Genomic DNA, 228,144 nt, shown 5'->3' with positions numbered 1-228,144 from the left:
CGAGCTCGTCTGCGAGCGACTTGCCGTCTTCGACGGTGATCACGCCTTCCTTGCCGACCCGGTCGATCGCTTCGGCGATGCGCTGGCCGATCGATTCTTCGCCGTTCGCGGAGATCGTCGCGACCTGAGCGATTTCCTTGCTGGTGGTCGTGGGCTTGCTGATCTTCCTGAGCTCCTCGACGGCCGCGACGACGGCCTTGTCGATACCGCGCTTCAGATCGAGCGGATTGAGGCCCGCCGCGACGTATTTCTGGCCCTCACGGACGATCGCCTGCGCGAGCACGGTCGCGGTTGTCGTGCCGTCGCCCGCCGCGTCGCTGGTCTTCGACGCCACTTCCTTGACGAGCTGCGCGCCGATGTTCTGCAGCTTGTCGGCCAGTTCGATCTCCTTCGCGACGGACACACCGTCCTTCGTCACGACAGGGCTGCCGAAACTGCGTTCGAGCACGACGTTGCGGCCCTTCGGCCCAAGCGTCACTTTCACCGCATTGGCGAGCAGGTTGACGCCTTCAACCAGTTTGGTACGTGCGTTGTCGCTGAAAGCGACTTCTTTGGCTGCCATGTTTGCTTTCTCCTCAGTTTTGAACGACCGCGACGATATCTTCCTCGCGCAGCACCAGCAGTTCGTTGCCGCCGACCTTCACGGCCTGGCCCGCGTACTTGCCGAACAGCACGCGATCGCCGACCGCCAGGTCCGGTTCGACGCGCTTGCCGTCGTTACCGCGGCGGCCGGGGCCGACGGCGAGGATCTCGCCCTGGTCGGGCTTTTCCGCGGCGCTGTCGGGGATCACGATGCCCGACGCGGTGCGGGTCTCCTGATCGAGGCGCTTGACGATCACGCGATCATGTAAAGGGCGTAGGCTCATCTGTTGTTTTCCTTCCTCACAGGTTGCTATTGGCATTGCGCTCCACGGCGCCAGACTCAGGACGTTAAGTCGGCGCCGGCACAAATCCAAACAATGTTTGCGCATATGAAAAGCACGCGAGGATGGAAATCGATTCGTCGTACGCAGTGCATCGGGCATCAAGCGCCTGCATACGGCGGGCTTCGAACGTCGCTGCTGTCGGGCTGCAACTAGAAATCGAGCTGTCGCCAGGCAGCCTCAGCGCAGCCGCATTACACTGGCGCGACCCAGTTCTCGATGGAGACCGGTTCATGTCACGTCAGCTTCGCCTCGGCGCCTTCATGCGCCCCACGACAATCCACACCGGCGCATGGCGCTACCCTGGCGCCTATCCCGATGCCAACTTCAATTTCGGGCATCTCAAACGTTTTGCACAGACGCTCGAGCGCGGCCGCTTCGACGCGTTCTTCATGGCCGACCACCTCGCGGTGCTCAACATGCCGCTAGACGCCCTCAGGCACAGCCACACGGTGACCTCGTTCGAGCCGCTCACGCTGTTGCCCGCGCTAGCGGCGCTCACCGAGCGGCTAGGTCTCGTCGCGACCGCGTCCACGACCTTCGACGCGCCGTATCACGTGGCGAGGCGGTTCGCGTCGCTCGACCATATCAGCGGCGGCCGCGCTGGCTGGAATCTCGTGACGACATCGAATCCGGACGCGGCGCTCAATTTCGGCCTCGACGAGCACGTCGAACACGACGAGCGCTACCGGCGCGCCCGCGAATTCTTCGATGTGGTCACGGGTCTGTGGGATAGCTGGGCCGATGACGCGTTTATCCGCGACACGGCGAGCGGAACATTCTTCGACCCGCAAAAGCTGCATGTGCTGAACTACAAAAGCGCGAACTTCTCGGTGCGAGGACCGTTGAATATCGCCCGGCCGGTTCAGGGATGGCCCGTGATCGTGCAGGCTGGTTCATCTGAAGCGGGACGGCAGATCGCCGCGGAAACGGCCGAAGTCGTGTTCACCGCGCAAACCACGCTGGCCGATGGAAAGCGTTTCTACGCCGACGTAAAGAGCCGCATGGAGAAACTCGGCCGCTCCCGCGAGCACATGAAGATTCTGCCGGCGGCCTTCGTCGTGGTGGGCGAGACGCTCGACGAGGCGCGCGAAACGCGCGAGCGGCTCGATACATTCGTGCATTACGAGAGCGGCATCGCTTCATTGTCGATCGCGTTGGGACACGATGTGTCCGGTCTCGATCCGGACGGCCCACTCCCGGACATTCCCGAGACCAACGCAAGCCGTACCGCGCGGCAACGCGTGGTGGAATGGGCTCAGCGCGATGGCTTGACGATCCGCCAGCTCGCGCAGCGCGTCGGCGGATACTCCGGGCTGGAGATGGTCGGCACTGCAGGGATGATTGCTGATCAGATGGAGCAGTGGCTGCTGGAAGAGGGCTCGGACGGATTCAATGTGATGTTCTCGCATCTTCCGGCGGGCCTCGACGATTTCGTCGACAAAGTCATTCCCGAGCTGCAGAGACGGGGGCTGTTCCGGCGCGAGTACGAAGGCAAGACGCTGCGCGAGAATCTTGGGCTGCCAAGGCCTGAAAACCGGTTCTTCTCCGCGTGAGGCGGATCGCGCGCAGCCGCATCGGCAGGCGGCCCGCGCGAATCTGTCGGCCGCTACCTGGCTACCAGCGCGGGCTTGCTGCCAAGCAGCGCCCACTGCCCATTCTCGACGACGAGGTTGACGCTCTTCACGCCGATCACGCGTCGCGTCGCCGGGTCGAACGTCGCCTTGCCGAACACGACGCTCGGCACGTCATGCAGCTTCGACAGCGCATCGCGCACGCCGCGTCGATCCAGTCCGCCCGTGCGCAACGCATAAGCGGCAATGATCGTGGCGTCGTAGGCGAACGCATTGAAGGCGTCGGGCTCGTGATGGTACTTCGCCTCGAAGTCGCGAACGAAGCGCTGGACTTCCGGGCTGCGGTCTCCCGGGAAAAAGCTCGTGTTGGTGGTCACGCCGTTCACGGCGTCACCGCCGAGTTCCATGAATTTCGGCGAGTACACCGAACTCGCGGCCACGATCGGCAGGGTGATGCCGCTCGTGCGCGCCTGACGCACGATCTGCGCGCCGTCCGAGTAGTACGAAATCAGCACGAGCGCGTCGGGCTTCGTATCGCGCACACGCAGCAGAGTCGCGCGAAAATCCTTGTCGGCGGGCTGGTAGCCTTCGGCCGCGATGACCTGCGCGCCGCGCGCGGCTGCCGCTTTCACGAAGACGTCCTTGCTGGCGCGGCCCCAGTCGGTGTTCTGGAACAGCACGGCGACGCGCCTGAAGCCCTGTTTGACGGCCAGATCCGCGAGCAGCGGCTGCGCGTCGGCCTGGCTGACCGACGGGCTCCAGATGAAGTCGCCGCCCTTCGTGAAGTCCGGATGCGAGTTGGTGAAGCCGAGCTGAACCAGGCCCGCGCGCTGATAGATCGGCGAGGCCGCCATCGAAGCGGGGCTCGAAAAATCGCCGAGTTCGATCAGGATGCGCTTGTCGTCGACGAACTTCTGCGCGATCGCGACCGCCTGGCGCGGATCGCTCTGACTGTCTTCGAACACGTACTGCAGCGGATGGCCGTCGATGCCGCCGTCGCGGTTGATTTCGTCGAGCGCGAGGTCGAAGCCGGCTTTCCATTGCGCGCCGTATTGCGCGTTCGGACCGGTCAACGGTCCACTGACGCCGAAGAAAACCGGCTCGCCGCTGGCAGGTGCCGCGGACGAAGCGGCGGAGAAAGAGAAAGCGATGACAGCGCCGGCAAGCGCGAAAAGTCGCCGGTGCAGCGCGGAAGAACGCGTGGTAGGCATGACGGATTTTCTCGGAATGAGTGGGACTGCAAGTCTCTAACGCATCACATCGTGCGGCAACGAAGCGATTGTCATATCCATTCGCTGGGCACCGCACTGTTGCGAAGTCGATGCGGTGGCGGCCCCGGTCAGTCCGGAAACACTGGTTCGCCCAACGTCAGCATCAAACGGTTGGCCCAGGCGAAGATCGCGATCGCATGGCTGAGATCGAGAATCTGCGCATCGTCGAGTCCCGCGCGGCGCAGCGCATCGAGCGATTCGGCTGTGACCGCCTGCGGATGCAGCGTGAGATCGATCGCGTATCGCACGATGGCGCGCTCGCGTTCCGTCGTTCCCGCGGTTTCGGGAGCGGCGAAGATCTGCTGGATCACGTCGTCGCGCTTCGCGAGCTGCTGGAAACGCTGCGCGTGCACCGACGCGCAGTACACGCATCCGTTGACACGCGAGGCGACCGTGCTCGCGAGTTCACGCTCCGCACGTGACAAGCCGCCCGGCGCGTACATGATGCTATTGAAGGCGCCCGATCGCTGCCGCAGGATTTCCGCTTCGTGCACCAGCAACAGGTAGTAGTCCGAGGTCTTCGCTTGAGGGTGGCTTGCTTCGAGGACCGCGTTCTGCTCGGGCGATGCCTGCGCAAGCGGGACCGTGTCCAGCCAGTCGGACCAGCCGAGCGTCTGTGTCGTAAAGCCTTGATTCGAACTCATGCCTTTGCCTCCAATGCGCGCAATGCGGCGACGACACGCACCTGGTATGTCACGAACGCGACGAGTTGCGAGAGCGCGACGATGGCGCGCGTCGTGAGGCCAGCCGCCTGTAACGTCGAGAGCGCCGGCTTGCCGGTCGCGGCGGGGCGTAGCGTCAGGGCTTCCGTGTGAAGCAGGATCGCGGCGAGCCGCTGGTCGGTCTTCGCGATCGACGCGAGCGCAACGGCGCGTTGCCCGGCGATCGCATCGAGTCGCGAGTTCGTCGTTTCGGTCTGTGCGTCAGCAGCGCTCGCCAGTGCCAGCAGCCGCTCGCGATACGCGAGCGCCGTCTGCTCAGCGTTCGATAGCAACGCGGCATACCAGGCCGCGTAGAGCCGCTCGCGAAGCGTCAGATCGGTGACCTCGGTCGAGAACAGCGCATCGTGACTGCCTTGCGTATAACGCGTCGCGTCGCCGCGGAACGCGCGCAGCGCCGCAGTCGCACCGTCGGGTGACAGTCCCGCGAGTTGCGCGACGAAGTCGTCGGTCGCGGCGGCCGATACAGAATCAGCGGATGAAGACATCAGGTGTGGGTCCATTAAAGGGCAGGGGTGTCGGCGGGCACGGTGCCGGCAGCGGCATCGGCGTCGTCCCATTCGTCTCCCGCGAGTTCCGCGGTGTCGAAAGCTTGCAGCGCCGCGTAGTGCGTATCGCGGTCGGCGTCGAACAGCATTGCGGCGATCCCGCGCGCGAGCCGCTGCGCGCCGTCGCTGATCGCGGGGATGTCGCCGGCGACCTTGCCGTGCGTCAGACTGGCTGCGTGATTGAAGCAGTGAATGCGCGCGAGCGCCGGGCAGGCCCCGGGAACGCGTTCCTGGAAGGCGAAGTTGCTGTCGAGGTCCGGCGAGCTAGCGAGTTCTTCGTTCGACAATTCCGCCGCCGGTGTAAAGCGGTCGCGCCAGCGGCGCACGTGCGGCGCGATGGGCGCAAATTCGTCGCGCGTGTCGATTTCCGAGTGAAAGCCGGTCGCGAAGATCAGGTAGTCGAGGGTGTATTGCCCTCGGGGCGTGTCGACGACGATCGTGTCGCCTTCGTGGCGCAAACCCGTCAGCGGACTCGCCAGGTGCAGATGAGCCCGCGCGTGAGCGGCGACCCGCAGCACGCTGTCGCGCGGCGGTGGGGCCTGCGTTTGCGTCGAATAGTGCAGGAAGCGCCATTTCCAGGCGTCGGGCAGATTCGCGAACCCGTGAACGAGGCCGGGGCTACCGATGCCGGTCAGTTTGTTGATATGGGGCAGCGCGGCGCGCCGCACGAATAGATCGACTCGCCCGGCCCCCGCTTCAAGAGCGCTCGCGGCGTTATCGAACGCGGATGCGCTTGCGCCGACCACTCCGACACGTTTGCCGCGCAACGCGGCAAAGTCGATGGGGTCCGACGAGTGCGCGCGCAGATGTGAGGGAACGTCGCGGGCAATGTCGGGAACATACGGGCCGCCCAGTCCTTCCCGGCCGGTTGCGAGCACGACATGGCGGGCGAGCACGGTTTCGCGCCGCGCTTGCCGGGTGTTGTTGGCCGGTCCGTGCAATAGCGCGAGCTCGATCAGACCATCGCTGCGCGTCTGCAGTTTCTCGACACGCGTGTCATTGGATACCGGCAGATCGAGCACGCGCCGATACCAGCGCAGATAGTCCATCCATTGCGCGCGTGGAATCTTGTAGAGCGCGCTCCATTGGTCGCGGCCGAACTGGGCTTCGTACCAGGCGCGGAACGTGAGTGCGGGCAAGCGCAGCGCGGGTCCCGTCAACTGTTTGGGAGAGCGCAGCGTCTGCATCCGCGCATAGGTGATCCAGGGACCTTCCTGACCGGCCGGCGCCTGATCGAAGAGGCGCTGATTGTCGATGCCGAGCAGCCGCAGTTCGGCGCTCGCCGTAAGCCCGGCCATGCCCGCGCCGATGATGGCGACATCGAGCACGCGCTGCCCGTCGGAGGTCCGTGCGGGAACCCAGGAAGGCGCGGGCAGCTCGAGCCAGCCGAGGTCCTCGCGAAGCCGCGCTTCAAGCGCGGCGAGTCCTGGAGCCGCGTGTGGAGGAGTCGTTGCGCTCATGCCGGGGCTCCGATGTCGCGGTAAGTGAAGGAACTGGAATGCAGGGTAGGGGCCGCGCTATCCGTGCGATCGTGAGCAACCAGTGCGCCATGCCGTGACGCCGCGTGACGCACGGACCCAGGCAGAAGCATCCGCGAGACCTCCGCGAGCGATTCGATCATCGCGTTCACTTCAACGCTGCGAGGCAGGCCGGACAGTGTGACGACGCCATAGAGGAACGGAATCGCCACATCGAGCGGTCGGACTTCGACGTCCGGGAGGCGCATGCCGAAGGCAGTCACCGGATCGACGATTGCGACTCCCAGTTGTTGTTGCGCGGCCATCATCGCGTTCAGCGATGCATTCGTTTCGAGCGCGACGTTAGGCGCGACGCCAGCCTCGTCGAATGCGCGATCGATCCGGCTGCGCAGACGATAGCGGTTTGCCAGCGTGGCGACAGGCTGGGCGGCGACGTGCGCGAGCCGTAGCACGGCATCTTGCGCGAGCGGGTCGTTCGGATGCAGCACCGCGACGCATGGCGCCTCGATGATGTAGTGCACGTCGAGCGCAGCATGGTCGAGCGGCAAAGTCGCGATGCCGATGTCGGCCGAACGTGACAGCAACGCCTCCGCGACCTGCTCGGCGGACGCGCTGCGCAGCTGCGTGTCGAAGCGCGCGCCTGCTTGCGCGAGCTTCGCCATTGCGCGTGGCGCCAGTGCCGCAGCGAGTGCGGGCGTTGCGACGACGCGCAATGGCATGACCTCGTCGCGGCCGATTGCCCGCGCGCTGGCCTCGATAGCGGCGAGGCCGATCAACGAGCGCTCGACTTCGCCGTACAGCCGGAACGCACGGCTCGTCGGTGTGACACGAGGTCCTTTGCGTTCGAACAGGGCGTAGCCGATCTCATGTTCGAGATCCTGGATGGTTCTCGTGACGCCGGGTTGCGAGCGGCCGAGCAGGCGCGCGGCGCCGGTCATGCTGCCCGTCGACATAACCGCCGAGAATGCTTCGAGTTGATGCAGCTCCATGCGATGCCTCATCCATGTGATGGGTGCATTTTAGGAGCGCCTGAATGCGCAATTCTTATAATAAATTCCGCTATGCAATTGACGAAAGTTAGCGTGAGCGGCTGCTTGCGCGCTTCGGGGCGATCTGCTCGCTACGAACGTGATTCGCGAAAAAGTGCTTTAAATGGGGGGTTTTCGCAGCAGTCGGCCATCTCGAACACGCTCTCGTAAAGAACATCAGCATTCACCTTCACAAGCTTTGCAAATGCAATGGAATAAGCTTCGTCGCGCATCTTCGTTGGCCCGCGTCCGCGCAACATGGTTACATGGCCTCACTCAATTCCAAGGCGTGAGACCTGTATGTCGATTCTGCGGAACAACAAGCGCGGTGCGGCCAGCACACTGCGTCACCTCGCCGGCGCGCTGGCGCTCGCAACCTGCGGCGTGATGCCCGTGGCGCACGCGGCCGATCCGTACTGGGTCGGCGTGACCGGACCGCTCAGCGGCCAGGATGCGCAATACGGCGAGCAATGGAAGCGTGGCTTCGATCTCGCGCTCGAACAGATCAACGGCAATGGCGGGATCGACGGCCATCCGCTCAGCTATGACTTCGAGGACAGCCGTAGCGATCCGCGTCAGGCCGTCGCGATCGCACAGAAGTTCGCCGACGACAAACGCATCCTGCTGGAATTGGGAGATCTGTCGAGCGGTGCCTCGATGGCCGCGTCGCCGGTGTACCAGCGCGCGGGTCTCGTGCAGTTCGGTTTCACGAACTCGCATCCTGAATTCACGAAGGGCGGCGACTATATGTGGAGCACGGCGATGAGCCAGGCCGAAGAACAGCCGCTGCTCGCGCACTATGTGACCAAAGGACTCGGCTTCAGGAAAATCGCCGTGCTCTATCTGAACACGGACTGGGGCCGCACCAGCAAGGACATCTTCGCGAAGGCCGCGACCGCGGACGGCGCGCAGGTCGTCGCGGCGGAAGCGTATCAACCGAACGAAAAGGATTTTCGCGCGACGCTCACGCGCGTGCGAAGCGAACAGCCGGATTCGATCGTGCTGATCTCGTACTATTCCGACGGTGCCCAGATCGTTCGCCAGGCGCGAGCGGCCGGTGTGAGCACGCCAATCGCGGCGGTCGGCTCGGTGTATTCACCGAAGTTTCTCGATCTTGGCGGCCCTGCGGTGAATGGCGTCTACACCGAATCGAACTTCTTCCCCGGCGATCCGCGTCCTGAAGTACAAAGCTTCGTGCAGCGCTACCGCGCCAGATACGGCGCTGATCCGGACACCTTCGCCGCACGCGCATACGACGCTATGATTCTGTCGGGCGAACTGATTCGCCGCTACGGCGCGGATCGCGCGGCCGTGCATGACGGCTTTACGAAAATCAACGACGTGCCGAGCGTGATCTTCGGCAAGTTCAAATTCGATCCGCAGACGCGCCGCGTGGCAGGCGCGAAGAATCTCGACCTCGTCGTGAAGGACGGCAAATTCGCTCTGTGGGATGGGGCGAGCGCCGTGCACACACCATGACCGCCTGGTTCGACTACACGATCAACGGACTGATCGTCGGAAATATCTATGCGCTGCTCGCTGTCGGCCTCGCGCTGATCTTCGGCGTGTCGCATCTGATCAATTTCGCTCACGGCTCCGTGTATATGGTGGGCGGCTTCATCGGCTGGCTTTGTCTGACGCGGCTCGGCTTGCCGCTGCCCGTGGCGCTCGTCGCGACCGTCACGGGCTGCGCGCTGCTCGGCATCCTGATCGAGCGAATCGGCCTGCGGCCGTTGCAGGGCGCGGCCCGTATCGCGCCGCTGCTCGCTACCATCGGTATCAGTTTCGTGCTCGACCAGCTCGCGCAGATCGTGTTCGGACCCGATCCACGTCCTGTGCCGAGTTCGCTGCCCGAGTGGACGCTGTCGATCGGCGGGGCCACCATCGGCTCGCTCGATCTGCTGATCGCGGCCATTGGGGTCGGCGCGGCGGGCGTGCTGTACGTGTTCCTGCGCTTCACGCGGCTCGGCTGGGCCGTGCGCGCGACTGCGCAGGATCGCGATGCCGCGCAGCAGATGGGCGTCAACGTGAACGCCGTGAATCAGGCCGTGTTTGCGATTGCCTGCGGACTCGGGGGCTTAAGCGGCTTGCTGGTCGGCATGTACTACAACAGCATCGATCCGGCGATGGGCTTTCAGGCGACGTTGAAAGGCGTCGTCGCCTTGCTGATCGGCGGGCTGGGGAACGTGCCGGGCGCGATTGCCGGCAGCCTGCTGCTCGGCCTCGTCGAGAGCTACGGGGTGGCGCTATTCGGCACCAGCTATCGCGACCTGTTCGCGTTCGTCCTGCTGCTGGTGTTTCTGGTGTGGCGGCCCAATGGTCTCTTCAGCGCGAGCCGCAGGTTGCCGCCCGAGCCGCTGACCGGCACGTTTCTGTCGAACCGCCGCGCGCTGCGCATTCCACCTCGCACGATCGTTGCGATGGTTGCGCTCGCATTCGCGCTGCCGTTCGTCGTGCCGTCGTCTTACGTGCTACAGACGCTGACCAACGGCTGGATCTATGGGCTGCTCGCGTTGAGCCTCACGCTCGTCGCGGGCACGGTCGGGCAGATTTCGCTGGGGCATGCGGCACTGCGCCTGATCGGCGCGTATGCGTCGGCGCTGCTGTCCGTCAACCTGGGTTGGTCGCCGGCGCTGACCATTCCGCTCGCCGGCCTCATTACCGCGGCGATCGGCACGGTGCTGATTTATCCGTCGTTCAGACTGCGCGGCCACTACGTGTCGATTGCAACACTCGGCATCGGTGAAATCATCGGTCTCGTCATCCTGAACTGGGACAGCCTGACGCGCGGTCCGGTCGGCATCACCGGCATTGCCCCGCTGTCGCTGTTCGGGTGGCAGTTGACGGGCGTGCGCGCCGTCTACTGGTTCACACTCGCGGTGCTCATGCTGCTCGCACTGCTGCAGGCGCGGCTCCTGAACTCGCACCTGGGCCGCACGTGGCGCGCGATCCGCGAGGACGACGTGGCGGCGCGCGCGTATGGCATCCGCCCCAATCGCTACAAGGCGATCGCGTTCGCCTGCGGTGGTCTCGCGGCCGGCATCGGCGGCGGCATCGCGGCGCATCTGTACAGCTATATCAACTATCAGACCTTCGACTCGCAAGTGTCGATTCTCGCGCTGACGATGGTGATTCTCGGCGGTCTCGGCAGCGTGATCGGCGCGATGGCCGGTGCGGTGGCGCTGATCAGCCTGCCCGAGCTGTTCCGTTTTGCCGCCGACTACCGGATGCTGATCTACGGCGTGATGTTGCTGCTGCTGGTGCGCTTCCGGCCACAAGGCCTGCTCGGATCGGTATGACGGAGACGACCATGACATCTTCTTTGCCACCCGGCACGGAAATCCTGTTCGACGTGCGGCGCGTCACACGCCGTTTCGGCGGTCTGGTGGCTGTCGACGAAGTGAACCTGTCGGTCGCGCGCGGCGAATGCGTGAGCGTGATCGGGCCGAACGGTGCCGGCAAGTCCACGCTGTTCAATCTGCTGACCGGCATCGACACGCCCGACGCCGGCGTGGTGAAGTTCGCCGGTGAAGAAGTGACTGGCATGGCGCCGGAGCAGCTGGCCGCGCGCGGCGTCGCTCGCACGTTCCAGCATGGACGGGTGTTCGGCAATCTGAGCGTGCTCGATAACGTGCTGATCGGCGCGCATGCCCGGCTCGCGATGACGCGTCGGGGCTGGCCCGTGGTCGGGGCGTTCGCGGAAGTGCTGCGCGCGCTGGCCGGGCCCGCATCGGTACGGCGCGAAGACGCCGCGCTGCGCGAGGAGGTGACGGCGCTGTTGGCGCGCTTCGGCACGCGCCTCTCGCCGCGTCTCGATCAGCCGGCGCACAGCCTGTCCTATGCGAACCGCCGGCGCGTCGAGATTGCGCGCGCGCTGGCACTGCGTCCGCGCATTCTGCTGCTCGACGAACCGACCGCCGGCATGAACGAATCCGAGACCGCCGAAATGCTCGAACTCATTCTCGAACTCAAACGGGACGGCCTCACCATCCTGCTGATCGAGCACAAGCTCGATCTCGTGATGCAGCTTTCCGACCGCGTGCTCGTGCTCGAAGACGGCCGCAAGATTGCATCGGGGCTGCCTGCCGAAGTGCGCGACGATCCCGCCGTGATCGAGGCGTACCTTGGACATCGTCAGGTCGGCGCGGCCGGCGTAGCGAATGGCCGCAACGAAACGGCGGCCGCATGACCAGGTCCAGTCTGCATCTGGTTGCGCCGAACCCATCACCCTCCGCACAAGCCGCCATGACCGAGCCGTTGCTGAAACTCGACCAGATCGACACGTTCTATGGACAGATCCAGGTGCACTTCGGCGTGAATCTGAGCATCAAGCGCGGCGAGATCGTGAGTCTGTTGGGCGGCAACGCCAGCGGCAAATCGACGGCGATGAAGGTGATTCTTGGCCTGCACAAACCGCGATCGGGCACGATCAGCTTCGACGGCAAACCGTTGAACGGCCTGCCGACCTCGCAGATCGTGCGGCGAGGCATCGCTTCGGTGCCGGAAGCTCGGCGGCTTTTCGGCGACATGACGGTGCGCGAAAACCTGCTGATGGGCGCGTTCACGCGCAAAGACCGCGCAGGCATCAGCGAGGACTACGAACGCATGCTCGAACTTTTCCCGCGCGTGAAAGAGCGGTTGAGTCAGCGGGCCGGCACGCTTTCAGGCGGTGAGCAGCAGATGCTGGCGATGGCGCGCGCGTTGATGAGCCGTCCCGCGCTAGTCTGCATGGACGAGCCGACGATGGGCCTGTCGCCGCTCTACGTCGACAAGGTGCTCGAGCTGATCCAGACCATCAACCAGCAGGGCATCACGTTTTTCATGGTCGAGCAGAACGCGAGCCTCGCGCTGCGGATCTCGCATCGCGGCTACGTGTTGCAGACGGGGCGCGTGGTGCTGTCCGGTACCGCGAGCGAACTGCTCGGCGACCAGCGAATCCGTGACGCTTATCTCGGCGGATCGCTGGCGGCGCAGACTGCGTCGTGAGAGATGCCGTCGCGCTTCGCGTTGCACCGACCGCGCGTGAAGTTATTGTGCGCGGCCGGTCGACGAGCCTGCTATCAGTTCGATGATGGAATCATGCGCGAGTGCGCGATCCAGGGAGCGCGCTGCGTTATCCACGTTCGTCTCCAGCGCGACCGCGAAAACGCCTTCGCCGCGCGCGGCGAGGCGGCGCCGAAGGTCGGCCGCAAGGCCAACGGCCGGCTCGCGAGTGTGGCAGGTGGGACTGGCGAGCGTGAGCGTCGTCGTACCGAGCGCCAGGATGGCCAACTCTATTTCGTAACCGGGGAGCGGCGCACGCTGCACGCCGGGTTCTCCGAGCAGAGCGCGATATCGTGCGAGGCTCGCATTCAGGTCGTTCACCGCCAGCGTGATGTTCCCAACGCCGCGCGCACCGTTCGCGTGATGGCGTACGTCACCTTCGGCCACGCGCAGACGGCGCGGCGTCAGATCGCCGCACAGGAACGGCAGATCCGCGCTCGACGGTTTGCCGATCTGCCATTCGAGGCGCTCGCCGTCGGGGCGCACGCGTCCACCGGCGAAAGGACCGTCGTAAGAGAGACCTCGTTCGCGAGCCGCGGCGATGGTACTTGCAACCGATTGCGGTAGAAGCGCGAAATCGACGAACCCATCACCGATGCCATGACTTGCATCCCACCAACGATGCTCCGGCGCCTCGCGCAGAAAAGCGATCAGCTCGACATAGCTGCCGTCCGCGAAGCCGATCAGCGCGTTGTGCGTGGCGCCATCGGCGTGCGTGCCCCCGCGTTGCACGGTAAAGCCTAGCGTAGTGAAATCGGCGATGGTCTGTTCGAGATCCTGTACGCGGATCACGATGTGGTCGAGCGAAAGCGACATGACGGACGAACTCCGCAGTGGGGTCGCCAGCGAGTATGCGAAGCCTGCCGCGAAAACGCTAGTAATGGATTGTCGATTGCATAGCGCGCCGGGTGGATAGGCCCGGCACCCGGTCACGACCCGAGGAAGACGAGCCGCACGCGGATGGTGAATTCCGTACGTCCGGGAAAGGGCGCGGGGCTTGGACAGAATTGCATATATGTATTGCTTGGTTGGTGAGCCCCGGGGCGGTCCATACAATAAAGCGGATTTTTGCTTACGAAATATGGTTGTACCGGCACCGCAGTTAGTGAAATAGCCCCGGCATCGAGAGGCGCAGCGTGCTCAGGCCACCTGTGGGGGCCACCCGCTGTTTCGAACCCTCTCCTGTATCCATTGATGAGGATAGCTGCCTGACGGCGCTCCATTCATTTTCTTTCGCGTATCTCATGTCGCTTCCGTCTCCCGCTCAATTCCCCGACAGCCCGCTTTCCCGAGCGCTAGCCCAGCCGTTGATGCTCGGCCTGTTCCTGCCGATCCAGAGCGGCGGCTGGTCGATGTCGACGCTGCCGCGCACCACCGACTGGAGTTTCGATTACAACGCGCGCCTCACGCGCAAGGCCGAGGACCTCGGCTTCGATCTCGTGTTCGGCCTAGCGCAATGGCTCGGCAAGGATGGCCACGGAGGCACGCTGCGCTACCGCCGCGAATCGCTCGATTCGTTCATGGCGATTGCGTCGCTCGCGTCGATCACGCATCGCATCCTGCTGGTCTCGACGCTGCACATCCTGTACGGCAACTGGCATCCGCTGCATCTCGCGAAATTCGGCGCGACGCTCGACCATATTTCGGGCGGCCGCTGGGGCTTGAACATGGTGACCGGCCATTCGATCGACGAGGCCGAGATGTTCGGTCGCGAAGGCCATTTCGAGCACGACCAGCGCTACGAGATGGCGAGCGAGTTCGTCGAGCTGATGGAGCGGCTCTGGTCGCTCGACGACAACCTGACGTTCGACGGCAAGTGGTACCGCACGCGCAACGCGTTCGTGTCGCCGAAGCCGCGTTATGGCCGCCCCGTGCTCGTCAACGCGACGAGTTCGCCGGCCGGCATCGACTATGCGGCGAGACACTCGGACCTGATCTTCATCACGAGTTCGGCCGGTGCGCAGATCGACGCGGCGCTCGACGTGCTGCCGGCGCACACGGCCCAGGTGCGGGCGGCGGCGCAGTCGCATGGCCGGCAGGTGCGTACGCTGATCAATCCGACCATCGTTTGTCGGCCGACCGAGAGCGAGGCGCGCGCGTATCACGACGCGATCCTCTCGCATGCCGACTTCGGCGCGGTCGATGGCTTCACCGGACGCCGCAGCGACGCCCAGGCCTGGAAGGGCCATCAGCGCGAGCAGCGGGTGCTCGGCGGAAACATTCAGATCATCGGTTCACCTGAGCATGTGGTCGACGATCTGCTGCGCCTGAAAGCGGCAGGCATCGATGGCGTGCAACTGACTTTCTACGATTTCGAGCCCGATCTCGCGTACTTCGGCGAAGCGGTGCTGCCGCTGCTGGAACAGGCCGGTCTGCGGGTGCGTGTGCAGTCCGAGGCGTAACGGCATCGCAGGTACAACCAATACAAACGGGTTCATCTGAATCTGATTCACACGGAGTCTTGCTGATGGGAACGATCGATTCGAATCTGGCCGCTGATCCCGGTCTCGCCGTCGCGCAGCCGCAATCCGACGCGCTGCGCGAGCTTGTCGCGGCGATCGCGGCCGGTGCTGCCGCACGCGAGCGCGGGGAAGGCGATGCGCGCGACGCGATCGCGCGGGTGCGCGCCGCACGTCTCGGCGTCTTCCGCTTGCCGAAGCACGAAGGCGGCGCGGGCGCCACGTTGCCGCAGCTCTTCGAGCTCGTGCTCGATCTGGCGGAAGCCGACTCGAATATCCCGCACATCCTGCGCAACCATTTCGCGTTCGTCGAAAAGGCGCTGCGTGCGCGTCAACTGCCGCAATACCAGCGCTGGATCCAACGCGTGCGCGCGGGCGAGCTATTCGGTCTCGGCGCGAGCGAACTCGGCACGCAGAACATCGGCGACGGCGACGGCAATACGCGCCTCGAGCCGGCGGGCGCCGGCTACCGGCTCACGGGCACCAAGTACTACAGCACCGGCAACCTGTACTTCGATCACATCATCGTCAATGCGAAGACTCCGGATGGACGTTCCGTCGGTGCGCGCGTGTCGGTGCGGCAGCCGGGCGTCGACGTGCGCGAGGACTGGGACGGCATCGGCCAGCGCCAGACCGCGAGCGGCACCACCGTCTTCAGCAACGTCGAGGTCGCGGCCGAAGACGTGCTCGTCTGTGCCGACGAAGTGAAGCTGCCGCACCAGGCCACCTTCGCGCAGCTCTACCTGACGACGATCATCGCGGGCATCCTGCGCCGCATCGCGAAGGATGCGGTGGAACTGGTGCGGCAGCGCGAGCGCAACTACTACCATGCGGTCGCGCGGCGCCCGGCCGACGATCCGCTGCTGCAGGAGACGGTCGGCGAGTTGCAGAGCGCGGCGTATGTCGCCGAGGCCGCGGTGCTGAACGCGGCGGCCGTGCTCGGCGAGGCGTTCGACAGCGCGATCGCCGGCCAGCCCGACGATGCGCTGTTCGTGGAAGCGGCACTGCGAAGCGCCAAAGCGAAGGTCGTGATCGATCAGCTCGCGCTGCATGGCGCGACGCGGATCTTCGACGTGGGCGGCGCGTCCGCCGCGAAGCAGGCGGCGCAACTCGATCGCCACTGGCGCAACATCCGCACGATTGCCTCGCATAACCCGGGGCTCTACAAGGCGCGAGTGCTCGGCAACCACGCGCTGAACGGCGTGCCGCTGCCGAGCGCCGCCTTCTTCTGAGCGATTGCAGCACCGCTTGCGGCCCGTGCGACCACAAACGAGTTCCGAGATCCGTTACTTCCCTGAGACCTGACGATGAGTCAATCCAACGTACCGCTTATTGCTCCTGCCGGGTTGCGCGCGGCGCTTGCCGCTCGCAACGAACTCGCGATCCTCGATGTGCGCGAAGAAGGCGTATCCGCACGCCGCCGGCTGTTCTATTCGTCCGTCGCGCCGGTCGGGCGGCTCGGCCTCGTGGTCGGGCAGCTCGTGCCGCGCCGCACGACGCCGATCGTGCTCGTCGACGAAGCCGGCGAATACACGTCGCGCGCCGCGGCGTTGCTGGCGCGCTTCGGCTATACGAACGTGTCGATTCTCGAAGGCGGTGTCGCGGGCTGGGAGGCGGCGGGCTTCGAGGTGTTCAGCGGGACCAACGTGCCCGGCAAGACGTTCGGCGAGGTGATCGAGCAGCGCCTCCACACCCCCAATATCGATGCGCCGACGCTCAAGCGTCTGCAGGACGCCGGCGAGGACCTTGTGGTGCTCGACAGCCGCCCGTTTCCCGAGTACCAGACGATGAACATCCCGGGTGGCGTCGAATGCGCCGGCGCCGAGCTCGTCTACCGGGCGCTGGCGGCCGCGCCTTCGCCCGATACGCTGATCGTCGTCAATTGCGCGGGGCGCACGCGCAGCATTCTCGGTGCGCAATCGCTCGTCAATGCCGGGATCCCGAATCCGGTCGCCGCGCTGACCGGCGGCTCGATGTCGTGGCTGTTGTCCGGGCTCGAACTGGAGCGCGGTCAGATCAACACGGCCCCGCGCCCCGACGACGCCACGCTGGCCAGAGCGCGCACGCTCGCACAGCGCGCCGCGGCCAAAGCGGGCGTCGTCGAAATCGACCGCACGACGCTCGCACGTTTCGAAGGCGAAGCGGCTGCGCACACGCTGTATCGCTTCGACGTGCGCAGTCCGCTCGAATACGATGCGGCCCACCGCGCCGGCTGGCGCTCCGCGCCCGGCGGCCAGCTCGTGCAGGCGACCGATGAGTACGTCGGCACGCTGCACGCGCGCGTCGTGCTCAGCGACGACGACGGCGTGCGGGCGCGCATGACCGCGTCGTGGCTCGTGCAGCTCGGTTATCTGCAGGTGTTCGTGCTGGCCGATGACGACGCTTCCGTCGTTTTCGAAACCGGCGCCGAGCCGCAAGAAGTGCTGCGCAGGCCGGGGCGCACGCGATGGGTCGAAGCGGACCAGCTGGCGCGCGCGCTCGAAGCCGGCAGCGCGCAGGTGGTGGACGTGGACAACAGCCTCGCGTTTCGCCGCGCGCACATTGCCGGCGCGCGCTTCATTGTCGCGAGCGCGTTGCAGGACCTGCTCCCGCGCATCGACGACGCGGCGCGCCAACTCGTGCTGACGTCGAGCGACGGCGTGCTGGCGGCCCTGCTCGCCGACGAATTACGCGAGCGGCACGCGAACGTCGCGGCGCTGCTCGGCGGCACCGCGCGCTGGCTCGCGCTCGGCCTGCCGCAGGCCGCAGGCGACGACGGCAACCTGACCGGCGACGACGATGCGTGGTACAGCCCGTATCAGTACCCGCCAGGCCAGGCCGCGCAGCAGATGGAGTCGTACCTCGCCTGGGAGCTGCAACTGGTGGCGCAGCTCGAGCGCGACGGCATCGCGTCGATCGACGTGATCGATTTCGACACCGCCAACCGCGCGCGCAGCGCCGAATGGCTGGCGACGTTGCAGAGCAGCACGGTATGAGCGCGCCCCGTGATTCATCGTTGCAGGGGATAGGAACATGAGTGCGGCTCGCAAACTGCATCTGAACACGAACGTTACCGGCACGGGCCGTCATCCCGCGGGCTGGCGCACGCTCGACAACCCGAAGTCGATCATCGACCTCGGCTTCTTCACCGCGATCGCGCAGATCGCCGAGCGCGGTAAGCTCGATGCCGTGTTTCTGTCCGACGCGCTGGCGTTGCGTGGCCACGCAAACGGTCCCGCGCAGTCGCTCGAACCGACGGTGCTGCTCACCGCGCTCGCGGGTGTCACGCAGCACGTCGGGCTGATCGGCACTGCGTCGACGACGTTCAACGATCCGTTCAACCTCGCGCGCCGCTTCGCGTCGGTGGACCATCTGAGCGCCGGCCGGGTCGCATGGAACGCGGTGACGACGTACGACCCGCAGGCGGCCGCCAATTTCAGCTTTGGCGAAGCGCCGGACAAGCCGGCGCGGTACGCGCGCGCGGCGGAATTCGTCGATGTCGTGCTGAAGCTGTGGGATAGCTGGGAAGACGATGCGCTCGTCGCCGATCGCGCGAGCGGGCTCTATGCGGACCCGGCCCGCGTGCATGCGATCGCGCACCACGGCCCGCACTTCCAGGTGCGCGGGCCGCTGAACCTGCCGCGCAGCCCGCAAGGCCGGCCGGTGCTGGTGCAGGCCGGCGGCTCGGACGCGGGCGTCGCGCTCGCCGCGCGCGATGCCGATGCGGTGTTCACCGCGCAGACCACTTTCGAGGGCGCACAGGCGTTCTACCGCGACATCAAGGCACGCGCCGCAGCGCACGGCCGCGATCCGGCTCATCTGCTGGTCCTGCCCGGCCTCTATCCGGTGATCGGCGGCACGCTCGCCGAAGCGCGCCAACGCAAGGCCGAGATGGACGCGCTGCTCGAGCGCAGTGCCGAGCTCGCGAAGTTCGCCGGCGCGCTCGGTGTCGAGCCCGCCGACCTGCGTCTCGATGAACCGCTGCCGTATGAGCTGATCGACAGCGGTGCGCGTTCCGACGTCTCCGGCGGCTTCATCCGCTCGACCGTGCTGCTCGCCCGCAGCGAGAACCTGACGGTGCGCGATCTGCTCGATCGCAATCCCGGCGCGCACCGGATGCTGGTGGGTACGCCGGAGACCATCGCGGACGACATCGAGCGCTGGTTCAACGGCCGCGCGGCGGATGGCTTCAACCTGAATGCGGATGTGTTTCCGTCGGGGCTCGCGGATTTCGTCGATCAGGTCGTGCCGCTGTTGCAGCGCAAGGGCATCTTCCGCCGCGAGTACGAAGGCACGACGCTGCGTGAACACTATGGTCTGCCACGGCCGCCGAGCCGCTACGCCGATGCGCAAGCGGGCATCGGCGCGGCCGTGGCCGATGCGGTCTCTTGAAGGAGTGAGTATGTCTACACGTGAATCCACTTTTGCGGTGGCCCCCGCGCCGGCTGCCGGCGCGACGCCGCTGCGACGCCTGACGCTGCGCGAACCGCTGCTGCGTTCTATCGTGCCGGTGCTGCTGATCGTGCTGTGGCAACTGGCCTCGTCGCTCGGTGTAGCAAGCGAATTCGTGCTGCCGTCGCCCGCGTCCGTGCTCGCCGCCTATCGCGAGCTCTGGCAATCGGGCGATCTGCAGGATGCGCTGAAGATTTCGCTCGCGCGTGCGGCGCTGGGCCTCCTGATCGGCGGGGGCGCGGGGCTGCTGCTGGGCGTGGCCTCCGGCTTGAGCAAGTCCGCCGAACGCGGCTTCGACAGCGTGCTGCAGATGCTGCGTACCATACCGTTCATCGCGCTCGTGCCGATCTTCGTCGTGTGGTTCGGCATCGGCGAAGTGTCGAAGGTCGCGCTGATCGTCGGAGCGGCCATTTCGCCGATGTATCTGAGCACCTGGCACGCGATACGCGGCATCGCCCCCAAGCTGCTGGAACTTGGCCGCACGTTTCGCCTGACGCGTGCGCATCAGATTCGCCTCATCATCCTGCCGATGTCATTGCCCGGCATACTCGTCGGCGTTCGCTACGCGGCGGCCATCTCGCTGCTGGCGCTGGTGGCGGCGGAGCAGATCAACGCCAGCGCCGGGATCGGCTACATCCTGAACAACGCCAACCAGTTCCAGCGCACCGACATCATCATCGCGGGCATCCTCGTCTATGCGGCGCTGGGTATCGGCGTCGACGCGCTGCTGCGCTATATCGAGCGAAAGGCGCTCGCCTGGCGAGGTGCACATGTCTGAGCTCGCATACGAAACGGAACAGGACACCGCGCCCGTCGTCGCGAGCCTGTCGCGCGTCGGCAAGCGCTACGGCGAGAACAGCGTGCTCGATCAGGTCGACTTCACGGTACGCAAGGGCGAGGTAGTCGCGCTCGTCGGACCGTCCGGCACCGGCAAGACCACGCTGCTGCGGCTACTCGCGGGACTCGAATCGGCGACGAGCGGCCGCACGGAAGTGTCGGCGAATACCTCGGTCGTGTTCCAGGAACCACGCCTGATCGGTGCGCTGCGGGTGTGGGCGAACGTGCTGCTCGACGACGCGCACAAGCCCGATGCGACGGCACGGGCGCGCGCCGCGCTGCAGGACGTTGGTCTCGAAGACAAGCTGTCGAGCTGGCCCGTCAGCCTCTCGGGCGGCCAGGCTCAGCGCGTGGCCGTGGCCCGCGCGCTGTATCGGCGGCCCGACCTGATGCTGCTCGACGAGCCGTTCAGTGCGCTCGACGCCTTCACGCGGCGAAGCATCCAGAGCCTCGTGCTGAAGCTGTGGGACCACTACCGGTTCGGCGTCGTGATCGTGACGCACGACCTCGACGAGGCGTTGATTCTCGCCGACCGGATCGTGATTCTCTCGAAAGGCAGGATCTGCCACGAGACGCGGGTCGATTTGCCGCGCGAGCGTGACGTGACCTCGCCCGAATTCAATGCGCTGAAGCGCGACCTGCTCCGACAGTTCTCGCTCAGTGTCGCCTGACTTTTTCCATTCATCACCCAGGATTGCCATGTCGTTTAAAAAATCGCTCTACGCAGGCGTTGCCGCATTGCTCGCCAGCTTCACGCTCGCCACCTCGGGCACGGCTCAAGCCCAAAATCAGCAGGTCGATGTGAAGAACACCAAGCTCGTGATTGCCTACCAGGACCCTGCGTTTCCCGCGTTGATCCGCAAGTCGGGCGTGGTCGACGGCACGCCTTACCAGATCGAATGGGTGCTGCTGACCGGGCCGGCCGCCAATCTGTCGGCGCTGTACGCGGGCCGGATCGACCTCGGTCATATGGGTGACACCTCGCTCACGATCGAGCAGGCCAACGCGCGCACCGATTGGACCAAGGACTCGACGCCGCTGCGCATCGTCGCAGGCTGGCGCAACGCGTATTCGAAGGACTATCCGCCGGAGATCACCGCGCTGCGCACGAGCGCGGGCATCACGAGCGTTCAGGCCATCAAGGGACACAAGTTCGGCTACAACTACGGTGGCTACAACCATGCGCAATATCTGGCGACGCTGGTCAAGGCCGGCTTGAACGAGAAAGACGTGCAGCCGATCAAGTTCGCGGACGGTGCGACGTCCGCGGCGGGCTTCAACGCGGGGCAGGTTGACGTTTATGCGGGCGCGCTTGGCCCGGTCCTGCCGACAATCAGGTCGGGCGCGGGCCACGTTCTGCTGAGCGACCGCGACACGCAGATTCCGGCGCTCAACGTCTGGACGACCACGTCGGCCGATCTGAAAGACCCCGTCAAGGTAGCGGCGCTGCAGGATTTCTTCTTCCGCATGTCGGGTTACTGGTCCTGGCACGATGCGCACAAGGATGAGGTGATCGGCATTCTCAAGGACACGCTGAAGATCTCCGACGAACGCGCCGCGTTCGAGTACCAGGTGCGCAGCGGCAGCTTCGTCAAGTTCGACAAGGGCCTGCTCGGTGAGGAACAGAACATCGCCGACATCCTCTACGACGGACACGCGATCCGCAAGAAGGTGAAGGTCGACGTCGAATACGATCCGCGCTTCAATGCGGCGCAGAAAGCGATCTGGCCGATCCCGTCGAAAGACTGACCCGCCGCTGCGATCCCGCGCGCCGAACCGCTGGCGCTAGACGTTGACGAACCGTCGTTCGAGCCAGCGCGTGACCAGCGAGATCGGATAGCAGTAGGCGAAGAAGATCGCCAGTGTCGCCAGGTAAGTGAGAACCGTGAAGCTGGACCTGGCGACCGTGCTGCTCGCGATCTGCGCGGTGTCGATCAGATCGTGAACGCCGACCAGCGACGACAACGCCGTCCCCATCGTGATGATCGCGTAGACGTTCATCCACGGCGGCAGCATGCGGCGCACGCACTGCGGCAGCACGATGTGCAGCAGAATCTGCGCGCGCGAAAACGCCAGTGAGCCCGCTGCCTCCCACTGCGTAGTAGGAATCGATGCCACCGCGCCGCGAAACACTTCGGCAATGTTCGCGCTGGCCGGAAGTGCCAACGCGAGCGTCACCTTCATCCAGTCGGGAAACGGCAATGTCGTGCCGAATACGCTGAATTCGAAGGGAAAGACGTAAGTGGTGAAATAGACGAGAACCAGCCACGGCGCGTTGCGAAAGACCTGAACCCAGATCCTCGCGAGGCGTCCCGGCCACGAAGCTGCAAGTGCGAGCGCGCCAATCAGCAGACCGAGGACGGAGCCCGCCACGATCGCACCAAGGCTGATGAGGACATTCAACGCGAAGCCGTAGGCGAGCGCGGGCGTCCACTCGACGAAGCGCGCGAGCGTTTCGCCACGCGAGCCTGAGTCGGGCGAAAACACCCACAACAGTGCACCGGCGATCAGCACGCCAAGCGCGGCGGCTATGCCGGGCGTGAGCGCTTTTGTGCGAGCGGGGTCGTCGCGAAGACGATCGAGGTTGGAGGCAGCCTTGGGGGCAGCCGGGTCGAGCGATCTATACGCCATAGCCGGGAATCCACAAACGTTTTTCGAGCCATCGACCTGCACGGCTGACTAGCCATGTCAGCACGCCAAAGAACAGCAGAATCAGTACCATCAGCGCAAGCACGTTGTCGCGCTGCGTCCAGATCATGATCGACTGGTAGGTGAGGTCGCCCACCGCGATTGCGGACGCAAGCGCGGTCGCCTTCACCAGTTCGACGAAGTTGTTGACGAGTGCCGGCAGGGCCGTGCGAAACGCGAGCGGCAATTCGATGCGCCAGAAGCGCGTCGCACGATCGAAGCCGAGCGACGCCGCGCCTTCGAGCGTTTGCACGGGCAATGCGTCGAAGCCCGCGCGTAACGCTTCCGCGTGGAATGCGCCCTTGTGCAGCGACAGGACCAGCACGACCCAGAAGAACGGCTTGAACGGATTGTCGAGGTGGGTCTCGCGCAGCCATTGCGTAATGAGCATGTTCAGCACGAGAAACGCGCAGTAAAGCTGCACGATTGTTGGGGTATTGCGTGTCAGCTCAATGAACGCGCGCGCCGCGCCGGCAATCCACGCATTGCGGTGACGCAGCGCGAGCAGCAGCAAGAGGCCGGCGAGCGCGCTGCCGAGCATCGTCGCGACGACCAGTTCGACGCTGACCGCGATGCCTTGTACGAAGGGCACGCGTTCGTAGGCATCGAGCAGAAAGCGATAGTCGAGCCCGGCGTGCGCGGCCGCGTCGATCAGCGCATGGAACGAGGCGGCCATGCTCATTGCAGCGCGGGCAATTGCCGGTGCCACTCGGCTAGCGCCGGAGACGGCGGCGTCAGGCCATTTTTCGCCTCGTCATCGATCAGCCAGCCGGTGCGATGCCAGTCGCGCACGATCGCATCGAGCTTCGCGGCCGTGTCCTTTTCGCCTTGCCGTACCCAGATCACCGACGGCGCCGGTTCGAGCTCCGGCTGCAGCGTGCGGTAGTCGCGCCATTCGGGATCATGCTGTTGGAGCGGATAAAGCAGCGGTGCGGCGTCGTGAACGGCCGCGACGCAACTGCCGCCGCGCAGCGCCAGGAGCGATTGCGACGCGCCCGGGAATGCGCGCGGCACGGCGCCGTACTTCTCCACGACGGGCCGGATATAGCTGCTGCCTTGCGAAATGCAGACGGGCTTGCCGCGCAGGTCTTCCCACTTCGTGATGCCGCTCGATTTCGGCGTAATGGCGGTCCCGCCGACGCGATAGTAAGGCGTCGGCACATGGTCGAGAATCTCGCCGCGCTGCGCGTTGTACTCCATGTTCGCGATCAGGATGTCGACCTTGCCCTGCTGCAGGAACTGCACGCGCGTGGACGGCTGGACCGACACCAGTTGAACCTTCACGCCGAGACGCTTGCCGATGTCGTTCGCGAGGTCGACGTTCATGCCGCGCGGCTGCTGGGTTTGCGGATCGAGCGACCCGAACGGACTGCCGCCGATCAGCACGCCGACCGCGATTTCATGGCGTGAATTGATCTTGTCGAGGGTCTGGTCTGCATACGCCGGTGAGAAGGCCGCGACGCCAACACCGGCGGCAATCGAGGTGAGCAGGGAGAAGGATGACAGTCGTTTGGTATATGCCGCTTTGCCTGATTTCATGAGCGATGGGATAGGAGGAGGGAGATGTGTGTCTCGCGTCGACGAAAATGCCACTGCGACGCATACCCTATGCCAAAGCCGATGCGCGGCAAACCAAATGAATCTGCTAAGCAAAGCACACGGATGTTAAAGCGTGTGCTCGCATGCCATTGCGAGGTTATCGGTTACATTGCAGATCGCCGAATATCTTTTCGCTTATTCGTTGGTTCGTAATTGGCGGGCTGATTCCTAGAATGCCTGGTTGTAAAGCGGGAAGAGTGCGAAGTGTGCTTTTGTGCCCGCAGCTCCGCTTTGACGACAGGACACCCAATGACTGAATTGATTTTCTCGGTTCGTGCGGCACGTATCGGTCTCGCATCCACTGAGGGTGCCACGGTGCGCGCGAGCAACGAGACAAGCGCAGCCACCGGTTCGCCTGGCGATGCACTGCTGTCATTGCGCGACGTGCGGCTTTCGTACGGCAGCACAGCCGTACTCAACGGCATCGATCTGTCGGTCAGGCGTGGCCAGGCCGTTTCGATCATCGGCCCTTCTGGCTCGGGCAAGTCGACGATTCTGCGTTGCATCAACGGCTTGCTCGCGCCGCAAAGCGGCGAGATCACCGTCGACGGCATCGACGTGCGCGCGCAAAAGACGGATGCGCAGCGTGTTGCGCTGCGCAAGCGGATCGGTTTCGTGTTTCAGCAATACAACCTGTTTCCGCATCTGAGCGTGCTCGAGAATCTGACCATCGCGCCGGTGCGGGTGCTGGGCCGCAGCCGTGCCCAGGCGGAAAGCGACGCTCACGCGTTGCTAGCCAAGGTGCGTCTCGCCGACAAGGCAAAGGCTTATCCGGGCGCGCTGTCCGGCGGGCAGCAGCAGCGGGTCGCGATTGCGCGCACGCTGGCGATGCGGCCCGACCTGATCCTGTTCGACGAAGTCACCTCGGCGCTCGACCCCGAGACGGTGGGCGAAGTGCTGAACGTGATCGGCGAACTGGTCGACGAAGGGCAGACCTGCGTGCTCGTCACGCACGAAATGCGCTTTGCCGAAGACATCAGCGACGAAGTGTTTTTCACGGAAGGCGGCGTGATCGTCGAACATGGCAGTGCGCAGCAGCTGTTCGGCAACCCCGTCCACGACAGAACTCGACTCTTTTTGCAACGCGCCCGCGGCGAAGACCGTGCGAGCCGCGCGGCGACGTTACCCCACGACAACCCATGACACGACCATGACGACAACCACGAACGAAGCGAGCAGCCCAATTGCCGCACAGCGCCGCGAAGCAGTGCAGGATCTGCTTGCCGACGTCCGCCGGATCATCGCTGAAAAGGGCGTCACGCGCGAAGCGCTGAATGCGATCAGCGGGCTGCTGCTCGAACTCGCGACGCGGCGCGCACTGTTCGACGCCACCGATTTTCCGCCGCCGCGGGCCGACAGTGGCGACACCTCGACCCGCTACCGGCTCAATCCCGGCGAAGATGGGCTCGCCTTGTACCTCAACTCGCTGCAGCCCGGCAAGACGACGATCCCGCACAACCACGACACATGGGCCGTGATTGCGGCTATCGACGGCGCGGAGCTGAACCGTATCTATCGACGTACCGACGACGGCCGTGATCCGGCGCGCGCCACGCTCGAACTGTCGCACGAAGTGGTGGTGCGGCCGGGTGTACCGATTGCCTTTCTCCCTGACGACATCCACAGCATTCATGTCGGCGGCGCGGAGCCGACGCTTCACTTCCATCTCTATGGCCGTCCGCTCGAAACGCTGACGGACCGCCTCGGCTTCGAAACCGATACTGGCCTCGTGGTGCGCTACAACGCGAAGCACATGCAGCGCGCCACCCAGGCGGTCGGCTGATGGCGTCGCCTGGCGATCGACTGCACACGCGCGTGGTGCACGCGGGCTCGCCGCCATTCGAGGACGGCGTCGCGCCCGTGAACGTTCCGGTCGTGCGTACCAGCACGGTGCGCTTCGCGAGTGAGGCGGTTCGCGCGAGCCTGCACCACCGGCGCGAAGCGGGCGAGCCCGTCAGCATGTATGGGCGTCATGGCATGGCGACGCATCGTGCGCTGGAGGCCGCCATCGGTGAACTGGAGGGGGCGAGCGACGTATTGCTGGCGCCTTCGGGTCTGTCGGCCATCTCGCTCGTTTTCATCGCGCTGCTGTCGCCGGGCGATCACGTGCTCGTGCAGGACGGCGTCTACGGCCCGGTGCGCGAGCGCGTGGAACCTCTGCTCACACGGCTTGGCGTGTCGTTCAGCTATTTCAGCGCGAGCGACGGTGTGCCCGCAGCGCTCCTGCGTGCTGAAACGCGCCTGATCTACGCGGAATCGCCATCGTCGTTCTTGTATGAAGTGATCGATCTGCCCGCGCTTGCGGCGTTTGCGCGCGAGCATTCGGTGCTGCTGGCGGCGGACAACACATGGGGCGCGGGATTGCTCTACCAGCCGCTCGCGCTCGGCGCCGATATTGCCGTCCAGGCGACCACCAAATATCTGGGCGGTCATTCGGATCTGATGCAAGGGGCGGTGTCGACTTCGAACCCGCAACTCGCTCGCACGTTGCGCGACACACACGACGCCCTCGGCCTGAGCGTGGGCGCCGACGACGCCTCCCTCGCGCTGCGCGGCATCCGCACGCTGGCCGTGCGTCTCGCCCAGCATGGGCGCAATGCGCTCGAAGTCGCGCGCTATCTACAGAGCGAGTGCAGTGCGGTTGCGCGGGTGTTCTATCCGGCGCTGCCCGAAGATCCGGGACACGCATTGTGGCGTCGCGACTTCAAGGGCGCGAATGGACTCGTATCGTTTGCTTTGCGGCAAGCGAGCCGCGAGCAGGCGAGCGCATTCGTCGACGCCCTGCGGCTGTTCGGCATCGGTGCTTCGTGGGGCGGCTATGAGAGCCTCGCGCTCGTCGCGCCGCAGTCGCGCTTGCGCGAGCACAGCTACTGGCGCGGCAGCGAGCCGGTCGTACGCCTGCATGTCGGACTTGAAGATCCGGTCGACCTGATAGGTGATTTGCGGCAAGCGTTTCGGCACGTCCTTCAATAAGCGCCGTCCCTTCTCAACTTCTTGCTCTTCGACTTCCAATGGCAGACATTTTTTCGCTGATCCCCGCGACCACCGTGCGCGAATGGTTGAACGACAACGACGAGATCGCGCTTTTCGACGTGCGAGAAGCCGGCGAGTTCGGCGAGGGCCATCCGTTCTTCGCGGTTCCGCTGCCGTATAGCCGGCTTGAACTCGATATCGGCCGACTCGCGCCACGGCGTGATGTACGCATCGTCCTGCTCGATGCCGGCACGGACGACCAAGCAATAGCACGGCGCGCGGCACGGCGGCTTCATGCATTGGGCTACACGCGGTTGTCCGTTCTGAAGGACGGTGCGCGCGGTTGGGCCGCGGCCGGTTACACGCTGTTCAAGGGCGTGAACGTGCCGTCGAAGACCTTTGGCGAACTCGTCGAGCATGCGTACGGGACGCCGCACATTTCGGCCGCCGAGCTCGCCCGATTGCAGGCGGAACGCGCGCCGCTGATTCTGCTCGACGGACGCACCGTCGAAGAGCACACGAAGATGACGATACCGGGCGCGGTGAGCTGCCCCAACGGCGAATTGGCCTATCGCTTCGGTGCGTTGGCGGCAGACGCTCGCACGCCGGTCGTGATCCATTGCGCGGGCCGTACGCGCAGCATCATCGGCGCGCAGGTGTTGCGCAGTCTGGGCGTGCCGAATCCGGTCGTCGCGCTCGAAAACGGCACGCAAGGCTGGGCGCTGGCAGGTCTGCAACTCGAACATGGCAGCACGCGGCGCTATCCGGATACGATCGAAGAAGCTGTATCGAGCGAAGCGCGTGAGCGTGCAACGGCACTCGCCGCACGTTTCGCCGTGACCACGCTCGACGTGCAGGCAGCGCAGGCATGGCTCGACGCGGTCGAGCGCACCACCTATCTGCTCGACATCCGCAGCGCCGCTGAATTCGCGCATGACGGCGTGCCGGCCGCCGTGCACGCGCCCGGCGGTCAACTGCTTCAGGCGACGGACCAGACCATCGGCGTACGCCGTGCACGCGTGCTGCTGGTCGACTACGACGGCACACGCGCGCCCGTCATTGCGGCCTGGCTGGTGCAACTGGGCCTTGAAACCGCGCTGGTCGCGGCCCGTGATGCGCACGCATTGCGGCGTCTCGCGCCGCAAGCCGCCGCGCATGGCGCCGTTGAAGAACAACTGATCGATGCGGACGGACTGCGCAAGTTGCGCGGCGCCGAAGGTGTGCATGTGCTCGACCTGCGCTCGAGCGCCGCCTATCGCAGTGGGCATCCCGAGCGGGCGCAGTGGTCGATCCGTCCGCGATTGCTTGCGGCGCTCGCGGAGGTGGCTCCGTCGCAGCGGATCGTGTTGCTGGCGGAGTCGCGGTCGCTAGCCGCGCTGGCGGCGCTCGACCTGCGTGAGGCGGGCATCGGTCAGGTATCGATTGCGAAAGACGGTATCGATACGTTCAGGCAAGCTGGCTATGCGATCGAGGCATCACCGCAAGCGCCGGCGGATAGCGAGCGCATCGACTATCTGTTCTTCGTGCATGACCGCCACGAAGGCAATCTCGATGCGGCGCGCGCCTATCTCGCGTGGGAAACCGGCCTGATCGCGCAGTGCGCGCCGGACGAGCTTCAACAGTTTCGCTTCGACCCGCAAGCGTCCGATGCGGGCACGCTTGCCGAGGCGGTTCATTCATGATCGCCGGGAGATCGAAACGCGCGCTGCTGGCCGCGGTGTTTTCGGCTGCCGCTGTGAGCGGGGTCGCCCGCGCCGACGCAACGCTCGACCATATCAAGGCGCGCGGCACGCTGGTCGTAGGCGTTGTGCTCGACGGCACCTATGGCACGCTCGATCCGGCGACACGCAAACCCGTCGGCTACAACGTCGAACTGGCCGAGAGCCTCGCGAATCATCTCGGCGTGAAGTTCGAGGCGGTCGAAGTGACGCCGCCCAACCGCGTGCAGTTCCTGCAGCAGGGCAAGGTCGACGCGTTGATCGCCAGCATGCAGTACACGAAAGAGCGCGACGAAATCCTCGGCTATGTGCCGACGCCCTTCGAAGAGATTGGCGGCAGCGCGATGGTGCACAAAGGGTCGGGCATCCACGATTGGAAAGATCTGCGCGACAGGCCGGTGTGCGTTTCGCAAGGCAGCAACTACACGAAGCCGCTGATAGAACAATTCGGTGCGCAGGTCAAAGCCTTCAAGGGCATGCCCGAAGCTCTGCTCGCGCTTCGAGGCGGGACCTGTGTCGCATCGGTTCATGTGACGCCGGGTATTCAGGCGCGCATTGCGAGTACCACGGGCGAGTGGAAGGACTATGAGTCGCCGATGCCGACACAACTGATTCCATCGCCTTCGGTGATCTGGGTTCGCAAAGGGCAGACGGACACCATTGCCGCCTTCGACAAGATCGTCAAGGACTGGCACAACACCGGCTTCCTGATCGATGAAGGCAACAAATGGCACATGCCGCCTTCAAAACAGTTGCTCGATTGGCATCAGCAATACGCCGCCAACAAGGAAAAATGATATGACACAGATTGCCGATGTGGACCGCGACGCACGCCGAACGCTCGAACTGCTCGGACCTGCGCCCGATAACTGGGTGCCCGAGCGGCCCGGCATCGATCACGACGTCTTTATCGTGGGCGGCGGGCAGACGGGGTGCGCGTTCGCATTTGCGCTGCGGCGCGCGGGCATTGGCCGCGTCAGCGTGATCGACGCGGCGGCGAATGCGGCGAAGGCTGGCGTGTGGCTGAACCGCGCGCGCATGAACAAGCTGCGCACACCGAAGATTCTCGTCGGACCGGAGGGCGGTTTGCCGGGGCTGGGCTTTCGCGCATGGTACGAAGCGCGCTTCGGCGAGGCGTCCTATCAGGAGATCGATCGGATTCCGCGTGAACGATGGGCGGAGTATCTCGCGTGGTATCGCGAGTTTCTGCAGATTCCCGTTCGCTACGGCACGCGGCTCGTGCGCATCGAGCCGCAGGATGCGCATTTCCGTCTGCATCTGGACGTGAACGGAAGCACCCATGTGGAAACGGCTCGCAAGCTACTGTTGTGCAACGGCGTCGCGGGTAACGGCGGCGCATTCGTGCCGCCTGTGCTCGCGCAACTGCCGGCGCGGTTCGTCGCGCATACATCCGATCCTATCGACTTCGTTGCGCTGCGCGGCAAGTCGGTCGCGGTAGTAGGCGGCGCCGCGTCCGCGTTCGATGCCGCCGCGACCGCGCTCGAAGCGGGGGCGGCCGAGGTCCATCTGTTCGCGCGTCGCGCGTCGCTCGCGGCCACGCCTGTGTCACGCGCGCGCGCCTATCCCGGTGCGTACGACAACTACTTCGATCTGCCCGACGCGCTACGTTGGGCGCAGGCGTTGCGCTTCAAGCGCTCTGGCTCGACGGCGCCGCCGGATTCGATCGAACGCGTGACGCGTTTCGACAATTTTCATCTGCATCTGGGCACGCAATGGGAATCCGCGCGTGAAACCGCAGGGCAGATCGAGGCCGTCGCAGCGGGCGAATCGCTTCGTTTCGATTTCGCGATTGCGGGAACCGGCTATTTCATCGATCCGGCCGCGCGTCCCGAGCTCGCCGGCTTTGCCTCGCAAATCCTGTTGTGGCGCGACCGGTTCACACCGCCGCAAGGCGATGCAGATGACGAACTCGGCGCACATCCGTATCTCGGCGAGGCACTCGAATACCAGCAGAAAGTAGCGGGACAGGCGCCCTTTCTGAAGGACATCCACGTCTACAATCCGGCCGGATTCGTCAGCGCGGGCGTGCCCGTCGGCGACGTGCCGAGCATGAAGCGCGATATCCCCGCGGTAGTGCGAAGGATCAGCCGCGATCTGTTTCTCGCCGATATCGATTCGCACCAGCGGCGGCTCTCTGCGGACGTGCCCGCCGAATTCGATGAGTCCGCGTATGCGGCGAGCATCTGGCGCCGGGAGACATCGAGCGCCTGAAGCCATGATGAACGGCCAGGGAAGGGTGGACGAATGACGCATTTGCGCGCATTGTTCGCCACCGCTTCGCCGATGAGCCCCCGACTCACGTCGCGGCACAGGCCGCAACCTAGGAGAGCAATGATGAGTGCAGCCCCCATCACCGAACAAGCCGAACTCCAGATCAGCCCACTGTCCGCTCATATCGGCGCGGAAATCAGCGGAGTCGATCTGACCCGACCCCTCGATCAGAAGCAGATACACGCGATCCGCGCCGCGTTGCTGAAATGGCGCGTCGTGTTCTTTCGCGAGCAGTTTCTAAGCCACGAGCAGCATGTCGCCTTCTCCGCGCAATTCGGCGAACTGACGGTCGGGCATCCTGTGTTCGGCCACGTCGAAGGTTACCCACAGATCTACTCGATTGCAAAGTTCCGCAAGGCGACGCGCTTCGAAGGTCAGCCGTTGTTGCGGCCGTGGACCGGCTGGCACACCGATGTGACGGCGGCCGTCAATCCGCCATTCGCGTCGATTCTGCGTGGCGTCACGATTCCGCCCTACGGCGGCGACACGCAATGGACCAACCTCGTCATCGCCTATGAAAAGCTGTCCGAGCCGTTGCGCAACTTCGTCGACGGTCTGCGCGGCGTGCATCGCTTCGTGCCGCCGCAAGGAGCGAAAGGCACCGAAGCGTTTGCGTCGGCGGTCGAACAGCATGCGCTCGTCAGCGAGCATCCGCTCGTGCGCGTGCATCCGGAGACCAGCGAGCGCGCGCTCTACGTGAGCCCCGGGTTTCTGAAGCAGATTGCCGGCGTCACGCCGCGCGAAAGCCAGGCACTGCTCGAACTGCTGTGGGAACACGTGACGCGACCGGAATTCACGGTGCGCTTCAGATGGGAAGCGGGCAGCGTGGCGTTCTGGGACAACCGCACGACCGCGCATCTCGCGCCGACCGATATCTTCGATCTCGACTTCGATCGCCAGTTGTATCGCACGACGCTGGTCGGCGATGTGCCGGTCGGACCGGACGGGCGGCCGTCGGTGTCGCTCGAAGGTTCGCCGGTGGGAGCGGCCGCCGCCATTGCGCTGAATTGAACGAAGACCGCCCGTTGGGCGTTCCGGTTCGATTGGCCGCGGGCCGCGCGGTCCGATGATGGCTACGCGGCCCGACAACGTAGCACTCAGAGCGCGAAACGGCCTTCCGCGACGAACGTCGGCAGCGGATTGCGCGGACTCGGCGTCTCGCGCTTTTGCAGGGCCTCGGGCAACGAAGCTTTGTCGCCGGCACGACCGATAGCGACCGCCGCTTCGATCGCATAGTCCTCGGGGATCACGAGTTCCGCGCGGATATGCTCCCGTTCGATGCCGGCAAGGCCGTGCGCTTTCCACCCCGACAGGCTTGCCTGCAGGGCGAAATAGGCCCACGCGGCGCCTGTATCGAACGAATGCGACGCGAGCGGCACTTCCGTCGCCGCACCCGGTGGCGTGAACGTGCGCTTCGACAGTACGATCAGGATCGCGGCCGCATGCTGTGCCCAGCTGCGGTTGAACTCGTTCAGGAAGCCCAGAAAACGCGCCCAGTGCTCCGTGTCGCGACGCGCATAGACGAAGCGCCACGGCTGCGAGTTATACGACGAGGGCGCCCAGCGCGCCGCTTCGAGAAAAGTCAGCAACGTCGATTCGGCAATCGTGTCCTGGGTGAACGCGCGCGGCGACCAGCGCTCGAGAAATTGCCTGTCGATCGGATGGTCGGCGGTACGGGAGTTCGATGTGGTCATGTCTATGCCATTGAAAAGAAAACGGGGCGCGTCGCTTTTCGGGGTAGGCGCGCCAGAGTGAGAACCTTAAGTCGCAGCAAACGCAAATCCTGCTAAAGCCGCTGAGCGTCGATCCGTGGACCCAAAACACCCGGCGCGCCGATTCTCGAACACCCGTACGGACTGCCGTCGGCGCATGAAGCGAATGTGATTCGCCGTGCCGCGCGCTCAGCGCGTGGATCTTGAATCGCAACGGCATCGTGCCGGACGATGCGCGCCTCGACGCCCGGTCGCTGGCCGCCATCAACATGCCCAACCGCGATGGCTTCGTGCCGGACCCACGGCCGGGCAGACTGTGACAGGCGTTTGGCCGGCGCGCTGATTGTGCCGAGCGCCGGTGGCGTTCCCTGTCCACTTCAAGAAGCGGCCGCCGCGAGTTCGCCGTGCGCCGGCGCTTTCCGTGTGTAGCGGTTGACTGGACGCGACAGCCCCAGATGCTCGCGCAGCGTGCGGCCCGTGTACTCGGTGCGAAAAAGTCCGCGTCGCTGCAATTCGGGCACGACGGTATCGACGAATTCGCTGAGCCCGCCCGGCAGCCACGGCGACATGATGTTGAAGCCGTCCGCGCCTTCCTCTTCGAACCATTGCTGCAACTGGTCGGCGATGCTTTGCGGCGTGCCGATCACCTGCTGATGTCCGCGCGCACCCGCGATACGCAGATACAGATCGCGGATCGTCAGGTTGTCGCGTCGCGCGAGGTCGAGCAGCAGCCGTTGCCGGCTCTTGCCGCCATTGGTTTCGGGAAGCTCCGGCACCGGTCCGTCGACCGGATACTGCGACAGATCGATGCCACCCGACATGTTCGACAGCAACGCGAGGCCGACCACCGGATCGATCAGCTCCTGCAACGAGTCGAACTTGTCGCGCGCTTCCTGCTGCGTCTTGCCGATCACCGGGAAGATGCCCGGCATGATCTTCAGGTGCTGGGGCGAGCGTCCGTAGCGCGCGAGCCGTCCTTTGACGTCGCGATAGAACTGCTGCGCTTCGTCGAGCGTCTGATGCGCGACGAAGATCACCTCGGCCGTTTGCGCGGCCAGCTCGCGCCCGGCTTCCGATGCGCCCGCCTGCACGACGACCGGCCAGCCCTGCGGAGAACGCGCGACGTTCAACGGTCCGCGCACACTGAAGTGCTTGCCGCGATGGCCGAGCACGTGCAGCTTGTCGGCATCGAAATAGATGCCGCTCGCCTTGTCGCGCACGAACGCATCGTCTTCCCAGCTGTCCCATAGGCCCGCGACCACGTCGTAGAACTCCTTCGCGCGCTCGTAGCGCACTGCGTGATCGAGGTGTTTGTCGCGGCTGAAGTTGTGCGCTTCTGTTTCCGTGCTCGACGTGACGAGGTTCCATCCGGAACGGCCGCCGCTCAGATGATCGAGCGACGCAAATTTGCGCGCGACGTTGTAGGGCTCGTTGAAGCTCGTCGACACGGTCGCGATCAGCCCGATGCGATCCGTCACGACCGACAGCGCGGACAGCAGCGTCAGCGGCTCGAAGTGATCGGCGCGCGCGGTGCGAGAAAGCGACGGCAGATGTGTGTCTCTCACGCTGACGCTGTCCGCGAAAAAGATGGCGTCGAACTTCGCCCGCTCGGCAATGCGTGCGAGCTGCGCGTAGTGCGCGAAGTCGAGGCCACCCGCCGCATGCGTGTCGGGATGACGCCACGCGGCGATGTGATGGCCCGTCTCCATCAGGAAGGCACCGAGGCTCATCTGTCGTTTGTGATGTGATGCTGCGCTCACTGCTCGCTCCTTGTGATGGACTTCGAGGAAAGATGGTCTCGATCGGTGCGGACGTCAGCCGGCGTTTTCGGTGCGCTCGGAGAAATCCGCGAGGATCTGCTCGCGCAATTGCACGAAACGCGGGTCACTGCGATCGCGCGGCCGCGGCACGCCGACATGCGTAACGCGCTTGATGCGGCCAGGGCGCGGCGCCATCGTCACTACGCGATCGCCGAGATGGATCGCTTCGTCGACGTCGTGCGTGACGAGGATCATCGTGATGCGTTCGCTTTCCCAGATCCGTTGCAGCTCGTTTTGGAGACGCGCGCGCGTGAGGGCGTCGAGCGCGCCGAACGGTTCGTCGAGCAATAGCACGCGCGGGCGATTCACGAGTCCGCGCGCGATCGCCACGCGCTGCGCCATGCCGCCCGAGAGCTCATGCGGATACGCGTTCTCGAAGCCTTGCAGGCCGACGAGCGCGACGTGCTCGGCCACCGCGTCGCGCTTGTGCTGCGGCGACAGCGGCGCGTTGCGCAGTGCGGCGAGAATGTTCTGCGATGCCGTGAGCCACGGAAACAGCCGGTGATCCTGAAACACGATGCCACGTTCGAGCGACGTATCACGCACGCGCTCGCCGTCGACGCTGATCTCGCCGCGATAGTCGGCGTCGAGTCCGGCGACGAGCCGTAGCAGGGTGGACTTGCCGCAGCCGCTGGCGCCGAGCACGCTGATGAATTCGCCGGCCGCGATGTCGAGTGAGATATCGTCGAGCACCAGCAGGTCGTCGTCCGCATCGCGTTGGCGCGCATAACGTTTGCTGACACTGCGAATGCGGATGCCTTCGGAAACCGTGGTGGTCATGAGTTCGCTTCCTGTTAATGAGCCGCTTGACTGATGAGCCGCCTCAAGCGACCGCGCGTTCCCTCGGCGCACCGCTGCGGCGCGCCATCACGCGCCGCTCGAGGCCGCGGGCGAGCGCATTGAGCGCCCAGCCCGTCAGTCCGACGACGCCGACGCCGAACAGCACGAGATCCATCCTGAACTGCTCGCTGCCGTCGATCAGCGTATTGCCGATGCCGCTGCCCGCGACGAGCAGATATTCGGCGCCGAGAGTCGCGAGCCACGAATAGATGAGCCCCAGATAGAGACCGGTGAAAATCGTCGGCAACGCGGCGGGCAGGATCACGTAGAGGATCAGCTGGATGCGCGAGTAGCGCAACGCGCGCGCAACCTCGACATAGCGACGCGGCACCGCGTGTATGCCGTCACAGGTATGGGCCGCGACGGGCAGCAGCGCCGCGAGCGACAGGAACACGACTTTCGCCATGTCGCCGAGGCCGAACCAGACGGAGATCAATGGGATCCACGCGAACAGCGAGATCTGCTTGAACGTATCGAACGTCGGTCCGATCAGTCGCGCTGCGACGCGCGAGAGCCCGAGCGCCGAACCGAGCACGAGGCCGCCTGCGGTGCCGATCACGAAGCCGCTAGCCTCGCGCGCCAAAGAAGCCGACAGCGCGCGCAGCAACGCGCCGCTCTCGATCTGCTGCCACGAGGTATGCGCGACCTCGGCGGGGCTCACCAGCAGGCCGCTCTTGACGAGGTGCAACGCCGAGGCGAGCCACCACAGCGCGAACACTGCGAGCGGCAGGACGAGCCCGCGCCAGTTGAAGGCGCTAAGACGGCTCCTGAGCGCTGCCACGCGAGTCGGCCGGGCAGGGGCTTCGCAACTGCATGGCGGCGGAGCGCTTCGCCGTGGCTCGAAGAAGCGGCGCAGCGCCTCGGAAGCAGCAGTGAGTGACATGACAGAGTCCCGAAACGAAGCGCCTACTCGCGAAACGCCGAAGGTTGGCCGCGCCGCAGCCGTGCTTCGAACGCATCGAGCAGACGGTTGATCGCAAAGCCGATCGCGCCGACGATCACGACGGACGCCATGACCAGGTCGAGTTGAAAGAGCTGGCGCCCATTGACGATCAGATAGCCGAGCCCTTCCGAGGACGCCACCAGTTCGACGACGACCAGCGCGAGCCACGCTTTCGTGAAGGCGAGCCGCACGCCGGTGGCGAGCGTCGGCACGGCGGCGGGTAGCACCACGTAGGCGATGCGCTGCCAGCGGCCATAGCCGAACACGCGCGCGACTTCGTCGAGTGCGGCGGGCGTCTGGCGAAAGCCCTGCATCGTGCTCAGCGTGACGGGCACGAGCGCGGCATGCGCGATCAGAATGTACTTGAGCGGCTCGCCGACACCGACGAGCAGCAGCAGGAACGGCAGCCAGCCGAGCACGGGAATCTGCACGAGCGCATTGAAGCCCGGCAAAACATACGATTCAATGGTCCGCGATAGACCGAGCGCCGCGCCGATGACGAAACCAGCCAGCGTGCCTGCGCCGAAACCCAGCAGCACGCGCTGCAGGCTCACGAACGTATGGTGCGCAAGGTCGCCGCTGCGCGCGAGGTCGCACAGCGTGTCGAACACCATCTGCGGCGGCGGCAGGATTTGCGGCGCGATCCACCCACGTTCGCAACCGAGGCTCCACAGCGCGAACAGCGCGGCGGGCAGCAGCCAAGGCGCGAGATGCCAACCGAAGGCCCGCGCACGCCGCTGCAGATTGGCCTTCGGCGTCGCCTTCGCCTTCGCTTCATTCGCCATGCGCGCCGGTGCGTGCGCCGCGGCCGGGGACCATTCGCCAAGCACCTTGCTCATCGTCGATCTCCGGTCAGCCGAGGGGTTTGCCTTGCGCGTCGTAGCGCGTCCAGTAGTGGTCGAGCGACTGGCTGTGCAACGCGTTGTCGAGATAGCGCGGCTCGAACCAGCCGTCGACGTCGACGGGCTGGCGGATCAGCTTGAGCTTCAGCGCATCGCCGGCCACGGCCTTGTAGCGCGCGACGATGAACGGATCGATGAGCGGCGAGTTGCGCGACTTCAGTGGCTGGTTCGCGAACTCGGCCTGCCACGAGGCGTAGCTGACGCCGCTCTTCGCCCAGAGCTTGAACAGCGCGTCGCGGTTCGCTTCATCGGACGACCATTGCGCGCCTTTGACGAACACGTTGACGACGCGTTGCACGATGTCGGTATGCGCGCGGTCGAAATCATCGAGCACGAGCAGGTGCGATTGCCGCGTGAACTGCGGACCGGCCGTCTGCGATTCGTAGACGATCTTCGCGAGACCCTGGTCGCGCAGCTTGTAGACGTGATAGTCGTTGACCGACGCATCGATACCTTTGGACGACAGCGCCGCGAGCGAGCTGGCCGAATCCAGATTGATCACGCGCAGATCGCGCTCGTCGAGCTGGTTGGCGGCGAGCACGTTGTCGGCGACGAGCTGCAAGTTGGTGCCGCGAAAAATCGACACACGGCGACCCTTCAGATCCTTGATGTTCTGCACGGGCGAGTCGGGCGGCACGGCGAACTTCACGCCGACACGCACACCCGATTCGAGCAGGATGCGCGTCTTTAATCCGTTCGCGCGGCCGAGCACGGACGGCAGATCGCCCTGAAACGCGAAGTCGAGCGACTTGTCGGCGATCGCTTCGTTGACCGCGGGGCCCGCGCCCTTGAAGAACAGCCATTCGACCTTGATGCCGTCGGCGGCGAATTCTTTTTCGAGCAGTTGAAGCTGCTGCACGGTGGCGGCGGGCGAGCCGCCGAAGGTCGGTGGGTCGCCTGCGCCCTGCTGCGCGACGCCGATGCGGATCACTGCAGGTTTGTCTGCGTGCGCCTGGGACACCGTGAATGCCAGTGCGGCGGCGAGCAATGCGGATTTCACCAGGGAGAGCGTACGCAGAAAGTTTCGTGGGATTCGATTAGCCATGGATCGGGACGATGCGCAGCGCGGCGTGGTCGTGGAGTGCTAATTCTTGTCGACGCATCTCCTAAGAACAAGGAAGCATTGCAGCTATGGATATGCGCGGCCGTGCTTTTCTGTTTCCACGAGGTGGCGCTGGACCGGACGGATGCGTGTCGCAGAGCGGCTTGAGGACGTTCCATAGCGAGGATGATCGCTGGGGCGGATGTTGTTTCGGCTTGCGTGCCGGAGTGCTGATCAAGTGGCTGAAACTCGGGCCAGCGCGCTGCTGACGAAAGTTGGCATCGCACACAAGGCCGATGCGTGGCCCGCCACGCTGTCGGGCGGACAGCAGCAGCGCGTGGCGATTGCCTGGGCGCTGGCGCCGTCGCCCGAGGCCGATGTTCAGATACGGCCCGAAAAACGGGGGGCCATAGAAGTATTTGATATATCCATAGATTGCACCTGGCGCAGGACTGCACGCGAATGCGGAAACGCTAGCGATCTGATCTGAGCAGTGCTCGCGCCAGAAGCCGGGCGATGCCGTCGAGCGCGAAGCCGAGCGCACCGATCACGAGAATGACCGCGGTTAGCTCGGAATAGGCGAGCCGGTCCCGCGTATCGAGGATCAGGTAGCCGAGTCCGGCGCTGACGCCAAGCATCTCGGCCGGCACGAGTACGATCCATAGAATGCCAATCGCGAGCCGGATGCCATTGAGAAGTGGACCGGCGATCGCGGGCAGGATGATGTGCAGCAGCAGTTCGCTGCGCGTCGCGGCCAGACTTTCGCCGAGCCGCAGCCACCGCCGGTCGATCTGCGCGACGCCAGCGGCCGTGCTCATCAGAACCGGCCACAAGGCGGCGAAACCCAGCAGGAAATAGATTGCGCGGTCTCCGATACCGACTGACATCACCGCGAGCGGCATCCATGACAGCGGCGACACCATGCGCAAAAACTGGAAAGTCGGCGACAGCGTATGCTCGAGCGATTGCACGCGGCCGATCAGAATCCCGAGCGGGACTCCTACCAACAGGGCCAGCCCGAGTCCAGTGCCGACGCGCCGCAGACTGACGAGCGCGTGCTCGGCCAGGTGGTCCTCCGAGAACAGCGACGGCAGGCTCGCAAACGCGCTATCCGGCGCAAACTGTCGGCCAAGCGAGCCGGGCCCGGTCATCGCGTGAGTCGCGACCCACCAGATGACGAGCGTCGCGGCGAGGCCTGCGGCACCGAGCCAGACTGCGCGAGAAGTCACGGCGCGACCCGTGTCGCGCCTGGGTGCCGTTCCGCGTGCGGGGGCGCTGCGATCGATGCCGGAAATCGCGTCAGACAATGATGGTCTCCTCGCGGTTGAATGCATCCTGGAGCCCGAATGCGGAGAGGCCACCGGCCAGCTCGATGCTTCTGCGCACGAACCGGTCGTCGACAAGATCGTTCGCCGCGAACGTGGGGTCGAGCGACGAAAGGAACCTGCTGTCACCGTCGACGACCGTGTTCTTCAGGCGACGAACGAGCGCCTCGGTGTAGCTTGGAAACGGATACGGCTGGAAGTCGATCCGTTTCTCATGCCAGTCGACATGGCGGATTGCGCCACTTGCCCGATAGGTGTCATCGAGCGTCGTCGACGGGACCAACACGCGGTCCAGTGCCGCAAGCGTATGCGGCGTGTAACGGTGCGTACCGTCCTTCGAGAGCAATTGCGCGGTTTCCTGCGGACGAGTGCGTGCCCACAATTGCGCCTTCACGATCGCGTTGACGACCTTCTGCGACCAGCCGGGGCGTTGCGTCAGGTCGGCTTCATGCATGAACACGACGCAGCACGCGTGGTTCTTCCAGACATCGCCCGTGAAGCGAAGTATCTTGCCAATTTTCAGCAGTTCCGCCGTCGCGTTGAACGGCTCGGCGACGACGTATCCGGCGAGCTGACGCGACGCGAGCGCGGGCGGCATGTCGGACGGCGCCATGACCACGAGATTGACCTCGTTCGCAGCGGGCGCGCCGCTGCGCTTGAGAACCGGCGTGAGACCCTGCTGACGCAGCATGTCCTGCAGCACGACGTTGTGAATGGAGTACCAGAAGGGGATCGCAACGGTCTTGCCACCGAGATCGTGCAGCGAATTGACCTCGGGCGCGACCGTCAACCCCGAACCGTTGACATGGTTCCACGCGACGACCTTCGCCGGCGCACGGCTGCCGTATCGCGCCCATACGGTCATCGGTGCGAGCAGATGCACGACGTTGACCTGGCCGGAGAGGAATGCCTCGACCAGTTGCGCCCAACTGCGCAAGAGCTTCGGCTGCTCGACCGCAAGTCCCTCGGACTCGAAGTAACCGTTATTGTGCGCGACCAGCAGTGGCGCAGCATCGGTGATCGGCAGATAGCCGATGCGAACGGGCGCGTCAGGCTCCGTCGCGGCTCGCGCGCTCAGACTGGGAGCAGGGGCGCTGCGCCCGTGGCGGTGAATAGCGCCGCAAGCTTCAGCCATTCGCGGCGGGACATGGGTATTTGGCACATGGGTCGGCAGTCAGGTCAGGGGATAGCTGTTGGATGCGCGGGGGCGCATCATGTCGGCGCGCAGAGATCTCAGGATGTCGATGCGCATCGCGCCGAGTTCACCGACAAATTCGTCGCGCGGATGCGGGACATTGACGTGCCATGTACCGACAAAGCGGCCGTGCGATCCGAGCAGCAGAATGCGATCGGCCACGAGCAGCGCCTCGTCGATATCGTGGGTCACAAGCGCGGTCGCGCATCGGAGCGTCGAGACGAGCCGCACCAGCAACTGTTGCATCGCCGCACGCGTCACCTCATCGAGCGCGGAGAAGGGCTCGTCGAGCAGCAGGACGCGAGGCTGACGCGCAAGCGCACGCGCGAGTGCGACGCGCTGCGCCATGCCACCGGAGAGTTGCGACGGTCGGAGCGCCGCGGCGTATTCCAGGCCGACCGCGTGCAGCGCGGAGCGGACGCGCTCCGCGCGTTCGAGTCGCGTCAGGCGATCCTGGTGCGCGAACGTGAGCCCGAAACCGACATTCTTCCCGGCCGAAAGCCACGGCAGCAGACAGGGGTCCTGAAACGCGAGCGCGACCTTGGGATGCGGGCCATTGAGCAACGCGCCCTCGACCGACACCGAGCCCGACGATGGGCGCACGAGGCCTGCGAGCGCCCTTAACAGCGTCGACTTGCCTGAGCCGCTCGGCCCGAGAAGCGCGACCACTTCCCCCGTCTCGATAGAGAGCGAAACGCCGGCCAGCACCTCCGTCCGACCCGGCTGGCCATAGCCGAGCGTTAGCGCCTGCGCGTGAAGCGTCGGGCGCGTCACGCTGCGATACTCCGTGCCTGCCTGGCAAGCTGAGCCTTCAACTGGACTACGCTCGGCGTGACGATCGGAATAAACGCCGCTTCGCGCCACTGGCGATCAAAGCCGAGTCCGGCATCGCGCAAATATCCGCGCCCGCCGCTCGCCTCCAGTTCGAGGTTCACCGCGTTTGCCACCAACGCGGCAATCTCGATGCGCAGCTCGAACAGCCGGTTCGGTCGCGCCCGAAGACTTCCATCAGCGATGCCAGACGAGAGAAGGCTACATGCGGTTGTCAGCCCCTCTACGCACCCTTGCACCTCTGGTCCGAGAATGCTGCGTGTCGTTTCCGCCGCGCGCCGCGCCTCGGCAAGCGAGCGCCGCGCGAGTCCGATCGAGAGACCGCACTGCAATCCAAGGAATGCGGCACGAACCGCTGGCAGGAATTCCTGTGCGTCCGGGTGGATCAGCCAGTCGGCACTGCTCGGCACATTCTCGAGGAGCAATGCGGCCGTGTTGCTGCCACGCAGCGCAATCAGGTCGAGATCCGCGCTGCGCGTGAAGCCGGGCGCGTCGTTCGGGATGGCGAAAATCGCGGAAGGGCGACCATCGCGATACGACACGGCTGCGGCCACGACGAACTGCTCGGCCCGCAGGTTTGTCACCCAGGCCATCTTGCCCGTTAGCCGCCAGTTCCTGGCGGTATGGGTGTCCTGCGCCGCTTCGATCTGAAGCGATTCAATCCCGGACAGGTACTTCATCGCGTTCGACAGGCCGCTCGCACCTGCAAGCGTGCCGTCGAGCAGCGGCGACAACAAACGCTTGCGCAGGTCGGCATTGGGGCTTTGCAGCAGATACTCGATGAAACTCCGCTGCCCCCAGAAAACGAACGCAGCGGTCAACGAGTGCTCTGCCACTGCGGCGATGCTTGCGATGGCGTCCATCGTCGTTCCACCCGAACCACCGAGCGTAGCCGGCACGCCGATCCGGAACAGCCCGGCGGACGCGAGGCGCGGCACGACATCAGCGTTCAGGTCAGTGCCCGTGTCGAGTCGCGTGGCATGCGAGTCGAGCCAGTCGACGAGCGATGCGTCGAGGGCTGGCGCTATTAAGCGGCCTGTGTCTGAGGTTCCCATCTGTAAGCCGCCAGTTCGGGGTTGAGTTCATTGCGTGCAAGATTGTTCGCGAAATTGCACAGCGTCGCGAGACTTACTCCGAGCACGACCTCAAGGGCATTCGCTTCGGTGAAGCCGGCTGCGAGGAATGCTGAAAGCGCGTCATCAGCAACTGCACCGCGCGTGGCGATCACTGCGCGCGTTAAACCGGCCACGGCGGCCAGCCGTGCATCCGTGATCGGCTTGCCGTCGCGCAGCGCGTCGACGTCGGCACGATCGACGTTGGCTTTTTTCAGCGCCGCGGCGGTGTGCCCGGCCACGCAGAAGCTGCAACCATGAATGGCGGCTGCGGTGATCTGGACTGCTTCGCGTTCGGCGAATGTTAGACCCGAACGGCTGTTGATTTCGGAGACGGTCAGATAGGTTTCGAGGGCGACCGGCGCATTCGCGAGCGAGCGAACCAGGTTTGGCAGGAAGCCATTCGCGCGCAGCGACTTTTCGAGGAATGGCTGACTTGCACCGGGGGCACTTTCAACGGTTTGCAGGGGAAGACGGCTCACAGGTTTCTCCAGGAGAAGCAGTGAGATCATTGTCGAGGCTGCCCCGGTCACGGACAATGCGCGAGCGTTCGCGATTCCTGTGCGTTTGTCCCGAGAAACGGGGCGTTCGAGTTCCGCTAGTGCAGGCGAGCGACCGACTGCGACAAGCCGTCGCGCTGCCGACGCCATGCGCCGGGCTGCGTGCCCATCGTGCGTTTGAAGGCGTGGGCAAACGCTGATTCGGACTGGTAGCCGACCATTTCGCCGGCGCGCGAGATCGGCAAGCCCTGCTGCAACAGATCTGCCGCGAGACGCATGCGAATCAGAGTGACGAACTGCATCGGCGGATGCCCCGACGCTTCGCTAAAGTGCTTGTAGAAGGCCGTGCGCGACATATTGGCGAACGCAGCCATTGAGTCTGTCGTCCAGGCGTCGCCGGGAGATTCGATAATCGTGGCAACGAGCGTGCTGAAGCCTGTCCGCTGCATGAGGGCCGCGAGTCCACTAGTGACGGTGTCGTGATGCGCGGCGTCCCGCACCGCGTAGAACAGCAGCAGTTCGACGAGCCGGTCGATCAGCGGCGAGGGCTCGTCGATGCCGCGCTGACCTTCGACGCGAATGAGATCGAACAGGCCGTGGATACCCCGATAGGCGTCGTCGCCGTGCTGCACGATCAGAATTTCCGGGAAAAGCGAGACTATGGCGCGCGAGACTACTGACTGGAATTCGACGAAGCCGCAGGCCAGCCCGACGCTACCGCTTATTGACTCGTCGAGCGGCTGCATTGTCCCGCGGCGCTCGATCGGCTGATCGCCTGCGACGGTCCCGACCTTCGGATTGATCGGGTCGGGCGAGAGCCAGTGCGGTACATCGCGCAGCAGAAAGACCGCTTCACCTTCGGATACCGGAATGCTCTCGCGACCATCAGCGAAGTGAAGCCACATCGAACCGTGCAGGACGATATGAAAGCTGGCCTTCGCACGACCGGCGGTCGACGCTTGCCAGTCGCCACAATACTGCCCGACATGAAAGAGTTCGCTTCTAGGTTCCAGGCTCGATAGCAGCCAGTGAACGACCTTGTCTGTTTGCGCGGACATTCCGATGCCATGATGGTAAGTTCGACCTAAGCATGCTAAGGGCATGCACCACGCCGCTCAAAAGAACAATTCGTTGAAAGCATATTCCCGTGCTGCCGCCGGGGGCGCATGCGAGCACTTCCGGAGTGTGCGCCGAGCCGTGGTTATTGGGTCACGTGCTGGGAGACCGTGATGGATCAGATCCACGATGGAGATGTACACGATTTGACTTTGTGCAGACTTCGCCTGTATGGCTGGAAACTAACTGAAATTGTCCCAAAGCGATCGTAACTGGAGCGTCACTGGCAACCCGATATACGTAGACTGTTCCTCTCCACCTGTCGGAGATGGGTGATCTTGACGGGCGCTGGGAACCGATAAGAGAAGCCATCCTTTTAGCGCGGAATTCAAGCAATGCAAACATTCGATCGGTATTGGCTCGTAGATGTGCCCCGTTATCCGGATCATGGCTATGCGCTGCTGGCCGAGCGCATCAAACGCTTGCTGAAGAGGGCTGCCGACGTCCTGTTCGTTCAGGCCGAGGCGGTGCTCGCGCTCGAAGCCGTTGCCGCAAGTATCGCGAGGCAGCGGATCGTAGCCGTCAATGTCGTGACGAGTCCCTACGGCAGATGGTTTGGCGGCTGGTTGCGGCGGGGCGGGGCGATCGTTCACGATGTGGCGGCGACAATGAGACAACCCGTCGAGTCATCCGCCGTCGCGAACTGCCTTGAGACGCTGGAGCATGTCGATATCTTAGCGGCTGTTCACGCGGAGTCGTCCAGCGGCGCATTGAATCCGCTCGCGCAATTGGCTGCGCTCGCAAAATCGCGTCATGCTCTTTTCGCCGTCGATGCCGTCGCGTCAATCGGTGGGCATGTCATCGACGTGGATGGACTCGGAATCGATATCGCGGTAATCGGCCCGCAAAAGGCGCTAGCAGGTCCAGCCGGTGTGTCGGCTGTCGTACTCGGTCAACGCGCCCTGGACCACATCGCAAAGATGCCCGACTTTGCGCCTTCGAGTCTATCCTTGGCGGCGCTCAAACGAGACTGGCTGGACCGTGGACGGCCCGGGTTGCCGGGGACACCGTCGGCGCTGGAATTCTGGGCCCTGGAAGCGGCGCTCGACCGTATCGAAGCCGAGGGCATTGAGCGCGTGATCGAACGTCATCAGCAGGCCTCGCGCGCGACTCGGTCGGCGCTGCGGGCGCTCGGCGTATCGCCGTGGATCGCGTGCGACGACGCCGCTTCAGCGCTTGTCACGTCGGCCCCGGTGCCGCGTGGCGTCGACGGTCAGGAACTGATCGCACAAGCTTTGCGTTACGGTGGAGAACTCGCGCCCGGGGTCGGCGACGTCGCTGGGCACATCGTGCGTCTCAATCACACCGGTCTGAACGCGAACGCGGATTCGGTCCGCTCGAACGTCGTGGCGTTTGGGCGTTGACCGAAGATCTGTGAAACTGTCAAGACTGCGGGCGGCGCGCACGCGGAACGAAACGAAACGCCCTGGGAAGGGCATGGGGTCATCGTCTATCCTTCCTGTGTGGTAGGGGTGTGTTATCAGGTGCGGAGTTGGGAGGGAAGCCATGCGCGTCTGTAACGGTTTTGTCGGGTGCGTCGGTGGCACGCCGCTCATCAGGCTCGCGCGGCTCAGCGAGGAGACCGGCTGCGAGATTCTCGGCAAGGCGGAGTTCATGAATCCCGGCGGTTCGGTCAAGGACCGCGCGGCGCTCTCCATCATCGAGGACGCCGAGCAGCGGGGCGAACTCGGGCCAGGAGGCACCGTTGTCGAGGGCACGGCTGGCAATACCGGCATCGGCCTTGCCCATATCTGCGCGGCGCGCGGCTATCGCTGCGTGATCGTCATTCCGGACACGCAGTCACCCGCGAAAATGGAGCTCTTGCGCGTGCTGGGCGCCGAGGTTCGCGCGGTGCCGGCTGCCCCGTACAAAGATCCGAACAATTACCAGAAGATCGCCGGGAGGCTCGCTGAAGAACTCGACGGCGCGATCTGGGCGAATCAGTTCGATAACCTCGCCAACCGCAAGGCGCACTACGAGACGACGGGGCCTGAAGTATGGCGGGATACCGCCGGCACGGTCGATGCGTTCGTCTGTGCCACAGGCACGGGCGGTACGCTCGCCGGAGTGGCACGCTTCCTCAAGGAAAAGAACCCTGCCGTGCGGATCGTTCTGGCGGACCCGCACGGCAGCGGCTTGTACAGCTTCGTGAAGACGGGCGAAATCCAGGTGGAAGGCAGTTCGATTACCGAGGGAATCGGCTCCAGCCGCGTCACTGCAAATCTCGAGGGCACGCCGATCGACGACGCCTGCCGGATCGATGACCAGTCCTGCGTCACGATGGTCTACCGGTTGCTGCGGGAAGAAGGCCTCTACGTGGGCGGCTCGACGGGTATCAACGTGGCGGCCGCCGTCATGCTTGCCCGCGAAATGGGCCCGGGCCATACGATCGTCACACTGCTGTGCGACCGCGGTGAGCTTTACCGTGCCCGTCTTTTCAATCCCGAGTGGCTCAAGGAACGGGGGCTGGTTGCGGCCTGACCGGGCGGTGGTCGAGTTTTCGGCGCAATCGCTGTCGGGTTATTCGCGTGGTCTTTCCCATCGCGAATTCCATGTCCTACTAAACATTGCAGAATTTCTTCTATAGCGTGAACGGCTCCGGGGTGAAATCGGCCGAGGCGGTCAGTACGACAAGGGTTTCGCCGTGAGGACCCTTGTAAAAGAGTTTGGCCTCGCAGTGCGGGATCTGCGCGCGGCGCGTGCATGGTCCCAGGAGCAGCTCGCAGAATTGGCGGGGTTGAGTCGCTCATACGTCAGCAAAGTCGAACGGGGCACCGTTGTCGCATCGCTTGATACGATAGACAGGCTGGCGCGTGCGTTTGGCTTGACGGCGGCGGAACTGCTCGCGCAGCAGGATGCGAGGTTACAAAAACCGCTGGCTCCGCTCGGCGAATCCGCGCTGCCCAACTGAGGCGCTTCGCTAGAACGTCCGTCCTTCGACAAGGTGCGTTTTGACGCCGTTCAGCACATAGTCGCCAATCACCTTCGCCTTGTGGCTGAGCGGATTGTGGCTGAAGATCGTGCGCAGATTGCGCCAGTGCCGGTCGAAATTGTATTTCCGCGAGGTGGCCGAAGCGCCGCCTGCATCGAAGAGTCGCTCTCCCGCCTGGAGTGCGAGTCGCCCGACCACGATCTGGGTACGCGCGGTTGCGAGCGCGCTTTCCAGAACGAGTTCGTCCGCAGCCGGATCGGCGTGCAGGATCGCATCGGATGACCGCCCGAGCGTGCGCGCGTTGTCGCGAACGAGCGCGTCGATGCTGTGGCTCAGTGCGGAAAGTTCGCCCACCACCTGCTGGATGAATACGTCCTCGCGAGCACTGGGCGCAGTCGTGTGCAAGACCGGGCGACCATGCGCCGTCACGTATGCACGGGCATCGGCGACAATATTGCGGACGATCCCCGCCGCCACCGCCACGAGATGCAGCTGACGATAAGCGCCGCCATGCCGGCCGATCAGCGACGGATAGCCCTTCTCGACGACTTCGGCGGGCTCGACCCGCACGTCTTCGAACACCACGCTGCCGCTCGCCGTCATGCGCTGACCCATGCCGTCCCAGTCGTCGAGCACGGCCAATCCCTCGGAGCGCACCGGGATGATCGCGGTGACGCCGTTGCCGCGCTCGTCCACCAGATTGGTCCGTACGAAGTCGGCGTAGGCAGTGCCGGTCGTGTAGTACTTTTTGCCCGACACGCGGAAGTGATCGCCCTTGCGGCGCAGGACGGTCTCGATCTGGCCCGCGCGCGCGGTGCCCTGTTCGCCCGACGCGCCACCATACAGCGCACCTTCGACGATCCGGCGGATCTGGCGGTCGTGGAACGGCGTGTGCGGTGCGAGCCGCATCGACTCGACCACGTCGAAATGCACGCGCAGCGCATGCGCGACGTTCGATTCTGCGGCGGCCAGTGTCGTGACCACGTGGATTGCGTCTTCGAGCGAGCCGCCGAGCCCGCCGCGCTCCGCGGGAATGCGCAGGGAACCGAGGCCGGAGCGACGGAATGCATCGAAGGCCGCGAACGGGAGCTCACGGCGGACTTCGCGTTGAGCCGCGTCGACGCCGATTTCCTCGGCCAGCGCGGGTAGCGCAGCGAGTGCGTCGCGCAGACGGCTGGTGGAGGCAGATGCGTGCAGGGTGGTGCTACTCATGGTCAGCGTTCCTGAAGGGAGTACGGCGCACGGCGGAAGGCGGCGCCTGGGTGTCGGTCGTTGAGCCGGCTGCTGTCGCCGCCGAGCTTTTCGCGCAGCGTGCCGGGCTCGTAGCGCGTCTTGTAGCGTCCGCGCTCCTGCAGCTCGGGTACGATGAGATCTGCGAAATCTTCGTACGCCTCGGGCGTGACGGTATAGCTCAGGTTGAAGCCGTCGATGCCGGTTTCGTCCACCCATTCTTCGAGCGCATCGGCCACTTCGCCAGGTGCGCCGATGAAGACAGGCCCGCGCCCGCCGATCGCGTTGTGCAACGCAAGCTCGCGCACGGTCCAGACGCGCTCCGGATCGAGGCGCGTGAAACCCTCGAGCGCCGAGGACGTGCCCGCATCGAGCTGCATGTAGCGGATCGGCTCGTCCGGGTCCCAGCTCGAGAAGTCGATGCCGGTCCATCCCGAAAACATCGCGAGCGCTGCTTCGGGTGTCACGAAGCGACGGTAGTCCTCGTACTTGTCGCGTGCCTCGCGCGAGGTACGGCCCGTGATGATGGTCGCCATCGTGTAGAACCTGAGGTCGTGTGCCGCGCGTCCTGCCTTCACGGCCTCGGCGCGCGTGGCGCTTACGACGGGTGTCAGTACTTTCTTGCTTGGCCCGCTGAGATAAATGCCCTCGGCGTGCCGCCCGGCAAAGCGCTGACCGCGCGCCGACGACCCCGCCTGGAACAGCACCGGTGTTCGCTGTGGCGAAGGCTCGGTCATATGGATGCCGTGAACCTTGAAATAGCGGCCCTCATGATCGACGCGATGCACCTTGGACGGATCGACAAAAACGCCTGTGGCCGTGTCGCGCACCGGCGCGTCATCTTCCCAGCTACTTTCCCAGAGCTTGTAGACGACGTCCATGTATTCGTCGGCGATGTCGTAGCGTTCGTCGCGCGAGGCGATCCCGTTCTTGCCGAGCACCTTCACGCTGCTTTGCGCGAAACCGGTGACGATGTTCCAGCCGATCCGTCCGCGCGTCAGATGATCGAGCGTCGACATGCGTCGCGCGAAAACATAAGGCGGCTCGTGATTGGCGTTGCTGGTGACGCACAGACCGAGATCGCGCGTGACGTAAGCAATCGCCGAAAGCGACATGACCGGATCCTGCTTGGGCACCTGCGCGCCGTGCCGCAGAGCGGTGTCGACGCTGCCGCCATATACGTCGTTCACGCCGATGCTGTCGGCCATGAAAAGCGAATCGACGAGGCCGCGTTCCAGTGTCTTCGCGAGGTCGACCCAGTAGTCGAGTGTGTTGTAGTGCAGTGAGCGGTCGCGCGGATGCCGCCACATGCCCGGCGAATGATGCACGGGGCTGTGCAGCGCGAACGCGTTGATGCGTATTTGCTTCTTGTGGTGATGGTCTGCGCAACTCATAGGTAGGGCTTGTCTCCGCTGATCGTCACGCGGTATCCGGAGCGCACCTCGGGGTAGTAGTCCCACACGGCCAGATGCTGGCACGCGCGGTTGTCCCAGAAGGCGATCGAATGCGGTTCCCAGCGCCAGCGCACCTGATATTCGGGCGCGGCGAAGCGCTCGAAGAGCAGGCGCAGGATGCCTTCGCTTTCGGCGGCCGGCACGTTGTCGATATGCGTCGTGAAGTTCGCGTTGACGAAGACCCCTTTGCGGCCGGTCTCGGGATGCGTGCGCACGACCGGATGCGAAGCTTTCGGGAAGCGCCGGCCGGTATCGTCGATGCCGCGCAGACGGTTGCGCTGCCGGTAGGTCGGCTCGCCGTCGTGCGTGGCGCTCAGCCCTTCCAGATAGCGCCGAAATCCCGGCGAGAGCGATTCGTACACCGCATAGGCGCTCGAAAAGAGCGTGTCGCCCCCGTGTGACGGAAGCGTGTGCAGATGGAGGATGCTGCCCATGGGCGGTTCCACATCGCACGACACGTCCGAATGCCAGCGGTCGCCAGCTATGCGGCGCGTATTCTCGTCCGCGTGAATCTGGAGAATCTCCGGATAGCCCTCGGGGCCGGGACTGTTCGGATGCACGTGCAGGGATCCGAAATGGCGGCCGAGCGCGAGATGCTGATCGAGACTGATCGGCTGATTGCGAAAAAAGATGACCTGGTGGGCAAGCAGCGCCCGGCGCAGTTCGGCCACTTGCGTCGCGCCAAGCGGACGGGTCAGGTCGATGCCGTCGATCAGCGCACCGATATGGCGCGTGAGCGGCTGCACGGCGATGGACGGTTGGTCGGTTTCAGACATGGGGTGCGGTCTCGATTTGCGGGCCCGCCTGGGCGTCGCGTGAATGGGCTGCGCGATGAAGCGCTGCGGGATGCGGAGGCGCGATGAGCGCGGCGCCGTCGCCGTAAAGTTTTTCGCGCAGGGTGCCGGGCCGGTACGCCTCCTTATAGACGCCACGCCGGCGCAGTTCCGGCACCACGAGATCGACGAAATCCTCATGCGTGCCGGGCAGCAACGCATGGCTCAGATTGAAGCCGTCCACGCCCGTTTGCGCTTTCCAGTTTTCGAGCGCGTCTGCCACCTCTGCCGGCGAGCCGATGAACACGGGCCCCTTGCCGCCAATCGCGTTGAAGATCGCCAACTCGCGAATGGTCCAGACGCGCTCCGGATCGGCCACCGTGAAAGCCTCGATGGCCGACTGCATGCCTTCGCTCTTGACGTAACGCAGTGGATCGTCCGGGCTGTATTTCGAAAGATCGATGCCGCTCCAGCGTGAGAACAGCGCAAGCGCGCCTTCCAGACTCACATGACGCTGGATGTCGTCCCACTTGGCATGGGCCTGCGCGGAGGTCGGCGCGACGATAACCGTGGCGAGCGAGAAGAACAGGACCGAGGCGGGATCGCGTCCGAGCGCGGCGGTGCGCTGGCGCACATCGGCGACGTCGCGCGCGACCACATGCGCGGTGGGCGAGGAGAGAAACACGCATTCGGCATGGCGAGCCGCGAAGTCCTTGCCGCGATTCGACGTGCCCGCCTGGTAGAGCAGCGGGGTGCGCTGCGGCGAGGGCTCGGCGTAATGCGTGCCCTGCATTGAGAAGTAACGGCCTTCGTGGCGGATCTCATGCACGCGTTGCGGATCCGCGAACGTCACAGTCTCGCGCTGGCGCAGCGCCGCGCCATGCTCCCAGCTTTCTTCCCACAGGCGATAGACGAGTTCCATGTACTCGTCAGCGAGGTCATAGCGCTCGTCATGCGGTCGCGCGCCTTGCTGGCCGACCGCGCGCGAGCCGCTCTTGCCGAAGCTCGTGACGATATTCCAGCCAATGCGTCCGCGCGTTAGATGATCGAGCGTCGACATGCGACGCGCGAACAGGAACGGCGCCTCATAGCTCACGCTGCTCGTGACCGCGAAGCCCAGATGCTCGGTCACCATCGCCATTGCCGAAATCAGCAGCAGCGGATCGAGGCGAGGAAACTGCAGGCCGAGCCGCACGCCGGTCGCGTTGGAGCCGCCATAGACGTCGTACTGGCTGATGCCGTCGGCGAAGAAGAGCGCGTCGTAGCCGCCGCGCTCGGCGGTGCGTGCAAGATCGGTCCAGACCGACAAGCTGTTGTAGTCGAGCGAACGGTCGCGCGGGTGCGCCCACAGACCGGGCGAGAGGTGCGTCGGCGCGAAAGCCAGAAACGCGTTGATGCGGATTTCCTTCATGCGAAGCGTCCTCTAGGCCGGAAGGATGGGAAGGTGCGACGCAACCGGGAAGTGGCAGGTCACGCGATGCGTCGCGGAGAGTTGATGCACAGGCGGCGCCTGCACGCGGCACACTTCGCGCGCAACCGGGCAGCGCGTGTGAAAAACGCAGCCGGACGGCGGCGAGAGTGGCGAAGGCATGTCGCCGCCGACGGCCTGAACGTGCAGCGCGTCCGGTTCGGAGGCAGCGATCAGCGCGTGCGTGTACGGATGCGCCGCGCGCTCGACGATGTCATCACGCGTGCCTTGCTCCATGAGACGCCCGAGGTAGAGCACGCCGATGTGGCTGCTCATGTACGCGACGACGGCGAGATCGTGCGAGATCAGCAAAAAGCTGAGGCCCAGCGTCTCCTGCAGATCTTTCAGCAGGTTGAGCACCTGCGCCTGGATCGAAACGTCAAGCGCCGAGACCGGCTCGTCCAGCACCAGAATCTCCGGCTCGGGAGCGAGCGCGCGCGCGATGGCGACGCGCTGGCGCTGCCCGCCGCTCAGTTCGGCGGGCCGTCGGTGCTTGAACCCGGCAGGCAGACCCGCCTGGGCGAGCAGTGTGTCGAGGCGGCCTTCGAGCGCGGCGCGCGCGAAACCACTGCGCTGGATACGCAACGGTTCGAGTACGATATCCGCGACCGTCATCTGCGGATCGAGCGATGCCGACGGGTCCTGGAGTACGGCCTGCACCGAACGTTGCCGCCAGCGCAGATCTTCGGCGCTTGCACCCTTGCCGAACATCCTTTCGCCGACGCGGACTTCGCCGCAGCTCGCGGTCTCGGCGCCGAGAACGATTTTCGCGAGCGTCGACTTGCCGGAACCGGACTCGCCGACTAGCCCGAATGTGCCGCCCTTGGGCAGTACGAAAGAGACGTCCACGACGGCCTGCAAGTCTCTCGTGCGTGAGAGCAGACCGCTTCGAACGGCGAATGCGCGTCCGAGCCCGGTCACCTCGATGGCCGCCACGGGCGATGCCTGTGTATTCATGATGCTGTAGCGAGAGGGAACTGTTCGAGAGGGATCGAAGCCGCGTTCGACGCCGCGGCCGACGCAAATGCAGGCTCGGGATGCCAGCAGGCCACGCCGCGTCCCGGTAGCGTCTCGACCGTTGCGGGATAGTGCGCCGTGCAATCAGCGTCGGCTCGCGGGCAGCGCGGTGCGAAGAGGCATCCTTGTGCGATGCTGCCCGGCAACGGCGGCTGACCCGGAATGACAGTGAGCCGCCGCTGCGGCTGCCTCAGTCGCGGCACGGCGCCGAGCAGCCCGATCGTATAAGGATGGCGCGGCTGCGCGAAGACCGCCTCGACCGGTCCCTGCTCGACAATGCGTCCGGCGTACATGACGGCTACGTCGTCGCAATAGCGGCGCACGAGATGCAGGTCGTGCGTGACAAGCACGATCGCGGTGCCGCGCTCGGCCTGCAGTTCGCGCAGCAGGTCGAGGACCTGGAGCCGCACGGTGATGTCGAGAGCCGTGGTCGGTTCGTCGGCGATCAGCAGGCCGGGGTTGCACGCGAGATTCATGGCGATGGCCACGCGCTGGCGCATGCCGCCGCTGAACTGGTGCGGATAGCTCCTCAAGCGGCTCCCCGGCGCCGGAATGCGCACGCGGCGGAGCAGATCGACCGCGCGCGCCTCGCATTCGGCATGGCTTTTGACGTTCGCGCGGTAGCGGAACATCTCGGTGAGCTGCCGACCTATCGTCAGGAGTGGATTGAGCGAGCTCATCGGGTCCTGAAGGATCATGCCGATCTCGCGGCCGCGCAGCGCCTGAAGCTCGGCAGGCGTTTTGTCCCGAAGGTCGCTGCCGCGCAGCAGGATGCGTCCACCCGCCACGCGCACGCCGGCGGGCGGCAGGCCCAGCACCGACAGACAGGTCACGCTTTTCCCGGAGCCGGATTCGCCGACCAAGGCCAGCGTGCGGCCCGCGCGCACGGAAAAGCTCACACCGTCGACGAGCCGCACCGGCGCTTGCGGCGAATCGGTTTGCGCGATCAGGCCTTCAACCGCGAGCACCGGCGCCGCCTCGGTCCTGCCGTTCATTTCCAGCCCCCTTGGCTACGCTCGCCGCGCTGCAACGCATCGCCGATCCGGTTGCTACACAGCACGGTGGCGATGAGCGCGAGCCCTGGCAGCGCGGTCAGCCACCAGGCGGTATCGAGGTAATTGCGGCCTTCGGCGAGCATGCCGCCCCATGACGGGTCGGGCGGCTGCACGCCAAGGCCCACGAAGCTCAACGCCGCCTCCATGAAGATCACGAGACCGATGTCGAGCGTGAGCAGCACCACGAACGTGTTGCGCACGTTGGGCAGCAGGTGGCGCAGCGCCACATAGAGCGGCGAGGCGCCGGCGAGCCTCGCGAGCAGCACGAAATCGCGCTCGCGCAGGCTGAGAGCCTCGGCGCGAATGATGCGCGCGAAGCGCCCCCAGTTCGCGAGCGTCACGACGATGATGATGTTCACCACGTTCGGCCCGCATATGCCGACGATCAGCATGGCGAGGAAAACGGGTGGCAACGCGTACTGCGCGTCGACGAGGCGCATCAGCACGGTGTCGAAACGTCCGCCAATGTACGCCGACAGCAGCCCGGCCAGCGCACCCGCGAAGCCCGCGAGCAGCACGGCGCAAAACGCGATGAGAAGCGAAAGGCGCCCGCCGTAGAGCGTGCGCACGAAGACGTCCCGGCCCATCTGGTCGGTGCCGAACCAGTGCGCGGCGCTGGGCGCCTGGAAAGTAGCGGACAGGTCGATCGCGTTCGGATCGATGCGCGTGAGCCACGGCGCCAGCGCCGATGCACCGACCAGCAACACGAAGACCGCCGCGTAGGCGAGGACGCCGCGCTGCCGCCATAGGTCGCGGCCGAGTTCTCCGCGTATACCGGCAAAGAGGAGTCGCGCACTCATGCCTGATGTCGGATGCGTGGATCGACGAGCGCACACAGCACATCGACGAAGAGATGGATGAGGGCGAACAGCAGCACTGAAACGACCACCGCGGCCTGCACGACCGTGAAATCGAGCGTGCTGATGGCTTCCACCATGAGACTGCCGAAGCCGGGCCACGAGAACACCGTTTCGATCGATACGGCACCGCCGATCAAGACGCCGAACTGCGATGCGGTGTACGCGACGATCGGCAACCCGGCATTTCTCAGTGCGTGCGTACCGATCACTACGTGCTCGGGCAACCCTTTGATCCGGGCCATGCGAATGAAGTCCGACTCGAGCACGCTCAACATGTTGGCCCGCGTGAGGCGCGCGATGCCGGCAGCCGAATACCACGCGAGCGAGACGACAGGCAGCACGAGCTGTTTCCAGCTGCCGTGGCCGCCCGTGGGCAGCCAGCCCAACTGCACGGAAAAGAGCCGGATCAGCAGCAGTGCGACGAAGAACGGCGGACCGGCCTGGCCGAGCACGGCGAATAACGTCGCGAATCGATCCACCCACGAGCCCCGTGCGACAGCCGCGCCGATGCCGAACGCGAGCCCCACGAAGAGCGCCAGCGCGAGCGAGATGCCGACGAGCTCGAGGCTCGCGCCAAGGCGACCGAGCGCCATACTGAGCGCCGGTACGCCGAAGTGAAACGAATTGCCCATGTCACCGCGCACAATGCCAGCCAGAAAGTGAGCGTATTGCACGGGGAGCGGATCGGCGAGACCAAGCTGCTGGCGAAAGAGCTGGCGGTCCGCCTCGGTGGCTTCGGGCGGCATCAGCAGATAGGCGGGATCACCCACCATCCGCACCAGCACGAAGATCACGACAGACATCAGCCACACGGTGGCGAGCGCGGAGCCGAGCCGGCGCAGAACATAGGCGAGCATGGGTCAGTTCCCGGCCACCGTGTGGGGCGCCCACGCGATCGTGCGGAAATTCAGGAAACCGCCGCCTTGCTGCGGCAGCCACTCAAGCGTCTTTTTCTTCGCGTAGACGTAAGTGAACTCGGAAATGAAGATGGCCGCCGCGTCGTCGTGCAGTTCGCGCCCAATTTTCTCAAATACCTCTCCGCGTTGGGTCGGCTCGCTGACCTTCGAGACGTCGACGAGCAACGCGTCTACTTTGGGATTCGAATAGTCCGACCAGCTGCCGTTTGACGCGAACGCACCGGCGACCGGATGGACGGGGTCGTAGAGCGCATTGGTGAACTGGCTAAGCGCGAGCGGCCCCGAAGCGTGCGTGTTGTTCAGGCGCTGGAACGTTGCGTAGGTCAGGCGATCGAGCTTGACCTTCACGCCAACCTGCCCCCAGTAGGCTGCGATTGCCTCGGCCACGCCTTGCGGCATGTCCCCCTGGATGTTGAGCGTAGTTTCGAAGCCCTTCGGATAACCGGCCTCGGCGAGGAGCGCGCGCGCTTTGGCCGGATCATACGGATAAGGCTTGATCGAATGATCCGCGCCATAGGGATAGTAGTTCGAAATCATCGTGCCGAGTGGCTCGCCCACGCCGTAAAGCACGCTTTTGATGATGGCGTTCGTGTCCAGCGCATAGCTAAGCGCCTGGCGGACCTTCACGTTGGCGAGCGGCGAATCCTTTTGATTGGTGTAGACGCGGACATATATCGGCGAGGCCACACGGCTCTGGATCACGTCGAGTCCGCTTTCTTTCTTGAGGCGCGCGTAGTCGGAGAACGGGAGCGCGACCGAAAGATCCACCTCGCCGCGCAGCACCGCGTTGACACGGCTCGAAGGGTCGGTGATTGCGCGGAAGACGAGCGTTTTCACGCGCGGCTTTTCACCCCAGTAGTCGTCGAAGCGTTCCAGCACGAGTTCATTGCCGCCCGGAGACAGCGACTTGAACTTGTATGGGCCGAGTGAGATAGGCTTTTGTGCGAATGCATCCGGATTCGGCAAGCTCGCGAGGTAATCGGCCGGCACGATATACAGATAGCCAGCGACCTTGTTGGCGAACGCGCCGTCCGGAGCCTTCAACTTGAATACGACAGTGAGCGGGTCAGGCGTTTCCACCGATTCGACCACCGGCGCGAAGAACGGGCGGCGCGTGCTCTTGCTGCGTGGGTCGAGGATATGATCGAGCGACGCCTTCACGTCCCGCGACGTCAGTGTTGCGCCATTGTGAAATTTGACGTTGCGGCGGAGTTTGTACGTGAACACCCGAGCGTCGCTAGAGACTGTCAGGCTCGTCGCAAGACGCGGGACGAGATTGCCCTTGATATCAAAACCGTAGAGTGTGTCGTAAATCTGCCATCCGTAGCGCAGCGAATCACCGCTCACGGCTACGAGTCCGTCGAGGTTGTAGAACTCCTTTTCAACGCCGATCACGACCGTATCGCGATCGACTGCCGGCGCGGCGCTCGTTGCGTGGGACGGCGCGACAACCGCGCAGGAGAGGGCGGCCGCCAGTGCGAGTCCGCGAAAGAAGGTCGAAATCTTATGCATGATTGGACGGTGACGATAGTGCAGAGATAGCGTTGACGCAGTGACAGGCACTCGATTGCGAACGGTCGATGATCGCGTGTCTGACACCGATTCGGCAACGACGAAAATGAGATATCGATATCAATGCGCGCTTCAGGTGTTTTTCAGTGAACGTCATGCGGATTGTTTGTGAGGGTGGAGACGGCTCATGGAACCCAGCTTGGTTCATCCAACGACGAACAGATCGGCATTTGCTTTTGCAAAATGATTATTTCTCTTGTCTCGGCAAGCCAGATAACGTTCAACGACATCTTCAGTTGGTTCTCAAACGTTCAAGGAAAGTTATGTCTCTGATCAATACCCAGGTTAAGCCGTTCGAGTCGACTGCGTACCACCGCGGTGAATTCGTGCCCGTCAGCGAAGAAAATTTCAAGGGGAAATGGTCCGTCGTGGTCTTCTATCCCGCTGATTTCACGTTCGTGTGCCCAACGGAGCTGGGCGACCTCGCCGATCACTATGCCGAGTTCCAGAAGCTTGGCGTCGAAATTTACGGCGTGTCGACGGACACGCATTTCACGCATAAGGCCTGGCACGATACGTCGGATACGATCAGCAAGGTGCAATACCCTCTGGTTGGCGATCCGACGGCGACGCTCGCCCGCAACTTCGACGTGCTGATCGAGGAAGAGGGGCTTGCCTTGCGCGGCACGTTTGTGATCAACCCCGAAGGTCAGATCAAACTCTACGAAGTGCACGACAACGGTATTGGCCGGGACGCCAAGGAACTGTTGCGCAAGGTGCAGGCCGCGCAATATGTCGCGTCGCATCCAGGCGAAGTCTGCCCGGCCAAATGGACGCCCGGCGCCGAAACGCTGACGCCGTCGCTTGATCTGGTGGGCAAGATCTGACTGCCGATCTGGGTTGGCAGGTAGGGTGAGCCACCCGTCGAATCAGTCTCGTCGCAAACCGCGCTGAACGCGGAAGTGTCAACCGCGTCGTTGATTTCCAAACCGTCATGGCGACCCTATGAGCAAGGATCCGTTGATCGAAAGTCTGCTGCTGAAAATGCGCTATAACCGCGTCTACACCGCTGCCACCTTCGCACGGCTGTTCGGTGAATCGGAGAAGGCCGTGGAAGCCGCGCTCGCTACGCTGGTTGACGAGGGTAAGGTGCGCGCCTGCACCAGCGCGCGGCGCGATGTGGGCTACTGTCTGGCCGGCGCTGCCCCGTTGCCCAGGTCGACGGCACTCTGCGAGGTGACGACGGTAGCCACTCCGTCTTTGACGCGCCGGATAGATGGCGTGCTGATGGGCTACGACCGCGAACTCGACGCGCATCGTTCGCTTGCGATGCTCGTGCGCCGCTGAGGTCGCGTAAAGGCAAGCGTCCGATATCTTTTACAGGCCGATTTAACCACTTGGCTTTCACGTCTAGCTCGTTCCCGCGAATCGCGAGCTTTTTATGGCCTGGGCCCGATCGTCCAGGCCATTTTTTTGGTTTGTTCGTGTTTTTGCCGGCAGCCTATTCCGTCAAGTGCCGCATCGGCGCCGCGATGATCTGGGATGCGAAATCACGCGGTCTGCCCGGTCCCGGCAAGTAAATCATCGAACCCACCCGATGTTCTGGATCTCTCGCTCGTCGATGTCATCGAACAGGTCACCGATGAAGAGTCGATCCTGTACGCACAACGTCTTGCCCGAGAAGAGGGCATACTTTCAGGAATTTCATTGGGCGCGGCCGTCGCCGTGGCCGTGCGGCTCGCAAAGCGCCCGGAAAACGCAGGAAAGACGCTTGTCGTCATTCTGCCCGACTCAGGCGAGCGATATCTGGGCACCGTTCTGTATGAGGTCCTTTTCGCGCCCAGGGAATCGGTTCGTAACCAGCATACTTTCGCAGGAGAGGGCAATGGCGACATATGCAATAGAAAGACAATCTCTGGAGCAGGTCGCCCACTTCCTCGCGGGACGATTCGATCGGGACGTTCACATCGTCGAACATGAATCGCGCGAAGGGACGCTCACCGGGCTAATGGTCAATAACCCACGCGGGCCCGATACACCCGCTATCCGGCTTCTTTTCCAGCAGGACGTGCTCGCCATATACGAAGGACTGACGCTCGCCGCCCAGGCAGATTTCAGATCACGATGCAATTCGAAGCTGGTCGGTGCATTGCTCATCTACGAACGTATTCGTGCAGCCGGTGAACTCGGATCTCCGCAAGCCTACGTGATCGAATTTGGCGAAGAACTTCTCCAAGCCGCCGAATCCGCAGCCCGACCCACGCGCTGAGCCTGTCAAGAGTGGCCAGACGCGCGGCCGATCCGGCCAGCACGCGTGCTCTGCTAAACATCGAAGAATTTGTTGGTTCAACGCACTCCACGGATGACGTATGGTTCGACATGCGTCACGGCGATCAAGCGACGTGATGCAAGCTGGACCCGGCAGCAACGGAGCGCATCGCGGGCGAAACGCCTACGCCGCGGTCCAGCCCATAGACCCGCTGGGAATCTTCATGGCAACTGGCACCGTAAAGTGGTTCAACGATGCAAAGGGTTATGGCTTCATCAAGCCGGATGACGGCAGTGAAGATTTGTTCGCGCACTTTTCCGAGGTACAAACGGCGGGTTTCAAGTCGCTCCAGAAAGATCAGAAGGTGAGTTTCGAAGTCAAGCAGGGACCCAAAGGCAGGCAGGCGGCCGAGATCAGGCCGCAGTAGGCTGCGGCCCGGGATCGGGCGCCATCAAAGCCCAAGCCTCTTTGGCGGCCGCAAGTCATTGGGTCGTGAACCTCATGTCCGTGTGAAGCCTCACCGCGATCGCGGATCGTCATAAGCAATTCCGGATTCGATAGTAGGCGTGGCGAGCGGGTACTGATCCAATACGTGATTGGTCTGCTCCGTGCCAGAGCGTGACGTTCGCTCCTTCGTTTGCGAAGCAGCGTCGCAGGCAGACGAGCCTCACTTTTGTGTTCGAGCCAACATGTCTACATCCGAATCCAATTCCGCGGCTCAGTTGCCGCGCCGTCCCGATCCGGTGCGCGTCAAGCGTATCGCGGGAGATACCGAAGCTCTCGAAGCCGCGCGCACCCTCGCGGCAGACTTCGCAGCGGTCGCTGCGGAGCGCGACCGCCAGCGCATCCTGCCGTGGGCAGAACTCGACCGCTGGTCCGAAAGTGGACTTGGTGCGATCACCGTGCCGGCCGAATACGGCGGCGCCGACCTTTCGTTCGCGACGCTTGCAGAAGTGTTCGTGATTCTTTGCGCAGCCGATCCCGCATTGGGTCAGATTCCGCAGAATCATTTTGGCGTGCTGGGCGTACTGCGCGAGATCGGCACGCCGGCTCAGAAGGCGCGTTTCTACGGCGAAGTGCTGGCTGGCCTGCGGCTCGGCAATGCGGGCCCTGAGCGCCGCTCCGCATCGAGCGCGACTATCGTGCAAGGCACGACGCGCTTGCGCGCGACGCAGGACGGCCTGCGGCTCGACGGCACACGCTTCTACTCCACGGGCGCGCTGTTCGCGCACCGCGTGCCGGCGCGCGCGATCGACGATGAGGGAAGAGCCGTACAGGTATGGGTGCCGCGCGATGCCGTTGGCCTGAGTGTCATCGACGACTGGAATTCGTTTGGGCAACGCACGACCGCGAGCGGAACCGTGATTTTCGATCAAGTCTTAGTCGACCCTGAGGACGTGTTGCCCATCTGGCAACTGGGCGACCGTCCGGGGCTGTTCGGGCCGACTTCGCAACTGATCCAGGCAGCAATCGACCAGGGAATCGCCGAGGCGGCAGTGGCCGATGCAATCGATTTCGTGCGAGCACGCGCGCGGCCGTGGATCGATTCAGGGCTCGAGCGCGCCGTCGACGATCCTTACATCATCGCCGACGTCGGGCGTTTGCAAATCGAACTTCATGCCGCACGCGAGGTGCTTCTGGAGGCAGGCCGCACGCTCGATGTCATCGCCGCGCAGCCAGTCGACGCCGAGGCAAGCGCGCGTGCGTCTGTCGCCGTGGCTCACGCGAAGGTGCTAACCACGCGCATCGCGCTCGAAGCGAGCGAGAAGCTTTTCGAACTGGCCGGGTCCGCATCCACGCGTGCGGCGCACAACCTCGACCGCCACTGGCGCAATGCGCGTACCCATACGTTGCACGACCCCGTGCGCTGGAAGCTGCACCTGGTTGGCAACTACCTCCTGAATCATGTGCTGCCTGCGCGGCATTCGTGGAACTGAAAGATGGCAACAGAACTTGATGATGGCACGCTCGATCGCCCCGTACTGGGAGACTCGACGCGCGTAAGGCCCGAACAGATAGCGGATGACGCACAGGCTTTGCAAGCCGCGCAACGCCTTGCCGAAGTCTTCGCAGCCGAAGCGGCGGCGCGTGATCGCGAGCGCCGGCTGCCGTGGGCCGAGCTCGACGCGTTCGTGGCAAGCGGTCTGTGGGGTATCACCGTGCCACGGCAATATGGCGGCGCAGGCGTCGGCAGCAGGACGCTCGCGGAAGTGACGGCGATCATTGCCGCGGCCGATGGCTCATTGGGCCAGATTCCGCAAAATCATTTCTATGCACTCGAAGTGCTGCGTGTCGGCGGGAGACCGGACCAGCAGCGCTTTTTCTACGAACGCGTACTGGCGGGAGACCGATTCGGCAACGCGCTCGCGGAGATCGGGCATAAAGACTTCAAGCGCCGCACGCGGTTCACGCGTAGCGCGACCAGCTGGCAAATCGATGGCCGCAAGTTCTATTGCACAGGCGCGCTATTCGCGCACTGGATTCCGACGCTAGCGATTGGCGAAGAAGAGGGACGTGATGTCACGTATCTGGTGTTCGTGCCGCGCAACGCGCCAGGCGTCGAAGTGATCGATGACTGGGACGGGTTCGGGCAACGCGTCACGGGTAGTGGTTCGGTGCAATTCAGTCAGGTGCGCGTCGAGCCGGAGTGGATCGTGCCGTTTCAGGCATCGTTCGAACGCCCCACTACAATCGGGCCGTTCGCGCAGATCATCCATGCAGCGATTGATCTGGGGCAGGCGCGCGGGGCACTTCAGGCGGCCTTGCAGTTCGTACGGGAGCGTTCGCGGCCGTGGATCGACGCGAAGGTGGAACACGCGTCGCAGGATCCGCTGACCATCACCCAATTCGGTGATCTCGCCGTTCGGTTGAGCGCGGCGGAAGCGCTGGTGCGCCGGGCCGGGCGCTTCGTCGATGCGGCCCAGGCCGAGCCCACCGAGCGTTCGGTCGCGCAGGCATCGATCGCCGTGGCCGAAGCGCGCGCGCTCACCACGACGGTCTCGCTGGACGCGGGCTCGCGCCTTTTCGAACTCGCCGGCACCGCCGCGACGCTCGACGATCTCAGCCTCGACCGGTTCTGGCGCAATGCGCGCACGCACACGCTGCATGATCCCGTGCGATGGAAATATCACGCCGTCGGCAATTTCTATCTCAACGACAAACTGCCGCCGAGGCACGGAGCCTTGTGATGGCAAAAAAGCAGATCCTGCTCAACGCGTTCAACATGAATTGCGTGGGCCATATCAACCATGGATTGTGGACCCATCCGCGCGACCGCTCTCTCGAGTATCGAACGCTTCCATACTGGACCGACCTCGCGCGCACGCTCGAGCGCGGACTGTTCGACGGACTTTTTCTGGCCGACATCGTGGGCGTCTACGACGTCTATCAACACAACGTCGACGTGACGCTGCGCGAGTCCATACAGCTTCCCGTCAACGATCCCACGCTTGTCATTTCGGCGATGGCCGCCGTCACCGAGCATCTCGGCTTCGGCGTAACGGTCAACCTGACTTACGAGCAGCCGTATCTGCTGGCGCGACGTTTCTCGACGCTCGATCATCTGACGCAGGGAAGAATCGGCTGGAATATCGTGACCGGCTATCTCGACAGCGCGGCGCGGGCGATGGGACTCGAAAGGCAGTTGCCGCACGACGAGCGTTACGACCGCGCGGACGAATATCTCGACGTGTTGTACAAGCTCTGGGAAGGAAGCTGGGAAGCCGACGCAGTGCTGCGCGACAAGTCCGGGCGGGTGTACGCGGATCCCGCGAAGGTCCACAAGGTTCGACATGCCGGGCGCTATTACAACGTTGACGGATATCACCTCGCGGAGCCGTCGCCGCAACGCACTCCGGTTCTTTTCCAGGCCGGTAGTTCAGGACGCGGCCAGCGTTTCGCCGCCCGTCACGCGGAATGCGTATTCATCTCACCGCCGAATCGGGCCGTTGCGCGCGAAACCGTCAGGACGCTGCGCGAGCAACTCGTGGAAGCGGGACGACGCCCCGACGACGTCAAGGTCTTTGCTGGCGCAGCTGTCGTAACGGGCGCAACCGAGCGCGAAGCACGCGAGAAATACGCGGACTATTTGCGTTATGCGAACCGCGAAGCAGGGCTTGCACATTTTGCCGCCAGTACGGGCATCGACTACGCCCAATACGATCTCGACGCGCCTGTCGACTACGCGCCCACCAATGCAATCGAGTCCGCCACGCGCACCGCGAAGCAGCACGGCTGGACGCGCCGTAAGCTGCTCGAGATGTTCGAACTGGGGGGGCGGTATCCGGCCATCGTGGGCAGCGCTGCGCAGGTCGCGAATGAACTGCAGGGCTGGGTCGAAGAAACCGGTATTGACGGCTTCAATCTGAGCCGCACGGTTGTACCGGAGAGTTACGAGGACTTCATCGATCATGTCGTGCCCGAGCTTCAGAACCGAGGTCTGTACAAGACCGCTTATGCCGATGGAACGCTGCGACGGAAGTTGTTTGGCCATGACGATCGATTGCCCGAACAGCACACGGCCTCGAGCTTTCGGAAATTTGGTGGGCAATAAATCCAGACGCAGCGTTGCCATCGCGCTCAACGTTGTGCCTGACGATCCGTTCATTGACGACACATCGAAGCGGTGAGTTTCCGTAACACAGGAGGCGACATGCTGTTTTACCACCACGGGATAGCCGTCCAGCCGTCGGTCGTGAGAAGCGGAAGTCTGTTCGTGGCTCGTGTATCGATTCTGGATGAAGACGGAGAAGCGACCACGCTGGGTGAGCTCGGACACTTCGCGAATGGGCAGTCGGCGCTCGCTTTTGCAGTGCGATGCGGGACCGCATTCGCCGACCATCAGCCGTTGCCGAAGCCGCCTTGCGAGATCATCCGACTCCCCGAGGCAATGACGGCCGCGTAGTGCCTTTCAGGCAACGCTGTATCGACGTCGTTGACCACGCGAAATCGACGCAGGTGCAAATCCACCATCGATTGCGCATATCGAAAGCACGGAACGGACGAAGGCGCCGCGTCGCGGATTGCCGCACGGGCATCGTTCGATCCCGCGCTTTGCATATATTCAATCGTCGTTTGGAAGACGACAGGCGCGTCGCTAGCATGCAGGAACTTTTGACACGTGTTGAACAGCCATCATGTCTACCGTCGCTATTCCATCCACTCCGCTTGACGCGTCCGCGCAGCCGGAGATTTCCCGTCCCGCTGTGATCCGTTCGCCGCAGGATGTCGCGCGCATCGTCAACGCGGGTGCTGCCAAGGGCAGCAATGCACGCATCGTGATCGCGATCGCGCTCGGCGGCGTCTTTCTCGACGCCTACGATCTGACCTCGCTTGCCTATGGCATCAAGGACATCGCGAAGCAGTTCGCGCTGGCGCCGGTGCAAGTGGGATTCGTATCGTCGGCGATCACGTTCGGCGCGATCCTCGGTGCACTGTTCGGCGGCTATCTGACTGACCGCATCGGGCGCTATCGCGTGTTCATGGCCGACATGCTGTTCTTTGTGGTCGCGGCAATTGCCGCCGGTCTCGCCCCCAACGCATGGGTGCTCGGCGGCGCGCGCTTTCTGATGGGCTTCGGCGTCGGGCTCGATCTGCCCGTCGCGATGGCGTTTCTCGCGGAGTTTTCGCGAGTGGCGGGGCGCGGCAACAAGGCCGCGAGCGTGGCCGCCTGGTGCCCGGCGTGGTACGCGGCGACCAGCACCTGCTATCTGCTGATTCTCGGCCTTTACGCAATGCTGCCGCAGGAACACCTCGGCTGGCTGTGGCGCCTCACACTCGCATTCGGCGCAGTGCCCGCCATCGCCATCATTCTGGTGCGCAGCCGTTACATCAGCGAATCGCCAATCTGGGCGGCGAATCACGGCGACCTCGAAGGCGCGGCGCGCATCCTGAAGCGCTCTTACGGGATTGATGCCGTCGTCGAACATACGGGTAAGTCCGTTGCGCGACCGCGCTCCGCATCCTGGCGAAACTACGGCGTGCTGTTCAATGCGACTTACCGCAGGCGCACGATACTTGCCGCCGTGATCGGCAGTGCGTCGTCGTTTGGCTATAACGCGATCGTTTTTGGTCTGCCCGTGATCATCACGAGCTTCTTCGCGCAAGGTCCCCTCACGACAATCATAGCCTCGCTCTCGCTGAACCTGCTGTTCGCGTTCGTCGGCGGGTTGATCGGTGTGCGCGCCGCGCCAACGGTCGGCGCGTGGAAGCTGACTGTGCTCGGGCATTCGCTGCAATTCGCCTCGCTGATCGGACTCGCGCTAATCGGGCGACCCAGCGGCGGCGCGTTGGTGGTCGTGGCGATCCTGCTGCTGGGGGGCTATCTGTTCGGGCAGGGCTTCGGCCCCGGTTCGCATTCGATGACCTATGCGTCGCTCAGCTATCCGACTTCGCTGCGCGGGATCGGCGTCGGCTTCAATCAGACGCTGGTGCGCACGGCGTCCACCATTTCGCTGTTTCTGTTTCCCGTGCTGGCCGCCGCGCTCGGCACGAAGGTATTCTGGGTGATCGCGGTTGCGCCACTGACTTCGCTGTTGGTGCTGCTCGCGATCCGGTGGGAGCCTTCAGGTTACGACATCGACGCTGAAGACTATCAGGGTCCGCAACCGGCGGTGCCTCGCTCGCCGGCGCTCTGAAGCCAGGGTGCGTTGGCGCAGGTGCCGTCGAGTGGCCGTGCGCATGCGCCGCGCGAGCCTTAATGCCGTTTCGCGAGTTCTTTATCGATAGAAATTGGAAAGCGGCTGGCGCGGGCAAGGTTAGCATGGACGTTTTCTGTCTGGGGTTTACCGCCTATCAAAACGATGTCAGCCAAACTTCCCCGCTTCGGCGTCTGGGCTCTCGTGCACGGCAGCCGTGCCGCATTGCAGGATCCAGCGGAACCCTACGACGCCTCGTGGGCCCGCAACAGGGCCCTCGTCATCGAGGCCGAGCGTCTCGGATTCGACTCGGTACTCGTCGCCCAGCACACGATCAATCCGCATGACCCTTCGCTCGATCAACTCGAGGCATGGACCGCATCGGCGGCATTGGCGGCACTCACGTCGCGCATTGAGATCATCACTGCGATCAAGCCTTATCTCTATCACCCCGTCGTGCTTGCGAAGATGGCTCAGCAGATCGAGCACATCAGCAAAGGGCGCTTTGCGATCAACCTGGTGAACGCGTGGAATCGTCCAGAGCTCGAACGAGCCGGCATTGGATTTCCTGAACACGACGAGCGCTATGCGTACGGCCGCGAATGGATCGAAGTCGTTGCCGCACTGCTGAGAGGCGAAGTCGTGAATCATCACGGCGACAACTTCCGCATCGACGGATATCAATTGCATCCCGCCGATCCGTTTCGTGCGCGTCCGCGCATCTATGTCGGGGGCGAATCGGAGCCGGCGCGCGAACTGGTGGCGGCACACGGCGACGTATGGTTCATCAATGGTCAGCCGCACGACGACGTTGCGCGACTCATCGCCGACGTCTCCGCTCGCGCGCGTCCTGCCGGGCTGCACGCGTTGCGTTTCGGTTTGTCGGCGTTTGTGATCGCGCGCGAAACGCGGGCGCAGGCAGAGGCTCATCTCGCGCATCTGTTCGCGTTGGCCGAGCTTGACAAGCCCCTGCGCGAGCGCCAGAAGGCCAATACCGATCCGAAAGCGGTGATGCATCAGACTTTGGCGCAATCGCCGCGCGTGGGATCGAATGGCGGCACGGCAGCGGGGCTCGTCGGCGACTACGACACCGTGGCGCAGCGCATCGCCGCCTTCCACCGGGCGGGCATCGAACTCTTCATGCTGCAGTTCCAGCCGTTCGAAGCCGATATGCGCGGCTTTGCTGAAGAGGTCGTGCCGCGCGTTCGCCGGCTCCTTGCGGATTGAGCGATTCTGGTCACGAATCGCGCGTCACGCGCGTTCGCGATCAGAAGTACGCGCCGGTGGGTGGAAGCTGTCCGGTCAGCAGGTTCTGCCCGAGCAGCCGTTCCTTGTACAAGCGCGGATTGTGCGAAGCAATCACCTTGATGTTGCGCCAATGCCGGTCCAGCGCGCCCACTCGAGACACGACCGAGCCCGACCCAAGGTCGATCAGCCAACTGGCGATCTGCGGCGCGAGATCGTCGATCACGACTTTGGCTTCGGCTGCGGAGAGCGTCGCGGCCAGTGTGGTTTCATATTCGTTGGCCGTTCCATAGTCATCCCACGCAAGCTGCAACGCTGCCACAGCGCGGTCGGCCGTTGCCTCGACGCTGGCTGCGTAGGCGCGAATTCGACCAAGCAGCGTTTGCAGCACAGGTTCGCCGGCAGGATGCGCAGCATCGCCGTGATAGAAGTTACGCCCGCGTGAGCGCAAGACGTCGACGGCGTCCAACGCAATACGCCTCACGATGCCTGCGATGCAGTTGGTCAGATAGACCTGATGAAACGTGTATCCCCAAGGCGCTGCTTCGTCGGTTCGTGGCGGATCTGTCGGGTAGACATGAGCTGCGGGCACCGTCACCGCGTGAAACTTTGCCGTGCCTGAAGCCGTCAGGCGCTGACCGAATCCTTGCCAGTCGTCATCGGTGCTGACGCCTTGCTCCCGGTCGAGCACGTATTGAACGGTCCTGCCCTCGCGGCTTTCCACCGCAACGCCAACGAATGCGTCGTTATAAAGGTTGCCGGTTGCGTAGACCTTCTCGCCTGAGCCGATATAGGCGAGCCGCGCTTCGTCCCACTCTAGCCGGCTCAGCACCCGGCTCGGGCGCGCGCCAGCCGCGATGGCGTCGCGTTCGGTGAAACCGAGGCCGATGGTTTTCTTGTCCCTCGTCAGATCGAGAACGTGCGCATGGAACGGGTGATCCCGTCGTCTGAGCGCAGCCTCGACCTGCCAAAGATGATTGCGAAAAGCGTGAGCGATGTTCGAATCCGCCGCCGAGACGTCGCGAGCCACGACGAAAAGCTCGCTCAGCGAGAGTCCACGCCCACCCGCATCGGCCGGCAGGCGCAGCGCGCCGAAGCCGAGATTCTTGAGTATCGCGACTTCCTCGTGCGGCCGATGATGATTGCGTTCCCGCTCTGCCGAGGTCGATGCGATATTCGCGATGATCCCGGCAAAGCCAAGTTTTGCGGACAAGGGTGAGACTAGTGGAATTCCCATTGGGCTCTCGTTAAACCTTGACGCTGTAATCCGCGACCTTGATTCGCGAATTGATGATCTTGCGCTCCGCGAGCCAATCGGCGGCGCGTTGGAACTGCGCGATGAACGCAGTGTCGTCGGGTTCGTGGAACTGGTTGACGCGTTTGAGGCTCGTCAGATAGTCACGCACCTGATCCGGATATCTGGCTTCCTGCTGCACGAGCTGTTCGGATTCGCCGGGATGCGCCGACTGCCACGCACCTTCGACGTAGTACGCATCGATGACCGCGCGAATCAGCTCCGAATTCTCTTCGGTAAATTTCCGGCGCGTCACGAGGGAACTGTAATCGATCAGGAAATCGAGGTCGCGTCCTTCGTTGAAAATGTCCCTGGCATCGTTGGTGTAGCGTGCGATGTCCACGCCAGGGGACCACATCGACCAGGCGTCGACCACGCCTTGCGCAAATGCCGGTGCGGCATCGGGCGGATTCGGGTAGACGAACTCGACCTTGCTGCGCTCGACATGATGCTTTTCGAGCGCTGCGATCAGCAGGAACTCACCCAACCCCGACCGGTTGATCGCGACCTTGCGGCCCGCGAGATCGGCCACCGAATTGATACCGCTCGATTTCTTCACGATGATTGCCGTCGAGCGCGGCGAATAGATGTCGAAAGCGTTGAATACGAGCGGGGAACCGGCCAGCATCGCGGCGAGCGCCGGCGTCGTCGATCCCCAGAAGCCGAAATCCGCGCTGCCACCGACGACTGCCTGGATCGACGGAGCATGATTCGGGAACGGTCCGACCCATTCCACCTTGATGCCCTTTGCAGCGAGGGTCTTCGCAAACACGCCGCGCTGTCTGGCAATGTCCGGCAGGCTGCCGTATCCCCAGCCGATACGAACCGTATCGGTGTTGCGTGTCAGCTTGCGCGGCTCGGCGGCGCGAGCGGGAAGCAGACTACCGACGGCGGCACCGGCCAGCAGGCTGCCCGCCGCGCGCAAGAGTTGGCGGCGGTTCAGCGAAGACTCGTTCATTCTTGTCAGGTCCTTAAGGTCATGCGGAAAAGCGTTCAGTGAGACTGAACGCCGAGCTCTTCGAGCAGGATCGACCGCAGTGCTTGCGGCGTATGGTTTTTGGGTTGGAAGGAAACAGCGATGCGCCCTGAGCGCATCACCAGAATCCGGTCGGCGAGCGCGAGCGCCTCATCGACGTCATGCGTCACGAGCAGAATGCCGGGCTGATGACGTGCGACCAGTTCCTTGACGAGTCCGTGCATCTTGATCCGCGTGAGCGCGTCGAGCGCCGCAAACGGTTCATCGAGCAGCAGCAATGCAGGATCGCGAACGAGGCCGCGCGCCAACGCCACGCGTTGCGCCTGTCCCCCGGACAGGTTGCGCGGCCAGTCGTCTTCCCGACCGGCAAGCCCGACTTCGGCTAACGCACGCGCCGCCCCGGCACGACCGACCAACGTTTCATGACCGAGCGCGACGTTCTCCCACAGCGTCGCCCACGGCAGTAGCCTGTGCTCCTGAAAAACGACGGAAGGGCGTTCGGGCGCGCTGATCTGGCCGGCGTCGGGCCGATCGAGCCCGGCCAGCGCACGCAGCAGGGTGGTCTTTCCACATCCGCTTTCGCCGAGCAGCGCGACGAATTCACCTGCGCGGATCTCGAGATCCAGAGCGTCTATCACGACCCGGCTGCCATAGTGGCGCCGCAGACCGCGCACCGATACTGCGAGAGACGACGGGTTCACTCGCTCAGCGGTGAGCGTCGCGATATCTGTCTCGCGGGACAACGCGAAATCAACGGACATGTAGGCTCCTTTTGGCGTAATTCGCGTGCCATGAGAGGAAGCGCGTTTCAAGCAGCCGCACTGACGCGTCTGCCGCGACGCCGATGATCGCGTAGATGATCATGGTCAATACGATGACGTTGGTTTGCAGGAATTCGCGCGCATCCATGGCCAGGAAGCCGATGCCCTTCGTCGTCGCCAACGTTTCGGCAATGACGAGCGCGAGCCACGCATGAGCCAGCGCATAACGCACGCCAGTCAGGATCGATGGCATCGCGCCAGGCAGAATGATCCGTCGCACAATCGCGACTCGATCCAGCCCGATGACCTTCGCGAGCTCCATCAGTTTCGGGTCGATCTGGCGAATGCCAAGCATGGTGTTGATATAGATTGGGAACAGCACCGCGAGCGCGACCAGGAAGATTTTCGCCACCTCGCCGACACCGAACCAGACGATGACGAGCGGCAGCATCGCGAGAAATGGAATCGCGCGCACCATCTGGATTGAACGATCGAGCAGTGCCAGCGCGAGCGGTGAAAAGCCGACCAGAATACCCAGCGCAAGTCCGATCGTTCCGCCGATTGCGAAGCCTGTCGCGGCACGCAACAGCGAAACACCGAGGTGAACGAAGAGATCGCCGTCGCGGGCCAGATCGAATGCGGTTGCCGCGACGCTGCTCGGGGCTGGAAGAACCTGAGGCGAGATGAGTCCAATGAGCGCCGCAACTTGCCAGAGCACCAGCACCAGTGCTGGAACGATCCACGAAATCCACTTGTAGAGCGTGCCTTTCGAGACGGCCGCGGACAACCGGGTCGAAGTGACATGGCTGTTGCGAGAATCAGTAATGTCAGCCATTTTGTTCCACATAAACATTCAAAAAGATTGCTCCAGACTGGAGCCAGTACGGGGCAACCCACTTGACGGCGATTTCATTTCGCGTTGCGATTCGTATAAGGAACATTTACTGAAAAAAGGGGATAGCTCTCGTAGGTCGAGCTTGCAATTAGAGGCCGACTGCCAGTGCGATGACAAACAGTTTTTTATTCTTTACTTTCCAGCTCCGGCGCATTGCTCGAAGTTGCCGACATGTGGCGCCCGTGAGGTCGCGGCGCACTCCATCGGGCGCGCAGTACGGTGCGACGCCGCTCGCGCCGCCCGTCCATCCGCGCTTCGACGTGAACGCCGTGCGGCGCGATTTCCCGATCCTGCACGAGCGGGTCAACGGCAGGCAGCCGATCTGGTTCGACAATGCCGCGACCACACACAAGCCGCAGGCGGTGACCGACCGGCTGACCTGCTTCTACGCGTACGAGAATCCCAATATCCACCGGGCCGCGCATACGTTGGCGAGCCGGGCGACCGATGCCTACGAAGAGGCGCGCAGTCACCGGCGCTCCTTTGGATATCAGAACAAATTCGTTCCATCGCGCCAGGCGGGCGAATGACAATGCGATGAAGCCATCGGCTATGTGCCTGAAGACTCCTGCATGCGCGGGAGAAGAGTCGGCAAGTCGGCGGGCTGGGTCACGACACCTAGCCTGACATCGAACGGAACGAGGAGCGCTGAAAATGCCTTGGCCTGTCGGACGTGAAAGGGATGCCGGCAGCGTCTGGAGCGTGCCAGGCGGCGACGCCGTGCGAGCGCGCCGCCGAACCCTTGTCGCCGTCCTGATCGTCGCGCTTGCTCTTGCGTGCCTGGAAAGAGAGTTGTCCGGCAAGCATGACGGTTCGCTTCGTTCAGCGCTCGCGCCGTATATCGACAAATTCCCGGGCGCGCGAGCGAAATAAGGCGAACTGAGTGAAGGGGCCGGTTTCGTTCCGGTCATTCGGCAACACGGACTGTCGTCGCGAGCCGCGCATTGCATAATGCATCCTTCCTCTGGCTTCGCTATTGTGGGCGAGGCTGGTAAGGACGACGAGATACCGAGGCTAACAAACTATGAGCAAGTACGACATCGCAACGGTCCAGTCGGTTCATCACTGGACCGACACCCTGTTCAGCTTTACGTGCTCACGCGATCCGGGTCTGCGTTTCAATAACGGCGAATTCACGATGGTCGGCCTCGAAGTCGATGGCAAGCCGCTCGCGCGCGCCTACAGCATCGTGAGCCCGAACTACGAGGAGCATCTCGAGTTCTTCAGCATCAAGGTGCAGCATGGTCCGCTCACGTCCCGTCTGCAGCATCTGAACGTCGGTGACAGCGTCCTGATTGGCAAGAAGCCCACGGGAACGTTGGTCGCGGATAACCTGCTGCCCGGCAAAACTCTCTGGATGCTCTCGACAGGCACGGGTCTCGCGCCGTTCATGTCGATCATCCGCGATCCGGCCATCTACGACCGTTTCGAGCGAGTGATTCTTACGCACACCTGTCGCCTGAAAGGCGAACTGGCCTATATGGATTACATCAAACACGATCTGCCGGGCCATGAGTACCTCGGCGACGTGATCAAGGAAAAGCTCGTCTACTATCCCACGCTGACGCGCGAAGAGTTCGAGAACGAAGGGCGCATCACCGACCTGATTGCGTCGGGCAAGCTGTTTTCCGACCTGGATGTCGCGCCGTTTTCGCCTAAAAGCGACCGGGTGATGCTGTGTGGCAGCACGGCCATGCTTGCCGATACGACCGAATTGCTGAAACGGGCGGGGCTCGTGGAGGGCAAGAGCAATGCGCCGGGACACTATGTCATCGAACGTGCGTTCGTGGACTAGGCACCTGGCTCGTCGGGTCGTCCATTGCATTCATATTGCTTGAATTGCCGTCAGCAGGGCGGGGTCGAGTCGGTCATCCTCGGTTTCATGGCGGGCGCGGCGGTGCTGCTGGCGATCGGGCAGATTGGCAATGCGTTGGGCGTGCGCGAGAAGGGTTCAGGCCACCGGCATGTGCTGTATAGGCTCTGGCTGACGCTGACAGGCGACCCCATCAATCTGAAGGCCGCCGCCGTCAGTGTCGCTTCGGTCGTGCTGGCGTTGCTGCTGCGTCGCGCGGTGCGGCGTTACCGGTTGCCGCAAATCGATATGTTCGTGGTGCCGATAATCGTTTCGGGGGCTGCGTACGCGCTCGGCTGGACGAGGTTGGAGCAAGGCGGGCATACCGCGGTGGCCGTCATCGGCACATTGAAGTCGGGGCTGCCGTCGCCGCATATTCCGGAGATTCACTGGAACTGGATCGGCCAGCTATCGTCGAGCGCGGTTGCGATTGCGTCTCTCGGTTTGATGGAGGCTCTCTCAATCGCGAAGTCCGTTGCTCATCACACGCGACGTGTTTTCACCGTTGCGCTTTGGCGAAGCGCGCGGCCGTCCCTTCGCAACAGAGGCCGACGCGCTCATGGGCGGATACAACGCCGCGTGCAAGCTCGTCGATGATCTGTTTTGCCATGACCGGCACTGATTTGACTGGTCAAGACCTGACAGTTACCGGTTCGATTCCTTCGCAGGCAGGCGCACACAGGAGAGCCAGCATAGGGGCGTCTCCTGTTTGGCCGCGAGCGCGGCTCACTTCGATTTCGGCGGCCGACCGGTCTTGACCGGTTCGACCGCCTTGACGGCCGCAAGAAGACGTTTCGTTGGCTCAGATGCCAGCAGAAGCAGCCCTGCACGGACGAGTTCGCTCTTCTTCACGTCCAGGCCAGCATCGAGGCACCGCTGCTTGAGTACCGCGAGCTGTTCGTAGTCCCTCCTGGGCATCGTGAAGGTGTCGCGCACGACTTTTTCCTGGTTGACATGCTCCCTGCGGTGCCGGACAGCGCGCGCAGAAGGCGCTTCAACAGACATCGCCTTCCGGGTCTGTGGCTTGTCCGCAACACGTCGGTCTTGCACAGTCTGGACTGACTTCCCGCCGGCCACCGCTTCGTTGGCACCGTCGTCCGGGGATACATGCGCCCGCTTGCCGCTTCTGTTCCTGGTAGCCTTTGGCTTCATGGTTTTTTCAGGTTTGACAAACCGTACAAACAGTTTATCGTCGTTCTGGAAAGAGGGAGTTTTCTATGTCAGACAAGCACATTTCCAGGCAGTTCGATGCTGACCTGGAGCACCTGTCGTCGAGATTTTTCGAAATGGGTGGACTGGTTGAGTCCCAACTGGCCGATGCGATGGAGGCGCTCAGCCGCTTCGACATGGGTCTGGTCGAGAAGGTGGTTGATGCGGAGCATCGACTCAATGCGATGGAAGTCGAGATCGATGCCGACTGCAGCAACATCATTGCGCGGCGCCAGCCCATCGCGTCCGATCTGCGTCGACTGTTGGCCTTCTCAAAGGGGATCAGCAATCTCGAGCGCGCAGGGGACGAAGCGCGCAAGATCGCAAAGCGGACGCGCAAAATCGCGAATGACGCTGCGGGCAGGAGCATGAATATCGCGGAAATCCGGTCATCCGGTCAGATGGCGGGAACGATCTTCCACAACGCGCTTGCTGCATTCGCGCGGCTCGATACGGTTGAGGCAGCCCGGATTATGAGTGAGGATGAGGCGATCGATGAGCAGTACCGCGCATTCGTGCGCAAACTGCCAACATTCATGGCGGAGAATCCCCGCATGATCTCTTCCGCGCTCGACTACGTGTCCATTGCGTCGGCTATCGAACGGATCGGTGACCACGCAAAGAATCTGGCAGAACTTGTCATCTATGTTGTCAAGGGCAAGGATGTCCGTCACATTTCGCGCGACCGACTTGAGCGCGAGGCCCTGGATGATTGAGAAGCGCCCGACAGTGGTACCTGTTCCAGTTCGGCGGCCTGAACAAACGACACCACGTGTTTTTTCTGATCTTGCCTGAAGATACCCGGCCGGAACCGAGCAATGAAATCTTGCGGTGCCGCTGCTTTCGCCCCGGAAAAATGTCCACGTTCATGACCAGCATGCCGACACGCGAAATCGTCAATCTTCTGTTCAGTCACGAAGCAACCAACTCACTGCGCGATTCTGCGTCGTTGTCAGCTATGCGGCGCGACCAGACCCTCGTGGGCGACGCGGCAGTGCAGACCGTATAGCGGTCAATCCCGAGGACTCGTATCGGGAGAACTGCATCGCGCGATGCCCTGAGTACCGCTGATCACGCCAGCTTGTGCATAGATTCGGCATAGGATCAACCGACGTCTGTCTGGCGTCAACTAGAACTACCGATGTCCAGCACGGTTATCGGGCCGGTGGTGGCGGCCGCCCGAGCATGGCCCGCGCGCTCTCAGGCGTTTCTGATGCGCTGCGCAATCGGAGCGCGACATCGACCGAGCTCGTGACGATGGTGCGCATAGACACGCTTGACGGTCTTTCTGCCACAGATGAAATGCTCGATTGTGGGATCAGGCAATCAGGGTTTCGTCGGCGCGACGGTGCGCGGCTCAGATCCGCCAAAACGTGAAGTTGCACTTTTTTGGCAGCTTGCAAATTTCTGGATTTAAATCTAGCCTGCTTCAGCAATCGGCGGATCCCCTCAACGCACTACCTTCCTTTCGGAAACAGCGATGACGATGAAGCGTATCTGGGCGGGCCGTGTCCTTTCGATCTCCGCAACGGCTGGACTCGCTGCGGGGGGCATTAACCCTGCATCGGCGGCGCCACCGGACGCGCTCGTGGCCGCCGCCAAACAGGAAGGGCAGTTGACCACGATCGCCCTGCCGCATGACTGGTGCGGGTACGGCTCGCTGATCGCCGCATTCCAGAAGAAGTACGGCATCCACGTCAACGAACTGAACCCTGATGCAGGCTCGGGGGATGAGATCGAAGCGATCAAGGCGAACAAAGGCAACAAGGGACCGCAATCGCCCGACGTGATCGATGTCGGCCTGTCGTTCGGACCGTCTGCGAAAAAAGAAGGCCTGTTGCAGCCTTACAAGGTATCGACGTGGGACTCGATCCCCGCAGCTTCCAAGGATGCGGAAGGTTACTGGTACGGCGACTACTACGGCGTGCTTGCGTTCGAAGTCAACGCGGACATGATCGACAAGGCGCCGGCCGATTGGGGCGATCTGCTCAAATCGGACTACCGCAATGCAGTCTCGCTCGCCGGTGACCCGCGCTCGGCGAATCAGGCCATTCAGGCTGTTTATGCCGCGGGCCTTTCGCAAGGCAAAGGCGAAGCAGCAAAGGCTGACCAAACGGGTCTCAAGTTCTTCGCCGATCTGAACAAGAGCGGCAACTTCGTGCCCGTGATCGGCAAGGCCGCGTCACTGGCGCAGGGCACGACGCCGATCATCGTGCGTTGGGATTACAACGCGCTTGCCGATCGGGACACGCTCAAAGGCAATCCGAAGGTACAAGTCATTGTGCCGAAGACAGGGGTGGTGGCGGGCGTCTATGTGCAGGCGATCAGTGCCTATGCGCCTCATCCGAATGCCGCGAAGCTGTGGATGGAATTCCTCTACTCTGACGAGGGGCAGCTCGGTTGGCTTGCGGGTTATTGTCATCCGATGCGCTACAACGAACTCGTCGCGCAGAAGAAGGTGCCGCCGGCGCTGCTCGCGAAGCTGCCGCCTGCATCGGCCTACAGCAGCGCGGTCTTTCCGACGCTCGATCAGCAGAACGCCACGAAGGACATCGTGACCAAAGGCTGGGATCAGGTTGTTGGCGCGAACGTGAAGTAGGCACGCGCGAGACCGCCGGGATGAGCGCATCTCCGCAGCCAGGCGCCTCGGCCCCGGACTTGCTGACGCCCGCCGGGCCCGCGCCGAAATCCGGTCCCGTGCGCGGCAGCAGCGGTGCAAGTTGGCTGACCTATGCGGGCGTCGTGCCGTTTTTCGCGTTCGCGCTGCTATTTCTTTTATTGCCCACCTCTTTTCTGATGATCGGCGCGTTTCAGGATGCGCAGGGGAACTTCACACTTGCGAATCTTCGCGAGCTGTTTCAACCGGCTGTACTCGATGCCTACTGGATCAGCGTGAAGGTGAGCGTCGCATCCGCGTCCGGCGGGGCCATCTTCGGCGCGCTGCTCGCGTGGGCCGCGGTGCACGGTCGGTTGCCCGCGTGGATCCGGCCGACGCTCATGACCTTTTCTGGCGTCGCATCCAACTTCGCGGGGGTGCCGCTCGCCTTCGCGTTCATCAGTACTTTGGGGCGCGTGGGCCTCGTGACGGTGCTCGCACGGAAATATCTCGGTTTCAATCTCTATTCCACCGGGTTCAGCATCCTGAGCTTCCTCGGGCTGACCATTACATACCTGTACTTCCAGATTCCGTTGATGGTGCTCATCATCACGCCGGCGCTCGATGGCCTGAAACGCGAGTGGCGCGAAGCGTGCGACTGCCTCGGTGGCACGGCGGCGCAATACTGGCTCTACGTCGGGTTGCCGGTCCTTTGGCCGAGCTTTCTGGGTGCGGCCCTGCTGCTGTTCGCCAACGCGTTCGGCGCGGTCGCCACGGCTTACGCGTTGACTGGCAGTTCCCTCAACATCGTTCCGATCCTGCTGTTCGCGCAGATTCGCGGCGACGTGCTGCATAACCAGAATCTCGGTTATGCCCTCGCGCTCGGCATGATCGTGGTCACGGGACTGTCGAACGGCGGTTACATCTGGTTGCGCGCGCGAGCCGAAAGGGGACGCTGATGAAATCGCAATCGCGCGCGGGCGCCTGGATCGCCGTGATCATCGGCACACTGTATTTTTTGACTCCGCTCGCCGCGACCTTCGAGTTCAGTCTGCGGATGCGTCGCGACGCGTGCAGCTTCGATGCGTACCGCGTTGTCTTGGGAGATCCCCATTTTCAGGCTTCGTTCGGCTATTCAGTGTTGATGGGATTGCTCACCATCGTGATCGGCGTGCTGCTCGTCGTGCCTACGGCGTATTGGGTGCAACTGCGTTTACCGAAGCTTCGGCCGGTCGTGGAGTTCATCACCCTGCTGCCGCTCGTGATCCCGGCCATCGTGATCGTCTTCGGCTACTTGCGCATCTACAACAGCAGTTCGATTCTGCCGTTCACCAGTCACGAACGCGCGACCGATCTGCTACTCGTATTCGGTTACGTCACGCTATCGCTGCCTTTTATGTACCGGGCCGTCGATGCGGGGATGCGCGCCGTTGATGTACGCTCGCTGACCGAGGCCGCCGAGTGTCTCGGCGCTGGCTGGACGACGATCCTTTTCCGCGTGATTTTCCCGAACGTGCGCTCGGGGATTCTGTCCGGCGCGTTTCTGACGTTCGCCGTGGTAATCGGCGAATTCACGATCGCGAGCCTGCTGGATCGCCCGGCGTTCGGACCGTATTTGCAACTGATCGGCGCGAACCGCGCTTACGAGCCCTCGGCGCTGGCGATCATCGCTTTCATTGTCACGTGGGCATCGATGGGATTGATCCAGGTGTTCGGCTCGGCGCGCGCGCTGGCCGGCCATAAAACTTGAGCCGGTGAGGCCGCGACCCATGGCATTTCTCGAGATTGACAATCTTCACAAGGCCTTTGGAGCAAACGTTGCGGTGCATCAGTTCGACATGAACATCGGACAAGGCGAATTCATCACCTTTCTCGGCCCGTCGGGCTGCGGTAAGACGACCGTGCTGCGCATGATCGCCGGATTCGAAACGCCCACGCGAGGCGCGATCCGCCTGAATGGTCGTGACGTTACGCGTGTGCGCACGCGCGATCGCGCCGTCGGCATGGTGTTCCAGTCTTACGCGTTGTTTCCGAACATGACGGTGGCGCAGAACATCGGCTTCGCGTTGAAGGTCGCAAAGCGGTCGGAGAAAGAGGTGAGCGGGCGCGTTGCAGAGATGCTGGAACTGATCAAGCTGCCGCATCTCGCCGGGCGCTATCCGTGGCAATTGTCCGGTGGGCAGCAACAGCGTGTGGCCTTGGCCCGTGCGCTCGCGAGTAAGCCTCAAGTGCTGCTGCTCGACGAACCGCTTTCCGCGCTCGACGCAAAAATTCGGGTCTCGCTGCGCGAAGATATACGGACACTACAGCGTGAACTCGGCATTACGTCGATCTTCGTCACGCACGATCAGGAAGAAGCGTTGTCGATGTCGGACCGCATCGTCGTAATGAACGACGGGCGTGTCGAGCAAGTTGGGGCGCCGCTCGATATATACAACTTTCCGCGTACACGCTTTGTCGCGACGTTCGTGGGAACGCTCAATATTCTGGCCGGGCGTGTGATCGATCCTGCAACGGGACGCATTGCCGTTGACGGTCAGGAACTGGTGACATCGCGGCCGCTCCCACCGGACGATGCCGGTAAGGAGCGTGTGCTGGCGTTGCGTCCCGAGGCAATTCTGCTCGAGCCGCCATCGAACGACCGCAACTCGCTGTCGGCGACGGTTGAAGAGATCAGCTTCCTCGGTTCCGTGGTGCGTATTCGCGCGCGGGTCAGCAGCGCAATCGTTACTCTCGATGTGTTCAACGATCCGAACCGGATCCTGCCGGAGCGCGGGCAGCCAGTTGCTCTTGGCTTTTCGCACGACAATCTGCTTGTGCTGGATGAGAACGTGCACTAATAGGCCTTGCCGGCTTGCCGGGATAGACTTGCTGGTTGCGATGGTTCGACTAGTTGCAGACCCTCGAATCGCTCGGCTTCCGCGACGTGCCAACGCCTGATCGTCAGGCCACTTCATGGGTGACCGCACCGTCGACTGACAGACCGTAGTCGATGAGGAACTCGTTACCGGGTGCGATAGGGGCGAGGGCGTGAATGAACACCCGGTCGCTCGTCTCGATGGCGCTGCCGTTCAATGGCTTCCTTTTTAATATGCAACTAACAGTCGACGTCGTTCGCCATCGCACCCGGGCTTCGCCCCAAAAGCTGCTCACAAAAGGCGGCCGGCCCGAGTTGCCGTCGTGGCGGAATGCACGTGATGAGCACTGGCCCATACGCTTCCATTAAAGTGCCTGCACTCGCGAGCCACGAAACCGCCGCTCAACTGACTGCAGACCAGTTGCACGCGCGCTGTCGGAGTCGGAGTCGGAGTCGCAGTCGGAGTCGATTCTGGAATGTGAGCAGAAGGATGCTCCGCAGGCGAAAACCGGTGTTTCAGGGGCGCGAGAAATCTGCCGGCGTCAGCTCAAGTCGTGCCGCGGGATGGGCAAGCAGCTTCCGTTCGGCGATCGCGCGAATGCGTCCGTAGCCATCGCGAAAGGTTTTGAGGATGCGCTCGTCGCCTGCGCGTGGTTCCAGCCAGAAATACGCTTCCAGCGCCGTGATCGTGATGATGCATTCGACCGGGCGGTTCTGGAAGACCAGAGAAAATGCCACGCCGAGACGATTGACGAGCACCTGCGGTTCAAGTTCGACGGTTTCCATAGGCGGTGGAGGGAGCTTCTGATCAGGTCACGATGATTTTTGCACAGGTTATGCATTTCGGGTGCGGGCGGAGTTGGCGGTTTGCAGGTCATAACGCACCGCTTCGGACTGCGTGGAAGCCAGCGATTCTGAATACCGGTTGCGCCCTGTCTACCGGCGTCTGTCACTGCCAAAAGCGTCGCCGATCTGCCGTGCCCGCTTCACCTCGTCGCTGTGCAGATAGATCGACGTCGTCGACACCGAAGCGTGCCGCAGATTGTCCCGTACAGTCGTCAGTTCAGCACCGCGCCCGAGCGCATGGGTCGCATGGGTGTGGCGCATCCAGTGCGGACTCGCACGACGCAGCTTCTCTGCCAGCGGCGGATGATCGGCTTCAATCGCCTGTGCGGCGAGCACGAAGAAGCGCCTGAGCACACCCCAGAGCCGCACGCTGCTGATCGCCGCGACGCTCTCCGCCTCGAGGCTGCCGATGACCGGCGTTTCCGGCCGCCAGCGAACCGGCAGGATCGGCAATTCGCGTTCGGCGAGATAACGTACGAGGGCGTCCCACGCCAGCAGCGGCAGCGCGACGCGCGCGAGCTTCTTTCCCTTACCCGTTACACGCAACCAGTGGTCGTCTCGTGCATCGGTCTCAATGTGTCCGAGCGAGGCGCCGACCAGTTCGCTCGCCCGCAGCCCCGTTGCGTAACCGAAGTCGAGCAGGAAGCGTAGCCGTTGTGCGGCGGGTGCTGACCAGCCAGATGACCACTCGAGTCCATCGGCGATCGTGCGCACGAGCGCCCATTCGCCTTCGGTGAACGCGTGCGAGGTATCCAGCACGTTGGCGCCGCTGGCCTCGCGGACCTTCACGCCGGCAAACGGATTGGCGAGCACGTAGCGCTGCTCGATCAGCCAGCGGAACAGGGCGCCCAGAATCGACAGCGCATGCGCGACCGAGCGCGCCGACAGGCTGCCATTGAACGGGCGCCAGTCCGGCGACGTACGTGGACGCACCGGGCCAACCCAGCGGGCGCGCGGCGACGGGTGGCGCAGGAACGCGCGGTACGCGATCGCATCTTCGGTCGTGAGCGAGGACAGCGCACGGCCGCGCTCGACGATTGCCCACAGGATCAGGCGCTCGGCCTCCTTGCGGTAGGTGCGCTGCGTGGCGTGTGATTCGTGTAACGCGAGCCAGGTCTGCACCGCTTCGTAGTCGTTGTCGGCGTCGAGCGCACAGGTGGCTTTGGGCGCGCGGAAGGTCCCCTGTGAGCCGTCGACTTCATGCGGAACCTGCAGCGATTCCCACGGCACGAGTTCGCCTTGGCGGCTCGCGCTGATGAGCGCGCGTGCCTTTTCGGTGAGGGCAGGCCACGCCGCGAAGAATGCCTCGATGGCGCGGGCGCTGGATGCGCCGAGGCCGGGTACCGCTTTCCACCACTGGCGGCGGCGCGGCACGCGCACGGTCAGATCCGCGAGCGTGCGGATGCCGTGGGCGTGCAGTACGCGCACGGCCCGCGCAGCGAACCACTGCGCGACGTCGTCGGTGATCTGCGGTTCGGGCGCACGCGCGGTGCGCAGCGCCTCGATGGCGTGCGCGACGGCCTTCGCGAGCCGTACGCGATCTTCCGCGGGATGATCGAACAGGGCGGCCAGCTCTTCGCGATGCGCGGCGCGCGCGATCGCCTGCAGCCGGCGCCGGATGCGCCCGAGCACGCCTCGCGCGGATTTGCCGTCGCCCAGCGCGGCAGGCTGGTAGCGCTCAACCGCCTCGCGCACGGGCAGTCCTGCATACCACGCCCGCAGCACGGCGAGTTCATCGGCGTCGGGGAAGCCGGACGGGTCAGCGGAGGCCGGGGCGGGCATCAAGGTGTGGTGGACTGTCATAACGCCAAGTTTAACGTAGAAATAGGGTCGTTATGATAAGAAAGATTATCTTTGTAGCCGGGTCGGCTCACCATTTTTAGAAAAACTTCCCCGCTCACACAACTAAAATTGGTTCTAAATTTCAACTAAAGTTGGTACTACTGCCGTCGGGCCGTTCGAACTCCGACGGCACAATGACGTTCAACCGGCCGCTCGCGTCCCTGTGGGTGGGCTGGAAGGAACAACTTTAGGTGACGGCGTGGCACCGATAGGAATAACTTTAATCCCGTAAAAGTTCGCGGTCGGGATATCATGCGTGCATCTCGTTGACCTGCCTCTGAAAGCCCACGACTGACATCAGCCTCTACGTCGAGGCTGCCGCGCGCAAGCACGCGGCGCAGCAGACCAGCGGGCGATCCTTTCACAGCACCGAATTCAATCCGCGCTCGGGCCGACGCCCGGCCCCGAAGCGACTGCTAGCGCAGAGTGACTGACTGGCACTTAGGACGACAGCGACGGCAGAACCAGCTGCTCGCTGCCTCAGCGAAGCACCTCCAGTCCGTCGGCGTATTTGCCAACCAACATAGGCAGAGGATCTGCGCTTTGAGCCCTGAAAACAGGCGCAAAAGTGCAGCAAGGTCTGACAATGTGAACCGTCGTGGCGCGCACCAGGTTCCTCGCAGCCTCCCGACAACTGGCAGCCGCCGCCGAAATTCTAGCCAAGGCTGGTCGTCGAGACGGGCGGCTTGACGCGTTCCAAGCGCTCGCGTTCTTTCGCCAATTCGACCAGCCTGGCCTCGTTCTGAATGCGGGCGAGACGTCCGACGACGAGCTCTTCGCGCGCACCAGTGACCCGCTCTAACTATGGCTGGACGTAACGAGTTTGCCCCGTCGCATGCGCTTCTCAAACAGGCACGGTCGCTCCTGCCCGTTACATGAAAAGGCATGTGTGAATTGCGCGCTTGCACGGCTAAAGTTGGTACTAAAGAAGCGCGTTCAACTTTTCCCGGAAAGCCCTAATTTATAAGGCATGAAGCCTGATTTGCACTTCGATAGCTTTGGCGTTCCATGCCCGGGCCTACCGTCACGATGTTGGCGGTGCAATCCACGCCGACACGGACATCCGAAGCCAGCAGAGTCCATCGCTATCTCGGTATCCGCAGTGCTTTCAGTGGTGAATGACCGGCTCGCCTTTCCGCCGCCGGGAAAAATGACAGGTAGTTCAGGGCACTGCGGCGCTGTCTTGTTGCCGTGAGCGTAAGCCATGCCACGGTCAGGTGCCGCTGTGGCACCTTCAACTCACCATGGTCGCAACACACGACGCCCGATGCGCGCGTGGCACGCGACTGGACACGGGCCTCACCAGATCGGAAACACGAAGTCCGGCTGCGGCTCAAACTGAATGCCGGATTCTGGACAGATCACGCGGCCCCTGACGGCGACTCGCTGGTTAAGATACGGCAGCAGGAGTGTGGGGGGCATCGCACCGCCTTCGCCAAGGAGGATGTCGGTCACCACCTTGTCAGTGCAGGGGGAGGTCGAGGGGCGATCCAGCGTGATCGTCGTATAGTCGCCCGGCGCATACGTCCCGCTGCCACGTCCGATTGTCCCGGTGATCCAGATATCGCGCTGCAGAGGCAACGTCGGCAGCGGCGGGCTGGCTGGCATCGTGGTCTCTGGCCAGAACCCGGCAATCGCCGCTACCGCGAGTAATCCACACAATCGTCTCTTCATGGCGAAGGCCTCTTACCGTCCAGTGCTGCCCACCTGCGCGTCACCGTTTGGTGTTCACTTCCCTGAACTCCGCGTCGATCACGTCATCGTCCACGTCTTGCCCCGGGCGGCCTGCCTCTTGCGGGCTGGTCGCAGGCCCGGGACTGCTCCCCTGTGACTGCACGTCTGCGTAGACTTTTTCTCCGAGTTGCTGCGAGGCGGTAGCGAGTGCGCGGGTCCTGACGTCGATTTCGTCCCGGTCGGAACCCTTGAGCGCGGCCTCCAGTTCCCTGGTCGCGGCTTCAATCTTCGCCTTCTCGTCCGCACTCAGCTTCTCGTGGTATTCGCCGAGGGCCTTGCGCGTGCGGTGTATCAGGGCGTCGCCCTGATTGCGCGCCTCGGCCAGTTCACGCAGCCGATGGTCCTCCGCGGCGTGCGCTTCGGCGTCTCTCACCATCTTTTCAACTTCGCCTTCGGACAGGCCCGAACTGGCCTTGATGGTGATCCGGTTTTCCTTGCCCGTCGCCTTGTCTCTGGCCGACACGTGCAAGATTCCATTCGCATCGATGTCGAACATCACCTCGATCTGCGGCATGCCACGCGGCGCAGGAGGGATGCCTTCCAGTTTGAACTCACCGAGCAGCTTGTTCCCGCTCGCCATCTCGCGTTCGCCTTGATAGACCTTGATGCCGACTGCCGACTGGTTGTCGTCCGCGGTCGAAAAAACCTCCGAGAACCGGGTCGGTATGGTGGTGTTCCTTTCGATCATCCTGGTCATGACCCCGCCGAGCGTCTCGATGCCAAGCGAGAGCGGCGTGACGTCAAGCAGCAGCACGTCTTTTCGTTCACCGGACAGCACTGCCCCCTGGATCGCCGCGCCCACGGCGACCGCCTCGTCGGGATTGACATCCTTGCGGGGTTCGCGCCCGAAAAACGCCTTGACCGCCTCCTGCACCCTTGGCATCCGTGTCATGCCGCCAACGAGGATGACGTCGTCGATCTTGTCCGTGGACAACCCGGCGTCCTTGATCGCAATTCGGCACGGCTCCATCGTGCGCTCGATCAGATCCTCGACGAGTGCCTCGAGTCTGGCGCGCGTGAGCTTCACGCTCAGATGCTTCGGCCCGGAGGCATCTGCCGTGATGTAGGGCAGGTTGATCTCGGTCTGCTGGCTCGAAGACAGTTCGATCTTCGCCTTTTCGGCCGCTTCTTTCAGGCGTTGCAGTGCGAGCACGTCCTTCGACAGATCAATGCCTTGCTCCTTCCTGAACTCGCCGACGAGATAGTCGATGATGCGCTGGTCGAAATCTTCACCGCCGAGGAACGTGTCCCCGTTCGTCGACAGTACCTCGAACTGTTTTTCACCGCGCACGTCGGCAATCTCGATCAGGGATATGTCAAAGGTGCCACCACCGAGGTCGAATACGGCGATCTTGCGGTCACGGTTTTCCTGCCTGTCCAGACCGAACGCGAGGGCAGCTGCGGTCGGCTCGTTAATGATTCTCCTGACTTCGAGCCCCGCGATACGGCCCGCGTCCTTGGTCGCCTGGCGCTGGCTGTCGTTGAAGTACGCTGGCACGGTAATCACGGCTTCCGTGACTGGCTCGCCGAGGTAGTCTTCGGCCGTCTTCTTCATTTTGCGCAACACCTCTGCGGACACCTGCGGTGGCGCGAGTTTTTCGTCGTGCGCTTCGACCCACGCGTCGCCGTTATCGGCCCTGATGATCCTGTAGGGCATCAGGCCGATGTCCTTCTGGACTTCCTTTTCCTCGAAGCGGCGACCGATCAGGCGCTTCACTGCGAACAGCGTATTCCCGGGATTGGTGATGGCCTGGCGTCTGGCGGGCGCCCCGACGAGTATCTGGTTGTCATCGAGATACGCGACCACCGACGGCGTCGTACGGGCGCCTTCCGAGTTTTCAATCACTTTGACCTGCTTGCCTTCCATCAGCGCCACGCATGAGTTGGTGGTGCCAAGGTCGATACCGATGATCTTGCCCATGATGTCCTCGCCGATGCTCAGTCTTTGCACTGCATCGCCCGCTCAGGCGGACGCCCTCTGCCGCCGTGCGGACCGCCGTATCAATAGTCGACTACCGGAGGCACAACCGCCTTTGCCTCGTCTTTCGGCAGTTCAGCAACCACGGCATCGGTGGTGAGGATAAGACCGGCCACCGACGCGGCATTTTGCAGCGCCGTGCGCACCACCTTGGTCGGGTCGACCACCCCCATCTCCACCAGATCGCCGTAGGTGTCTGAAGCCGCGTTCCAGCCGAAATTGCCCGTCTCCCCGACCACACTGTTCAGCACAACCGAGGACTCCTCGCCCGCGTTGGTGGCGATCTGGCGCAGCGGCTCTTCAAGTGCGCGCAGCACGATGCGGATGCCCGCGTCCTGGTCGGCATTGGCGCCCCGTACGTCGCCGAGGCTGGCCCGGGCACGCAGCAATGCGACGCCGCCGCCCGGCACGATGCCTTCTTCGACCGCCGCGCGCGTTGCGTGCAGCGCATCCTCGACTCGTGCCTTGCGCTCCTTCATCTCCATCTCGGTAGCGGCTCCTACCTTGATGACGGCAACGCCACCGGACAGCTTCGCAATGCGCTCCTGCAGCTTCTCCCTGTCATAGTCGCTCGTCGTCTCGTCGATCTGGCGACGGAGCGCCTGGACGCGCCCATCGATCGTCTTCCGGTTACCGGCGCCATCGATGATCGTTGTTGCCTCCTTTTCGATCTCCACCCGCTTCGCCCGTCCGAGGTCCTCCAGCTTGACGTTTTCGAGCTTGCCGCCCGTTTCTTCCGCGATGACGATCCCGCCCGTCAGCGTCGCGATGTCCTCCAGCATCGCCTTGCGCCGGTCGCCGAAACCAGGCGCCTTCACGGCCACGGTTTTCAGGATGCCGCGCACGGAATTCACCACCAGCGTGGTCAGGGCTTCGCCCTCGACGTCCTCGGCAATGATGAGAAGCGGCTTGCCTGCCTTGGCCACCGCTTCCAGCAGGGGCAGCAGGTCGCGGATCGACGAGATCTTCCTGTCGTGCACGAGGATGTACGGTTCTTCAAGCACAGCGGACTGCTTGTCGGGATCGGTGATGAAATAGGCAGACAGCCACCCGCGGTCAAACTGCATGCCCTCTACGACCTCGAGTTCGCTTTGAAGCGATTTGCCTTCTTCGATGGTGATGGCGCCGTCCTTGCCGACCTTGTCCATCGCTTGCGCGATGAGCCTGCCGATCTCCTCATCCGCATTGGCCGAGATGGTGCCCACCTGGGTGATCTCGCGGCCGGTCGTGACAGCCCGGGAAAGCTTGCTGAGCTCCTCGACAATCGCCGCGGTGGCCTGGTCGATGCCACGCTTGAGGTCAATCGGGTTCAGGCCCGAGGCAACGTACTTCATGCCTTCCCGTACGATGGCCTGGGCGAGCACGGTGGCGGTGGTTGTACCATCACCGGCGACATCCGAGGTTTTGGCGGCGACCTGCCTGACCATCTGCGCCCCCATGTTCTCGAACCTGTCGCTCAGCTCGATCTCCTTCGCGACCGACACGCCGTCCTTGGTGACGGTCGGTGCGCCGTACGCGCGCTCGAGGACGACATTTCGCCCCCTGGGGCCGAGCGTGACCTTGACCGCATCGGCAAGGATGTTGACGCCCGTGAGAATATGCTGGCGGGCGAGTTCGTGAAACCTGACATCTTTGGCAGACATTTCGCGCTACCTCCTGACCTGTCAAACGAAGCACGGTTGCACCGGGCACGGGCCTATGGGGCCGCGCCGAACAGTACGCGGTCGCCGACGTTGACGTCGGGCGCACAAGGGCGATCGTCCTCAAGCCGCCTGCCGGGGCCTATCGCGATGACTTCTCCCTCGTCCGGCTTTTCGACCGCAGTATCGGGGATGACGATACCGGCTGCGGTCGTACGCTCCGGCGGCACGCGCCTGAGCACGACCCGGTCATGCAAGGGCATGAGTTTCATGATCCTGCTCGCATGATCGGTCCACATAGGTTTTCGGATCGCGTGCAGTGCGGTTTGCCCGGGGCAGCGTCTTCACTGTCTGCACAGGCCTATGCGACAGCGCGACTGATGAGCTGATCGAAGGCATCGCCGTGCACGCGACAGGATCGCTCGCGGGGAAGGTTTCCTCCAGCGTCTCGTCGAGCATTCTGTCCACGTCATCGATACGGTCTCGCGTTGGTCTCGTGGCTGTTTTCATCGTTGCCCTCCGTCATTGGTTCGGACGTTGCAGCGTCCGCACTCAATCATGAACGGGCCGTGCCCCCTGTGGGGTATCGCGCCGCGTCGCCTCGTCAAAATCCCTGGAAAGCCCGGATGCAGGCGGCAGCGTGCCCCGCGCGATGTAACCGGCAGGCTCGACCGACGGCTGCGGTGTCAGCCGCAGATCACCGAGCCTCGCCGTGAGAAAAGCGTCAGCATGGGCAAGCCGGTGCCGGAGTTCCTCCTCCGTGATCCCCAGAACCTGTGCCGCGGCGGCTTCCGGCTGCGCTTCAAGACGGCAGAGCGTCACGGCGCGACGCCATGGCTCTGGCAGCTCGGCGAGAAGCGCGGCGACCAGCTCGCGCAGCTCCCTCGAGATGACGGCGTCCTCAGGCGTGCCGTCCGTCGCTGGCACCACGTCCTCAAGGCGCAGCACTTCATCGGGCTGCCAGTACTCGAACAGCAGCTCGTCATCGTCTTCACGCGGTTCGTGCAACTGGACGGGCAGCCGGCCCTCAAGCGAGATGCATCGGCCTTCCTCCATCTGGCGATGTGCGACTTCTGCTTCAAGCAGTTCCAGTGCGATCTGGTAGAGCCACTGCAGGGGTTCGAGCCGACGCGGGCGCTCAGCAAACCGCTCGCAGGCGCGCGCGAGCGCCTCGTCGACAATATCGTCGACCGATGGGTCGTCCGAAGCGAGATCACCCCGCGTCTGAAGATAGGCGAGTTCCCGCTGCACGAAGCGCTGGAGCGACGCGAGCAGCGGACGAACGGTCTCGCCGAACAGCGTGGACGCGGCGTCCGTCTGTTCGGCCACCGCCGTCCTGAGTTGCCGCAACCCGGCGCGCCGCTCCTTGCGACGCCAGGCGTCCTCGTGACGCAGGTGTGCGACGTGGCGTTCCAGTTGCCGCTCCAGTTCAGTGATGGCGTGCTCGATCGCCGTCTCTGGCTCCGGCGCATCGTGGCCGCACGCAAGCGTTGCGCCCGGGAGCACCAGCCTGAGCCGGACGCGGTAGAGACTGCGATGCAGACTCCTTTCCAGCGTCGCCTGCAGCCGTACCAGCCCGGACGGGAAGTGCGACAGATGGGGCGTCAGACGCCGATCCGTGAGCCGGCTGATCAGGTCTTCCAGCCCGGGGCGGGAAAATTTCGCGACATTACGGTAACTGATCGCCGTTTTCATCTCAAACCTGTCCATGGCCCACCGCCTAATGGTATCGCCCGGCCGTCCGCGACCCTACGCAGCACGCAGAGCCGGCATCCCCGGCGAGCAGGGATTTTCAGCGCATCCCGGCACCCTTGATGCCTCGTCATCCGTGGCAGCCTTGCCTAAATGTCATTAGTGATCCTGCTTATGTTAGACACGCACACGAGAACCCCCGCCTCACTCGATGCGTCCGGATCATCACCGGGCGCCCACCTGAATGTTGGTCCTGTTCAACCGGCGCCCGTCCTTCCATTGACGTCCGACTCCCGGCCTTCCAGAGCCAGATACGTGTCAGTTGCCACCAGTCCGAACAGGATGTGATTGAGAAAATTCACCCAGCCTCGCACAGCGACGCCAGCCCGACGCTCGAATCCAGGCTGAAAGGTGCCATGATCACCGCGAGAATGACGGCGAAGAGAATCGACAGCACAACCGCCCGGCTAGCGCCTGCGCATGCGTGATCTCAACTGTCGGATCGTGGGTCGCATCGCATTGACCTGTGCATGGAGCATGCGACGGGCGCGCTCAGGGAGCGGTCGCAGAACGTCGGCAAGGGAGGCTGTCGTGCGGTGGAGGCGCTCGATCAGAGGGGAGTCCGAGCGTGGATGGAGGTTGCTCATCGTCTTCTCCTCAGAGGCAGCAAGGAAGAGAACGGGCTTGCGCGCTCCAGTTCGCCTGCCATGCTGCGGGGCAAACAAATCGAAACACGCAGTGTGCGACCCGTGGATCATGGGGCACACTGCCTGAGCTGGATATAACTTAGCTTCACTGACTAAAAATTTCAAGATACATCTGACACTCAGATGCGTGACGCCGCGACACCTCATGTCAGCCCCCACGTCGGCGCTACCAACCCTCTCTGCCAGCGCCTTCGGCGGAAAATCCTCAGAACTTTTCGCATCTAACGAGGGCGACCAGCGCAGTGGTGTGACCTGATGAGACCCCCGTCCGTGTCCTGCCGGACGGCGCCGCCCTTAACGGTGCCGTGTCACTGGATCGGCGGCGCCGCGCCCAGTTTTTCAGCGAGCATCCTTTCATACACGCCAAAGTCCTCGCGACCGGTTTCCTCATCGAGAAGCTGCGGACCAGGCGCCACGTCCTCTCCATAGGTGCCGAACGCCTGACGGCAGGCCAGCGCCTCGGCGGCGCTGGCGCCGATCACATTGCAGCCGCGCCGCTCGACGCGCTCGACATCCCGCGCACCGCATTGCCGTGCTGCATCCAGCAGCACGGTGTCCACGGTCTCGAACCTGTGCCACGGCGCATCAAGCTGGATCGCCGAGGCCGGCACGGGCCGTGGAGGGATATCAACGCCGGGCAGGACAAGCGGTGTCGCTCGCCGGAAACCGTGCCAGTGGAGTATCGCAATGAGCGGCGTATTTACCTGCGCAGCCGCCGTGACCGTGACGGCAAAGAGTGGCAGGCGCACGCTGTCCATCTGTTCCTGAAGCATATCGAAAAGGACCATGCAGCCTCCTGGGTGACATGTTGCAGGGCCTCTTGAAATTTCCGTTCCTTGCGCTATTTTAATCATCGCTCAGGCAGTCGCGATAAGCGCTGCGTGTTTCGATTTGTTTGTCGGCGGTGTTTTTCCACGGACGGGCGAACTGGAGCGCGTGGTCGGGTTCGTTCTTCGTGAGAGGCGCCGGTTTCAGGGAGCCAGCCATGAGCGATCTTTTCTTCAGCATCGACCGGCTGGGCGAATTCGACCGCCTGCACCGGCAGATGGCCGGCGTCTTTGCGGCTTTCCCGCGAGCCTGCGCGCGATGCGCATCCTTTCCTTCCGTCAACCGTCGCAGCAGCGACGACTGCGCCGAGATCGTCGCGTCCGCGCCGGGGCCTCGCCTGGCAGCGATCGAGCTCCCAATTGACAAGGGGGCTGTCGATCAGCGGCGAACGCAAGCCCCCGAACCGGAGGTCGAACATCAAACGACGCATTACACGAGACCCGCCACCCAACGCGGGCTGTTCAGACGACGCCGGTTCACCGGCGCGGCGCCACGCTGCATGGCAGCGCGGCCCTTGTACGGCCTGAAGTAAGCACGTGTCGTTTTTATGCATCGTGCGCCTGCTAAAGGGGCCGTGTTTTACGGGAGACGGAAATGCTCAGTCCACACGAATTTGCGACCCTGATACTGGTTCGCCAGGCGCCGGACCAGATCGACATGAATCGCGCCGAGCTCGACGCGCTGCTCGAGCGCCAGCTGGTCATGCTGGAACATTGTGCCTCGGGCGCACGCCGCGCGTACCTGTCAGGGAAGGGCAGAACGCTTCTCGACGCGCTTCACCCGGGCGACACACCGCGTGTAAGCCGGCAAGCCGCCGGCAATGGCGGTGGGGAAAGATCGGAGACGCCCCTCGTGCCAGGTAGCCGCACGCCTGACATCGTGGTGCCGGGACACGCAGGCTGAATGGCTGCGCGATCGCAACGACAGGCGTGTCGTCCTCGCCGTGACGCGCGGGTGCGGGGCTGTCAGGGCAGGCCGGGCGGACGTGCGGGCGACGCCCGCGGTCATTGAAACGTTGCTCGCGCATGCCGGTGTCGCGGGCTTGGGTCTACGCGGCAAGCCGCGGGCGGCAGGACTGGTTGAAAAACCGCGTCGCCTCGCGCGTTTCGGGTGCGCCGCGACGCTTTGCGGAGGTGTCATATGCATACGGACAAAGTGATGGAGTATCACGGCTACGAGATCCGGCCGATGGTTACCCCCACGGAGACGGGTCGCTACGCGGCGGCGGCCATTGTCACCGACCGGGCCGGCGATACACGCACGCTCGGCGTCGATGTGGACTTTGCCAACGCCCAGGAGGCTCGCGACGAAGCACTCGAGCTTGCTATCGCATGGATCCAGCAACGCTCGGTTGTTTCGGACCGGTATGTTCGACGGACCTAGCGCGCCGGTCAGCAACCTCTGGCCGGACGCGAGTTGGACACCTGTCGATCCGCTTCTGGTTCGATATCCCGAGCCGTTTGGGCTCAACTCACCGCGAGGAAAAGAGAATGACGGACACCGCTGTCATCGATCCCGCCGAAGACGCGCTCTATGAACGCATCCGGATCCTGCTCTTTAGCGCGGACCTGCCGGCGCAGCGTTTGGAATCCGATATCGACGATATCGGACGCTTCACCGCGCCGGACGTCCGTTCATCGCAACTGCGCCTCGTTGAGGTCATGCCGCCGCTTACACCGGCAGCCGAAGCAATTGTGCGGGCCATGATCCGTGCATATGGCACTGAACTGTTTGGGCGCGGCAGTGCGAATTCCGCGCTGCGTGCCATGATCAAGGCCGGACCTGTCAGGTTTGGACAGACCGCCTTGACGTTGGGGCCTGACGCGCCGTTGCCAGAGCGTGTCCGTCCGCTTGTCGCGGAGATTAACCGGATTTTCGAGCGCTACCCCGAAAGCGGCTTCTCGCACGCCCGATACTCTCTTTCGGCGATTGGCTTGCCGGTCGGCCGCGACAGGCTCCCGCAAGTACACCGCTCGGTCCACCGCGGCCGGAACCTTGAGGGCTCGCGCGATTCGAGAGTTGTCCTCAACAACCCTGAACTGCGCGTCTTTCGTTCAAATATCTAACATGTCAGCCGACGGCAGGTGCCAGCCTCGGTACAGCGCGAGCGAAAGGAAAGAGCAAGCAGCTCGATCGTGGCGGACAGATAAGTGCGTTTTTTCATGATGGTGACTCATTACGAGAAAAGAAAAGCCGCTCGAAGACGGCGATAAGCTTTACGATTGCTCACACCTTCGCGCTCGCGCATGAAAGTACTGGGAACATATCGACCGGATCGGGACGATGCGCGTGCCGGAGAGATCGGTGCCCATCAGTTGCGCGATCGTCGCACGCATAGGGACGCTCGGCTGCGAACAGCGACTCGATACCGTGGGTTAGTCATACGACGCCCACCTCATGAAAGACGGTGCGCGGTACTATCTTCGTCGGCCCGTCACGTATACGCCTGTCCCATGGAACTGAAGCAGATCCAGTACTTCATCGCGCTTTTCGAAGAAGGCACCGTCACGCGCGCCGCCAGGCGGCTCAACATCGCGCAACCGGCGCTCAGCATGCAGATCGCCAAGCTCGAAACGGAGATTCGGCAGAAGCTCTTCGAGCGGGGGCCGCACGGCATGGCGCCGACCGAAGCCGCACGGTTGATGTACCGCCTTTACACGCCGATCATGCGCGACATCGATCACGCACGCGAGCACCTGAGCCGTCGCGATGTCATCGTGACGGGCCGCGTGTCGCTGGGAATGGTGTCGTCGGAGGCGCAGAGCGTATTGCCCGAATCGCTCGCCCGATTCGATGCGCTTTTCCCGCAAGTCGAAGTCTCCGTCGCCGATGGCTTCAGCGCGCAGCTGATCGACGCTGTCGAATCGGGCCGGCTCGATGCCGCCATCATCAACAAGCCGCGCGGACGGCTGACGCTGCACGTAGAGCCGTTGCTGGTCGAGGAAATGGTGCTGGTGACGAGCGTGGAGCACGGCCCAAAGCTGCCCGACGAGATCGATCTCACGCAGCAGTCGGACATCGAATTCGTGTTGCCCACGCGCCGCAACGGCCTGCGCGGCGCGCTCGATGCCGCGCTGATGGCGGCTGACGTCGTCATCCAGCCGAAGTTCGAGATCGATCTGCTCAGCACCATCGTGCAGTTCGTCGAGCAGAGCGGTGTCGCGACCATCCTGCCGCGCGTCGTCGTGCAGGCGAAAGTGGAGGAAGGGCGCTTGCGCGCACGCACGATAGCGTCGCCGCCGATCGTGCGCCACATCATTCAGGTCACGCATCCGAAGCGGCCGATCGGACCGGCCGCCCAGGCGCTCATCACGATTATCACTGATGAGATAAAGCGCGTGACGACGGGTGTTTTGGGGAAACAGGCGCCTTAGCGGCCGCGTTCCAACGGTTCGCGCGCACGGCTCGGAACGTCGCTGCGCGTGCCGAACAGCGTGTCGCAGATCGGGAACGTGAGGTTGAAGTTCTGTGTCGCCATCACTTCGGGATCGTGGTGTGTGGCGTGCAGGCGCCGCACTGTGTTGACGAGCGGAACGCGGTCGAGCAACGGGCTGTCGGTGACGTGTGAAAGCGTATGCAGGCCCTCGTACATCAGAAAGTACACCGCCATCGTGAGCAGCGCGATGCAACCTGCGTTGCGGGAGAATACGAACCCAATCACGAGCGCGAACGGCACGGCCGCCAGCACGAACGCAACCGGCGCAAAAGGCGGAAACAGCAGCGCGCGCCAGTGACGGTGCCCTTTGTATTCAAGCGTCACATGCGTGAAGAACCGGTGATGGACCGCGCAATGGCGCTTGTAGATCATGCTGAAATACTTCGTCGGACGATGCAGCACGTAGCGGTGCGCCGCCCATTCCGCCCAGTTGCCGAACAGAAAGAGCGGAATGACCGCCAGCCATTCGGCAAGCGTCGGTGCATGAAGCTGCATCAGGCAATACACGATCACGCCGCCGGTGAAGAGCAATGTGAAGCCGAGGTGCATTTCGCCGCGATACCACCATGGCGTGGTATTGACATACTCGTCACGGAACTTGTAGGAACGCGCACGAACGTCTTCTTCGTATTTCATCGATGTCTCCGGCTATAGTGAAAGGCGTGCGCCCGTTGGCGTGCGCCGTCACGTCCAATGACTCAGGATCGACTGCGCGCGGAACCGCCTTCGAGCTTGCCGAGCGTCTCGGGCACCACGAACGCGCCCACGAGAAAGATCACGCTGATCGCACCGACGAAGATCGCGAGCGTCGACGGCAACTGGCCCGCGTCCTTCGCGACGAGGGAAACGAAGGTCGGCATCATTCCGCCGATCGCGAAGCCGATGTTCCACGACAGACCCGTGCCGGTCGCGCGGATCGCGGTCGGGAAGCGTTCGTTCAGGAAGATCAGCACGGGCGCATAGCCGGCGCTGCCGAGCGCGGAAAGCAGCACCGCGTAGACGCCGACCATCGTGATGCTTTGCGCCGTCGGCAGCAGCAGGAACAGCGCTGGCATCGCGATGAGCCGGATGATGCCGATCCAGATAAACGCGCCCTTGCGTCCGATGAACGTACTGACGTGCCCTGCCGCGACCGAAGCGATCACCACGGCCACGCTGCAGATCATCAGGATCGCGGCGGCGGCGCCGTTCGGCGCATGACTCACGACTTTCAGGAAGGTCGGCAGATAGCCTGATGTGAGGTAGTAGCCGCTGCCGCCGCCGATAGTCAGCAGCAGATTGACGAACAGCACGCCGCGATATTCCCGCGAGAACAGCGTGCGGATCGGCGAGCGCGCGTTATCGGCGTTGACGATCTTCTTCTGATCAGCGGCTTTCGCAGCTTTTTCCGCGGCGAGCTTCTTCCAGAGCGGCGATTCTTCCAGACCGTTGAACACGAACAGACCGAGCACCGAACTCAGGATGCCTGTGAAGAACATGCAACGCCAGCCCCAGGCGTCGAACGCATCGCCTGGAAAGACCGCGGACATCGCCAGATACGTGAGCGATGCGAGCAACGCGCCGAGCCCGGCCCCGCCGCCACCGATGAGACCGGATACCGCGCCGCGATACTTCGGCGCGACGGATTCGGTGCCGATCGTATGCGTCGACGCCACCACGCCGCCGACGAACACGCCCTGCACGAGACGCAGCAGCAGAAACAGGACCGGAGCCACGAGCCCGACCTGGGCGACCGTCGGCAGCGCGCCGAAGGCCGCCGTCGAAAGCCCGACGCCGACGACCGCGACGATCATCGCACCCTTGCGGCCATGACGGTCGGCATAGGAGCCGAACAGCGCGGAACCGAGCGGGCGCATCAGCAGCGTCACCGCGAAGGACGCGTACACCGCCGCGAGCGAGAGCATCGCATGTTCGGACGGAAAGAACAGACGCCCGACAACCGGCGCCACATACAACAATACGAACAGGTCGAACAGGTCGAGGGCCCAGCCGAAGCATGAAGCCATCACAGCGCCCATCACCTGGCGCTGATTGACCGAAAGCACGGTGGCCCCGTCTTGCGCTGCTACAGACATTTGCGTCTCCTTTGTGTCACAGGCGCGCTTTGTTGGATGCGCGCTCTTGTCGAGGTTGAAAAATCGTCAGTGCGCGGCGGCGAACGGCGATGCCACGCTCGCCCGTCGCTGGGCGACCATCGCATCGGCGATCTTCTCGGCGATCATGATGGTCGGTATGTTGGTATTCGCCGATGGCAGTCGCGGCATCAGCGATGCATCCGCGACGCGCAGCCCGCGCGTGCCTCGCACGCGGCCTTCGGTATCGGTGACCGCGTCGCGGTCCTGCGCGCCGCCCATGCGGCACGTGCCGCTCGCATGCCACACGCCGAACACGTTCGCGCGGATGAAATCGGCGAGCGCGCGCTCGTCGCGGAGCAGCGAAGTCATCTGCAGGCCGCGCGTGAAGAAGCGTTCGATCAGCAGACGCCGCAGCGGCGCGGGCGTATCGAGCAGCACGCCGAGGATCGAAGTCAGAAGCGCATTGCCTTCACCGACCTTGCTCAGCGCCTTCACGCGCGGTGAGAACGCGGCCGGGAAGAAGTCGCGTGAATCGCGGCCAAGACCGGATGCGTCGACGACGCGCGCCAGCATCCGCACGCCGGCGGCGAGCCGTTGCAAATCGCGTTCGTCGTCGAGCAGATTCAGATCGACGCGCGGCGCAACGGCCGCATCGGGCGATGCCAGTTGCACGCGGCCTCGCGAATACGGCCGGTTGCACCAGAGGAAAAAGAGGCCGAGCCGGTTGCCGAGCGCATGCCACGCGGCGCGCGTCGCGCTCGACAGATACAGGTCCGACTCGTCGCAGCCCGCGACGCCCGAACTCATGCGCGCGGCCATCATGCTCGCGCGGCGTCGCGCGAGCGGCATGCGAAAGCGCGGCTCGAGAAAATGACAGAACGTGAGCGACGGATGATCCTGCAGATTGCGTCCGACCCCCGGCAGGTCAGCCACGCACGGAATACCCATCGCCACGAGTTGGCGCGCATCACCGATACCGGCGCGCATCAGCATCGCGGGCGACTGCAACGCGCCCGCGCTCAGCACCACCTCGCCCGCATCGAACCCCACGCGCTCGCCGTTCGCCGCGATCGCGACGACACCGCGGGCCGTCGCGCCTTCCATCACGATGCGTTCGACACGCAGATTCGAATAGATGGTGAGATTCGGACGCTTGCGCGTGGCTTCGTCGAGATAGGCAATGGCCGTCGACACGCGCTTGTCGTCGATGTTCGAGAATGCGCCCGGAAAGAAGCCGTCGCCGAATTCGCCGTTCTGGTCCTGAAGTTCCGCGAAGCCGTTCGCGCGCAAACCCTGCGCGAATGCATGACAGAACGCCGGCCAGTCCTTCGGCATGATCCGGCGGATCGGCACGGGTCCGTCGCTGCCGTGCAATTCGCCGCCGGGAAAGTTCACGTCGCGTTCGAGCTTGCGAAAGTACGGCAGCACGTCGCGCCACGACCAGCCTTCGGCGCCGTTGGCGGCCCATTCGTCGTAGTCGCGCGGCAGGCCGCGATTGGCCGACTGTACGTTGATGCTCGAGCCGCCGCCCATCACGCGGCCCTGCTCGTAGACGCGCGGCGCGGCGTGCGGCGTGGCTTTCGCTTTCAGATCGGGCCAGATGTACGTGTCGCCGCAGAAGACGGGCATCGGATAGCTGTCGAGAATCGCCGCGGGCACCGCGCCCGGCGGCGTGTCGGCGCCCGCCTCGATCAGCGCGACGCGCACCGACGGCACGGCCGACAGCCGATGCGCGAGCACGCATCCTGCCGAGCCGCCGCCTACGATCACGTAGTCGAAGCGATTCATCGCGTTGTCTCCTCTTGTCTCGTCCGCCGTGCGGCGTGTCAGGTATCAACTGCCGCGAAACACCGGCTTGCGCTTGCCATGAAACGCTTCGACGCCTTCGCGGAAATCGTCCGACGAGCGCAGACGGCTATAGCAATGGCCTTCGAGTTCGATCGCGATCGACAAGGGCGCGTCTTCCGAATCGTTCAAGAGCTTCTTCGCGGTGCGCTGCGCGAGCGGCGAGAATGCGCGCAGTTCGTCGACGAGCGCGTCCGTCGCCGCTTCGAGTTCGGCGTCCGCGACGAATTCGACCGCGATGCCCCACTCGTACGCCTGCTCGCCAGGAATGCGGCGCGAGCGCATCACGATGTCCTTCGTTCGGCCGATGCCGACCATCGACTGCAAACGCGCCGAGCCGCCCGAGCCGGGAATCTGGCCGAGCTTCTGCTCCGGCAGCGCATAGAAGGTCGTATCGGTGACGATCCGGAAATCGCAGGCCAGCGACAGCTCGAAGCCCACGCCGAAGCAGAAGCCGCGATTGGCCGCAATCACCGGCTTCGAGCAGCGCGCGGGCGCCGCGATATTCCAGGCGAGCTTCGACACGTGTTCCGGCGATGCTTCCAGAAAGCCCTTGATATCGCCGCCGCTCGAAAAATGCTCGCCCTTCGCGCGCACGACGATCACGCGCACGCGATCGTCCTCGTCGAGGGCTTCGAACACAGCGCGCAACTGATCGCGTGCGTGCATCGAAATGACGTTGAACGGCGGCCGATGCAGGATGATGTCGGCGCGCTCGCGCTGCGCGTCGATTTCGACCGAGAAGCCGTCGAGGTCTTGCAGCAGCGTCTGGCCGCGATGGGTGAGATCAATCATTGTGGGTTACTCCTTGGTGGTTGCTGTAGGTTGCGCGGGCAGGGCGTGTGAATCGGGCGTGTACTCGCCCGCTTGCAGCTTGCGGCGCAGGATCTTGCCGACCGGCGACTTCGGAATGTCGTCGACGAACACATAGTCGCGCGGGCGCTTGAAGTTGACGAGGTCCGACTGACGGCACCATGCATCGAGCGAGTCGGCATCGACGTACTCGCGGCGCTTGATGAACGCGACCACACGTTGCCCCCAGCGCTCGTCCTTGACGCCCGCGACCGCGACTTCATCGACGGCGGGATGCAGCGACAGCACCGATTCGATGTCCACCGGTGAGATGTTTTCTCCGCCGCTGATGATCATGTCGTCGACGCGGCCCGTCACGTACAGATCGCCGTCGCGGTCTAGATAGCCCGTGTCTCCGGTGAAGTACCAGCCCTCGCGCAGGCACTTCGCATTCGCGTCCGGACGATTCCAGTAGCCTTCGAAGGCTTCGTCGCCGAGCAGGTCCACGATGATCTGTCCTTCTTCGCCGGCTTCGGCGATCGCATCGGGCGAGAGGGCATCGAGCTTCACGACGCGCAGCCGCGTATTGATGCCCGCGCGGCCAGCGCTGCCGGGTTTCTTCGTCGCGTCCTGGTCGATGCTGAACGTGTAGACCTCGGACGAGCCGTAGTGATTGACGAAGAGCTCCGGCTCGAACGCGGCCGAGAGGCGCTTGAGCAGGCCGTCGTTCATCGGTGCGCCCGCGAAGCCGAGCTTTCTGACCGACGACGTGTCCGTGCTCGCGAACGCGCTGTCGGCGAGCAGATCGTGATAGAGCGTCGGCACGAGATAGAGGCAGGTGAGCGCGTGCTTCGAAATGCAATCGAGCGCGAGCTTCGCGTTCCAGCGCCGCACGCAGACGAACAGGCCATCAACGAGCGCCATCGCGAGCAACGAGCGCACGCCCATCGTGTGATAGAGCGGCATCACGCCGAGCGTGCGTTCGCCACGCCTGTAGAGGTTCTGCGCGACGTGCGCGAGCGCGCCCGCGCGTTCATGCCGATGCCGGCGCGGCACGCCCTTGCCTTTGCCCGTCGTGCCGGACGTATAGAGGATCAGCGAGATATCGTCGGCGGTGGCGTGCGTCGTGTCGGTCACCTCTCCACTGCGCGTTCGTTCGACGATGAGCGCATCGAAGGTGGTGGTGCGGCCGGGCGCATCGTCGAGTCCGACGCGCGGCACTTTTTGCGCGGCGGCGCTCTGCGCGACGGAATCCGCGCTGACGGGTTCGTAGACGATCGCCTTCACCCCCGCGTCGGTCACGCAGTAGTCGACTTCTTCCGGCTTCGCGCGCCAGTTGAGCGGCACGATCACGATGCCCGCGAACTGTCCGGCCCAATGCAGCGTCGCCATTTCCCAGCGGTTTTGCAGTACGACGAGCAGCCGGTCGCCGTGTTCCAGGCCCAGTTCGCGCAGGCCATCGGCGACATTCAGGATCATGCGATGCCACTGCGCGTAGGTCAGTTGCACATCGCCATCGACGAGCGCGAGCGCGTTCGGACTGCGCTCGACGCTTTGCAGGAACGTGCGTCCGAGATCAAGCATGTTCGGCCTCCTTCGCGCTTGCCTCGGCCCGGCGGCGCGCCGCTACGTCGAGCACGGCGGCCACGATGGGCGTGTAGCCCGTACAGCGGCAGATATGACCCGAGAGCATCTCGCGCACCTGCTCTTCGGAAGGATCGGGCACGCGCCGCAGATAATCCGCGCACGACATCAGAATGCCCGCCGTGCAAAAGCCGCATTGCAGCGCGTGATGCCGCTGGAACGCCTGCTGCAGGTCGCCGAGCGTCTGATCGGGCGCAAGGCCTTCGACGGTATCGATACGCCGACCGTCGGCCTGCACCGCGAGCATCAGGCACGAGCGCGCCGCGACGCCATCGACCTGCACGGTACATGCGCCGCACACGCCGTGTTCGCAGCCGACGTGCGTGCCCGTCGCGCCCAGTTCGTGCCGGATGAAGTCCGACAGCAGTTCGCGCGGCTCGCAATAGCCGCTTCGTTCGCGGCCGTTCAGCGTCAGCGCGATGCGCCGCACTTCGCCGTGCCGCATGATGGTGTCCGACATCTTGCTCACTTTGCCTCCTCGATCACGCGCCATCCGAGTTGCCGGACCAGATTCCGGCGATACGCCGCGCTGATCTGCGCATCGTCCTGCGCGTTCAGTTTCCAGCTCAAATCGTTCAGTGCGCCGCGCAGGTCGTCGCCCCGCAGACGCGGCCATTGCTCCGTCACCGGCCGGTCCGCGACGCCGCCGACAGCAATGCGGATCGACTCGTCGGTGACCACGGCCGCGCACGCGACGATCGCGAAGTCGCCGTGCCGCGCGGAAAATTCGGCGAACGCGTAGCGCTCGCCTTCCTTGCGCAGCGGGAAGCGCACCGCTTCGACGAGTTCGTCAGGCTCGCGCGCGGTCATCAGCATTCCCTGAAAGAAGTCCTGCGCCGCGAGCGTGCGGCGCCTTTTTCGCGAGCGCAGCATCACGTCACCGCCGAGCGCCGCAAGCACGAGCGGCAACTCCGCGCTCGGGTCCGCATGCGCGATCGATCCGCACACGGTCCCGCGATTGCGAATCTGAAAGTGCGAGATATGCGGGAACGCCATCGCGAGCAGCGGCGCTTCGTCGGTGAGCGTGCTGCGCCATTCGACGCTGCCTTGCGTCGCCGCTGCGTTCACGACCAGATGCCGCGCCTGCTGGTCCACGCGCACGGCATCGAGTTCGGCGGTGCGCGAGATATCGACGAGCACCTTCGGCTGCGCGAGCCGCATATTGAGCACGGCCATCAGCGATTGGCCGCCCGCCAGCACGCGGGCGTCCTCGCCGTATTGCGCGAGCGCGTCGAGCGCGTCTTGCGCGGTCATCGCGCGCAGGTAATCGAACGGTGCGGGCTTCATGCGTGCCTCCTGAAACGTGCAAGGAGTCTTGCGATCCACGATCCGTGCGCTTGCACGGGCTTGCCCGCCGCCTGCCGTCCGAGCGATTCGAACAACTGCTTGAGCACGACCTTCGCCGCGCCTTCGAGCATCCGGCCGCCGACCGCCGCAACCTTGCCTGACACCTGTGCTTCGTAGTCGTACGTGAGCCGCGTGCCGCTGCCTTGCGGCGTCAGTTCGACGAGACCACTGCCGCGCGCGCTGCCGAGCGGCGAGATTCCCGCGCCGGCGAGTCGCAGGCGGCGCGGCGCATCGATCTCCGACAAGCCGATACGCGCCTCGAAACGCGCCTTGATCATGCCGACGCCGACGGTCACGTCAGCGCGATACTGGTTCGGCGCCGTCTCTTCGAGCGCGTGACAGCCGGGAATGACCTTAGCGAGTGCCTTCGGATCGAGCAGCACGGCGAACACGGCTTCGGGTGTCGCGGGCAGGTCGACCGCGCCCTGCGCCGTCAGTGCGCGACCGCCGCCTGGCGTCGCCGGCTTCGCGGCGGGCGCTTCGCGATATTCCGGCCGCGACGGTTCGGGATCGTCGATGCCGATCATCGCCATCACTCTGGGCGGCGTGAGCGGCAGGCGAATGTCTTCGACGCCGAGCGCGTCCGCCACCGCATTCGCGATGCACGGCGGCGTGCTCATGTTGTTGCCTTCGCCGAGACCCTTCGCGCCAAGCGGCGTGAAAGGCGAAGGCGTCTCCAGATGCACGATCAGCGGATCGGGCACTTCGCAGGTGGTCGGCATCAGATAGTCGGCGAGCGTGCCCGACTGGAAGCTGCCGTCCGCGCCGTAGCGGAACTCCTCCATCAGCGCCGCGCCGAGGCCTTGTGCGAACGCGCCGCGAATCTGGCCATCGGCGAGTGCGGGATTGAGGAGCGTGCCGGCGTCGTGCGCGGTCACATACCGGTCGATGCGCACGCGTCCCGTCGCGCGATCCACTTCGACCCCGCACATGTCGAACGCGAAGCCGTATGCCGCCGAGGTATTGATGCGGTCCTGTTCGTCGGGCGCATCCATATGCGGCGGCGACCAGAACACGGTTTCGCGCAGGCCCGGCTCTTCGCCTTCGGGCAGGAGCGCGGGCGCCCAGTGCGGCGCATTGCTCGCGGCACGCGCGAACGGCAGCGCGCGGTCTTCGGCGTCGTGCGGAAAGACGCGCGCGCCTTCGAAGCGCACGTCGCCGGGCGCGCAGTTGAACTGCTTCGCGAGCACGCGCGCGAGCTTGTCGCGCACGCGCGTCGCCGCGAGATGCACCGTGCCCGCCACCGCGCCTGCGAAGCGGCTCGAATAATTGCCCGCCGCGACGGACCAGGCGTCCTTGTGCGTATCGAATTCGACGTTGACGACGATGTCCTTCGGATCGAGCCCGAGCACATCGGCGACGACTTGCGCGCACACGGTCATGTGGCCTTGGCCCGCGGGCGTCGATGCGATCGTGACGACCACGCCGCCGAGCAGATCGACGCTGACGGTCGCGCTCGCGATCGCGCCGTTCTTCGGCCCGGCTCTTTTGCGTGCGTCGGCTGGCATCACGGTCGTGATGTAGCCCATGTTCGATACCGAAGGCTCGACGATCGCCGCGAAGCCGATGCCATACAGCCGCCCTTCGTTGCGCGCGGCGTCGCGGCGCGCAACGAGTTCCCGGTATCCGCCTTCGTCGAGTGAACGGCGCAGCGCTTCCTGATAGTTGCCCGAATCGAGCAGGGCGCCCGCCGCTGCTCGATACGGGAACGCATCGGCGGGAACGAAGTTGCGGCGATACACGTCGAGCACATCGAGCTTCAGGTCGATCGCGATACGCTGGATCAGCCGCTCCAGCGCGAAGTACACCTGCGGGCCGCCGAAGCCGCGCACGAGCCCCGTCGGCGTCTTGTTCGTCAGCACGACGCGATTGCGCACGAGCAGATTCGGGATCGCGTACGCGCCCGTCAGGCAGCCGTGCATCCGGTAGAACGTCGCCGGCTCGGGCGCGCGCACGTAGCCGCCGACGTCTTCCAGCTGATCGTAAGACAGCGCGACGATTCGGCCATCGGCTTCGACCGCCGCTTCTATGGTTGAAACACGCGCCGTCGCCGATGTCGCCGCGCTCAAGTGTTCGAGCCGATCCTCGACCCACTTCACCGGCGCGCCGGCCTTGCGCGACGCGAGGCACATCAGCACGACATACGGAAACACCGCCTGCTTCACGCCGAAGCTGCCGCCGGAATCGCGCGGGGCCTTATGACGCAGCCGATTGGCAGGCACGTTCAACGCCATCGCCATGACGGCGTGCAGCGAGAACGGCCCCATGAAATTGGACGTGACGTCGTAGCCTTCTTCGCCCGAAAGATACTCGGCGATGACCACGCCGCACTCGATCGGCGCGCAGGTGTTGCGCGGATAATGCGCGACCAGCTTCACGCGATGCGGCGCGCGCTCGAAGGCCGTTTCGGGCTCGCCGTAGCGGAAATGCCGGTCGCTGATGACGTTGCTGCCGACGCGTTGGTGCAGCACCGGCGCGTCGTCCTTCGCGGCCTGTTCGATCGAGGTCACGGGATCGAGCATCGCGTAGTCGACCTTGATGAGATCGAGCGCGTCTTCCGCGAGCGCACGCGATTCGGCCATCACGACCGCGACGGGCTCGCCGACGTAGCGCACACGGTCCATCGCGAGCGCCCACTGTTCCATCGGCGATTTCACGCCGACGACGAACGGTCGCGACCACGGACGCAAATCGTCGCGCGTGAGCACGGCACGCACGCCCGCGAGTTTCGACGCGGCTTGCGTATCGATCGACAGGATGTCCGCGTGCGCGTGCGGCGAACGCAGAATCGCGGCGTGCAGCGTGCCCGGCTTGACAGCGATGTCGTCGCCATAGCGGCCACGGCCAGTCAGGATCGCCGGGTCTTCGAGGCGCTCTATCGAGCGTCCGATGTGACGCTGCGGTGCGCTCGCTTCGCGCACCTCGTTGCCGGCGCGCGCGTCCATATCGGCGAATGCGGTTTCGCGCTGATTCATGACCTTACTCCTCACGTGCGGCGCGGCCGCCGAATTCATCGGCTAGACCGCTCCAGCGGCGCGCAATCTCGTCGTGCTCGATCTCGAACAGATCGAGAATGCGCCCGACAGTGTGGTCGACCACGTCGTCGATAGTCTGCGGATGCGCGTAGAACGCGGGCACCGGCGGCATCACGATCGCGCCCATTTGCGTGGCGAGCGTCATGTTGCGCAGATGCGCGAGATTGAGCGGGGTTTCGCGCGCGACCAGCACGAGGCGGCGGCGCTCCTTGAGCATCACATCGGCGGCGCGCGTCAGCAGGTTGTCCGCGAAGCCGTTCGCGACGCCCGCGAGCGTTTTCATCGAGCATGGCGCGATCACCATGCCTTCGGTCAGAAACGATCCGCTCGCCACGGCCGCGCCGATATCACGCACGTTGTGCACGACATCGGCAGCGGCTTCGAGATCACCGCGCGCGAGGCCGAGTTCCTGGGCGGCCGTCACCGCGCCCGACGACGACACGATGAGATGCGTCTCGTGCGTGCCGAGCCGGCGCAGGGCGGCGAGCAAGCGCACGCCGATCACCGCGCCGCTTGCGCCCGAAATGCCGACGACGATGCGTTTCTTTCGTTCAGCCATGATCGCGTGACAGATAGGCGTCGAACGCGCTGTTGTCGGCGGCGACGAGTGCTTGCAGATCGACCGTGTCCTGCCCCGGTATGCGCACGCGGGTGAACACATGCGCGGGGTAGACGACGGGGCGCGTCGCATCGAGACCCATCTTCGCGCTGACGCCTTGCAGATGCGACGGCGCATCGTCGGGCTGACCGACCGTCGTCGACGGATCGAGCGGCGAGCCTTGCGCGCCTGCTATCACGACGAGATCGCGGTCTGCCTGGAAGCGCGTCGCGATGGCCCATTCGATTTCGGCGGGATCGTGCACGTTCACATCGGTATCGACGACGACGACCTGCTTGATGTCGTAATGCGCGCCGAACGCGCACAGAATGACGTTCTTCGCTTCGCCTTCGCGCTTCTTGTCGAATTGCACCCACAGGTGATAGCGGCACACGCCGCCCACCGACAGATGCACGTCCTTCACGGCGGGATGGCTGCGCTGAAGATGCGCGAGCAACGTGGCTTCGCGCGGAATCGCGCCGAGCAGCAGATGCTCCATTTCGGCGGGCACGATCGTATGAAAGATCGGATCGCGCCGATGCGTGACGGCCGTCACTTCGATGACTTCCCGTGCTTCCTTCGCGCTGTAGTACTTCGGAAATTCGCCGAACGGACCTTCCGGCTCGCGCACGTTCGGCAGAATGCGCCCTTCGATGACGATCTCCGCGAACGCCGGCACGTGCACGCCGTTCGTCACGCACCGCGCGACAGGCAGCGGCGCACCGTGCAGCGCGCCCGCGATTTCGAGTTCGTCGTGATCGATCGGCGTGATCGCTTGCGACGCGAGCATCGTCAGGGGATCGACGCCGATCGCGATGGCGACGTCGAGCGCATCGCCCGCGGCTTCCGCGTCGCGCTGGAACGCGTAGAGATGACGCGGCAGCAGCAGGATCGCCATGCGATCGGGGCCGTGCACCTGAATGCGGTTGATCGAGACGTTCTGCACACCGGTGCGCGGATTGCGCGCGATCACGAGACCGGCGGTGATGTACGGGCCGTTGTCGTGTTCGCTGTGCGTGGGAATGGGCAGCAGCGCGTGGAGATCGATGCCGCTCGTGTGCACCACCTGCTGACAGGGCGCGTCTTCACGTTGAATCAGTTTCGATGCGAGCGGCGCCGCGGCCGCAGCGGAAAAACGCGCGAGCAACGCCGATTGATCGACGCCCATCGCTTCGGCGATCCACGCGCGCTTCGACATGAAGCCGCTCACAACGGGAATCCCATGTCCGTGCGGCTGCGCGAAAAACGCAGCTTGTTCGCCGTCGAGGCGCTTTGCAATGGCGGCGAGTTCGTGCTCGAGCGCGACCGGCTTGTCGATCGTCGCGACCCGGCCGGTTTTCCCGAGATGCGCGAGCCAGTCGCGCAGCGACAGCGAGCCGGTGTCGGCGTGATCTCCTGCCCAGGTGAATGAGGGATTGCCGTGCGTTGCGGCATCGCGTGTGTTCATCAGCGTCTCCATCTGTGCGCGCTACCGTAGCAAGCGCATGGGATGAAGCGTAGCGAGATCGTGCCATAACATCTAATACTGTTTACTGATGCGATGAATCATTCGTCGTTATATCGGTGTTAGCCCGGATGACAGCGCTCATACAGTTACGTATCAATAGACCGCTCACGCACGCCCGTACTGAAAGGCGCACTACCAAAAGGGGCCCTGCATCGTCGATGAACGCGGGGTGATAATGTCACCGTGCCCCATTAGCATCGCTGATGCCACGAGGGAACATGGACCTCAAGCAAATCCAGTACTTCATCGCACTATTCGAGGACGGCTCGGTCACCCGTGCCGCGAAGCGGCTGAACATCGTGCAACCGGCCCTGAGCATGCAGATCGCCAAGCTCGAGGACGAACTGCATCAACAGCTGTTCGAGCGCGGCGCGCACGGCATGGCGCCGACCGCCGCGGGACGGCTGATGTACCGGCTGTTTTTACCGATCGTGCGTGACCTTGCCCACGCACGGCAGCAACTCGTGCAGCGCGATGAAGTGGTGACGGGGCATGTCGGCATCGGGCTGATCGCATCGGTGACGGAAAGCGTGCTCGCGGATTCGCTGTCGCGCTTTCACGCGCGTTACCCCGATGTCGAAGTCACCGTCGCCGATGGCTACAGCGCGACCTTCATCGACTGGGTGGCGGGCGGGCAGCTCGATGCCGCCCTCATCAACAAGCCGCGCGCGCGCTTGTCGCTCGACTCGCGCCCGCTGCTCGACGAAGAGATGGTGCTAGCCACCAGCGCCGCGCATGGCCCCGACTTGCCGCATGCAATCGAACTCGCGCAATTGCCCGAACTGGAACTCGTGTTGCCCACCAAACGTCACGGCCTGCGCGGCGTGCTCGACAGCGCCGCGCAACACGAGGACGTGCTGCTCGCGCCGCGCTTCGAGATCGACGTGCTTTCGACGATTCTCAAGCTCGTCGAGCACACGCGCTTTGCGACGATTTTGCCGCGCATCGTCGTCGAGCGCGCCGCGCGGCACGGCACGTTGCGCGCGTACCCGATTCTGGCGCCTCGCATCGTGCGGCACATCGTCTGCGTGAATCATCCGCGCCGCCCGTTGAGCGCGGCGGCGGAAGCACTGATCGCGATCATCGGCGACGAGTTGCACCGCGCGTCGAGCCTGTCGGGCGACGAGCCCTCACACACCATCAAGGAACGATCTTCATGAACGCACGACACTGGATTGCCGGCGAATGGACCGGCACGCCCAACATCGACAGCATCGATCCCGCGACGGGCGAGGCCATCGGCCGGTTCGCCGACGGCGGATCGAGCGAAGCCGATGCCGCCATTGCCGCCGCTCGCCACGCGTTCGATCGCACGACATGGGCGCAAGACGCGCGCTTGCGCCAGGACGTGCTGCTCGGCTGGGCTTCGGCGCTCGAAGCCGAACGCGACATGCTCGCGACGCTGCTCACGCGCGAAAACGGCAAGGCGATCGCGCAATCGCGCGGCGAGATTGCCGGCGCGATATCGGAGGTGCGCTATTACGCGGGGCTCGCGCGCCATATTGCCGGGCACGTGCTCGAACCGGAACCGGGCACGATATCGACGATGCTGCGCGAAGCGGCCGGCGTCGCGGCGATCATCGTGCCTTGGAACGCGCCCGCCGTGCTGCTCGTGCGCTCGCTCGCGCCCGCTCTCGCGGCCGGCTGCACGGCGATCGTCAAACCGGCGGCGCAAACGTCGCTGCTCACGGCCGCGATGTTGCGCTGCTTCGAACACACGGCGTTGCCTGAAGGCGCGGTGAACCTCGTCAACGAACGCGGATACGCGGCCAGCCAGCGGCTCGTCGATTCGCACGGCGTCGACGTGGTGAGCTTCACGGGATCGACGGCGACGGGCAAGAAGATCATGGCGGCCGCTGCCGACAGCATGAAGAAGCTGTCGCTCGAACTTGGCGGCAAGTCATGCTGCGTCGTCTTCGACGATGCCGACATTGCGGCGATAGCGCCGCGTCTCGCGCGCGCCGCGACGATCATCTCCGGGCAGCAATGCACGGCGGCGCGCCGGGTGCTGGTTCATGCGTCGCGCGCCGCGGAGATGCGCGAGCACCTCGCGTCGGCGCTTGCGTCGCTGCGCGTTGGACCGGGCATCGATCCGGCGACGGATATCGGCGCGCTCATCGACGGCACGACGCGCGATGCGGTGGCACGGACGATCGAGCGCGCGTGCGGAACGGCCGAGCGTGTGCTGCTGCGAGGCACTTGCTCGGGGCACGCGTTTCTGTCGCCGACGCTCGTCGAGCATGACGATCCGAAGGCGTTCTTTTGCCAGGACGAGATATTTGGCCCGTTCGTCACGCTGGAGGTCTTTGAGAACGAAATGGAAGCGATCGAGAAAGCCAACGACACGGTCTTCGGTCTCTCGGCGAGCGTATGGACGCACGACGGAGCGCGCGCATTGCGCGTCGCGCGTGCGCTGCGCAACGGCACGGTGTGGATCAACGACCACAACAAGCTTTTCGCCGAAGCCGAAACGGGCGGGTATCGCCAAAGCGGACTGGGTCGGCTGCACGGCTACGATGCGCTGGCGGACTTCACCGAGTTGAAGCACATTTGCATGCCGGCCGGCGTGGCGGAAGGTATCGCGCCGTTGCGGTGAACGGCAGGGAGGCGAGTCAATGGATAGCGTGGATCTCGAAGTCCTGAAAAGCAGCGCGCGATGGCTGGCAGACGGGCATCGCGTGCTGCTGGTGACGGTCGTGAAGACGTGGGGATCGTCACCGCGTCCCGTGGGCGCGATGCTCGCGGTGCGCGCCGATGGGCAGGTGGTCGGGTCGGTGTCGGGCGGATGCATCGAAGACGATCTGATCGATCGCGTGCGGCAGCGAGGCATCGAACAGGAAAGTCCGCAGGTGCTGAAGTACGGCGTCAGCGCGCAGGAGGCGCATCGCTTCGGCCTGCCTTGCGGCGGCACCATTCAGCTCGTGCTGGAGCCGTTGACGCTCGCGAGCGATATCGCCGGGCTGTGTGCAGCGGTGGAGGCAGGCAGGCTCGTCGCGCGCACGCTCGACATGGCGACGGGGGCTGCGCGCCTCGAACCCGCGCAGGCGACGGACGGTCTTCTGTTCGACGGGACGACGCTGCTGAGCATCCATGGGCCCCGTTACCGGATGCTGGTGATCGGCGCGGGACAGTTGTCGCGCTATCTGTGCCGCATCGCGGTGGGGCTCGATTATCAGGTCACGGTATGCGATCCGCGCGAGGAATATACGGACGAGTGGAACGTGCCCGGCACGACCCTCGTTCGCGCCATGCCCGACGACACCGTGATGGACATGAAGCTCGACGAACGCTCTGCGGTGATCGCGCTGACGCACGATCCGAAGCTCGACGATCTCGCGCTGATGGAAGCGCTGAAAACGCCTGCGTTCTACGTGGGTGCGCTCGGTTCGCGTCGCAATAACGCGGCGCGGCGCAAGCGCTTGAAGGAGTTCGATCTCACCGATGAAGAACTCGCGCGCCTGCACGGGCCGGTGGGCATCTACATCGGCAGCCGGACGCCGCCGGAGATCGCCCTGTCGATACTGGCCGAATTGACGGCCGCGAAAAACGGCGTGTCGTTGCCGGAACTGCTGCGGGTCGAAGGCGCCAAGGCGGTCCGGGAGATGGCGGGCAACGCGGTGGGCTGTGACGCCTTGTGAGCGGAACCGATTTCACCACAGGTGCCGTAAGGCGAGCGGTCCATCGCTCAACTGCTGGCGCAGGAAATCGACCGCCACGCGCACCTTCGCCGTGGACGGCCTGCGCTGAGTCCCGTCCAGGTAAGTCAGTCGTTGTCGGCGTCGGGGGTTCCGGTATCGAATCCGGCGGCCTCGCGCAGCGCTTGCAGCATCGCCCGCGCACCCGGTGAGAGCCTGTCCCCGCGCCGTGTGACGATGCCCGCCGGCCCGAGCTTCAGATCGAGCTCGAACGGCAGCGGTTCGAGCGCGCCGGCAATGCAATACGGGCGCACCGGCTCGCGCGCAAGCGGCGCGATCATATCGCTGATCTGCAGCAGACTCGTGATGACAGGCAGCGATGAGCTCTCGACCACATCCGTTGGCAACGCGAGCTGCCGTTCGAGAAAAAGTTGTGTGAACTGATTACGCATCACGTTGCCCTTCGGCGGCAGGATCCACGTTTGCGGCGCCAGTTCGTTCCAACTGAGAGCCTTACGCTTGGCGAGCGGATGGCCAACGCGCGCGAACAGCGCGTGCTGAGCTTCTGCGAGCGGGGCGTAGTGCAGTTCCGCCAGATCGTCCGGATTGCGGATTCGCGCGACGATCATATCCAGCTTGCCTTCCTGCAAACGCTGCACCAGCACCTCGCTGAACTCCATCTCGATGTTGACGCGAATCTGCGGAAAGCGCTTCTTGAGTAGCGCCACGGCCTGCGGCACGAGGTTGGTGGCCGCCGTGACCTCGGTGCCGATCATCGCCTGCCCGGTCAGGCCGGCTTTGAGCGCGGACACTTCGTCGTACGCGTGCTGCAGCTCCGCCAGCACGCTGCGCGCATGGCGGATCAGCACCTCGCCGTACCAGGTGGGCTCGACACCGCGCGGATGGCGTTCGAACAATGGCACACCCATCGTCTCTTCCAGTTCCCGCAGCAACTTGGTCGCCCCGGGTTGGGTCATGTGCGCGGCGTCCGCCGCGCGCAATACCGAGCGATGGGTGTCGAGCTGAACGATCAGGGCCAATTGGCGCGTCTTCAGGCGCGTGGGGTCGAAGCGGCCCGGCGCGATGACCCCCGCGCCGCTGTCCGGATGAAGTGCCGAGCTCACGATGCCGCCTCCATGTATTCCGTATTGATATAGATCTTGCGTTATTTTTCATTATAAAAGCATATCGAACAATCCTACTATGCAGCAGTCGCCCTGCATTTCAAGGCGGGCGGTTTCCCATCATGGGCATCGAGACCGGCTGCATCCAGCATCCGCGCATGCAGCCGCACAGGAGGCGAAGAGGTAATGAACATCCGTACTGCAGACATCCCGCCGGAAGGCATCACCACCGACGAATTCCTCGGCCGCGTCGCCAAGGTCCGCAGCGCGCTCGACAAGGCGGGCCTGGTCGGCCTGCTTGCATTCGGCGATTGCTGGCGTGGCGCGAACATCGGCTACTTCACCGAGTTCCGCCCGCTCGACGGCGTCTCGGACATTGCCAATGCGATCCTGCTGCTGCCGGTGGACGGCGACCCCGTGCTGTTCGTGTCGGATCAATGCTTCGATTACGCGACGAGCGTGACCGCCTTCGAGGTGCGCAGTCTGCGTGAAGTCACGCAACAGGTGCAGGCCTTTTCTGCGCGGCACCGCAGCGGCACGGTCGGCCTCGCTGGCGCCGCCTATATCCCCGCGGACCTGTTGCAGCGCCTGAACGCCGGTCTCGGCGAACTGAAGCTCGAACCGACGATGGTGCTGGCCGAGATCAAGGCGATCAAAAGCGAGCCCGAGGTCGCGCTGATGCGCAAAGCCGCGGCCTTGACCGATTCGGCGATGGCCGCGATTCGCGACGCGCTCGCCGACGGCCGTCCCTACACCGAGCGCGAACTCGCTTTGATCGCCGACCGCGCGATGCTCGCGGGAGGCGCGGACCGGACCGCGTTCGATTCGATGGTGCAATCCGGTCCGCGCTCGGCGTATAACCTGGCGCGCCCCACCGACCGCATCCTGCAACCGGGCGACCTCATCATGACCGACATCGGTGCGCGTTATCGTGGGTACGTGGCCGACGGCGGACGCGGTTTTACCTACGGTCCGGCGAATCCAGAGAAGATGGCGATCGTCGCGGCAGCGGCGCGCGCGGTCGAAGCGGGGCTGGCCGCCGCGCGTCCCGGCATGGCGGCCATGGAGTTGAACGCGGTGATCCAGCAGGCGCTGGTGAAGTCGAACTACGAGCAATACTCGAGCGAAGCGCGCGGCCATGGCACCGGTCACGGCACCGGCATGGACCCGGAAGAAGAAGCGCCGTGGATCGGGCCGGGCAACAGGACCGTGCTGCAGGAAAACATGGTCTTTACGCTGAAGGCGACGATCACGGTGCCGAACGTCGGCGGCCTGCGCACGGAACGTATCGTGCGGTTGACCTCGGGCGGCGTCGAAACGCTCGACCATTTCCCGATGGAACTGCACTGGTGAGCACAGTGAACTGATCGTAACGTGCGGGCGGCCCTGCGCCGCCGACACGCAGCAGTTCAAAACATAGATTCCCAGAGAAGGGAGGAGACGTGAAAACATCGCCCATTTCATCCGGCAACGCGCCGGTTATCGGTCGGTCGGCCGTCAACCGTGTGCTGGTCGCCTCGGTGGTCGGGACCGCTATCGAGTGGTACGACTTTTTTCTCTATGCCACCGCTTCGGCGCTGGTCTTCGCCAAGCTGTTCTTTCCCTCGTTCGATCCGATGGTCGGCACCATCGCGGCGTTCGGAAGTTTTGCGGTCGGCTATCTCGCCCGGCCCTTCGGCGCCGTGTTTTTCGGGCACTTCGGCGATCGCATCGGACGTAAGGCGACGCTCGTCGCGACGCTGACGATCATGGGCGTCGGCACCTTCGTGATCGGCCTGCTGCCGACTTACGCCTCGATCGGCGTCTGGGCGCCGATGCTGCTGGTCGCGATGCGCTTCCTGCAAGGGCTCGGCGTCGGCGGCGAATGGGGCGGGGCGGTGCTGATGGTGGTCGAAACGGCACCGGCCAGAAAACGTGGTTTCTTCGGCGCGTTCCCGCAATTGGGCGTGCCGCTCGGATTGATGCTCTCGACCGCCGTGTTCAAAGCCGTCTCGAGTCTGCCGTCGGAGGCGTTCTACTCTTGGGGATGGCGCCTGCCGTTCCTGCTGAGCGTCGCGCTGATCGCGATCGGCCTGTTCATCCGCCTGCGCGTCATGGAGTCGCCGGTATTCGAACAGATCAAGGCGAGCAGGCAGGTCGTGAAAGCGCCGCTGATCGAATTGCTGCGCCGGCATCCGAAAGACCTCGTGCTGACGATCGGCACGCGCTTCGCGGTCGACATCACCTTCAACGTGATCAACGTGTTCGTGCTGGTGTACGGAACGACGCGGCTCGGCTTGTCGCGCGGACTGCTGCTGAACGCCATCATTGTGGGCTGCGTGGTTGCGCTGTTCACGCTGCCGCTGTTCGGCAAGCTGTCGGACGCTATCGGACGCCGGACCGTCTTCATGCTCGGCGCGGTATTCGTGGCAATCTATGGATTCGCGTTCTTCCCGTTGCTCGACACACGCAATCCGACTTTGATTTTCGTGGCGTACGTCTGCGGCATCGCGTTGAGCCAGGCGTCGGTGTACGGCGTGCAATCGACGTGGTTCGCTGAACTGTTCGGGACCCGGGTGCGTTATACAGGTGCTTCGCTGCCGTATCAAATCGCCGGCATCATCACGTCGGGACCGACGCCATTGATCGCCACCTATCTGTTCGCGACCTTTGGCCACACGTTGCCCATTTCGATCTATATCGCGGTGACAGGATTGCTGAGCCTCGTGTGCGCGTTTTTCCTCGCAGAGACTTTCAAGCGCGATCTGTCCGCGGAGCCGGGAGATGAGGCGGCCGTGGCGCCGGGCGCGCGAGCGTCCGCGCACTCGCCGCATCCTCTGGCGCGGTGAGTGCAAATCGATCCGGTTGCCGTGCCGTCCAGGACCTGGTCATTTTCGGTGCTGGAGCGGGAGCCAGGCGAGGGGGCGGCGTTCGAAGAAGCGCGATGACACCGGCACGACCAGATCTTTGCTTGAATTCCATTGGCCCATAGTGTCAGTTCAGGTGCTAGATATGGCAACTTCATTCTAGTAATACCTCCAGGGGGTAGGCAGCCCCAGCAGGGGCCAGGCGCCACGGCAAGACAGGAGCGCATCCACGTACCCCATCGTCGAGACGCTATCTGGGGGTGGCGACCGTTTGCGGCCCCTTCAAGGACCTTCTCCCAGGACTACCTCGCACTGGGCATTGATATAGCCTTGAATCTCCAGGATCCTGTTTCGGACGTCAGAAGGCTAATCTGGAGAAGCCGCGATGAGTTCTTTTTCCAGCGGATCCGAACGGCACCGAACACCGGTTCGTCATGTCGGAAGCGGCTCTGGAAGATTGCGCGAATGCGTTCGCCGCGTAGGCGGATCTTTCGCGGATCGAAGTTTGGACGGGGGACCCATTGATGGCGCAGGCCGGCACCGGTGCAGCACACGTGTTGCCGACCGCCGTTGCCCGGTGGTTCTCCGAGGAAGCGGACCTCTTGTGGGCGCTCGAGCACTCGATGCACACGGTGCACGTTGGTCTGCGGATCTACGCACTAGGTGCGAGTCAGTTCACAAACTCGGTACGGCAATTGGCTGACCGGATGGGGATCGCACGCGGGGTGATGAGGATTTCACACAGCCGCGCAGATTGATTTCGCTGCAAGGGTGATGATCGAGTTGTGACAAGTGGCTGAATCCCGGCCCAAGCTGGTCAAGCATGAGGAATGGGAATGGACCCCGTCTATACCGTACTGCTAATCGACGATCATGCGCTCTTTCGCAAGAGTGTTGCGCAGCTCATTCAGATGAATCAGGCGTTTCGAGTCGTCGGGGAAGCCTCGTCCGGCCGTGCAGGCGTTGAACTTGCGATTCAGCTCAAGCCCGATCTTGTCCTGGTCGATCTGAGCATGCCGGATATGAGTGGAATCGAAACGCTAGAGTCGCTACGGCAACATGGCGTACAAGCCCGCTTTTTGATACTGACCGTATCGGACAACGAGCGCGATGTCATCGCAGCTTTTCGCGCTGGCGCAAGCGGGTATCTATTGAAGGACATGGAGCCCGAGCAGTTGTGCCTTTGCCTCCAGAAAGCGCTGCAGGGCACGTCCGTGCTCAGCGAAGCGGTGACGGGCAAGCTGTTTGATGCTTTGTCCGCCAGACAGCCTCCTCACGTCAACGGGACGGGCCTCTCGCCACGCGAGTACGAAGTCCTGGAATATCTGGTAAAAGGCCTATGCAACAAGGAAATAGCGCGCAAGCTCGATATCAGCGTGGGAACCGTCAAGGTGCACGTCAAGCACCTGTTGCACAAGCTCGATCTGCATTCGAGGGTTGAGGCCGTCGTCTGGCACCAGGAGCACCATGCGCGCCGCAATCTGTCCCGTGGCTGACATCGCACGTCGATAGCCAGACGGAAAGAACTCGTCCTTCCTTCGCCAGCCGCTGGTACTATGCGAGTGCGGGCCGTTACGCATGGGTCTCCGCATCCGGTTGTCGATAGTCACGTGTAGAGCCGAGCGATGAAAAGCGAAAAAGATTCCGAGTTGTTTGCCAGTGAGTCTGATGAGACTGGCGACGGGAGGTCGATCGAGGCATTCCTTGGGAAGGTCGTCAAGGAGCACCGGACGAATCAGGGACTGACGATTGCCGACCTCGCGGAGCAAAGCGGTCTGTCGCGCAGCATGGTGTCGAAGATCGAGAACGGGCAGGTCTCGACCAGCCTGGACTCTATCGTGAGCCTTGCGCGCGCACTGGGCATATCGATTTCCGCGCTATTCAAGAACTTCGAGCATCGCCAGGGGAATGCGCAGCACGTGAAGTCGGGCACTGGAATGGAGGTAGTGCGGCGCGGTACCACCAAAGGGCACACGTATCATCTGCTCGCCTATGACCAGGGGCCCGTCAAGCTGTTCGAACCGTTCCTCATCACGCTGGACGACGAAGCCGAGGTATTTCCTACTTTCGAGCACCCCGGCACCGAGTTCATCTATATGCTGCAGGGAAAAATGGAATATCGCCATGGCAATCGCAGTTATCTGCTGCAGCCCGGCGACGCACTGACCTTTCAAGGTTCGGTTGCGCATGGCCCCGAACGACTAATCAAATTGCCCATCCGCTTCATTACCGTCATCATCTACGGGCACTCGCCCGACGTGAGTGAATAGCATTTCACCTGCGTTCTGGCATCACGACCTTCCACAAACTGGCGCGCCGGCGGGACGACTGCCTTTCGCGCGCCACGGCATCAACTAGCGCACGGTCGAACTGACAGCGATTGAGCGCTGCGTCGACCGAGCGCACATCGACAAGTTCGACGCCTCGCGCAAATCCGCACCTGCCTGTCGGGGGTGCGCACTCATCCCGCTCTTCGCATTCACGCTATTCAAAAGGCAAGCTTTCGACAGATACGTGTCGCGAGCATAGATGTACCACGGACTCGGGGTGGGGATTGCAGAGCATTTTTGGGGTAGACGGGAGCGATTTTCTGGGTGGTGGGATTACATGCATCGCGATACTCCCCCATGGGTAGAAAAGTCGTACGGGTGTTTCCTGACAAGAAAAAAAGTTGATTCACGTTGACGGTGGCGTTTTATCTGGCTACTGTTGTGCTCAACGACTCTCCACTTCGGTTCGATGCGCACCATGTCCTCCTCCATGCACCGCTTCACGCTTACCCTTTCGTGTCCCGACCGCATCGGGATCGTTTCCGCTGTAAGCACGTTCCTGGCCGAACATCACGCGTGGATCACCGAGGCCACTCATCACGCGGACGAGATCGAAAAGCGCTTTTTCATGCGTCATGAGATTGCAGCGGAGTCGCTGCCATTCGGCATCAACGCGTTTCGCGAGCGCTTTGCCAACATCGCTCGCGAGTATGCGATGGACTGGAAGATCTCCGACAACTCGGTCAAGAAGCGGGTCGTGATACTCGTATCGAAGCTCGAACACTGTCTCTACGATCTGCTCGCGCGCTGGAAGGCGGGTGAGCTGGACATCGAGATTCCGTGCGTGATCTCGAATCACGAGACGTGGCGCAGCTTCGTCGAGTGGCACGGCATTCCGTTTCACTACGTGCCCGTCACCCCCGACAACAAGGCACAGGCGTACGACCAAGTCCAGCGCCTGTTCGACGATGCGCGCGCCGACACGATGGTGCTCGCGCGCTACATGCAGGTTCTGTCTCCGACCCTTTGCTCGGCCTATCCGGGGCGAATCATCAACATCCATCACTCGTTCCTGCCGAGCTTCGTGGGCGCCAAGCCTTATCACCAGGCATACGGGCGCGGCGTGAAGCTCACGGGTGCCACCTGTCACTACGTGACGGAAGAACTGGACCAGGGGCCGATCATCGAGCAGGACGTGATTCGCGTGCGCCATTCGGACCGGCCAGACGATCTCGTGAGGCTTGGCCGCGATATCGAAAAGGCCGTACTGGCGCGGGGCTTACGCTATCACCTCGAGGATCGTGTGCTCGTCCACGGCAACAAGACCATCGTCCTGCGGTAGTTGCTCGGTCATCTTTGGTTGTTCAGGTCGCAGAGTCGCCCCCTTGCGGGGCAACACAAAGGAGTGTGTGTTATGCCATGGCGTCTTGTCCGCTTCGCTCTCTCGAAGAAACACCCCGAACCGAGAATGTTTACCAGACACGACACGTTGCGTCGTTCATATGACGTGGTGATCATCGGCGCTGGAGGCCACGGTCTTGCGTCGGCGTACTACCTTGCGAAGGAGCACGGCATTACGAACGTAGCAGTGCTGGAAAAGGGGTATATCGGTGGAGGTAATACCGGGCGTAACACCACGATCATCCGCTCGAACTATCTGACGCCCGAAGGCGTGAAGTTCTACGACGAGTCCGTGAAACTTTGGCAGGACCTTTCTCAGGACTTCGACCTCAACCTGTTCTATTCGACGCGCGGCCACTACACGCTTGCCCATACCGATTCTGCGATGCGCACGATGCGCTGGCGCGCGGAAGTCAACAAACACTACGGGGTGGATTCGGAAGTCGTCGGGCCGAACGAAGTCAAGAAAGCCGCGCCGATGATCGATATTTCATGCGGGGGTGTCGCGCCGATCATGGGAGCGCTGTATCACGCGCCAGGCGCCGTCGCGCGGCATGATGCCGTGGCTTGGGGTTACGGGCGCGGGGCGGATCAGCGAGGCGTCGAGATTCATCAGCAAACCGAGGTGCTCGGCATCGACGTGGTGGGGGGCAAGGTCAAAGGGGTGAAGACCTCGCGCGGCTACATCTCGACGAACAAGGTGCTGTGCGCCGTCGCGGGCTCGACCCCTCGCATGACGGACATGGTAGGCGTGCGCACGCCCATCTTCATCCATCCGCTTCAGGCGATGGTGAGCGAGCCGCTCAAGCCCTGGCTCGATCCGATCCTCGTGTCCGGCAGCCTGCATGTCTACATCAGCCAGTCGGCGCGCGGGGAACTCGTGATGGGTGCGTCGCTCGATCCGTACGAGCTGCATTCGACCCGCTCCACGCTGGATTTCGTGGAAGGCCTCACTGCCCACATGCTCGAAATGTTCCCGTTCCTGTCGCACGCGAAGGTGATGCGGCAATGGGCGGGGATGGCCGACATGACGCCTGACTTTGCGCCCATCATGGGCAAGACTCCCGTTGAGGGCTTCTACCTCGATGCGGGATGGGGCACCTGGGGCTTCAAGGCCACGCCCGTATGCGGCAAGACGATGTCGTACACGGTGGCGAACGACACCAGCCACCCGCTGATCGAGGGTTTCTCGCTTGACCGGTTCCGCCGCTTCTCGCTGACGGGCGAAAAGGGTGCGGCATCCGTTGGCCACTGACCTGGAGAAGACGATGAAGATCATGACCTGTCCGGTTAATGGTGCGCGCCCGATGTCGGAGTTTACATACTGGGGCGAGATACGGCCGATGCCAGACCCGCTGGTCGCGGACGATGCGCAATGGGCCGACTACGTGTTCTGCCGCAACGGCGCTGCGGGCGTGAAGCAGGAGTGGTGGTGCCACACCTCGAGCAACACGTGGTTCATTGCCGAGCGCGATACTGCGAAAGATCTCGTGCTGCGTACTTACCTTGCCGGCGCGGAGGCCTGAATGCGTCTCACACCTCATCGCGGCGAATGGATCACACGCAATACGCACATCGGCTTCTCGTACGAAGGCAAGCACTATAGCGGCCTTACAGGAGATACGATCACGAGCGCACTGTGGGCATCCGGCGTGCACGTGCTCGGCCGCAGCTTCAAATACCACCGGCCACGCGGCGTGCTTTCGCTCGCCAATCACGATGTCAACGTGATGCTTCAGGACGGCGCGAGATTGAATGTGCGCGCAGATGTGACGGCCCTGACGCAGGGCAACTGGCATTCGGTCAACACGTTCGGCGGCGTGGACGCGGATCGAGGGCGCGTCATTGGCAAGCTCGCCGCGTTCCTCCCCGTCGGCTTCTACTACAAGGCGTTCCACAGCAAGCGCTGGTTTCCGCGTTGGGAACGCATGTTTCGCGCGATGACGGGCCTTGGTACCGTCGACTTCAACGCGCCGCATATTCGCACACCGAAACGCTATGGCTTCTGTGACGTCCTCGTGATCGGCGCGGGCCCGTCGGGTCTTTCGGCGGCGCTCGCTGCGGCTCAACAGGGCGCCGACGTCGTCATCGTCGACGAGAACGCGCGCATCGGCGGCAGCGGCGGCTATCAACTGGGTGGCGACGAGAAGCGATTCGAGCGGACCCGTGAGCTGGAGACGGCGGCGCTTGGACACCCGCGCATCCGCGTGATGACGGAAACGCTCGCGGCGGCGTATTACGCTGACCTGTGGGTGCCTCTTGTGGAGCCGACCCGCATTACGAAGATGCGCGCGAAAGCGGTGATCGTCGCGAGCGGTGCATTCGAGCAGCCGGCAGTATTTCGCAACAACGACCTGCCCGGTGTGATGCTGGCTTCGGCGGCGCAGCGACTCGCGTATCGCTACAGCGTCGCGCCCGGGAAACGGGCCGTGGTGCTCACGGCCAACGCCGATGGCTATCGCGCGGCACTGGACATGCTCGCTCGCGGCATCCCGGTCGCTGCGGTCGTGGACCTGCGCGCATCGCACAAATGCCAGGAGCTCGAACGCGTTCTGAGAGCGAAGGGTGTCGACGTGCTGATGTCGAGCTGTGTCGTCGAGGCCGTGCCGGACGCCAAGGGCAGCCAGTTGACGGGCGTACGCGTCGGCGCGTTCTCGGCGGAAGACGGTTTGCGCGCCTCGACGGTCGCGACGCGCCTGATCGAATGCGACACGTTGCTCATGAGCGTGGGCTGGGCGCCCGCGGCGAACCTTCTGTACCAGGCCAACACGAAGATGCGCTTCGACCATGACGTCGAGCAGTTCGTGCCGGAGCAGTTGCCGCCCGGTGTCTTCGCGTGCGGCCGTGTCAATGGCGTCTATACGTTCGAGAGCAAGATGCTGGACGGCGCGCGCGCCGGCATTCAGGCGGCGGCGCGCAGCGGCTTCTGCGATGTGAAGACGGCGAGCGCGACCGGGTCGCGTCTCGCGGAGCAGGAATCGCCTTCTCATCCCTGGCCGATCGTGGGCCATGATTCCGGCAAGAACTTCGTGGATTTCGACGAGGACCTGCAACTGAAGGACTTCGCGAATGCGGTTCAGGAGGGTTTCGACAACATCGAACTGTTGAAGCGCTTCTCGACAAACGGCATGGGGCCGAGCCAGGGCAAGCACTCGAACATGAACGGCCTGCGCATCCTTGCACGGCTCACCGGCAAAAAGCCGCAGGAAGTCGGCACGACCACGGCGCGGCCGTTCTTCCATCCGGTGCCGATGTCGCATCTCGCCGGCCGTGGTTTCAATCCCGAGCGGCGCACGCCGCTGCACGCGCAGCATCAGTCGCTCAATGCAGTCTGGATGGCGGCAGGGGTCTGGCAGCGGCCGGAGTATTACGCGGTCCCGGGCAAGGCGCGCGGGGCATGCATCGAGGAAGAGGCGCTCGCGGTGCGCAATGGCGTGGGCGTCATCGACGTGGGCACGCTCGGCAAGATCGAGGTGCGCGGGCCGCAGGCCGCCGAATTTCTGGAACGCGTGTACGTGTCGAAGTACGCAGGCCTGAAGCCCGGCATGACGCGCTATGCGGTGATGTGCGACGAATCGGGTGTGGTGATCGACGACGGGGTGATCGCGCGTCTCGCGGATGATCACTTTTACTTCACGACGACGACCTCGGGCGCTGCCGCCATCTATCGCGAGCTGTCGCGGCTCAACACCATCTGGCAACTCGATTGCGGCATCGTCAACGTCACGGGCGCGTTTGCGGCGGTCAATCTCGCCGGCCCGGCGTCGCGTGCGGTGCTGGCCAGGCTCGTCGATCTGGATCTGTCGTCCGCCGCGTTTCCGTATCTCGGTGTGCGCGTGACGGGCATCGCGCTCGATCAGCATCGCGTGCCAGCACGGCTCATGCGGGTCGGCTTCGTCGGCGAATGGGGCTACGAAATCCACATTCCCGCCGAGTACGGCGCAGCGCTCTGGCGCACGCTTCTCGAAGCCGGCAAGGAACACGCCATTCGTGCATTCGGTGTCGAAGCTCAGCGTCTGTTGCGGCTGGAGAAGGGCCACGTGATCGTCAGCCAGGACACCGATGGTCTGACGACGCCGCGCGACGCGGGCATGGAATGGGCCGTGAAGATGGACAAGCCGTTCTTCGTCGGCAAGCGCAGCCTGCAGATCATCGACAGGGCGCCGGCCAAACAGCGCCTCGTCGGCTTTGCTTTGGACGCGGGTCAACGCGAAACCGGGCTGCGCGAGTGTCATCTCGTGATCGATCGCGGCGAGATTGCGGGGCGCGTGACGAGCGTCGCATGGAGCGCAACCCTGAAAAAGACGATCGGTCTCGCGTTCGTGCGGCCGGACCAGACCGAGCCCGGCACGCGCATCAGCTTCCGTTTGACGGATGGCCGGATGGTTCCCGCAACGGTCGTTTCCACACCGTTCTACGACCCGGAGAACGAACGTCAGAAGGACAGCGTCACGACCGAAACCGCTTCGCCGAAAAAGGAGACCGCATGAACGCGCCACTTCGAATGAGCCCGGTCAGCGATGCACGCAAGCCGGCGAGCCTGCGATGGAGCGTGCGCGACGACATGCGCGTCGTCGAGCAGATCGATGACGCAGACAGCGCACGGGCACAGACGCTCGGGATTGCCGACGTTTCGTACCTTGCCCGCACCGGCTTCAAGGGCAATGGCGTGGCCGCCTGGCTACAGGCACAGGGCATTCCCGTGCCGGCGCAGCCCAATAGCTGGGCGCCGCTCGCCGCCGGTGGCGTGGTGTTGCGGCTGGGCCTCGCCGAGTATCTGATCGAAGACGGAGTCATTCAAGGCAGCTCGGTGCGGATGTCGCATCTCGACACGCCCGTGCACGTGTATCCCGTGCTGCATCAGGATGTCGCGCTCGTGCTGTGCGGCGAAGCGGTGCACGAGTTGTTGCTGCAAACCTGCAATGTCAACTTCCGCGCGCTCGATCTGGCGGCCCGGCCAGTCGTGCTGACCTCGATGGCGGGAGTCGCCGTCACCGTCATGCCAGGCGCCCGGGCAGGCAAGCCTTACTACCGGATCTGGGCCGACGGAACGTACGGGCTGTATCTGTGGGAAACCTTCTCGGGCATCGCTGCCGAGCTTGGCGGCGGCCCGGTCGGGATCGCCGCGATTACGGATATCGATCAGTCGCCGCCCCGGTAGTGAGCACGTGGTCGACGCGGGCGCGAACACGGGCCAGCGTTCTCCGAAACCCCTGGACTTATTACGTTTGAGGACATTCACATGACCCCCGAATTCGCCCGCAAGTTTCTAGCAGAAAACGAGATAAAGTACATCCTCGCCCAGTTTGTCGACATCCACGGAGTGGCGAAGACGAAGTCCGTGCCCGCCGCTCACCTGGACAGCATTCTGACGGCAGGCGCCGGTTTCGCAGGCTTCGCAGTGTGGGGGCTCGGTATCGATCCGCAGGGGCCTGACTTCATGGCCGTCGGCGACATCGACACGTTGCAACTCGTGCCATGGCAGCCGGGCTACGCCCGCATCGTGTGCGATGGACATGTCAAGCGCGAACCCTGGCCGTTCGAAAGCCGCGTGACGCTCAAGAAGCAGGTGCGGCGTCTCGAAGAACGGGGCTGGATTTTGAACACGGGCCTCGAGCCCGAGTTCTCCCTGCTGCGCAAGGGCCCCGACGGCGCGATCGTGCCATGCGATCACACCGACGCGTTGCCCAAACCCTGCTATGACTACAAGGGGCTCTCGCGCTCGCGCGAGTTCCTCGAACGCCTGACGGATGCGCTCATCAAGGCAGGCATCGATGTCTATCAGATCGACCACGAAGACGCCAACGGCCAGTTCGAGATCAACTACACGTACACGGATTGCCTGAAGTCCTGCGATCACTACGTCTTCTTCAAGATGGCGGCCGCGGAGATCGCGAACGAACTCGGCCTGATCTGTTCGTTCATGCCGAAGCCCTTCGCGAACCGGCCCGGCAACGGCATGCATATGCATATGTCGATTTCGGACGGAAAGAAAAACCTCTTCGCCGACGACCACGACGAGAACGGTCTTGGCCTTTCGAAGCTCGCGTATCACTGGACGGCGGGCATTCTCAAGCATGCCGCGGCGCTCACGGCGATCTGCGCCCCGACGGTCAATTCATACAAGCGTCTTGTCGTGGGCCGTTCCTTGACTGGCGCGACATGGGCACCCGCCTACGTGAGCTATGGCGACAACAATCGTTCGTCGATGGTGCGTATTCCGGGCGGCCGGATCGAACTGCGCCTGCCCGACGCCGCCTGCAACGCATATCTCGCGACGGCCGCCGTGATCGCGGCCGGGCTCGATGGCGTCGAGAACCGTCTGGAGCCAGGCAAGCCGTGCAATGCCAATCTCTACGAAATGTCCCCGCAGGAACTCAATGAGCACGGCATCAGCATCCTGCCGCAGAACCTCTCGGCCGCGCTGCAGGCACTGGAGCGCGATGAAGTGATGCTCGAAGCGCTGGGACCGGCGGGCGGGGAATTCCTGCGTCTGAAGAACATGGAATGGATCGAGTACATGCGCCATGTGTCGGACTGGGAACAGAAGACGTACCTCGAATTTTTCTGACCAAAAACCAGGACAGTTTGTCGATTTGAATGTGATCGCGAGGAGAAAACGATGTGCGGAATTGTAGGATTACTTGTTAAAAAGCCCGAGCTGCGGGGCCGGCTCGGAGAATTGATGGTGCCGATGTTGCTGGGCATGACGGAGCGGGGGCCCGATTCGGCAGGGTTGGCCGTGTTCACGGAGCCCACTGCGGATGGCGTGCGCAAGATCAGCCTCTACTCGGGCCTCACCGATGAGGGCGCCGACTTCAACTGGCAGGGGCTCGCGCATGAGTTGAACGAGCATCTCGGCGCGAAGGCGTCGGTGCATGCGAAGGACAATCACGCGATCCTGAGCGTCGCCATCGATCCCGAGACGGTCAAGCACTGGATCCGCGAAACACATCCCCGGCTGCATGTGCTGTCGACCGGCCGCATGATCGACCTGTACAAGGACACGGGCACGCCCGGCATGGTCGCAGACCGCTACGCGTTCAGCGCGCTGACGGGCACGCATCTGGTCGGCCATACGCGTATGGCGACGGAGTCGGCCGTGACGCCCGATCGGGCACACCCGTTCACGGCTGGCGAAGACTTTTGCCTCGTGCACAACGGCTCGCTGTCGAACCCCAACGGCGTACGGCGCATGCTCGAACCGCATGGCATTCGCTTCGACACGGACAACGACACGGAAGCAGCATGCCGTTTTCTCGAATACCGGCTGCGTGAGGGCGACGATCTCGAAACCGCCTTGCAAAAGGGCTTCGAGCAGCTCGACGGTTTCTACACGTTCCTGATGGGCACGCCGGACAAGCTCGCGCTGATCCGCGATCCGTTCGCGTGCAAGCCGGCCGTCGTGGCCGAGACGGACGACTTCGTCGCCATTGCTTCGGAGTTCCGCTCGCTCGCGCACCTTCCCGACATCAAGCACGCGCGTGTTTTCGAACCGGCCCCAGAGGAGATGTACGTATGGACAGTGTGAACTTCGACCTGGCGTCCGCCTCGGTGACCGACGTGAATGGCTTCCTGCATCGCGAGGCCGCGCAAGCGGGCACGCGCAAGGTGTTCATCTCCAATCCCGATGGTGCGCACAACATCGCCGTGGGACTCGATTTGCCCATCGAGGTGGAGATCGACGGCCACGCGGGCTACTACGCCGCCGGCATGAACAAGGAAGCGAAAGTGACGATCTCGGGTAGCGCCAGTACGGGTGTGGCCGAGAACATGATGAGCGGGCGCGTGCACGTGAAGGGCTTCGCCTCCAATGCGGCGGGTGCATCCGCGCACGGCGGTCTGCTCGTCATCGAAGGCGATGCGGGCTTGCGTTGCGGCATCTCGCTCAAAGGGGCGGACATCGTCGTGAGGGGATCGGTTGGGAGCTTTTCGGCGTTCATGGCGCAGGCCGGCCGGATCGTGATCTGCGGCGATGCGGGTGATGCGCTGGGCGACTCGTTGTACGAGGCGGTGATCTACGTGCGCGGCAAGGTCAAGTCGCTGGGTGCGGATGCGCGTGAAGAGCCGATGCAAGGCGCCGACGTGGAAGCCGTTGCACAGCTGTTGCGCGCAGCCGGCCCGGCATTCGCCGAGTTCGACCCCAAGGAATTCAGACGCGTAGCATCGGCTCGCTCGCTGTACCACTGGAATGCCGACGCGAATCAGGAATATTGAACCAGGGACCCCGCCATGGAAATCAAGCCCGTACACATGAAACACATCGCCACTGAAGAGTCCTGGGGCTTCGACCGCAAGACGATCGACTATATCCAGAACGCCGCGGCACACGGACTGTATGAGATCCGTGGCCTGGGGGCGAAGCGGCGCGTGCCGCACTTCGACGACCTGCTGTTTCTCGGTGCATCGCTGTCGCGCTATCCGCTGGAGGGATACCGCGAGAAGTGCGTGACGAAGACGGTGCTCGGCACACGCTTCGCCAAAAAGCCGATCGAACTCGCGATTCCCATCACGGTTGCGGGCATGAGTTTCGGTGCGCTGTCGGCCAATGTGAAGGAGTCGCTCGGCCGTGCGGCCACGGAGATGGGCACCTCGACGACGACCGGCGACGGCGGTATGACACAAGAAGAGCGGATGTCGTCGAAAACGCTCGTCTATCAGTGCCTGCCGTCGCGCTACGGCTTCAATCCCGACGACGTGCGCAAGGCGGACGCCATCGAGGTCGTGATCGGACAAGGCGCGAAGCCGGGTGGCGGCGGCATGCTGCTCGGCCAGAAGATCTCGCCGCGTGTCGCGAAGATGCGCACGCTGCCCGAGGGTATCGACCAGCGCTCGGCATCGCGCCATCCGGACTGGACGGGCCCCGACGATCTGCAGATCAAGATCCTCGAACTGCGCGAAATGACGGATTGGGAGAAGCCCATCTACGTGAAGGTTGGCGCGACGCGCACGTTCAATGACGTCAAGCTTGCGGTGCATGCCGGCGCGGACGTGATCGTCGTCGACGGCATGCAGGGCGGTACGGCGGCCACGCAAACCTGCTTCATCGAAAACGTCGGCATTCCGACGCTTGCCGCCCTGCGCCAAGCCGTTGACGCACTCGAAGACCTCAACATGAAGGGGCAGGTGCAGCTCATCATCTCCGGGGGCATCCGCAGCGGCGCCGACATTGCGAAGGCGCTGGCGATGGGCGCCGACGCCGTTGCGATCGGTCAGGGGGTGCTGGTGTCGCTCGGCTGCAATAGCGCTTCGTACGTCGAGGACGGCCACCATGTCAACGCGCTCGACGACTATGCGCGACTCGGCACGGCGCCTGGTTTCTGCCACCATTGCCACACGGGCAAGTGTCCCGTGGGCATCACGACGCAGGACTCCGTGTTGCAGGAGCGGCTGAAACCCGATGTCGGCGCGAAGCGTTTGAAGAACTATCTGAAGACGCTGAACATGGAGCTGACGACGATCGCGCGAGCGTGCGGCAAGCAGAACGTGCATCACCTGGAGCTGGAGGACCTCGTGGCGCTCACGGTCGAAGCAGCGGCGATGGCCCGCGTGCCGCTTGCCGGGACCAACTGGATCCCCGGCGTGAACGGCGCACGATGACGGCGCAACTGATCGACGGCCGCCACCTCGCGCGACGTCTGCGCACGCGCTTTCGCGAGCGCGTGGCGGCCTTGTCCGTGCGAGGTGTCGTGCCCGGTCTCGCGGTGGTGCTGGTCGGCGACAACGCCGCGTCCGAGCTGTACGTGGCGAACAAGGTGAAGGCGTGCGCGGAATGCGGTGTACGTTCGTTCATGCATCGCTTTCACGCGGACTGCCGCGAGGCGGAACTGCTCGACCGAATTGCCGCCCTCAACGTCGAGCGCAGCACGCACGGCATTCTCGTGCAACTGCCGTTGCCGCCGCAGATCAACGTGCGGCGCGTGCTGGAAGGCATCGTGGTCGACAAGGACGTCGACGGTTTTCATCTGTACAACGTCGGCGCGCTGGTGGTGGGCAACTCGATCTTTCCGCCTTGTACGCCGTACGGGGTCCAGCTTCTGCTCGAGACGACGGGAATCGATGTGGCGGGGAAAAACGTCGTGGTAGTAGGCGCGAGCAATATCGTCGGCAAGCCGATGGCGTTGATGTTGCTGCAGAAGGAAGCGACCGTCACCGTTTGCCACGTGAAGACGCGGGACCTCGCACAGCACACGATACACGCCGATATTCTTGTCGTTGCGGCGGGCAAGCCCGGGCTCATCAAGGCCGAGATGGTGAAGGAGGGTGCGATCGTCATCGACGTCGGGATCAACCGAATGCAGGACGGGCGCATCGTCGGCGATGTGGACTTCGAGCCCGTGCGCGAGCGGGCGGCATGGATCACGCCGGTGCCGGGCGGCGTGGGTCCGATGACGGTCACGATGCTGATCGAGAACACGCTGCGCTCCGCCGAACGGTTTGCGGACGGCCAGGCGTTTCACCCGCCGCAGCCGTTCTGGCAGGTGCCGGCAAATTAGGCGGCAAATTATTCTGCTTCATCCAGTGTGTTTCGGGCGTCTACGGACGCCCTTTTTGTTTGCCTCGGCCCACGCTCCTGGATCGCTAACGGCTGCTGTCATTGCCGATCGCGCTGGCCGTCGCGAGCAGCGCCTCGGCCATCCGGATGCTGGCGGCATCGATCAGGCGGCCATCCAGCGATACCGCGCCTTTGCCTTCCTGTGCGGCTTGTGCCATGGCGTCCATGATGCGGCGCGCCTTCGTCACTTCCGCTTCGGCGGGCGTGAACACCTGGTTCGCGTGTTCGATCTGCGACGGATGAATGGCCCATTTGCCTTCGTAGCCGAGCACGGCGGCGCGGCGGGCTGCTGCTATGTAGCCATCGGGGTCGCTGAAGTCGCCGAACGGTCCATCGATGGGACGCAGACCGTACGCGCGGCAGGCGACCATCATCCGCGTTTGTGCGCCATGCCACTGATCGCCCCAGAAGTAGTCGCGTTCGCCGCGCTCATTCTTGTCCGCGAGCACGCCGTAATCGCGATTCACGCCGCCGATCACCGTCGTGCGCGCGCGCGTCGAGGCCGCATAGTCCGCGACGCCGAACGACATGGCTTCGAGCCGCCGGCTCGACTGAGCGATGCTCTCGACGTTCGCCATGCCGAGCGCGGTTTCGATCAGCACCTCGAAGCCGATCCGTCGTGTGCGATTGCGTGCCGTTTCGATCTGCGTGACGAGCATGTCGACGGCGTACACGTCGGCAGCCACGCCGACTTTGGGGATCAGGATCATGTCGAGGCGCGGGCATGCCTCGACGATATCGACGACATCGCGATACATGTAATGCGTGTCGAGTCCGTTGATGCGGACCATCATCGTCTTGTTTCCCCAGTCGATGTCGTGGAGTCCTTCGATGATGTTCTTGCGTGCCTGCTCCTTGTCGTCCGGCGCGACGGCATCTTCGCAGTCGAGGAAGACGATGTCCGCGGCCGAACGTGCGGCCTTTTCGAACATCGCGGTGTTCGAACCGGGGACGGCTAACTCGGAACGGTGCAACCGTGCTTTGGCCTGCTCGATGACAGTGAAACTCATGGTGAAATCTCCTGGGTTGTTGAATAGGCGAGCCGCGGACCGGCGCAAGGGCGCTCAGCCCGTCGCGCCGAAGCCTGACGCAATGCAGTTGATGGAAAGCAGCAGGGGCACCTGATAGGCCCGGCGCTGCCGTTCGGTCTCCGCCGTGCGGTAGAGGCGCAGCAGTTCGATTTGTTGCCGGCTGATGAGGTCGATGGCGGGCACGCGCCGCTGCAGGCGGGCGCTGAACTTCGGAAAGCGCGTGCCCAGGCCGGCCGAACCCGTGACGGCCTGCACCATCTTCACGGTGAGCCGGTATTCGGCTTCGACTTGTGAAAAGATCGTGTCGCGGATGTGGGCATCCTGCACGAGGCTCGCGTATTCGCGCGCGATAGTCAGGTTCACCTGTGCCAGCGTTTTCTCGACTTCATCGATGACGAGCCGGAACACCCGTGACTCGTCGAACATCCGCCGCAGCAGCTCGGCGCCGCGCTCCTGGCGTACCGCGAGAAAGCCCTCTATCGCGCTGCCGACGCCGTACCAGCCAGTGAGCGCATGCCGGTTCTGCGCCCATGCGAACACCCACGGAATCGCACGCAGATCCTCGAGGCTCTTTGCGCCAAACCGGCGGGCAGGGCGCGAGCCCATGTTGAGCATCGACAGTTCTTCGAGCGGACTGGCGGCCTGGAAATACGCAAGCATGCCAGGCTGTTCGATGAACTTCACGTACGCTGCCCGCGACGCGCCGCTGAGCGCTTCCATCGCCTCGTCGAATTCGCCCTTGGGCAACAATGCGTCCTCCCGCTCGGACTTCAGCGTATGTTCAAGTACGCTCGATGCAAGCAATTCGACGTGATACTGCGCCGTGCCGCGATTCGCATATTTGAACGAGACCACTTCACCCTGTTCGGTGACGCGAAAACGTCCATTGACCGAACCGGCGGGCAGCGCGGCGATGGCGCGGCCAGCGGGAACGCCGCCGCGGCTCACCGATCCACCGCGTCCATGAAAAAACGCGATCGTGACGCCAAGCTCGTCGCCAAGCCGCTTGAGCTTCGTTTGCGCCTTCGACAGTTCCCAGTTGCTGGCGAGAAAGCCGCCATCCTTGTTTGAATCGGAGTAGCCGATCATGACTTCCTGCACGCCGCCTTGCGCGCGTATGCTGCGACGGACCATCGGCACAGCCAGCAACTCGCGCAGTATCTCGGGTGCCCGGCGCAGGTCGTCGATGGTTTCGAGCAGGGGCACGACGGGCAACGTGCAGCTCTCGGTGCCGAGCGAGTCGGAAAAGAGGCCGGCTTCTTTTGCCAGCAGATAGACGCCGAGCACGTCGCTCGCTCGATGCGTCATGCTCAGAATGAACGCGCCGAACGCATGACGGTCCACCCGTTGACGCATTTCGAGCACCGTACGGAACATCTGCAGTGTCTGCGCTTCGTCGGGCGGCAGTGATTCGAAACGGCGGGTTCTTTGCGCTTCGCTCTCCAAGGGCTTTCCCAGTTCGCCGATCAGCCATGCTTTCCATTCGGGCGAGTCGCTCGCGGGCGGTTCGCCCGCGGTCCCGCATGTCGCGCGCCACAGCGCGCGCAGCGTTTCCCCGATGACCGTTGTGTTCTGGCGCAGGTCGAGTTGCACGGTGCTGAAGCGAAACGTCTCGACTTCATGACGCAGCGGCCGCACGAGCATCCGTGCGAGCTGCTGGCCTTGTGTCGCGAGCAGCGCCTGCTCGATCACGAGCAGATCGGCCGCCAGATCATCCGCGCTCGCGTATGCGCCCGCAACCGGCGAAGCGTGGCTCGCCTGATTGATGTCGACGAGCGTCGCATCGAGGCGGCGCAGGATGCAGGTCAGGTATTGCCGGAACAATTCCCCCGGATTGCGCGATGCGATCGGCCCGGGTTCGCCGCTGCGCGTCAGCGCGCGAGCCAACGCTGCGTGGAAACTGTCCGGTACGGGCAGCGCTTCGGACGTGATGCTGAGCATCTGCGTCAACTCGACGAGACGTAGCCGGTATCGCTTGAGAGACGCGGCCCGGTGCTCGTGCAAGGTGGCGCGTGTGACGCAGTCATCGACGAATGGATTGCCGTCGCGGTCTCCGCCTATCCACGAGCCGAACTGGAAAAAGCGCGGCATGTCGAATCGCTCGCCCGGATAACAACGCTCGAGCGCGCTCTGCAGCTTGTCGATGAGTTGCGGCACGGCTTCGAAAAGCGTTTCGCCGAAGAAGTGCAGTCCCCATGCGACTTCCTGCGCAACGGTGGGCTTTTCAAGCCGCAATTCACCGCTCATCCACAAGAGTTCGATGTCGTTGCGGAGCGCGAGGACGAGCGTGTAGCGCTCTCGCGGCGTCCAGCGCGGGGATTCGAGTTCCATTAGACGCCGGTAGACGCGCCGGTGGCTTTCGAGCACGGTGACTCGCTTCGCTTCGGTCGGGTGAGCCGTCAGCACCGGCCGCACCTTCAGATGGCTCAGCGCGTGGCGAACTGCGGCGGCGGGGACGCCGGCGCCGGCGACTTCGGCGATGACCCGTGCAAACGAGTCAGGCAGCCGGTCGTAGCCGCCTTCGATCTCGATCTCGCGGCGCCGGCGCATGGCGGTGCTCTGCTCGGCGATGCTGAGCAACTGGAACCACATGCCCTGGGCCTGCAGCATGCGTCGCAGGACGACGCGCGCGGTGCGATCGTTCATCCGTTCGTGCATCAGTTCGCTCATCGACTCGTGTGCGGACTCGCCGCGCAACGAACGTTCCACCTCGGGCTGATGGGCGCGCGCGACGTCGCACAACAGTTGCGACAGGAGGTCGATCACTGCGTGCTCATAGTTCTCCGCGCTGAGCGTGGGCAAGGACGCCGAGGCCGCTGCGAGCTTGTGCAGCCCGTCGTCGGCGGTGTGTCCGAGCGCATGGAGGGGGCGCACAGTCTCGACGCGCGGCGGGTCGGACTGTGTGTCTGTGCCATAGCCCCAGTCAGGCAACGCGGCGCGTGACATTTTGTTCGAGCACAGAGGCAACCGTGAAACCCAGGTCGGACGCGCTGGGCGCAACCGCGAGACCGTAGGACTGCATGATTTGCGCTTTTTCGGCCGCGCTGTCGCCCGCTGCCGAGATGATGGCGCCCGCATGTCCCATGCGCCGTCCTTTGGGCGCGGTCAAGCCCGCTACATAGCCGACGACAGGTTTGGTCATATGCTCGCTGACCCACCTGGCCGCTTCGGCCTCTTGCGGCCCGCCGATTTCCCCGATCATCACGACAGCCTCGGTTTCGGGATCCTGCTCGAACAATTTCAGGTGGTCGAGAAACGAGCTGCCGTTGATCGGGTCGCCGCCGATGCCCACGCTCGTGGTGACGCCGAGGCCGAGCGCATTGAGTTGCGCAGCGGCTTCATAACCGAGCGTGCCCGAGCGCGAGACGATGCCGACATTGCCGCGGCGGTAGATATGGCCGGGCATGATGCCGAGCATCGCGCGTCCCGCGCTGATGATGCCCGCGCAGTTCGGACCGACCACCAAGGTTCGGGTCTCCTTCGGATAGCGAAGGAGATAGCGCTTCACGCGCATCATGTCCTGCGCCGGAATGCCGTCCGTGATCACACAGACGAGTTTCAGGCCCGCGTCGGCGGCTTCCATGATGGCGTCGCCGCAGTAAGGGGGCGGCACGAACACGAGGCTCGCAGTTGCGCCTGTTTCGCTTACGGCGTTTTTCACGGTGTCGAACACGGGTCGCTCGAGGTGATGCTTTCCTCCCTTGCCGGGAGTCACGCCGCCGACCACGTTCGTCCCATAGGCGATCATCTCTTTCGCGTGGAATGAGGCCTTGTCACCTGTAAATCCCTGTACGATGACGCGAGTGGTTTCGTCGATCAGGATGCTCATGTCGGTAGTCCTTATCTGTGGTTGGCCGCGCGGCGCGCACGATGCGCTTTCGAGGCCTCGACGGCCTTTTGCGCCGCTTCCAGCAGCGAATCTGCTGTGATGATTGGCAGGCCGCTGTCCTTGATGATGCGTCGCCCCGCCTCGACGTTGGTCCCCGCGAGGCGTACCACGAGAGGCACCGTCAGCCCCCGGGCCACCCGTACGACGCCCTCGGCGACCCAGTCGCAACGATTGATGCCGGCGAAGATGTTGACGAGCACGGCCGACACGTTGCCGTCCGAGAGCACGAGGCGAAACGCGGCCGCCACGCGCTCGGGCGATGCGCCGCCGCCGACGTCGAGAAAGTTGGCGGGCTCGCCCCCGGCATATTTGATCGTGTCCATGGTGGCCATCGCGAGCCCGGCGCCGTTGATGATGCAGCCGATATCGCCGTCGAGCCCAACATAGTTCAGGCCAAACTGAGCGGCCTCGGCCTCACGGGGATCCTCCTGCGTCGGGTCGCGCATCTCCGAGACGTGCGGATGCCGAAACAGGCCGTTGTCGTCGAACGATATCTTTGCGTCGAGGGCAATGACGCGATCGTCATCGGTCACGACGAGCGGATTGATTTCGACCATCGTCGCATCGAGGTCACGAAACGCCCGGTATGCGCCCATGATCGCGGACACCGCGCGGCTCACCTGCTTGATGTTCAGGCCGAGTCCGAAGGCGAGTTCGCGCGCCTGGAATGGCTGCAAGCCGACGGCGGGCTCGACGACTGTCTGGAGCACGGCTTCCGGGTTCGTGTGCACGACCTCTTCGATATCCATGCCACCGTGGGCGGAAACGATGACGCGCACACGTTCGGCTTTGCGGTCCAGCACGATACCGAGATAGATTTCCCTTTCGAATCTCTCCGCGACCTCGATGTAGACACGCTCGACGATCTTGCCATCCGGTCCCGTCTGCGCCGTCACGAGGCGCTTGCCGAAGAGACCCGTGGCCGCTTCATGCACGTCGTGGTAGGTCTCGCATAGCTTGATCCCCCCCGCCTTGCCGCGCGCGCCAGAGTGGACCTGAGCCTTGACGGCCCAATGCCAGCCGCCGAGTTCCGTCGCGCAGTACACGGCCTGGTCAGGTGTGTAGGCGACCGCGCCGCGCTGGATCGGCACGCCGAACCCAGCCAGCAGGTCCTTGGCCTGATATTCGTGAATGTCCATATCGGTGTCTCCGGTGGTTTGCGTCGTTTGCGTTGCGAGGTTATGCGTGGTCCCGTGGCGCTCAGACCACGAGGTTGCGGGGCTCGCCGCGCGCGAATGCCTCGATGTTCTCGATCAGCTGGTCCGCGAGGAACTGCATGGCATTGCCGGAAGCCCAGGCGACGTGCGGGGTCAGGATGAAGTTGGGCAAATCGAGCCCGAGCAGGGGATTGCCCGCGACAGGCGGCTCCTGGCTCAGCACGTCGAAGCCTGCGCCCGCGATTAGTCCTTCCTTGAGTGCAGTGGCAAGCGACGCCTCGCACACGAGCCCGCCTCGTGCCGTGTTGATCAACAGAGCGCTACGCTTCATGAGGCGCAACTCGTCGAGTCCGATCAGGTTGCGCGTGGCGGCGGTGAGCGGCGCATGCACGGAGATGACGTCCGACGTGCGCAGCAGCGTGTCGAGCGAGACGTATTCGAGGTCTGGCGAGCGGGAGCGCTTCGCGTCGTGAGCCGCAAAGACGACACGCATACCGAAGGCCCGGGCAATCTGTGCCGTTGCCTGGCCCAGAGCGCCGCCGCCGATGATGCCGAGCGTCGAACCGTGCAGGTCACGGATGGGATGATCGAAGAAGCAGAACTGCTTTGCCTGTTGCCAGCGCCCGCGCGACACATCGCTGCGGTAAGCGAGCAGGTTGCGCCGCAACGCGAGGATCAGCGCGAAGGTATGCTCGGGCACGGTATGGGTCGCGTAGTTGCGAATGTTCGCGACCGCGATGCCACGCTCGCGGCAGTACTCGGTATCGACACAGTCGTAGCCCGTCGCCGCCACTGCGATCATCCTGATCGACGGATGCCTTTCGAGCACATTGGCTCGCAGCGGCACCTTGTTGGTGATGGCGATGGTCGCGCGTTCGAGCCGATGCGCGACCTCGTGCGACGATGTCGACGCGAACTGAACCCACCCATGTTCGAACGCCGGGCGACGGACATCGGCGTTCAATGTCGATCGGTCGAGAAAGACGATTTCGTGTTGCATGATGTCATTCCTGCCATAGAGTGATCGGAAGGATTGCGATCTGACGCGCCTCGGCCTGAAGATTTCATCGAGACCGCCGCAATCAGGCCGCGGCGACACGGCGCAGCGCCGGCTTGGCGACGGGGTCTGCCGCGGCTTGCGTGTGGGTGCGCCAGTACTGCCCGGCTGCACCCACGCCGCTGCCCGGGCAAACGTCGATACCGGCATCGAGCATCGCCATCTCCGCGCCCGCTATCGCGCTCATCAGCATCAGTTCGTTCAGGTCTCCGAGGTGGCCGATGCGGAATACCTTGCCGGCGACCTTCGAGAGCCCGGCGCCGAGCGCGAGGTTGTAACGGCGAAAGGCCGTGTCGATGACCTGTGCGGCGTTGAACCCTTGGGGCACGACGATTGCCGAGACCGTGTCCGAGTGCCACTTTGGCGCCTTTGCACACAACTCCAGACCCCAGCCTTCCGCGACGGCGGCGCGCACGCCAGACGCGAGGTAGTGGTGGCGTGCGAAGACCCGGTCGAGACCCTCGTCGAACAGCAGGTCGAGCGCTGCGCGCAGCCCGTAGAGGAGCGACAGCGCAGGCGTGTAAGGGAAGTAGCCGGTTGCGTTGGCGCGCACCATATCGGCGAGATCGAAGTAGCAGCGGCGCGATTTCGCCTGCGTAATCATCTTCAGCGCCTTCTGGCTCACACACAGGATGCCGAGTCCCGCAGGCAGCATCAGACCTTTTTGCGAGCCGGTCACGGCGAGATCCACGCCCCATTCGTCCATGCGGAAGTCGATGCAGCCGATCGAACTCACACCGTCCACGAACAGCAAGGCAGGGTGGCCCGCGTCATCCATCACGCGGCGCAGTGCGCGGATATCGCTCGTCACGCCCGTCGCAGTTTCGTTGTGGCAGGCGAGGATGCCCCTGATCGCATGCTGGCGGTCCGCCTTCAGGATCTCGCCGATCCGTTCGACGGGCACCCCTTCGCCCCAATCGACATCGAGAATTTCCACGTCGAGTCCGAGACGCTGCGCCATATCGGCCCAAAGGTGGCTGAACTGGCCAAAGCGCGGAACGAGAACGCGGTCACCGGGCGAGAGCGTGTTGGTGAGAGCCGCTTCCCACGCGCCCGTGCCTGACGACGGAAAGATGAAGGGCTGGCCGTCTGCCGTCCGGTAGAGCGTTTTCAGATCGGAAAGCAGACCATGCGCGAGTTCGGGAAACTTCGTCGAGCGGTGATCTTCCATCGATACGACCATCGCGCGTTGTACGGCGTCGGGAATGTTCGTCGGACCGGGGACTGCGAGGATGTTACGTCCCGGAATGCGCGTGACTGGCGTGTTTGACATGACTGTCTCCTTGGGTAGTGGTCGTGAGAAATCGTCTGGAGGTTTCAGTGCGCGGTGCGCGCAGTTGCGGCCGATGCGTCGTCGTTCGCAGACGCGCCGGGCGTCGTGGCGACGGGCCCATCGCGATAGACCGGAAACCTCGCGGTGAGGGCGAGCACGGCGTCGGCTGTGCGGCGGATGACGAGATCGTTGGCGGGCGCATCCAGCACGTCGGCGATCAGATGGGCAAGCTCGCTCGTTTCGGCTTCGCGCAGGCCGCGTGTCGTGATGGCAGGCGAGCCAATGCGCACGCCGCTCGTGACGAACGGCTTTTGCGGATCGTTGGGAATGGCGTTCTTGTTGACGGTTATGAGTGCGCGGCCAAGCGCGGCTTCGGCCTCTTTGCCTGTCACGTTCTTCGCGCGCAGATCGACCAGGAACACGTGTGAGTCGGTGCGTCCCGACACGATACGAAGGCCGCGTTGCTGAAGCGTTTGCGCCATGACTCGCGCATTCAGGAGTACCTGTTGCTGGTATTGACGGAATTCGCCGGTCATCGCTTCGCGCAGGGCGGCTGCTTTGCCCGCTATCACGTGCATCAGGGGGCCGCCCTGGATGCCTGGAAAGATCGTCGAGTCGATCGCCTTCGCCGCTTGTGCGTGGGCGAGAATCAGCCCGCCACGTGGCCCGCGCAGCGTCTTGTGAGTGGTGGTGGTCACATAATCTGCAATGCCGACCGGACTGGGATAGAGTCCCGCCGCGATGAGACCGGCATAGTGCGCCATGTCGACGAGCAGCGTTGCACCGACGCTGTCGGCGATCTCGCGAAAGCATTGCCAGTCAATCACGAGCGAATAGGCTGACGCGCCTGCGACGATCATGCGCGGGCGATGCGTCTGTGCCAGCTTGCGTACTTCGTCGTAGTCGATGACTTCCGTATCCGGATTCAGGCCATACGACACCGCATTGAACAGCTTGCCGCTCACGTTGACGGAGGCGCCGTGCGTGAGGTGCCCGCCATGCGCGAGCGACATGCCGAGAATCGTGTCGCCCGGCTTGAGTGCGGAGAGATACACGGCCTGATTGGCCTGCGAGCCCGAGTGGGGCTGAACGTTTGCATATTCTGCGTTGAACAACTGCTTTGCGCGGTCGATCGCGAGTTGCTCGACCAGGTCGACATGTTCACATCCGCCGTAGTAACGCCTGCCCGGATAACCTTCCGCGTACTTGTTGGTCAATTGCGACCCTTGCGCTTCCAGTACGGCGGGCGACGTGTAGTTTTCGGATGCGATCAGCTCGATGTGGTCCTGCTGGCGCTGAGTCTCGCCTGCGATGGCCCGATGCAGTTCGGGGTCCGTCACCGCAATCGTGTTTTTGTAGCTGAACATGGCTGAACCTCGCTTTAGTGGAGTCGTTCACTCGGCAACCCGCGCGTTCCCTTGCCGCTTTGCTGCGGTCGGCTGGTTGGCATTCCTGTGAAACGATCGTAGCGCCATGCACGCGGAAACACTCATTCGGCTTACTTATTCGACCCATAACCCTGCATGCGAGCCTTGCAGGACGGCCTTTTCGCCTTGCGGAGTACCTCTTCATGGGCATTGCGCGCCCAAGCCCGGCTGATAGAGTTGAGGCGTGAAATCAGGCCGCTTCGAGCGTGCGGCCCGGGCATTCGGGAGGCAAGGAAAAGCGATGCTGCATCTGACTTTGCGCCAGTTACAGGTATTCGAAGCGAGCGCGCGGCATCTGAGCTTTTCGCGCGCAGCCAGGGAGCTTCACCTGACTCAGCCAGGCGTTTCGTCGCAATTGAAGCAGCTCGAAGCGATCGTCGGTATGCCGCTGTTCGAACAGGTCGGCAGACAGGTGTTTCTGACCGCGGCCGGCAAGGAGCTTTACAACCATACGCGGCTGCTTCAACAGCAACTGTCCGTCCTCGAAGAGTCGCTCGACCAGTTGCGCGACACGAAGCAAGGAAAGCTGAAAGTGTCCCTGGTTAGTGGCACCGCCAACCCGCTAGCACTGCAGTTGATCGCGAAATTTACTCGCGCGTTTCCTGGCGTGACGGTGAGCCTCTCGGTCGGGAATCGGGAGTGTGTTCTCAACGAGCTCGCTACCAACGAAACGGACGTCGCGATCATGGGGGCCCCGCCTGAAGGACAGGGTCTGGTCGCTGTGCATGTGGCGAGCAATCCGCTTGTGATGATCGCGCCACCCGATCACGCGCTCGCACGGGAGCGCCGCATCGCGTTGAGCACGATCGAACGCGAAACCTTTCTCATGCGTGAGTCGGGTTCGGGAACCCGCCGCGCGGTAGAGCGCTTCTTTGCCGAGCATCGCATCAATTTGCGGCCCGGGATGGAAGTGAGCAGCAATGAGGCCATCAAATGGGCCGTGCAGGCGGGAATGGGACTGTCTGTCGTCGCGCTCGCAACGATAATGGCCGAATTGGAAACCTTGCGACTGAAGGTGCTTGACGTCGAGAACTTTCCGATCCTCCGGTATTTGTATCTGGTGCACAGAGAATCCAAGCAGCTTTCTTCAGCCGCGTCCGCGTTCAGGGAGAGCCTGATGAGCGGGGCGCAAGAGGCGGGCGAGCGCGTCGCAATGCAAGCCTAGGCCCCGGAGCTCCCGCGACCATAGCGAAAAGGAAACCACATGAATATGATCGACAAAAACCTCGCGGCGAGACCCTACCTCGCTTCGTCGGGGATGGACATGATCTTCATCGAAGGCTTTCAGGGCGATACCGTCATCGGGATAGATCCCGACGAACTGACTGCGCTGCAACCCGTGCGAATCGACTTGTGGGCCGGAGTGCCGCATAGCCACGCATGCGATACGGACGCTATTGCCGACACGATCGACTACGGCAAGGTTCATGAGGCGCTGCAATTGCAACTCGTGAACCATAGGGTGAAATTGCTGGAGGCGCTGGCAGAGTCGATTGCGCAGATGCTATTGGCCGATTTCAACGCGCATTGGGTGCGCATTTCAATTGCGAAGCCAGCGAAGTTCGCAAACGTGAAGGCTGTCGGCGTGACTATCGAGCGCACCATACGATGGCCGTAAGCGGCACTTCGGCTCGCCTGGTTTGTGCGTCATATCTGCACGAAGGGGCGGGCGGCCGGGTCCATAGGGGTGAGGTCGGCGAACTGGCCTTCGAGCCACGCACCCGACTTCTCGATCAAGAAACGGCGGAAGGCCACGCAGGTCGGAGACATCCGCTTCGCGTTCATGTGAACCACGTGCCACACACGGTTAATGGGCGTGCCGTTGACATGCAGGACTGACACTTCGCCTGTCAGCAGTTCGAGCCGTAACGTATGCAGCGGCAACACACTGACGCCGATGCCAGCAGCCACCGCCTGCTTGATTGTTTCGTCGCTGTCGCAGGTGAGGGTGCGGGCCGGAGTGAAAAGATGATGGCGAAACATTTCGCTCGCGACGCCCTCCGTATCGGAACCTGGCTCACGCATCAGAAACGTCTCGCTGCGCATTTCGTGCAAGTCGAAGCATGCGGCGTCGATAAAAGGATGATTCGTGCTCGCGACGACGACATGCGGGTTGTACGCGAGCGGCTCGCTGTGCGCATCGAGCTCGACGGGAGGCCGGCCCATGACGGCGAGGTCGATCTCATTGTCCTGTAACTGGCGCAGCAGTACATCACGCTTGCCGATTGAAAAGCTGATATCGACCTTGGGTTGACGTTCCACATAGCGCGCAATCTGGCGAGGAATGAAATAGCGGGCCGTGCTGACGATTCCGATGGAGATATTGCCGCCATCCGCCGATGAAAGGCAACGCATCGCATCTTCGGCATCCTTGATGTCACCGAGAATCCGCTTTGCGTGGTGAGAAAGCGTCATACCCGCTTCGGTCAGGGCAATGCGCCTGCCGATGCGCTCGAATAGAGGCACTCCAATCGCCTCTTCGAGCTGCTTGATCTGCATTGAGACGGCGGGTTGGGTCAGGTGCAGGGTTTCCGCGGCGCGGGCGAAGCTCTCGTATTGAGAGGCGGCAGAGAAGATCTGCAACTGACGTAGCGTGAGATTGCGAAGGAGATTGAGCATGATCGGCACTCCTGGATGCGACAGATAAGCATCGCTTAAAACGCAAGTAAAAACATTTGAGTTTTCCCCGAGTACGCGCTGGCTTACCGTTCTAGTCAGCAGTCCTGGCGAGCAATGGACGATCGAGGTAGCGATGAATGCACGAATTGAATCAGCTGAGCATGCGCAGGCGGTTGGCGCAGGAAATCGACGTACCGCGGCGATCGTGACCCAACCGACGCTGCCGGTTTTTCTTGCGGCCCACCTCGGCACCGGCCGCGAGCAAGCGCTTGCCGTCGAGCAGGATCCGCATGCCGTCTCGCTGCGTAACGTTCTTCAGGGCATTGCGCAAGCGGCGAAAATCATTGCGGCGCGTATCGCACAGGGTACGATCGTCGATTCGCAGACGCTGAAGGTGGCGAGCGCCTCGCCAGATAGCGGGTCGTGCCGTGATGCCGCGAAGGAAGCCTTCATCGCGTCGAGCGAGTGCAGGACGCAGAAAGCGGGCATTGTGCTGCATTGCGCGCAGGCGCGGCATCCTGCGGTTGCAGGGCCATATGTCCTGTTTGCCAGTCCGCTCGATAGTGTGGCCAATATCGAATCGAACGTTGCGCTCGGAACCGTATTCTCGATACGGCAGACAGAGGCGCGAAGCCATGACGGTGACTGCGAGATCGTCGGCACGAAGCAGATTGCCGCTGGCTACGCTCTCTATGGTCCTTCCACGATGCTGGTGATCACCGTCGGGCGCGGCACCCATGGGTTCACGCTTTGCCGTCAACGGGGCGAATTCATGTTGACGCATCACGCAATGCGCATCCCCGAACAAGGCCCTGTGGTCGCCATCGATTGCAGCAATGAGCGCTCGTGGGAGCGGCCTGTGCAGCGTTATGTGAACGAGTGCCGTGACGGAAGCGCGGGTGTGCGCCAGCGCGATTTCGACACACGCTGGAACGATTCGTTGGCGGCCGATGCGCACCACACGCTGATGCGCGGCGGCCTGTGTCTTTTCCCGTGCGAAAGGCGCCGGGGGCCCAGTGCGACACGTCAACCGTTGTTATATCAGGCGCAGTCGCTCGCCTGGATCCTCAAACAGGCGGGCGGACTTGCCAGCTCGGGGCGTGCACGGATATTCGATGTCGACGCCGATGCGCATGCACTCACGCCGCTATTCGTCGGCAGCCAGGGTGAAGTCGAGCGTATCGAGCGATACCACTGGGAACACGATCGGGGCGAGGACACGCCATTCACGTCACCGCTTTTCAACGAGCGCTCCCTGTTTCGCCCGGAAGCACGCGTGTAGATGGGGGTTGGAGCATGTCGATCAAACATCCAATCGTTGCGGTAACGGGGTCGAGCGGTGCCGGTACCACGACTGTCATGAACAGTTTTCAGCACATTTTCCGCCGCGAAAAGCTGAACGTGCAGATCGTGGAGGGCGACGCATTTCATCGCTTCGACCGCGCGGGCATGCAGTCTGCAATGAAAGCCGCAGAGGAAAACCGTCACCAGTTCAGCCACTTCGGCCCTGAGGCGAATCTGCTGCAGGAACTCGCGGAATTGTTTCGTGAGTATTCGGCGACGGGGCGGGGGAGGTTGCGTAAATACCTCCATGACGACGCCCAGGCTGCGCCGTATGGTGTGGACCCCGGTACGTTCTCGCCGTGGACAGACATCGAGCCGCCCACCGATCTGCTTTTCTACGAGGGGCTGCATGGCGGCTTTATCGGCCGTGGCATCGACGTCGCACAACATACGGACCTGCTGGTGGGGGTCGTCCCCATCATCAATCTGGAATGGATACAGAAGCTTCATCGGGACGAGGCGCTGCGCGGCTATTCGCGGGAGGCTGTCATGGATACGATCCTGCGGCGCATGCCGGACTATGCTCACCATATCTGCCCTCAGTTCAGCAGAACGCACGTGAACTTCCAGCGCGTGCCGACCGTGGACACGTCGAATCCGTTTGCAGCCCGCGACATACCAAGCGCCGACGAGAGCTTCGTTGTCATCCGCTTTGCCAATCCGAAGGGCATCGACTTTCCTTATCTACTCACCATGCTGCATGACTCGTTCATGAGCCGGCCCAATGTCATCGTCGTTCCGGGCGGCAAGATGGGACTTGCGATGCAATTGATCTTCACCCCTATGATCCTGCAGATGATCGACCGCCAGAAACGGGCATTGTGACCATCCGCCGGAACACTTGTACTCACCAGACAGGAGACACGAACATGCAAGTCATGCCGCGCAATATGCCGATCGATGCCGTGCTATTCGATCTCGATGGCACGCTGTTGCATACGTCGCCCGATATCGGCAACGCGCTCAACCGGGCACTCGCCGAGAACGGTTTTCCCCTGCTCGCGCCTGGCGTCGCGCAAACGTTGATAGGCGGTGGTTCAGAGATCCTCGTCGATCGCGCGCTGACGCTGCTCGGCATCGATGCGCGCCCCGCCACACTGGATCTGGTCCTGCGCCGCTATGAGGCGTCCTATCATCAGATCTGCCGCGATAAGAACCAGTTGAGCGAGTTTTACCCGGGCGCGGAAGCGACGCTCGACAGCTTGCGGAAGATGGGTCTCAAGCTGGGCCTCGTCACCGACTCGGAGTCGCGCTTCGTCGATCCGCTGATATGGCGTTTCGGCTTGCATGCATGGTTCGACATGGTGGTCGATGCAAATGCCCGCTTGCCGCGTAAGCCCGATCCCGAGCCACTCCTGCAGGCGTGCGAAGCGCTCGGCGTCGACCCGACCCATACGCTATTCGTTGGCGATTGCGTGACGGATGCGCTCGCGGCACAGGCGGCCAATATGCCGATGGTGTGCGTCAGCTACGGATACAGCCACAATCACCCGGTATCGGAGTTGCCTTGCTTGCGCGTCATTCACCGCATCGGCGAGCTGACGGATTTGCTCGGCGGTCTTCACAGGGGGCATAGTGCTACTCATGCTGATCAGAGAATCCCTATGCGGGCGATGCAAGCGCAGCAGCCGAATTGAATTCAACGAGGCGCGTGACAGCTCGATGTGCCGGCGCGGGTTTCAAGCCGCGCCGCGCCATCATGAATAAGAGTGCGCGCGCGCGCCGTGTTCCCGCTGCCAGAGCACGGCCTCGAGCCGGGAGTGAAGATCGAGCTTCCGCAGCACGTGCTTAACATGAACTTTCACGGTGCCGACGCTGATATCGAGTTTGCGCGCGATGGCCTTATTACTCAGGCCGGCAACCAGAAAGTCGAAGACCTCGAGCTCGCGCGCGGTCAGCTCGTTCTGTGTGACAGGAAGGCGCTGGCCACCCGACAATGCATGAACCAGCGCGCCCGTCACCGACTCGCTGAGAACGGCAGATCCCCTGAGCGCCTTTTCGAGCGAGAGGCACAAGTCCTCGGGGTCCATGTCCTTTAGCAAATAGCCATGCGCGCCGGCGCGCAACGCGGCCACCACGTCGCGCTCGTTATCCGACACCGTCAGCATGATGAAACGCGCTTCGACGCCGGCTTCGCGCATGCGGTCCAACGTTTCGATCCCGTTCATGCGCGGCATGTTCAGGTCGATCAGGATGACGTCCGGCTTCAGGCGCACGGCCATCTCAACGCCGTCTTCTCCGGAAATCGCTTCGCCCACCACTTCGAAGGCGGGATTCATCTGAATGAGTTGCGCGACTCCCTTTCGAAACAACGCGTGATCGTCGATCAGAAGTACTGTGTTAGTGACCATCGGCTCTTCCTGGGCTCATATGCCAGATCGACCAGCTAGATCGGCCTGGCTCCGTCAACTGCGATGCGCACGGCAGTGCGATCTCGAGTACATGGAGAAGAGGCTTTTATTGTTCAGACTTGATGCCTGAATCATTCTAGCAACATGACGCGATGGGAAAAATAGATTCCTGCCCGATGCTGACGCTTTGCGGGTTTTCCTTAGACGCAACCCCAACGATACGGCGCCATTTAACGCGGTATAGAAAGCACGTCGGCAATACCCTTCGTGGCTGCGGAAGAGGATTTTTTGATGGATCGGTGCAGGTCTCTACCTCCTGGTGAGTAGCCTGAGCTACTCCCGGAGTGTTAGCTTGACGAATTTACGCTAACGGACACCGGCACCACTGACGGCGCGAGCCTTGTGCGCTGCGGGGATGAAGTTCAATACCACGCGCGAGCCGCGTTCGGCGGGCTTCAGTTCCAGACGTCCACCGAGGCTGCGGGCTCGCTCGCGCATGATTGCGAGGCCGTAGTGATGTTCGTCGCCCCGTGAGCGGGTGACACCTTTGCCATCGTCCTCGATCGTCACCGTCATCGTGAGTCCGTCCGACATGAGTTGCACCTGCGCCGTCGTGGCGCGCGCATGACGGATTACATTTGTCAGCGCTTCACGCACGATCTGCACGACATGCATTTCCTCGTTGACTGAGAGACGCATACGCGGCACACGATTGTCAATCGAGATTTGTACCTCACTGCGCGATCCGAATTCTTCGGCAAGCTCCTCGAGCGTGGACGCAAGACCGTGCGCATGCATCGGCGCGCGGAAGGTCGTGAGCAATTCGCGCAGCTGCCGGTAGGCGCTGTCGATGCCCTCGCGAATCGCGCGCGCGATTTCGGCGACATCGCTCTGCGAGAGCTGAGGCGGCAGCACGGCTTGCAGCCGCGCGAGCTGGATCTTCATATATGAGAGCGATTGCGCGAGCGAGTCATGCAACTCGCGCGCAATGGCATTGCGTTCCTCGAAAAGCGCCATACGCCGGTCGCGCACATCGCGGCTGACATTGGAGATCGCGTGTGCGAGCACGCTGGCGATCGTTTCGAGCAGATACAGATGCCGCTGCTCGAAGCGCGTGTCCGGCTCGCCCTCCGCGATCAGCACCCCATAGGTTGCGAGCGGCACGCGTACCGGGGCGGCGAGCACCGGGGGCGACACCCCGCCGTCATTGAGCAAAGAAGACGTATAGTTGCCCGCAAGCGTCATCAGTTCGTTCGTGACGCGTGCCTTGACGATCTGCGGCACGTCGCCGTTCGGCGCTACGACGGGATCGATATCGAGCAGCTGGGCCGTCGATTCGGTGACCACCAGCGCAATACGTTGGGCGCGCAACACACCGACGAGACGCTGCAACAGCGCCTCGAGTGTGCGGCCCGATGGCTCTTGCTCGGCAAGCTGCGCGCAGATGTGGTGAAGCAGCTCGAGCGATTGGTCCGCAAATGCAATGTAGTCTTCGACGATTCGCTTGAGTTGCGCCGACTCGCTTTGCTCGGTGCGCAGTCGAACGGCAAGTTGCGCCTGAAGCTTTAAAAGCCGGTCGATTTCGTCGTCCCCTTGCGGTATTGTCTGCCCGGATTCCGCGAGCGCCTGCAGCGCCGCGGCTGGTCGCGTGACAAAGGCGCGATGCGCACCCCTTGCGAGCGCAACGATGCCAAGAACCAGAAGGCAAGCGGTTGCGCCCTGCAGCAGCCCGAGCACGGCCTTTTGCACTTGCGCCTGGTAAGCGACTTGCGAACGTAGCGCACGTAGTGCCGAAATTTTTGCATCCGGCCCGCGGGCACTATCTGATGTCGACCCTGCAGTCGCGGCTATGAGTGCGCTAGCTAGTTCTTTCGTCGGAGCGCCACGTTGCCTCCAGTCGTTCAGTAGGGTATCGTTGCTGACAAGCCAATCGGCCTGCTCAGTTAGCGCTTGAGCCTTTCCTGGCGAGCCTGGCTGTGCTTTCGCGGCGGCTGTTCGCAGACGAGCGACTTCGTCGAGAGAAGAGAGGGTCTGCCGGAATCCTTCGTTTCCTTTGGCCTGCATATATCCACTCACATAGAGCAGCGCGATCAAGCCGACGATGCAGGCGAGCAGCGAACAGACCTTCGCAAAGAGCGGATAGTGGTAAGAGGCCTCAGACCGGGCAGTATTCATGGGTGAATGAAGTAATAACGTGCACCGAACCCGGTCACCGAGCTGTAATCGTATTTTTCCGAGCGAAGATGTCATGTCGGTTTATCTGTTCGCCACGATACTTCTTGGTGCGGTCGCCGCGCTAGTGTTGCCCCGACTTGGCTACGGTCCCGGTAATAGTGGTTTATTGTACGTCGCGATTGTACTGTCGGGATGCCTTGCCGCATTTCTGCTGGCGATGGCCTACAGTGCCCGCCGCACGACGCCACGCGTTGCACGCGCAGTCAAGTTGCCCGATCTGCGCGCATTTGCTGCGAATCTTTCGATGCCCGCCGCGTTACTCGACAACGATGCGCTCGTGTTCGTCAATAGCGCTTTCCTCAAGTACGCGCGTTGGGAACCGTACGCGGATGAAATCGTCGGGATGCCGTTCAGCAACCTCGTTCATCCGCAGTCCTTATTGGATCTGACGGCGCTGCTCACGCAGTCGCGCGACGGGGGCGAGCGCACCTCTGCGTCGCTGCGGATCGCGTACGGCGACGGCAGTTTCCGTTTGCAACCCGTGACGGCACTGAGTGCGCGCGACTCGCGCATGACGCTGCTGCAATTTCCAGCGCCCTACACGAGTACGGACGCTCAGCGCAGCGAGCTGCAAATTCTTCAACATTGCCAGGATGCCGTGCTCCAGCTACCCCAGGCGCTCTTTCGTGTGGATCGGGAGTTGCGTCTGATCTTCTCGAATCCAGCGTGGCGCAGCCTGGTCCGTGCTGTCGGGAACGACCCGGAGCCCCGACCATTTTCGGGCTTCTTTCATCCAGAGGACGCAGAAACCCTGAATGCCCGGCTCAAAGCGCTGCTCGGCGGACACATGAGCGAAATGGTCGGGGAAGCGCGACTCATTCGTGCCGACAACACGATGGCGCAAGTGGAACTGCGTTGTCATGCAGTGTCCGATCACGAAGGCGCGCTCGTCGGCGCCGTCGGACTTGTGATCGACGTCTCGAATCGCGAACGCCACGAAGAAGCTTTGCGCGCCAGCCGACGCAGCCTGCGCACCCTGTTGTCCAATTTGCGCGCGATGATTTATCGGGGGCAGAATAACCGTGACAGGTCGATGGCTTTCGTGAGTGAAGGCTGCTTCGAGCTGACTGGCTATGAGGCTTTCGAGCTGATCGATGAAAGCCGCCTGACGTTCCGTTCGCTGATCCACCCCGATGATCGCGAATTCGTCTGGAACGAGGTGCAGACGCAGATCGTGGCGCGAAAGCCTTATGAACTGACTTACCGGATTGTCGACCGCGCTGGGCAAACCAAATGGGTTTGGGATCAGGGATGCGGTGTCTATTCTGCCCGGGACGAACTGATGGGGCTGGAGGGATTCATCGTGGAAGTGGCGCGCAGACAGATGATCGAAGAAGACGCCCGGCGCAGCCAGACTTTTGAGAATTCCACGGGCCTCATGAGTCTGCCGCTGTTTCTCGGCCGCCTGGAGTTTTCCCTGGCTCTGTCGTCGCGAAACCCACTGCCGTGTGCAATCTTCGCGATCAATGTTGGAGAGCTGGAGCGTGTTGCGACGCGCTTTGGTCAGGATTACGCCGATCGCGTGCTGATCGCCATCGGCAGGAGGCTCGAAGCGATTCAGGGCCAACTGAACTGCGCTGCGTTGCTGGATTCTCACGTATTCGCGGTGTTGCTGGTCGACTTCAGCGCCGAAGCACTTGCCTGCTGTGGCGGCGGTGCGCAACACCTCGCCGAACGAGGGTTGGCAGACACCGACGCGACGCTGGAGGAGCTACGGAACAGCCTCCAGAAACTCCTTGATGATCCCGTTAAGGTAGAAGGCCACGAATTCAAGGTTCCAACGCAGATTGGGTGCAGTTGGATCGAGGCGGGCATGGCCGACACCAGAAAAGTCCTCGACCGCGCACTGTCCGCTTCCGGTTGGGAAGGGGCGAGTGAGCGCATCAGCGGGGAGTGAAAGGTGGTTGGGGAGGCACGGGCGCGGATTACCCGATGGCGCGCACGCGAAACGCTTCCCACCTGTACCGTGCGATGAAGTAGGCGTCCATCACTGAAATTGCATAGACGAAAATCCCCCCGGCATTTCGCCCAATAAAAGACCGACCGGGTGCCGCAAGCTGCACTGTCACGAACCCTAGCGACAGCATGAAGAACATCATGATCAAGGCACGCGTGGGCATCCGGTTGATCACCTGACCGGCTCCTGGCAGAAGGGCTCCCGCTACCAGCACTAGATAAGGATGCACGGGACGCCGTGCGCGCGACGATTCAGGTCTGTCCATAAACACCTCCTCTGATTACATCTGCACACACCTGCACGGCCTGGTCGAGCAGCGATTCAACGAGCGTTGTGGAAAGCCTCGCTTCGCGAAACACGGCCCGACGCAGTACGAGATACTCACTGCGGTCCGCACCTTGTGCCTGATAGACGATCCGCACGCCATGTGGCGTGACGAGCATCTCCTTCGCACGCGGATCCGCGAAGAATTGCTTAACGTGAGGGTCCAGTACGGAAAGGGGTAACTCGGTGGCGGGTTTGTCGGCTTTGATCGTCGTCTGGCTGGGCCACTCCTCGGGGGGCACGAGGCGTAAAGGCAAGCTGTCGGCAGGGGAGTAGAACTCGGTGTTCTGCGCGCGGGCGAGGAGGTCTACCGCTCCCTTTATCGGCAATTTGCGCTTCACCGTGACGAGCAGCCAAAGCGAGGGCACCTTGCGGAAAGCAGCGTCGTCGACGAGGGGGGCGACATGGACCTCGTATCCATCGTAGGACCCCGCCAGCACGGGCCAGGAGACACCGTCCTGGGTCAGGCGATGTTGCTCGAACAGCGCGAGGCATGCGTCGAACAGCCTGCCTCGCTCCGCTCGTAGTACCTTGCTGTTACGCAGGTACATCAGTGCGAGCACAATCAGGAACAGAAACGCAAGGGCAATACCCGTTGAGTGCATATCGGCCGCTCCACGTGGGTTCACGTCGGCTTTGGCAAGGAGAATGTCGATCAATAGTCCTTTGGACGCGGCCAGTCCATCGTGAACTGCTCGCCACGCTTGACGTATTTATAGCGATGCAGCGCAAACCAGATCGACGCCGTGATATAGAAGGCCATGATCGACAGCAGAGAAGTGCCGTACCCGAGATAGGTCGCGAAGTACGTCGCGGTGCAGAGTATGGCCAGCACGATCGACGGAATCGGATGAAACGGGTGAATGTAGCCGCGATTGATGATTCCGAGCGGCCATTTCCGACGGAACCTGACGATGTTGATCGACATGAATGTATAGCCGAGCAGGCCGGAAAGAATCGAGAATGTGATCACCTGGTCGAGCAGGCCCGTGAACGCGAAGGAGATGGCGATCGGCACGAGAAAAATGATCGCGCGGTATGGCGTGCGGTAGCGTGGGTGAACGGCGCCGAACCACATCGGCATATAGCGGTCTCTCGACATGGAAAACCATGCACGCGAGGCATCGTTGATACAGCCATTCGCCGACGCAACGGCCGAGAATAGTGTTCCGACGAACAAAAGTACCTGCAACGACTTGCTGCCGGTAAGCCGCGCTGCGTCGTAGAGGGGTGTGACCGCCTGGCCGAGATACTCCCAGGGCATGAGGCCCGTGGCGACATACCACGTCATCGCAGCTGCGACGAGCAGCGTGATCATGCCCGACATCGTCCCGAGCGGAATCGAGCGGCCTGCGGAGCGAACCTCCTCGGCAGCCTGGCAAGTGCCTTCGATGCCGAGGTAATACCACATGCCAAATTGCAGGGCTGCGACGACCCCCAGCCATCCATACGGCAACTGGGTCAGCAACTCGTGATGAAGGAGCGTTTGTCCCGGATGCCAGGGGGCGACGCCAAGGAACAGCATGACGATCGCGAGGAACGCAATGGCCGTGATGACGAAGTTGACCGTGAGCGTGACGAACACGCCCCTGTAATTGAGCAAGGCGAGACAGGCGATCGTGACGAGTGTGAATGGCCGTGAATCGAAATTCGCGTAGCCCGAATCCGTGGCGACTGCTTTGACCAGATCGCCCACCACGAGCGCGTCCGCAGCCTCGAGCATCGTGTAAGCCATCACCAGATAGAGCCCGACGTTGAACGCCATCAGCGGCCCGATGATGTGCTTGGCCTGGGTATATTGCCCGCCCGCTGCCGCGACAGTCGAAGTCACTTCCGAGTCGATCATCGCGACGCATGTGTAGAGCAGACCGATGATCCAGCATGCAATCAGCGATCCGTATGCGCCGCCTTTCGCGACAGAAAAGTTCCAACCCATGAACTCGCCGACCAGCACGATGCCGACGCCAAGCGCCCACACGTGAATCGGGCCCAACACCTTCAGCAAAGCGATGCGCTCGCCTGTCTGTGCTACTCCTGCTGCGTCACTCATGAGTGGCTCCCTGTGATTTAGGCCAACACTGTGTGGCTATTCGTTCCCTTCCGTGGAACTCATCAGGAAGTCATCGTCGTATTCACGGCTAACCCTGAATGCGTCGACGAGAATCCAAGCGAAGATGAGAACGGACAGGCCCCATGCGGCATTGCTCGACCATTGCCAAAGATTCATGACATCACCTTCCCAAATTTTTCCGCGATCACCTGACGGTATTGCTTGTCCGATACGCGCAGCACGAACACGAAGTACCCGACGATGACGAGTGCCGTCGCAATCAGCGAGACGGGTTCAATCTGATAGTCGAAACGTTGGGTAATGATCGGCTTCGCTTGTTGCACGTCGAAACCCAGCTTGCGCCATTGCCCTTCCATAGTGGCGTTTTGCCCCAAATCGCGCCACGTCACCTGCTTGCTCTCAGCCTGCGTTGCCAGAGCCTGGTCGGGGGCCTTCAGCAACAGGGGCGCGAGAAGGCTGCAGTACACGAGAACGAGCAGAAAGATGCTATCGATAAGCTGTCCGAATCCTTTCTGCACGGGAGGTACGTAATCGGCTGCCATGATGATTCTCCTCTTCAGTCGGTATTGCGGATTGCGCACGCAGGCAAATACCGTTCGTCACAGTTGTCGACTAGGGCAACTGTGTGACACGGCCGTGCGCAGAAAAAAGTGAAAAAGGCAGTCCTAGTCGACGGCAGGACTGAACGATCCATCGCCGCGTCCCGCCAACTCCGCCTTGGCAGCGCGATTTGCGTCCAGGTGACGGATGTCGAGGCCGTAGATGTGATCTTTGTCTTCCCTGTAGTGGCGAATCATCGCGATGATCGACGCGGAATTGAACACCAGTACGGCACCTGCGCCGATCGATAGTGCGAGCCGAACCGCCGCGTCGGCAGTCTGGGAGGTGACGGCAAAGTACACATAGCCCACGGTCGCCCACAACAGGAGGAGAGCGATTTGCGCCATACGTTTGTCGCGGGAAAACATTCGATCAATACGCTTACGGATTGCGGGTTCCATGTCGTCCACTCCTTCCTGGGGTTACGCCGGAGACTCCGGCAAAGATCACTGATTGGGCTATCTTCCTGGTTCTGTGGGGTCAACAGAGTTTCGTGACAATATCTGTGTGTCCGCGTGGCCTTGTCAACAACGGGCAAGGGGTAGCCCGTTTAATGGTGACTACGCCTACCTTTTTGGAGGTACTCGCGTTTGGTACTGCTCGACGGAGTTCGCGGCCGATGCGCGTGATGGCGAGACGAATCGTGGGGACCTGAAAAATGTCCCTGAAGTCGTGGTGGGGCGGGGCCTTCGACATGCCTGTCTGGGAGACGGCAGCGCTTGTGCGAGTGAGCGGAAATTCGAGGCGATACCCCTTAGGGTGTACTCGTGTTCCCTGACGAGAAAAAAAGGTGATTGGCGTTGACGCTTTGGGTGGGCTTCGCTACTGTTGGTCTCTGCCATTTCTCATTGATTCGCGTGACAGCGCAACGATGATGTTTCTTCATCCACGGACACGGAAAACGGCCAATGAACAGCAACCGAGCGTCTTCTATTGAACAGCCTCACATCATCGATGGCGTAGCCGCGGCCTCGAATGTCGTCGAGTCAATCAAGGCGAAAGTGCAGGCCGAAAAGCTACGGCCCGGTCTGGCCGTGGTTCTCGTGGGAAGAGACCCGGCAAGCAGCGTCTACGTGCGGAACAAAAAACGCCGTGCCGAAGAATGTGGATTTCTGTCCCGTCAGTACGATCTAGCCGAGGCCACCAGCGAGGTCGAACTGCTCGCGCTCATACGGGACCTCAATCAGGATCCCGAGATTCACGGCATCCTGGTGCAGCTGCCCCTTCCACCGCAAATCAATCCCAATGCTGTTATCGAGGCGATTGCCCCAAACAAGGACGTCGATGGATTTCATTATTCAAATGCGGGTCGCTTGGGAACGGGAGACATCGAACAAGCCATTGTTCCTTGCACGCCGCTTGGTTGCCTGCATTTGCTAAAGCTGGTGCTAGGCGATGGTCTACGTGGCAAGCATGCGGTCGTGATAGGGCGCTCCAATATCGTCGGCAAGCCGATGGCGAACCTGCTGATGCACAACGATTGCACGGTCACCATCGTCCACAGTCGTACGGTCGAGCCGCAGAACATTTGCCGTCAGGCTGACATCGTCGTTGCCGCGGTCGGTATCCCGAAGCTCGTGAAAGCGGACTGGATAAAGGAGGGAGCGGTCGCAATCGACGTAGGTATTAACCGGGTCACGAGAACCAATGGCGAGTCGGGCCTCGTCGGCGACATCGACTACGACAACGTGTTGCCGCTCACCACCGCAATTACGCCGGTGCCGGGCGGGGTTGGCCCGATGACCATCGCGATGTTGATGCTGAATACGCTGAACGCCGCGGCGCGTTCGAATCAACCAGCCGCAACGTTGACAGTTTGAGTGGGACAGTGTCTGAACGTGTATATCGTCAATAGACCGCGAGACTGCGCGTGACAGCGACCACGAGGACCCCGGCGATGATCGTCCAATAGGGCAGGAGTCCCGCACGCCTGCCCGACTTGCCTTCCTCAGTCCTATGCATGTCCTCCATCATCGTTTCGGGAAAAATCCCTTTATCAGTGACGTAATGGCGATAAAGAAAAACGGGAATAATCATTGCGGCGAAAGCGAGGCCCGAAATGAGCGTCCCCGAGCCCCAGATGTTCGACCCCATGCCGAGCAGTCCGAGGTTGACGAATGAGAATAACGTTCCGAGCGCCAGCAGCCAGTTAGGAGCGCGGAACGGCCGGTGCCAGTCCGGGCGGTCGCGCCGGTGAATCCAGGCAGCGTTCAGATTCAAAAAGATGAAGATGATATAGCCAACGTTGGACATGGCCAGCACGAATACATAGTCCGACATCAAGAGGAGGATCAGGTTGAAGCACAGGTCTGTCCACATCGCCCGGGTCGGAGCTCCGTCTTGATTGACGTATGAGAGGTATTTCGGCAACCAGCCTTCCCGCGAAGCCTGATAGAGCGTCCTGGAGGACCCCGCCATCGCTGTCATGATGGCCTGCACGAGCGCCAGCACCAGCATGACCGCGAGCACGCGTTCTACAAACGGGCCACCGTGGATCATCGGTGCCATTGCCTTCGCGATACCCAAACCGCTATAGATGTCGGGGGCCAGCATGCCGCTATAGACGGCTGGTGTCACGACGTGCCCGGCTGCGTCCTTGACTTCAGGGGTGACCAGGTGGCCCAGCCCGAGCACACCCTGAAAGGACAGAGGCAACACCGTGAAGACGAAGATGCACAGCAGGCCAGAATAGAGATTGGCCTTGAACGTATCGATCTTCGGATCACGGAATTCGCGCGTATAGCAGATGGCTGTCTCAAATGCATAGGTCGAATAGCCGGCGATGAAAAGTCCACCCGCCATCAGGGTGATTCCGGCGCGTCCCCATGTGCCATCTACGATCTGTCCGCTCGCGTCTCGCGCGAACGGAAGGAGCGGCAAAAGGTTGTGAAGCGGCAGATCAGCATGCAGAAGGGGCACGGTGCCAACGATGATCAGCGGTATGAGCGCAAGCACGCCGAGCGTCATCTGGATGCGGGCCGTGCGCAGGATGCCGCGATTCTGCATCGCAAAGGTGACAAGCAGAATCGCTGCACCTAGTATGAAGGTTGCGTTGATCCGGAGGCTCAATCCGCTTCTCAACCAGTCGAGATTGACGAGTGTGATCTGCCAGGTATTGATTGCGGCTTCCGGCGGGAACATGATTGTCAGGACATAGCCTGCCCCAAGTCCGGATCCAATCGCAATCACCGGCGACCATCCGAACCAGCTGCACCACACAGATAGCGGTGCGAGCAGTTTTGAGTAGCGCACCCATGCGATCGCACCGTAGACCGACGCGCCACCGGACTTGTGCGGGAACAGCCCCGCAATCTCCGCATAGGAAAACGACTGGATAAAGCCCAGACTTATCGAGATCATCCAGACGGCCCACGAAAGCTTGCCGACCGTGGCGGCAATCGAGCCGATTGAGAAAAGGACCAGCGCCGATGCGCCGCTTGCCACCCAGAATGCGCCTGTCCACGTTATGCTTCTTTTTAACGAACCTTGCGGTTCGAGGGCGTGGGGTTCGGGAATCGCGCTCATTGCTGTCTTCCTTTTCCGATGGGACACCTCGTGGGATGCCCCTTTCCATTGGCCAATTGAGGGGAAAAAAACGGTCGCGCGAGTGCGCTACGGTTCGTGTGCGCCTTATGGCACAGCGAGCGCTTGTCGGTAACCGAATGTAGCACGCATGTGCCGATGGAAAAAATGATGCTTCTACGGCGCGAGCCCATTCGACAGCGATTCAGGCCTTCAGTCACTCTGACTGCCAGACGGAGGTTGGCTGGGTCGCCGGAATGAGCCGTTGATACGGAGGGGCGGATGAGAGGTGGTTCCCCCGCGGCTCACTGCTGATTTGGAAAGCGTGAGGCTTTCATTTGCGCCGCGTGTTCCACACGCGCTCATCCATGACGCGTGCGGATGGGCGAGGACGCGAATTGACACATTTATCGTCGCAACGTTGACAGATTCAATCCGGTCTACGGCTCAGACCCGGGCAAGCACTCGTGGTATCTCGTCTACGAGCGCGTCGATTGCGACGCGTACCTTCGAGGGCAGATGTCGCGATTGCGGGCGGATGACGTGAACCTCGGCGCCCTGCACGCTGTTGCTATCCATCACGAGCGACAGCCGGCCGTCGCGCAGATAGGGCGCCATGAGCCAGCATGGTAACCAGGCGAGGCCTGCGCCCGCAGCCGCTGCGTCGGCGATGGCCTGGAGGTCGTCATAACGCAGGCGCGCGGACAGTCGGCACTCCTGCACCTCGCCGTCTGCGCCGAGCACTCGCCATGGTGTGCTCTGTCCACCGCGGCCGTAAGCGATGCTGACGTGCGAGCCGAGGTCGGCGAGGCCCGACGGCCGCCCGTGTCGATCGAGCCAGGCCGGAGACGCGCAAATGCCCATCCGCTGAACGCCGAGCCGGCGCCCGACAAGGGTTGCATGGTCCGGCAGCGGTCCAATCCGCACGGCGATATCGAAGCCGTCCTCGACCAGGTCCGAAACGCGATCGCTGAACGACATCTCGACGTCGAGCAACGGATGGCGCTCGACCAGCTTCAGCATCACGGGTGCGACGCACTGCCTGCCGAACAGCACCGGCGCGGTGATGCGTAGCCGCCCGGACGGATCGCGGCGGCCCGCCTCCAGTGTCGCCTCGACCGCGCCGAGTTCGGCCATCACGCGTCGGCACTGCTCATAGTACGCATGTCCTTCGTCGGTTAGGCTCAGATGGCGGGTGGTTCGCTGCAGCAGTCTCACTCCGAGACGCTGCTCGAGCCTCGCGACAATCTTCGCGATCGCCGAGCGCGTGACACCAAGGCGTTCGCCCGCTGCGGCGAAGGTGCCGGCATCCACGACATCCACAAATTCCGCAATGCCTCTTAGCCGATCGTCCATCGTGCGAGCTCCCGATACCGCGGTTTATGTTTCCTGGAAGGCGACGATAAGTCGTCAAAATCTCGTCAATGCGTCCTTTCCCGCAACACTAACATAGGTGCTTCTACCCGATGGGGAGTTGCTATGAACGCATGGAAACTGAAACCCGGCGCCGGTATCTCCGGCCTGAAGCGCAGCGACGCGACCATGCGATCGCCGGGGCCGACTGAGGTCGTTGTCAAGGTTCACGCGGCGTCGCTGAACTATCGGGACCTGATGTTCGCCCGCGGTGACTATCTCGGCATTGGCGATGTGCCGCTGATCCCGCTGTGCGATGGCGCGGGCGAAGTCGTCGAGACCGGCCGCGACGTGAGCCGCTTCAAATCGGGCGATCGCGTGGTCAACACATATTTCCCGCGTTGGATCGACGGCGCTCCGGCACCGTGGAAAGTCGACAGTTCGCCAGGCGCAAAAGTCAACGGCGTGCTGGCCGAGCGGTTCCTGGTCGACGAAACGGCTCTTGCGGTGATCCCGGCACACCTGGGTTATGAAGAAGCCTCCACGTTGTCGTGCGTCGGCGTCACCGCATGGAACGCGCTATTCGTGGACGGCGACGCGAAACCCGGTTCCACGGTGGTGCTGCTCGGCACAGGCGGGGTGTCGATCTTCGCGCTGCAGCTGGCCCGCGCGGCGGGTCTGCGCACGATCATCACGTCGTCGAGCGATGAAAAACTGGAACGCGCGCGGAAACTCGGCGCCGATGAGACGATCAACTACCGCACCAAGCCGGAATGGCAGAACGAGGTTCTCCGGCTGACCGATGGGGTAGGCGCGGATATCGTGCTGGAGATCGGTGGACGGGACACACTGCCGCGCTCGGTGGCCGCGACGAAAATGGGCGGCCTCGTGTCGATCATCGGTGGTGTGAGCGGCTCTAGTGGACCGGAGCTTGGACTCCTGCCGGTGATCGGGGGCATCAAGCGGTTGCATGGAATCATGGTGGGCAGCCGCTCGATGCTCGACGAGGTTGTCAGGCTCGTGTCCGCGCATCAAATCCGGCCGGTGGTCGATCACGTCTTTGGCTTTCACGACGCGCCTGCCGCGTACAGGCATCTTGAGTCCGGACAGCACTTCGGGAAGGTGGTGGTCCGGATAGACGCCTGAACCCTGTACTGATGAGGGTTCGGCGATGTCTGGATACGCGGGCATGAGGCCTGGGGATATTGTCGAACCGCGTGGGCGGCAGTGATCGACTCTGAATGGCCGGTGTGTGGAGCGCTTCGAAAGGCCCAGTACGACCCGAAGCGGCCCGTCGAGCCAAAGACCGTCGGATGGCCGCTGACTGTGGTGGAGCAGTCGTTCGATACCGTCGGCGAAGACAACTCATCGGTGCATCAGTCCGACACTGCTGGGCGCGCCAACATCAATAACCATAAGATTGCGCGGCCACGACCAATAATGCTCCAAGAACGACGAAGAGCGCGAAGATCGGCCAAGTGAACTTCGCCCAGCCCTCCTGCTGGCCGGGGGCTTTTGCCGCCGAGTCCATAGTTCGCGATCGTGTACCGGTCCGACAGTGCAATCAGAATTCACCCGATGTAGCGCGAAGTTTCAGGCGGACGGAATAGCAGTATCAGATTTAGTAATGGTGCTGCCCGATTATTTTGGCGTGTCGCGCGGATTACTACACTTCGCTCATCGGAACCGTACCAGTTGAAGCCAGGCATCCACGCATCCCTTCACCTACCGATTGGGTCCGATTCAATCGACCGCGTCAAGCGATGACGCGCCGGCGATCCTTTACCTTTAATCCGGGAGTACGCTGTGAAAGACGCATGCGCTCAATTGAGCCAGGTGAAACGCCTTGCTTGCACTTTCCTCATCTTTGGCTTTCTTGCGACTGGGCCGTTGAATGCCCAAGCGCAAACTCAAGTCCAGACTCAGCAGCAAACCGCCCTGCCTCATGTTGCTGTACTGGCAACCGGTGGAACAATCGCTGGAACCGCGGCTACCGAAACGCAGACGACGGGCTATAAACCGGGCGTACTCACTGCAGACGCGCTTCTCAAATCGGTTCCATCGCTGGGAAAGGTCGCCCAGGTATCAGGCGAGCAGGTCTCGAACGTTGGAAGCGAAAACATCACCAACGCTATTCTTCTTAAGCTTTCGAAGCGAGTAAACGAACTGTTGGCTCAACCCGATATCGCTGGTGTGGTTATAACTCACGGAACCGATACACTCGAAGAGACCGCCTATTTCCTGAATCTGGTCGTTAAGAGCGACAAGCCGGTCGTCGTGACCGGCTCAATGCGCCCTTCGACGGCTATTAGCGCGGACGGCCCTAGCAACCTGCTTCAGGCGGTGACTGTCGCAGCATCACCGGCGGCGCGCGGGCGAGGGGTGATGATTGTTCTCAACGACCGGATCGGCTCCGCGAGATATACGACTAAAACTAACGCTGATAGCCTCGATACGTTCAAGAGCCCGGACGACGGCTACCTTGGTACGTTGGTTGACAACGTGCCGCACTTCGAAACTGCTGTAGTGAAACTTCACACAATGCAGACCCCGTTCGACGTGTCCAACCTCGATTCGCTTCCTGAAGTGGACATTATGTATGGCTATCAGAACGACGGAGGTTATCTCTATGACGGTGCAGTGGCCCACGGCGCGCGTGGCATCGTCGTGGCAGGCGTAGGCGTAGGCGCAGGCAGCGAGTCGCTTCTCGCGCTTCCGTCGATCAAGAAGGCAATCGATAAGGGTGTCATTGTGGTCCGTTCCTCGCGAACCGGCAGCGGTTACGTCCCGGAAGATCCCGCTTACGTTGGCCTTCTCGGGGATAACCTCGATCCGCAGAAGGCTCGAATTCTCTTGATGCTCGCGCTCACGGTCACAAAAGACCCGGCCCGGATTCAGGAGATGCTTCACCAATTCTGAAACACAGAGGTGTGGGACGGAGAACTGACCGGACGAAGTACCATTGAACGGCCCGGCGCTACGCGCTGGGCTTTTTTTACGCCCTTAAAAAATCGGCGCCCGCTGAGATTCAGCCTTGCTTCGAGTTAGTATTAGAAACTCTGATACTAGGGCTGGACCTGCTGTTTTACTGAATTTCTCGTCATAGACTGTTTTCAAGATGCCAAGACCACTTAGGCATTACACCGAGACAGGAGACGACAGTGAGCAATCAGGTGTTACTCGAAGACGTACCCCTTCGTCCTTTCCACGTGGGCGTCGCGTTTAGTGGCACGGGCGGCCAATTCAGCGACGGTTTCGTGCTTGGCATCATCGGCATCGCCGTCAGCATGGCAACGGGCCCTCTTCACCTCGACGCGTTCTGGATGGGACTACTCGGAGCGGCGTCGCTTGCGGGCCTCTTCTTCGGCAGCATGTTGGCAGGCCCGTTTGCAGACAAGTTCGGTCGCCGATCGATCTTTGCCTATGACATGCTGCTCTTCGCCGTCGTCTCGGGCGCGCAATACTTTGTCACCTCGCCTACGCAGCTATTCGTTCTGCGTCTGCTTTTAGGGTTCATTCTCGGCGCTGACTATGTCGTGAGTAAGTCCCTGGTCACTGAGTATTCTCCGCGTCGCTACCGGGGACGCCTGCTCAGCGTTCTTGCCGCGGCTTGGGCGGCCGGCTATGTTGGCGCCTACCTTGCCGGGTTCGCAATGCGCGACATTGGCCCGGACGCCTGGCGAATCATGCTCGCGGCGAGCGGCGTTCCCGCCCTGTTGATTCTTCCGTTCCGTCTCATAGTGCCCGAATCGCCGATGTGGCTGATGAAACGCGGACGCGGCGACCAAGCTCTGGCCATCATTCGCCGTAAGTTCGGTCCCGAGGTTACCCTTCCGAAGCCCGCGGCCGATGCAAATCAGCATCGCGGCGGCGCATGGTCCGAGCTGTTCTCGCCGCGTTGGCGCAAAAACACCCTTGTCGGTTGCGTCTTCTACACGTGTCAGGTCATCCCTTACTTCGCATTGGGGACGTTCGCGCCGCGAGTGCTTGAGGCGCTGCACGTCAAAGACAAATTCGTTGGCGGCCTTGTCTACAACGTTCTGTTGTTCGCCGGTGCCATCATCGGGCTCTTGCTGGTCGATCGGCTGTCTCGCCGCGCCTTCCTGATCGGGACGTTCTACCTCGCATCGCTTGCTCTGGCGGTGCTTGCCTATGCCAATTTCGGCCCCGTCGGAACGATGATCGCATTCGGCGCATTCGCATGCATTCTCTCGGCAGCAGCAAACCTTGAATTCGTCTATCCGCCCGAACTATTCCCGACTCATCTGCGTGCATCTGGCGTGGGCCTGGCAGTTGCGTCAAGTCGCTTCGGTTCGGCAATCAGCACGTTCTTGCTTCCGCTGGCGGTCCAACACGTCGGCATTCACGCGGCGTTGGGCGTATGCGTCGCAGTGCTGCTCTTTGGCGGGGCCTTCTGTCACCTGATGGCACCTGAAACGGGCAATGAGAATTTGACCGACGTAAAGGCCGATACCACCGCCCAGGAAGAATCCCTTGCTGCTAAGCGCCATGCCTGACGGCTTACGTCTTCGTGGTGAGTGGCGAGCAGTCGGTTCCTCAAAGCGGAAAAGCATGCGGTTCTGAAGTCAGCAAGCATACGCGACAGTGAGGCCAGGCAACTATCAGGAACCGAGCAATGTCATCGAACAAACCACTCGACATGCATGCAGTGCAAATCTTTGTGGCCGTTGCCGAAGAAGGAAGCATGTCGGCAGCGGCAGCGAGGATGGGCATCTCACAATCAGGTGTGTCGCAGATAGTCCGGCAGCTTGAGGAAGAGTTAGGCGTCGTGCTGGTCAACCGTACGACACGACCACTCGCATTAACGCCGTTTGGAATCGCACTTCGGAATCGCGGAGCAGTCTTGAGTGAGGAAATTGCCAACCTGAAGGCGCAGGTCGTCGAGGCAGGTCAAGGAATCAAACCTGATTTGCGTATCGGATTGGTCGACTCCTTCGCATCAACTTGCGGCTCACTCTTCACCAAAAACCTGCTCAGCAGGGTTTCGCAGCTCTCGATACGCACCGGTCTAAGTCCGCAGCAGGGCGAAGCTCTGTTGCGCCGAGACCTGGACCTCATCATAACCAGCGACCCGTTGATGGATGCGAATGACGTTGTTCGCTACAGGCTGTTCTCAGAACGGTACTTCGTTATAACCCCAAAGGAGATGACAAAGCCTGTGCGAACTCTGGACGATCTGCGGTCGCTTTCCAAGAGCTTGCCTATCGTCCGGTTCAACCGAACCTCTCAGGTTGGCATGCAGATCGAACGGTATCTTCGGCGAATTGAAGTTCGCGCCTCCAACAGGCTGGAGCTGGACAATGCGGACGCCCTCACGTCCATGGTCGCCGAAGGCATCGGCTGGGCAATAACATCTCCCATGTGCCATCTCCAAGCTGTGACACATGCGGGCAACGTCGCTACTCACGTAGTTGACAAAATGGGCTTGGAGCGCTCGCTTTATCTAGTGGCGCGACGAGGCGAATACAACGCATTCTTCGATGACGCTTGCGAGACCGCGCATATGGTCATCAAAACATCGTTCATGCCGAGGCTGAAAGCCGTTGGCTCAAACATCGAATCTCTTATAACCGTTGGCGAAAGGAACACTCATGAATAAGCTTACTCAAGGCGAGCAGCGCACCGAGCAGGACTACGTCGGCAAAGTCACCATTCCGGCTGACAAGCTCTACGGTGTGAACACCGTTCGAGGCGTCGAAAATCTTACGGTGTCCCCGCTCAATGTGGCCCACTACGCACAATTCCGGGACGCGTTCGCACAGGTGAAGTGGGCCGCCGCACTGGCGAACTTCGACAACAACGTCGTGACCAAGGAACAGTGCGAAGCGATCGCACAGGCCTGTCAGGAAGTCATCGCCGGGAGGTGCGACGCGTCGCTTCTCGTAGATTTGATGGAAGGTTCGGGCGGGACTTCGACGAATATGAACTTCAACGAGGTCATCGCCAACCGTGCGCAGCAGTTCCTCGGACGCGCACCGGGCAGTTACGAAGTGGTTCATCCGAACGATCACGTCAATGCTTCGCAGTCGACAAACGACGCTTACCCGGCAGCTTTGAAGATCGCGACATATGCGATGCTCGGACCTTTGATCGAAGAGTTGTCGCAACTTGCGGTTCTGTTCGACGGCAAGGCCACCGAGTTTGCCGATGTGCTGCATCTGGGCCGCACCTGCCTACAGGACGCGCAACCGATGCGTCTCGGCCAGCTGTTTGGAGGCTATGCTTCTTTGACGAAGCGTCTGGCCGAAGAGCTCAATGTAGTTCGCGACAAGCTTCGCACGCTTCCGCTGGGTGGCACGGCGATCGGGACTGGTTTCGGCGCTCCGGCTGGCTACCGCGCTGCAGTGTATTCGCATCTTGGCAAAATCACAGGGGTGGACTATCAGGCACCAACGAACTCCTTCGATGCAATGCAGAACATGGACGTGTTCTCGCGAGTTTCGGCAGAACTCCGCACGACCGCCGTATCGCTCGCAAAGGTTGCTTCCGACCTGACGGTGCTGTCTTCGGGACCGGTGGGTGGCTTGGGCGAACTGAAGCTGCCAGAGGCACAGGCCGGTTCTTCAATCATGCCGGGGAAGGTCAACCCAGTCCTACCGATGGCAATGCTCCAACTGAGCTTCGCGGTCGTTGGAAACGACGTCACAGTTGCTCAGGCAGTGCAGTACGGTGAATTGGAAATCAACCATTTCGAGCCCGTAGTTGCGTCTCGTATGTTTGACAGCATCGTGCTGCTCACAAACGGCATTCAACGTTTCGCACAGAAATGCGTCAAGGGCATCCAGGCCGACGTTGAACGTAACGAGAAGCATCTTTTGGAATCGATGGCAGTTGCGACGGCGTTGGTTCCCAAGGTCGGCTACGCCCGTGTAAGTAAGCTCGCTCGCCAGTCGGTGGCGGAGGGCCGCTCGCTGGTAACCATCCTGGACGAATCGGGGTTGCTGTCGCCCGATGCGACCATCGCTGCGATCCGCAAGGCATCTTATCCTGTATTCGACGCATAACCGAAATGAATGGGGTCGGCCGTGCAGACAGTTTCGCGAGCCGGCCATCACCCTGCGACTTTAAAGACTAAAAGACATCAATGTTGGGAAAAGTCGAACTACTGAAGCTCCTCGACGATAGACAAATACCGTTCTCTTGCGAGCAGCATGATTCGGTGCTCAATATGGCTGAGTCAGGCAAACTCAACCTCGTGCTTGAGGGTGCGCGGTGCAAGAATCTTCTGCTTCAAGACAAAAATGGACGTTACTACCTGATCGTTACGACGGCCTGCAAGTCTCTCGATTTGGTTGCTTTGGCGGACCTGCTTGGCAGCAAGCGTCTCTCCTTCGCGTCGCCAGACAAACTCATGGAACTGCTGGGCGTCCTGCCCGGCTCCCTGAGTCCGCTTGCGCTGGTCAACGATGAAGGGGAGCGTGTTCGGCTCATTGTCGATTACGATCTGCACGCAGAACCGTGGTTTCTCTTTCATCCGTTAGAGAACAACGCAAGCGTTTCGCTTTCTAAACAAGCATTTGACGCGTTCCTCCGAACCATCGATCATCGCGCCGACTGGAGACCGCTCCCTGATCGCGCCGTCGCTTAGAACGCCGTATCCGTGCGACAAGACCAGTGCTCATACGCTGTCCGACAGGTATCGGAGAGGAGCGGCCTTTCGAGTGACAGCTCGCTCTACAGGGATGCGGGGATACGCGGTGGATCATCCCATTCTGGACACCGCTCGTTTGCCAGCAACCTTGTTGAGCAGGGTACGACATTGAGACGGTGCAGCAACTTCTCGGTCATGCGGAATTCGACCACGTTTTGCCCTATCTGGCCGTGTCCGATAAAAGGCTGCGACAGATGTTTTGCGAGGTGTTATGAGAGTCATCCGACCCGGTGCGGCGGGCGAGACAGGCGACGCCACACGTAATAACATTGTCTTTACTTCTGCCGCGCTATGGTTTAACATTGTTCTTACTTTGGAGGTTTCATGAAGACGACGATTCGCAGAATGGGGAACTCGCAGGGCGTGCTAATTCCCAAGCCGTTCCTTGCGCAACTCGGGCTGGAGAGCGAAGTGGAGATGGAAGTCGAGAACGACGCCATTGTTCTGCGCCGTCCGAAGCACAAACCCCGTGAGGGTTGGGCGGAAGCAAGCAAGGCTCTGGCCGGGAGTGGCGGCGACGTGCTGGTCATGGGCGAGTTTTCAAATGCCGATGACGCGGAGCTTGCCTGGTGATGCGCGGGGAAGTCTGGTTGGTTGCGCTCGATCCGACGCTTGGTAGCGATATTCAAAAGGCGCGCCCCTGTGTCGTGGTGTCGCCTCCCGAAATGCACGATCACTTGCGCACAGTCATCGTCGCGCCGATGACTTCCAAGGGGCGGCCAGCGCCGTTTCGGATTCCCGTGACGTTCAAGCGCAAACAAGGTTTGATCCTTCTGGACCAGATTCGCGCAGTAGACAAGGTGCGCCTAGTCAAGAAAGAGGGCGCAGTGGCCGATAAGACGTTGTTGGACACCCTGCGAACCTTGCAGGAAGTCTTTGCAGAGTAGGGAAAATCGAAAAACGGAAAGGGAGAGCAGTGATGGTGGTCCACTTTTCAAACAAGCCCGCGAAGTACACGCCGAAAACGACTGTCGCTTTTCGTCGCGATGGTGGGCAGGGCAGAAGTCGAATGTGAAATCTCGGCAGAGGCCCTTGAGGATCATTTTGACTCGCCCTCGGTGCGAGGAGCCGACTTGGTGGCAGCGTTCGAGGCGCACCGCGCTCAGATCGAGGCTGTCGCGAGAGTGTAGCTGCCGCCACGGCTTCCAGCCGGTCGTTGCCTGCTAGTCTCCGATGATTTTTGACAACGGGAGAACGAGAGGCTTCCATGCGCGATCTGTTCATCTTGCTTCTGCTCGCAGCAGTCTTCACCCTAGGGAAGGCACTGGTCCGCGTCGAGAACGAGCGATATGCGCTTTGGCTTGGTATGTGCCCAAATATGGATCAGACGTTCAAGGCTATACGAGCAGGCGACCAAGATGCATGGAAATGCATGAAGACGATTCAGACACGGACGGCGTGGTGGTGGCATCTGTATTGCGCCATCGCTGATCACAACTGAAGCATGGGAAAACAACGGAATGCGCCCAAATCCTGTTCGCGCTAGAGGGAGCTAGCTGAGCAACGAACGAGTCCAGCGTCGATGAGATTCTTAAAGATCGCGCCCCGCGATGGGTCGGATTGGCGCTATTCCAGACCGTGATCATTTCGCTCATGCTCTATCTCTCCGATAACGGGAGCTGGTGGATGTACATTGAGCCATCCGTCATCCTTGTGGCGAGAGGGATTGTCAGTGCGACGCGGAGTTGGATGGTTGCCTTAGTCATGTTGATTTATGCTGTGGTGGTCGTCTTGAATCTACTCGGCGGGTGTGCCTTCGAGCTGTTGGAGTCGCATGACACTTCCGCTGTCATGAAATCTGTCGAGCATGCAAGCCATATTCGCGAGATTGCACACGTGTACGTGTGGGAAGCAGGATGGGCTAACTTGAGCGCCACATGGGTCTACCGCTTTAGATAGGAAAACACTGATTTCAGTCACGCGATCAACCACTCGTTGGAGACACTTTGTCGAGCATGCGCATGTTGATTCTTGGGTTGGCTATCGGCTACGGCATCGGCTTCCTTCAGTATCGTCGCGCCGATGCGGACCCGATGCGCAAGATCACCCTCTGTGCTCACGAGTTAGAAGCAAAAGAGCGGGCAAACGGAATCACGGTTAGGAAAATTATGAAACGTGATTGGGATCTACTACGGCAGCAGCTATCGGACATAGAGGAAGGCGTTGACGTGCTCGCAGACATCCCAGACCTTCGACGCGATCAAAGCGCTCGCAGGTTTCGCTTTAAAGCACGCATTGGGTGGATAGAAAAATTCGCCGCCACACGCGGCACTGGAAGACCATGACAACCAATAAGACCATTTCGCTTGGCGATGTTGAGTCCGCCATCTCCGAATTTAACCGAGAGTTCCCCAGGCCGAAGCTGGGGCCTCCGTTCAGCATAGTCGACGATTATGTATCGAGCAGCTTTCCTAACGCCGCGTCTGCTGGCGTTTATTTCATCTTCGACCGCGATGACAACCTGCTATACATTGGCAAGGCGGACGGCCTTGGGGCTCGCCTCGGCTCCCATTTTGGCTGGAACACGGACCGGACAGCCGGTCGTGTCAAAAATCAGAAACTGCTCGCGGCGCACGCGGTGCGCACCATAGGACTTCCTGATGAAAGTCGCTTTGAGGCGCCCGCTATCGAAGCGTTCCTGATCCGTCGGCTCGACCCAACCCTTAATGTGATCGGGCGCGACCTGTCGTAGAAGTTGCCAAGGAAACGTTGCTTGCGGACTTGCTCAAGCCGTGGCTCGAAAGGCGTCACTTGTCCGATCAAAAAAATCTAAGTTGAAGCGGGGAGTTGTATGAATCGAAGCATCGCTATCGCAGCCTTGTGCGCCCTTTGCCTGAGTGCGTGCGCTCTGAATAATGCGACGACGCCGGCCACCGCCGGTGACAAGACGACTGCAATGACGGGTACGACGGCGCCAAACGCCGAAGCTTTGGTTGAGCGGGCCATCGAGGAACAGCGGCTCAAACAGGCCGGCGTGCAGCCTGGCACGAAGAAAGCGGAGATCCTGCTCAAATGGCAGCGTGCGGTTCGCGACGCGCCCGATCTCAGGGCCCGATTCCCGACAGGCATCCCGCCGGTCGAAAGCCCCGCAGGGCGAGCGCTGATTGCTGACGGGATGACGCGCATTTCGCCAGCGAAGAGATCAGAGTTCTGGTCGTTATATGCTCGCGTTGCCGCTGCCCACCTACCGGACGATTGCTACGGACAACGCTCGCCGGCTGCCATATCGAGTCGCCTGATGACGTTCGCTAACCTTACTGATGAAGACACTGACGAGTACCTCGGACTAATCGCCGGGATGCTGCACGCGAGTGCGCAAACTTCGCCGCAGCATGTGCCTACAGCTGCCGAACACACGGCCGCCACTATCGCTCTGGGTAAGCTCATGATGACGGAGGTCAAAGACAAAGCCGATGCCGATCGCCTCGCTCAAGTTACCGTCAACCCGAGCGGCGCCTCTGTCACCGACGCATGCTGGGTTATGAAAGCCTCGATCCGTTCGATTGACAGACTGCCCCCAAATGAGAAAGAGATCGTGTTAGCCGGGACGTCTCTGCAGGCGGCAGCCGCAGCGGCAAGCAAGCTTCCACGTCCCAGCTTGCCAGGGCCGGCGTCCGCACCGGTGCCGGCGCGTCCTACAGCGCGGCAACTGTGACAGCCACATCGCTTCCCGACGGGAAGAGGCAGACTGACTAGGAAAGCAGGGAATCAACTGCCGGGGAGTAGCGAATGAAACGAGTAACCTGGAGTCGGACTGTACGCCGCGCACACATGCGTCTGCGGCCTCAGGCGGAGCGGATCAAGACTGTCGAGGATTCTGGATGACTCCGGCCTATGCTTGGCTTCGCCATGTACTCGGCAAGCAAGATGCGTGGAGCGCGGCGCAACGGAAGTTGGAAGCGCTGGACAAGCGACGTTGGCGTATTGCACGTGCGCCGGTCGGGATGATCCGGCACAACCCAGCCTACGGAGCAGCGCGCAAAGTCAAGGCGCCGCAGAAGACACAGCCATTCGCCGAACTGTTCAAAGATGCGACAGGCAGCAGCCGCGTCGAGGCGGAGCCGGACATGTCCGGCTGGCTTCGGCCACAATAGGACATTGGAGACATGTCTATAGATCGATGACGATCGCCGCGTTTTCTTACCCAGAATTCCGGAATGGCTACAATGTAATCCAGCCAGTCTACGGGTCGGTCCTCGAATGACAACGAAACAGAGATTTACCACTGCGCTGTTTTGCGCGCTCGCTTGGATCGTTATCGACCAGTTGACGAAAGCATTGTTTAAGCAAATATTGTCGTCCGGCGAGGTAGTGTCGCTGTTTGCCGGAAGTCTCCTGGTTCTTCCCACCTACAACCATGGCGCGTTCCTTAGCCTTGGGGCGGAAATGTCCGACGCGACGCGCAATGCAATTCTCGTATATGGTGTTTTGGCGATTCTGGTCGGTCTGGTTGGTTGGTTGTTGCGGTCGCCCAAGCTTGGCCGAGTTGACGTCATTGCGATAGCTTGCATTCTGGGCGGTGGACTTAGCAATCTCATCGATCGCTGTGTGTATGATGGCCGGGTTTTCGATTTCTTCAACATGGGTATCGGACGCCTGAGAACGGGCATATTCAATTTCGCGGACGTCGGAATCATGCTCGGCGTAGCGCTACTCCTTCTCAGCAGCGTGAAACGCAAGCCCACTTTGCCCGCGGACCGCAACAGCCTGAGAATCTAAAGCCGAGGAGTACGGCCGACAACTGCTCTGGATGACGTAGCAGTCTATCTAGCAGGCTGTTGAATTTGGATCCCGTGTAAACGGGGTTTGAAGGACGGGCGTTATGGATATCGTGTTCATGATCTTTGGCAGCGGATGCGATGCGCGGAATGGACGAGATGCAGGAACCCCTGTTCACGACGGTCAAGCTCGAGGACTTCGTCCCGGCAGATCACCCGTTGCGACCGATCCGGTTGCTGGTGAATGATGCGTTGAAACGGCTCAACGGGCTGTTCAGCGTCATCTACGCGGACACCGGTCGTGCCTCGATTGCGCCTGAGAAGCTGATGCGGGCGCTGCTGTTGCAGGTGTTCTACTCCGTACGCAGCGAGCGCATGCTGATGGAGCAGATGCGCTACAACCTGCTGTTCCGCTGGTTTGTCGGGCTGGCGATTGAGGACGCCGTGTGGGACCACTCGGTGTTCTCGAAGAACCGCGACCGGCTTCTGGAGCATGAAGTCGTGGAAGCGTTCTTCACCGAAGTCATGAGCCTGGCGGACAAGCGGGGCTTGCTGTCGAGAGAGCATTTCTCGGTGGACGGCACGCTGATTCAGGCGTGGGCCAGTCACAAAAGCTTCCGCCGCAAGGACGGCCCGGACGATGGTCCGCCAGCCGGCGGTGGCCGCAACGCCGACACCGACTGGAAAGGCGAGCGACGTAGCAATGCCACGCACGAGTCGACTACTGATCCGGAGGCGCGATTGTTCAAGAAGAGCCACAAGAGCCCGGCCATCCTGTGCTACCACGGGCACATCCTGATGGAGAATCGCTCGGGGCTGGTGGTCGGCGCCGTGGTTAGTCACGCAGATGGTTTTGCCGAGCGGGCCAGCGCATTGCAATTGCTCGATTGCGTGCCAGGTACTCATGCGAAGACAGTTGGCGCCGACAAGGCGTATGACACCCGTGACTTCGTGAACGATTGCCGCGCTCGCAACGTGACACCGCATGTCGCGCGCAACGATGAGCGTTGGGGCGGCAGCGCCATCGACGGTCGCACTTCGCGGCATGCGGGCTACCGGACTAGCCAGATCATCCGCAAACGAATCGAAGAGCATTTCGGCTGGGGCAAAACCATCGGGCGGATCCGGCAGACGGTCTATCGCGGCCTCAAGCGCGTCGACCAGCACTTCAAGCTGACGATGGTTGCGAGCAATCTGACCCGCATGGCCCGAATGCCAGGGATGGTGCCGCGAGGAGCGACGCGATGAGCCGCCAATGCGCGAAGACTGCGCGCCAGACGAGCCGCATGCGTGCGCCTGCCCCGCGCAGATCGCGCGGTGAACCGTTAATTCAGCGCAATATCGCACGCGCAAGTCTCCTGAACATAGCTTCGGTCGTCATGACGGGGCGCTTTTCAACAGCCTGCTAGGTGATTTCCACCTGATACTTGCCGCTCTTCTGTCACCGCTTGCCCATTCGGCATCGACCCGGTCCGGCCATGACCGGTCACTCAAGGTCTCCTCCGGAATCCGCGACAATTAGACAGAAACCGCTATACAGGGAGCATTGGGGATGTTGATCGCCTTCGGGGGACTACCGGGAACCGGAAAGACAACGGTAGCGCAAACACTCGCACGTAGGCTCGCCGCAGTTTATCTGCGTATCGACACGTTGGAACAGGCATTCTTCGCGTCCGGGGACGGGCAGGCGGATATCGGAGCTGCCGGCTACCTGGCCGCATATGCAGTTGCGGGCGATAACTTACGGCTTGGGTTGACCGTCGTCGCGGACTCGGTCAATTCGTTGCACATTACGCGTAGCGCCTGGACAAATGTGGCGTTCGACGCAGGTGTGCAAATTTTCGAAATCGAGTTGGTTTGTTCGGACGCCGCGATGCATCGTCAGAGGGTCGAGGGGCGAAAGGCTGATATCCCGGGCTTTCAGCTGCCGACATGGAAGAGCGTGCTCGAACGTCAATACGAACCATGGGAATCGGTAAATCTCGTCGTCGACACCGCAAAGGTTTCGGTCGAACAAGCCGTTGAAGCAATCATGCAGCGCCTGTTTGCGGCACCTCCGGATAATAGAACGGTTTAGCGTGCGAGATGCCGAGCATGCTGATTGCATGAGGCGGCGCTCGGCCAACTGCGGACGCTTGGCCTCAACAAATGCCCGTCAGATAGCGGACGTTCGATGGGTTGGGTATTCTGTTCCAACGAGCGTGGATTTCGCTTACGCGGACCTTTCCACGCTACACCCTTGGCTAACGCCTTCTTTCCAGGGGCAAACATTGGCAGACGAAAACAATTTTGTAGCCGTAGTCGTCGCGATTGAGGACGAGACAGCAATTCGCTCGTTGCTAGCTCGTTTGCACGATGCGTGGGCGCGTGGCGATGGGGCGGCATATGCACAGTGTTTTGCGGAACAGTCTGACTACATCACATTCAACGGGATGCATCTTCGCAGTCGGGCCGAGAATTCTGCGGTACACAGCGCGCTCTTCCGAGGCGTCCTTAAAGACACCGGACTGTCGGTCGAAATCGAAAGCATCGTCCTACTCTCGAGCAACATTGCGCTGGTCCATACTGCAGGAAGTGAGCGAAAGAGATCCTATCAAACCTATGTCCTCGTAAAATCTGGCGGAGACTGGTTAATCCGATCGTTCCGGAATACCCGCGTACAACCGCTCAGCGTCAAGATCACGCGCTGGGCACAGAGATGCGCCGATCGTCGATAGCCTCACGACCCGTCAAACGCAGAAGCTGACGACGGCACTCTGGAAAAGCTGTCGCTCGTCGCCGACGGCTCAGGGTCGGTTTGGTGCATTCGCCGCCGGCCCGGTGGCGGCCAAGTGCCAGCGGCCCCCATCAGGCAGAACCCGGCCACTTTCTGCCGCTCGCCTGAACCGTGCAGAGGTCATTCGAACGGCCGGTCCACTTCGAAACCCGCCCGATGCGCGACGCGCGCTTGTCTTACGGTTTGTTCGACGCCTGCCCATGTCCGCGGGCTCGCAAGCACGCGTCAGCGCTCGCGGGCAGGCGTTGGGCAAACCTAAAAAAACTACCGTCTTTGAGACGCCGGTCAGGATGTGCGCACTGCTCCGTTAGCTGCCCCGGCGGCGGACACTATTTTTTCGATGTGGTTGGCCTTACCCCGGTTTAGGTCCTTGGAAAGAACTGACTGTCCACGTGTCAGTGTGAAGCCACCGGTGCACGTACGCGAACGCAGAGGGCGGTGTCCTCGCGGTCGAAGTGGCGACCATTGAACAAACGATGTTGTCTAGGCAACGTGACTGCGAACCATTCCTTTGTTCATTACCAAACCTGGCGCGTCCCACTTTCCAGGAAGCGGAGTGGTCCCGGAAGCAAAGATGTTCCGGAAGCTCCAAATTCGGGGTTCACCGATGCGCGACAAGACCCGTGCCATGGAGCACTGAGGTCATCAATGGCTCCGCAGATCCATCTCTCAGCACGATCGGTGTGCCTGATCGCCGACTCGGGGCATACCCCAGATAAGACCTGGTTTTTTTGGAATTCAGCTTGCATCCAGATTTTTTTTTCAGCATCCTGTCTAGACAAGACGCGATGCGAACAGAGTCGCGCGCTCATTCCAGAGGTTTCGCAATCACAGGAGAGTCGAGATGCACGCGAAGTACAGCGGGTTGGCGAAGGGATTGATCGGTGCTGCAGTCGGTGCCGCCATGCTCTGCGGCGGTGTCGCGCAGGCAAAAGAATGGAAGACGGTGACGATCGCGCTCGAAGGGGGCTACGCGCCCTGGAACCTGACGCTGCCGGGCGGCAAGCTGGGCGGTTTCGAGCCTGAGCTGGTCGCGAACCTGTGCGCTCGCGCGCAGCTGCAGTGCAATCTCGTGGCGCAGGACTGGGACGGCATGATTCCGGGCCTTCAGGCCGGCAAGTTCGATGTGCTGATGGACGCGATCTCGATCACGCCCGAGCGCGAGAAGATCATTGCATTCTCGAAGCCCTATGCGGCGACGCCCGCGACCTTCGCTGTGACCGACACGAAGATCGTGCCGAAGACGGCCGCCAGCGCCCCCCCGCTGAAGCTTGATAGTGACGCGCGGTCCCAAGCCCCCGCTGTGGACGCGCTGCGCACCGCGTTCAAGGGCAAGACGATCGGCATCCAGTCCGGCACGGTCTATACACGCTTCATCAACGAGAACTTCAAGGATATCGCGTCGATCCGCGTGTACAAGACTTCGCCGGAGCGCGATCTCGATCTGGCCAACGGCCGCATCGACGCCTCGTTTGACGACGTGACCTACTACGCCGCCAATGCCGACAAGAAGGAAGCGTCCTCCACGGTGACGGTCGGCCCGAAGATCGGCGGCCCGATCTGGGGGCCGGGCGAAGGGCTCGCTTTCCGCAAGCAGGACGCCGACCTCAAGGCGAAGTTCGACACGGCGATTGCTGCCGCGCTCGCCGACGGCACGGTGAAAAAGCTCTCGCAGAAGTGGTTCAAGACCGACGTGACGCCCTGAGCGGCGCCTACGGTCTGGCCGCGCGCCGCGCAGCACCTGGTTGAGGGCGCGCGGCCCCGTTCGCAAGCTTGCCTGGGGTAGGAAAATGTCTCTCTTCGAAATGCTTGGATTTGGTCCTGATGGCTGGGCCGGCGTGCTGTTGCTCGGTGCGCTCATGACTGTTGCCCTGACGCTCGCTGCGCTCGCGATCGGTGCCGTATTCGGCGCGCTCATCGCCGCCGCGAAGCTCTCGCGCTATCGCACGGCGCGCGTGATCGGTGACTGCTACACCACCGTCTTTCGCGGCGTGCCTGAGTTGCTCGTCATCTATCTGTTCTACTTCGGCGGCTCGACGCTGGTTTCGTCGATCGGCCAGTGGTTCGGCGCGGACGGCTTCATCGGCGTGCCGCCTTTTGCAATCGGTGCGTTCGCGGTAGGCATGATTTCCGGCGCTTACCAGGCGGAGGTGTATCGCGCTGCGGTATTGGCCGTCTCGCGCGGCGAACTGGAAGCGGCGCGGGCGATCGGCATGCCTACGCTCACCATGGCGCGCCGCATCCTGATTCCCCAGGTACTGCGATTCGCACTCCCTGGCATCGGAAACGTCTGGCAACTGAGCCTCAAGGATTCCGCGCTGATTTCCGTCACCGGACTGGCCGAACTGCTGCGCGCAAGCCAGGTGGCCGCCGGTTCCACACACCAGTATTTCCTCTTCTTCGTGGTGGGCGGGGCTCTCTATCTCGTGATGACGGGCATGTCGAACCGCGTTTTCGGCCGCGCGGAAGCGATCGTCGCACGGTCCTTCAAGCGCAATTTCGCACGTAACTGACACCACGGCGCCCCCATCATGCATATCGATTTCGACTTCCTTCTCGACACGATGCGCCAGTTGATCGCGGCTGTCCCGATCACGCTGGGCCTGTTCTTCGCGTCGCTGGTGCTGGGCGGCCTGCTCTCGCTCGTGATCGTGACGATGCGCGTGTCGCCGCACTGGTTGCCCAACCGTTTCGCGCGTGCCTACATTCTGGTGTTTCGCGGCTCGCCGCTGCTGATCCAGATGTTTCTCGTGTACTACGGGCTCGGCCAGTTCGGTGTGATCCGCGAGAGTTTCCTGTGGCCGGTGCTGCGCGAGCCGTACATCTGCGCCGTGCTGTCACTGGCACTGTGCACGGCGGGCTACACCGCCGAAATCATCCGCGGCGGGCTGATGGCCGTGCCGGTGGGGCAGATCGAGGCGGGCTGTGCGATCGGTCTGTCGGGCTTCGCGCTGCTGCGCCGGGTGATCGGGCCGATCGCGCTGCGCCAGTGCCTGCCCGCCTATTCGACCGAGGCCGTATTGCTCGTGAAGTCGACGGCGCTGGCGAGCCTCGTCACCGTGTGGGAAGTGACCGGCGTCGCGCAGCAGATCATCCAGCAGACCTATCGCACGACCGAGGTCTTCACCTGCGCCGCGCTGATCTACCTGTTCCTCAATTTCCTCGTCGTGCGGATCCTCGGACTCCTCGAACGCCGCCTCTCGCACCATCTGCGCCCCGCGCCGTCGGTCGTCCGCCGCCCCGCAGCGAAACTCGAAACCCATCGCGCAGCCTCGTGAGCGGCCGCCCCATCCGGAGAAACTTATGAATGCAGCTGCACCGGTCGCCCTTTCCGTGAGAAACATCCACAAGTCCTTCGGTGACCATCATGTCCTCAAGGGCATTTCGCTCGACGCCCACGAAGGCGACGTGATTTCCATTCTGGGCGCGAGCGGCTCGGGCAAGAGCACCTTCCTGCGCTGCCTGAACCTGCTCGAGATTCCGGACGATGGCTCGGTTGCGCTCGGCGGCGAGGAGCTCAAAATGAAGCGCCGCCGCGACGGCAAGCTGCAACCGGACGACCGCCGCCAGGTGGACCGCGTGCGTTCGCAGCTCGGTATGGTGTTCCAGAACTTTAACCTGTGGTCTCACATGACCGTGATCGAGAACCTGATCGAAGGTCCGATGCGGGTGCAAAAGCGCAGCCGCGCGGAGGCCGTCGAGGAGGCCGAGGCGCTGCTCGCCAAGGTGGGGCTCGCGGACAAGCGCGGCCACTACCCGGCGCACCTCTCGGGCGGCCAGCAGCAGCGCGTGGCAATCGCACGGGCGCTCGCCATGCGTCCGAAGGTAATGCTGTTCGACGAGCCGACCTCGGCGCTCGACCCGGAACTGGTCGGCGAAGTGCTGCGCGTGATGCGCGCGCTGGCCGACGAAGGTCGCACGATGCTCGTGGTGACACACGAAATGGGATTCGCCAGACACGTGTCCAATCGCGTGATGTTTCTGCATCAGGGCCAGGTGGACTCGGACGGCACGCCCGAGGAGGTCTTCGGCGATCTGAAATCGCAGCGTTTCCGCCAATTCGTGTCGAGCCATGAAGACCGCAACACCCAATAATCCACCGGCAGGCCGCGTTATGTCAGTTACCCGTTCCGAGCAGCCTCTCGATTGGCGCGACGTTTGCGCAGTCGCGGCGGGCGCCACGCTCGAGCTTTCCGCGCACGCGCGTGCACGGATCCGTGCCGCTCGCGAACTCATCGATCAGATCGTTGCGCGCGGCATTCGCGCGTATGGCGTGAATACGGGCGTGGGCGCGCTGTGCGATGTGGTCGTATCGCCAGCCGAGCAGCACGATTTGTCGCACAACATCCTGATGAGCCACGCGGTGGGCGTTGGTGCGCCGCTCGGCGCCGAGGAGACGCGCGCGATCATGGCGGCCGCCATCAACAACTACGCGCATGGACACTCGGGTGTGCGTATTGAAGTCGTCGAGCGTCTGCTCGCGCTGCTCGAAGTGGACTGCCTGCCCGAGGTGCCCACCTTTGGCTCCGTCGGCTACCTGAGCCACATGGCGCACATCGGGCTGGTCTGCGTGGGTGCGGGGCACGTGAAGTGGCGCGGCGAACGTATGAGCGGCGCCGAGGCGCTGCGGCGGCTCGGGCTCGAACCACTGTCGCTCGAAGCGAAAGAGGGTTTGAGCCTCGTGAACGGCACGCCCTGCGTGACCGGCCTCGCGGCACTTGCACTCCGGCGCGCGCAGCGGCTGCTAGACTGGGCCGACGTGGTGTCCGCGATGAGCTTCGAAAATCTTGGCGGACAGATGGCGGCCTTCGACGCGGGATCGCTGGCGTTTCGCGTATCGCCCGGGCTTGCCCAGGTGGGCGCCCGCATGCGGGCGGCGCTTGCCGGTAGCGGCTTGTTGGGGGCGTCGATCGGACGTCGCACGCAGGATCCGCTCAGCATGCGCACGATTCCGCACGTTCACGGCGCGGCGCGCGACGTACTGGCCGCCACGGCGGAAGTGGTGAATCGCGAGCTGGCCTCGACGACCGACAATCCGATCGTCGCGGGTACACCGCAAGAGCCTCAGGTGTATTCGCAGGCGCATGCAGTGGGCGCTTCGATCGCGCTCGCCATGGACAGTCTCGCCGCCGCGCTGGCTCAGGTCGCCGCGATGGCCGAACGCCGTCTCGACCGGCTCGTGAATCCACTGGTGAGCGGCTTGCCCGCCTTCCTGGCGCAAGCAAGCGGCACGCGCTCGGGCTTCATGATTGCGCAGTACACGGCAGCCTCGCTGGTTGCCCAGAACCGGCGCGAGGCCGCGCCCGCAAGCCTCGATGGTGGCGTGACCTCGGGGCTGCAGGAGGATCATCTCTGCCACGCGACGCCGGCTGCGCTCAAGGCGCTCGCGGTGCTTGAAAACAGCAGCCGCATCCTCGGCATCGAGCTGCTCGCGGCGGTGCAGGCGTACGACCTGCAGCCGGTCAAGGCCGAGCGCGCGCCATACACCGAGGGGCTTCACGCACAGATTCGCGCCATTGTGCCGACCTATCGCGATGACCGCCCGCTTGCCGACGATATGACGCTGGCCTTCCGCATGATCGCCGATCGCGATCCGCCGCCGGTGCCCGACCCGTTGCCCGCGAGGTCGGCGCCTGTCCTGTGGACGGCCGCGGCGATGGAGCCCGCGGCGCGCAGTACCGCGCAGCCCGCCAACGACGCCATGCCTGGCGCAGTGGGCAGTTGAGGCACTCGAGTGGACTCGAGCGAGGTGTTGCACAGCGCCAGCAGGAAATAGATCATGTTGGGAAAATGACGCGCATGAACTCTACCGTGCAGGCAGTGGAAGAAACAGGACGGACGCAGCGCAAGCTTGCGCCCGCATATGAGCAGATCAAGCGCTACGTGATAGAGCGCATCGCGAACGGCACGTGGAAGCCGGGGGACGCGATTCCTTCGGAGACCATGCTCGTCAAGGAATTCGGGGTGGCTCGCATGACGGTCTCCCGCGCTTTGCGCGAATTGACCACCGAGCGCGTCCTGACGCGCGTGCAGGGCTTGGGCACCTTTGTGGCGCCGCGCGAGTACGAGTCCACGGTGCTTGAAATCCGCAATATCGCCGATGAGATTGCCTCGCGAGGCCATCGACACGCCGCGCGCGTGATCGGGCTCGGGACGAGCAACCTGCAGACGGCGATCAGCGAACTCGATCTCGCCAGCGGTCCGGTGTTCCACTCCACCATCGTGCATCTGGAGGAGGGGGAGCCGATCCAGTATGAAGACCGCTACGTCAATCCAAAGGTGTTCCCGCACTATCTGGAGCGGGATTTCTCATTGGAAACGCCCAATCGTTACATGGTGCGGCTGGCACCGATCCAGCGCGCGGAATTCCGCATCTATGCGCACAAGCCCGACGCGCAGATCCGCCGGCAACTGGAGATGGACATTGGTGAGCCTTGCCTCATGGTGTGGCGGCGCACATGGGTCGGTGAGGCGGTCGCGACAGCGGTTCGGCTATGGCATCCCGCCTCACGCTTTCATTTGGCTGGGCATGTATGAAGCGAGTGGGCTCCTGTCTCACATCGCGGCGAATATACCCTCGAAAAGGTGAGCCCTGCCGGTGAGAGAACAGGTTCAAGCAGTAGCTGACGCGCGGCCACGTCTTCCAGTTTCCCACGCAGTCGCCATGAATATGTCGTTCATGGAACGGACCCAGGTATCTCCGGAAGGCGCATTGGATGACCGGAGTAGTCGCGTTACCTGCCCTTGAGCCGCTGATAGCGCGACCGGCTGGTTTGGGTCGATCAGCGACACTCGCATGCTTCAACGATCGTCGCGCGCAACCGCGTGACTGTGCGATGGCTCACGAGACCCAGCATCCGGGTCGTATCTTCGTTAGTCCTGCCCGACAGCAGCTGTCGACGGGCAAATGTATTGCGAAGCACGCGGGGACTCATGTCGGGCGCGAGAAACCCGATCGCCGCGAGCGCATCTTTCACAACGGCCCCTAACAACACATCGTTGATTGAGGTGCTATTTCCGGGCGCCGTAAAAAGCAGTGCATGATCCGCCTCGAGGGCATGCGCCTCCTTCCAGGCGATCAGTGCTGCAAGTGAGAACTCAGGGAGCGTCACCTTCCGGGGCTCGCGAGGGCCGTGCTTGGGAACGTACACATGTGGTCGCACACCATCAACGACAACGTGTTGACGTTGTGTCCGCCGTAGTTCGGCAGCTGTTATTCCGCCGCCGAGAAGCAGCGCCACAATGGCCCGGTTGCGCGATATGCGTTCGTCGTCTGTGCCGGTCGGCGCGACCCACCCCTGCAACCGATGGTCGGCGGACGGATCGAGATAGAGAGGAGGCGGCTCATCGTCCGGCCAGCGCTGGAACGCGACAATTCCGGTCGCCGGATTACTGCTGCGAACTTCAATCTCGACAAGATGCCGGCACAGGCGATCCAGCATCCTGGCGTACCGCAGACGCGTCGTTGTACCTGGCGCACAGCGGGTCTCGACATCGTTGAAAAACGACTCGATGTCCCGACCGCGGCCGAAGCCATCCACCCCGACCTCGAGGGGTACACCGCGATGGTTCGGGTGGTACATGAGCTGAATCACCCCTTTACCGCACCCACGGCGATGCCGGACACGATGCGCCGCTGGAACACGACGTAAAGCACGACGATCGGCGCCGCGGCCAGCACAAGACCCGCGCACAACAGCGGAACGTTCGTCGTATATTCGCCGCGCAATGCGGCGATACCGACCATTAACGTGCGCTTGTCCTGGAGCACGAGCAGCGAAATCAATACGTCGTTCCAGCAATACAGCGTGTTCAGAATGCCGAGCGTGACGAGCGCAGGCTTGCCCATCGGCAGCATCACGTACCACCATGCCTGCAGAATGCTCGCGCCATCGATCCGCGCGGCCTCGAGCAGGTCACGCGGCACGCTCGAATAAAACGCGGTCATCAGATACACGCTAAACGGAAGAAAGAAGGCGGTATAGGAAATGATCAGGCCGACGCGCGTGTTCAACAGACCCAACGCAATAATCGTCTGATAGAACGGCACGAGCACCACCTGCACCGGAATCATCAGCGACGCGAGGATGACCACGAAAATCAGCTTGCGATACGGGAACCGCAGAAATGCGAACGTAAAGCCCGCGAGCGATGAAACGACCAGCAAGCACGCGACCGCGCCCACCGTCACGAGTATCGAGTTGATGTAGTACTCGCCAAGATTGGCCTGCACGCAAGCTTGAATGAAGTTCTCGAACGTCGGATGAGCCGCGATGCCGAAACGGTCAAGGATATAGTCACGCGTCGACTTGAACGCGTTGTTGAGCGCAAACGCCAGCGGATAGACGCACGACACGGCGAGCACGGCCATCGGAACGGACAGCGTCCAGAGCACTCGCCGGTCCTGCTTTACGGTGATCGCCATGCCATGAGCCTCAGAGGTTCGCGTTACGGGTCATGATCCGGATCTGCAGCCATGCAATGCCGCCCATCAGCGCAAATAGCACGACGGAGATCGCCGCCGCATACGATGGGCGATTCATCTTGCCCTGCTCGATCCAGATCAGGAATTCCGGCAAGGTCGTCGATGTGCCGGGACCCCCATCGGTCAGCACGTAGATGAGTCCGAACATCGACGTCAGCACGCCGACCGTCGTGACGACGGCCACGAATTCGATGATCGGCCGCAGCGTCGGGATGATGATGTAGATCCACGTCTGCCAGAAATTGGCGCCGTCAAGCCGAGCGGCTTCGATCATTTCGTCGGGTACCGTCGACAGGCCCGCCATGAAGATCAGCACGCCCATGCCGAAAGTCGACCACATCTGCACGCCGATCAGGCTCATGAGTGCGGTCGAACCGTTGCCGAGCCAGTCGACCGCATCGATGCCAAGCGTACCGAGCATCGGATTGAGGTTGCCGTCGTATCGCAGGACCACATTGAAGATCGAGCCGATGATCACGCTCGACAACACGGCCGGGAAGAAATAGACCGCACGAAACACCTTGCCGCCCGGCACCCCCTGATGAATCAGGATCGCCAGCACCATCGGCAGCATGACCCAGATTGGCAGAGTGGCCAGCAGGATCAGTGTGTTGACCATCGAATCGCGGAATGACGGATCGTGCGCGAGCGCAACGTAGTTCGACGCACCGACAAAGCCGACCGCACCCGACGGCGTCACGCCGAGGAACGACAGCACTGCGCCCCATCCGAGCGGAAAGATGCGGAAGACGATGACGAGCAGCAAAGCGGGAAGCAACAGCACGAACGCCATGCGCTGCTCCGAACGGTCACCGCCCGGCCTGGCCACGGCAGGCGACGCCCTGGATGCGGGTGCCGCGCCGCTCGTCACAGATGCAGAAGATTTCGACATGTCTGGGTCGTATTTCAACGTGCTTTCGAGTGCCACCAGTCCCCAGGGGCTGGCCTGGTTCGCCTCGCTTTACACATCACCGCTTTGCCGACGCCTGGACTTCATCCATACGCGCAGCGGCCTTGTCGACCGTCGTATCGCCATTAAGCAGCAGCTGGCTCTGACGGTGCCACTCTTCCATCTCGACCGCCGATGCGCCGAGCAGCGTCGTCGTCACGGCGGAGTCCTTGAGCCATCCGAGAACGATCTTGACGGTCGGGCCCTTGAACGAAGCGAGGTCGACACTGCTGTTCGCCGGCAGCGCGCCCGCATCGTTGGCGAAGACCTGGAGGGCCGCCGGGCTCGCCAGCTCTTGCACGAGTTGCTTGGCCAGCGCGACATTCTTCGACGCCTTGTTCACGCCGTAGCCGATACCGCCGGACACGGGCATACGGGGATCGTCGGGCGGATTGCCGGCTGCAACGGTTGGCGACGGCATCTTGTAGACACCGAGCTTTTCGGGCGTGAGGAAACTCTCGAACTGCTTCCAGTGCGCGACATCGGAAATGAGGCCGATCGTGTTGCCCGCATCGCCGCGCATGAATTGCTCGTATTCATCCATGAACTTCGTCGTGGAATTCGCGCCCTTCGGATACCAGCCATCCCTTTGCGTATCGACCCACGCCCGGAGAATCCCCTTGACCTGCGGGCTCGACCACTTGAGCTTGCCCGCCGCGAATCGCGCCTGTTCGTCGGGTGTCATCGACGTCGCGGCCAGCGAGGAGAAGAAGAATTCAGCACCGTAGCCTTCCTTGTTGCCGAGCGCAAGGCACGGGATCTTGCCGCCCTTGGCCTTGAAGGCCGCGCAAACGCGCTTGAGATCGCCCCAGTTCTTCGGCGGCTTGTTCGGATCGAGTCCGACCTGCGTGTAGAGGGCCTTGTTGTAATACACGACAAACCCCTGAAGCGTCAGCGGCAATGCATAGGTCTTGCCGCTTGCGTCCTGAAACTCCTTCACCCCGAGCATGCCTTTGTCGAGCCCGTTGAGATCGACGAGGTCCGACATCCGTGCACGTGCCTGCGCGCCGCCGTTCATCAGAAACACGTCGGGCCCGGCGTTAGCCGACAGCGAGGTGCCCAGGATCGTGTAGTACTGCTCGATCGGCTGGCCGACGAACTTCACCGTGACGCCCGGATGCGTGGCTTCAAAGTCTTTCCTGACCTTCTGGAAATACGTCGACGTAACGGGATCGCTCGACTTCCAGTCCCAGACCGTCAGGGTCTGTGCCGTGGCGGCGGCGAAAAATGCGAGTCCGGCAAGACACACCGCGATGCGTGAGATGAATGGGCTTCGCACAGCTATCTCCAATGGTTTTTATGTGAGATCCATGCCTAGCCGGCCGTCTGTACGACCGCTGGTTTCGAGACCGGCGGCGCGCCAAGCTCGCTGCGGTCAAGCACATCGGGCCGCCGTAGTTCGCGGCGCGCATATTCGCTGAGTTCGAGCCCGTGTCCGGGACGATCGGGTGCCATCGCAATGCCGTCGACAATGGCGATCGGCTCTTCGACCAGCGCGTCGAAGTTCTGGAATGAATATTCAAGCCACTCGACGTCGGGCAGCGCGCATGCGCAGTGCACGCCCACTTCGAGGAAGGTATTGCCCATGCTGACCGGCACACCGAGGTCGGCCGCGAGCCAGCCCACGCGCATGACATCCGTCACCTGCCCGTGCACGTTGAGGATATCGACCGCGCCGGCCTCCATCAATGCACGCTTGCCACTCGCATCGAGATACTCACCCGTATTCAGCGCGGTCCACGTGGCGTTGTGCCGGATGTGCCGCAGGCCTTCGAAATCGTTGCGCAACGTCGGATCCTCGACCCAGAGCAAGGCGTGACCGGCGTCGCGGATGCGTTCGAGTTTCACGACGGCTTCCTTGGGCGACCACGCTTCGTTTGCATCGATCATGAACTGCGCGTCGGCCCGCACGAGCTTCTTAAGCAAGTCGAGGCGATGAAGGTCGCGCTCGAAGTCCGGGTGCCCGACCTTGATCTTGAACGCGGTATAGCCGAGTGCGTCGGCACGTCCAAAAAGTTCGGCGAAGTCGGTGTCGCCCAGATGAAAGTCGAGCCCGCTTGCGTACGCCTTGATCCGGTCGCGCTGTGCACCGAGCATCTGCCAAAGCGGCATGCCCACCTGCTTCGCGGCCAGGTCCCATAGCGCGACCTGGATTGCTTCATGGAAAGGCAACGTCCACGCGCGGTGGTTGCCGCCGCGCGGACGCGCTATACGGTGCACCAGTGCGAGCGGCCGCTCTCCTTCCAGCGTGGACCAGACTTCAGAGCGGAAAATGCGCTCGATTTCCACTTCGGGCGGCAACGGCACGAACAATGACTGCGCAAAGCCCAGGCCGGTGAGCCCGTTCTCACCGATCAGCTCGAGCGCCACGACGTGAGCATCGTCGGCCCGGACCTGGCTATCGCCGATCACCCGATCTCGGGCAAACTGGAAACGCGTAATACGGAAGTCAACGATACGCATGATTGGGTGCGCTGATAGATCAGATGGCGTTGGTGATATATCATGCTAGTCGTTACGATCGGAGATCTCAAGTGGGTAGAACGAGAAAAGATGCCCTCGCCGAGACGGCATCCGGTGAAACAGCCGTGGAAAGTTCGCCGGCCACCGAGACTGCAAGCGGCGGCGCGCGGCTCAGCGACATTGCGTACGAGCGGATTCTCGAGGGGTTGTTCGAGCGCAAACTGCCTGCCGGTGCATTCGTTTCGCAGAAGGAACTCGTCCAGCTTCTGGGTATACCCGTAGCGCCGCTGCGTGACGCATTGCGTGTGCTCGAAGCGGAAGGGGTACTGACAATTCACCCGCGCTCGGGCATTCAGTTCATCAAGCCGGGGCTCGAACTGACTCGGGCGACGTATCAGTTCCGCAGCATCATCGAGCGCGCGGCGATCCGCGTGTTCGCCGAGACCGCGGATGAAGAGTCGATTCGTTCACTCGAAAAGCGACATCTCGCGCTGGTGACCGCGATCGAGAAGCAAGGTCTCAATGCGCAGCACCTCACCGAAGTCGAAGCGCTCGAAACCTCGCTGCATCATGCGGTCATCACGTCGCTCGGCAATCCGCTCGTCGAGAACAGTTACCGGCGCATGCACAATTACCTGAAACTGTTGCGCCTCGAACGCAAGCTCACTGCGCCGCTCGTACTGCGCACGCTCAGGGAACACCTCGCGATTCTCGAGGCTTGCAGGGTGCGTGATCCGGATGCCGCCGAAGCCGCCGTCACGGCGCACTTTGCGGCGGCGTTGCAGCGCAATCTCGGGATGTATTGAGCGAGAAGCGCACGCGCTCGACAACGACTCGTATCTGAGACGCATCCCAGGGCTACACGCAAATACGCGTGTGCCGATGAGCCGCCGCCATCCGGCATTTGCCATTGCGCAGGCGCTCTGGTTCAAGACGAGTGACATGAACCACTGATACCAGTGCTTGCGGGGCTGCGAGTACGCCTGCAACGCAAACGTGCCGCGCGGCCATCTCGCCTCGCTGCGGTCCCGGAAAACCCGCTGCCGGAAGGCAGCAACCGGGCGGAAAGTTACAACGACATCCTGTCTCACCTGAAGGCGCTGACGGACAAACTCGCCTCAATCGGCCAGAAGCAGGGTGCAGCAGCTCCCGATGTCGCGGCAGCGTGGGCCATCGCCAAGGGCACGACGCCGATCATCGGCGTCACCAAGCCCCACTATATCGAGAGTCTCGTCCGAGCCGGCAGCATCACACTCACCAACGACGACATCGCGGAACTGGAAGCTCTCGCCGACGCCGCTAACGTGAACACCCGCGACTGGTGGGAGCAAGCAATGTAAGGCTGAACCTCCGCTGTGCCCAGTCGTCGGAAATCTCGCTGCTCGCCGCCTCTAAGAGGCGTTAACAAAATGAGTTCTTCAGCTTTCGCCAGCAGATGATGCAGCAGGCAATTTTCATGAAGGCTTCATGGATGAATGCAAGACGTTCGAAGCGGATGCGCAGTCGTCGAAAGTTATGAAGCCACGAAATGGTGCGCTCGACCACCCAGCGTGTTTTGCCCAGTCCGCTGCCGTGGGGCTCGCCGCGTCGGGCGATTTCAGTCGCGATGCCGGCTGCGTGTAGCGGACGGCGGTATTTGTCGTGATCGTAGCCCCGATCGCCTTGAACAATGCGGGGCTTCGAAAGCGGCCGGCCACGCTTGCCAGCAATGGGTGGGATGGCGTCAACCAGTGGGTGAAGCTGGGTAACATCGTTACGGTTGGCGCCCGTGAGAATTACCGCGAGCGGGATGCCCTGCGCTTCGGTGATGAGGTGGTGCTTTGAACCGGGTCGCGCGCGGTCCGTGGGATTCGGTCCCGTTTTTGACCTGCGCCCACGGCGCGGATCGAGGAGGAATCGACGACGACACGCGACCAGTCAATCTGGTCAGCCGCGCGCAGCCTGGCGAGCAGGACTTCATGCAGTCGGTCCCAGACGCCAGCAGCCTGCCAGTCCCGCAGACGGCGCCAGCAACTCATGCCGCTGCCGCAGCCCATCTCGCGTGGCAGCAGGTCCCAGCGCAGGCCTGTCTGAAGGATGAATAGGATGCCAGTGAGCAGCGCACGATCATCGAGCGGCCTGCGCCCAGGATAACGGCTTCGCCTTGGTTTGGGAGGGGGCAGTAACGGTTCAATGAGTGCCCAAAGTTCGTCGTCGAGTATGGGTTTAGCCATGTCCTTTTCGTCGTCGAAACAATGAAAAGGTTAACAGGATTCATCGAGAGTAAACAGCCCCTTTGTTCATTTTGTTAAGGTTTCTAAGGCAGCCCTGCGATCCCTGGCACGAAAGTCGCGAATACCGGGTCGCGCCAGTTTTGCAACCAAAGATCGGTCGCTCATCAATGAAGGCTGACAACATCTGCGATTTCAGGCAAATGCCGGCTGGCTCCCGACGCTCGGGCGTTCGCGCATTCTCGCGTACCAGGCGAGAAGGGCTTCGCACTCTGCGGGCACCGGCAGCTTCACGATCGACGCAAAGACCAGGCCGCCAATGACGGTGATGTCGGCCATCGAGAACGTATCGCCGGCGACAAACGGCTGCCTTCTCAGGACGTCATTGAAGTAGTGCATGCCTCTGAGTGCTTTGTCGCGCTGACGAAACCCCCATTCGGGGTTCTGATATAGCTCGACTTCGGGCCCGAGACCAGGCGTGGCGTGGTGGAAATAGACACTGATGGCGTCGAGCAATTCGAGCTCGGCGCGCTTGCTCATCATGTGGATCACGCCCTTGTCGAGCGGTGTTTTGCCGGTCAGCGTGGGTGCGCCATCGAGCGTATCGAGGTATTCGGTAATGGCGGTGCATTCGGCGATGCAGGTTCCGTCATTGAGTTCGAGGACCGGTAGCGTACCCGAGTAGTTTTTCCCTGAGATGAACTCGGGCCTTTTATGCTCTCCCTTGTAAAGATCGACCATCACGAACTCGACGCGCGATTGCAGATTCTTTTCGGCCAAGGCGATACGCACGCGTGTCGGGTAAGGTCCCTCGGGAAAATCGTAAATCGTCATGACGGGGAGTTCGGTTACATCGCGATGAATGATGCTTGATGTCATGCTTACCTCTCCAGGTGGTGGCTGGTGCTCGGGATCGGAGGATATGGCGAAGTATCTCCATCAACCTACCTAACGCTTGTTAGGTTTACCATAGAAGGTATAATTCGCTGTGTCAACAGTCATCCCAGCTTGCGGAGGCGGTCGTAGTGAAGAACGATTCGGGCTTGAGTTCCAGGGAGCGAATCCTGGTGGCTGCTACAAAGATTGCGCAGGCGCACGGCTACAGCGGCCTGAATTTTCGTGATCTTGCTGAGGCTGTCGGCATCAAGGCCGCGAGCATCTACCATCACTTCGCGAGCAAGTCCGATCTCGGAGCAGCGGTGGCAAGGCGTTATTGGGAGGACTCGGCAGCCACGCTGGACGCACTTTGGGCCGAATCCGCGAATCCGATCGACTGCCTGCGCCGCTATCCGGATACATTTCGTGAGGCACTGGAGCGTGGTAATCGCATATGCCTCTGCAGCTTCATGGCTGCCGAATCCGATGACTTGCCGGAGGCGGTGACGAAAGAGGTCCAAACCTTTGCTGACGTGAATGTTGCATGGCTGAGCAAGGTGCTATCCGCCACGGCCATGACCAGCGCCAAGGAGTGCGAGGGGCGTGCTCGCGCGATCTTCGCAGCCGTCGCTGGCGCTCAACTCATCGCCAGAAGTCGCGCGGATATCGCTGTCTATGACGGGTTAATTGAAAGCTATCGTATTGCTGGTCTTTTGCCGGCATAGCAGTAGAAAAAAGTCAGCATAACGCCTCCGGACCTTCGAGGTGCCCGGATGGGCGAAGCGAGCGATATCGCCACAGCGGCGGCTATTTCTGGCGACTGACGTTTCGCGTATTTGCTGGGGGCGGAGTCGGTGGTCGATGGCGGCATCTCGCTGCTCTAATGTTTCGGCCCAGCCGCCTCGCACTGGAGATCGCGCATGTACTGCTATCCGAAGATCGAACAGTCCGATTTACCGCCGGCCTCGCAGCTGAGATCGTCGTACCGCCTCGCTGATTTCGGGGACGCGTTCTCGGTGGACCTGCCAGAAAGTGCCTGCCACGACGCGGAGACTCTCGCACGACACGTCTTTGCCAGGCAGCCCGCATGGATTGGGATGCTGCTGAGATTCCGGGACATTCTCGTGCGGCCGTTCGGCTTGAAGACAGCCGTTGACCTCAAGCAGAAAGGAGGCGACAGGATCAGCCTGTTTCACGTATTCGAACGATATGACGACGAGATCGTCATCGGCGAGGATGACACGCATCTGGATTTCCGCGTGTCGGTCCTCGTGCAGCCGTCATCTCACGGTCGACACCGCCTCGTACTGACGACGCTCGTCTTCTACAATCGTCCGCTAGGGCGAGCCTATATTGCGCTCATCGCACCTTTTCATCGGGTTGTCGTACGAGCCTCGCTTGATCGGGCGCAGCGGCTAGGATGGCCCAATGCATAACGCCGTTTCAATGAGCCGCCTGCGCGGCTCAGCCAGAGACTTCAACCCGCTCGCGATCCGGCCGCATTTCGTTGCCCCTTTGTCATCAAACGGCTGACGTTCGATTTTTCGCACAGGACAACCTCATGCCCAGCGGTGAGAGACTGCGAACGATAGCGGAGCCTATGAAGCCTGTGGCACCCGCGATGAAAACCCGCATTTCGGGCTCCTTCGATGTAAATTCAGTGAGAGGACGCGGCCGGTCCGATGCTGAAATAACCGGATTGCGCAAGGTCGGCGAGGAGGCCAGCTTGCTCAGGCGTCCAGCCCAACAGCACACGCGTGCGATCACTATTAGCAGGGGCATCAATTGCCACAAATGGTGCAAACCATCCGAAATGCTCAGCGGCCTCGTCCGCAGAGAGTGAAGCTAGCGGTAAGCCCAGGCTACGGCCTATAGCCCCGGCGATGTCCTTGAGCGCAACGCCCGTTTCGCCGATTGCATGAAAAGGTCCCGCCGTAACTTTCTCCAGGGCAAGCCGGTAGACACGGGCGGCATCCAGCCGATGCACGGCAGGCCAGCGGTTGAGCCCTTCGCCCACGTACGCCGAGACACCTTTTTCGCGAGCGATGGCGGCCAGACGCGGCACGAAACCATGGTCGCCCATACCGTGAACCGACGGTGCCAGGCGTATCGTGGTCGCCCGAACACCGCGCGCGATAAGTTCTGAAACGGCCGCCTCCGAAGCACGCGGGAACGATTCGGAGACGGGAAGTGCAACGTCCCTCTCCGTCGCGATTCGACCGGGAGCCAGTAACGCGACCCCGGATGTGACAAGAAACGGACGGCTGGAACCTTCCAGCGTCGCGCCGATCGCCTCAATGGCACGCCGTTCCACCAGACTGTTCTCGGCAAATCGCGACCAGTCATGATCAAAGGCTGTATGGATCACCGCATCCGCTTCGGAAGCCCCCTCGCGCAAGCGCTCGACATCTTCGAGTGAGCCGACGAGCGATCGCGCACCGGCTGCGACAAGTTTCTCTACGCCCTGTGCGGAGCGGACCAGACCGATGACCTGATGCCCAGCTTGAACCAGTTCTCGAACGACGGCGGAGCCAACCCAGCCGGTCGCCCCAGTGACAAATACGCGCATAACCAACCTCCTGATCGTTTCAGCAAGAGATTAAGGATTTGTCGCTGGACGATCTATGTCGTAGAGTTCGCATTGTCGTTAGTGAAGCTGCGCAGCTATCTGTCCGGCGGCTTCGATGCGAACGGAGACTGGGCCGTGCAATTCGGCGCGCACGACGGCATCAAATTTCACGCCGTGCTTCGCGGCCAGTGCTGGGTTTTGGTCGAGGGGGTGCCCGACCCCGTGAAGGTGAGTGAAGGTGAATGCTTCCTGCTAGCGAGAGGAAAGCCTTTTCGTCTCGCCAGCGATCTGGCCGTCGAACCAGTCGACGTCCGTACGCTCTTGCCACAGGTCCATGACGGGCGGGTCGTGACGTACAACGGAGGGGGCGAGTTTCTGAGCATCGGCGGCTATTTCACGCTCCATGGCCCAGCCGATCTGTTGTTGAGCACGCTGCCGCCGCTTGTCCATGTCCGCGAGGAGCCGAATCGGGCAACAGTGCGATGGTACGTCGAGCGCATGAGGCATGAATTGAGCGATGCGCAGCCGGGCGATTTCATCGTCGCACAGCAGTTGGCTACACTGGTCCTTATCGAGGCGTTACGACTGCATTTGTCGAACGAGCGCCGTGAAAGCGTCGGTTGGCTTTTCGCATTGTCCGACAAGCGCATGCGGGCTGCGATCGATGCAATGCACGCCTCACCGGGCCGCAGATGGACCTTGCAGAGCATGGCCGAGCAGGCGGCGATGTCGCGCACGACGTTCGCCCTGCGATTCAAGGAGACGGTTGGGCTCTCGCCCATGGAGTATTTGACGCGCTGGCGCATGATGCTGGCCGCAGACCGATTGACTCATTGCCGCGATTCCGTTTCCGAAATCGGTCTCGCCCTTGGCTACGAATCCGAGAAGTCCTTTAGTACGGCGTTCAAACGAGTGATGAACTGTTCTCCACGCCGATATGCTCGACAGCGAAAGGCGGGGACGACTGATGCTGATGTTGGCGGTGCGGCCGTCTGGCAGAACGGCAATCCGTAACCAGTGGTGCGGCAAAGCGAAGGGCGTTCATCAGGTAAGCTCCGGAAAGTGATCAGGATTCAATTGGCACCGGGCGGTCATTGACTTTTGCCATCACGGGGGGACACCCCTAGCTGACGAAGGGGAGCTTCTCGTCGCGCGCAGTCGCGAGCATCGACAGCGTGATCTTCCGCACCTCAAGCTTGCTTTGCGTGATGTGAGCGCGCAGCAGGATGGCAGCCTCGCCAAACTTGCCGCGATCGATGAGATGGAGCATCGCCGAATGCTCGTCATACGTCGCGCTCGTGCGATGCGCCTTGAGAAAGTCGAGCCGCCGCACGATGCGGATGCGCTCGGTCACCTCGTTGTGCACGCGCAGCATCTCATTGTTGCCGGCAGCGCTCACGAGGCCGCGGTGAAAGCCCTCGTCGAGCACGAACATCGTGGCCGGGCAGCTTTCGCGTTCCCCTTCGTCAACGCACCATATGGCTCGCAACGCATCCATCGCAACGTGTGGGGCACCCGAGAGCCGCTCGAGCGCCGCCAGTTCGAGAACGATGCGCAGGTCATACAGCTGGTCCAGTTGATTGAAGTCGATATTGCAGACTTTCCAGCCGCGCCGGAACCCCACCTCGAGATAGCCTTCGCGCGCGAGTCGGAACAGCGCATCGCGCATAGGCGTGCGCGACACGCCGTAGTGCTGGGCAATGTCGTTTTCGGAAAAGCGGTCGCCGGGAAACAGCCGAAAGCTGAAGATGTCCTGCTTGATCAGCTGATACACCTGCTCGGCAAGGGGGTTCGCGCTATAGGCCGCCTTCGTGCCAGATGCTGCGGCGGCTTCGGCGGCGGCTTCGGTCAAGTCGTGCATGAGTCAGGTATCGCTAACGTCGAGAGTGATGCGGCGCGTCGGTGCAATGGTGGGTGACGGGGCCAGCTCCCTATTATCCGCCCTTAAACGGGCTCGATGAGGCTTACGTGCGCCGCCACGATCATCCAGCCGCCGAACCTATCGTTCACCTCATGCAGCCGCGCCCAGGTCTGCATCTGGCGGCCCGTCAAAGGCGTGGTGTCGCTCGTAAACTCGGTGCTCACCGTCGCGTAGTCGCCGCCAAACGTCGTCAGCACGGTGCGGTGCAACCGCCGCGAGCGAGGCACCGGCACGCAGGTTTCCCGCCAGCGGCGGATCGCGTCGCCACCATGCTGGATTTCGGCGATGCCATAGCGCACCGTCGCGGGTGCGTCCCAGAACAGGGCGTTCATCGTCTCGACGTCGTTGTCGACGAGCGCGCGCTCGTAAGCCTCGAAAGCTGCCGCCACCTGTGCGACGATCTCGGGCCGGTTCACTTCCATGATCATCAGTCTGCCCCCAGCAGTGCGTCGAGCGGAGCCGTCCAGCCGACGATGCCGCCCTGCGAATGAATCATCGCAATCGTCGCTTCGCGAAACACCGGTAGGTAGCTCGCCGTCGCGTCCTCGACCAGCAGACATTCGTAGCCCCGATCGTTGGCCTCGCGCATCGAAGTCTGCACGCAGACCTCGGTCGTCACCCCCGCGAACACGAGATGCGTGATGCCCCGTATCGACAGTTCCTCGCCGAGTTGCGTGGCGTAGAAAGCGCCTTTGCCGGGCTTGTCAATGACGAGTTCACCATCGATCGGCGCGAGCGGGTCGATGATCGCGTTACCGGGCTCGCCGCGCACGAGGATGCGGCCCATCGGTCCTGCGTCGCCAATGCGCGCATTTGGCATACCGCGCATGCGTTTGGCCGGCGGGCAGTCGGAGAGGTCGGGTGCGTGCGACTCGCGAGTGTGCACGACCTGCCATCCCGCCGAGCGTGCATGCGCGAGCAGCCGCGCGACGGTCGGCACGATGCCTGAAAGCAGCGATACGTCGTTGCCGAGCGCCTCGCCAAAGCCACCCGGCTCGATGAAGTCGCGCTGCATGTCGATTACGATGAGCGCCGTATGACGCGCGTCGAACGTGAACGGCGCGGGTCTTGCGCTGGCGATGGTTGTCATCGCGACATTGCTCCGTTTGTGTTGTGCTTCGTTCGCGCGCCGCTCAGGCGCTTGCGTGCAGCTCGGCCGGCTCAGCCGTCTGCGGCCTGCCTTCGTCGCCATGGCCCGCCATGTGACGCCCAAGCACCACGCGATCCGCCTCACTCGCTGCGGTCTCGTAGACGAGGCGTCCCTCGGCCATCACCACGATCCGGTCGGCAAGCTCCAGCAGCTCGTCGAGATCTTCGCTGACGAGCAGCACTGCCGCACCGGCATCGCGCGCCGCGAGAATGCGGGCGTGGATGTCCGCGACGGAGGCAAAGTCGAGTCCGAACACAGGATTCGCGACGATCAGCACGTTCACTGCGTGCCCAAGCTCGCGCGCCAGCACGGCGCGCTGTACGTTGCCGCCCGACAGCGCGCCGATGGCGCGCTCGGGCAGCGCAGGCCGCACGTCGAATTCGGCGATCAGCCGCTCGGCGCGCGAGCGCATCGCGCGACGATCGAGCCACCATCCGCCGCGCCGCAGCGGCGCGCGGTCGAAATCCCGCAGCGCCATGTTCTCGGCCACGCTCATGCCTGCCACGCAAGCATTGCGCAGCGGCTCCTCGGGAAGGGCGAACACGCTCATGTGGGTCATCTCTGCGCGCGTCGCGGCATAGGGCGAACCTTCCACCGCCATCGCGCCCGACTGGACCTTGCGCTGCCCAACGAGCGCTTCGATCAGTTCCTTCTGACCGTTGCCGGAGACGCCCGCAAGACCGAGGATCTCGCCCGCGCGCACGCTCAACGACGCCTCGCGCACGGCAGCGTGCCCGCGCTCGTCGACGACCGAAAGGCTCGATAGCGAGAGCCGCACCGGAGCTTCGGGTGAGTGCGGCTGGCGCGCAAGCCTGATCTCGCCGGTGTTTTCCGCGGCGCCTTCACGCGTTTGCGAGCTTGCGTCGCTGCCCATCATCCAGGCGGCCAGCCGGTCTCGGTCAGTGTCGGCCACCGCGCAGGTGCCGACGAAGCGGCCTTTGCGCAATACCGTGACGTTGTCCGAATAGGCCATGACCTCGCGGAACTTGTGGGTGATCATCAGCACCGTGAGGTCGCCACGCGAGGCAAGCGTGCGCATGAGGCCTAGCACTTCGTCGGCTTCCTGCGGGGTGAGCACGGAGGTCGGTTCGTCGAGAATCAGGAAGCGCTGCTCCAGATACAGCTGCTTGAGAATTTCCAGCTTCTGCTTTTCTCCCGCCGCGAGTGACGAAACCGGCGCATCGAGTTCGAGGTGAAACGGCATTCGGCGCATGAAGGCGTCGAGCGCTCTGCGCTCTGCCGCCCAGTCGATCTTCCATGACAGGTTGCCGCGCGCGAGGAGCAAATTCTCCTCGACACTGAGCCCCGCCGCGAGCGTGAAATGCTGATAGACCATGCCGATGCCGAGCGCTTGCGCATCGCGCGGGGAAGCGATGTGCACCTGGCGTCCATCGGCCACAATCGTGCCGTGATCGAGCAGGCCGTAGCCCACCAGCCCCTTCACGAGCGTGCTCTTGCCTGCTCCGTTCTCACCGAGCAGCGCGTGAACCGTTCCGGGAGCAACCCTGATCGAAACGTCATCGAGTGCGCGGAACGATCCGAACGACTTGCTCGCGCCTATCACCTCGACGCCGAGCGCGCGTGTCGCGGTGCTCATGGTCACTGCTCCAGGGCAGCGACAAGCGCTGCCGAATTGGACACCGTGCCGAACACGCCGCCCTGCATCAGGACCATGTTCAGCGCGGCGTCGTGGTTGCCCTTGTCGGTCGCGCCGCAGCAGTCCGCGAGCAACGTGCATTCGAAGCCGCGGTCGTTTGCTTCGCGCATCGTCGTGTGGACGCACACATCCGTCGTGATGCCCGTGAGCACGAGATTCGCAATGCCGCGCGTGCGCAGGATCAGTTCGAGGTCCGTCGCGCAAAATGAACCTTTACCAGGCTTGTCGATGATGATTTCGCCTGGCAGTGGCGCGAGTTCGTCGATGATTTCCCAGCCCGGCTCGCCGCGCACGAGTATGCGGCCGCACGGTCCAATGTCCCCGATGCCGAGACCGTTCGTGCCCGCCTGGCGGCTGCGCCAGCGCTTGTTCGCGGGCAGATCGGACAGATCCGGACGATGCCCTTCACGGGTGTGGATGATCGTGAAGCCGAGTTCGCGCATCAGCCCCAAAACGCGCTTGATCGGCTCGATCGGCGCGCGCGTGAGCGAGAGGTCGTAGCCCATCTTGTCGACGTAGCCTCCGTAGCCGCAGAAGTCGGTCTGCATGTCGATGATGACGAGCGCCGTGTTGTCGGGGCGCAGGTTCCCGTCGTAGGGCCAGGAATAGGGGCGGGCTTCGATGGCTCGGGTCATGTCGATTCTCCGGGCGCGCGCTTTCGCGATCACGCGATTCTGGATTCAGTCGGTCGGAAGCTTTCCGCGCTCAGCGCGTCAGGCTCAGCTCGCCGGGTGCGCCCGCCAGCGTGCGGTCCGGTCTGCAGTTGATGATCATGAGCGCGAGCGTCAGCACGTAAGGGGCGGCGTTGAACAGGTAATAGCCGCTGGTCACACCGATTGCCTGGAGGGCGGGGCCGAGCGCTCCGGCAGCGCCAAACAGCAGCGCGGCCCAAAGACAGCGCAACGGCTGCCAGCGGGCGAAGATCACGAGCGCGACGGCCATCAGGCCTTGGCCGCTCGAAAGCCCCTCGTTCCAGCTACCGGGATAGACGAGCGAGAGATAGGCGCCCCCCACACCCGCGAAGAACCCGCCCGCCGCCGTCGCGATGACACGTACCCGCGTGACGGGGTAGCCCATTGCACGCGCGCTCTCGGCGTTCTCGCCGACGAGCCGCAGCGTCATGCCCCAGCGCATCGAGCGCAGTCCCCACTGCAAGGCGACGGCAAGCACGACCCCAATCACGAAGAGCAGATTGATATGCAGCGCGTTGTGCACTTGCTGCGAGGCGGCCCACGCGCCGAGATCGATCGACGGGAGCATCGCTGCCTGCGGCTCGATGAACGGCTTGCCGAGATAGAACGCCAAGCCGGTGCCGAACAGCATGAGCGCGATACCGAACGCGATATCGGAAACACGCGGCAGCGAGCACACCAGCCCATGCAGGCAGCCGAGCATCAGACCGGCTGTAGCCGCCGCGAGTACGCCGATCCACGGCGAGCCTGAGAGATACGAGCCCGCATAGCCGCACATGGCGCCGGAGACGAGAATGCCTTCGAGACCGAGATTCACGCGGCCTCCTTTCTCGGTCAGGCACTCGCCGAGGCTCACGAACAGATAGGGCGTACTCACACGAATGGCCCCCGCGAAGAGCGAAACCAACAGCACTGCAGCGGGCGAATGAAGGTCAGACATGGCGGGTAGGCTCCAGTGAAGCAGACGAGGCGTCGAGCGCGGCGGCCTGAAGTTTCACGCGCGAGGCGGCAAGTCGGGGAGCAAGTGCCTCCCAGGCCAGCAGGTTCGCGAAAAGCAGGCCTTGCAGCACGAGCGTGGCGGCGTCGGGCAGGCCGAGGCGGCGTTGCAGCAGACTGCCGCTCGCCTCGATACCGCCGACCATCAGCGCGCACACGATCACGGCGAACGGATTCTGGCGTGCCGCGAACGCGACAAGGATCCCCGCATAGCCGTAGCCCGAGAGCAGCGATGCGTTCGCGCTGCCTTGCACGGCCACGACTTCGAACATTCCGGCAAGTCCCGCTGATGCGCCGCCTAGCGCGCAGGCGGTGAGCGCGAGCCCGCCCACAGGCAAACCGACGAGGCGCGCCGTGCGCACGTTGCCACCCGTTACGCGCATGGCGAATCCGAGCGTGCTGTGGCGCACGAGCACCCAGGCAGCGAGACAGGCGAGCACGCCCCAAAAGAGACCCCAGTGCACGTCCAGTCCCGGCAGCGAGCCGATGGCCATGGCGTCGGGGAGGGGCAGCGTCGACGGCTTGTTGAGACTGGCGGGATCGCGCAGCGGTCCTTCGACGAGAAACTTGAAAACGGCGATGGCGATATACGACATCAGCAGGCTGCTGATGGTCTCGTTGACGCCACGCCATTGACGCATCGCGCCCACCGCGCTGATCCACAGGCCACCCGCGAGCATGCCTGCAATCGCCATCAGCGGCGTCGCGACGATCCACGGCGTAGCATGCGGCAGGCACTGCGGCACGACGGCGGCCGCGAGCCCGCCCAGCGCGAGCGCGCCTTCGCCGCCAATCACGATCAGGCCGACCTGGGCAGGCAGCGCGACGCACAGAGCCGTGAGCATGAGCGGTGCGGCACGCAGCAAGGTGTTCTGCCATGCGAACGACGAGCCGAACGCACCTTTGCCAATGAGACCAAGCGCCTCGATGGCCGGCTGCCCCTGCACGAGCAGGAAGATGCCGAAGATCGCCAGAGTTGCCACGATTGCACATACCGTCGGCAACGCGGGCAACAGTGCAAGCAGCAGGCGCGCGAGACTTGCAGACAGTCTTCGCGACGGCCCGTGAGCGGGAGAAAGGGAAGCGGGCATCACGACTCCTGGCGAAGGCGCTTGCGGTCCTCAGATCTGGCCAACCACACCGGCGACCAGATAATTCATGCTTTCAAGCGCGATATCGGTCTGTGCGTAGCTCGTGCCGGCCGCAATGGCGCTGCCGCCCTTGTTGTCCTTCATCGGCCCCTTGAAGATGATGTAGTCGCCGGCGACCATCTTCGCCTTCGCGGCGTCGGCTTGCGTGCGCGCATCGGGCGTCACCTTCGCGCCGTACGGCGACATCTTCACGAAGCCTTCGCGCAGGCCGCCGCGAAGAATGTTCGGCTGCGGCTTGCCCGTCTGCGTGTTTGTGACGAGCAGTTTGTAGGGCGTCGCCCAGTCCCATTCGGCGCCCGTCAGATAGCCCTTTGGCGCCAGCGCCGCCTGGCTTGCGTGGTATCCGCAGCTCATCGCGCCGCGTTTCTCGGCTGTCTCGATCACGACCTTGGGTCCGTCCACGTGACACGTGAGCACGTCGCAGCCCTGATCGACGAGGCTGTTCGCGGCCTCCGCCTCCTTCACCGGCATCGACCAGTCGCCCGTGAAGATCACGTGCGTGGTGATCGACGGATCCACCGACTGCGCGCCCAGCGTGAACGAGTTGATGTTGCGCAGGACCTGCGGAATAGGCTTGGCCGCGACGAAGCCCAGCTTCTTCGTCTTGCTCGCATGGCCTGCCACGACGCCGTTCAGATACTGGCATTCGTCGATATAGCCGAAGTAGCTCGAAATGTTGGCCGGATTGCCGCTCTTCCAGAGACCGCCGCAGTGGGCGAAGCGAACCTTCGAATATTTGGCTGCCATCTTCAGCACATGGGGATCGAAGTAGCCGAACGAGGTCGCGAAAATGAGCGTCGCACCGTCCTGCTCGATCATCGCCTCCATGGTCTTTTGGGCTGCGACGGTCTCCGGCACGTTTTCTTCCTCGACGACTTTCACGTTCGGCAGCTTCTTGATGACAGCCGCAGCCTGCGCCTGTGCCTGGTTGTAGCCGTAGTCGCCGCGCGAACCGACGTAGATGACGCCGACCGTAAGCGGCTCGGCACCGAAAGCGAGGTCGAATGGGAGCGTGCTGCCTAGGGCGAGGGCGCCAGCGCCCTTGAGAAAATCGCGACGGTTTTTCATGGTTGGACTCCTCGTGAGTTCAATGCATAAAGTCAGGATTGCAGATCGGATTGGGCTTGCGTTCTAGCCGCCGTTGCAAGCCATGCACGCCAGCCGCCGAATGCGGTGATGTCGTGTGCGCCGCTGCCTGGTGCGACTGCCGAGGGCTCGCTGATAAATCCCTTGACGATGAATCCATCGGCTGTCTGTACGCTGCCGATGCCGAGCGGCGCCGGCACGTGGGCAACGAATGCGCCGAAGCTGCGCAGCGGCACTTCCCAGAGCTCGATTTCGATGGGCCGGCCCGCCTCGTGTGGCGTACGCACCAGAGCGGGCTTGGCCGGTGTCGTGCCGGCGAGCGCGTAAAGTCGGTAGTCCGACGACGTGGTGGTGGTCTCGACGAAACGCGCGCCAGCCTCGAGCAGTTGCCAGCAGAGGGGCTGCCCGCGCAGATGAGCGCCGGCCACGGCGAGCGTCACCGTCGGCTCTTCGAAGGGCAGCGGTCGCGCGGCAATGCCGGCAGCGTCGTCCGGTGTAGCGTTCGCCATGAAAAGCGCCTGGATGCGTGCGCCGAGCACTGCGAGGCGCTGGTCGGCGCCCGCTGGGGCGATCAGCGTCACGCCCGCCGGCAGGCCGTCCGCACGGCGAATGCCCGGCACCGCCAGAGCGCACAGATCAAGCAGATTCACGAAGTTGGTATAGACGCCGAGCTGGCTGTTCGCCCCGATCGGGTCCGCACGCACTTCGTCGAAGGTTGGATGCGTGGGCGTGGTCGGCACGATCAGGACGTCGATCGCCTCGAACAGCGTTTCCACTTCGCGCCGCAGGGCGGCGAGTGCGTACTGCCCGTTGAACGCATCGACGGCGCTGTAGCCGTCCGCTTTCGCAATCACCTCGGCGACAACCGGATCGATGTCGGTGCGATTCGTCTCGAAGAAGGAACCCAGCGCGGCACGGCGCTCCGCTACCCACGGGCCGTCGTAAAGCAGCGCCGCAGTTCGCTGCAGGGGGCCGAACGGCACGCTTACTGGCAAAAGCGCAAGGCGCGAAGCGATCGTGTCGAGCGTGGCGGCAAAGGCCTGATGCGCCTGCGCGTCATCATGGAAGGTCAACGGCTCCGGCACGGCGAGGCGCAGTGGTGCATGGGGCAGTCCGAGTGCCGGCACTCGGCGCGCATAGCTGTCGTCTCCATCGTACTTCGCCATCCGCAGCAGGACCTCCCAGGCGTCGCCCACGTCATGCGCGAAGATCGACACGCAGTCCAGGCTTCGGCACGCCGGTACCACGCCGCGTTTGCTCACGAGGCCTGGCGTTGGCTTGAGGCCCACGAGCTCGTTGAAGCCCGCGGGAACACGCCCCGAGCCAGCAGTATCGGTGCCGAGTGAGAACGCAACGAGCCCAGCCGCAACAACGACCGCCGAGCCAGAGCTCGATCCCCCGGAGATGTGCGCGTCGGATTTGAACTGTCGCACACCCCCATAGGGCGAGCGTGTGCCGACCAGGCCTGTGGCGAACTGGTCGAGATTCGTCTTGCCGATGAGGATGGCGCCGGCGTCGAGCAGACGATCGACGGCGAATGCCGAGGCGCGAGGCGTGTACGCGAAGGAGTCGCAGGCTGCCGTGGTTGGTATGCCGGCGACGTCGATGTTGTCCTTCACCGCGAACGGTACGCCGAACAGCGGCATCCGCTCAAAGATCGCGGCGCCTAGGCGCGCGCGCGCATCTTCGAGCGCGTCAGCCCGGTTGGCGAGATCGGCGGCACTCACGCGCGATATCCAGACTTCGGGGCGACAGGAGGCTTCGATCCGGGCGATCAGCGTGTCGACGATGTCGCGAGGCGTCGTGCTTGTGGTGGCATAGGATTCAAGCAGCGCTCGAACCTTGAAGAAGGCGTCGGGAAGCATGAGTTCAATCTTGAATACAAGTTGAGCTCGTGCGTGCAGCAAGTGTGCCAGGCAGTGGAAGTTGACAGGAGGTCCTTGCCAGGTAACGATTTTCACATTGGAGTGGGTGCCGGTAGTGTTCCACCTGTGATCCAGCGTGGGTCGTGAATAGTTCGGGTTGGTGCAGGTGTCCCGCTCATCGTGCACCAGACCAGGGGAAGGGCGCGAGCGGTGGTTCCCTCGGCTATCGCCCTTGGTGGGCACCCACCGGATCCTGACGCTTACGGGAGCGAGCCTTTGGCGCTGGACCGGGGGACGGTTACCCCGTCCACTGCTTCGTGCTCTGTTTGCGCTTGTATCGCGAGCTGCGCCGCTTCGGATGGGCCCGTACTGCGCCGCATCAATAGCGCTGTGCAATGTTGGCGGATCGTTCCGTCACACGAGAGAAATTCCTGTGTGCGACTCGAGGCTAGAGAAGCCAGTCTTCAATCCTGTCATTTGACATAATCTTAATTATCAACATCAAATCTGATTGTGGGGTGCGGCGTGGACTGAGGATTATCGGTTTGCCGAGCTCAAGCAGGGCGTCGAGCGCGCGCGGCAACGCGCCGTGGCCAGCGCAAATCGCGAGCTGGACCCGATTTGCCCGACGCACACGGCCAGTGAGCCACACAGGCGACTGGGCGATTGCCCGATAAATGGCGCCTTCGATGCCGCTGTCACGTTGCCGATAGAAAGACAAAGTTTCGGCAGGCGGGACTACCAGCCAGAAGACCGCGAACGGATTTTGGGTGACTTCCGTGAATTCGTGCCAAGTCGTGAATCGAGCTGCGAGATGTTTGCCATAGAGCGAAGCGCGCAGCAGATGCCGCTTCAGCGCGAAGTGCTGTCGGATTGGGCCGAGGCTCGCGAGGAAAGCTTGTGTACGATCGCGGTCGCGAAAGCCGCGCATGCGTCACTCTCGTTCTCGTGTGGGCTGGTGGCTTTTTTCGGCCCGGTTGTTCACGCGAGCGCTCGCTTTGACGAACACGTGCTTGACGTTCGCCAGTTACGGGATGTCCGCTTTGGCGGCCACGTAGCTGCGTAGCTGGTCCGTGACGATCTTACGTGGCACTGCGCTTGAGCGCAGCACGCGCTGGAAGAAGCGTTTGGCCGCTGCCTTGTCACGCCGTTTCTGCAGCAGGATGTCCAGTTCGGCGCCATGTTCATCGACTGCCCGCCACAGCAGATAGGATTCACCGCGCAGCGTCACGAACATCTCGTCGAGATGCCAGTTGCTGCCCGGCTTGCGCCGCACCGCCTTGACACGATGGGTAAAGCTCGCGCCGAATTTGTCGCACCAGCGACGGACGCTCTCGTAGCTCACGACAACACCGCGCTCGAACAGCAACTCCCCGATGTCGCGCAGGCTCAGGTGGAACCGGAAATACCAGCGAACCGCGTTGCTGATGACCGCCGCCGGAAACCGCTGGCCGTGATAAAGCGATTTGGTCTTCTTCATCAACACATCTTACCTGGCCACTTCGTCAACGTGACAGCGCCGTTCGCAGGCAATGATCGACATCCGGATCGAACGGCGCGTTTTTTCGAAGAGACAGTGTCTTCAGTCCGTGGTGCCGAACAGGTTGCCGGCCGCACCTGTACCAGACGTCCCTCCGGGTTACCGGCGACGCCCAGCAGCGAAATTACGTTGTTGCCGAGTGGCGGCAGCATGCGCCGGAACGCCCGGGGGATCGCGACGTAACGCATCATCTGTCCAAACGTCATGCCGAGCGATTGGGCAGCTTCGCCGCTGATCAAAAGCCCGTGCACAGGATGGATGAACACCGGCATGACCGCGAAATGCATCAGCAGGCGCAGTCCGTGAACAGCTCGCGCAGTTCGACCGCGGTAGCAAGGGTGAGCGGGCGCCCTGTCTTGTTCCAAAGCGCGGACAATTGCACGGCATAGGTTGACGGCAGCAAGACGGCCATATAGCCGTGCTCGTCTCCGAGCAGCACCGTTTTGGCAACGCGGTCGCCGGGAACGTGCGCCGCCGTTGCACTTTCCATGCTCGAAGGACTGCATGGGTAGCGCACGATTTCGTAGCGTGAGCCCTTGTTTTGCAGGGCCTCCTGCAGGGTGGTCGGCATCGACATGGCGCTCCTCCTGTCGGATACGTGAAAGAGAACGGGCCCCAAAGAAATCCTTTCAGAATCGCTTACTGCCGTCCAAACAGCACCCCGGCACCGCCGCCGCAAATCCGCCGGACAAACCGGCGCATGACGCCAATCCTGCCGCTTCGCGCGCCGGACCTTCCCTGCTGTGCCTCCAGGCGTCGCCGCTCTTATTGTGGTGCGTCACCCTCGCGATGCACGGGCTGCGTCTCTTTCAGGCTCTTCGCGAGGCGCGATGCCTGCACATAGCCGGGATTCGCGGGACGCTTCAGGTAACGTCCGGCGCCTCGCCGCGCCCGCAGGTCGCCGTCTACCCAAACGAGTTCGCCTTGCGAGACGGTATGGGTCGGCACGCCGCGCACCGTCATGCCCTCGAACACGTTGAAGTCCACGTTCTGATGATGCGTTTTGACCGAGATGGTGCGCGTGGCCTCGGGATCCCATACGACGATATCGGCGTCGGCACCGACGGCCACCGTGCCCTTGCGCGGGTAGAGGTTGAAGATTTGCGCGGCATTGGTGGAGGTAACGCGCACGAATTCGTTCGGCGTGAGCCGGCCGGTGTTCACGCCTTGATCCCACAACACCGCCATGCGATCTTCAACGCCGCCGCAACCGTTCGGGATCCTCGTGAAATCATGGCGGCCCATCGCTTTCTGCGACGCGCAGAACACGCAGTGGTCGGTTGCGGTGGTGTGCAGCAGGCCGCCCTGAAGTCCGCGCCACAGCGCGTCGCGATGCTCCTGCGTACGGAACGGCGGACTCATCACGTGGGCGGCGGCGCGCGTCCAGTCCGGGTCGCGATAAACGGCCTCATCGATCACCAGGTGCCCCGCGAGCACTTCGCCGAATACGCGCTGACCTTCGCTGCGCGCGCGCGTGATCGCCTCGAGCGCGTCTTTCGCCGACACATGCACGATGTACACCGGCACACCCAATACCTGGGCGATGCGGATCGCGCGATTCGCTGCCTCGCCTTCGACTTCGGGCGGCCGTGAAAGCGGGTGCGCCTCCGGACCCGTGAAGCCGCGCGCCAGCAACTGGCGTTGCAATTGAAATACGAGCTCGCCGTTTTCCGCATGCACGGTGGGCAGCGCGCCCAGTTCGAGCGAGCGGGCAAAACTGTTCACGAGGATCTCGTCGTCCGCCATGATCGCGTTCTTGTAGGCCATGAAGTGCTTGAAGCTCGACACGCCATGCTCGTTCACGAGCAGCCCCATGTCGCGATGCACGCTATCATCCCACCACGTCACCGCCACGTGAAAGCCATAGTCAGCAGCGGCTTTTTCGGCCCAGCCGCGCCACTCGCGAAAGGCGTCCATCAGCGCCTGCTTCGGGTTGGGGATCACGAAGTCGATGATCGATGTAGTGCCGCCCGCCAGCCCCGCCGCCGTGCCCGTGTAGAAGTCGTCGCTGGCGGTCGTGCCCATGAAGGGCAGTTCCATATGCGTGTGCGGATCGATGCCGCCAGGCATCACATATTGACCGCCGGCGTCGACCACGGTCGCGCCCGCAGGCGCGTCGAGGTTTTCACCGACGCTCTGGATCACGCCGCTTTCGCAGAGCACGTCCGCACGCCAGCTCTTGTCTGCATTGACGACGGTGCCGCCTCGAATCAGGATCGCCATGATGCCAAGTCTCCTTCAGTTGAACATTGACGCTTGAAACGCTCACGCGCCCGCCACGCTCGGGCGCCGGCTCCGGCCGACTTTCATCATCACGCCGTACACGAGCGCCGCAATCGCGAGCCCCACGAACCACGCATAGGTATAAATGCTTTTGAACGCGTCGGGCACCGAGGCAAACACATTCGGGAACGCGACATTCAGAAAGCCCGGCAGGTTCGGCAGCACCCCGGCGATCAGCGCGATCACGGCCGCCGGATTCCAGCCGTTCGAGTACGCGTATTCGCCGTTTTCCTCGAAGAGCTGGGTCGTATCGAGGCGTGTGTTGCGAACCAGAAAGTAGTCGACCATCAGGATGCCGGCCACCGGTCCGAGCAGCGCCGAATAACCGACCAGCCAAGTGAAGATGTAGCCCTGCGTGGTCGCGAGGATCTTCCACGGCATCATCGCGATGGCGATGGCCGCGGTGATAAGGCCGCCCGTCTTGTACGAAATGCCCTTGGGCCACAGGCTCGAAAAATCGTAAGCTGGGCCGACGAGGTTCGCGGCGAGATTGCAGCACATCGTGTCGAGCGTGAGGATCACGAGCGCGATGCCCACGCCGACGCCCTCCATGCGACTCGTGAGGTCGATCGGGTCCCAGATCGCCCTTCCGTAAATCACGACCGTCGCCGACGTCACGACCACGGAGACCACCGACAGCAACGCCATCGGAATGGGCAGGCCGATCGCCTGGCCCACGAACTGGTCCTTTTGCGTTTTTGCGAAGCGCGTGAAGTCGGGAATGTTGAGCGCGAGCGTCGCCCAGAAACCCACCATGGCCGTGAGGCCCGGCCAGAACGTCGCCCAGAACAGGCCCGCCTTCTTGCCGCCGGCAACGAACTGCGACGATTGCGACAGCATCGAGCCCATGCCGCCTGCCCTCGAACAGGCCCACCACACGAGCACTGCGCACATCACCACCTTGATGGGCGCGGACCAGCTTTCGAGCCAGCGGATCGAATCGGTGCCGTGCAGGATGAAGTACAGCTGCAACACCCAGAAGATGAGAAAGCAGCTGGCCTGCCCGATCGAAATGCCGAGAAACGGCATTGCGTTGCCCACCAGCGCGTTGTGCGTGAGGATGTTGGCGAGCGTATAGATGGCGCTGCCGCCCAGCCATGATTGAATGCCGTACCAGCCGCACGCCACGATGGCGCGCAGCATGGCGGGCAGCTTCGCGCCCTGGGTGCCGAACGACGCTCGCACCAGCACCGCATAAGGAATGCCGTACTTGGTACCCGCATGACCGATCAGCAGCATCGGCACGAGCACGATCAGATTGCCGAGCAGCACGGTGAGCACCGCCTGCCAGGGCGACATGCCCTGCTCGGTGAGGCCGGCGGCGAGCATGTAGGAGGCGATGTTCATCACCATGCCCACCCATAGTGCCGCGAAGTGATACCAGCGCCATGTGCGCTGCGCGACGCCGGTGGGCGCGAGGTCATCGTTGTATAGATCGCTTTCGGCGCGGCGCGCAGTGGCGTCGACGGCTAAGGGTTGGCTCATGAAGTGGGTTCTCCGTCGCTTGTCGTGGGTTCGGCTCGTTCCGGCTTCAACGTGTCAGGCGGCCTTCGGGTCGGCGACACGCGCCGGGTTGTTCGGGTGCGTGGTCCAGTTCTCGTAGCGCTCGCCCGAATCGACGCGCTCCATCGTGATGCATTGATCGACCGGGCAAACATGCATGCATAGATTGCACCCGACGCAGTTCGCATCGACCACCTCGAAGTGGCGCTTGCCATCGCGGATGGCGGTGATCGCCTGATGCGAGGTGTCTTCGCAGGCGATGTGGCAGAGCCCACACTGGATGCAGCGGTCCTGATCGATGCGTGCCTTGATGTCGTAGTTGAGGTTCAGGTATTGCCAGTCGGTGACGTTCGGCACGGCGCGGCCGCAAATCGCGTCGAGGCTGGCGTAGCCTTTTTCGTCCATCCAGTTCGACAGGCCGTCGATCATGTCGCCGACGATGCGGAAGCCGTAGTGCATCGCGGCCGTGCAAACCTGCACGCTGCCCGCTCCCAGCACGATGAATTCCGCGGCGTCGCGCCAGTCGGAAATGCCTCCGATGCCGGAGATCGGCAAGCCATGCGTTTGCGGGTCGCGCGCAATCTCTGCGACCATGTGCAGCGCGATCGGCTTCGCGGCGGGACCGCAATAGCCGCCATGCGTGCCCTTGCCGTCCACAGTGGGCAGCGGCGCCATCACGTCGAGATCGACACCTACGATCGAGTTGATCGTGTTGATCAGCGAGACGCCGTCCGCCCCGCCCTTCATCGCCGCGCGCGCGCCGTGACGAATGTCGGTGACGTTCGGCGTGAGTTTCACGAGGCAAGGCAGGCGCGTGCCTTCTTTCACCCAGCGGGTGACCATTTCGATGTACTCGGGCACCTGTCCGACCGCTGCGCCCATGCCGCGCTCGCTCATGCCGTGCGGACAGCCGAAGTTGAGTTCCACCGCGTCCGCGCCGGTCGCTTCCACCTGCGGCAGGATCCACTTCCAGTCATGCTCGTTGCAAGGCACCATCAGCGAGACGATCAGCGCGCGGTCGGGCCAGTCCCGCTTCACCTGCGCGATTTCCTTGAGGTTCACGTCGAGCGGCCGGTCGGTGATCAGCTCGATGTTGTTCAGGCCTGCGATCCGCTGGCCGCGCCAGGTGGTCGCACCGTAGCGCGAACTCACGTTCACCACGTGCGGGTCGAGCCCGAGCGTCTTCCAGACCACGCCGCCCCACCCTGCCTCGAACGCGCGGTTGACGTTGTAGGCCTTGTCGGTGGGCGGCGCGGAAGCGAGCCAGAACGGGTTCGGCGATTGAATGCCGGCAATCGTGCAGCGCAAGTCGGCCATGATGCGACTCCTTCGTTTTAGCTGGATTCGATGTAGCTTTCGCGCGGCTCAGGCGGCTCTCGCAGACAGGTTCGCAAGGAAGCGGTCGATCGCGTGCGCGGCGAGCTTGCCGTCCTGCACGGCCTGAACGGTCAGATCGGTTGCGGCGTGGCCGGCACAGTCGCCGCCTGCGAAAACGCCCGTGAGCGAGGTGGCGCCGTTCGCGTCCACTGCGATGCGCCTGGCTCCGTCGGTCAGTTGCAGCCCATCAAGGCCTGCGGGTAAGAACTTCTGGCCAATGGCCTTCAGCACCATGTCGGCCTCCACGCGCACGATCTGCCCAGTGCCGCGCAACGCGCCGGCCATATCGAGCTCGGTGCGCTCGAATTCCACGGCCTGCACCTGCGTGTCGCCGACGATTCGCAGCGGCTTCATCCATTCGGCCACGGCCACACCCTGGCTACGCGCGAACTCCAGTTCGGCCCAGGTGGCGCTCATCTGCGCTGCGCCGCGACGATAGGCGAGCGTCACCTGCTCCGCGCCCAGCTTCCGGCTTTGCACGGCGGCGTCGATTGCCGTGTTGCCGCCTCCGAGCACCACCACCTTGCGGCCGACGGGCACGCTGGCCAGATCGTCGGCCGCGCGAACGCCTGCGATGAAATCCACCGCATCGAGCACGCCGTCGAGCATTTCGCCTTCGACGGACAGCGTGTGCGTGCCGCCGAGTCCCACGCCGATGAACACCGCGTCGTACGCTGCGCGTAGTTCCTCTAGCGTGATGTCATGCCCCAGCCGTTGGCCCTGGCGCAGTTCTATCCCGCCGATTGAAAGCAGCCACCGCACCTCGCGCTGTGCGTAATCATCGACGGTCTTGTACGCCGCGATGCCATACTCGTTCAGACCGCCCGGATGTTTGCCCGCATCGAAGACGCTCACGCGATGCCCGGCCAGCGCGAGCGTGTGCGCGCAGGCAAGACCCGCGGGACCCGCGCCGACCACCGCTACCTGACGGCATGTGTCGCTCGCGCGCTTGAAGAGCGCAGGCGCACCGGCGGCTTCGCGCGCCATCTGGAAGTCGGTGGCATGACGTTGCAGCGCGCCGATCCGAACCGGCTCGCCATCCTGATGATTTCTCACGCAGGCGCCTTCGCAGAGAATTTCGGTGGGGCACACTCGCGCGCACATGCCGCCCAGCGGGTTCGCGCTCAGAATGTCGCGCGCCGCCCCCTTCAGATTGCCGTTGCCGATCTTGCGGATGAAGCCGGGAATGTCGATGCCCGTGGGGCACGCGTGTACGCAGGGTGCGTCGTAACAGTAATGACAGCGGTCGGCCGCGATCACGGCCGCGTTCGCGGAAAGCGGCGGCGCGACGTCGGCAAAATTGCAGCCGAGCTGCTCGGCGTTGAGACGGCCTGGGGCGATGCCGTCGGCGGCATTCGAGGTGGTCTGGGACATCCGGGTGCTCCTTGCGAGGCAAAACACGGGTCCGCCGGCCGTGTGCGTGATGCGCGCGGCCGGTACAGGGGAATCGTGGGAAAGACAGCGCGGCGCTGAGACCGCTCGTGTTCAATCGTTGGGCGTCAGCCGGGTTCGCTCGCGCGTTCGAGCATCGCGTGCAGCAACACGTTCGCGCCGGCTTCGATCCATTCGATCGTCGCGTCCTCGACTTCGTTGTGGCTGATTCCGTCGATGCACGGCACGAACACCATCGAGGTCGGCGCGACCGTCGCCAGATAGCACGCGTCGTGTCCTGCACCCGACACGATGTCGCGGTTCGAATAGCCGAAGCGCTCGGCCGCCGCGCGCACGGACTTCACACAAGCCGCGTCGAACGGCACGGGCGCGTAGTAGAAAATCTGCTCGACGTCGGCTTCGAGCTTGCCCAGTTGCGCGATCTTCGCGATGCCTTCGCGCAGCTCTGCGTCCATCTGCGCCAGCACCTCGTCCTGCGGATGGCGAAAGTCGATGGTGAAGAACACGCGGCCGGGAATCACGTTGCGCGAATTCGGATGCACCTGCATCATGCCGACCGTCGCGCACGCGAGCGGCGCGTGACGCAGGCCGATTTCATTGACGAGCTGCACGACCCGCGAGGCGCCTAGCAGCGCGTCGCGGCGGCGCGGCATCGGCGTAGGCCCCGCGTGCGCTTCCTGCCCCGTGAGCACGACTTCGTACCAGCGCTGGCCTTGCGCGTCGGTGACCACCCCTATCGTTTTGTTTTCGGCCTCGAGTATTGGCCCTTGTTCGATGTGCAGCTCGAACGCAGCGTGAATCTTCCGACCGCCGCACGGCACTGCGCCCGCATAGCCGATGCGCTGCAATTCCTCGCCGATGGTCTTGCCGTCGACGTCCTTGCGCGAAAGCCCGTACTCGAGCGTGAACACGCCGGCAAATACGCCGGAGGCGACCATCGCCGGCGCGAAACGCGAGCCCTCTTCGTTGGTCCAGATCACCGTTTCAACAGGCCGCTCGGTTTCGATGCCGTAATCGTTCAGCGAGCGAATCACCTCCAGCCCGCCGAGCACACCATAGATACCGTCGAAGCGGCCGCCCGTCGGCTGCGAGTCGGCGTGCGAGCCGGTCATCACGGGCGGCAGGTCGTTGTCACGCCCCGCGCGGCGCATGAACACGTTGCCCATCTGGTCGACACTCACCGTGCAGTTCGCCTCTTTCGCCCATTGCACGATGAGATCGCGGCCCTGCTTGTCGAGGTCGGTCAGCGCGAGACGGCACACGCCGCCCTTGGGGGTGGCGCCAATCTTCGCCATCTCCATCAAGCTGTCCCACAAGCGCTGGCCGTTCACGTGGATCGCGGTCGTCAGCGCGGCTTCGCTTACTGCGTTCATACGTGTCCTCCTGTCCGTGTTCGTCAAACGTGCGTGCATGCCACCGCGTGGGGCGCGAAGAGCCATCGCGGTGCACGCCCGGGTAGCACTGTGCGGCTCCTGAAATCCCGCCCTTCGAATCCTGTCCGATTGGACAGGTTTTAGACGATAAACTTCGCTAATTCAATGCGGAATTACGAGCGAGAACCGTGCCATTGATGCTGCAGTGCGCGAAAAGCACGCGGACGTCCGACTTGCGCGTTTCTGCCGATGCGGGTGAATACGCGACGCACTTGCATCGTGGCTACAATGAAGCCGGCAGGCGCGGCCGACGCGCTTCTCATTTCTTTCGAATGGACCGAACACTATGCGCAACGACGAACCCACCGCGCGAGCCGTGCCCTTCGGGACGCGCGGCACGGCGCTGGCGCAGCCAGCCGCTGACGCAACGCATAAGCCCGGTCGGCGCAAAGCCGCGATTCGCGCGTCGAATGAATCCCACCTGCTCGCCTGTGCCGAAGCCGTGTTCGCCGAACGCGGTTTCGAAGGCGCGAGCACGGCGCTGATCGCCGAGCGCGCGGGCTTGCCGAAGGCCAATCTGCACTACTACTTCCCGACCAAACTCGCGCTCTACTGGCGCGTACTCGACGATGTTTTCGAGGAATGGAACGCGGCCGCCAACCTGTTCGATGCAAGCGACGATCCGGTCGAGGCGATAGGCGGCTACGTACGCGCCAAGATGGGCCTGTCACGGCGCCGCCCGCTCGGCTCGAAGGTGTGGGCCAACGAAATCATCAGCGGTGCGGCGCATATGCAGGAGATCCTGCTCGAACGCGTGAAGCCGTGGATGGACACACGTGTGAAGCTGATCGAGCGATGGATTGCCAAAGGCTTGCTCGCGCCCGTCGATCCGACGACCCTACTGTTCATGATCTGGGCGACCACTCAGCACTATGCCGATTTCGAGGCACAGATATGCGCGCTCTCGGGCAAGCGCGCGCTAGCGACGAAGCGCTTCGAGACGACTACGGAAGAAGTGGTGAGCATGATCCTGCGAGCGAGCGGAGCGCGATCGCCGGCCGAATGACGACGACAGCGGTCTTCCACAAGGAAGGGTTGCGCACGCGCATATCCTCGATCATGCGTCGACGTAGCGGTGTCATGGGGGACTCCGCTCTGAACGGTCAGGATAGCAAACTGCACTGCCATCGTCCCACTCGAAAGGATGCACCCGACTGATGATCCCCGGAGCAAAAGTCGCTGGCCAACCGCCTCCTCCCGCGTCAGCGGGTTGGTTCAACGGGTGTTATCAGCTCTGTGTCTTCGCAGATTCCGCTGCACATGGACGTTGACCCGGGAACGTCAAAACTTCGCCCCCAATAACTATGTAAAGATTCACGTCTGGCAACCGGCAGCGCTTTCGCTCTACGGTGAAGCCATTAAGCGCATTGATCACATCGGCAGCTACGTTTGCCGCAACGTTAATCACGCGGCGGATGGGCGCTTGAGCGAACACGCCTACGCCAAATGAACGCGCTTTCATGGAGGCGTGCAAACCGGTGCTAACCGATTGCATCTCGCCGCGACGGGCCCTTTTGTCAGCTGGTTTTGGCGCGAAGCCCGAGCATGGTGGTATGGCGAACTTCGCGACATTGAATGGCTAAAAGTTCCGCTCTGCATTTGCGGAGTCGCCTTGTTCAGGGCAGCGGCAACGCTCGACGGAAACCTTATGAAAAACTGAAGCAAATCACGTTTGATACCTGGTGAATACGATACGGACGACTACTTAATGGAAAGCGTATGCTGTAGCGGCGGATTCCACTGTTGCAGACGCATTGACGAAGCTCGACATATTTCAACGATCAGAGGAGGTGGGCGATGCGAAGGTACATTTGGGCAAATGCAATGGCGGTTGCGTCGGTGGCGGTCGTTATTGCGGGCTGTGGCGGCGGGGACAACCTTACAAGCGGGCCGCATTATGTATCGGACATTGCCGTGCCGAACATCAAGGCCGGCGTCAACTTTTCCTTTGATATCGGCGTCGTTTCCGGTAGCCATTACTTTTTTACCGACAGAAATAACGCTTCGCTGGATCAGATCGACATTCCATCGAAGTCGTTCGTCAAGGCAATCCAGGGGAGCGGTCCGCTCGCGTTTACGGGACTTGGACCCGGTCCAAATTCGCAGGCCGGCCCGGACGGCGCGACGCCTGTCGGCAGCCTCATCTATGCGGGGGACGTGAATTCTGTGAAGATCGTCGACCCTGCAGCAGGGGCAGTGATAAGCAAGATAGTGGTCAGCACAACCGGCGTGCGCGCAGATGAAGGTTGTCTCGATTCGACCCATGGCATCTTCATGATCTCGAGTCCGGAAGAGAGCCCGCCCTTCGCGACATTCATCAACACGGCAACTCAGACCGTCGTGGCAAAGGTCACATTCACTGACAACGCGGGTAAACCCACTGCCGGACTCGAAGCCTGCCGGTACGACGCCACGAGCGACAACTTCTACGTGAACGTAGACGGCAGCACGACGAATCCTCATGGTGAACTCGTAAAACTGCCGGGAGTATCTGTTCGGGCAATACCAAACGGCGGCACGCAGAACTATACGACCCTTGCGGGCGTCGCGATGTATGGGGAAGGTAACTGCGATCCTACTGGGTTGGCGCTCGGGCCTGGGAACGATATTGCGGTCGGTTGCCGAGAAGGGACGACTGGCGCGCCGTTGCTCATGCAGATTATCGATCGTTCAAACGGCGCGCTTCTGGCGTCCCTCAACGCGGGTGGAGGTGATCAGCTTGAATACGATGTGTCCACCAATCGCTACTACAACGCGGCAAGCCGTTGGACTTCTTCCGGCAATGCCTCGACGAATGGCGCCTGCTCGGCCGCATCGCCGTGTACGCCGGTACTAACCATTGTCGACGCCGGTTCCCGCAGCGTCGTTACTCGCCTGAACACTGGTAACAATGCGCATTCGGTTGCAGTCGACCCGGCGACAGGGCTGATTTTCGTTCCCTACTCTTCGGCGACATCGCCAGCAGGATGCCCGAGTTGCGCCGCAAATGGATTCGTCAATGGCGGGGTCTCGGTATTCGCCGCAAGGTAGCGTCGATCCACACCCGCTTCCGCTTTGCGGGAACTGTCGACCCGTGTGCTCTAGCGTAACCATTGATTGGAAGGCGTCGCCGCTTCTCCGATGTACAGAGCGACGTTAAATCACTCCTGCTAGCGTGCGATCTATCACGCGGGGCTGTGCTCAACGACAGCCCCATCAGGACTGCATCCTGGTCATCGGGGGCTGCCCTGCGCGCGCAAGGTGGACTGCGTCCTCCAGGAACTGCTTACGATGGGGCCTTCCGTCGTTAATGACGGAGGGAGGAAGCGGCGAGAAACATTCGCCGCTTCATTATTGCAAATTGCCCCAGCGTGCGACCGCCGGCTCGGCCGTCGCCCACTTCCAGCCCTTGTCCTGCTGGCACGCGCTCGCCGTGAACCACCTCTCGGGCGCGTTCGGGCCGTCGCCGTCCTGCACCGAGAACACGAAGTCTTTGCACAGCGCGAGCGCCGAGTTGACCGCCCGCGTCACGCGCACCTGGCCGTGACCGTTTTCGATCGGCAACGTGTGCTTGACCGACCACGGTTTCGTTTCGCCGACCGCCATCGTCCCGACCAGCGCCGCCATCAGATCCTGCTGATCCTTGTGCATGCCGCGCATGTAGCGCGCGACCGCTTCGTCGGTGGCGGCCTGCACCGCCACGCCGACGCCGAGCGCGACGGCCGGATTGCTGGTCACGATGCCCGAAGCGACACCCGCCGCCGCGCCGCTCGCGGCGCCGATCGACGCGCAGCCGCTCGCCAGCAGGCTCGCGCCGACGCATAGCGCGCCGGCCGCGATGAGCCGCAGCCGATCACCCCTCGGAACGCCAGGCGAACGCAATATCATTGCAGCGCACCCCAGCGCTCGGTGGCGGGTTCGGCCGATGCCCAACGCCAGTCCTTACCGTCGCGGCAAACCGATGCGATGTAAAACGCGCTGCTCGCGGGCTTGTCGCGTGTTGCGTTCTGATCGACGGAAAAGACGATTTCCTTGCAGTCGAGCGCGCCGGTGCTGATCAGGCGGCTGACGGTCACGCGGCCGTGCTCGTCGTCTTCGATCGGGAAAGAGTGGGTGATGCTCCAGGGAGCGACCGCGCCGACATCGAGCGGACCGGCCGCCTGCGCGATGCTGTTCTGCGTATTCGTGTGGACCACGCGCTCCGAGTACTGCACGCCGGCGCGCGCGGCGGCGACCGCGCCAAGACCGATACCGGTCGCGACCGCCGCATTGCTGGTGACCTTGCCCGCGACCGCGGCACCCGCGATACCGGCGCCCGCGACCGCGCCTTCCGAGTACAACGAGCTACAGCCGCTCAATGCGGACGACACCGCCAGCGCCAGCGCGAGCAGCGCTGCTACGTGGGGGCGTTTGCCTGCGACAACGGACTTCGCGTTGTCGGCCCACACCATGTTCTTGTGCATTTCTACCGTCTCTGCTCTACCGGTGCCGTCGATCACGCGCTTCGCGCGTAACAGTCTGCGGTGCAACGGTGCTCATCAACGATCGGGTCCACGACAGAAAATTGATCCATGCACTTGAGGCTTTCGAAGCGCAAGCGCAGTGTGCAACCGCCGACGGAGACATCTGAGCAAACGACGTTCCAAATCTCAGAGTGATCTGCGCCCTACTGCCGCCAGTCGCCGAGACTGAACTATCGAGTACCGACCACGGAAACGATAATGCGAACGGAGTCCGGCTTTTCGTCAGCTTCCGTGCGCGCCCCACCGCTCTTGCACAGGGCATTTAACGGCGTCGCTAAAGTTGCCTCTCGCCATCCTCGGCTGCTGCCACTTCGGCATTCAACACCGATCTTCATCATGCACAGCTGCTCGATCGCGACTACCGGCTCGCGCGTCAACGGCGAACTGAGAGCCTCGTACGACGACTGTAAGACGGTGGTCTCGCCTGTCTGCGTTCGGCAGGCTTCGGGCGTGCACTAGCAGGTAGAGATCGGCAGTTATCCGGTGATGGTGAAGCAGAGAGCGATGCCGCACTCGATGCCGCAGTGCGTAACGACAATCACGGCCGTGGCGAATGACGCCGCGTGCAACCGGCTGGCTACTGGCCGTCTTGCCTTGGGCCGTTCCGTGGTCTGTTGACGTCGCTGTTCGCGCCGTCACGGGTACCCATATTCAGACCATTGGCCTTGCGCTTGGAAGATCGCGTCGAAGGGATACTGCCCGCCGCACCGACGCCACTACCCGTGACATCCGGCGAATCGTATCCTCTTCCACTCGGGGTTTTCATCCGCCCCGCGCCGGCACGGGATGTTGCCGTCCCGTCAGCGCTGCCGCCGACTTGTGCGTATGTTATTGCCGGCAGTGCCACCACGAGAACCGAAGCGAAAAACGTCTTAGTTAGATGTTTCATGGCTCACTCAAAAGAGGATATCTCAAGCCAGCATCGGCCGTTCACGTGAATGAAGCGCCGCAAGGGGCGTGCCTTAATCTCTCGACAATGCCACCATGATGGCCGCCCGTCGCAGTGCCCGGTTTCTCCGCCAGTGAACGCGAGCAGCCAGTCATCAAGGGCCTCATAGGCTTCCGACGAGTTCGGGCACGACGGTGAACAGGTCACCGACGAGGCTGTAATCCGCGACGCTGAAAATCGGCGCTTCTTTATCCTTGTTGATCGCGACGATCACCTTCGAGTCCTTCATGCCCGCAAGGTGCTGGATCGCACCCGAAATGCCGACCGCGATATACAGTTGCGGCGCGACGATCTTGCCCGTCTGACCAACCTGATAGTCGTTCGGCACGTAGCCCGCATCGACGGCTGCACGCGATGCGCCCATCGCTGCACCGAGCTTGTCTGCCAAAGGCTCCAGCACCTTCGTGTAGTTCTCGCCGCTGCCGAGACCCCGGCCGCCCGACACGATGATGTTTGCCGACGTCAGTTCCGGACGATCGAGCTTCGTCACTTCGCGGCTCACGAACTGCGAGATGCCTACGTCGGCTGCGGCTTCGATCTTTTCGACCGCTGCGCTGCCGCCTTCGGCCGCGACGGCGTCGAAACCGGTCGAGCGCACGGTGATGACCTTGATCGGATCAGCCGATTGCACGATCGCAATGGCGTTGCCCGCGTAGATCGGACGCTCGAACGTATCGGGTGACTCGACTGCGGTGATGTCGCTGATCTGAGCGACGTCGAGCTTCGCGGCGATACGCGGCGCGACGTTCTTGCCGTAGGCGGTGGCCGGAGCCAGGATGTGCGAATAGTTCTTTGCGATATTCAGCACCGTCGCTTCGACGTTTTCCGCGAGGCCCACTTCGAGTTGCGGCGCATCGGCCAGCAATACTTTGCTAACGCCCGCGATGTTCGCTGCCGCGTCGACCACGGGCTGCGCATTGTGACCCGCGACCAGCACGTGAACTTCACCGCCGATCTTCTTCGCCGCTGCAATGGTAGTCAGCGTCGCTGCCTTGATCGACGCATTATCGTGTTCTGCTATTACCAGGCTAACCAGATTCGTCATTTGCTTCGTCTCCGTGTCGACTGGAGTTAGCGCTTTAGCGCTTACTCCAGTCCCATGCAACATAGTTGCCGTTCTATCTAAAGCACCTTCGCTTCGGTCTTCAGCTTCTCGACCAGCGTCTTTACGTCCGGCACTGTCACCCCGGCGGAACGCCTGGGCGGCTCGGCGACTTTCAGTGTTTTAAGCCGCGGCGTGACATCGACGCCGAGGTCTTCGGGCCTGATCGTTTGCAGCGGCTTTTTCTTCGCCTTCATGATGTTCGGCAATGTCACGTAGCGCGGCTCGTTCAGGCGTAGATCAGTGGTGACCACGGCGGGAAGCGTCAGCGACAGCGTTTCAGCTCCGCCGTCCACTTCGCGCGACACGGTCGCCTTCCCGTCAGCCACAACGACCTCCGAAGCGAACGTCGCTTGCGGAAGGTCAGCCAAAGCGGCGAGCATCTGCCCGGTCTGGTTCGAGTCGTCGTCGATGGCCTGCTTGCCCAGCAATACCAACGAAGGCTGTTCCTTGTCGACCAGCGCCTTGAGCAGCTTGGCAACGGCCAGTGGCTGCAGGTCTTCGGATGACTCGATCAAGACAGCACGGTCCGCGCCTATCGCCAACGCCGTACGCAGCGTCTCCTGCGCCTGAGCAACACCGCAAGAAACCGCCACCACCTCGCTAACCACGCCGGCTTCCTTTAACCGCACCGCTTCCTCAACCGCGATTTCGTCGAACGGATTCATCGACATCTTCACGTTTGCAATGTCGACACCCGTGCCGTCCGACTTGATCCGGACCTTCACGTTGTAGTCGACCACTCGCTTTACACCTACCAGCACTTTCATACCGTCTCCTTCGAATATGCCGAAGCCGTGCGCGCAGTCATCGGCGAACGGATCATGTCAGCTGCGCGCTCGGCTAGCATTAGCACCGTCGCATTGGTGTTGGTCGAGGTTATCGACGGCATCACCGAGCCGTCGACGATGCGCAGGCCGGTCGTTCCGCGCACCCGCATTTCGGAATCGACGACGCTCATTTCGTCCTCTCCCATCCGGCACGTGCCAACCGCGTGATAAACAGTCGAGCCATTGTCACGCACGTATTGCAGTAACGCCTCATCAGTGTCCGCCTGACGGCCCGGTACGGTTTCGTCGACGATATAGCGGGCGACCTCGGGCTGCGCGAAGATCCGGCGGCCGATCTTGAGTCCTTCCACCATCGTGTTGCGGTCCAGTTCGCTGCTCAGGTATGACGGTGCGATCGTCGGCGCTGCCGTGATCTCGCTGCTGGTGATGTGCACGTGCCCACGGCTTTCCGGGCGCATCTGCCAGACGCCGCAGGAGACGCCGGGCTCCGACTCCAGCACTCCGATCCGTCCCTCGGCGAAGCTGCCTGGCGCGATCACGAACTGCACGTCGGGCCGGGTTGCGAGCCGCGTCTGTGCGAAGCCGCCGACGATCGCCGCGCTATAGGTCAGTACGCCGGTCCCCGACACGACGTAGCGCATCATCTCGCGCGCGAGCGCGAGTCCGTGCGAGCGCTCGTTCGCGGTGCCTGCACCCCGTACCCGATAGCCGAGCCGGACTACATAGTGATCCTGCAAATTGTTGCCGACGCCCGGTAACGCGATGCGAGTTCGAATGCCCGCATTGTCGAGCACGTCCTTATCGCCGATGCCGCTCACTTCGAGCAGCCTGGGCGTCCCGATCACGCCGGCGCTAAGAATGACCTCGCGGGTCGCGCGAAACTGCATCGAAACGCCTGCGGTCGTCGTCGCATTGATGCCGCTCACGTGCGTGCCGTTCATTTCGAGCCCGGACACCTGGACGCCGGTCACCACCGTGAGATTCGGCCGCGCCATTGCGGGCCGCAGATAACCGCGCGCTGCGCTCGAGCGGCGACGTCCGTCGCGCGTTTGCTGGTAGTACCAGATCGACGGACCGCGCGTGTCGCTGTTTGGATCGTCTACAAACTCGAGACCGGCTTTTTGGGCAGCTTGCACGACCGCCGCACAGATCTCCGGCGGATTCTCCACCCGGCTGACCCGGATCGGACCATCCTTGCCGCGTTGCGGACTGTTGCCCTCGGTCCACGTTTCGGAGCGGCGGTAGAACGGCAGACAGTTGCCGAATGTCCAGCCCTTGGCGCCCGACTGCTCCCAACTATCGATATCCTCCGCGAACGGGCGCACATAAAGCAGGCCGTTGATCGCGCTGGACCCGCCGAGTCCGCGTCCACGCGGAAACAGGATTGCACGGCCGCTGGTCTCGGCGTCGGCCCGCGTGCGATAGCGCCATGTCACGGTTGGATGATCGAGCAATCGCACGAAGCCGGCCGGTACGTGGATGAACGGGTGACGATCGCGCTCGCCGGCTTCGACAAGAATCACTTTGACGTTCGGGTCTTCGGTCAGGCGGTTGGCGAGCACGCAACCCGCCGTCCCCGCGCCGACGATCACGTAGTCCGTTGTGTACGATTTCATGACTTCTCTCCGACGGCGGCCGGTTCACGACCTTCGAGTACTGCGATCTCCTCCTCGGCGAAACCGAACTCGGCAAGTACTTCAGCCGTATGTTGTCCGAGCGTGGGCGGCGCACGGCGGTATGCTACCGGGCTGCCGTGAAAATTCACCGGACTCGCGATGTTCGTTACCCTGCCCGCAAGCGGATGTTCGATCTCGACGACCGCGTGGTTATGCGCGATCTGCGGGTCCTGCGTCAACGCGGTGTGATAGTCCTGCACGATCGCGCATGGCACGTCCGCGGCGCTCAGATGCGCCACCCAGTATTCGGCGGTATGCAGCAGAAACTGCTGTTCGAGGATCACGTCGAGCGCATGCCGATTCGCAGTCCGCGCGGTATTGCCGACAAACCGTTCATCGCTCAGCAAGTCTTCGCGGCCCAACGCCCGGCAAAGGTTCTGCCAGAATTTTTCGGTGAAGCAGGCGGCAAAGAAATAGCGGCCATCGGAGCCCTGATAGTTGCGATACGGCACCATCGTCGGATGGCCGCTGCCGAGGCGCTCCGGCGCTTTGCCGCTTCTCAGCGTCTCGCCGTCGCGCGGGATGGTGCTGAAAAGCGCAGCCGACAGCAGCGACGTATCGATGCGCTGACCTTCGCCGTGCCGTTCGCGATGCAACAGCGCCGCAGAGATGCCGAACGCGAGCAGCGCGGCCGCGCCGAAGTCGGGCAACGGCGCCCCGAGCCGAACCGGATTGCCGCCGGCTTCGCCCGTCATGTCCATGAGACCTGCGACAGCTTGCACGATGGGATCGTTTGCCGGCCATGCGGCGTAAGGACCACTCTGTCCGAACGCCGACACGCTTGCATAGACGATCATCGGATTGCGCGCTTTCACGGCCTCATAGCCGATGCCGAGCCGATCCACCGTGCCTGGCCGGAAGTTTTCGACGACGACATCCGCGTGCTCCGCCATGCGCAGAAATGCATCGCGTCCTTTCGGCGACTTCAGGTCGAGCCGGATGCTGCGCTTGTTACGGTTCTGCGACAGGAACTGCACGCTTTCGCCTTCGACGAATTGATTGCCGAGATTGCGCGAGAGGTCACCGGCGTTCGGTTCCTCAACCTTGATCACGTCCGCGCCGAGGTCGGCAAGCAGCACTGTACCGACCGGACCCGCGGTCATGACGGTGAGATCGAGAATGCGGTAGCCCGACAACGGGCCGACTTGCTTCTTATCCATGATTTGCCGCCTGGGAATGCGATGTGTCCATGAATTCGGGACGAGGGTAATCGAGCACGTCGTAGGTGAGACGGAACGGGTCGGCTTCACCGCGCGTGATGGTCAATGCGTGACTGAAACGGGCATCGTCGCGCTCGGGATAGTCGGTGCGATAGTGGCTGCTGCGCGACTCGCGCCTCTCGATACACGCCTGCACGATGACGTCGGCAGTCGTCGCCATGTTGTCGATCGTCAACGCATCGATCATCTGCGGCGGCGTGGCCCCGCCCCCTGCGGCAAACGCCGCGCGCGCCTCGCGAGCGGCGGCTAACGCGATATTCAGACCGCTCTCGGTCTTCTCGACGAGACAATGCGCTTGCATCGCGGCACGCAGATCGGAGGCGATACGTCGAGCGTCGAACGACGCATTCGGCTTTAGCGCCAATTCGAGGCGCCGTGCAAGCGGCGTCACATCGGACGTGCCCGGTGCCGCGCTGCCGCGTGCGTATGCGGCCGCGCCCGCGCCGGCGCGATGGCCGAACACCTGACCTTCGGCGAGCGAGTTGCCGCCCGGACGATCCGGACCGCGCACGCCGCCCGCGAGTTCGCCGATCACGAAGAGCCCCTCGATGGTCGACATCGCGTCGGTGTTGGTCATCCGGACACCGCCATTCAGGCATTGAAAAGCAATCCCGACATCGAGCAGATCACGCTTCGGATCGAGCCCCTTGGCACGCATCCAGCGCATGGTGTTCGGAATGGTGGCCGCCAACCGTTCCTCGGCGATGTCGGCGAAAGAGAAATGCACCGCGCCGCGTTCCGTGCCCCTGCCCTGCGCGATTTCCGTTGCGATCGCGATATCGATATAGCGCGACTCGTTCGAGATCGTGAACGGAAACACCTTCTCGTCCATGGCAGCCTCGGGCGTCACGCCCGTCGGCAGATAGTCCGGGAGGAATTCGTGACCGTCGCGATTGAGCATCTTCGGATGCAGGATGAAGCAGGACTTGCTGAAGAGTTGCACGTATGGGTGCACCATCGCCGGCCCGAACTGGTGGAACTCCATGTTCACGAGTTCTGCGCCGTGGCGGAAGCAGATCGCCTGGCCGTCACCGGTCATCTCCGCTGTCGACACCTGCTGCGAGAACAGACCGTGCGCGCCGCCCGTGCCAAGCACGACGGCCCCCGCCGAGACCACCAGCAGCCGCCGCGAATCGAGGTCCATCGCAACCACGCCGCTCACGCGCCCGGTCGAATCGCGCAGAAGGTCGATCAACGCCGCCGGCTGACGGGTCTCGACACCGAGCTTTCTGCCCTGCTCGGCGAGCGCGCTCACGAAGGCCTTGCCGGTTTTGCCCTTCACGCCCAGCGCGCGCGCATAGCTGCCGAAGTCGCTGCGGATGAGCTTATAGCCATCGGCGACGCGGTCGAACGGCACGCCGAGTTCGATCAGGTCTGCTATGCGCTTCGGTGCGTCCTCCGCCAGAACGCGCACCAGGTCGCGGTCGATGAAGCCGGCTGCCGGACGCATCGTGTCTTCGTAGTGCACGGTTGCGCTATCGTCGGGACTGCCGTAGCCGGATGCCCCCATGCTCATGATTTCGCTGGCGCCGTGCACCGTGCTGCCACCCTGTCCGACCGGCGCCTTGGCCAGCATGAGGACCTTCGCACCCGCCTGTGCCGCCGACACGGCGGCACGCGACGCCGCGCCGCCACCGCCGACCACCACCACGTCGGCTTGCGCGTAGTCGACGCCAAAGCCGAATTTCTCCAATGTCCGAACTGCCGTCACGTCTGTCTCCGCTTACGATTTGAGCGCGCGCGCCACGATGTTGCGCTGAATTTGATTGGTGCCGCCGAAGATCTGGAACATCTTGGCTTCGCGGTAATGACGCTGCATCGCGTATTCGGCGGAGTAGCCATTGGCACCCATGATCTGGATGCCGTCGGTCGCGACCTGCACGTAGGTGTCCGACGCGAAGTACTTCGCCTGCGACGACTCCACGTCGCAGCTTTCGCCTTCGTCGAGAAGCTTCGCCGCCCGAAACGCCATCAGGCGAGCGGCATCCACGCGTGTCTGCATATCGGCGAGCAGATGCGACACGGCCTGGAAATCGATGATCGACTGCCCGAACTGTTTGCGGTCGTTCGCATACCAACGCGCAAGATCGATTGCCGCCTGCGCGCCGCCCACGCACATCGCCGACAACGCGATGCGCTCCTTCGACAGCACCGCGGTGAGCTTCTTCCAACCCACGTGCAGGCCGCCAACGATCATTTCTTTCGGGACACGCACTCCGTCGTACACCACTTCGCAGGTCCGGATAGCGTGGCCGCCGAGCAAATCGATCGGATTGATGGTCAGTCCCCTGGATTCCTTCGGTACGAGGAAGAGGCTGATCCCGTCGTGCTTCTTCGCTTCCGGATTAGTGCGCACCGCGGTAAGAATGTAGTCGGCCTGCAGCGCGCCGGAAATCCACATCTTGGTGCCGTCGAGAACGAAGTCGTTTCCGTCGGCCACGCCGCGCGTCGTCAGCGAGGCGGCATCCGAGCCGGAGCCGTTTTCGCTCAGTGCGAAGGCAACAAAGGCACGCCCTTCGGCTAGCTTCGGCAACACCATGGCCTTGATATCGTCCGGAGCAAAGCGCGCCAGCGCGCCGCCCACCATGTTCACGTTGGCATTCCAGAAGCGCGCGAGCGCGATGGTGTGATACGCGACGACCTCCAGATAAGCGGCCATGTCGAGATAGCCGCCGACGCCGCCGTACGCTTCGGGCAGCGTGATGCCGAACCAGCCCTGTTCGGCGGCCACCTTCACGAGTTCCTGTGGGAAGCGCTTCTCTTCGTCGCACTGGCGAACGTATTCCGGCGATGCATGGCGCGTCAGCACCCGATTCACCGAATCTCGAAATTCGAATTGATCGGCATTCAGATAGGGTTTCAGGTCGCGCCGGTTGACCAGATTGCTTGCGTATTCGGGATTCACTCTGTCTCCTCCTCGTCCGATCAGGACGCCTTGCGTTGGGCCATGTCTTGTTCGGCCTGGCCGAGCGGGATTGCACGCAACATCTCCGAACGCGACTTCGCCCCCGTCATCAGGAACGCAAGATCCGAGCCGCTGAGAATGAAACGCGCGCCTTTTTGCACGTAGGCGGTCATCAGTGCCTCGTCGTACACCCCGCCGACGCCCGGCACCTTGCCGTGCCGGTGACATGCGGCGCACACCGCGTCGACGGCGGCCGCTACACGCACATGGCCGAGTTGTCCAGTGATGCCGAGATCCGCCGCGAGATCGGTCGCGCCGACCAGCAGGACGTCGATGCCCGGCACCGCCGCGATCGCGTCGACGTTCTCGAGCCCTTCGCGGGTCTCGATCATCGCCACGACCAGCACCTCTTCGTTGATCGCGCGAACCACATCGGCGATCGGCAGAGCCTGGAAGCCGACCTGCGGCAACATGCCGGGGATCGACCGCCCGCCGGCAGGCGGGAAGCGGCACATGTCGGCGATCCGCGCGGCCTGTTCGAGCGTACTCACGTGCGGCACCACGATGCCCATCGCGCCGGTATCGAGCAGTCGAGTGGCGTGGAACGGCTCGTGCCCCGGCACGCGGATGATCGGCGTCACACCGCCCACCAGAGCGGCGGCGCAAATCTGTGCGGCCGTGTCGACGTCCATCGAATTGTGCTCCATATCGATGAACAGCCAGTCGAAGCCCGCCGTCTGCGCGATCTGCGCGATGTCGACGGTGCGGGCCTGGCGCAGCCCCATGCCGAGTGCCAGTTCACCCGCGGCGAGTTGCGCTTTCGCGTGATTCTTGATGGTTCTCATGAGGGATTCCATTCAGGCGGTGCCGTCGAGAGGCTCGTCGTTCGCCAGTTCGAGGTTGATGAATTTGGTGTCCATGTAGTCGCGGATCGCGTTCGGTCCGCCTTCGCGTCCGAACCCGCTGTCCTTGCTGCCGCCGAATGGCGTCTCCGCCGTCGATGCCACGAACGTGTTCACGCCGACCACGCCGGCCTGCAAGCGCTCCGTGGTTTCCAGCGTGTTGCGCATCGAGCGCGTGAAGACGTACGCCGCGAGCGCGAACGGCAGCCGGTTCGCCTCGGTGATGACTTCGTCCATCGTCGCGAACGGGGTGAGCGTTCCGACCGGGCCGAACGGCTCGTCGTTCATCAGGCCGATGTGCGAAGCGGGATTGGCGACGAGCGTCGGCTCGTAGAACCAGCCGCGACCGAATTGCGAGGGGCGCCGGCCACCGCATAGCACGCTGGCGCCTTCACTCACGGCTTCATCGACCAGACGTTCGATCGCGTCGCGACGCTTCGACGTGGTCAGCGGACCGAGATCGGTGTCCTGCTGCAACGGATCGCCGACGCGAAGCGCTTTGGAGCGCTCGACCAGCGCCTTCACGGTCTTGTCGAAGATCGATTCGTGGATGTAAAAACGTGTCGGCGACGCACAGACCTGGCCCGCATTGCGGAACTTGCCGAGTGACGCGAGGTGCGCAAATGCGCCGATGTCGGCGTCGCGATGCACGATCACGGGCGCATGGCCGCCAAGTTCCATCGTGACCTTTTTGAGGGTCTTCGCGGACATTTCGACGATCTGACGGCCGACAGGCACCGAGCCGGTGAAGCTGATCTTCGCCACGCGCGGGTCGGCCATGATCGTCGGCGTAATTGAGTCGGCTTTGCCGATCACCAGATTGACCGCGCCCTCGGGAAACCCGGCATCGACGAAACAGCGCACCAGTGCCATCGTCGCGCCGGCCGCTTCGTTCGACGGCCGGATCACGATCGTGTTGCCGGCGGCCAGCGCCGGGCCGATCTTGCGGGCCAGCAGTAGCAGCGGGAAATTCCACGGCGTAAAGGCGGCGACCACCCCGAGCGGCTCGTAATGCACCAGATACCGTCCGCCCTTGACGCGACTTTCGTAAGACATACCAAACACACGGCGCGCTTCATCGGCGAACCAGTCGATCGACTCTGCGGACGCATTCGCTTCCCCGCTGGCCTGTGCGATCGGCTTACCTGTTTCCAGCGCGACGATTCGCGCGAGTTGCGGCGTGCGTTCGCGGATGAGCGCCGCAGCCCGGCGCAGCAGTGCTGAGCGCTCCCACGGCGTGAGCTTGCGCATTGCGGCTGAGGTGTCGGTCGCGGCGCCGATGGCCTCGGTGACCTGTGCCTGCGTAGCCAGCGGCAGATAGCCCAGCCGCTGTTGCGTCGCCGGATTGATCGAAAGCTGGCCGTCGTCAGCCGTCGCGGCTTGCCAGCGGCCCCCGAGCAGCAAGCCGTGCTCGCGGTAGTGCGCCTCTAGTTCCATTTGCTTCCTCCTGACAGATGTCCCGGATGTTCCCGGCTTTGTAGGTGCTTTCCCGAGGGTTCACTTTGTATGCACTCTTTTTCTTATATCAACATCTTGACAGCTAAGTGTCAACACTTTTAGAGTGTGTGTCAGCGAAATACCATTCGCCGCATGCACTTTCAATAGACGAGGTTCACAAAAAGAACGCCACCGGCGCCGCCGAATGCGTCATCAGCACTTTCTTTCCATGGAGCGAGACGAAAATGAGTTTGTATTCCCGTCGTACCTTTCTTCAAACGCTCGGGGCCGCCACGGTGGCGGCGATGGGGACCGGCGGCTTGCCGTCGCTCGCTCGGGCGCAGACCGCGCAGTTCAAGCTGAAGTACGCGAACAACCTCGCGTTGTCCCATCCGCTCAACGTTCGCGCGAAAGAAGCCGCGGACGCCATCAACAAGGAATCCGGCGGCCGCGTCGAGTTGCAGATTTTCCCGAACGGTCAGATGGGCACGGATACCGACATGCTGTCGCAGGTTCGATCGGGCGCCATCGACTTCCTGACCCAGGGTGGCGTGGTGCTGTCGACGCTCGTGCCGGTCTCTGCGATCAACGGCATCGGCTTCGCGTTCAAGGACTACAACCAGGTGTGGGCAGCCATGGACGGCGAGCTCGGGAGCCACATCCGCACGGCGATCTCGAAGGTCGGGCTCGTCGCGATGGAGAAACCGTGGGACAACGGCTTTCGCCATCTCACGAGCTCGGTCAAGCCGGTGCAAAGCCCGGCCGACCTGAAAGGCCTAAAGATTCGCGTGCCGGTCAGCCCCCTTTGGACCTCGATGTTCAAGGCGCTCGACGCCTCGCCCACCAGCATCAACTTCAGCGAGGCGTATTCGGCGCTGCAAACCAAGGTCGTTGATGCAGAAGAAAACCCCCTCGCGCTGATCGAAACAGGACGCTTCTATGAAGTCCAGAAGTTCTGCTCGTTGACCGGCCATATTTGGGACGGCTTCTGGTTTCTCGGCAACGCGCGGTCCTGGGGCAAGCTGCCGCCGGACTTGCAGACGATCGTGGCGAAACACCTGAATGCGGCCGCAGTGGCTGAACGCGCGGACGTCGCCGCACTGAGCACATCGCTGATCGGGAAGTTGCAGTCACACGGAATGGCGTTCAACAAGCCCGATATCCAGCCGTTCCGCGCCTCGCTGCAAAAGGCCGGCTTCTACGACCAGTGGCGTAAGAAATACGGCGATGAAGCGTGGGCGTTGCTCGAGAAGTACACGCAGAAGCTCGCATGAGCGCGGACCACCGAAGAGTTTCTGGAGAACGAGTCATGACTTCCCGAGTTCATCCCGAGCAGGTGTTCGCCCACGACATGGGCGAGCCGAAGGAACGACATGCGGCATCGAAGGTCGTGCGCGTCGGCAGCGCACTGGAACTGGCCATCAAGTGGATCACCGAAGTGCCCGCTGCGCTGCTGCTAGTGGCCGAAGTGGTGCTGCTGCTCACCAACGTTTTCTGCCGCTACGTGCTGCAGGATCCATTGATCTGGGGTGACGAACTCGCGTCGATCCTGTTCATCTGGCTGTCGATGCTGGGCGCAGTGG

General features: G+C 62.8%; 211 protein-coding genes and 11 pseudogenes (2 of these 222 only partly in view). 109 read left to right on the top strand and 113 right to left on the bottom strand.

Translation table 11 applies throughout. The features are described 5' to 3' along the window. Positions 1-562, bottom strand: partial view of a chaperonin GroEL gene (groL, locus tag G5S42_RS33400; protein ID WP_176111051.1) — the start only. 1,079 nt of this gene lie to the left of the window's left edge; 562 of the gene's 1,641 nt are visible here — the first part of the coding sequence; it begins with the start codon at positions 560-562; the stop codon falls past the left edge of the window. Between the two features lie 13 nt (positions 563-575). Continuing rightward, positions 576-866 carry a co-chaperone GroES gene (locus tag G5S42_RS33395; RefSeq protein ID WP_176111050.1) on the bottom strand — a complete coding sequence of 97 codons (291 nt, stop codon included), beginning with the start codon at positions 864-866 and terminating at the stop codon, positions 576-578. Between the two features lie 290 nt (positions 867-1,156). Between G5S42_RS33395 and G5S42_RS33390 the strand changes: the two genes are divergently transcribed. After that, positions 1,157-2,479: an LLM class flavin-dependent oxidoreductase gene (locus G5S42_RS33390; RefSeq protein ID WP_176111049.1), complete on the top strand. Its 1,323-nt coding sequence runs from the start codon at positions 1,157-1,159 to the stop codon at positions 2,477-2,479. A 53-nt stretch (positions 2,480-2,532) separates the two neighbouring features. On the opposite strand, the gene G5S42_RS33385 is transcribed toward G5S42_RS33390, so the two are convergent. The 5 genes from G5S42_RS33385 to G5S42_RS33365 form a co-directional block, all read right to left on the bottom strand. Continuing rightward, entirely contained in the window at positions 2,533-3,708 is a 1,176-nt protein-coding gene (locus G5S42_RS33385; RefSeq protein WP_176111048.1) for an ABC transporter substrate-binding protein, read from the bottom strand. 128 nt (positions 3,709-3,836) lie between these two features. Then, positions 3,837-4,412 carry a peroxidase-related enzyme gene (locus G5S42_RS33380; RefSeq protein WP_176111047.1) on the bottom strand — a complete coding sequence of 192 codons (576 nt, stop codon included), beginning with the start codon at positions 4,410-4,412 and terminating at the stop codon, positions 3,837-3,839. Beyond that, positions 4,409-4,975 carry a CMD domain-containing protein gene (locus tag G5S42_RS33375; RefSeq protein WP_176111046.1) on the bottom strand — a complete coding sequence of 189 codons (567 nt, stop codon included), beginning with the start codon at positions 4,973-4,975 and terminating at the stop codon, positions 4,409-4,411. The genes G5S42_RS33380 and G5S42_RS33375 overlap by 4 nt, the downstream gene beginning before the upstream one ends. 14 nt (positions 4,976-4,989) lie before the next feature. After that, on the bottom strand, positions 4,990-6,495 hold the full coding sequence (locus G5S42_RS33370; RefSeq protein ID WP_176111045.1) for an NAD(P)-binding domain-containing protein: 1,506 nt from the start codon (positions 6,493-6,495) through the stop codon (positions 4,990-4,992). Next, a complete protein-coding gene (locus G5S42_RS33365) occupies positions 6,492-7,502 on the bottom strand; it encodes a LysR family transcriptional regulator (RefSeq protein WP_176111044.1) in 1,011 nt (336 codons plus the stop codon). Before G5S42_RS33365 ends, G5S42_RS33370 begins: the two co-directional genes overlap by 4 nt. A gap of 339 nt (positions 7,503-7,841) precedes the next feature. Between G5S42_RS33365 and G5S42_RS33360 the strand changes: the two genes are divergently transcribed. Genes G5S42_RS33360 through G5S42_RS33345 form a run of 4 tightly spaced genes read left to right on the top strand, consistent with a single transcriptional unit; the run spans position 7,842 to position 12,527 of the window. Then, positions 7,842-9,020, top strand: coding sequence for an ABC transporter substrate-binding protein (locus G5S42_RS33360; protein WP_176111043.1), 1,179 nt, complete (start codon positions 7,842-7,844; stop codon positions 9,018-9,020). Further along, positions 9,017-10,840 carry an ABC transporter permease gene (locus tag G5S42_RS33355; RefSeq protein WP_176111042.1) on the top strand — a complete coding sequence of 608 codons (1,824 nt, stop codon included), beginning with the start codon at positions 9,017-9,019 and terminating at the stop codon, positions 10,838-10,840. The genes G5S42_RS33360 and G5S42_RS33355 overlap by 4 nt, the downstream gene beginning before the upstream one ends. 11 nt (positions 10,841-10,851) lie before the next feature. Then, positions 10,852-11,730: an ABC transporter ATP-binding protein gene (locus G5S42_RS33350; protein WP_176111041.1), complete on the top strand. Its 879-nt coding sequence runs from the start codon at positions 10,852-10,854 to the stop codon at positions 11,728-11,730. Next, positions 11,727-12,527, top strand: a complete 801-nt coding sequence (locus tag G5S42_RS33345) for an ABC transporter ATP-binding protein (protein ID WP_176111040.1) — start codon at positions 11,727-11,729, stop codon at positions 12,525-12,527. The genes G5S42_RS33350 and G5S42_RS33345 overlap by 4 nt, the downstream gene beginning before the upstream one ends. Before the next feature lie 42 nt (positions 12,528-12,569). Here the strand turns inward: G5S42_RS33345 and G5S42_RS33340 are convergent, their stop codons facing one another. After that, a complete protein-coding gene (locus G5S42_RS33340; RefSeq protein WP_176111039.1) occupies positions 12,570-13,400 on the bottom strand; it encodes a VOC family protein in 831 nt (276 codons plus the stop codon). A 428-nt stretch (positions 13,401-13,828) separates the two neighbouring features. Between G5S42_RS33340 and G5S42_RS33335 the strand changes: the two genes are divergently transcribed. From G5S42_RS33335 to G5S42_RS33305, 7 genes are all read left to right on the top strand, one after another. Further along, positions 13,829-14,986 (top strand): LLM class flavin-dependent oxidoreductase, encoded by a 1,158-nt coding sequence (locus G5S42_RS33335; RefSeq protein WP_176111038.1) that lies wholly within the window; start codon positions 13,829-13,831, stop codon positions 14,984-14,986. Between the two features lie 65 nt (positions 14,987-15,051). After that, the gene (locus tag G5S42_RS33330) at positions 15,052-16,275 is read left to right on the top strand and encodes an acyl-CoA dehydrogenase family protein (RefSeq protein WP_176111037.1); all 1,224 of its coding nucleotides are present in this window, start codon (positions 15,052-15,054) and stop codon (positions 16,273-16,275) included. A gap of 75 nt (positions 16,276-16,350) precedes the next feature. Continuing rightward, positions 16,351-18,018: a rhodanese-like domain-containing protein gene (locus G5S42_RS33325; RefSeq protein WP_176111036.1), complete on the top strand. Its 1,668-nt coding sequence runs from the start codon at positions 16,351-16,353 to the stop codon at positions 18,016-18,018. Positions 18,019-18,055: 37 nt separating this feature from the next. After that, positions 18,056-19,414 carry an LLM class flavin-dependent oxidoreductase gene (locus tag G5S42_RS33320; protein WP_176111035.1) on the top strand — a complete coding sequence of 453 codons (1,359 nt, stop codon included), beginning with the start codon at positions 18,056-18,058 and terminating at the stop codon, positions 19,412-19,414. Between the two features lie 10 nt (positions 19,415-19,424). Next, positions 19,425-20,252, top strand: a complete 828-nt coding sequence (locus G5S42_RS33315) for an ABC transporter permease (RefSeq protein WP_176111034.1) — start codon at positions 19,425-19,427, stop codon at positions 20,250-20,252. Next, positions 20,245-20,982: an ABC transporter ATP-binding protein gene (locus G5S42_RS33310; protein WP_176111033.1), complete on the top strand. Its 738-nt coding sequence runs from the start codon at positions 20,245-20,247 to the stop codon at positions 20,980-20,982. The genes G5S42_RS33315 and G5S42_RS33310 overlap by 8 nt, the downstream gene beginning before the upstream one ends. Before the next feature lie 28 nt (positions 20,983-21,010). Next, positions 21,011-22,060 carry an ABC transporter substrate-binding protein gene (locus G5S42_RS33305; RefSeq protein WP_176111032.1) on the top strand — a complete coding sequence of 350 codons (1,050 nt, stop codon included), beginning with the start codon at positions 21,011-21,013 and terminating at the stop codon, positions 22,058-22,060. A 36-nt stretch (positions 22,061-22,096) separates the two neighbouring features. On the opposite strand, the gene G5S42_RS33300 is transcribed toward G5S42_RS33305, so the two are convergent. From G5S42_RS33300 to G5S42_RS33290, 3 genes are read right to left on the bottom strand one after another with little or no spacing between them, the layout of a single operon-like run. Next, positions 22,097-22,942: an amino acid ABC transporter permease gene (locus tag G5S42_RS33300; RefSeq protein ID WP_176111031.1), complete on the bottom strand. Its 846-nt coding sequence runs from the start codon at positions 22,940-22,942 to the stop codon at positions 22,097-22,099. Beyond that, positions 22,932-23,675, bottom strand: coding sequence for an amino acid ABC transporter permease (locus tag G5S42_RS33295; RefSeq protein WP_176111951.1), 744 nt, complete (start codon positions 23,673-23,675; stop codon positions 22,932-22,934). Before G5S42_RS33295 ends, G5S42_RS33300 begins: the two co-directional genes overlap by 11 nt. A gap of 2 nt (positions 23,676-23,677) precedes the next feature. After that, entirely contained in the window at positions 23,678-24,538 is an 861-nt protein-coding gene (locus G5S42_RS33290; protein WP_176111030.1) for a transporter substrate-binding domain-containing protein, read from the bottom strand. 309 nt (positions 24,539-24,847) lie between these two features. On the opposite strand from G5S42_RS33290, the gene G5S42_RS33285 reads away from it, so the two are divergent. From G5S42_RS33285 to G5S42_RS33255, 7 genes are all read left to right on the top strand, one after another. Continuing rightward, the gene (locus G5S42_RS33285) at positions 24,848-25,741 is read left to right on the top strand and encodes an amino acid ABC transporter ATP-binding protein (RefSeq protein WP_281375135.1); all 894 of its coding nucleotides are present in this window, start codon (positions 24,848-24,850) and stop codon (positions 25,739-25,741) included. Between the two features lie 7 nt (positions 25,742-25,748). Then, positions 25,749-26,381 carry a cysteine dioxygenase family protein gene (locus G5S42_RS33280; protein WP_176111029.1) on the top strand — a complete coding sequence of 211 codons (633 nt, stop codon included), beginning with the start codon at positions 25,749-25,751 and terminating at the stop codon, positions 26,379-26,381. Next, entirely contained in the window at positions 26,381-27,571 is a 1,191-nt protein-coding gene (gene metC / locus G5S42_RS33275) for a cystathionine beta-lyase (protein ID WP_176111028.1), read from the top strand. The genes G5S42_RS33280 and metC overlap by 1 nt, the downstream gene beginning before the upstream one ends. Positions 27,572-27,609: 38 nt before the next feature. After that, positions 27,610-29,253 carry a rhodanese-like domain-containing protein gene (locus G5S42_RS33270; protein ID WP_176111027.1) on the top strand — a complete coding sequence of 548 codons (1,644 nt, stop codon included), beginning with the start codon at positions 27,610-27,612 and terminating at the stop codon, positions 29,251-29,253. Next, positions 29,250-30,086 (top strand): transporter substrate-binding domain-containing protein, encoded by an 837-nt coding sequence (locus G5S42_RS33265; RefSeq protein ID WP_176111026.1) that lies wholly within the window; start codon positions 29,250-29,252, stop codon positions 30,084-30,086. Before G5S42_RS33270 ends, G5S42_RS33265 begins: the two co-directional genes overlap by 4 nt. Position 30,087: 1 nt before the next feature. Beyond that, positions 30,088-31,521 (top strand): NAD(P)-binding domain-containing protein, encoded by a 1,434-nt coding sequence (locus tag G5S42_RS33260; protein ID WP_176111025.1) that lies wholly within the window; start codon positions 30,088-30,090, stop codon positions 31,519-31,521. Between the two features lie 123 nt (positions 31,522-31,644). Continuing rightward, positions 31,645-32,592: a TauD/TfdA dioxygenase family protein gene (locus G5S42_RS33255; protein WP_176111024.1), complete on the top strand. Its 948-nt coding sequence runs from the start codon at positions 31,645-31,647 to the stop codon at positions 32,590-32,592. An 86-nt stretch (positions 32,593-32,678) separates the two neighbouring features. On the opposite strand, the gene G5S42_RS33250 is transcribed toward G5S42_RS33255, so the two are convergent. Then, a complete protein-coding gene (locus tag G5S42_RS33250; RefSeq protein WP_176111023.1) occupies positions 32,679-33,275 on the bottom strand; it encodes a nitroreductase family protein in 597 nt (198 codons plus the stop codon). Between the two features lie 86 nt (positions 33,276-33,361). Between G5S42_RS33250 and G5S42_RS44565 the strand changes: the two are divergent. Further along, positions 33,362-33,485: pseudogene (locus G5S42_RS44565) on the top strand (sulfite dehydrogenase); the annotation flags it as partial. Continuing rightward, positions 33,479-33,613, top strand: a pseudogene (locus tag G5S42_RS33245) (c-type cytochrome); the annotation flags it as partial. The pseudogenes G5S42_RS44565 and G5S42_RS33245, both read left to right, overlap by 7 nt. Before the next feature lie 57 nt (positions 33,614-33,670). Here G5S42_RS33245 and G5S42_RS33240 read toward each other — a convergent pair. The 5 genes from G5S42_RS33240 to G5S42_RS33220 all read right to left on the bottom strand — a co-directional run bounded on the left by G5S42_RS33240 (position 33,671) and on the right by G5S42_RS33220 (position 38,843). Then, positions 33,671-35,023 (bottom strand): LLM class flavin-dependent oxidoreductase, encoded by a 1,353-nt coding sequence (locus G5S42_RS33240; RefSeq protein ID WP_176111949.1) that lies wholly within the window; start codon positions 35,021-35,023, stop codon positions 33,671-33,673. Positions 35,024-35,107: 84 nt separating this feature from the next. After that, positions 35,108-35,893 carry an ABC transporter ATP-binding protein gene (locus tag G5S42_RS33235; protein ID WP_176111022.1) on the bottom strand — a complete coding sequence of 262 codons (786 nt, stop codon included), beginning with the start codon at positions 35,891-35,893 and terminating at the stop codon, positions 35,108-35,110. A 43-nt stretch (positions 35,894-35,936) separates the two neighbouring features. After that, entirely contained in the window at positions 35,937-36,836 is a 900-nt protein-coding gene (locus tag G5S42_RS33230) for an ABC transporter permease (protein WP_176111021.1), read from the bottom strand. A 23-nt stretch (positions 36,837-36,859) separates the two neighbouring features. Continuing rightward, the gene (locus tag G5S42_RS33225) at positions 36,860-37,681 is read right to left on the bottom strand and encodes an ABC transporter permease (protein WP_176111948.1); all 822 of its coding nucleotides are present in this window, start codon (positions 37,679-37,681) and stop codon (positions 36,860-36,862) included. Between the two features lie 67 nt (positions 37,682-37,748). After that, on the bottom strand, positions 37,749-38,843 hold the full coding sequence (locus G5S42_RS33220) for an ABC transporter substrate-binding protein (protein ID WP_376777040.1): 1,095 nt from the start codon (positions 38,841-38,843) through the stop codon (positions 37,749-37,751). A 238-nt stretch (positions 38,844-39,081) separates the two neighbouring features. On the opposite strand from G5S42_RS33220, the pseudogene G5S42_RS45860 reads away from it, so the two are divergent. Then, positions 39,082-39,213 (top strand): annotated as a pseudogene (locus tag G5S42_RS45860) (ATP-binding cassette domain-containing protein); the annotation flags it as partial. Positions 39,214-39,313: 100 nt separating this feature from the next. Here the strand turns inward: G5S42_RS45860 and G5S42_RS33210 are convergent. From G5S42_RS33210 to G5S42_RS33185, 6 genes and pseudogenes are all read right to left on the bottom strand, one after another. Then, entirely contained in the window at positions 39,314-40,174 is an 861-nt protein-coding gene (locus tag G5S42_RS33210; RefSeq protein ID WP_176111020.1) for an ABC transporter permease, read from the bottom strand. After that, a pseudogene (locus G5S42_RS33205) lies at positions 40,140-41,329 on the bottom strand (ABC transporter substrate-binding protein). The gene G5S42_RS33210 and the pseudogene G5S42_RS33205 overlap by 35 nt, the downstream one beginning before the upstream one ends. Before the next feature lie 10 nt (positions 41,330-41,339). Then, the gene (locus G5S42_RS33200; RefSeq protein WP_176111019.1) at positions 41,340-42,134 is read right to left on the bottom strand and encodes an ABC transporter ATP-binding protein; all 795 of its coding nucleotides are present in this window, start codon (positions 42,132-42,134) and stop codon (positions 41,340-41,342) included. Beyond that, a complete protein-coding gene (locus tag G5S42_RS33195) occupies positions 42,131-43,246 on the bottom strand; it encodes an acyl-CoA dehydrogenase family protein (RefSeq protein ID WP_176111018.1) in 1,116 nt (371 codons plus the stop codon). The genes G5S42_RS33200 and G5S42_RS33195 overlap by 4 nt, the downstream gene beginning before the upstream one ends. Then, positions 43,219-43,785 (bottom strand): carboxymuconolactone decarboxylase family protein, encoded by a 567-nt coding sequence (locus G5S42_RS33190; RefSeq protein WP_176111946.1) that lies wholly within the window; start codon positions 43,783-43,785, stop codon positions 43,219-43,221. The genes G5S42_RS33195 and G5S42_RS33190 overlap by 28 nt, the downstream gene beginning before the upstream one ends. 116 nt (positions 43,786-43,901) lie before the next feature. Continuing rightward, a complete protein-coding gene (locus G5S42_RS33185) occupies positions 43,902-44,861 on the bottom strand; it encodes an AraC family transcriptional regulator (protein WP_176111017.1) in 960 nt (319 codons plus the stop codon). A 393-nt stretch (positions 44,862-45,254) separates the two neighbouring features. Here G5S42_RS33185 and G5S42_RS33180 point away from each other — a divergent pair, with 393 nt between their 5' ends. From G5S42_RS33180 to relB (G5S42_RS33170), 3 genes are all read left to right on the top strand, one after another. Next, a complete protein-coding gene (locus G5S42_RS33180; RefSeq protein WP_176111016.1) occupies positions 45,255-46,283 on the top strand; it encodes a pyridoxal-phosphate-dependent aminotransferase family protein in 1,029 nt (342 codons plus the stop codon). Positions 46,284-46,425: 142 nt separating this feature from the next. Further along, the gene (locus G5S42_RS33175) at positions 46,426-47,400 is read left to right on the top strand and encodes a cysteine synthase A (protein WP_176111015.1); all 975 of its coding nucleotides are present in this window, start codon (positions 46,426-46,428) and stop codon (positions 47,398-47,400) included. Positions 47,401-47,563: 163 nt separating this feature from the next. Next, complete coding sequence (gene relB, locus G5S42_RS33170; protein WP_176111014.1) at positions 47,564-47,830, top strand: type II toxin-antitoxin system RelB family anti-toxin; 267 nt, start codon at positions 47,564-47,566, stop codon at positions 47,828-47,830. A gap of 9 nt (positions 47,831-47,839) precedes the next feature. On the opposite strand, the gene G5S42_RS33165 is transcribed toward relB (G5S42_RS33170), so the two are convergent. Genes G5S42_RS33165 through G5S42_RS33125 form a run of 9 tightly spaced genes read right to left on the bottom strand, consistent with a single transcriptional unit; the run spans position 47,840 to position 58,137 of the window. Next, positions 47,840-49,063 carry an acyl-CoA dehydrogenase family protein gene (locus G5S42_RS33165; protein WP_176111013.1) on the bottom strand — a complete coding sequence of 408 codons (1,224 nt, stop codon included), beginning with the start codon at positions 49,061-49,063 and terminating at the stop codon, positions 47,840-47,842. A 2-nt stretch (positions 49,064-49,065) separates the two neighbouring features. Next, a complete protein-coding gene (locus G5S42_RS33160) occupies positions 49,066-50,475 on the bottom strand; it encodes an LLM class flavin-dependent oxidoreductase (RefSeq protein ID WP_176111012.1) in 1,410 nt (469 codons plus the stop codon). Next, positions 50,472-51,311 (bottom strand): TauD/TfdA dioxygenase family protein, encoded by an 840-nt coding sequence (locus G5S42_RS33155; protein WP_176111011.1) that lies wholly within the window; start codon positions 51,309-51,311, stop codon positions 50,472-50,474. The genes G5S42_RS33160 and G5S42_RS33155 overlap by 4 nt, the downstream gene beginning before the upstream one ends. Then, on the bottom strand, positions 51,304-52,719 hold the full coding sequence (locus tag G5S42_RS33150) for an LLM class flavin-dependent oxidoreductase (protein ID WP_176111010.1): 1,416 nt from the start codon (positions 52,717-52,719) through the stop codon (positions 51,304-51,306). Before G5S42_RS33150 ends, G5S42_RS33155 begins: the two co-directional genes overlap by 8 nt. Positions 52,720-52,731: 12 nt before the next feature. Beyond that, entirely contained in the window at positions 52,732-53,733 is a 1,002-nt protein-coding gene (locus tag G5S42_RS33145) for an oligopeptide/dipeptide ABC transporter ATP-binding protein (protein ID WP_176111009.1), read from the bottom strand. After that, entirely contained in the window at positions 53,730-54,788 is a 1,059-nt protein-coding gene (locus tag G5S42_RS33140; RefSeq protein ID WP_176111008.1) for an ABC transporter ATP-binding protein, read from the bottom strand. The genes G5S42_RS33145 and G5S42_RS33140 overlap by 4 nt, the downstream gene beginning before the upstream one ends. Further along, on the bottom strand, positions 54,785-55,648 hold the full coding sequence (locus G5S42_RS33135) for an ABC transporter permease (RefSeq protein ID WP_176111007.1): 864 nt from the start codon (positions 55,646-55,648) through the stop codon (positions 54,785-54,787). Before G5S42_RS33135 ends, G5S42_RS33140 begins: the two co-directional genes overlap by 4 nt. Further along, positions 55,645-56,565 (bottom strand): ABC transporter permease, encoded by a 921-nt coding sequence (locus tag G5S42_RS33130; RefSeq protein WP_176111006.1) that lies wholly within the window; start codon positions 56,563-56,565, stop codon positions 55,645-55,647. The genes G5S42_RS33135 and G5S42_RS33130 overlap by 4 nt, the downstream gene beginning before the upstream one ends. Before the next feature lie 3 nt (positions 56,566-56,568). Beyond that, the gene (locus G5S42_RS33125) at positions 56,569-58,137 is read right to left on the bottom strand and encodes an ABC transporter substrate-binding protein (protein WP_176111005.1); all 1,569 of its coding nucleotides are present in this window, start codon (positions 58,135-58,137) and stop codon (positions 56,569-56,571) included. Between the two features lie 323 nt (positions 58,138-58,460). Between G5S42_RS33125 and ahpC the strand changes: the two genes are divergently transcribed. The 11 genes and pseudogenes from ahpC (at position 58,461) to G5S42_RS33075 (ending at position 68,268) form a co-directional block, all read left to right on the top strand. Then, the gene (gene ahpC / locus G5S42_RS33120; RefSeq protein ID WP_176111945.1) at positions 58,461-59,024 is read left to right on the top strand and encodes an alkyl hydroperoxide reductase subunit C; all 564 of its coding nucleotides are present in this window, start codon (positions 58,461-58,463) and stop codon (positions 59,022-59,024) included. Positions 59,025-59,142: 118 nt separating this feature from the next. Next, on the top strand, positions 59,143-59,484 hold the full coding sequence (locus G5S42_RS33115) for a hypothetical protein (RefSeq protein WP_176111004.1): 342 nt from the start codon (positions 59,143-59,145) through the stop codon (positions 59,482-59,484). Positions 59,485-59,730: 246 nt separating this feature from the next. Beyond that, positions 59,731-59,973: pseudogene (locus tag G5S42_RS44560) on the top strand (cysteine synthase A); the annotation flags it as partial. Between the two features lie 49 nt (positions 59,974-60,022). Further along, the gene (locus G5S42_RS33110) at positions 60,023-60,406 is read left to right on the top strand and encodes a hypothetical protein (protein ID WP_176111003.1); all 384 of its coding nucleotides are present in this window, start codon (positions 60,023-60,025) and stop codon (positions 60,404-60,406) included. 223 nt (positions 60,407-60,629) lie between these two features. Next, a complete protein-coding gene (locus G5S42_RS33105; protein ID WP_176111944.1) occupies positions 60,630-60,833 on the top strand; it encodes a cold-shock protein in 204 nt (67 codons plus the stop codon). Between the two features lie 262 nt (positions 60,834-61,095). Continuing rightward, positions 61,096-62,343, top strand: a complete 1,248-nt coding sequence (locus tag G5S42_RS33100; protein WP_176111002.1) for an SfnB family sulfur acquisition oxidoreductase — start codon at positions 61,096-61,098, stop codon at positions 62,341-62,343. Between the two features lie 3 nt (positions 62,344-62,346). Then, the gene (locus G5S42_RS33095) at positions 62,347-63,594 is read left to right on the top strand and encodes an SfnB family sulfur acquisition oxidoreductase (RefSeq protein ID WP_176111001.1); all 1,248 of its coding nucleotides are present in this window, start codon (positions 62,347-62,349) and stop codon (positions 63,592-63,594) included. Continuing rightward, positions 63,594-64,958: an LLM class flavin-dependent oxidoreductase gene (locus G5S42_RS33090; protein ID WP_176111000.1), complete on the top strand. Its 1,365-nt coding sequence runs from the start codon at positions 63,594-63,596 to the stop codon at positions 64,956-64,958. Before G5S42_RS33095 ends, G5S42_RS33090 begins: the two co-directional genes overlap by 1 nt. Positions 64,959-65,057: 99 nt before the next feature. Next, positions 65,058-65,309, top strand: a complete 252-nt coding sequence (locus tag G5S42_RS33085; RefSeq protein WP_176110999.1) for a hypothetical protein — start codon at positions 65,058-65,060, stop codon at positions 65,307-65,309. Positions 65,310-65,541: 232 nt separating this feature from the next. Next, positions 65,542-67,041 carry an MFS transporter gene (locus G5S42_RS33080; RefSeq protein ID WP_176110998.1) on the top strand — a complete coding sequence of 500 codons (1,500 nt, stop codon included), beginning with the start codon at positions 65,542-65,544 and terminating at the stop codon, positions 67,039-67,041. 165 nt (positions 67,042-67,206) lie between these two features. After that, a complete protein-coding gene (locus tag G5S42_RS33075; RefSeq protein WP_176110997.1) occupies positions 67,207-68,268 on the top strand; it encodes an LLM class flavin-dependent oxidoreductase in 1,062 nt (353 codons plus the stop codon). A gap of 40 nt (positions 68,269-68,308) precedes the next feature. Here the strand turns inward: G5S42_RS33075 and G5S42_RS33070 are convergent, their stop codons facing one another. The 4 genes from G5S42_RS33070 to G5S42_RS33055 are packed head-to-tail and all read right to left on the bottom strand — an operon-like array spanning position 68,309 to position 72,152. Next, on the bottom strand, positions 68,309-69,523 hold the full coding sequence (locus tag G5S42_RS33070) for an acyl-CoA dehydrogenase family protein (protein ID WP_176110996.1): 1,215 nt from the start codon (positions 69,521-69,523) through the stop codon (positions 68,309-68,311). Between the two features lie 10 nt (positions 69,524-69,533). Continuing rightward, positions 69,534-70,538, bottom strand: a complete 1,005-nt coding sequence (locus tag G5S42_RS33065) for an NrtA/SsuA/CpmA family ABC transporter substrate-binding protein (RefSeq protein WP_176110995.1) — start codon at positions 70,536-70,538, stop codon at positions 69,534-69,536. Between the two features lie 35 nt (positions 70,539-70,573). After that, a complete protein-coding gene (locus tag G5S42_RS33060; RefSeq protein ID WP_176110994.1) occupies positions 70,574-71,317 on the bottom strand; it encodes an ABC transporter ATP-binding protein in 744 nt (247 codons plus the stop codon). Further along, entirely contained in the window at positions 71,307-72,152 is an 846-nt protein-coding gene (locus G5S42_RS33055) for an ABC transporter permease subunit (protein ID WP_176110993.1), read from the bottom strand. The genes G5S42_RS33060 and G5S42_RS33055 overlap by 11 nt, the downstream gene beginning before the upstream one ends. A 296-nt stretch (positions 72,153-72,448) precedes the next feature. Between G5S42_RS33055 and G5S42_RS33050 the strand changes: the two are divergent. The 3 genes and pseudogenes from G5S42_RS33050 to G5S42_RS33040 form a co-directional block, all read left to right on the top strand. Then, positions 72,449-72,697: pseudogene (locus G5S42_RS33050) on the top strand (aminotransferase class V-fold PLP-dependent enzyme); the annotation flags it as partial. Between the two features lie 539 nt (positions 72,698-73,236). Further along, positions 73,237-74,007 carry a ferredoxin--NADP reductase gene (locus tag G5S42_RS33045; protein WP_176110992.1) on the top strand — a complete coding sequence of 257 codons (771 nt, stop codon included), beginning with the start codon at positions 73,237-73,239 and terminating at the stop codon, positions 74,005-74,007. Positions 74,008-74,046: 39 nt separating this feature from the next. Further along, entirely contained in the window at positions 74,047-74,661 is a 615-nt protein-coding gene (locus G5S42_RS33040; protein WP_246392241.1) for a SulP family inorganic anion transporter, read from the top strand. 129 nt (positions 74,662-74,790) lie between these two features. Here G5S42_RS33040 and G5S42_RS33035 read toward each other — a convergent pair whose 3' ends face one another. Continuing rightward, positions 74,791-75,216 carry a hypothetical protein gene (locus tag G5S42_RS33035; RefSeq protein WP_176110991.1) on the bottom strand — a complete coding sequence of 142 codons (426 nt, stop codon included), beginning with the start codon at positions 75,214-75,216 and terminating at the stop codon, positions 74,791-74,793. Positions 75,217-75,281: 65 nt separating this feature from the next. On the opposite strand from G5S42_RS33035, the gene phoU reads away from it, so the two are divergent. From phoU to G5S42_RS33005, 6 genes are all read left to right on the top strand, one after another. Further along, positions 75,282-75,989: a phosphate signaling complex protein PhoU gene (phoU, locus tag G5S42_RS33030; RefSeq protein WP_176110990.1), complete on the top strand. Its 708-nt coding sequence runs from the start codon at positions 75,282-75,284 to the stop codon at positions 75,987-75,989. Between the two features lie 56 nt (positions 75,990-76,045). Next, positions 76,046-76,282 carry an NUDIX hydrolase gene (locus tag G5S42_RS33025; RefSeq protein WP_176110989.1) on the top strand — a complete coding sequence of 79 codons (237 nt, stop codon included), beginning with the start codon at positions 76,046-76,048 and terminating at the stop codon, positions 76,280-76,282. Positions 76,283-76,753: 471 nt separating this feature from the next. Next, positions 76,754-77,872: an ABC transporter substrate-binding protein gene (locus G5S42_RS33020; protein WP_176110988.1), complete on the top strand. Its 1,119-nt coding sequence runs from the start codon at positions 76,754-76,756 to the stop codon at positions 77,870-77,872. A 20-nt stretch (positions 77,873-77,892) separates the two neighbouring features. After that, positions 77,893-78,828, top strand: a complete 936-nt coding sequence (locus tag G5S42_RS33015; RefSeq protein ID WP_176110987.1) for an ABC transporter permease — start codon at positions 77,893-77,895, stop codon at positions 78,826-78,828. Then, positions 78,828-79,619: an ABC transporter permease gene (locus tag G5S42_RS33010; protein ID WP_176110986.1), complete on the top strand. Its 792-nt coding sequence runs from the start codon at positions 78,828-78,830 to the stop codon at positions 79,617-79,619. The genes G5S42_RS33015 and G5S42_RS33010 overlap by 1 nt, the downstream gene beginning before the upstream one ends. 19 nt (positions 79,620-79,638) lie before the next feature. Beyond that, on the top strand, positions 79,639-80,709 hold the full coding sequence (locus G5S42_RS33005) for an ABC transporter ATP-binding protein (protein WP_176110985.1): 1,071 nt from the start codon (positions 79,639-79,641) through the stop codon (positions 80,707-80,709). Positions 80,710-80,812: 103 nt separating this feature from the next. On the opposite strand, the gene G5S42_RS33000 is transcribed toward G5S42_RS33005, so the two are convergent. The 3 genes from G5S42_RS33000 to G5S42_RS32990 all read right to left on the bottom strand — a co-directional run bounded on the left by G5S42_RS33000 (position 80,813) and on the right by G5S42_RS32990 (position 83,375). Then, a complete protein-coding gene (locus tag G5S42_RS33000) occupies positions 80,813-80,944 on the bottom strand; it encodes a hypothetical protein (protein WP_376777035.1) in 132 nt (43 codons plus the stop codon). 298 nt (positions 80,945-81,242) lie between these two features. Continuing rightward, positions 81,243-81,512, bottom strand: coding sequence for a DUF1488 family protein (locus G5S42_RS32995; RefSeq protein ID WP_176110984.1), 270 nt, complete (start codon positions 81,510-81,512; stop codon positions 81,243-81,245). 150 nt (positions 81,513-81,662) lie between these two features. Beyond that, entirely contained in the window at positions 81,663-83,375 is a 1,713-nt protein-coding gene (locus G5S42_RS32990) for a site-specific integrase (RefSeq protein ID WP_176110983.1), read from the bottom strand. A 637-nt stretch (positions 83,376-84,012) separates the two neighbouring features. Here G5S42_RS32990 and G5S42_RS43870 point away from each other — a divergent pair. Next, entirely contained in the window at positions 84,013-84,216 is a 204-nt protein-coding gene (locus G5S42_RS43870; RefSeq protein WP_217710234.1) for a hypothetical protein, read from the top strand. 497 nt (positions 84,217-84,713) lie between these two features. On the opposite strand, the gene G5S42_RS32985 is transcribed toward G5S42_RS43870, so the two are convergent. The 8 genes and pseudogenes from G5S42_RS32985 to G5S42_RS32950 all read right to left on the bottom strand — a co-directional run bounded on the left by G5S42_RS32985 (position 84,714) and on the right by G5S42_RS32950 (position 92,152). Beyond that, positions 84,714-85,088, bottom strand: coding sequence for a hypothetical protein (locus G5S42_RS32985; RefSeq protein ID WP_176110982.1), 375 nt, complete (start codon positions 85,086-85,088; stop codon positions 84,714-84,716). Between the two features lie 40 nt (positions 85,089-85,128). Further along, positions 85,129-87,069 (bottom strand): molecular chaperone DnaK, encoded by a 1,941-nt coding sequence (dnaK, locus tag G5S42_RS32980; RefSeq protein ID WP_176110981.1) that lies wholly within the window; start codon positions 87,067-87,069, stop codon positions 85,129-85,131. A gap of 80 nt (positions 87,070-87,149) precedes the next feature. Continuing rightward, positions 87,150-88,769 (bottom strand): chaperonin GroEL, encoded by a 1,620-nt coding sequence (gene groL, locus G5S42_RS32975; protein WP_176110980.1) that lies wholly within the window; start codon positions 88,767-88,769, stop codon positions 87,150-87,152. A 65-nt stretch (positions 88,770-88,834) separates the two neighbouring features. Then, positions 88,835-89,038, bottom strand: a pseudogene (locus G5S42_RS32970) (co-chaperone GroES); the annotation flags it as partial. Continuing rightward, complete coding sequence (locus G5S42_RS32965) at positions 89,016-89,276, bottom strand: hypothetical protein (protein ID WP_176110978.1); 261 nt, start codon at positions 89,274-89,276, stop codon at positions 89,016-89,018. The gene G5S42_RS32965 and the pseudogene G5S42_RS32970, both read right to left, overlap by 23 nt. A gap of 42 nt (positions 89,277-89,318) precedes the next feature. Then, a complete protein-coding gene (locus G5S42_RS32960; protein WP_176110977.1) occupies positions 89,319-90,461 on the bottom strand; it encodes a sigma factor-like helix-turn-helix DNA-binding protein in 1,143 nt (380 codons plus the stop codon). 1,072 nt (positions 90,462-91,533) lie between these two features. Beyond that, a pseudogene (locus tag G5S42_RS32955) lies at positions 91,534-91,953 on the bottom strand (diguanylate cyclase); the annotation flags it as partial. A gap of 58 nt (positions 91,954-92,011) precedes the next feature. Next, positions 92,012-92,152, bottom strand: a complete 141-nt coding sequence (locus G5S42_RS32950; protein ID WP_176110976.1) for a hypothetical protein — start codon at positions 92,150-92,152, stop codon at positions 92,012-92,014. Here G5S42_RS32950 and G5S42_RS32945 point away from each other — a divergent pair. The 5 genes from G5S42_RS32945 to G5S42_RS32925 all read left to right on the top strand — a co-directional run bounded on the left by G5S42_RS32945 (position 92,151) and on the right by G5S42_RS32925 (position 95,367). Continuing rightward, a complete protein-coding gene (locus G5S42_RS32945; RefSeq protein WP_176110975.1) occupies positions 92,151-92,525 on the top strand; it encodes an Hsp20/alpha crystallin family protein in 375 nt (124 codons plus the stop codon). The two genes, G5S42_RS32950 and G5S42_RS32945, sit on opposite strands and share 2 nt — an antisense overlap. 62 nt (positions 92,526-92,587) lie before the next feature. Beyond that, positions 92,588-92,896, top strand: a complete 309-nt coding sequence (locus tag G5S42_RS32940) for a hypothetical protein (protein WP_246392238.1) — start codon at positions 92,588-92,590, stop codon at positions 92,894-92,896. Positions 92,897-93,133: 237 nt separating this feature from the next. After that, positions 93,134-93,376: a hypothetical protein gene (locus G5S42_RS32935; RefSeq protein ID WP_176110974.1), complete on the top strand. Its 243-nt coding sequence runs from the start codon at positions 93,134-93,136 to the stop codon at positions 93,374-93,376. Between the two features lie 107 nt (positions 93,377-93,483). Continuing rightward, complete coding sequence (locus tag G5S42_RS32930; protein ID WP_176110973.1) at positions 93,484-94,059, top strand: hypothetical protein; 576 nt, start codon at positions 93,484-93,486, stop codon at positions 94,057-94,059. Between the two features lie 387 nt (positions 94,060-94,446). Next, positions 94,447-95,367, top strand: a complete 921-nt coding sequence (locus G5S42_RS32925) for a LysR family transcriptional regulator (RefSeq protein WP_176110972.1) — start codon at positions 94,447-94,449, stop codon at positions 95,365-95,367. Here the strand turns inward: G5S42_RS32925 and G5S42_RS32920 are convergent. The 10 genes from G5S42_RS32920 to G5S42_RS32875 all read right to left on the bottom strand — a co-directional run bounded on the left by G5S42_RS32920 (position 95,364) and on the right by G5S42_RS32875 (position 108,212). Continuing rightward, entirely contained in the window at positions 95,364-96,065 is a 702-nt protein-coding gene (locus G5S42_RS32920; protein WP_176110971.1) for a sterol desaturase family protein, read from the bottom strand. The two genes, G5S42_RS32925 and G5S42_RS32920, sit on opposite strands and share 4 nt — an antisense overlap. Positions 96,066-96,127: 62 nt before the next feature. Further along, on the bottom strand, positions 96,128-97,504 hold the full coding sequence (locus tag G5S42_RS32915) for an MFS transporter (protein WP_176110970.1): 1,377 nt from the start codon (positions 97,502-97,504) through the stop codon (positions 96,128-96,130). Between the two features lie 66 nt (positions 97,505-97,570). Beyond that, positions 97,571-99,292 carry a GMC family oxidoreductase gene (locus G5S42_RS32910; RefSeq protein WP_176110969.1) on the bottom strand — a complete coding sequence of 574 codons (1,722 nt, stop codon included), beginning with the start codon at positions 99,290-99,292 and terminating at the stop codon, positions 97,571-97,573. Positions 99,293-99,337: 45 nt separating this feature from the next. Next, the gene (locus G5S42_RS32905) at positions 99,338-100,144 is read right to left on the bottom strand and encodes an enoyl-CoA hydratase/isomerase family protein (protein WP_176110968.1); all 807 of its coding nucleotides are present in this window, start codon (positions 100,142-100,144) and stop codon (positions 99,338-99,340) included. A 6-nt stretch (positions 100,145-100,150) separates the two neighbouring features. Then, a complete protein-coding gene (locus G5S42_RS32900; protein ID WP_176110967.1) occupies positions 100,151-101,725 on the bottom strand; it encodes an AMP-binding protein in 1,575 nt (524 codons plus the stop codon). Continuing rightward, positions 101,718-102,254, bottom strand: coding sequence for a (2Fe-2S)-binding protein (locus G5S42_RS32895; protein ID WP_176110966.1), 537 nt, complete (start codon positions 102,252-102,254; stop codon positions 101,718-101,720). The genes G5S42_RS32900 and G5S42_RS32895 overlap by 8 nt, the downstream gene beginning before the upstream one ends. Continuing rightward, positions 102,251-103,072 (bottom strand): FAD binding domain-containing protein, encoded by an 822-nt coding sequence (locus G5S42_RS32890; protein ID WP_176110965.1) that lies wholly within the window; start codon positions 103,070-103,072, stop codon positions 102,251-102,253. The genes G5S42_RS32895 and G5S42_RS32890 overlap by 4 nt, the downstream gene beginning before the upstream one ends. After that, complete coding sequence (locus tag G5S42_RS32885) at positions 103,069-106,107, bottom strand: xanthine dehydrogenase family protein molybdopterin-binding subunit (RefSeq protein WP_176110964.1); 3,039 nt, start codon at positions 106,105-106,107, stop codon at positions 103,069-103,071. The genes G5S42_RS32890 and G5S42_RS32885 overlap by 4 nt, the downstream gene beginning before the upstream one ends. Positions 106,108-106,111: 4 nt before the next feature. Beyond that, positions 106,112-106,726 carry a UbiX family flavin prenyltransferase gene (locus tag G5S42_RS32880; RefSeq protein WP_013093433.1) on the bottom strand — a complete coding sequence of 205 codons (615 nt, stop codon included), beginning with the start codon at positions 106,724-106,726 and terminating at the stop codon, positions 106,112-106,114. Further along, a complete protein-coding gene (locus G5S42_RS32875; protein ID WP_176110963.1) occupies positions 106,719-108,212 on the bottom strand; it encodes a UbiD family decarboxylase in 1,494 nt (497 codons plus the stop codon). Before G5S42_RS32875 ends, G5S42_RS32880 begins: the two co-directional genes overlap by 8 nt. A 278-nt stretch (positions 108,213-108,490) precedes the next feature. Between G5S42_RS32875 and G5S42_RS32870 the strand changes: the two genes are divergently transcribed. From G5S42_RS32870 to G5S42_RS32860, 3 genes are read left to right on the top strand one after another with little or no spacing between them, the layout of a single operon-like run. After that, complete coding sequence (locus tag G5S42_RS32870) at positions 108,491-109,432, top strand: LysR family transcriptional regulator (RefSeq protein ID WP_176110962.1); 942 nt, start codon at positions 108,491-108,493, stop codon at positions 109,430-109,432. After that, positions 109,429-110,868, top strand: coding sequence for an aldehyde dehydrogenase family protein (locus tag G5S42_RS32865; RefSeq protein WP_176110961.1), 1,440 nt, complete (start codon positions 109,429-109,431; stop codon positions 110,866-110,868). Before G5S42_RS32870 ends, G5S42_RS32865 begins: the two co-directional genes overlap by 4 nt. A 19-nt stretch (positions 110,869-110,887) precedes the next feature. Then, entirely contained in the window at positions 110,888-111,910 is a 1,023-nt protein-coding gene (locus G5S42_RS32860; RefSeq protein ID WP_176110960.1) for an XdhC family protein, read from the top strand. Between the two features lie 125 nt (positions 111,911-112,035). Here G5S42_RS32860 and G5S42_RS32855 read toward each other — a convergent pair whose 3' ends face one another. Beyond that, positions 112,036-113,031 (bottom strand): LysR substrate-binding domain-containing protein, encoded by a 996-nt coding sequence (locus G5S42_RS32855; RefSeq protein ID WP_176110959.1) that lies wholly within the window; start codon positions 113,029-113,031, stop codon positions 112,036-112,038. Between the two features lie 186 nt (positions 113,032-113,217). Here G5S42_RS32855 and G5S42_RS32850 point away from each other — a divergent pair, with 186 nt between their 5' ends. From G5S42_RS32850 to folD, 14 genes are all read left to right on the top strand, one after another. Continuing rightward, complete coding sequence (locus G5S42_RS32850) at positions 113,218-114,384, top strand: M24 family metallopeptidase (protein ID WP_176110958.1); 1,167 nt, start codon at positions 113,218-113,220, stop codon at positions 114,382-114,384. An 89-nt stretch (positions 114,385-114,473) separates the two neighbouring features. Then, positions 114,474-115,859 (top strand): MFS transporter, encoded by a 1,386-nt coding sequence (locus tag G5S42_RS32845; protein ID WP_176110957.1) that lies wholly within the window; start codon positions 114,474-114,476, stop codon positions 115,857-115,859. 854 nt (positions 115,860-116,713) lie between these two features. After that, positions 116,714-117,373 (top strand): two-component system response regulator NarL, encoded by a 660-nt coding sequence (gene narL / locus G5S42_RS32840; protein ID WP_176110956.1) that lies wholly within the window; start codon positions 116,714-116,716, stop codon positions 117,371-117,373. 129 nt (positions 117,374-117,502) lie between these two features. Further along, positions 117,503-118,147, top strand: coding sequence for a type II toxin-antitoxin system RelB family anti-toxin (relB, locus tag G5S42_RS32835; protein ID WP_176110955.1), 645 nt, complete (start codon positions 117,503-117,505; stop codon positions 118,145-118,147). Positions 118,148-118,616: 469 nt separating this feature from the next. Then, on the top strand, positions 118,617-119,489 hold the full coding sequence (gene purU, locus G5S42_RS32830; protein WP_217710233.1) for a formyltetrahydrofolate deformylase: 873 nt from the start codon (positions 118,617-118,619) through the stop codon (positions 119,487-119,489). Positions 119,490-119,615: 126 nt separating this feature from the next. Then, entirely contained in the window at positions 119,616-120,803 is a 1,188-nt protein-coding gene (locus G5S42_RS32825) for an FAD-dependent oxidoreductase (protein WP_246392237.1), read from the top strand. 13 nt (positions 120,804-120,816) lie between these two features. After that, the gene (locus tag G5S42_RS32820; RefSeq protein ID WP_176110953.1) at positions 120,817-121,074 is read left to right on the top strand and encodes a sarcosine oxidase subunit delta; all 258 of its coding nucleotides are present in this window, start codon (positions 120,817-120,819) and stop codon (positions 121,072-121,074) included. Beyond that, the gene (locus tag G5S42_RS32815; protein ID WP_176110952.1) at positions 121,075-124,038 is read left to right on the top strand and encodes a glycine cleavage T C-terminal barrel domain-containing protein; all 2,964 of its coding nucleotides are present in this window, start codon (positions 121,075-121,077) and stop codon (positions 124,036-124,038) included. It begins immediately after the preceding gene. Next, positions 124,035-124,709: a hypothetical protein gene (locus G5S42_RS32810; protein WP_176110951.1), complete on the top strand. Its 675-nt coding sequence runs from the start codon at positions 124,035-124,037 to the stop codon at positions 124,707-124,709. Before G5S42_RS32815 ends, G5S42_RS32810 begins: the two co-directional genes overlap by 4 nt. 81 nt (positions 124,710-124,790) lie before the next feature. Beyond that, positions 124,791-126,119: a type III glutamate--ammonia ligase gene (glnT, locus tag G5S42_RS32805; protein ID WP_176110950.1), complete on the top strand. Its 1,329-nt coding sequence runs from the start codon at positions 124,791-124,793 to the stop codon at positions 126,117-126,119. A 51-nt stretch (positions 126,120-126,170) separates the two neighbouring features. Continuing rightward, positions 126,171-127,079: a class II glutamine amidotransferase domain-containing protein gene (locus G5S42_RS32800; RefSeq protein ID WP_176110949.1), complete on the top strand. Its 909-nt coding sequence runs from the start codon at positions 126,171-126,173 to the stop codon at positions 127,077-127,079. Further along, positions 127,067-127,765 (top strand): GltB/FmdC/FwdC-like GXGXG domain-containing protein, encoded by a 699-nt coding sequence (locus G5S42_RS32795; protein ID WP_176110948.1) that lies wholly within the window; start codon positions 127,067-127,069, stop codon positions 127,763-127,765. Before G5S42_RS32800 ends, G5S42_RS32795 begins: the two co-directional genes overlap by 13 nt. Before the next feature lie 15 nt (positions 127,766-127,780). Beyond that, positions 127,781-129,148, top strand: coding sequence for an FMN-binding glutamate synthase family protein (locus G5S42_RS32790; protein WP_176110947.1), 1,368 nt, complete (start codon positions 127,781-127,783; stop codon positions 129,146-129,148). Then, a complete protein-coding gene (folD, locus tag G5S42_RS32785; RefSeq protein WP_176110946.1) occupies positions 129,145-130,044 on the top strand; it encodes a bifunctional methylenetetrahydrofolate dehydrogenase/methenyltetrahydrofolate cyclohydrolase FolD in 900 nt (299 codons plus the stop codon). Before G5S42_RS32790 ends, folD begins: the two co-directional genes overlap by 4 nt. Before the next feature lie 85 nt (positions 130,045-130,129). On the opposite strand, the gene G5S42_RS32780 is transcribed toward folD, so the two are convergent. From G5S42_RS32780 to glyA, 7 genes are all read right to left on the bottom strand, one after another. Next, the gene (locus G5S42_RS32780; protein ID WP_176110945.1) at positions 130,130-131,113 is read right to left on the bottom strand and encodes an HpcH/HpaI aldolase/citrate lyase family protein; all 984 of its coding nucleotides are present in this window, start codon (positions 131,111-131,113) and stop codon (positions 130,130-130,132) included. Between the two features lie 54 nt (positions 131,114-131,167). Next, positions 131,168-134,080 (bottom strand): phosphoenolpyruvate carboxylase, encoded by a 2,913-nt coding sequence (locus tag G5S42_RS32775; protein WP_176110944.1) that lies wholly within the window; start codon positions 134,078-134,080, stop codon positions 131,168-131,170. Next, a complete protein-coding gene (sucD, locus tag G5S42_RS32770; RefSeq protein WP_176110943.1) occupies positions 134,058-134,963 on the bottom strand; it encodes a succinate--CoA ligase subunit alpha in 906 nt (301 codons plus the stop codon). The genes G5S42_RS32775 and sucD overlap by 23 nt, the downstream gene beginning before the upstream one ends. A gap of 11 nt (positions 134,964-134,974) precedes the next feature. Next, positions 134,975-136,162 carry a malate--CoA ligase subunit beta gene (locus G5S42_RS32765; RefSeq protein ID WP_176110942.1) on the bottom strand — a complete coding sequence of 396 codons (1,188 nt, stop codon included), beginning with the start codon at positions 136,160-136,162 and terminating at the stop codon, positions 134,975-134,977. A gap of 61 nt (positions 136,163-136,223) precedes the next feature. Further along, entirely contained in the window at positions 136,224-137,180 is a 957-nt protein-coding gene (locus G5S42_RS32760; RefSeq protein ID WP_176110941.1) for a D-2-hydroxyacid dehydrogenase, read from the bottom strand. An 82-nt stretch (positions 137,181-137,262) separates the two neighbouring features. Further along, the gene (locus G5S42_RS32755; RefSeq protein ID WP_176110940.1) at positions 137,263-138,510 is read right to left on the bottom strand and encodes an aminotransferase class V-fold PLP-dependent enzyme; all 1,248 of its coding nucleotides are present in this window, start codon (positions 138,508-138,510) and stop codon (positions 137,263-137,265) included. 44 nt (positions 138,511-138,554) lie between these two features. Next, positions 138,555-139,877, bottom strand: coding sequence for a serine hydroxymethyltransferase (gene glyA, locus G5S42_RS32750; RefSeq protein ID WP_246392236.1), 1,323 nt, complete (start codon positions 139,875-139,877; stop codon positions 138,555-138,557). Positions 139,878-140,178: 301 nt separating this feature from the next. On the opposite strand from glyA, the gene G5S42_RS32745 reads away from it, so the two are divergent. Next, positions 140,179-141,102, top strand: a complete 924-nt coding sequence (locus tag G5S42_RS32745; RefSeq protein WP_176110939.1) for a LysR family transcriptional regulator — start codon at positions 140,179-140,181, stop codon at positions 141,100-141,102. 39 nt (positions 141,103-141,141) lie between these two features. After that, a complete protein-coding gene (locus G5S42_RS32740; RefSeq protein ID WP_176110938.1) occupies positions 141,142-141,555 on the top strand; it encodes a dihydroneopterin aldolase in 414 nt (137 codons plus the stop codon). A 29-nt stretch (positions 141,556-141,584) separates the two neighbouring features. Here the strand turns inward: G5S42_RS32740 and G5S42_RS32735 are convergent, their stop codons facing one another. After that, the gene (locus G5S42_RS32735) at positions 141,585-142,556 is read right to left on the bottom strand and encodes a LysR substrate-binding domain-containing protein (RefSeq protein WP_176110937.1); all 972 of its coding nucleotides are present in this window, start codon (positions 142,554-142,556) and stop codon (positions 141,585-141,587) included. Between the two features lie 133 nt (positions 142,557-142,689). On the opposite strand from G5S42_RS32735, the gene G5S42_RS32730 reads away from it, so the two are divergent. Genes G5S42_RS32730 through G5S42_RS32720 form a run of 3 tightly spaced genes read left to right on the top strand, consistent with a single transcriptional unit; the run spans position 142,690 to position 145,537 of the window. Beyond that, positions 142,690-143,838: a class 1 fructose-bisphosphatase gene (locus G5S42_RS32730; RefSeq protein ID WP_176110936.1), complete on the top strand. Its 1,149-nt coding sequence runs from the start codon at positions 142,690-142,692 to the stop codon at positions 143,836-143,838. Between the two features lie 14 nt (positions 143,839-143,852). Then, positions 143,853-144,725 carry a phosphoribulokinase gene (locus tag G5S42_RS32725; protein ID WP_176110935.1) on the top strand — a complete coding sequence of 291 codons (873 nt, stop codon included), beginning with the start codon at positions 143,853-143,855 and terminating at the stop codon, positions 144,723-144,725. A gap of 44 nt (positions 144,726-144,769) precedes the next feature. Then, entirely contained in the window at positions 144,770-145,537 is a 768-nt protein-coding gene (locus tag G5S42_RS32720) for an HAD-IA family hydrolase (protein WP_176110934.1), read from the top strand. A gap of 60 nt (positions 145,538-145,597) precedes the next feature. Here G5S42_RS32720 and narL (G5S42_RS32715) read toward each other — a convergent pair whose 3' ends face one another. Both narL (G5S42_RS32715) and G5S42_RS32710 read right to left on the bottom strand, forming a co-directional pair. Further along, positions 145,598-146,251, bottom strand: coding sequence for a two-component system response regulator NarL (gene narL, locus G5S42_RS32715; protein WP_176110933.1), 654 nt, complete (start codon positions 146,249-146,251; stop codon positions 145,598-145,600). 366 nt (positions 146,252-146,617) lie between these two features. Next, complete coding sequence (locus G5S42_RS32710) at positions 146,618-148,000, bottom strand: histidine kinase (RefSeq protein WP_312883664.1); 1,383 nt, start codon at positions 147,998-148,000, stop codon at positions 146,618-146,620. Positions 148,001-148,499: 499 nt separating this feature from the next. On the opposite strand from G5S42_RS32710, the gene G5S42_RS32705 reads away from it, so the two are divergent. Further along, entirely contained in the window at positions 148,500-150,383 is a 1,884-nt protein-coding gene (locus tag G5S42_RS32705) for a sensor domain-containing diguanylate cyclase (RefSeq protein ID WP_176110931.1), read from the top strand. Between the two features lie 28 nt (positions 150,384-150,411). Here the strand turns inward: G5S42_RS32705 and G5S42_RS32700 are convergent, their stop codons facing one another. The 6 genes from G5S42_RS32700 to G5S42_RS32675 form a co-directional block, all read right to left on the bottom strand. Beyond that, positions 150,412-150,708, bottom strand: a complete 297-nt coding sequence (locus G5S42_RS32700) for a hypothetical protein (protein WP_176110930.1) — start codon at positions 150,706-150,708, stop codon at positions 150,412-150,414. Then, positions 150,695-151,426 (bottom strand): hypothetical protein, encoded by a 732-nt coding sequence (locus G5S42_RS32695; RefSeq protein ID WP_246392235.1) that lies wholly within the window; start codon positions 151,424-151,426, stop codon positions 150,695-150,697. The genes G5S42_RS32700 and G5S42_RS32695 overlap by 14 nt, the downstream gene beginning before the upstream one ends. Beyond that, a complete protein-coding gene (locus G5S42_RS32690; RefSeq protein WP_176110929.1) occupies positions 151,423-152,817 on the bottom strand; it encodes an APC family permease in 1,395 nt (464 codons plus the stop codon). The genes G5S42_RS32695 and G5S42_RS32690 overlap by 4 nt, the downstream gene beginning before the upstream one ends. Before the next feature lie 36 nt (positions 152,818-152,853). Further along, positions 152,854-152,994, bottom strand: coding sequence for a hypothetical protein (locus G5S42_RS32685; RefSeq protein WP_176110928.1), 141 nt, complete (start codon positions 152,992-152,994; stop codon positions 152,854-152,856). Next, positions 152,991-153,380, bottom strand: a complete 390-nt coding sequence (locus G5S42_RS32680; RefSeq protein ID WP_176110927.1) for a hypothetical protein — start codon at positions 153,378-153,380, stop codon at positions 152,991-152,993. The genes G5S42_RS32685 and G5S42_RS32680 overlap by 4 nt, the downstream gene beginning before the upstream one ends. A gap of 123 nt (positions 153,381-153,503) precedes the next feature. After that, complete coding sequence (locus G5S42_RS32675) at positions 153,504-153,839, bottom strand: hypothetical protein (protein ID WP_176110926.1); 336 nt, start codon at positions 153,837-153,839, stop codon at positions 153,504-153,506. A 507-nt stretch (positions 153,840-154,346) separates the two neighbouring features. Between G5S42_RS32675 and G5S42_RS32670 the strand changes: the two genes are divergently transcribed. Next, the gene (locus G5S42_RS32670) at positions 154,347-155,258 is read left to right on the top strand and encodes a bifunctional 5,10-methylenetetrahydrofolate dehydrogenase/5,10-methenyltetrahydrofolate cyclohydrolase (protein WP_176110925.1); all 912 of its coding nucleotides are present in this window, start codon (positions 154,347-154,349) and stop codon (positions 155,256-155,258) included. A gap of 28 nt (positions 155,259-155,286) precedes the next feature. Here G5S42_RS32670 and G5S42_RS32665 read toward each other — a convergent pair whose 3' ends face one another. Together G5S42_RS32665 and G5S42_RS32660 are read right to left on the bottom strand one after the other, a co-directional pair. Then, positions 155,287-156,963, bottom strand: a complete 1,677-nt coding sequence (locus G5S42_RS32665) for an APC family permease (protein ID WP_176110924.1) — start codon at positions 156,961-156,963, stop codon at positions 155,287-155,289. A 444-nt stretch (positions 156,964-157,407) separates the two neighbouring features. Then, a complete protein-coding gene (locus G5S42_RS32660) occupies positions 157,408-158,316 on the bottom strand; it encodes a LysR family transcriptional regulator (protein ID WP_176110923.1) in 909 nt (302 codons plus the stop codon). 123 nt (positions 158,317-158,439) lie between these two features. On the opposite strand from G5S42_RS32660, the gene G5S42_RS32655 reads away from it, so the two are divergent. After that, entirely contained in the window at positions 158,440-159,459 is a 1,020-nt protein-coding gene (locus G5S42_RS32655; RefSeq protein ID WP_176110922.1) for a zinc-dependent alcohol dehydrogenase family protein, read from the top strand. Positions 159,460-159,718: 259 nt separating this feature from the next. Here G5S42_RS32655 and G5S42_RS45270 read toward each other — a convergent pair whose 3' ends face one another. Beyond that, positions 159,719-159,844, bottom strand: coding sequence for a hypothetical protein (locus G5S42_RS45270; protein ID WP_281375122.1), 126 nt, complete (start codon positions 159,842-159,844; stop codon positions 159,719-159,721). 275 nt (positions 159,845-160,119) lie between these two features. Here G5S42_RS45270 and G5S42_RS32650 point away from each other — a divergent pair, with 275 nt between their 5' ends. The 23 genes from G5S42_RS32650 (at position 160,120) to hutC (ending at position 180,016) form a co-directional block, all read left to right on the top strand. Continuing rightward, positions 160,120-161,232: a type II asparaginase gene (locus tag G5S42_RS32650; RefSeq protein ID WP_312883662.1), complete on the top strand. Its 1,113-nt coding sequence runs from the start codon at positions 160,120-160,122 to the stop codon at positions 161,230-161,232. Positions 161,233-161,474: 242 nt separating this feature from the next. Beyond that, a complete protein-coding gene (locus tag G5S42_RS32645) occupies positions 161,475-162,830 on the top strand; it encodes an MFS transporter (protein ID WP_176110921.1) in 1,356 nt (451 codons plus the stop codon). 119 nt (positions 162,831-162,949) lie between these two features. Further along, positions 162,950-163,933: a LysR family transcriptional regulator gene (locus G5S42_RS32640; protein ID WP_176110920.1), complete on the top strand. Its 984-nt coding sequence runs from the start codon at positions 162,950-162,952 to the stop codon at positions 163,931-163,933. Further along, positions 163,926-165,338 (top strand): aspartate ammonia-lyase, encoded by a 1,413-nt coding sequence (locus tag G5S42_RS32635; RefSeq protein ID WP_176110919.1) that lies wholly within the window; start codon positions 163,926-163,928, stop codon positions 165,336-165,338. The genes G5S42_RS32640 and G5S42_RS32635 overlap by 8 nt, the downstream gene beginning before the upstream one ends. An 80-nt stretch (positions 165,339-165,418) precedes the next feature. Further along, positions 165,419-165,922, top strand: a complete 504-nt coding sequence (locus tag G5S42_RS32630; RefSeq protein ID WP_176110918.1) for a YbaK/EbsC family protein — start codon at positions 165,419-165,421, stop codon at positions 165,920-165,922. 387 nt (positions 165,923-166,309) lie between these two features. Beyond that, on the top strand, positions 166,310-166,558 hold the full coding sequence (locus G5S42_RS32625) for an AbrB/MazE/SpoVT family DNA-binding domain-containing protein (protein ID WP_176110917.1): 249 nt from the start codon (positions 166,310-166,312) through the stop codon (positions 166,556-166,558). Then, positions 166,552-166,872, top strand: coding sequence for a type II toxin-antitoxin system PemK/MazF family toxin (locus tag G5S42_RS32620; protein WP_176111940.1), 321 nt, complete (start codon positions 166,552-166,554; stop codon positions 166,870-166,872). Before G5S42_RS32625 ends, G5S42_RS32620 begins: the two co-directional genes overlap by 7 nt. Before the next feature lie 81 nt (positions 166,873-166,953). Then, complete coding sequence (locus G5S42_RS32615; protein WP_368612709.1) at positions 166,954-167,115, top strand: DUF1488 family protein; 162 nt, start codon at positions 166,954-166,956, stop codon at positions 167,113-167,115. 77 nt (positions 167,116-167,192) lie between these two features. Then, positions 167,193-167,426 (top strand): hypothetical protein, encoded by a 234-nt coding sequence (locus tag G5S42_RS32610; RefSeq protein WP_176110915.1) that lies wholly within the window; start codon positions 167,193-167,195, stop codon positions 167,424-167,426. 520 nt (positions 167,427-167,946) lie between these two features. Continuing rightward, positions 167,947-168,270: a hypothetical protein gene (locus G5S42_RS32605; RefSeq protein ID WP_176110686.1), complete on the top strand. Its 324-nt coding sequence runs from the start codon at positions 167,947-167,949 to the stop codon at positions 168,268-168,270. Beyond that, a complete protein-coding gene (locus G5S42_RS32600; RefSeq protein WP_176110914.1) occupies positions 168,267-168,677 on the top strand; it encodes a GIY-YIG nuclease family protein in 411 nt (136 codons plus the stop codon). Before G5S42_RS32605 ends, G5S42_RS32600 begins: the two co-directional genes overlap by 4 nt. A 99-nt stretch (positions 168,678-168,776) precedes the next feature. After that, the gene (locus G5S42_RS32595) at positions 168,777-169,640 is read left to right on the top strand and encodes a hypothetical protein (RefSeq protein WP_176110913.1); all 864 of its coding nucleotides are present in this window, start codon (positions 168,777-168,779) and stop codon (positions 169,638-169,640) included. Between the two features lie 166 nt (positions 169,641-169,806). Continuing rightward, positions 169,807-170,079: a hypothetical protein gene (locus G5S42_RS32590; protein ID WP_176110912.1), complete on the top strand. Its 273-nt coding sequence runs from the start codon at positions 169,807-169,809 to the stop codon at positions 170,077-170,079. Between the two features lie 106 nt (positions 170,080-170,185). After that, positions 170,186-170,704 (top strand): signal peptidase II, encoded by a 519-nt coding sequence (lspA, locus tag G5S42_RS32585; RefSeq protein ID WP_176110911.1) that lies wholly within the window; start codon positions 170,186-170,188, stop codon positions 170,702-170,704. Positions 170,705-170,844: 140 nt separating this feature from the next. Continuing rightward, positions 170,845-171,951, top strand: coding sequence for an IS5 family transposase (locus tag G5S42_RS32580; RefSeq protein WP_376776852.1), 1,107 nt, complete (start codon positions 170,845-170,847; stop codon positions 171,949-171,951). A gap of 304 nt (positions 171,952-172,255) precedes the next feature. Beyond that, the gene (locus G5S42_RS32575; RefSeq protein WP_176110910.1) at positions 172,256-172,780 is read left to right on the top strand and encodes a P-loop nucleotide/nucleoside kinase family protein; all 525 of its coding nucleotides are present in this window, start codon (positions 172,256-172,258) and stop codon (positions 172,778-172,780) included. A 28-nt stretch (positions 172,781-172,808) separates the two neighbouring features. After that, a complete protein-coding gene (locus tag G5S42_RS45855; RefSeq protein ID WP_376777208.1) occupies positions 172,809-173,420 on the top strand; it encodes an SgcJ/EcaC family oxidoreductase in 612 nt (203 codons plus the stop codon). A 903-nt stretch (positions 173,421-174,323) separates the two neighbouring features. Further along, entirely contained in the window at positions 174,324-175,184 is an 861-nt protein-coding gene (locus tag G5S42_RS32565; protein ID WP_176110908.1) for a transporter substrate-binding domain-containing protein, read from the top strand. An 85-nt stretch (positions 175,185-175,269) separates the two neighbouring features. Then, on the top strand, positions 175,270-175,992 hold the full coding sequence (locus tag G5S42_RS32560; protein ID WP_176110907.1) for an ABC transporter permease: 723 nt from the start codon (positions 175,270-175,272) through the stop codon (positions 175,990-175,992). A gap of 18 nt (positions 175,993-176,010) precedes the next feature. After that, complete coding sequence (locus tag G5S42_RS32555; protein WP_176110906.1) at positions 176,011-176,757, top strand: ABC transporter permease; 747 nt, start codon at positions 176,011-176,013, stop codon at positions 176,755-176,757. Positions 176,758-176,782: 25 nt separating this feature from the next. Then, on the top strand, positions 176,783-177,574 hold the full coding sequence (locus tag G5S42_RS32550; protein ID WP_176110905.1) for an ABC transporter ATP-binding protein: 792 nt from the start codon (positions 176,783-176,785) through the stop codon (positions 177,572-177,574). A gap of 19 nt (positions 177,575-177,593) precedes the next feature. Next, on the top strand, positions 177,594-179,204 hold the full coding sequence (locus G5S42_RS32545; protein ID WP_176110904.1) for an HAL/PAL/TAL family ammonia-lyase: 1,611 nt from the start codon (positions 177,594-177,596) through the stop codon (positions 179,202-179,204). 65 nt (positions 179,205-179,269) lie between these two features. Beyond that, complete coding sequence (gene hutC, locus G5S42_RS32540) at positions 179,270-180,016, top strand: histidine utilization transcriptional repressor HutC (protein ID WP_176110903.1); 747 nt, start codon at positions 179,270-179,272, stop codon at positions 180,014-180,016. Positions 180,017-180,261: 245 nt separating this feature from the next. On the opposite strand, the gene G5S42_RS32535 is transcribed toward hutC, so the two are convergent. The 5 genes from G5S42_RS32535 to G5S42_RS32515 all read right to left on the bottom strand — a co-directional run bounded on the left by G5S42_RS32535 (position 180,262) and on the right by G5S42_RS32515 (position 185,376). After that, positions 180,262-181,062 (bottom strand): site-specific integrase, encoded by an 801-nt coding sequence (locus tag G5S42_RS32535; RefSeq protein ID WP_176110902.1) that lies wholly within the window; start codon positions 181,060-181,062, stop codon positions 180,262-180,264. Positions 181,063-181,070: 8 nt separating this feature from the next. Continuing rightward, entirely contained in the window at positions 181,071-181,904 is an 834-nt protein-coding gene (locus G5S42_RS32530; RefSeq protein ID WP_176110901.1) for a carbohydrate ABC transporter permease, read from the bottom strand. Positions 181,905-181,914: 10 nt separating this feature from the next. Then, on the bottom strand, positions 181,915-182,856 hold the full coding sequence (locus G5S42_RS32525; protein WP_246392233.1) for a carbohydrate ABC transporter permease: 942 nt from the start codon (positions 182,854-182,856) through the stop codon (positions 181,915-181,917). Positions 182,857-182,932: 76 nt separating this feature from the next. Continuing rightward, entirely contained in the window at positions 182,933-184,192 is a 1,260-nt protein-coding gene (locus tag G5S42_RS32520) for an ABC transporter substrate-binding protein (RefSeq protein WP_176110900.1), read from the bottom strand. 35 nt (positions 184,193-184,227) lie between these two features. Further along, a complete protein-coding gene (locus G5S42_RS32515) occupies positions 184,228-185,376 on the bottom strand; it encodes a mandelate racemase/muconate lactonizing enzyme family protein (protein WP_176110899.1) in 1,149 nt (382 codons plus the stop codon). Positions 185,377-185,501: 125 nt separating this feature from the next. Here G5S42_RS32515 and G5S42_RS32510 point away from each other — a divergent pair, with 125 nt between their 5' ends. Further along, positions 185,502-186,182, top strand: coding sequence for a GntR family transcriptional regulator (locus G5S42_RS32510; protein WP_176110898.1), 681 nt, complete (start codon positions 185,502-185,504; stop codon positions 186,180-186,182). Between the two features lie 153 nt (positions 186,183-186,335). Further along, entirely contained in the window at positions 186,336-186,716 is a 381-nt protein-coding gene (locus tag G5S42_RS32505; RefSeq protein WP_312883661.1) for an aldo/keto reductase, read from the top strand. Positions 186,717-186,777: 61 nt separating this feature from the next. Here G5S42_RS32505 and G5S42_RS32500 read toward each other — a convergent pair. Next, a protein-coding gene (locus tag G5S42_RS32500; protein WP_176105867.1) for an IS5 family transposase occupies positions 186,778-187,589 on the bottom strand; the annotation gives its coding sequence in 2 pieces (ribosomal slippage) (positions 186,778-187,241 and positions 187,241-187,589; 813 coding nt in all). Positions 187,590-187,781: 192 nt separating this feature from the next. Continuing rightward, on the bottom strand, positions 187,782-188,465 hold the full coding sequence (locus G5S42_RS32495; protein WP_176110897.1) for a glutathione S-transferase: 684 nt from the start codon (positions 188,463-188,465) through the stop codon (positions 187,782-187,784). Positions 188,466-188,611: 146 nt separating this feature from the next. Here G5S42_RS32495 and G5S42_RS32490 point away from each other — a divergent pair, with 146 nt between their 5' ends. Both G5S42_RS32490 and G5S42_RS32485 read left to right on the top strand, forming a co-directional pair. Next, positions 188,612-189,187 (top strand): TetR/AcrR family transcriptional regulator, encoded by a 576-nt coding sequence (locus tag G5S42_RS32490; RefSeq protein ID WP_176110896.1) that lies wholly within the window; start codon positions 188,612-188,614, stop codon positions 189,185-189,187. A gap of 195 nt (positions 189,188-189,382) precedes the next feature. Further along, positions 189,383-189,898 carry a DUF2867 domain-containing protein gene (locus tag G5S42_RS32485; RefSeq protein WP_176110895.1) on the top strand — a complete coding sequence of 172 codons (516 nt, stop codon included), beginning with the start codon at positions 189,383-189,385 and terminating at the stop codon, positions 189,896-189,898. Positions 189,899-190,119: 221 nt separating this feature from the next. Here G5S42_RS32485 and G5S42_RS32480 read toward each other — a convergent pair whose 3' ends face one another. Further along, complete coding sequence (locus tag G5S42_RS32480; RefSeq protein ID WP_176110894.1) at positions 190,120-191,031, bottom strand: SDR family oxidoreductase; 912 nt, start codon at positions 191,029-191,031, stop codon at positions 190,120-190,122. A gap of 81 nt (positions 191,032-191,112) precedes the next feature. On the opposite strand from G5S42_RS32480, the gene G5S42_RS32475 reads away from it, so the two are divergent. Beyond that, complete coding sequence (locus tag G5S42_RS32475; protein WP_312883705.1) at positions 191,113-192,045, top strand: AraC family transcriptional regulator; 933 nt, start codon at positions 191,113-191,115, stop codon at positions 192,043-192,045. Between the two features lie 109 nt (positions 192,046-192,154). On the opposite strand, the gene G5S42_RS32470 is transcribed toward G5S42_RS32475, so the two are convergent. From G5S42_RS32470 to G5S42_RS32390, 17 genes and pseudogenes are all read right to left on the bottom strand, one after another. Continuing rightward, positions 192,155-192,892 carry a GntR family transcriptional regulator gene (locus G5S42_RS32470; protein ID WP_246392232.1) on the bottom strand — a complete coding sequence of 246 codons (738 nt, stop codon included), beginning with the start codon at positions 192,890-192,892 and terminating at the stop codon, positions 192,155-192,157. 83 nt (positions 192,893-192,975) lie between these two features. Beyond that, the gene (hpxZ, locus tag G5S42_RS32465) at positions 192,976-193,374 is read right to left on the bottom strand and encodes an oxalurate catabolism protein HpxZ (protein ID WP_176111936.1); all 399 of its coding nucleotides are present in this window, start codon (positions 193,372-193,374) and stop codon (positions 192,976-192,978) included. A gap of 5 nt (positions 193,375-193,379) precedes the next feature. Next, on the bottom strand, positions 193,380-194,042 hold the full coding sequence (locus G5S42_RS32460) for a cysteine hydrolase family protein (RefSeq protein WP_176110893.1): 663 nt from the start codon (positions 194,040-194,042) through the stop codon (positions 193,380-193,382). A gap of 43 nt (positions 194,043-194,085) precedes the next feature. Beyond that, positions 194,086-195,699: an ABC transporter ATP-binding protein gene (locus G5S42_RS32455; RefSeq protein WP_176110892.1), complete on the bottom strand. Its 1,614-nt coding sequence runs from the start codon at positions 195,697-195,699 to the stop codon at positions 194,086-194,088. 2 nt (positions 195,700-195,701) lie between these two features. Next, positions 195,702-196,394 carry a biuret amidohydrolase gene (gene biuH, locus G5S42_RS32450; RefSeq protein ID WP_176110891.1) on the bottom strand — a complete coding sequence of 231 codons (693 nt, stop codon included), beginning with the start codon at positions 196,392-196,394 and terminating at the stop codon, positions 195,702-195,704. Between the two features lie 70 nt (positions 196,395-196,464). Beyond that, on the bottom strand, positions 196,465-197,391 hold the full coding sequence (locus tag G5S42_RS32445; protein WP_176110890.1) for an ABC transporter permease: 927 nt from the start codon (positions 197,389-197,391) through the stop codon (positions 196,465-196,467). Further along, positions 197,384-198,538: an ABC transporter permease gene (locus G5S42_RS32440; protein ID WP_176110889.1), complete on the bottom strand. Its 1,155-nt coding sequence runs from the start codon at positions 198,536-198,538 to the stop codon at positions 197,384-197,386. Before G5S42_RS32440 ends, G5S42_RS32445 begins: the two co-directional genes overlap by 8 nt. 30 nt (positions 198,539-198,568) lie before the next feature. Then, positions 198,569-199,666: a BMP family ABC transporter substrate-binding protein gene (locus G5S42_RS32435; RefSeq protein WP_176110888.1), complete on the bottom strand. Its 1,098-nt coding sequence runs from the start codon at positions 199,664-199,666 to the stop codon at positions 198,569-198,571. A gap of 32 nt (positions 199,667-199,698) precedes the next feature. Continuing rightward, the gene (gene atzF / locus G5S42_RS32430) at positions 199,699-201,549 is read right to left on the bottom strand and encodes an allophanate hydrolase (RefSeq protein WP_176111935.1); all 1,851 of its coding nucleotides are present in this window, start codon (positions 201,547-201,549) and stop codon (positions 199,699-199,701) included. 754 nt (positions 201,550-202,303) lie between these two features. Then, positions 202,304-203,029: pseudogene (locus tag G5S42_RS32425) on the bottom strand (IS6 family transposase); the annotation flags it as partial. 173 nt (positions 203,030-203,202) lie between these two features. Beyond that, positions 203,203-203,382, bottom strand: a pseudogene (locus G5S42_RS32420) (amino acid ABC transporter permease); the annotation flags it as partial. Between the two features lie 2 nt (positions 203,383-203,384). Next, positions 203,385-203,666, bottom strand: a pseudogene (locus tag G5S42_RS32415) (aminoacyl-tRNA deacylase); the annotation flags it as partial. 188 nt (positions 203,667-203,854) lie between these two features. After that, positions 203,855-205,312, bottom strand: coding sequence for a dihydropyrimidinase (gene hydA, locus G5S42_RS32410; RefSeq protein WP_176110886.1), 1,458 nt, complete (start codon positions 205,310-205,312; stop codon positions 203,855-203,857). 42 nt (positions 205,313-205,354) lie between these two features. After that, positions 205,355-206,857 carry an NCS1 family nucleobase:cation symporter-1 gene (locus G5S42_RS32405; protein WP_176110885.1) on the bottom strand — a complete coding sequence of 501 codons (1,503 nt, stop codon included), beginning with the start codon at positions 206,855-206,857 and terminating at the stop codon, positions 205,355-205,357. A gap of 54 nt (positions 206,858-206,911) precedes the next feature. Continuing rightward, complete coding sequence (gene preA, locus G5S42_RS32400; protein ID WP_176110884.1) at positions 206,912-208,192, bottom strand: NAD-dependent dihydropyrimidine dehydrogenase subunit PreA; 1,281 nt, start codon at positions 208,190-208,192, stop codon at positions 206,912-206,914. Positions 208,193-208,240: 48 nt separating this feature from the next. Then, positions 208,241-209,626: an NAD(P)-dependent oxidoreductase gene (locus tag G5S42_RS32395; protein WP_176110883.1), complete on the bottom strand. Its 1,386-nt coding sequence runs from the start codon at positions 209,624-209,626 to the stop codon at positions 208,241-208,243. Between the two features lie 125 nt (positions 209,627-209,751). After that, positions 209,752-211,017 (bottom strand): Zn-dependent hydrolase, encoded by a 1,266-nt coding sequence (locus tag G5S42_RS32390; protein ID WP_176110882.1) that lies wholly within the window; start codon positions 211,015-211,017, stop codon positions 209,752-209,754. 346 nt (positions 211,018-211,363) lie between these two features. Here G5S42_RS32390 and G5S42_RS32385 point away from each other — a divergent pair, with 346 nt between their 5' ends. From G5S42_RS32385 to G5S42_RS32375, 3 genes are all read left to right on the top strand, one after another. After that, positions 211,364-212,083 carry a TetR/AcrR family transcriptional regulator gene (locus G5S42_RS32385; RefSeq protein ID WP_176110881.1) on the top strand — a complete coding sequence of 240 codons (720 nt, stop codon included), beginning with the start codon at positions 211,364-211,366 and terminating at the stop codon, positions 212,081-212,083. Positions 212,084-212,344: 261 nt separating this feature from the next. Beyond that, positions 212,345-212,527 carry an extensin family protein gene (locus tag G5S42_RS44555; protein WP_246392231.1) on the top strand — a complete coding sequence of 61 codons (183 nt, stop codon included), beginning with the start codon at positions 212,345-212,347 and terminating at the stop codon, positions 212,525-212,527. Positions 212,528-212,874: 347 nt separating this feature from the next. Next, the gene (locus G5S42_RS32375; protein ID WP_176110879.1) at positions 212,875-214,107 is read left to right on the top strand and encodes a YncE family protein; all 1,233 of its coding nucleotides are present in this window, start codon (positions 212,875-212,877) and stop codon (positions 214,105-214,107) included. A 300-nt stretch (positions 214,108-214,407) separates the two neighbouring features. On the opposite strand, the gene G5S42_RS32370 is transcribed toward G5S42_RS32375, so the two are convergent. The 10 genes from G5S42_RS32370 to G5S42_RS32325 all read right to left on the bottom strand — a co-directional run bounded on the left by G5S42_RS32370 (position 214,408) and on the right by G5S42_RS32325 (position 226,561). Further along, positions 214,408-214,944 carry a hypothetical protein gene (locus G5S42_RS32370; RefSeq protein ID WP_176110878.1) on the bottom strand — a complete coding sequence of 179 codons (537 nt, stop codon included), beginning with the start codon at positions 214,942-214,944 and terminating at the stop codon, positions 214,408-214,410. Then, positions 214,941-215,519 (bottom strand): hypothetical protein, encoded by a 579-nt coding sequence (locus tag G5S42_RS32365; protein WP_176110877.1) that lies wholly within the window; start codon positions 215,517-215,519, stop codon positions 214,941-214,943. The genes G5S42_RS32370 and G5S42_RS32365 overlap by 4 nt, the downstream gene beginning before the upstream one ends. A 1,112-nt stretch (positions 215,520-216,631) precedes the next feature. Then, positions 216,632-217,564: an electron transfer flavoprotein subunit alpha/FixB family protein gene (locus G5S42_RS32360; RefSeq protein WP_176111934.1), complete on the bottom strand. Its 933-nt coding sequence runs from the start codon at positions 217,562-217,564 to the stop codon at positions 216,632-216,634. 86 nt (positions 217,565-217,650) lie between these two features. Then, positions 217,651-218,400, bottom strand: coding sequence for an electron transfer flavoprotein subunit beta/FixA family protein (locus tag G5S42_RS32355; RefSeq protein ID WP_152852350.1), 750 nt, complete (start codon positions 218,398-218,400; stop codon positions 217,651-217,653). Next, complete coding sequence (locus G5S42_RS32350; protein WP_176110876.1) at positions 218,397-220,037, bottom strand: GMC family oxidoreductase; 1,641 nt, start codon at positions 220,035-220,037, stop codon at positions 218,397-218,399. Before G5S42_RS32350 ends, G5S42_RS32355 begins: the two co-directional genes overlap by 4 nt. Continuing rightward, a complete protein-coding gene (locus G5S42_RS32345) occupies positions 220,034-221,257 on the bottom strand; it encodes a CaiB/BaiF CoA transferase family protein (protein ID WP_176110875.1) in 1,224 nt (407 codons plus the stop codon). Before G5S42_RS32345 ends, G5S42_RS32350 begins: the two co-directional genes overlap by 4 nt. Further along, positions 221,250-223,028: an FAD-binding protein gene (locus G5S42_RS32340; protein ID WP_176110874.1), complete on the bottom strand. Its 1,779-nt coding sequence runs from the start codon at positions 223,026-223,028 to the stop codon at positions 221,250-221,252. The genes G5S42_RS32345 and G5S42_RS32340 overlap by 8 nt, the downstream gene beginning before the upstream one ends. A gap of 12 nt (positions 223,029-223,040) precedes the next feature. Beyond that, entirely contained in the window at positions 223,041-224,222 is a 1,182-nt protein-coding gene (locus tag G5S42_RS32335; RefSeq protein WP_176110873.1) for an acyl-CoA dehydrogenase family protein, read from the bottom strand. Between the two features lie 20 nt (positions 224,223-224,242). Further along, positions 224,243-225,067 (bottom strand): HpcH/HpaI aldolase family protein, encoded by an 825-nt coding sequence (locus G5S42_RS32330; protein WP_176110872.1) that lies wholly within the window; start codon positions 225,065-225,067, stop codon positions 224,243-224,245. Positions 225,068-225,079: 12 nt separating this feature from the next. Continuing rightward, positions 225,080-226,561, bottom strand: a complete 1,482-nt coding sequence (locus G5S42_RS32325; protein WP_176110871.1) for an NAD-dependent succinate-semialdehyde dehydrogenase — start codon at positions 226,559-226,561, stop codon at positions 225,080-225,082. A 245-nt stretch (positions 226,562-226,806) separates the two neighbouring features. Here G5S42_RS32325 and G5S42_RS32320 point away from each other — a divergent pair, with 245 nt between their 5' ends. After that, on the top strand, positions 226,807-227,835 hold the full coding sequence (locus G5S42_RS32320) for a TRAP transporter substrate-binding protein (protein WP_176110870.1): 1,029 nt from the start codon (positions 226,807-226,809) through the stop codon (positions 227,833-227,835). Positions 227,836-227,912: 77 nt separating this feature from the next. Then, positions 227,913-228,144: the start of a TRAP transporter large permease gene (locus G5S42_RS32315; RefSeq protein WP_176111933.1), read on the top strand. 1,640 nt of this gene lie beyond the right edge of the window; the window shows 232 of its 1,872 coding nt (coding positions 1-232); its start codon is at positions 227,913-227,915; its stop codon lies off the right edge, out of view.

Source organism: Paraburkholderia youngii (assembly GCF_013366925.1).
Lineage (GTDB): Bacteria > Pseudomonadota > Gammaproteobacteria > Burkholderiales > Burkholderiaceae > Paraburkholderia > Paraburkholderia youngii.
This window is presented reverse-complemented; position numbering and strand designations above follow the sequence as displayed.

Bases quoted from the DNA above. Each gene is read 5' to 3' on its own strand.
- G5S42_RS33395 (WP_176111050.1), bottom strand. From the start codon at position 866: ATGAGCCTACGCCCTTTACATGATCGCGTGATCGTCAAGCGCCTCGAT.
- G5S42_RS33390 (WP_176111049.1), top strand. From the start codon at position 1,157: ATGTCACGTCAGCTTCGCCTCGGCGCCTTCATGCGCCCCACGACAATC.
- G5S42_RS33385 (WP_176111048.1), bottom strand. From the start codon at position 3,708: ATGCCTACCACGCGTTCTTCCGCGCTGCACCGGCGACTTTTCGCGCTT.
- G5S42_RS33380 (WP_176111047.1), bottom strand. From the start codon at position 4,412: ATGAGTTCGAATCAAGGCTTTACGACACAGACGCTCGGCTGGTCCGAC.
- G5S42_RS33375 (WP_176111046.1), bottom strand. From the start codon at position 4,975: ATGTCTTCATCCGCTGATTCTGTATCGGCCGCCGCGACCGACGACTTC.
- G5S42_RS33370 (WP_176111045.1), bottom strand. From the start codon at position 6,495: ATGAGCGCAACGACTCCTCCACACGCGGCTCCAGGACTCGCCGCGCTT.
- G5S42_RS33365 (WP_176111044.1), bottom strand. From the start codon at position 7,502: ATGGAGCTGCATCAACTCGAAGCATTCTCGGCGGTTATGTCGACGGGC.
- G5S42_RS33360 (WP_176111043.1), top strand. From the start codon at position 7,842: ATGTCGATTCTGCGGAACAACAAGCGCGGTGCGGCCAGCACACTGCGT.
- G5S42_RS33355 (WP_176111042.1), top strand. From the start codon at position 9,017: ATGACCGCCTGGTTCGACTACACGATCAACGGACTGATCGTCGGAAAT.
- G5S42_RS33350 (WP_176111041.1), top strand. From the start codon at position 10,852: ATGACATCTTCTTTGCCACCCGGCACGGAAATCCTGTTCGACGTGCGG.
- G5S42_RS33345 (WP_176111040.1), top strand. From the start codon at position 11,727: ATGACCAGGTCCAGTCTGCATCTGGTTGCGCCGAACCCATCACCCTCC.
- G5S42_RS33340 (WP_176111039.1), bottom strand. From the start codon at position 13,400: ATGTCGCTTTCGCTCGACCACATCGTGATCCGCGTACAGGATCTCGAA.
- G5S42_RS33335 (WP_176111038.1), top strand. From the start codon at position 13,829: ATGTCGCTTCCGTCTCCCGCTCAATTCCCCGACAGCCCGCTTTCCCGA.
- G5S42_RS33330 (WP_176111037.1), top strand. From the start codon at position 15,052: ATGGGAACGATCGATTCGAATCTGGCCGCTGATCCCGGTCTCGCCGTC.
- G5S42_RS33325 (WP_176111036.1), top strand. From the start codon at position 16,351: ATGAGTCAATCCAACGTACCGCTTATTGCTCCTGCCGGGTTGCGCGCG.
- G5S42_RS33320 (WP_176111035.1), top strand. From the start codon at position 18,056: ATGAGTGCGGCTCGCAAACTGCATCTGAACACGAACGTTACCGGCACG.
- G5S42_RS33315 (WP_176111034.1), top strand. From the start codon at position 19,425: ATGTCTACACGTGAATCCACTTTTGCGGTGGCCCCCGCGCCGGCTGCC.
- G5S42_RS33310 (WP_176111033.1), top strand. From the start codon at position 20,245: ATGTCTGAGCTCGCATACGAAACGGAACAGGACACCGCGCCCGTCGTC.
- G5S42_RS33305 (WP_176111032.1), top strand. From the start codon at position 21,011: ATGTCGTTTAAAAAATCGCTCTACGCAGGCGTTGCCGCATTGCTCGCC.
- G5S42_RS33300 (WP_176111031.1), bottom strand. From the start codon at position 22,942: ATGGCGTATAGATCGCTCGACCCGGCTGCCCCCAAGGCTGCCTCCAAC.
- G5S42_RS33295 (WP_176111951.1), bottom strand. From the start codon at position 23,675: ATGGCCGCCTCGTTCCATGCGCTGATCGACGCGGCCGCGCACGCCGGG.
- G5S42_RS33290 (WP_176111030.1), bottom strand. From the start codon at position 24,538: ATGAAATCAGGCAAAGCGGCATATACCAAACGACTGTCATCCTTCTCC.
- G5S42_RS33285 (WP_281375135.1), top strand. From the start codon at position 24,848: ATGACTGAATTGATTTTCTCGGTTCGTGCGGCACGTATCGGTCTCGCA.
- G5S42_RS33280 (WP_176111029.1), top strand. From the start codon at position 25,749: ATGACGACAACCACGAACGAAGCGAGCAGCCCAATTGCCGCACAGCGC.
- metC (WP_176111028.1), top strand. From the start codon at position 26,381: ATGGCGTCGCCTGGCGATCGACTGCACACGCGCGTGGTGCACGCGGGC.
- G5S42_RS33270 (WP_176111027.1), top strand. From the start codon at position 27,610: ATGGCAGACATTTTTTCGCTGATCCCCGCGACCACCGTGCGCGAATGG.
- G5S42_RS33265 (WP_176111026.1), top strand. From the start codon at position 29,250: ATGATCGCCGGGAGATCGAAACGCGCGCTGCTGGCCGCGGTGTTTTCG.
- G5S42_RS33260 (WP_176111025.1), top strand. From the start codon at position 30,088: ATGACACAGATTGCCGATGTGGACCGCGACGCACGCCGAACGCTCGAA.
- G5S42_RS33255 (WP_176111024.1), top strand. From the start codon at position 31,645: ATGAGTGCAGCCCCCATCACCGAACAAGCCGAACTCCAGATCAGCCCA.
- G5S42_RS33250 (WP_176111023.1), bottom strand. From the start codon at position 33,275: ATGACCACATCGAACTCCCGTACCGCCGACCATCCGATCGACAGGCAA.
- G5S42_RS33240 (WP_176111949.1), bottom strand. From the start codon at position 35,023: ATGAGCCTCGGTGCCTTCCTGATGGAGACGGGCCATCACATCGCCGCG.
- G5S42_RS33235 (WP_176111022.1), bottom strand. From the start codon at position 35,893: ATGACCACCACGGTTTCCGAAGGCATCCGCATTCGCAGTGTCAGCAAA.
- G5S42_RS33230 (WP_176111021.1), bottom strand. From the start codon at position 36,836: ATGTCACTCACTGCTGCTTCCGAGGCGCTGCGCCGCTTCTTCGAGCCA.
- G5S42_RS33225 (WP_176111948.1), bottom strand. From the start codon at position 37,681: ATGGCGAATGAAGCGAAGGCGAAGGCGACGCCGAAGGCCAATCTGCAG.
- G5S42_RS33220 (WP_376777040.1), bottom strand. From the start codon at position 38,843: ATGGCTAATCGAATCCCACGAAACTTTCTGCGTACGCTCTCCCTGGTG.
- G5S42_RS33210 (WP_176111020.1), bottom strand. From the start codon at position 40,174: ATGCATTCAACCGCGAGGAGACCATCATTGTCTGACGCGATTTCCGGC.
- G5S42_RS33195 (WP_176111018.1), bottom strand. From the start codon at position 43,246: ATGGGAACCTCAGACACAGGCCGCTTAATAGCGCCAGCCCTCGACGCA.
- G5S42_RS33185 (WP_176111017.1), bottom strand. From the start codon at position 44,861: ATGTCCGCGCAAACAGACAAGGTCGTTCACTGGCTGCTATCGAGCCTG.
- G5S42_RS33180 (WP_176111016.1), top strand. From the start codon at position 45,255: ATGCAAACATTCGATCGGTATTGGCTCGTAGATGTGCCCCGTTATCCG.
- G5S42_RS33175 (WP_176111015.1), top strand. From the start codon at position 46,426: ATGCGCGTCTGTAACGGTTTTGTCGGGTGCGTCGGTGGCACGCCGCTC.
- G5S42_RS33165 (WP_176111013.1), bottom strand. From the start codon at position 49,063: ATGAGTAGCACCACCCTGCACGCATCTGCCTCCACCAGCCGTCTGCGC.
- G5S42_RS33160 (WP_176111012.1), bottom strand. From the start codon at position 50,475: ATGAGTTGCGCAGACCATCACCACAAGAAGCAAATACGCATCAACGCG.
- G5S42_RS33155 (WP_176111011.1), bottom strand. From the start codon at position 51,311: ATGTCTGAAACCGACCAACCGTCCATCGCCGTGCAGCCGCTCACGCGC.
- G5S42_RS33150 (WP_176111010.1), bottom strand. From the start codon at position 52,719: ATGAAGGAAATCCGCATCAACGCGTTTCTGGCTTTCGCGCCGACGCAC.
- G5S42_RS33145 (WP_176111009.1), bottom strand. From the start codon at position 53,733: ATGAATACACAGGCATCGCCCGTGGCGGCCATCGAGGTGACCGGGCTC.
- G5S42_RS33140 (WP_176111008.1), bottom strand. From the start codon at position 54,788: ATGAACGGCAGGACCGAGGCGGCGCCGGTGCTCGCGGTTGAAGGCCTG.
- G5S42_RS33135 (WP_176111007.1), bottom strand. From the start codon at position 55,648: ATGAGTGCGCGACTCCTCTTTGCCGGTATACGCGGAGAACTCGGCCGC.
- G5S42_RS33130 (WP_176111006.1), bottom strand. From the start codon at position 56,565: ATGCTCGCCTATGTTCTGCGCCGGCTCGGCTCCGCGCTCGCCACCGTG.
- G5S42_RS33125 (WP_176111005.1), bottom strand. From the start codon at position 58,137: ATGCATAAGATTTCGACCTTCTTTCGCGGACTCGCACTGGCGGCCGCC.
- ahpC (WP_176111945.1), top strand. From the start codon at position 58,461: ATGTCTCTGATCAATACCCAGGTTAAGCCGTTCGAGTCGACTGCGTAC.
- G5S42_RS33115 (WP_176111004.1), top strand. From the start codon at position 59,143: ATGAGCAAGGATCCGTTGATCGAAAGTCTGCTGCTGAAAATGCGCTAT.
- G5S42_RS33110 (WP_176111003.1), top strand. From the start codon at position 60,023: ATGGCGACATATGCAATAGAAAGACAATCTCTGGAGCAGGTCGCCCAC.
- G5S42_RS33105 (WP_176111944.1), top strand. From the start codon at position 60,630: ATGGCAACTGGCACCGTAAAGTGGTTCAACGATGCAAAGGGTTATGGC.
- G5S42_RS33100 (WP_176111002.1), top strand. From the start codon at position 61,096: ATGTCTACATCCGAATCCAATTCCGCGGCTCAGTTGCCGCGCCGTCCC.
- G5S42_RS33095 (WP_176111001.1), top strand. From the start codon at position 62,347: ATGGCAACAGAACTTGATGATGGCACGCTCGATCGCCCCGTACTGGGA.
- G5S42_RS33090 (WP_176111000.1), top strand. From the start codon at position 63,594: ATGGCAAAAAAGCAGATCCTGCTCAACGCGTTCAACATGAATTGCGTG.
- G5S42_RS33085 (WP_176110999.1), top strand. From the start codon at position 65,058: ATGCTGTTTTACCACCACGGGATAGCCGTCCAGCCGTCGGTCGTGAGA.
- G5S42_RS33080 (WP_176110998.1), top strand. From the start codon at position 65,542: ATGTCTACCGTCGCTATTCCATCCACTCCGCTTGACGCGTCCGCGCAG.
- G5S42_RS33075 (WP_176110997.1), top strand. From the start codon at position 67,207: ATGTCAGCCAAACTTCCCCGCTTCGGCGTCTGGGCTCTCGTGCACGGC.
- G5S42_RS33070 (WP_176110996.1), bottom strand. From the start codon at position 69,523: ATGGGAATTCCACTAGTCTCACCCTTGTCCGCAAAACTTGGCTTTGCC.
- G5S42_RS33065 (WP_176110995.1), bottom strand. From the start codon at position 70,538: ATGAACGAGTCTTCGCTGAACCGCCGCCAACTCTTGCGCGCGGCGGGC.
- G5S42_RS33060 (WP_176110994.1), bottom strand. From the start codon at position 71,317: ATGTCCGTTGATTTCGCGTTGTCCCGCGAGACAGATATCGCGACGCTC.
- G5S42_RS33055 (WP_176110993.1), bottom strand. From the start codon at position 72,152: ATGGCTGACATTACTGATTCTCGCAACAGCCATGTCACTTCGACCCGG.
- G5S42_RS33045 (WP_176110992.1), top strand. From the start codon at position 73,237: ATGAGCAAGTACGACATCGCAACGGTCCAGTCGGTTCATCACTGGACC.
- G5S42_RS33035 (WP_176110991.1), bottom strand. From the start codon at position 75,216: ATGAAGCCAAAGGCTACCAGGAACAGAAGCGGCAAGCGGGCGCATGTA.
- phoU (WP_176110990.1), top strand. From the start codon at position 75,282: ATGTCAGACAAGCACATTTCCAGGCAGTTCGATGCTGACCTGGAGCAC.
- G5S42_RS33020 (WP_176110988.1), top strand. From the start codon at position 76,754: ATGACGATGAAGCGTATCTGGGCGGGCCGTGTCCTTTCGATCTCCGCA.
- G5S42_RS33015 (WP_176110987.1), top strand. From the start codon at position 77,893: ATGAGCGCATCTCCGCAGCCAGGCGCCTCGGCCCCGGACTTGCTGACG.
- G5S42_RS33010 (WP_176110986.1), top strand. From the start codon at position 78,828: ATGAAATCGCAATCGCGCGCGGGCGCCTGGATCGCCGTGATCATCGGC.
- G5S42_RS33005 (WP_176110985.1), top strand. From the start codon at position 79,639: ATGGCATTTCTCGAGATTGACAATCTTCACAAGGCCTTTGGAGCAAAC.
- G5S42_RS32995 (WP_176110984.1), bottom strand. From the start codon at position 81,512: ATGGAAACCGTCGAACTTGAACCGCAGGTGCTCGTCAATCGTCTCGGC.
- G5S42_RS32990 (WP_176110983.1), bottom strand. From the start codon at position 83,375: ATGACAGTCCACCACACCTTGATGCCCGCCCCGGCCTCCGCTGACCCG.
- G5S42_RS32985 (WP_176110982.1), bottom strand. From the start codon at position 85,088: ATGAAGAGACGATTGTGTGGATTACTCGCGGTAGCGGCGATTGCCGGG.
- dnaK (WP_176110981.1), bottom strand. From the start codon at position 87,069: ATGGGCAAGATCATCGGTATCGACCTTGGCACCACCAACTCATGCGTG.
- groL (WP_176110980.1), bottom strand. From the start codon at position 88,769: ATGTCTGCCAAAGATGTCAGGTTTCACGAACTCGCCCGCCAGCATATT.
- G5S42_RS32965 (WP_176110978.1), bottom strand. From the start codon at position 89,276: ATGAAAACAGCCACGAGACCAACGCGAGACCGTATCGATGACGTGGAC.
- G5S42_RS32960 (WP_176110977.1), bottom strand. From the start codon at position 90,461: ATGAAAACGGCGATCAGTTACCGTAATGTCGCGAAATTTTCCCGCCCC.
- G5S42_RS32945 (WP_176110975.1), top strand. From the start codon at position 92,151: ATGAGCGATCTTTTCTTCAGCATCGACCGGCTGGGCGAATTCGACCGC.
- G5S42_RS32950 (WP_176110976.1), bottom strand. From the start codon at position 92,152: ATGGCTGGCTCCCTGAAACCGGCGCCTCTCACGAAGAACGAACCCGAC.
- G5S42_RS32940 (WP_246392238.1), top strand. From the start codon at position 92,588: ATGCTCAGTCCACACGAATTTGCGACCCTGATACTGGTTCGCCAGGCG.
- G5S42_RS32935 (WP_176110974.1), top strand. From the start codon at position 93,134: ATGCATACGGACAAAGTGATGGAGTATCACGGCTACGAGATCCGGCCG.
- G5S42_RS32930 (WP_176110973.1), top strand. From the start codon at position 93,484: ATGACGGACACCGCTGTCATCGATCCCGCCGAAGACGCGCTCTATGAA.
- G5S42_RS32925 (WP_176110972.1), top strand. From the start codon at position 94,447: ATGGAACTGAAGCAGATCCAGTACTTCATCGCGCTTTTCGAAGAAGGC.
- G5S42_RS32920 (WP_176110971.1), bottom strand. From the start codon at position 96,065: ATGAAATACGAAGAAGACGTTCGTGCGCGTTCCTACAAGTTCCGTGAC.
- G5S42_RS32915 (WP_176110970.1), bottom strand. From the start codon at position 97,504: ATGTCTGTAGCAGCGCAAGACGGGGCCACCGTGCTTTCGGTCAATCAG.
- G5S42_RS32910 (WP_176110969.1), bottom strand. From the start codon at position 99,292: ATGAATCGCTTCGACTACGTGATCGTAGGCGGCGGCTCGGCAGGATGC.
- G5S42_RS32905 (WP_176110968.1), bottom strand. From the start codon at position 100,144: ATGATTGATCTCACCCATCGCGGCCAGACGCTGCTGCAAGACCTCGAC.
- G5S42_RS32900 (WP_176110967.1), bottom strand. From the start codon at position 101,725: ATGCTTGATCTCGGACGCACGTTCCTGCAAAGCGTCGAGCGCAGTCCG.
- G5S42_RS32890 (WP_176110965.1), bottom strand. From the start codon at position 103,072: ATGAAGCCCGCACCGTTCGATTACCTGCGCGCGATGACCGCGCAAGAC.
- G5S42_RS32885 (WP_176110964.1), bottom strand. From the start codon at position 106,107: ATGAATCAGCGCGAAACCGCATTCGCCGATATGGACGCGCGCGCCGGC.
- G5S42_RS32880 (WP_013093433.1), bottom strand. From the start codon at position 106,726: ATGGCTGAACGAAAGAAACGCATCGTCGTCGGCATTTCGGGCGCAAGC.
- G5S42_RS32875 (WP_176110963.1), bottom strand. From the start codon at position 108,212: ATGAACACACGCGATGCCGCAACGCACGGCAATCCCTCATTCACCTGG.
- G5S42_RS32870 (WP_176110962.1), top strand. From the start codon at position 108,491: ATGGACCTCAAGCAAATCCAGTACTTCATCGCACTATTCGAGGACGGC.
- G5S42_RS32865 (WP_176110961.1), top strand. From the start codon at position 109,429: ATGAACGCACGACACTGGATTGCCGGCGAATGGACCGGCACGCCCAAC.
- G5S42_RS32860 (WP_176110960.1), top strand. From the start codon at position 110,888: ATGGATAGCGTGGATCTCGAAGTCCTGAAAAGCAGCGCGCGATGGCTG.
- G5S42_RS32850 (WP_176110958.1), top strand. From the start codon at position 113,218: ATGAACATCCGTACTGCAGACATCCCGCCGGAAGGCATCACCACCGAC.
- narL (WP_176110956.1), top strand. From the start codon at position 116,714: ATGGACCCCGTCTATACCGTACTGCTAATCGACGATCATGCGCTCTTT.
- relB (WP_176110955.1), top strand. From the start codon at position 117,503: ATGAAAAGCGAAAAAGATTCCGAGTTGTTTGCCAGTGAGTCTGATGAG.
- purU (WP_217710233.1), top strand. From the start codon at position 118,617: ATGCGCACCATGTCCTCCTCCATGCACCGCTTCACGCTTACCCTTTCG.
- G5S42_RS32825 (WP_246392237.1), top strand. From the start codon at position 119,616: ATGTTTACCAGACACGACACGTTGCGTCGTTCATATGACGTGGTGATC.
- G5S42_RS32820 (WP_176110953.1), top strand. From the start codon at position 120,817: ATGAAGATCATGACCTGTCCGGTTAATGGTGCGCGCCCGATGTCGGAG.
- G5S42_RS32815 (WP_176110952.1), top strand. From the start codon at position 121,075: ATGCGTCTCACACCTCATCGCGGCGAATGGATCACACGCAATACGCAC.
- G5S42_RS32810 (WP_176110951.1), top strand. From the start codon at position 124,035: ATGAACGCGCCACTTCGAATGAGCCCGGTCAGCGATGCACGCAAGCCG.
- glnT (WP_176110950.1), top strand. From the start codon at position 124,791: ATGACCCCCGAATTCGCCCGCAAGTTTCTAGCAGAAAACGAGATAAAG.
- G5S42_RS32800 (WP_176110949.1), top strand. From the start codon at position 126,171: ATGTGCGGAATTGTAGGATTACTTGTTAAAAAGCCCGAGCTGCGGGGC.
- G5S42_RS32795 (WP_176110948.1), top strand. From the start codon at position 127,067: ATGGACAGTGTGAACTTCGACCTGGCGTCCGCCTCGGTGACCGACGTG.
- G5S42_RS32790 (WP_176110947.1), top strand. From the start codon at position 127,781: ATGGAAATCAAGCCCGTACACATGAAACACATCGCCACTGAAGAGTCC.
- folD (WP_176110946.1), top strand. From the start codon at position 129,145: ATGACGGCGCAACTGATCGACGGCCGCCACCTCGCGCGACGTCTGCGC.
- G5S42_RS32780 (WP_176110945.1), bottom strand. From the start codon at position 131,113: ATGAGTTTCACTGTCATCGAGCAGGCCAAAGCACGGTTGCACCGTTCC.
- G5S42_RS32775 (WP_176110944.1), bottom strand. From the start codon at position 134,080: ATGTCACGCGCCGCGTTGCCTGACTGGGGCTATGGCACAGACACACAG.
- sucD (WP_176110943.1), bottom strand. From the start codon at position 134,963: ATGAGCATCCTGATCGACGAAACCACTCGCGTCATCGTACAGGGATTT.
- G5S42_RS32765 (WP_176110942.1), bottom strand. From the start codon at position 136,162: ATGGACATTCACGAATATCAGGCCAAGGACCTGCTGGCTGGGTTCGGC.
- G5S42_RS32760 (WP_176110941.1), bottom strand. From the start codon at position 137,180: ATGCAACACGAAATCGTCTTTCTCGACCGATCGACATTGAACGCCGAT.
- G5S42_RS32755 (WP_176110940.1), bottom strand. From the start codon at position 138,510: ATGTCAAACACGCCAGTCACGCGCATTCCGGGACGTAACATCCTCGCA.
- glyA (WP_246392236.1), bottom strand. From the start codon at position 139,877: ATGTTCAGCTACAAAAACACGATTGCGGTGACGGACCCCGAACTGCAT.
- G5S42_RS32745 (WP_176110939.1), top strand. From the start codon at position 140,179: ATGCTGCATCTGACTTTGCGCCAGTTACAGGTATTCGAAGCGAGCGCG.
- G5S42_RS32740 (WP_176110938.1), top strand. From the start codon at position 141,142: ATGAATATGATCGACAAAAACCTCGCGGCGAGACCCTACCTCGCTTCG.
- G5S42_RS32735 (WP_176110937.1), bottom strand. From the start codon at position 142,556: ATGCTCAATCTCCTTCGCAATCTCACGCTACGTCAGTTGCAGATCTTC.
- G5S42_RS32730 (WP_176110936.1), top strand. From the start codon at position 142,690: ATGAATGCACGAATTGAATCAGCTGAGCATGCGCAGGCGGTTGGCGCA.
- G5S42_RS32725 (WP_176110935.1), top strand. From the start codon at position 143,853: ATGTCGATCAAACATCCAATCGTTGCGGTAACGGGGTCGAGCGGTGCC.
- G5S42_RS32720 (WP_176110934.1), top strand. From the start codon at position 144,770: ATGCAAGTCATGCCGCGCAATATGCCGATCGATGCCGTGCTATTCGAT.
- narL (WP_176110933.1), bottom strand. From the start codon at position 146,251: ATGGTCACTAACACAGTACTTCTGATCGACGATCACGCGTTGTTTCGA.
- G5S42_RS32705 (WP_176110931.1), top strand. From the start codon at position 148,500: ATGTCGGTTTATCTGTTCGCCACGATACTTCTTGGTGCGGTCGCCGCG.
- G5S42_RS32700 (WP_176110930.1), bottom strand. From the start codon at position 150,708: ATGGACAGACCTGAATCGTCGCGCGCACGGCGTCCCGTGCATCCTTAT.
- G5S42_RS32690 (WP_176110929.1), bottom strand. From the start codon at position 152,817: ATGAGTGACGCAGCAGGAGTAGCACAGACAGGCGAGCGCATCGCTTTG.
- G5S42_RS32685 (WP_176110928.1), bottom strand. From the start codon at position 152,994: ATGAATCTTTGGCAATGGTCGAGCAATGCCGCATGGGGCCTGTCCGTT.
- G5S42_RS32680 (WP_176110927.1), bottom strand. From the start codon at position 153,380: ATGGCAGCCGATTACGTACCTCCCGTGCAGAAAGGATTCGGACAGCTT.
- G5S42_RS32675 (WP_176110926.1), bottom strand. From the start codon at position 153,839: ATGGAACCCGCAATCCGTAAGCGTATTGATCGAATGTTTTCCCGCGAC.
- G5S42_RS32670 (WP_176110925.1), top strand. From the start codon at position 154,347: ATGAACAGCAACCGAGCGTCTTCTATTGAACAGCCTCACATCATCGAT.
- G5S42_RS32665 (WP_176110924.1), bottom strand. From the start codon at position 156,963: ATGAGCGCGATTCCCGAACCCCACGCCCTCGAACCGCAAGGTTCGTTA.
- G5S42_RS32660 (WP_176110923.1), bottom strand. From the start codon at position 158,316: ATGGACGATCGGCTAAGAGGCATTGCGGAATTTGTGGATGTCGTGGAT.
- G5S42_RS32655 (WP_176110922.1), top strand. From the start codon at position 158,440: ATGAACGCATGGAAACTGAAACCCGGCGCCGGTATCTCCGGCCTGAAG.
- G5S42_RS45270 (WP_281375122.1), bottom strand. From the start codon at position 159,844: ATGGACTCGGCGGCAAAAGCCCCCGGCCAGCAGGAGGGCTGGGCGAAG.
- G5S42_RS32640 (WP_176110920.1), top strand. From the start codon at position 162,950: ATGTCATCGAACAAACCACTCGACATGCATGCAGTGCAAATCTTTGTG.
- G5S42_RS32635 (WP_176110919.1), top strand. From the start codon at position 163,926: ATGAATAAGCTTACTCAAGGCGAGCAGCGCACCGAGCAGGACTACGTC.
- G5S42_RS32630 (WP_176110918.1), top strand. From the start codon at position 165,419: ATGTTGGGAAAAGTCGAACTACTGAAGCTCCTCGACGATAGACAAATA.
- G5S42_RS32625 (WP_176110917.1), top strand. From the start codon at position 166,310: ATGAAGACGACGATTCGCAGAATGGGGAACTCGCAGGGCGTGCTAATT.
- G5S42_RS32610 (WP_176110915.1), top strand. From the start codon at position 167,193: ATGCGCGATCTGTTCATCTTGCTTCTGCTCGCAGCAGTCTTCACCCTA.
- G5S42_RS32605 (WP_176110686.1), top strand. From the start codon at position 167,947: ATGTTGATTCTTGGGTTGGCTATCGGCTACGGCATCGGCTTCCTTCAG.
- G5S42_RS32600 (WP_176110914.1), top strand. From the start codon at position 168,267: ATGACAACCAATAAGACCATTTCGCTTGGCGATGTTGAGTCCGCCATC.
- G5S42_RS32595 (WP_176110913.1), top strand. From the start codon at position 168,777: ATGAATCGAAGCATCGCTATCGCAGCCTTGTGCGCCCTTTGCCTGAGT.
- G5S42_RS32590 (WP_176110912.1), top strand. From the start codon at position 169,807: ATGACTCCGGCCTATGCTTGGCTTCGCCATGTACTCGGCAAGCAAGAT.
- lspA (WP_176110911.1), top strand. From the start codon at position 170,186: ATGACAACGAAACAGAGATTTACCACTGCGCTGTTTTGCGCGCTCGCT.
- G5S42_RS32580 (WP_376776852.1), top strand. From the start codon at position 170,845: ATGCGCGGAATGGACGAGATGCAGGAACCCCTGTTCACGACGGTCAAG.
- G5S42_RS32575 (WP_176110910.1), top strand. From the start codon at position 172,256: ATGTTGATCGCCTTCGGGGGACTACCGGGAACCGGAAAGACAACGGTA.
- G5S42_RS45855 (WP_376777208.1), top strand. From the start codon at position 172,809: ATGAGGCGGCGCTCGGCCAACTGCGGACGCTTGGCCTCAACAAATGCC.
- G5S42_RS32565 (WP_176110908.1), top strand. From the start codon at position 174,324: ATGCACGCGAAGTACAGCGGGTTGGCGAAGGGATTGATCGGTGCTGCA.
- G5S42_RS32560 (WP_176110907.1), top strand. From the start codon at position 175,270: ATGTCTCTCTTCGAAATGCTTGGATTTGGTCCTGATGGCTGGGCCGGC.
- G5S42_RS32555 (WP_176110906.1), top strand. From the start codon at position 176,011: ATGCATATCGATTTCGACTTCCTTCTCGACACGATGCGCCAGTTGATC.
- G5S42_RS32550 (WP_176110905.1), top strand. From the start codon at position 176,783: ATGAATGCAGCTGCACCGGTCGCCCTTTCCGTGAGAAACATCCACAAG.
- G5S42_RS32545 (WP_176110904.1), top strand. From the start codon at position 177,594: ATGTCAGTTACCCGTTCCGAGCAGCCTCTCGATTGGCGCGACGTTTGC.
- hutC (WP_176110903.1), top strand. From the start codon at position 179,270: ATGACGCGCATGAACTCTACCGTGCAGGCAGTGGAAGAAACAGGACGG.
- G5S42_RS32535 (WP_176110902.1), bottom strand. From the start codon at position 181,062: ATGTACCACCCGAACCATCGCGGTGTACCCCTCGAGGTCGGGGTGGAT.
- G5S42_RS32530 (WP_176110901.1), bottom strand. From the start codon at position 181,904: ATGGCGATCACCGTAAAGCAGGACCGGCGAGTGCTCTGGACGCTGTCC.
- G5S42_RS32525 (WP_246392233.1), bottom strand. From the start codon at position 182,856: ATGTCGAAATCTTCTGCATCTGTGACGAGCGGCGCGGCACCCGCATCC.
- G5S42_RS32515 (WP_176110899.1), bottom strand. From the start codon at position 185,376: ATGCGTATCGTTGACTTCCGTATTACGCGTTTCCAGTTTGCCCGAGAT.
- G5S42_RS32495 (WP_176110897.1), bottom strand. From the start codon at position 188,465: ATGACATCAAGCATCATTCATCGCGATGTAACCGAACTCCCCGTCATG.
- G5S42_RS32485 (WP_176110895.1), top strand. From the start codon at position 189,383: ATGTACTGCTATCCGAAGATCGAACAGTCCGATTTACCGCCGGCCTCG.
- G5S42_RS32480 (WP_176110894.1), bottom strand. From the start codon at position 191,031: ATGCGCGTATTTGTCACTGGGGCGACCGGCTGGGTTGGCTCCGCCGTC.
- G5S42_RS32470 (WP_246392232.1), bottom strand. From the start codon at position 192,892: ATGCACGACTTGACCGAAGCCGCCGCCGAAGCCGCCGCAGCATCTGGC.
- hpxZ (WP_176111936.1), bottom strand. From the start codon at position 193,374: ATGGAAGTGAACCGGCCCGAGATCGTCGCACAGGTGGCGGCAGCTTTC.
- G5S42_RS32460 (WP_176110893.1), bottom strand. From the start codon at position 194,042: ATGACAACCATCGCCAGCGCAAGACCCGCGCCGTTCACGTTCGACGCG.
- G5S42_RS32455 (WP_176110892.1), bottom strand. From the start codon at position 195,699: ATGAGCACCGCGACACGCGCGCTCGGCGTCGAGGTGATAGGCGCGAGC.
- biuH (WP_176110891.1), bottom strand. From the start codon at position 196,394: ATGACCCGAGCCATCGAAGCCCGCCCCTATTCCTGGCCCTACGACGGG.
- G5S42_RS32445 (WP_176110890.1), bottom strand. From the start codon at position 197,391: ATGTCTGACCTTCATTCGCCCGCTGCAGTGCTGTTGGTTTCGCTCTTC.
- G5S42_RS32440 (WP_176110889.1), bottom strand. From the start codon at position 198,538: ATGCCCGCTTCCCTTTCTCCCGCTCACGGGCCGTCGCGAAGACTGTCT.
- G5S42_RS32435 (WP_176110888.1), bottom strand. From the start codon at position 199,666: ATGAAAAACCGTCGCGATTTTCTCAAGGGCGCTGGCGCCCTCGCCCTA.
- atzF (WP_176111935.1), bottom strand. From the start codon at position 201,549: ATGCTTCCCGACGCCTTCTTCAAGGTTCGAGCGCTGCTTGAATCCTAT.
- hydA (WP_176110886.1), bottom strand. From the start codon at position 205,312: ATGGCGATCCTGATTCGAGGCGGCACCGTCGTCAATGCAGACAAGAGC.
- G5S42_RS32405 (WP_176110885.1), bottom strand. From the start codon at position 206,857: ATGAGCCAACCCTTAGCCGTCGACGCCACTGCGCGCCGCGCCGAAAGC.
- preA (WP_176110884.1), bottom strand. From the start codon at position 208,192: ATGGCCGACTTGCGCTGCACGATTGCCGGCATTCAATCGCCGAACCCG.
- G5S42_RS32395 (WP_176110883.1), bottom strand. From the start codon at position 209,626: ATGTCCCAGACCACCTCGAATGCCGCCGACGGCATCGCCCCAGGCCGT.
- G5S42_RS32390 (WP_176110882.1), bottom strand. From the start codon at position 211,017: ATGAACGCAGTAAGCGAAGCCGCGCTGACGACCGCGATCCACGTGAAC.
- G5S42_RS32385 (WP_176110881.1), top strand. From the start codon at position 211,364: ATGCGCAACGACGAACCCACCGCGCGAGCCGTGCCCTTCGGGACGCGC.
- G5S42_RS32375 (WP_176110879.1), top strand. From the start codon at position 212,875: ATGCGAAGGTACATTTGGGCAAATGCAATGGCGGTTGCGTCGGTGGCG.
- G5S42_RS32370 (WP_176110878.1), bottom strand. From the start codon at position 214,944: ATGATATTGCGTTCGCCTGGCGTTCCGAGGGGTGATCGGCTGCGGCTC.
- G5S42_RS32365 (WP_176110877.1), bottom strand. From the start codon at position 215,519: ATGCACAAGAACATGGTGTGGGCCGACAACGCGAAGTCCGTTGTCGCA.
- G5S42_RS32355 (WP_152852350.1), bottom strand. From the start codon at position 218,400: ATGAAAGTGCTGGTAGGTGTAAAGCGAGTGGTCGACTACAACGTGAAG.
- G5S42_RS32350 (WP_176110876.1), bottom strand. From the start codon at position 220,037: ATGAAATCGTACACAACGGACTACGTGATCGTCGGCGCGGGGACGGCG.
- G5S42_RS32345 (WP_176110875.1), bottom strand. From the start codon at position 221,257: ATGGATAAGAAGCAAGTCGGCCCGTTGTCGGGCTACCGCATTCTCGAT.
- G5S42_RS32330 (WP_176110872.1), bottom strand. From the start codon at position 225,067: ATGAGAACCATCAAGAATCACGCGAAAGCGCAACTCGCCGCGGGTGAA.
- G5S42_RS32325 (WP_176110871.1), bottom strand. From the start codon at position 226,561: ATGGAACTAGAGGCGCACTACCGCGAGCACGGCTTGCTGCTCGGGGGC.
- G5S42_RS32320 (WP_176110870.1), top strand. From the start codon at position 226,807: ATGAGTTTGTATTCCCGTCGTACCTTTCTTCAAACGCTCGGGGCCGCC.